This is a genomic window from Gordonia humi (genome assembly GCF_014197435.1).
In the GTDB taxonomy this organism is placed as follows: Bacteria; Actinomycetota; Actinomycetes; order Mycobacteriales; family Mycobacteriaceae; genus Gordonia; species Gordonia humi.
The window spans coordinates 2869715-3100400 of the sequence record NZ_JACIFP010000001.1; the positions used below are offsets into that span (position 1 = coordinate 2869715).

Sequence of the window (230686 nt, forward strand, 5' to 3'; positions counted from 1 at the left end):
CGAGGGTGAGCGTCGGCGCGGTCATCGCTGACCGCCGAACACGCGCAGGCTGTCGAGCCAGTTGTCGAGGTCGTCGGGGGCGAAGCGCCACCCGCCGCTGATCTGGAACGCGGGGAGCTTGCCGTCGTTGACGGCGCCGCTGATGAACTGGCGTCCGAAGCGGGTGCCTCGGACCGCGACGAGGTAGTTGATCGCCCCGGCGACGCCCTGCACGACGGGCGAGCGTCGGACCTCGGCGAGGACGTCGGGGTCGTCAGACCCTTTGAGGTGGTGAGCGAGATATTCGCGAGAACTCTGCACGGTAATCCAATCGACTGCACCCGCGAGGGGTGCTGCTGTCGATCGGCTCCTCCGGCTTATGGCGGTCCTTGTGAGACCGCGACCCCGTGGGGTCTCGCGCTGCGAGGCTCGTGCTCCACGGTCGAACCCGTGTCCCGAACGGTTCGAGGTGTCTCGAACTGGTACTAACTCAACACTGGTAGGCCGTGTCTGTCAAGCACAGATGTCATCACTTGTCAAGTATGACGTCAATTCTTACAGGGGATCAGCTCTCGTTGAGCCAGGTCAGGGCGACCTTGCTCGGATCGAATACCCGCTTGATGCCTCGCGAGGACATCCGATAGACCTCGACTCGGAGTAGAGACTTTATGATTCTGTTACGTTTCTCGACGTGCAGGTCGATCCATGCGGCGTCGATGTCGTCGGCGTCGAGTAGCTCGCGCAGCTCGGGGAGTTCGTCGGACGCTGCGAGCTGACGGTCGATCGCGGCGAGCTGCTCGCGTAGCTCGGTCGTGATGGTCGCGAGCTGCGACGCGGTCAGGACGCCGTCGGCGAACAGGCCCGCCGCTTCGTCGAGCCGAGCAGTCAGGCCGTCGCGGTTGTCGTTGAGGGCCTTGTGGTCGACGGCGTCGTCGGTCGGCGTGAGCAGCTCGCGCGCGTCGTCCCGCTGTAGCCGGGCGACGATCGCCCCATCGACGTAGGCGTCGAGGCTCGCGGCGTCGGCGGTAGCGCCCCCTCGGCGTGACACCGGCCGGTAGACCGGCGTCGGGTCCTTCGACGTCGCTGCACTGATGCGCATGGGCTCGCCGGACTCGGCGCAGATGTAGGCGCCGCTGCCTTGCCACTTCAGCGCCGTCCCTTTGGCGGTCCGGCGCTTCGGGTTGGTCAGGATCGCCCGGACCGCGAGCAGCTCGTCCCGCTCGACGATCGCGGCGCAGCGGGCCGTGGTGCCGTCGTAGTCGACGAGCCCGGCGTTACGCGGGCGCAGGACGATACGACGGATCGCCGTCGGCGTGAGGGGCTTGCCGGTCGTTGAGACGACCCCCTCGTCGGCACACCAACGGGCGACCGAGCGCAGCGACGCCCCGCCGAGCAGCTCGCGCGTCATGTGGCGCAGCGCCGCCGCTTCGCTATCGCGGACGCTGAGGCCGTCGTCCTCGTATCCGAACGGCCGTCGGCCGCCGAGGAACTTGCCGTCGGCGAGGGCCTGCTGTTTCGCCCGCTGCATCCGCGAGCGGGCGTGCTCGACCTCGTGGGTCGCGACGCTCGCGAGGATGCGGGCCGTCATGCGCCCCGACGGCGATGCGAGGTCGACCGGACCGGACTGCACGGTCGCGACTTGTGCGCCGGACTGCTCGACGACGTTCAAGAACCGTTCTAGTGTCGCGTGTCGTTAATGAGTTGATGGTTTGCGGCTTGCGATAATGGGATATGGCGAATTCTCCGGCCCCGGCGCTGCAATTGCGTGAGGGCGATGCTGCTGAACTGGACCGGCTGTTGCGGTCGACCTCGACGTCGGCGGGCCTGGTGCGGCGTGCGCGGATCGTGTCGCTGGCGGCTGCGGGTGTGGCGAACACGCGGATCAGCGAGGTGGTCGGGACGTCGGTGCCGACGGTCCTCAAATGGCGTGACCGCTATCTTCATGGCGGCCTGGACGGCCTCCTCGATGCTGACCGACCGGGCCGTCCGCGGCATCTCGATCATGCCGAGGTCGTTTCGGCTACGTTGATGCCACCGCCGAAGAAGTACGGCGTCACGCACTGGTCCTCACGCCTGTTGGCCGGCCATTTGGGGATCGGGAACGCCACCGTTGCCCGTGCCTGGCGCGAATACGGGGTTCAGCCGTGGCGGTCGGGAACCTTCAAGTTCTCCACCGATCCCGAACTGGTCGCCAAGGTCACCGACGTCGTCGGCCTGTACCTGGAGCCACCGGAGAACGCGATCGTACTGTGCGTGGACGAGAAATCCCAGATCCAGGCCCTGGATCGGACCGCACCGATGCTCCCGATGCAGCCGGGACAGATCGAACGCCGCACCCACGACTACAAACGACACGGCACCACCACACTGTTCGCCGCGTTGGAGATCGCGACCGGACAAGTCACCGCAGCCGTCAAGCCACGACATCGCCACCAGGAGTTCCTGGCGTTCCTGCGGCAGATCGACCGCGCCTACGGCAACCGGGAACTACACCTGGTGATGGACAACTACGCCACCCATAAAAAGGCTGAAGTCCGCGACTGGCTCGAGCAGCACCCGAACATTCACATCCACTTCACCCCGACCTCCGGCTCCTGGCTCAACCTCGTCGAAGTCTGGTTCGGCATCATCGACCGCCAAGCCATCCGCCGCGGCGTCTTCACCTCAGTCAAAGACCTCAACGCCAAAATCCGCGCCTTTATCAACGGCTGGAACGACCGCAAACACCCCTTCGTCTGGACCACGACCGCCGACGAAATCCTGAAGAAAGCACAACCATAAACTATCTAACGACACGCGACACTAGCTCGATAGTGCGTCGGTGCAGTCGGTCGGCGTGCCAGGCGATGACGGCGTTCGCCTCGCCGGACTCGATCGCGGCGAGCATCCGTTCGTAGCCGGGGCGGGGCTTGCCGCTGTAGGCGCTGATGTCGTTATCGGCCTCGACGCGCAGCACCCGCCAACCGAGGCGCTCGGCGAGGTCGCGGGCGTCCTCGGTCTGGCGGTCGACGCCGAGCCCGGCGCCTTCGCGGTCCTGACTGATGCGGGCGTAGATGATCGCGTTGACTGTGTTCGTGCTGGTCACGACGTCAAGACTACATGTGTCCTATCTCGACATCCGACAAGTCGAAGGTGTCGGCGATGGCCGCCACGGTGTGCCAGTCCCAGTGCGCCACGGCGAGCATGCGCAGGACGAGGAACACCGCGGCGACCGCGGCGCCGGTGCCGAGTTCGATCTGCAGACGTCGGTCGGTCGCCTCCTCGGCGACCTCCTCGACGGACTCGGCGGAGGTCGGATCAGCGCTCACGGCCGCGCAGTTCGGTCGCGAGGACGGCGACCTGGGTGCGACGCTGCATGTCGAGTTTGGCGAGGATGCGCGAGACGTAGTTCTTGATCGTCTTCTCCGCCAGGAACATGCGGTCGGCGATCTGGCGGTTCGTCAGGCCCTCGCCGATCAGGTTGAACACCTCGCGCTCCTGCGTGGTCAATTGCGCGGTCGGATCGGTCGGCTCGCCCTGCCGGAGCTTGGCGAGCAGCGCCGAGGTGCTCTTGGCGTCGAGCAGCGAGCCGCCGTGTCCGACGGTGCGGACCGCGTCGACCAGGTTGTGGCCGAGGATCTGTTTGAGGACGAAGCCGGACGCGCCGGCCAGCACGGCGGCGAGGAGCGCGTCGTCGTCGGCGTAACTGGTCAGCATCAGACAGTGCACCGCCGGGTTCTCGGCGCGGACCTCCCGGCACAGCTCCACCCCGTTGCCGTCGGGCAGACGCACGTCGAGGACGGCGACGTCGGGCGCGGTCGCCGCGATCTGGACCCGGGCCTCGGCGACCGTCGCGGCCTCACCGACCACCGCGAGGTCGGGGGCGGTGGACAGCAGATCGCGGAGACCGCGCCGGACGAGCTCGTGATCGTCGACGAGGAACACGCGGACCGGGCGGCGCGGAGACTGCGGTTGGGCGGTACTCATGGAGGACACATTACCGCAGGTGGGGGCGGGACCCGGGGCCCCGGGAGATCAGGACCTTCGCCCCCGGCGTGGCCGCGCGCGGCACGCGAGAGTGGAGTCATGACCACACTCATCGGCTCACCCATGACCGGATCGGATCTGCTCCGCGAACTGCTTCCCGCATGCGAGATCGAAGTGGCGCGGCACATGCGGATGACGCGGGAGTGGCATCCGCACGACTACGTGCCGTGGGACGACGGGCGGAACTTCGCCTCGCTCGGCGGCGTCGACTGGGATCCGGAGCAGTCGCAGCTGTCGGAGACCGCGAAGGCCGCGATGATCACGAATCTGCTCACCGAGGACAACCTGCCGTCGTACCACCGGGTGATCGCCGAGAACTTCGGTCTCGACGACGCGTGGGGCTTCTGGGTCGGTCGGTGGACCGCGGAGGAGAACCGCCACTCCATCGTCATGCGCGACTACCTCGTCGTGACTCGCGGGGTGGATCCGGTGGAGTTGGAGAACCTCCGCATGGAGCACATGACGCACGGCTTCAACCCGTTGCCCGAGGACGACGGTCAGCGCGATCACAGCTTCGACATGCTGTTCGCGGTCGCCTACGTGTCGTTCCAGGAGCTCGCGACCCGCGTCAGCCACCGCAACACCGGCAAGGCGTGCGGCGACCCGATCGCCGATCGGATGCTTCAGCGAGTCGCCGCCGACGAGAATCTGCACATGCTCTTCTATCGGAACATCGTCTCGGCCGCACTCGATCTGGTGCCCGACCAGGCGATGGTCGCGATCTACGGGATCGTCGCCAACTTCGTGATGCCCGGTTCGACGATGCCGAACTTCCGTCGAAACGCCGTGCTGATCGCCAAGGGCGGGATCTACGATCTGCCGCAGCACATGGACGAGGTCGTGATGCCGGTGCTGCGCAAGTGGCGGATCTTCGAGCGCGACGACTTCGGTCCCCTCGGCGAGATGTACCGGGAGAAGCTCGCCGAGTTCCTCGCCCAGATGGACGTCAAGGTGGCTCGGTTCACCGAGTCCCGGGCGCGGGCCGTCGCCCGTGCCGCGGCCGCGGCGTCCTGATCGGGCGCTGCCCGCCTGGTCGAGCGGAGTCGGGACTCGCGTCCCGACTATCCTGAATACCCATGGTGCAAGCTCATTATCTGGCGGGACTCGACCTGCGTGGACGCAGAGTGGTCGTCGTCGGCGGCGGCGGTGTCGCGCAGCGTCGGATCCCGAATCTCCTCGCGGCCGGGGCCGACGTCCATGTGATCGCGACCGATCCGACGCCCGCCGTCGAGTCCGAGCCCGCGATCACGGTGCACACCCGCGCCTACCGTGCCGGCGATCTCGACGGAGCGTGGTACGCGATCGCGTGCACCGACGATCCGGCGGTCAACGCCGCCGTCGTCGACGAGGCGATCGCCGCGCGGGTGTTCTGCGTGCGCGCCGACGACGGTGCGGCGGGTACCGCGGTCACCCCGGCGTCGGGACATCATCGAGACCTGCAGTTCGGTGTGCTGGCGGGCGGTGACCACCGTCGTTCGGCCGCGGCCCGGGCGGCGATCTCCGCCGCGTTCGCCGACGGGACCTCGCTCACGGTCGACGACGGAGCCCGGCACGCGCCGGGTGTCGCGTTGGTGGGCGGCGGGCCCGGCGCCGACGATCTGATCACGGTGCGCGGTCGCAGGCTGTTGGCCGAGGCGGATGTCGTCGTCGCCGATCGTCTGGCGCCGATCGGTCTGCTCGACGAGCTCGGCCCGCACGTCGAGGTGGTCGACGCGGCGAAGGTGCCGTACGGGCGGGCGATGCGTCAAGAGACGATCAACGAGATCCTCGTCGACCGTGCCCGGGCGGGCAAGTTCGTCGTCCGCCTCAAGGGCGGCGACCCGTACGTCTACGGTCGCGGCTTCGAGGAGCTGCAGGCCTGCGTCGACGCCGGTGTTCCGGTGACGGTGGTGCCCGGAGTGACGAGTCCGATCTCGGCTCCGGAGCTGGCGGGCATTCCGGTGACGCACCGCGGTGTGGCCCACGAGTTCGTCGTCGTGTCCGGTCATGTCGCCCCCGACCACCCCGACTCGCTGACCGACTGGGGCGCGCTCGCGGCGCTGCGCGGGACCATCGTGCTGATGATGGCGGTCAAGCGGATCGACGCCTTCGCACAGGCGCTGCTCGACGGCGGGCGTCCCGGCGACACCCCTGTCGCGTTCATCGAGAACGCCTCTCGACCGGACCAGCGGCTGATCCGGGCCGACCTGGCGCACGCGGCCCGTACCGCGCGCGAGAAGAACCTGATCGCTCCGGCGATCGCGGTGATCGGCCCGGTCGCCGGCTTCACCGACGTCGATCGGGTGGTCGGATCGTGACCGCGCGCATCGTCGGCTGGGGCACCGGCGCGCTGCTGCTGGTGGCCGCCGTCCTCTCCTGGTTCATCGCACCGGTGATCACCGCGGTGCTCGTCGGCGCGGCCGTCGTCATGTCGGTCTGGCAGGTGTACCGGCGTCGCGCGGGGGTCCCGCCGCTCGAGCAGCCGACGTGGGTGACCATCACCGTGCCGTGCACGTTCGGGGCGCTGGCCGTGATCGCGCTCAACGGCTGGATCTACCGGATCTCCGCGGACGCGGGCGGCGACGACACCAATGCGGGCACCCTCATCGGTCTCGGCGCCGGTGTGGTCGGCATGGCCGCCGCCTACGGGTACGGCCGCATCCGCGCGCAGAAGGCTCAGCTCGACGAGGTCGTCGATGTGGATCTCGACGACGACGAGCCGGGCGAGTCCGACGAGGAGTGGTTCTTCCCGCAGGCGAAGTAGGCCGAGCCCGGCGCGGGCCCGGCTCGCTCCGGCGACGCGGTAGCGTCGAACGGAAGCGGGCGAAGGGAGACGATGTGCCCCAGATGCCGGTGACGTTCCGACCTGCGACACAGGACGTGTTCGACGACGTCGAGACGATGCTGGGACCCAAACGCAGACCGGACGCGGTCGCGTGCTGGTGTCTCACGTACCGTCTCGGATTCGGCGAATCGTCGGTGCTCGACGCGGCCGCACGTCGTCGCACCGTGCACGAGATGTGCGGGCAGCACCCGGAACCGGGGATCCTCGGGTACCTCGACGGCGAGGTCGTGGGCTGGGCGGGCGTCGCGCGTCGGAGCCGAGTCCACGGACTCGACGACGAGGCCGCGTATCCGGCGGTCGCAGCGGGAGATCCGTGGACGATCTTCTGCGTCAGGACACGCGGCGGACGCCGTCGGAAGGGCATCGGACAGCAGCTCCTGCACGGTGCGATCGACTTCGCTCGCGGACACGGCGCCGACATCGTCGCCGCCTATCCGGTCGACCCGGCGGAGCGCGTCAGCCCGATCCTGGCCTACCCGGGCGTCCGCGCCATGTACGAGCGGGAGGGGTTCATCGAGGTCGCGCCGGCCGCGCCGGTGCCCGGCGGTCCCTCACGCGTCGCCATGGTCCTCGACCTGCGGTGACCGGCCGTGTCGGCGGGACCGGGTGTGTCGGGATGGCCCGCCCTCAGCCCTGCGTCACCACGGTGATCTCGATCGGCGAGGTGACCTCCACCCGCTGGCCTGCGTCCGAGAGGACCGCGGCCAGGGCGTTCACATCGCGCACGTTTCGACGCGTCCGGACCAACTCGTGGGCGACGAGGCCCTTGTAGTGCTTGTTGAAGTGGCTGACCACCTTGCGGCCGCCGTCCGCGAACTCGGTCACCACCGTCGCGGTGACCGCTCCGGAGACCGGGCCGAGCTTCTGGTAGACGCCCGAGCGCAGATCCACCACGAAGTCGTCGACCGCGTCCAAGGCGGGGGACAGCACGGGCTTCCACGTCGCCCCCAGGGTTCCGAAGCCGGGCAGCTTGGATCCGCCGGACAGCCGGTACGCCGGAATCAGGTCGGCGGCCGAGACGACGCCGAACAGGGCTGAGCCGATCATCAGCCGATCGGCGGCCTTGGCCTTCGACGCACGCGTCATGCCGGGGTAGTCGAGCGCGTCGTAGAGGACGCCGGTGTAGCGGGTGATCGCCGGCCGGGTGGGCGAGGTGAACAGCTCGGCGTTGCGGGCGACCTCGGAGATCGCCGCATCGGTCGTGCCCAGCCCGAGGGCCTCCCGGGACGCCTCCACATTGCCGGAGAGGTCGACCAGAGCGTCGGCGATGCGGCGCCGGACCCCGTTGAGTTCGGGCAGCGACAGCCCGTCGAGGTCGAGCGGGGCCGACGACCCGCCGTCGGACTTGGTCTCAGAGGGAGGCAGGATCACCAGCACGCGACCACCCTAACGAACGGTCGGACCGGCGAACTAAGCTGGTACATCGTGATCACACGCATGTCCGACCTGTTCCTCCGCACCCTCCGAGACGATCCCGCCGACGCCGAGGTGCCGAGCCACAAGCTGCTCGTGCGCGCCGGCTACATCCGTCGCAGCGCACCCGGGGTCTACGCGTGGCTGCCGTTGGGGCTCAAGGTGTTCCGCAACGTCGAGAACCTCGTCCGCGCGGAGATGGACGCGATGGGCGCGCAGGAGATCCTGCTGCCCGCGCTGCTGCCGCGTGATCCGTACGACGCCACCGGCCGGTGGACCGAATACGGTCCCAACCTGTTCCGGCTCAAGGACCGCAAGGGCAACGACATGCTCCTCGGTCCCACCCACGAGGAGATCTTCACACAGCTGGTCAAGGGCGAGTACAGCTCGTACAAGGACCTGCCGGTTATCCTGTACCAGGTGCAGACCAAGTACCGCGATGAGGAACGGCCCCGCGCGGGTCTGCTCCGCGGACGCGAGTTCGTGATGAAGGACTCGTACTCCTTCGACCTCGACGACGACGCGCTGCAGGTCTCCTATGACAAGCATCGGGCCGCATACCAGCGAATCTTCGACCGGCTCGGCGTCGAGTACGTCATCGTCAAAGCGACCGCGGGCGCGATGGGCGGCAGCAGGTCCGAAGAGTTCCTCGCCGTCTGTGAGGTCGGCGAGGACACCTTCGTCCGCAGCACCGAGTCCGATTACGCCGCCAACGTCGAAGCCGTCGAGACGATCGTGCCCGACGCGCTGCCGATCGACGGCCTCCCCGCGGCCGTCTCCCACGAGACCGGCGACACGCCGACCATCGACTCCCTCGTCGAATGGGCCAACGCGACCCTGGACGGCGAGTACACGGCGGCCGACACCCTCAAGAACGTGATGGTCAAGATCCGCAAGCCCGGCGGCGAGTGGGAGATCACCGCGATCGGCGTTCCCGGGGACCGCGAGGTGGACTTCAAACGTCTCGAAGCGTCGGTCGAGCCCAGCGAGGTGGAACTGCTCGACGAGTCGGACTTCGCGAAGAACCCGGCACTGGTCAAGGGGTACATCGGGCCCAAGGGAGTCCAGGGCGCCGAGTTCACCTACCTCGTCGACCCGCGCGTGGTGGACGGCACCTCCTGGATCACCGGCGCCGACGAGAAGGGCCGCCACTACGTGAATCTCGTCGTCGGACGCGACTTCACGCCCGACGGCGTGATCGAGGCCGCGCAGGTGCGCGACGGCGACCCGTCGCCCGACGGCGCGGGCGTCCTCGAATCGGCCAAGGGCATCGAGATCGGTCACATCTTCCAACTCGGCCGCAAGTACACCGACGCCTTCGAACTCGACGTGCTCGGCGAGAACGGCAAGCCGGTCCGCGTCACGATGGGCTCGTACGGTCTCGGCGTCTCCCGCATGGTGGCCGTGCTCGCCGAACAGATGCACGACGAGAAGGGTCTGCGCTGGCCCCGTGAGGTGGCTCCGTTCGACGTCCACCTCGTCATCGCCAACAAGGACGACGCCGCGATCGCCGGTGCGCACCAGCTCGCCGACCTGCTCGACGCGGCCGGACTCCAGGTGCTCCTCGACGACCGCAAGGCCTCGCCCGGCGTCAAGTTCAAGGATTCGGAGCTGCTCGGCATGCCGATCGTGGTGGTCGTCGGACGCGGATGGGCCAACGGGACCGTCGAGATCCGCGACCGCTTCACCGGTGAGGCGACGGAGGTCGCCGTCGACGGTGCCGCCGACGCCGTCGTCGCGACCGTGCGAGGCTGACGCCCGCATCGGATTCGCCTCATCCGGCGACATCCGCGGCACTCCCGAATCGAGCGGATGTCGTCGGCTGCCGCGGATGGATCACAGCCGCGGCTGGATCACGGACAGGCGGCCGGCGGTGTCGAGACGGCTACGACTGCGGTGTCCCCGGCAGCGCGACCGTCGCCGGCGACAGACCGGCCGCCGCACGCCAGAATGCGATGTGCCGCGCGCAGTCGGTGAGCCCGTCGAGACCGAGTCGGCGGACCTTCCCGTCGTCGGCCTGTTCGACGAGCGCCCGATAAGCCACCGCGCAGGTCTGCTCGGCCTGCAGGAGCGCCTTGATCGCTGACTTGTCGTCAGTCACCTCGAACGGCAGCGTGTACCCGGCGGCGGGCACCTCCTGCGCGACGCCGGCGGCCGCGAGGGCGGCGTTGAGCGCATCGCGACGGGTCCGGTGCGCGGCGATGTACTCGGCGACCGCCGCACGGTCGTCGTTCGCGGCGAAGGCGGTGGTCAGACCGTAGGTGAAGATCGCGGCCGACTCGGCGTCGGCGGCTGTGGTCAGGGCGTCGTTCTGGGTCATGCGAGCTGGACCTCCGCGAGAGTCGTGCAGGACGCCGAGACCGAGGCCAGCAGACCCGCCACGAACTCGGTATGGGCCACCGCGTCCGCGCCGGCGGACCGCGCCGACGCGGTCAGTGCCTCGCGCAGGGCGTCGACGGTCGACAGACGGTTCTCGGCGGGGACCGCGATCTGCTCGGCGGACGACGAGTGCACCCTGTCGATCTCGTCACGCAACGCCGTTGCGTGCTCCTTGCGCTGAGCGGCGATCACCTCGAGCGCGGCGGTGTACTCGGTCAGCCGGGGAGCCAACGATTCGGCGGCGCGCTGCTGGCGCAGGGCGGCCTCCACGTGCGGAACAAGCATGTCCGCGAGGTCGCGGGCCTCGTCGGTCGTCGGGCCGCAGGCGGTGGCCGCGGCACCGACCGCCAACGCCGCGGGCAGCACGAGGGCGCCGCGCAGCACGGTGCGCCGGGATGGATACGGGTCAGGGCGGAGGGCGGTCACGTCGTCGAATTCTGCCAGTGCCGCCGATCGACTACACTCAGCAGGCCTGATCGACCGGCGTGTCGCACCTGACGTGCACGCTCCGATCGCATCGACCGCCACCGACGACGAGGAGACATCCCGCCCATGATCAGCGATAAGGCCGAGGCCGTCGGGCTCGTCGTCGACCCGATCATCACCGCGTCCGGATACGACCTCGAAGAGCTCCTGATCCTCACCCCGCCCGGACGGCGAGACGTGCGGATCGTCGTCGATCGCGACGAGGGCGCCGATCTCGACGCCATCGCCGAACTCAGCCGTGACCTCGGCGACGCGCTCGAAGCGGCGGGCACGATGGGGGAGCAGCCCTACGACCTCGAGGTCACCACCCCCGGCATCGGTCGACCGCTGACCCGCACCCGCCACTGGCGGCGGGCCGTCGGGCGCCTCGCGAAGGTCGACTGCGTGATCGACGGGGAGCACACCAGCCTCGTGGCGCGGGTCGGTCGCCTCGTCGGGGACACCGTGACCCTCGTCAAGGCCGACAAGGGACGACTCAGCGTCGTCGACCTCGCACTCGGCGATGTCGAGAAGGCCGTCGTCGACGTCGACTTCCGCAGGCCGGGGGAAGCGGAGCTGCGCGCCTGCGGCCTCGACGACGACGAGATCGCCCGTCGTCGCGCACCCGCCGAGATCTGACGATCGACTACACAACTCAACGAGACAAGCGAATAGGAGTCCCAGCCATGCACATCGACATCAACGCTCTCCGGCTGATCGAAGCCGACAAGGGAGTCTCGATCGACACGGTCATCACCGCGATCGAGACCGCGCTGCTGACCGCCTACCGTCACACCGACGGATTCGAGCCGCACGCACGCATCGATGTGGACCGCAAGACCGGGGCCGTCCGCGTCATGGCGCAGGAGATCGACGGCGACGGCAACCTCGTCCACGAGTGGGACGACACCCCCGAGGGATTCGGTCGGATCGCCGCGACCACCGCGCGGCAGGTGATCCTGCAGCGTCTGCGCGACGCCGAGAACGAGAAGACCTACGGCGATCTCGTCGCCCACGAGGGCGAAGTGGTCGGGGGCGTGGTCCAGGCCGACGCACGACTGAACGCCAAGGGCATCATCGTCGTCCAGATCGGAACCGACGCCAACGCCACCGAGGGCATCATCCCGCCCGTCGAACAGGTGCCCGGCGAGACCTACCGCCACGGCGACCGCATCAAGTGCTATGTGGTGGGCGTGGCGCGCGGCCCCCGCGGCCCGCAGATCACGCTCTCGCGCACCCACCCGAACCTCGTCCGCAAGCTGTTCTCGCTCGAGGTCCCGGAGATCGCGGACGGCTCCGTGGAGATCGTCGCCGTCGCACGCGAGGCCGGGCACCGCTCCAAGATCGCCGTGCACACCGGCGTCGACGGCCTCAACGCCAAGGGCGCCTGCATCGGCCCGATGGGCCAGCGCGTCCGCAACGTGATGAGCGAGCTCTCGGGGGAGAAGATCGACATCATCGACTACGCCGCCGACCCCGCCGTGTTCGTCGGCAACGCGCTCTCCCCGGCGAAGGTGTTGTCGGTCACGGTGATCGACCGCGAGACCAGCGCCGCCCGGGTGATCGTCCCCGACTACCAGCTGTCGCTGGCGATCGGCAAGGAGGGGCAGAACGCCCGGTTGGCCGCGCGGCTGACCGGCTGGCGCATCGACATCCGGTCCGATTCGGGCGACGGCGGCCCGCGCGCCGACACCGCGCCCACTGAGGGAGTCGTCACAGAAGGCGACGTCGTCGACGGCGGCGTGACAGCGCACCCCTCCGATGAGTTAGACTGATCTGTGGCTCCTCGATGCTCGACCGTGCCGATCCGCACGTGCATCGGATGCCGACGTCGTGACCTCGCAACCAGTCTGGTGCGGGTCGTCGCGCGTCCGGTGTCCGAGAACAGGCGGATCGTGGCGGTGGACGCGGACAGGAGGCTGCCGGGACGAGGCGCCTGGCTGCATCCGGACTCCGACTGCGTGTCGGCGGCGGTGCGGCGGAGGGCGTTCGGTTCGGCGCTACGGGACCGCGGTCTCACCGTGGCCCCAGACGACCTCACCGATCTGATCGGCGAGATCACTCCAGACGATCCCGTAGGGGATCAGGACAGGTAGCAGAAGACTATGAGCACACCGTGAAGTCTCCACGATGAGCACGTTGACCGAATAAATCGAGGTCGAAGCGGGAAGCCCGCTCGACCTCCAAGTGAGGAGAGCAGTGGCAGGCAAGGCCCGCGTTCACGAACTGGCCAAAGAACTCGGCGTTCCCAGCAAGAAGGTGCTGGAGCGTCTGAAGGAGCAGGGCGAGTTCGTCAAATCCGCATCGTCGACGGTGGAGGCCCCCGTGGCCCGTCGACTCCGCGAATCCTTCTCCACCGGTGATGCCGGTGGCGACGCCTCGAAGGCGTCCCCGAAGCCCTCGGCCGCCAAGCCGGGTGCGCCCAAGCCCGGCGGCCCGAAGCCCGGCGGTCCCAAGCCCGGCGGCCCGAAGCCGACCCAGGCACCGCAGTCCGCGGCCAAGCCCGCGGCCCCGGCAGCCCAGTCGGGTCCCCGACCCGGCGACGCTCCGCGTCCGGGTCCCAAACCCGCGCCCAAGCCCGCACCGCAGGCCCCGGCCGCGTCGAGTTCCGCTCCGACGCAGAGCGGTCCGAAGCCGTCCGGTCCGCGTCCGGGTCCCCGACCCGGCCCGCGTCCGCCGCGCGTCGGCAACAACCCGTTCTCCTCGGCACCGGCTCCCGCGCCGCGTCCGCAGGGCCCGCGCCCGGGTCCCGGCCAGGGCGGACCCCGCCCCGGCGGCGGTCGTCCCGGCGCAGGTCGTCCCGGTCAGCAGGGCGGTTCTCGTCCGCCGGCCGGTCAGGGCGGTCCCCGTCCGTCGCCCGGCAACATGCCCTCCCGTCCCTCGCCCGGTGCGATGCCGCAGCGTGCGGCTCGCCCGGACTCGCGACCGGGCGGTCGCGGCGGTCCGGGTGGACGTCCCGGTGGTGGCGGCGCCGGTTTCCGCGGCGGTCCCGGTGGCGGCGGCGCACCCGCGGGCGGCGGTTTCCGCGGTCGCCCGGGCGGCGGTGGCGGCGGTCGTGGTCGCGGCGGCGCTGCAGGCGCCTTCGGTCGCCCCGGCGGCGCACCGCGTCGTGGTCGCAAGAGCAAGCGCGCGAAGCGCGCCGAATACGAGAACATGCAGGCACCGGCAGTCGGCGGCGTCCGTCTGCCCCGCGGCAACGGCGAGGTCATCCGTCTCGCCCGCGGCGCCTCGCTCTCGGACTTCGCCGAGAAGATCGACGCCAACCCGGCATCGCTGGTGCAGGCGCTGTTCAACCTCGGTGAGATGGTCACGGCGACCGAGTCGGTCAACGACGAGACGCTGGAGCTGCTCGGCTCGGAGATGAACTACACCGTCCAGGTCGTCAGCCCGGAGGACGAGGACCGTGAGCTTCTCGAGAAGTTCGACCTCACCTACGGCGAGGACGAGGGCGACGAAGAGGACCTCCAGCAGCGTCCGCCGGTGGTCACCGTCATGGGCCACGTCGATCACGGTAAGACCCGACTGCTCGACACGATCCGTAAGGAGAACGTCGGCAGTTCGGAGGCCGGCGGCATCACTCAGCACATCGGTGCGTACCAGGTGCTGACGCACCTGAACGACGAGGACCGCCTGATCACGTTCATCGACACCCCGGGTCACGAGGCGTTCACCGCCATGCGTGCCCGCGGTGCCAAGGCCACCGACATCGCGATCCTCGTGGTCGCGGCCGACGACGGCGTCATGCCGCAGACGGTGGAGGCCGTGAACCACGCGCAGGCGGCCGATGTGCCGATCGTCGTCGCGGTCAACAAGATCGACAAGGAGGGCGCCGATCCGCAGAAGATCCGCGGTCAGCTCACCGAGTACGGTCTGATCCCCGAGGAGTACGGCGGCGACACCATGTTCGTCGACATCTCGGCCAAGCAGGGCGAGAACATCGAGGCGCTGCTCGAAGCCGTGCTGCTGACGGCGGACGCGTCGCTCGACCTGCGGGCGAATCCCGACATGGACGCACAGGGTGTGGCCATCGAAGCGCACCTGGACCGCGGTCGCGGCCCGGTCGCGACGGTGCTCATCCAGCGCGGAACCCTGCGGGTCGGCGACTCGATCGTCGCGGGCGACGCCTACGGTCGCGTCCGTCGCATGACCGACGAGCACGGCGAGGACGTCGAGGAGGCGTACCCGTCGCGTCCGGTCCAGGTGGTCGGCTTCACGTCCGTTCCGGGCGCCGGCGACAACCTGCTCGTGGTCGAAGAGGATCGCATCGCACGTCAGATCGCGGACCGTCGCAATGCGCGTAAGCGCAACGCGTTGGCCGCACGCAGCCGCAAGCGGATCAGCCTGGAAGACCTGGACTCGGCTCTGAAGGAGACCAGCCAGCTCAACCTGATCCTCAAGGGCGACAACTCGGGTACCGTCGAGGCGCTCGAGGAGGCCCTGCTCGGCATCGACATCGACGACGAGGTGTCGCTGCGGATCATCGACCGCGGTGTCGGCGGCGTCACCGAGACCAACGTCAACCTCGCTGCCGCGTCGGATGCGATCATCATCGGTTTCAATGTGCGTGCCGAGGGCAAGGCGACGGAGCTGGCGAATCGCGAAGGCGTGGAGATCCGCTACTACTCGATCATCTACAAGGCGATCGACGAGATCGAGGCCGCGCTCAAGGGCATGCTCAAGCCGGTCTACGAAGAGGTCGAGTTGGGCCGTGCGGAGATCCGTGCGATCTTCAAGTCGTCCAAGGTCGGCAACATCGCCGGCTGCCTGGTCCAGTCGGGTCTGGTGCGTCGTAACGCGAAGGCGCGCCTGCTGCGCGACAACGCGGTGGTCGCCGAGAATCTCACCATCTCCTCGCTCAAGCGGGAGAAGGACGATGCGACCGAGGTCCGCGAAGGCTACGAGTGCGGTCTCACGGTGACCTACAACGACATCAAGGTGGGCGACATCATCGAGACCTACGAGATGGTGGAGAAGGCGAGGGACTGATGATGTCGCCTGAAGGATTCACTGGAGTCGACATCATCGAGACCTACGAGACGGTGGAGAAGGCACGAGGCTGATGGTCGATCATGCACGAGCCGCACGGCTCGCGAAACGGATCACCACCATTGTGGCGAGTGCGATCGGATCGGAGATCAAGGATCCCCGTCTTGCGCACGTGACGATCACCGATTGTCGCGTGACCGGGGACCTGCACGATGCGACCGTGTTCTACACGGTGATGGGCGCGTCGGTCGACGCCGAACCCGATGTCGCGGAAGCGGCGGCCGGTCTGGCCGCCGCGACCGGGGCGCTGCGCTCCAAGGTCGGTGCCGGAACGGGTGTCCGGTTCACGCCGACACTCCGCTTCGAGCTCGACACGGTGCCGGACGCGACGCGTGCGATGGACGAGCTCCTGGCGCGTGCGCGAGCTCAGGACGAGCTCGTGGCGCGTGCGGCACAGGACGCCCGGCCCGCGGGCGAGAGCGATCCGTACCGGCACGAGGACGAGTCCGACGACGCGAAGGATCAGCTCGGGTGAACCGCGCTTCGGCAGCGATGGTCGCTGAAGCACTCCGCGACCTGACGTCCGTCGTGATCATCAGTCACGTCCGACCCGATCCGGACACGATCGGCAGTGCGCTCGGTCTGGGGCTGGGCCTGGCAAGGCTCGGCATCGCCGTGCGATGCGGGTACTCGGGTCCGGAGACCCTGCCGGGTGCGCTGCGCGAGCTTCCCGGGGTGGAACTGTTGGCACCGCTGTCCCCGGCTGAGGAGGGCGGGGCGGCGGTGGCCGTCGACGCGGCGACCGTCAGTCGTCTCGGCGACTATGAAGCCGTCTTCGACGCGTCGCCGACCCGCGTGTGCATCGATCACCACGTGTCGAACGCGGGTTTCGGCGATCTCGACTTCATCGATTCGGAGTCGGACTGCACAGCGGTCCTGGTTCTGCAGGTGCTCGACGCGCTCGGTGTCGAGCTGACCGCGGACATCGCGACCTGCCTGTACGCGGGGCTCGTGACCGACACGGGATCGTTCAAATGGGCGCGGCCCGCCTCGTTCGAGGTGGCGGCGCGCCTGTTGAACGCCGGGGTCGACGGGGTCCGATGGAGCCGCGTCCTCCTCGACTCGCACCCGTACTCCTGGCTGAAGATGGTCTCCGAGGTGCTCGGCGGATCGGTCTTCGACCGGGAGGCGTGCGGCGGACTGGGCCTGGTCTACGGAACGGTCACGGCGGCGCAGATGGCCGGAATGAACTGGGACGAGTCCGAGAGCGTCATCGACGTCGTCCGTACCGCGCAGGAGGCCGAGGTGGCCGCGGTGTTCAAGGAGTCGACTCCCGGTGAATGGACGGTGTCGCTGCGCAGCAAGACCACCGTCGACGTCGTGCCGATCGCGCGTGCGCTCGGCGGCGGCGGTCATACGCGCGCGGCCGGGTACTCCGACACGGGGTCGGCGGACGATGTGATCGGCCGACTGCTCGCGCAACTGTAATGCTGCGTCTGGCGGCATCGGCACTGGTGGTGCTGATCGCGCCGCCGCTGTACCTCATGCTCGACCTCGCCGTCGTCGGACGGCTGGGCGCACACGAGTTGGCGGCGTTGGCGGTCTCGACGCTGGTGTTGTCGGTGATCAGCACCCAGCTCACGTTCCTGTCGTACGGGACGACCGCGCGATCGGCCCGAGCCTTCGGTGCGGGCCACCGTGATCGGGCGATCACCGAAGGCGTGCAGGCCACCTGGATCGCTCTCGGCGTCGGCGCGGTGATCGTGCTGGCCGCCTGGCTGCTCGCACCGCTGATCACCGGACTCCTGGTACCCGACGAGGTCGTCGCCGCCGACGCCGCGCGTTGGCTGCGGATCGCGGTGTTCGGGGTCCCGTTGATCCTCGTTGCGATGGCGGGGAACGGCTGGATGCGCGGCGTGCAGGACACGAGGCGGCCGGTGTTCTACGTCGTCGCCGGTCTGGCCGTCGGAGCCGTGCTGTGCGTCGGCCTGGTGCACGGCGGTCTGGGCCTGCCGCGGTTGGGCCTCGAGGGCAGCGCGGTGGCGAATCTCGTCGGACAGTCGATCACCGGTCTGCTGTTCGGTGCGCGACTCGTCCGGGTGGCGCCCGCCGGGCTGGCTCCGGACCGGTCGGTGATCCGTGCGCAGCTGGCGATGGGCGGCGACCTGATCGTGCGGAGTCTGTCCTTTCAGATCTGCTTCGTCTCGGCGGCCGCGGTCGCCGCGCGCTTCGGCGTCGCTCAGGTCGCCGCACACCAGGTGGTGCTGCAGCTGTGGGAGTTCATGTCGCTTCTCCTGGACTCACTCGCGATCGCCGCTCAGCAGCTGGTCGGTGCGGCGTTGGGGGCCAAGACGTTCGACGTCGCGCGGCGCACCGCCCGGCATGTGACGGGTACGTCGCTGGGAGTGGCCGTGACCCTCGGTGCGGTGCTGGCGGTCGGTGCGGGCATCCTGCCGCGCGTGTTCACCTCGGACGCCGGCGTCCTGGACGCGATCACCACGCCGTGGTGGTTCTTCGTCGCCATGCTGCCCGTCGCGGGCGTCGTCTTCGCGCTCGACGGCGTCCTCCTCGGCAGCGGCGACGCCGCGTTTCTGCGTACGGCGACTCTCGCGGGCGCCCTCTGCGCCTTCCTCCCGATGATCTGGCTGTCGCTCGTCTTCGACTGGGGCCTGGCCGGGATCTGGACGGGGCTCCTCTTGTTCATGCTGACCAGGCTGGGCGCCGTGGTGTGGCGCGTGCGTTCGGGCGCCTGGGTGCACTGACGGCGAGGTGGACTCACACCTGGTCGAGCGACACACTCGAGTCGGCGAGCGCGGCGGCGTCGACGCGTCGCCCCGACGCGATGAGTGCGGCGATGTCGTCGCCGGCGTCCCAGATGTTCACGTTCATCCCGGCCACGACGGCGCCGTCGGACAGCCAGAACGCGAGGAACTCGCGGGTCGCGAGGTCGCCGCGGATCACGACGTCGTTCTCGCTCGAGGCCAGGCCGCGGTACTCCATGCCGAGGTCGTACTGGTCGGTGAAGAAGTACGGAACGCGGTCGTACACGGCGGAGCCGCCCAGCATGTTGGTCACCGCTACCGCCGGCTGATTCTGCGCGTTGGCCCAGTGTTCGACGCGGAGCCGGCCGAGTGACGGATGGTCGTGGTTCGCGATGTCGCCGACCGCGAACACATCCGGATCGGACGTGCGCAGCCCGCCGTCGACGTCGACGCCGTTCGACACGGCGAGTCCGGCCGCGCGAGCGAGGTCGACGTTCGGTGTCGCTCCGATGCCGACCAGCACCGCGTCGGCCGAGATCAGATCGCCGTCGTCGGTCGTGACCGCGCCCGGCCCGACCTCCTTCACACCGACGCCGAGTCGAAGGTCGACGCCGTTGTCCCGGTGCACGCCCGCGAACACTTCGGCGACCGTCGTACCGAGGATCCGTTCCAACGGCTGCGACTGCGGTTCGACGACGGTCACTCGTGTACCCGCCTGTCGCGCGGTGGCCGCCACTTCGAGGCCGATCCAGCCGCCGCCGACGATCACCAGCGTCCTGTCCTCACCGATCACCTCGCGGATCCTGTCGGAGTCGTCCAGGGACCGCAGATAGAGCGCACCGTCGGCGCCGTCCAGCCGTCGCGACGACGAGCCGGTCGCGAGCAGGAGCTTGGCGTAGTCGACGGAGGTTCCGTCGGAGAGGTCCACCCGATGGGCCCGCGGATCGATGCGTTCTGCCCGCACGCCGGTCCGTACGTCGACGTCGTGGTCGGCATACCAGTTCGCGTCGTGGGTGAACAGGCTCGCTCGATCGTCGTCGCCCGCCAGATAGCCCTTCGACAGGGGCGGTCGTTCATAGGGGAGATGCTCCTCATCGGCGATCAGGATCACCGGTCCGTCGAATCCCTGGTCGCGGAGCGCCTCCGCAGCTTTCGCGCCCGCCAATCCACCGCCGATGATCACCTGTGCGTCGCTCATGCCTCGACGCTACGCCGATCTCTGGTCTCTCGAAACCCCGTGCGCTACGCTAGTGAACGTGTTCAATGAACGTGTTCAGTCGAATCGCGAGAGGCAGCGCGAGCAGACGCGTGAGCGCGTCGTCGACTGCGCTCAGAGACGATTCGCCGCGCACGGCTTCTCCGCGACCACCGTCCGGCAGATCGCGGCCGACGCCGGAGTCAGTGTCGGGACGGTGATGGGGGTGGGCGACAAGGACGCGCTGCTCGTCGCCGCCTTCGACGGCTGGATCGGCGCCGTGCACGCCGGTCGGGGACCGGTCGCGCCCGCGGGAGACCCGGTGACCCGTATCGGAGAGGTCGTTCAACCGTTCCTGGACATCTTCGACGCCGACATCGCCTTGGCGCGCGACTACGGAGCGGTGCTCGCCCGCGGCGGGCGGTCGTCGGAGGTGTTCGGTGCGCTCGCACAGGCCCTGCAGGCCGACTTCGCCGAGGTGTTCGCCGATGCGGGATTCGGAGACGACGCCGGACCGGCCGGCCGCGCCGTCTACCTGGCCTACCTCGGACTCGTGATGACCTCCGCGGCGACCGGCGGCGACGCGGCGTCGATCCGCGCCGACCTCGAAGCCGTCGCGGCAGTCCTGTTCCGTACCACCTCGAAGGAGACGTAGATGTTCTCGACACCCGATCCGGTGTGGCCGGTGATCGTCCTCGCGGTGATCGTCGGCGGCGATGCGCTCATGTCGATCCGTCCGCCGCGGTTCATCCGAGACTGCTATGCGGGAGTCCGGTTCCCGCTCGACTGGGGTTGGGTGCTCGTCTACATCAAACTGCTGGCGACGGCGGGGCTGATCGTCGGGATCTGGCAGCCCGGTGTCGGTGTCTCGGCGACGGCGGGCGTGGTCGCGTACTTCGTCGCCGCGAGCATCGCGCACATCCGAGCGACGTTCGTCGGCTCGACTTTCTGGATCAACTGTCTGGGGATGCTGGTGCTGTCGCTGGCCGTGCTGGGGTGGTCGTTCGTGTGGTGACGCGCTCGCGGAGTGCCTCCTCGGCCCAGATCACGCCGTTCGCGGCGAACTGGATCGCCCAGATCAACACGACGAGGCCGACGAGCAGGAACGGCGCGACCACCCCCGCGATCGACCACGGTTCGGCGAGATCCCATACGACGAGCGCGGGCGGCGGTCGCCGGACCGCTCGCCACAGTCGTCACCCCATCACGCCCGCGCGACGCAGACAGGTCGCCAATCCCTTGGTCAGCGGCAGCGCGTCGAGCTCGGCGTCGTCGACCCAGCGCACGTCGTCGGCGTCGTCACCGGCCCGCAGGGTCCCGCCGACGACGACCGCTGCGAAATCATGGATCTCGAACAGGCCGTACTCGCCGTAGGGCACCTCGACGGTCCACAGTTCGTCGCCGATGTCGACGTGCAGGCCGGTCTCCTCCCACACCTCGCGCCGGGCCGCCTCGGCGAAGCTCTCGCCGTCTTCGACATGCCCTCCGGGCACCGACCAGTGTCCCTTCTCCGGATCGTGTCCGCGTTGGACGAGCAGCACGCGGCCGTCGTCGTCGACGATCGCCGCGCCGGCCGCGAGAACTCGTGTCATCGGTACACCGTAGCGCCCGTCGACGGGGCGGTCTCCACGTCGTGGCAGCATGGTCGCCATGGCGACACTCTGGGCGATCAGCGATCTGCACGTCGCGCACCGCGGCAACGAGGACATGCTGGAGAGGATCCGGCCGACCGCCGAGGGCGACTGGCTCATCGTGGCCGGCGACGTCGCCGAACGCACCGACGACATCGTCGACACCCTGCGCCGCCTGGCGGCGCGGTTCCACACGGTCGTCTGGGTACCGGGCAATCATGAGCTGTACACGACCGCCAAGGACCCGCTGCAGATCTTCGGCGTCGCCCGCTACGACTACCTGGTGCAGGCGTGCCGGGAGCTCGGCGTGGTGACTCCGGAGGACATCTATCCGCTGTTCGACCCCGACGACGGCTCCGATCCGATCCGCGTGGTTCCGATGTTCCTGCTGTACGACTACACGTTCCGGCCCGAGGGCACCACGACGGCGCTGCAGGCGTTGGCCGTCGCCCGCGAGCGGAACGTGGTCGCGACCGACGAGTTCCTGCTGTCTCCGGAGCCGTTCGGCACCCGCGACGCGTGGGGTCGGGACCGGATCGAACAGACCCGTCGTCGGTTGGAAGCGCTCGATCCGACCGAGAAGACCGTCCTGATCAATCACTGGCCGCTGCGCCGCGAGCCGTGCGACGTCCTGATGTACCCCGAATTCGCACTGTGGTGCGGCAGCGAACTGACCGCCGACTGGCACACTCGCTTCCACGCGATGTGCAGCGTCTACGGACACCTCCACATCCCGCGCACCACCTGGTACGACGACGTCCGTTTCGAAGAGGTCTCCGTCGGCTACCCCCGGGAGTGGAAACGACGCGGGCTGCCGGAACCGCTGCTGCGACAGATCGTGCCCGATCCCGGCACGCGACCGGTCGACGTACCCAACCAGGGGCTCCGATTCGACGTTCCGCCCGACTACGAGGAGCGTGCCGCGGAGTTTCAGCGCAAGGTCGAGGAGCGTCACGCGCGGCAGGCGTCCCGCGGGCGGTCGTAATCGCTGCGCATGGCACCATTGACACCATGATCTCGCGACTCGTCCCGACCGGCGTCGGCACCGCCGAGGCGTTCGACGACCCGCCCGGTCTGGCGCCGATGCCCGCCGAGGAGCCCCTGATCTCGCAGGCCGTCGAGAAGCGGCGCCGGGAGTTCATCACCGCCCGACACTGTGCCCGACAGGCGTTGGGGCAGTTGGGCTTCGAACCGACCCCCATTCTGCGCGGCGAACGCGGCATGCCGTTGTGGCCCAGCCAGGTGGTCGGCAGCATGACCCACTGCGACGGGTACCGCGGCGCCGTCGTCGCGTACTCGATGCAGGTGCGGTCCCTCGGCATCGACGCCGAACCGCATCTGGCGCTTCCCGACGGTGTCCTCGACCACACGTCGGTGCCGGCCGAACGCGACGTCCTGGCCACGCGCGACGACTCGATCCACTGGGACCGCCTCCTGTTCTGCGCGAAGGAGGCCACCTACAAGGCGTGGTTCCCGATCACCCAGCGGTGGCTGGGCTTCGAGGACGCACACATCACCTTCACTCGGGATGCGCGGACCGACGGCGACGCCGTCACCGGCACGTTCACCTCGACCATTCTGATCGACGGCGCGACGATCGACGGGGGAGCACCGCTGCTGACGCTGCCGGGCCGCTGGTCCGTCGCCGACGGCCTGATTCTGACCACGATCGCGCTGACCTGACATGGCGGACCTGTCCATCGAGAACGCCGGACTCCTCGTCCTCGACAAGGCCGCTGGCGTCACCAGCCACGACATGGTGTCCACCACCCGTAAGGCGTTCGGCACCCGCCGCGTGGGGCACGCAGGCACCCTGGACCCGATGGCCACCGGCGTCCTGGTGCTCGGCGTCGAACGCGCGACCAAGCTCCTCGGCCTGCTGTCGTTGACCACCAAGTCGTACGCGGCGACGATCCGGCTCGGGGCGTCCACCGACACCGACGACGCCGAGGGCGAGACGATCGAGACCGTCGACGCGAGCGAGGTGACCGATGAGCAGATCGCCGCCGGAATCGCCGATCTCACCGGTGACATCTCGCAGCTGCCCGCACGGATCAGCGCGATCAAGGTCGACGGCAAGCGGGCGCACGCCCTGGCGCGCGCCGGTGAGGATTTCGAGCTCAAGGCACGACCGGTCACGGTCTCTCGCTTCGATGTCGTCGACACTCGGCGAACCGCCGGGTTCGTCGACCTCGACGTGGAGGTCGACTGCTCATCGGGGACGTACATCCGTTCTCTCGCACGTGATCTCGGCAGCGCGCTGGGGGTCGGCGGGCATCTGACGGCGCTGCGCCGCACCGCGGTCGGACCGTTCACCCTCGAACATGCGCGCACCGTCGACGAGGTCGTCGCCGAACCCGGTCTGTCGATGGGCATCGACGACGCGGCCAAGCTGTGCTTCCCGTTGCGTGAGATCTCCGACGACGAGGCCGAATCGATCAGCCAGGGGCGCTGGCTCGAGACCGTCGGCCGCAAGGGGATCTACACGGTGGTCGATCCCTCCGGTCAGGCCATCGCGCTTGTTCAGGAGAAGGGCCGTCGCGCGAGTTCGGTGATGGTGGTGCGGCCGGCGAACCTGCGCTGAGGTCGCCCGGCCGTTGCTACAGCGGCAGGGCACGCCCGTCGACGACCGATTTCATGACCAGAGTCGATGTCAGCTTCTGAACACCGGGGAGCGCGGCCAGATGCTCGTCGTAGAGGGTCTGGTAATCGGACTGGTCCTGTGCGACGGCGCGGAGCAGGTAGTCGGGTACGCCGAACAGCCGCTGTGCCGCGACGATGTTCGGCACGGCGGTCACGGCGTCCTCGAACGCGACGAGGGCGTCGCGCGTCGCGGACTGCATCGTCACGAAGACGAGGGCCTCGAAGGCCAGTCCGAGCTGTGCGGCGTCGAGCTGGGCGCGGTACCCGCGAATGGCTCCGCCGGTCTCGAGCGCTTTGAGTCTGCGGTGGCACGGGGAGATGCTGAGTCCCACTCGATCGGCGAGTTCGGTGACGGAGATTCGTCCGTCGTCCTGGAGGAGAGAAAGAATCTTCTTATCGATCGCGTCCATGGACGATAATTTACCCCGATAGTCGCCCAATCGTAGGAAAGTAGGGAAGTATCACCGCCGGTTTTCTCTTAGGCTTGTCACCAGTGTCATCGCAGGTGAAAGGTGGTGGAGACGATGCAGACAGGGTTGATCGTGTCGTTCTGGGCGGTGTCGGCGATGTTCGTGATGACACCGGGCGCCGACTGGGCGTACGCGATAGCGGCGGGTATGCGCGGACACACCGTTCCGTCGGTCGGCGGGATGCTCGGCGGCCACCTCGCCGCGACGGCGATCGTGGCGACCGGGGTCGCGGCGGTGGTGGCGGGCTCGCCGAACGCGATGGTCGGACTGACCGTCGCGGGGGCGGCGTACGTCGGTTGGCTCGGATGGAGCACCCTGCGCGACCCGCCGATCCCGGGCGACGCGACCGCCGACGACGCACAGCGGTCGTGGCTCGCCCAGGCCGGGCGCGGTTTCGGCGTCAGCGCGCTGAACCCGAAGGTGCTCCTGTTGTTCGTCGCTCTGCTGCCGCAGTTCACCTCGCCGACATCGTCGTGGCCGGTGGGCGTGCAGATACTGCTGCTCGGCGGTGTGCACGTCGCGACGACGGCGGTCGTCTACTTCACGGTCGCGCGCGGAGCCGGTCGGCTGCTGACCGGACGGCCGCGCCTCGCGCGAGCGGTGGGTCGGGCCTCCGGGGCGATCATGATGGCCGTCGCCGTCGTCCTGATCGCCGAGCAGATCCTGTCGCGGTGACTTCCCGCCTACGTGAACAGGTGTGGCGCGTCGCCTGTCCGGTACCGGTCCCAGCCGGGATCGCCGGTCATGGCGAACGACGTCCAGGCGGCGTGCATGCGGGCGGCCAACGCGCGATCCGGGTCGGGACCGACCAGTGCGTGAGCGTCGTCGACGTGGTCGAAGACGTACGGGATCTCGACGGCGTGCCCCGCCCGGATGCCCATCACGGGACTGTGCCGTCCGAACTCGTAGAGGTGGGTCCGATCGTCCGGTCGGGCGTCGGCGACGGCCCGCGTCGGATCGGAGAATCCGTTGCGGGTCAGCTCCGCGGCCAGTGCGTCGCCCGCCGTCTCCCCACCGGCCACGAGTGCGTCGAACCGGTCGGTCGTCGCACCGGATCGTGCGAGGACGGCCTTCGCGGTCGGCGCGTCGACGGCGGCGACCAGCCCGGTGGGAGCGAGGAAGAAGTGGAACTCGTCGGCGTTCCATCCCGCGAGCAACGCGACCCCGGATCCGGCGCCCGCCGCGATCGAGTCGACGGGCGCCGCGGGCAGAACGTCGCCGTCGATCACCGGCAGGAAGCTCATCACGCCGAGTCCGGCGTGGATCACCGTCTCACCCCAGACCGCCGGGTCGGGTGTGAGTGCGAGTTCGAGCGCGACGTCGGTCTGCGCGCCCAGCAGCGTCTCGGTCGGCACATCCGACCAGGCCTGCGCGGTCGGGGCGACGCCGAGGACCTCACTGGTGCGCTCGGTGACCCTTCGGGCGTCGTCGACGCTCGCGACGGCCACGCCGTTTCCGCTCTCGCAGATCGCCCGTTGAAACAGTCCGGCAGCGCGGGGCGAGGACAGCAGCGAGAGGACGCTCATCGCACCCGCCGACTCGCCCATCACGGTCACCTGCGACGGATCGCCGCCGAACGCCGAGACGTTGTCGCGGACCCATTCCAGAGCGGCGATCTGATCGAGCAGACCCCGATTCTCCGGGGCTCCGTCGAGTGAGGCGAATCCGGGCGCACCGAGCCGATAGTTGACGCCGACGAACACCAGACCGTCGCGGGCGAACGTGTCGCCGGCGTAGATGCCGATCCGGTTGGCTCCGCGCGTGAACGCGCCGCCGTGGATCCACACCAGGACCGGCAGTGCTTCGGCGGTCGGATCGGGTGTCCAGACGTTGACGTTCAGATAGTCGTCGCCGGGTGCGACCACGTTCTCCAGGATCGACGCCGTCGGCTCCGGATACCCGACCTGCGGGGCGGCCGGACCGTACTCGCCCGCGTCGCGGACCTGTGTCCACGGCTCGGGCGGCTGTGGTGCGGCGACGGCCAACGGGCCGACAGGCGGTGCGGCGTACGGGATTCCGAGGAAGGCGGCGACGGTCTTACCGGTGCTCGTCTCGACGGTGCGTCCGCGGACCGGGCCGGAGACGGTGGCGACGACGGGGAGTTCACGAGAGGCGTTGGTCACACGATCGACTCTAGATGAATGGCTCTCGACGACAACGACGATCGTCGTCGGAGACAGAGCGTCTCGTCGCCGGGACCGGTTCTGTCGTCGTGAAGCGGCCGACGGGTGAGCGTTCGGCCCTCACACCCGGTCGAGGAAGATCGCGCGGGCGGCGATGTCGCCGAGGTGGATCGGCGCGCCGTCGTCGACGCAGATGGTGACGGTGCCCGCGAACGGACGCTTCTCCGCCATGCGCACCCGACAGTCCAGGGCGATGCCGATCTCCTCGAAGTAACGGAGCATCTCCGGGTCGGAGTCGGAGATCCGGTTGATCACCCCCGCCTCGTCGATGTCGAGATCGGCCAGTTGCAGGGCGGCGGCGTCGGGCACACGGCCGTCGACGTCGGGGATCGGGTCGCCGTGCGGATCGCGCTTGGGGTGGCCGAGTTTGGCGTCGATGTGACGAAGCAGCCGTTCGGAGACGGCGTGCTCGAGGACCTCGGCGTCCTCGTGGACCTGGTCCCACCCGTAGCCGAGCTCGCGGACCAGGAAGGTCTCGAGGAGCCGGTGGCGGCGCACCATGCTGATCGCCGCCTGTCGGCCGTCGTCGGTCAGGGTCACCGCGCCGTAGGGGGCGTGGTCGACCAGCCCCTGATCGGCGAGTTTGCGGATGCCTTCGGAGGCGGTGGACGGGGAGACGCCGAGTTTCTCGGCGAGCAGTTTGGTCGTGACCTTCACGTCCGACCACTCCTGCGACGTCCAGATCACTTTCAGGTAGTCCTGCGTCACGGACGAGAGTTCGTCGACGGGTCGGGAGTCGGGCATACGCATGACATTACCCACCGGCCCCCGCCGAGGTGTTCACCGCGGCCGTGCCGCGGCGTCGGTGGCGTCGTACTGTAGTACCCGTGTTGCGTTGGCGAGGTTTGGACGAGGTACCTGCCGGATGGGGTCGCTGTGTGGTGACCATCGGGGTGTTCGACGGTATTCACCGCGGGCACGCCCAACTGGTGACGGCGGCGACGAGAGCGGCCGCCGAGCGCGGTGTGCCCTCGGTGCTGATGACGTTCGACCCGCACCCGTCCGAGGTGGTCCGCCCGGGCACCCACCCGCCGCAGCTGTCGACGCTGCGCCGTCGCGCCGACCTCGCCGAGGAGATGGGGGTCGACGTGTTCTGCGTGCTCCCGTTCAATCCGACGTTGGCCGCGCAGTCGCCCGAGGAGTTCGTGCACGAGGTCCTCGTCGAAGAACTGCACGCCGCCGAGGTGGTGGTCGGCGACAACTTCACCTTCGGTCACAAAGCGCTCGGCGACGTGCCGAAACTGCGCGAGCTTGGGCAGCGGTTCGGCTTCGAGGTGACCGCGGTGTCGCTGTTCGGCGAGCACGCCGTCACCTATTCGTCCACCTACATCCGCTCGTGCATCGCGGCGGGCGACGTCGAGTTGGCCGCCGAGGCGCTGGGCCGCCCGCATCGGGTGGAGGGCGCGGTCGTGCACGGCGAGAAGCGCGGTCGCGACCTCGGCTATCCGACGGCCAACATCGCCCCGCCCGAGCACGCCGCGATCCCCGGCGACGGCGTGTACGCCGCCTGGTTCACGGTGCTCGGCGACAAGGAGGGCGACGGGTTCCGCGTCGGACAGCGTTATCCGGCGTCGGTGTCGGTCGGCACCAACCCCACGTTCTCCGGCCGGAACCGCACCGTCGAGGCGTACGTCCTCGACCTCGACGCCGACCTGTACGGACAGCACGTGGCCGTCGACTTCGTCAGCCGACTGCGCGGGATGGAGTCGTACGACGGCGTCGACGCGCTGATCGCGGCCATCGCCGACGACGTCGAGCGCACCCGGACCATCCTGTCGGTCGACGAGAGCTGACGATTCTTCGTTCTCGGTGATCGGCTGGTAAGGTTCACCGCTGGTGTCAGCTGCGGTCCGTGGCGGCGCACCCTCGCCCCGGGTGGGGCGGGTCCGAGCACGGAACTGGAAATCTAGGAGACTCTCATGGCTCTCACAGCCGACGAGAAGAAGGCCGTCCTCACCGAGTACGGCGTGCACGAGACCGACACCGGTTCGCCGGAGGCGCAGGTCGCACTGCTGACCAAGCGGATCACCGACCTCACCGAGCACCTCAAGCACCACAAGCACGACCACCACAGCCGTCGCGGTCTGCTGCTGCTCGTGGGTCGTCGTCGTCGCCTGCTCAAGTACTTGGCCAGCGTCGACATCAACCGTTACCGCTCGCTGATCGAGCGCCTGGGCCTGCGTCGCTGACGTACGCTCGGACTCTGCTCCGGCAGACGGACTCCGTTCTCTTCGAGGTCGCGACCCGCACGGGTCGCGACCTCGAAGTGTTTCTGCCAGGGAAAATGTTAGGATCGACTCCGTGCGATGAACACCCTGCGGAGACACCCGCCCGAGATCGTGAATCGTCAGATCGGTCCTCGGTAGTGGCTGCCGGAACATTCAGCTTCCGGCCGCTTCGATCGAAGGCCGTCTACTCCAGCGCACGGTGCGCTGTTCACGACGTACGGCCGTCCCGAACGTCTTCATCCACACGATCCGATGCGCACACGGTTGCGTCGGGTCGGTAATCGCATATCCCGGTCGCGTAGGTTCGCGACCGAACTACAGAGGGAATCTGCACTTCATGACTGATGTCATCACCGACGACTTCGACGAGTCGATCACCGAGGTCTCCGCCGTCATCGACAACGGCGAGTTCGGCAAGCGGACCATCCGCTTCGAGACCGGCCGACTGGCCCTGCAGGCCGCGGGCTCGGTCGTCGCGTACCTCGACGAGGGGACCATGATCCTCTCGACGACCACCGCGTCGAAGAACCCGAAGGAGCACTTCGACTTCTTCCCGCTCACCGTCGACGTCGAAGAGCGCATGTACGCCGCGGGCCGTATCCCGGGATCGTTCTTCCGCCGCGAGGGCCGCCCGTCGACCGACGCCATCCTGACCTGCCGTCTCATCGACCGTCCGCTGCGCCCGTCGTTCGTCGACGGACTCCGCAACGAGATCCAGGTGGTCGAGACCGTCCTGTCGCTCGACCCCAAGGACCTGTACGACGTCGTCGCGATCAACGCGGCGTCCGCGTCCACCCAGATCGCCGGACTGCCGTTCTCCGGTCCCGTCGGCGGCGTCCGCGTCGCCCTCATCCCGACCCTCGCCGGTGAAGGCGACGGCCGCGCCGAGAACAAGGCGGGCCAGTGGGTCGCCTTCCCGACCGTCGAGCAGCTCGAAGGCGCCGTCTTCGACATGGTCGTCGCCGGCCGCATCGTCTCCGGGGAGGGCGCCGACGCCGACGTCGCGATCATGATGGTCGAGGCCGAGGCGACCGAGAACGTCCTCGAACGCATCGCCGGCGGCGCGCAGGAGCCCAACGAGGCCATCGTCGCCGAGGGGCTGGAGGCCGCCAAACCGTTCATCGCGCAGCTGTGTGAGGCGCAGAAGCAGCTGGCGGCCGCGGCAGCCAAGGAGACCGGCGAGTTCCCGCTGTTCCCGGCGTACGCCGACGACGTCTACGAAGCCGTCGCCGCATTCGCCGCCGATCGTCTCGGCGAGGCGCTGGCGATCGCGGGCAAGCAGGACCGCGACAACGCGACCGACGCCCTCAAGGCCGACGTCCTGGCCGAGCTCGGTGACAAGTTCGAGGGTCGCGAAGGCCAGATCGGCGCGGCGTACCGGTCGCTGACCAAGACGCTGGTCCGCAAGCGCATCCTGACCGACCACTTCCGCATCGACGGTCGAGGCATCACCGACATCCGCGCGCTCTCGGCGGAGATCGGCCTCATCCCGCGTGCCCACGGCAGTGCGCTGTTCGAGCGCGGCGAGACCCAGATCATGGGCGTCACCACCCTCGACATGGTCAAGATGGCGCAGCAGATCGACTCGCTGGGCCCCGAGACCAGCAAGCGCTACATGCACCACTACAACTTCCCGCCGTACTCGACCGGTGAGACCGGTCGCGTCGGCTCGCCGAAGCGTCGCGAGATCGGCCACGGCGCCCTCGCCGAGCGCGCCCTCGTGCCGGTCCTGCCGAGCGTCGAGGAGTTCCCGTACGCGATCCGCCAGGTGTCCGAGGCGCTCGGCTCCAACGGCTCCACCTCGATGGGCTCGGTCTGCGCGTCGACCATGTCGCTGCTGGCCGCCGGCGTCCCGCTGAAGGCCCCGGTCGCGGGCATCGCGATGGGTCTGGTCTCCGACGAGGTCACCATCGACGGCAAGACCGAGACCCGTTACGTCGCCCTCACCGACATCCTCGGCGCCGAGGACGCGTTCGGCGACATGGACTTCAAGGTCGCGGGCACCAAGGACTTCGTGACCGCCCTGCAGCTGGACACCAAGCTCGACGGCATCCCCTCGAAGGTCCTCGCCGGCGCGCTGAGCCAGGCCAAGCAGGCCCGCCTCACGATCCTCGACGTCCTCGCCGAGGCCATCGACGAGCCGGACGAGATGAGCCCGTTCGCACCGCGCATCACCACCATCAAGATCCCGATGGACAAGATCGGCGAGCTGATCGGCCCCAAGGGCAAGACGATCAACGGCATCACCGAGGACACCGGCGCCAACATCTCGATCGAGGACGACGGCACCGTGTTCATCGGCGCCGCCGACGGCCCGTCCGCTCAGGCCGCGATCGACAAGGTCAACGCCATCGCCAACCCGCAGCTGCCCAAGGTCGGCGAGCGCTTCCTGGGCACCGTCGTCAAGACGCCCGCCTTCGGTGCGTTCATCTCGCTGCTGCCGGGCCGCGACGGTCTGCTGCACATCTCGAAGATGGGCAACGGCAAGCGCATCGGCAAGGTGGAAGACGTGATGAAGGTCGGCGACAAGATCCAGGTCGAGATCGCCGACATCGACGAGCGCGGCAAGATCAGCCTCGTCCTGGTCGGCGAGGAGTCCGCCGCCGACACGGCCGAGGAGAAGGCCGACGCCTGATCTGACGCTCTGACACTCCGCGGTTCGAGATGTTCCGCACCTCGAGCGGAGTTCCAGACCCCGGCCCGCGATGCTCGACGAGCATCGCGGGCCGGATTCGTCCCGGGGTGGTGCCGGCACTACCGACATCACTAGACGTCGGGCCAGTGAGTTCGTCTCGCCGGGTCACTACTGTTCGACACATGACATCAGAACAGACGACGGCGGCCGTGGAGACCGACTGCGGGTACTCGTCACCGTGGGAGCCGATGGGCCGGTCGCCACTGCGATACCTGACGTCGTCGGATCCCTGGCGCGCCCTCCTGTACACGGCGGTGACGCTGCTTCTCGGCTGCCTCGTGTTCGTCGCCTACGTGGTCATCGTTCTGCTGCCGTTGGCGCCCGCGTGGTCGAGCCTTCTCGGAAGGATCGATCGCGCACGTGTGCGGCTCCTGCGCGTGCCGGCGATCGCTGATCCGCACAGACCGGTCGACGAGAGCCTGTCGGTGCGAATCGGCGTCCGCCTCGGCGAACCTTCCACATGGCGCGAAGTGGTCTACTCGCTCGTACTCGGGATCTTCGGTCCGCTCGCGGCACTCGGCTTCATGATCCTCGGTGCGTTCATCGGCGTGTTCGCGTTCGCCCCGCTCATCGCGGCGAACGACGAACAGATCAACTTCTGGACGTGGACCGTCGACTCGGTCGCGGAGTCGTGGTGGTTCGTGCCCATGGCGATTCCGCTGATCGTCGTCGCCCTGTACCTGTGCGGGGTCGCGTCGGCGATCGTCGCGTCGATCGCATCATGGCTTCTCGGGCCTCGCGAAGAGGAACTGGCGGCGAAGGTCCAGGCGCTCGATTCCTCGCGCGGAGTGCTCGTCGGGTCGTTCGAGGCCGAGCGGCGACGCATCGAACGTGATCTCCACGACGGACCGCAGCAGGAGCTGGTCGGGGCGGCGATGCAGCTGGGCGAGCTCGCCCAATCCAGCGACGACCACGAACTTCGCACAGAGGTCGAAGCCGCGCAGGTCCGCGTCGAGCGCGCGTTGGCGAGCCTGCGCGACACGGTACGCGGCGTGTACCCGCGGGTGCTCGACGACGTCGGGGTCGAAGCCGCATGCGCCGAACTCGGCGGGCCGATCGCCGTCCGAGTGGTGCCGAGCGCCGGATGGACACCGGGCCGTCGTCTCCCCGCCGCCGTCGAGCGCGCCCTGTACTACACGGCGAGCGAGGCCGTGACGAATGCGACCAGACACGGGGCGGCGTCGACCGTGACGATCGAGCTGTCGGAGGTCGTGGACGTGGTGACGATGGTCGTCACGGACGACGGTGTCGGCGGCGCCGACCTCGCTCGGGGGACCGGACTGGCGGGCCTCGTCGAGCGCGCGCATGCACTCGGCGCCGAGTTGACCGTCGACAGTCCGCGGGGCGGCCCGACGGTCCTGCGCTGGACCGGCCGTACCGACCGGTAGCGGGGTCGGGGAGACTCGATACGTGGGAATGCGCATCGCACTGGCCGAGGACTCCGTTCTGCTCGCCGAGGGACTGATCCGAATCCTCGAGCGTGCCGGGCACCGCGTGGTCGAGACCTTCGACGACGCCGACGCTCTTCGCGGACTCGATTCGGCCGCCGTCGACCTGGTCGTCACCGATGTCCGCATGCCGCCGGGCCACGGCGACGACGGCCTGCGCGCCGCACTGGACCTGCGGCAGCGGCGACCCGACCTGCCGATTCTGGTGCTGTCCCAGTACGTGGCCGCCGCCTACGCCCGTCGGCTTCTCGACTCGGGCCGCGGCGGCGCCGTCGGGTATCTGTTGAAGGAGCGCGTGGGCCGGGTGGCCGACTTCCTGCGTGCCGTGGACACCGTCGTGGCCGGTGGCGTGGTCGTCGATCCCGAGGTGATCACGACGATGTTCACCGGTCATGCCCTCGAGCGGCTCACACCGCGAGAGACGGAGGTGCTCGCGGCGATGGCCCGAGGCGCCAGCAATTCGGAGATCGCCGCCGCGCTGGTGATCTCGTCCGCCGCCGTCGCCAAACACGTCGCCAACATCTTCGCCAAACTCGACCTGCCGCCGGAGACCGAGAACCGGCGCGTCCGAGCCATCCTCGTGTACCTGTCGCACGCGTGAGCGCGTCCGACCGGGACACGGCCTCTGATCAGGTCGTCGCGCTCAGCCATGCCGTCGCTCCCGCGCAGTCCCGTCCCTTCGCTCCGCCGACTCGATGCGTCCCGTCGCTCAACCGACCTTGATGCGTCCCGTCGCCCCGCTGATCTCGCGGAGCTTCCCGGACGGTGCCTTGACGTCGCCGAAGTAGCGGATCCGATAGTCGCCCGCGGCCGCGTTCCGCGGAACGCGCCAGGTGACGGTGACCTTCGACGCGGACGGACTGCCGCCCGGACGCACCCACCTCATCTCGGTGCACTCGTGGTCGTCGTCGTAGACGGTCTCCCAGCGCGATCCGGTGAACCGCTCCACCGAGCAGTACATCTCGCCACCGCGGCGGACTCGGTTCGAGGGGTAGGCGGCGCAGAAGCTCACCGACACCGTCGAGCCCTGCTTCGCCGTCGACGGCACCGTCGACACGACCTGGCCGAACCTCTTCCCGGGCATCGGGGTGTCCGCCGGCTGCGGTCCGAGAAGGTCGGGCTGCAGATCGGAGCGGTCCGCGGGGCGGGCTCCGGCGGGTCGCGTGGCCCCACGCTTCATCGCGCGCGCCATCGCGTCGATCTCCTGCATGTACGCGCACAGCGTCCACCGGCCGAACAGCGTCTCGCCGCCCTCGTACTGTTGCGACACGTACTCCTCGGGGGTCGTGACGTACTGGCTGTAGCCGTTCGAGTAGCCCTGCAGCAGAACATTCTCCAGCGGAACCTTCATCGCGTCGGCGACGAGTCGTCGCACGCGCAGTCCCGCGACGATCGTCGACTCGGTCGGCAGTGCGGCCAGGACGAGGTCACCGATCCGCATCAGCTGCAGCGGCAGGCGCTGCTCGATCCACGAGCGCGGCGGCATGATGCCGAGCGGGAAGAGGATCGCCTTCGGCGCCTGCGTGTCGGCGATCCACTGCGGCGGCGTCGGTGTGGCGCCCGCACCGAGCGCCATCGCGAACTCGTTGCGCACGCCCTCGTTGAGGAAACCGAGCTGGCTCCGGGTGTTCTCCTCCTGGCTGGTCGCGGCGGCCGCCGCACCCATCATGGCGGGGGAGGTGCGGGCCGACTTCCCGTGCGGCGTGTAGTGACCGCTGATCTCGACGTTCGCCATGTCGACGTAGCGCGTGGCGGCGTCCACGCCGCCGACGGTCATCGGTCGGGCGGAGGCGAGGGCCCGTTGACCGGCCTGATCCTGGCGCCGTCCGATGATGATCCGATTGCTCCGGTGATTCGACGTCGGACCACCCGGGTGCATCTTGCGCACCCACAGATTAGGTGTCATGTCGCCCGCGTTGGTCTGGGCGTGGGCGCTGACGACGTTCGGGTCGCGCTGTTCGGCGAGATACGCGGCGTACCCCTTGTTGTCCGAACTGATCAGCGTGTTCGCGTCGGTCAGCGACGTGCCGTGGGTGGCGAACCAGGTGATCTCGCCGATCGTCGCTCCTCCCCGACGGAGCCGGATCGCGGTGACCTGCGGATCGATGTGCTGCGGGAAGTGTCTGCGATCCGACTCCGGGTTGAGCACGAACGCCTGGTACGACCGGTTGGCGCTGGCGTCGTGGAGTTCGGTGTGGCCGAGTTCCACGGTGCCCGGGGCCAGCGAGTCGTGTGCCTGTTGGACGGCGTCGAGCAGACCGTCGACCTCGGCGCGCAGCGAGTTGTGCCGGTGGCCCTTCGCGGCGAGGACGTACGCGTAGTCCCACGACGTGCCACCGCACGAGTTGTGGTTGTGCGTCGCGTTCACGTTGACGTTGTGCACGTCGTAGGTGTAGCCGTAACGCTTGCGGAGCTCGGCGAGCAGCGTGTTGTGATGCGAGGTGAACACGCATGCGATGTCGGCGGTGATGAACAGGACACGCTTACCGGTCGCGGCGTCGGCGATGATGTACGCGCGCGCCCAGGTCCGTTGCAGGAGACCGTCGGCGACCTGGCTGAGGTCGGAGTAGCCCATCATGCCCTGGTTCGCCACGGCTCCGGTCATATCGCCCTTGCCCGCGCCGACGAGGTATCCGCCCGCGGCGGCCGCCCGCCCGGGATGGTCGGCGGCCGCTGCGCCGAGTCCGGCGGTCGCGGCGACGGCGGCGGCGCCGACAGCGCTCGTGTGCAGAAAGGAACGGCGGGTGACGTCCGACATCGGGCTCCTCATCGTGAAACATGTTCTATCTCGGTTGCACCGTGACCCTAGCCTCACTGGATCGATCGATCAATACTGTGGGAGTGTCGCCCGACCAGAGCGTGTCCCGCGTCATTCGCGACCGCCTTCTAGACTAGAACCCAATCAGCGAGGAAAGGCGTGACGAAGACATGGGCGACGTCATCCGCACGGGTGTGTTGGGCAGTAACGGCAAGGTCGGCAAGGCGATCGTCGAGGGAGTCGAGGCCGGCGACGGCGTCGAGTTCACCGTCGGCGTCGACAAGGGCGATTCGCTGCAGGCGTTCGTCGACTCGGGGACACGGGTCGTCGTCGACTTCACCCACCCCGATGTGGTGATGGACAATCTGAAGTTCTTGATCGACAACGGGATTCACGCCGTCGTCGGTACCACGGGCTTCACCGAGGAACGACTCGACACCGTCCGCGGGTGGTTGGGCGATGATCCGAGGAGTGGAGTGCTGATCGCACCGAACTTCGCGATCGGCGCCGTGCTGTCGATGCGTTTCGCGCAGCTGGCCGCGCGATTCTTCGACTCGGTGGAGGTCGTGGAACTGCACCATCCGCACAAGGCCGATGCTCCGTCGGGCACCGCGGGCCGCACCGCGCAGTTGATCGCCGCCGCACGCGCCGAAGCGGGCGTGGGGGCGTCGCCCGATGCGACCTCCACCGGACTCGAAGGCGCTCGCGGCGCCGATGTCGACGGCGTGCGCGTGCACTCGGTCCGGTTGGCCGGTCTGGTCGCTCACCAGGAGGTCCTGTTCGGCACGCAGGGGGAGACGCTCACCATCCGGCACGACTCGATGGACCGGAACTCGTTCGTCCCGGGCGTGCTGCTGGGCGTTCGCGAGATCGGTTCGCGACCTGGCCTGACCGTCGGGCTCGAACACCTGATGGACCTCTAGGCGCATGGCGTCTCGTAAACCCGACGCCCGGCCGATCGTCGCGGTGATCGCCTTCCTGGTGATCGCGATGTGCGTCTACTTCGTGATCCTCGGGCGTCTGGCGTACCGGATGTTCGAGCAGGGCACCGCGATGTCGATCGCTTTCGGTGTGGGCATCGTCATCCTGCCGCTGCTCGGAGTCTGGATCGTCGTGTCCACGCTCCGTTCGGGCATCGAACACCAGCGGATGGCCGCCGACGTGGTCGGGCTCGGCCGCGAGATCGACACCGACCCGCTGCCGCGCCGCCCGTCCGGGCGCATCGAACGCGATGCCGCCGACGAACTGTTCGCACAGATCAAGGCCGAGTGGGAGGCCGACCCGAGCGACTGGGTGAGCACGTATCGGATCGCGCGCGCCTACGATTACGCGGGCGACCGCTCCCGCGCACGTGAGATGATGAAACGCGCGGCCGAGCAGTACCGCGAGGCCAAGCGGTGACGCCGACGTTCGACGATGGGACTGTTCGATGACCGATCACATGCTGATGCTGGCCGAGGGCGAGGGACTGTGGGAATCGGTGTCGGCGGGCGTCTCCGCCGATCAACTCGGCCTTGAGAGCGGCTGTGCGGGATGGTCGAACCGGGACCTCCTCAATCACGTGATCGCCGGCGGTCACCGGTACTCGATGCTCCTCGACGGCGCGACCGTGGAGGAGACGGCGTTCACGCGGGACCTCGACTACGTCGCCGCCGGGAGCGACGAGTTCCGACGGTACGAGGATCGTCTGCACGCCTCGATCGAGGCGGCGGATCTGGCCGTGGACGTCGACCACCGGGCGGGACGCAGGCCCGGCCGAGACCTGATTCCGATGCGCACCATGGAACTGGTTCTGCACACTCGCGACTTGTGCGACGGGATCGGTGCGGCCTGGGAGCCGTCCGCCACGATCGTGGACTACCTGCTGACCGACGCGGCGTCGATCATCGAGGACCTGCGCGACGCGGGCGCCTTCGATCCCGCGACGACGCCGACCTCGTCGTCGGCCGTCGACCGGCTGCTGGCGTTCGCCGGCCGAGCATGATCACTCCAGCGGCGTGACGGTCACCGCGGTCGTCACCTGATCGTCGACGACGAACCACAGGGCGAGTCCGCCGGCGTACGGCTTCGTCACGACGGTCGCCTCCTCGCGCGGGGTGATGGGACGCAGGTACTCGATGACGGCCCGGTGCGGCTGCGCGGTCAGCGTGGGACGGTCGGCGAGAGCGGCGTCGACCGCATGCCAGTAGGCGACGTTGTTCATATGACCGAACGCGTCGAAGTCGGTGGTGCGCAACGCGAACGAGCGGGTCGCGGGCGGGCCGTCGATATCGTCGGGGGTGGCCGGCGCCATCGCCTTCCACTTGTATCGGACGTCGGTGACGTCGCGGTTCCAGTCGGCGAGGACGTCGTCGTCGATGCGCGACGGGCGGCCGTCGCGGGTCACGTTGATGCAGAAGCTCGAGGTCTCGACGCGACCCGTCGGGCGGTCGGCGTCGGCGAAACCGGTGGCGGTCGGTGTGCCGGTGAGCCGCTGTCGCATGCCCACCCAGCGGGACGAGGTCGCCTCGCACCAGCGTTCGACGTGCACGTCGCCCGGCCAGGTGATCGGTTCGAGGACGTCGATCACATTGCGTCGCACGATCCAGAACGGATTGGTCGCACCCCACGCCGACTCGTCGATCATGTCCATCGCGATGTTCTGCAGGAGCCGCGCCACGGCGTCGAGTCGCACTCCCATCGCCGGATTCACGTCCTCCATGCGCAGGCGATACGTGCGCTCGTAGGTTCGGGCCTGCGCAGGCTTGTCGGCGAGCGCGCTGGTGTGCGGCATGTGATGTCCCCTCGTGTCGAGTCGTCCTCGATCGTGCCACGGGCGGACGCGCGGCATCGGGCGACGTCCCCGAGGGCCGTTCCGCGCGCAGCCGGTTCACCGGATCTGCCACCATGGAGTCATGGCTCGCCTCCTGATCGTCCATCACACGCCGTCGCCGCACTGCCAGGCGATGTTCGAGGCGGTCGTCGCGGGTGCGACCGACCCCGAGATCGAGGGCGTCGAGGTGGTGCGCCGCGCGGCACTGTCGGTGTCGGCGAGTGACTTCCTCGACGCGGACGGCTACGTGCTGGGCAGCCCGGCGAACCTCGGCTACATCTCCGGTGCCCTCAAACACGCCTTCGACGTGAGCTATTACCAGATCCTCGACTCCACCGTGGGACGTCCGTTCGGTCTCTATCTGCACGGCAACGAGGGGACCGAGGGTGCGGAGAACGCCGTCGACCGGATCACCGCCGGGCTCGGCTGGGAGAAGGCCGCCGAATACGTGATCGCCTCGAACAAGCCGGACAAGGAGCGACTCGAAGCTTGCTGGGAGCTGGGCGCGACGGTCGCTGCCGGGTTGATGGCGTAGCCGACAGCGATCGTCTGCCGGGCAGGGGATCCGCCGGGCAGAGGGGGAGATGTCATGGCTACGGGCTCGCGCGGTGTCGGTCGCGGAGACGGCGTGTCCCCGTCGGTACACTCGATCGGGTGAGCACGCCCATCCCCACCCCGTACGAGGACCTGCTGAAACTGGTCCTGGAGACCGGAACGCCCAAGGCGGATCGGACCGGCACCGGAACCCGGAGCGTGTTCGGGCATCAGTTGCGCTTCGACCTGTCGGAGGGGTTCCCGCTCATCACCACCAAGAAGGTGCACCTCAAGTCGATCGTCTACGAACTCCTGTGGTTCCTGCGCGGCGACTCCAACGTCGGCTGGCTGCGGGAGCACGGTGTGACGATCTGGGACGAGTGGGCCGCCGACGACGGTGAACTCGGTCCCGTCTACGGCGTGCAGTGGCGCAACTGGCCGACGCCGTCGGGTGAGCACATCGATCAGATCGCACTCGCACTCGACACGCTGAAACAGAACCCGGACTCGCGGCGGAACATCGTGTCCGCGTGGAACGTCGGCGAGATCCCGCAGATGGCGCTGCCCCCGTGTCACGCGTTCTTCCAGTTCTACGTGGCCGACGGCAGGTTGAGCTGCCAGCTGTACCAGCGCAGCGCCGACCTGTTCCTCGGCGTCCCCTTCAACATCGCCTCGTACGCGCTGCTCACGCACATGATGGCGCAGCAGGCGGGGCTGGACGTCGGCGACTTCGTCTGGACCGGCGGGGACTGCCACATCTACGACAACCACGTCGATCAGGTGCGCGAACAGCTCGCGCGCGAGGCGTTCCCGTATCCGAGACTCGAACTGCGCAAGGCCGCGTCGATCTTCGACTACACCTACGACGACGTACAGGTGATCGGCTACACCTCGCACCCCGCCATCAAGGCGCCCGTCGCCGTCTGACCGCGATGGCCAGTACCAGACCCGCACCGGAGCTGCCCGCCACACCGCTGTTCACCGTGGTGCGGTGGGCGGGGCCGGTCGGATCGGTGATCGTCACGATCGTCGTGCTCGCGACGTACCCGTCGCTGCCCGACCGCGTGCCGACGCATTTCACCGGTGCGATGGAGGCCGACTCCTACGGTCCCCGGTGGTCCGTGCTCGCACTCGGTGCGGTGTTCGTGGCACTCAGCGGAGCGATGGGATGGCTCGCGGACAAGCCGCACCGATTCAACTATCCGACGCCGGTGACACCGGACAACGCGCAGGCCGTGTACCGGGCGGGTGCGATGATGATGGGCGGACTCGGGTGCGCGATGCCGATCCTGTACGCCGGTCTCGTGCTCGCCGTCCACGGACTGCCGGGACTGCCACTGATGATCGCGGGTCTGGCCGTCCTCGGCGGCGCACTGGTCGTCGGGATCTGGCGGATCGGACGGGTGTCACGCATCGAGACGGTCTATCACTACGGCAGGGAGCGTGATCGGTGACCATCGCACAGATATGGGCGCAGGATCTGACGGGCGCCATCGGCAAAGACAACACGATCCCGTGGCGGATCCCCGAGGACCTGGCGCGCTTCAAGAAGCTCTCCGGTTCGGGCGCGGTCCTCATGGGACGACGGACCTGGGAGTCGTTGCCGGTCAGGTTCCGGCCACTGCCTGGTCGGCGGAACATCGTGATCACCCGCAACGCCGCGTACCAGGCGCCGGGTGCGGAGACGGTGGCCGGCCTGAGCGAAGCCGTGGAACTGGCGGGCGGGGCGGCCACGATCATGGGCGGCAGCGCGATCTACGAGGCCGGGATGGCCGTCGCGACGCACCTGTACGTCACCGAGGTCGACATCCTCGTCGACGGAGCCGACACCTTCGGACCGGAGATCGACCCGAACGTCTGGACTGTCGTCTCGCGGGGCGAGTGGCTCACCTCCAGAACGGGCACCCGCTACCGATTCGTCGACTACCGACACGTGTCCCGATGACCTGGTTCGCCGACGGCGGCGCCGACTACGCGGCGCACCGGCCGACATACACCGTCGAACTCGCCGACGTGCTGGCCGCGCTCGCGCCCGACCGCGCGCTCGCCGTCGATATCGGATGCGGCACCGGACAGCTCACGGTGCTGCTCGCGGACCGTTTCGACGAGGCGATCGGGATCGATCCGTCGCAGAGCCAGATCGACGCGGCCGTCGCCGCACCGAACATCGAGTACCGGGTCGGGCCCGCCGAGAGACTCGACCTCGCGGACGGCCGCGCCTCCCTGATCACGGCCGCGCAGGCGGCGCACTGGTTCGACCTGCCCGCCTTCTACGACGAAGTCCGCCGCATCGCCCGTCCCGGCGGTGTGCTGGCGCTGATCACATACGGCGCAGTGGTCCTCGACGACGACCTGACCGCCCGGTTCGATCGGTTCTACCGTGACGAGATCGGGCCCTACTGGCCGCCGGAACGGGCCCACGTCGACTCCCGCTACGCGGATCTGCCGTTCCCGTTCGACCGGGTGGACGTCGCCGCGCCACCGATCCGCCGCGACTGGACCCTCGACGAGTTCGTCGACTACCTGGGCACCTGGTCGGCGACGCGCCGGGCCCGCGACGCCGGGAGGACCGACCTGCTCGACGCGCTGCGTGTCGATCTGGCGCCGGTGTGGGGCGAGCGGCGCCGCGTCACCTGGCCGGTCACCGTCGTCGCCGGAACGCTGTGACCGCCGACCTCTCCGTCTCACAGGCGCGCCGGATCGCGCTGGCCGCGCAGGGCTTCACCGATCCGCTGCCGCGCGGGCCGGTGACCCGGAGCCATCTGCGGCGCGTCGTCGGTCGGACCAACCTGGTGCAGATGGATTCGGTGAACATCCTCGCGCGGGCCCACTACCTGCCGATGTTCAGCAGGCTCGGATCGTACGACGACACCGTCCTGGAGTCGGCGGCGTGGCGGGACACCGCGCGGTCGCCGCGCCTGCTGACCGAGTACTGGGCACACGAGGCCGCGTTGATACCGATCGACGACTGGCCGCTGATGCGCTGGCGGATGGACGAGTACCGCGGCGGTCGCTACCGCTACGCCCGAGAGGTGCTGGCGCGGAGCCAGGCGCTCGCCGCGGACGTGCGGGACGTCATCGTCTCGCGAGGAGCGTCGACACCGCGCGAGATCGAGGAGACGCTCGGCATCGAGCGCACACCCGGTGAGAAGGGATCGTGGTGGACGCGCGGCGAGGTGAAGCACGTGTGCGAGGCCCTGTTCGCCTCCGGTGACCTGTCGGCGACCCGCAACGGCAACTTCGTCCGCCACTACGACCTCGCCGAACGGATCGTGGGGGAGCGCGTCGACGTGCGGGTCGACCGTCGGGACGCCCACCGCGAACTGGTCGCCCGTGCCGCGGCCGCGCACGGTGTCGGCACCGTCGCCGACCTGGCCGACTACTACCGACTGAAGACGGCGGACGTACGCGCGGTGCTGGGCGATCTCGTCGACGACGGCGTGGTGCGGGAGGTGTCGGTGGACGGTTGGTCCGATCGGGCGTACCTGCACCGCGACGCGACGGTCCCGCGTTCGGTGCGCCGGTCGACGCTGCTCTCGCCGTTCGATCCGCTGGTGTTCTTTCGACCCCGCACCGAGCGACTGTTCGACTTCCGCTACCGCATCGAGATCTACGTGCCCGAACACAAGCGGGTGCACGGGTACTACGTGCTGCCGTACCTGTTGGGCGAGCAGGTCGTGGCTCGGGTGGATCTGAAGGCCGACCGTCCGGGCGGGGTCCTCGACGTGCTGTCGTCGCATGTCGAGCCCGGTGTCGACGAGGGCGTCGTGGCCGAGTCGTTGGCCGCGGATCTGCGCGCGACGGCGGCGTGGCGCGGGCTCGCCGACGTCCGGATCCACCCGCGGGGCGAACTCGCCGGGGTGCTCTCGGCAGCACTCTGACGAACGCGAGTGTCGTCTTACGCTGGAGAGATGAAGATACGTCACGCCGGTGAGGCCGACCTCACCCGAATCCGGGCGGTGGAGGTGGCCGCCGGAGCTCCGTTCGCCGATCTGGGCATGGATCTCGTCGCCGGAGACGAACCGATCTCGCGCGAACGACTCTCCGAATTCGTCGTGGCCGGACACGCCTGGGTCGTTGCCGACGACCGGGACCGCGCCGTCGCCTATCTGCTCGTCGAATCGGTCGACGGTCTCGCACACGTCGAGCAGGTGTCGGTCTGTCCCGACCACGCCGGGCACGGTCTGGGCGCGGACCTGATCGAGAACGTCGCCGCGTGGGCGCGCCGACACGGGTATCCGGCGATGACCCTGACGACCTATGTCGACGTGCCGTGGAACGGGCCGTACTACGAGCGTCTCGGGTTCCGATATCTGCCGGTGAGCGAGGAGACGGCCGGACTCCGAACGATCCGCGCCGCCGAACGCGATCACGGCCTGGACCGCTGGCCGCGGGCATGCATGCGCCGGGAGCTGTGATCGGCACTACTGTTGACTGCCATGAGCACATTCGCGCGTACGGCCCGAGTCTTCAACGCCGCTTTCACCCCGTTGCTGAAGCTGCCGGTGATCGGTCCGATGATCGGCAAGAACGTCACCGAGATCAGCTACACCGGACGCAAGAGCGGAAAGCGGTTCACTCTGCCGGTCGCGTTCCGTCGGCAGGACGACGGGACGATCCTCGTCGGCGTCGCCGCCGCCGCACAGAAGACGTGGTGGCGCAACTTCCAGCCCGGCCCCGCGCCGGTGACCATCACCCTCGACGGCGTCGAGCGCACCGGCACCGGGGTCGCGAAGGTCGGGGACAAGGGCACCGCAGTCGTCATCACCCTGGACGCGGGGTGAGTCGACGGCTGCCGCTCGACGGCGTGCGGGTCCTCGAACTCGGCAACTACATCGCCGCGCCGACCGCCGGGCGCATGCTCGCCGACTTCGGCGCCGAGGTAGTCAAGGTGGAACGCGAGACCGGCGACGAACTCCGCAACTGGCGGCTCTACGACGGCGAGACGTCGATGCTGTTCCGCACCATCAACCGGAACAAGAAGTCGATCGTCCTGGATCTGCGCACCGACGCCGGGCGTGCCGACGTTCGCGAACTGGCACGCCACTGCGACGTCGTCCTGGAGAACTTCCGTCCCGGAACCCTCGAGAAATGGGGGATCGGTCCGGCCGAGCTGAGCGAGGCGAACCCGAACCTCGTGTTCGTGCGGATCTCGGCGTTCGGCCAGACCGGGCCGTACTCGGAGCGGCCCGGCTTCGCCGCCGTCGCCGAGGCCTACGGCGGATTCCGCGAACTCGTCGGCGACCCGGACCGGCCGCCGGTCCGGGTGGGCGTCTCGATCGGCGACTCCATCGCCGGACTGTACGGAGCGTTCGGTGCGGTGATGGCGTTGTACGAGGCACTGCGTCGCCGCGACGAGTCCGCCGACCCGCTGCCGCTGGCGGACCGGATCGTCGACGTCGCGCTCAACGAGGCGATCTTCTCCATGATGGAGTCGCTCGTTCCCGATCTCGGCGCCTACGGGGTGCGTCGCGAACGCACCGGCGGCCGCATGGAGGGCATCGCGCCGTCGAACGGGTACACCTGCGCCGACGGCGACTCCGTGGTGATCTCCGGCAACGCCGACGCGATCTTCGGGCGCTATATGCGCGCCATCGGCCGCGACGACCTCGCCGCCGACGAGGACCTGGCCACCAACGACGGTCGGTGGCGCCGTCGCGAGGAACTCGACGAGGCGATCGGCGCGTGGACCGGCTCGCACACCCGCGACGAGGTGCTGACCGTCCTCGACGAGGCGGGCGTCCCCGCCGGGCCGATCTACACCGCGGCCGACATCGTCGCCGACGAGCACTATCGGGCGCGGAACATGGTGCAGGAGTTCGACGTCGACGCGGGCGGAGACACACCGACGGCGGTCGGCTTCCCGGGGATCGTGCCGGTGCTCGGCGGGACGTCGCTGCCGATCCGCTCACTCGGACCCGACCTGGGGGAGCACACCGACGAGATCCGCGAGCGGTACCTGGGCGGGTGAGGCGAACCGGAGCCGGTGGGGCACGACACCGATAAGCTCGGCGACATGACCGCCCTCCTCCGTGACGTGACCCTCCGCGACGGCCTGCAACTGACCGGCAGAGTCCTCGACGTGCAGACGCGCGTCGACCTCGCTCGCACCCTCCTCGCCGCGGGCGTCCCGGAGCTGGAGATCGGATCGATGGCTCGCCCGGACCTCGTGCCGCCGATGGCCGGATCCCTCGACGTCGTCGCCGCGCTGACACCGGAGGAACTCGACCGCTGCTGGATCTGGGTCGCGACCGTCCGGCACGTCGAGAAGGCGATCGCGGCCGGTGCGAAGAACGTGCAGTACTGCTTCTCGGCGTCGGACGCCCACAACAAGGCCAACATCGGCCGCCTCACGGAGGACTCGACAGCCGCGATGCCGCGGGCGATCGATGCCGTGCACGAGGCCGGCGGACGCATCCAACTGTGCATCGCCACCAGCTTCACCTGCCCGTTCGACGGCCCGGTCGATCCGGATCGGGTGCGCGGCATCGTCGCCGATGCGCGAACGGCCGGTGCCGACGACGTGGTCCTGGCCGACACCCTCGGCCAGGCGCACCCGGCGCAGGTCCGCGAACTGTTCTCCACCGTGCGGGCCGGCGATCGCCGGCTCGTGTTCCACGGACACGACACCTGGGGGATGGGCGTGGCGAACTCGCTAGCCGCGATCGAGGGCGGTGCGCAGATGGTCGACGGCGCGCTCGGCGGGCTCGGCGGCTGCCCGTTCGCGCCGGGGGCGTCCGGGAACACCTCGTCGGAGGACATCCTGTTCGCGACTCGACCGGACTATCTGACTCCCGCCGTGCTGGCCGAGCTGGTGCGGGCCGGGGAGTCGCTGCTCGACGAACTCGGTGAGGCCTCACGGTCGAAGACGGCGCAGGGAGCGAGATCGAACGCGCGGGCGTTCGAGTGGGTCATTGACGCGACTCGGTAAGCTTCCCGGCATGTCTGATGGAGTCTCCCGCGACGGGAAGAACTACGAGCTCGTCATGTTCGATCTCGACGACACCCTCGCCCCGTCGAAGACGGCGATGAGCGATGAGATGGTCGATCTGTTCCGCGATCTGCTGAGTACAGCCAAGGCCTGCATCATCTCCGGCGGTCAGTACGGCCAGTTCCAGTCGCAGGTCCTCGACCGGCTCGGCGACTTCCCGAACAAGCCGAATCTGCATCTCATGCCGACCAACGGCACCCGCTACATCCGCTGGTCCGGCGACGACTGGGAGACCGTCTACGCCGAGGACCTCTCGGCCGAGCAGAAGGACCAGGCCATGCGCGTCGTCGAAGAGGGCGCGCGGGCGCTCGGGCTGTGGGAGTCGAAGACGTGGGGTCCGATCCTCGAAGACCGCGGAAGCCAGGTGACGTTCTCCGCGCTGGGACAGTCCGCTCCGGTCGACGCCAAGGCCGCATGGGATCCCGACGGCCGCAAGAAGGAGTCGCTGCGCGCCTACGCGGCGGAGCGTCTGCCCGATCTGGAGGTCCGCAGCGGCGGATCGACGTCGGTCGACATCACGGCGAAGGGTATCGACAAGGCGTTCGGCGCCCGTCGGCTCATGGAGATCCTCGAGCTGAGCACCGACGACATCCTGTTCTTCGGCGATCGCCTCGACGAGGGCGGCAACGACCGGCCCGTCGCCGATCTCGGCATCGACTCGGTGCACGTCCACGGCTGGGAGGACACCTACACCGAGCTGGGCGCGGTGGTCCGCGGCTGAGACGGCGACGAGACCTCACCGACCCGTATGCGGCCGTGGTCGACGGGTGACCGCCGCACACGTGTCGGTCGGGTCCGGCGTCAGACCAGAAGGCTCGCTCGCAGCGATGCGATATCGGCGTCGGAGAGTCCCAGGCCGTGGCGGATGTAGCCGTCCACGGAGCCGTAGGTCTTCGCCGCCGCCGCATACGAGGTGTTCAGCAGTCCGATGTTCACCCCGTTGAGCGGATCGTTCGGGCTCGCGTGGCGGTAGTGGTTCGATGCGAGGTAGTCGGCGTCGACGGTGGCGCGGTCGACACCGAGGATCGTCAGCAGGACCGCGGTGGTCCAGCCGGTGCGGTCCTTGCCCGCCGAGCAGTGGTAGAGGGTGGTGCCGCCGGTCGCCGCCGTGCGTTCGACCGCGAGCAGCGTGCGTCGGATCTCGCGGCGCGCCTGCGCATTCGTCACGAACTCGGCGTACGCCTGCTTCAGATCGATCAGGCTGATCGGTGACACTCCGCCCAGCACATCGGCGACCATCACCTGTGCGCCGGGCACCGGGCGATCGGGCTGCACGGTCCGCTCGTACACGGTCCGCAGATCGACGACGGTCCGCACCTCGCGGGCACGCAGGATCCTCGTGTCGTTCGCGGTGATCTTCGACAGGTTGTCGCTGCGCAGGACACGGTCGTTGACCCGCTTGCCGTCGTGACCGATGTAGCCGGCCAGCGTGCGCGTGTTGTCCGTGCCCGCCAGCCCGATCTCGCGTCCCGGAACGATGACCTTCGAGGACGGATCGGCCGGTGCGGTGATGCCGCTCGTGGGTGCGGCCGAGGCGGATCCCGCCAGGGCGGGCGCCGCCGCGGGCGCGACGAGCAGTGCGGTGGACAGGGTGATCATGGCGGCGCGACGGCGCACCGGATGCAGACTCATGGACACATGATGCGCCGAGAAGCGCGCGGGCGCGCGCCGACGGCACGGGTTCGCACACCACCCCGCCCAGTCCGGCCCGGCGTGCGCGGGGGACAATGGTGCGGATCGCTCCGGCAGTCCCGGAGCCCGCATCGCCCTCGAGACAAGGAGACCCGGTGTCCGAACTGGTGCCGCTGAAAGTCCAACTCGTGGCGGCGACCGCGTTCACCCCGCCCGCCGACCTCGACTGGACCACCGACGTCGACGGCAGTGAAGCACTCATCGAATTCGCCGGGCGCGCCTGCTATGAGAGCTGGGACAAGCCGAACCCGCGGACCGCCACCAACGCCGGATACCTGCGGCACGTCCTCGAGGTGGGGCACACCTCGCTGTTCGAACACGCGACGGTGACCTTCTACATCACCGGGATCTCCCGGTCGTGCACACACGAGCTGATCCGGCACCGGCACTTCTCCTATTCGCAGCTCTCCCAGCGCTTCGTGCCCTCGCGCGACTCCAACGTCGTCGCGCCGCCCGCCATCCGCGGCGACGCGAAGCTCGAGGAGCTGTTCGTCAAGGCGACCGACGCCTCCCGCGAGGCGTACAACGAACTCCTGACCGAACTCGAAGCCAAGTTCTCCGGCGTGCCGAACGCGATACTGCGACGCAAGCAGGCGCGGCAGGCCGCTCGGTCGGTTCTGCCGAATGCGACCGAGACACGGATCGTCGTCACCGGCAACTATCGCGCGTGGCGTCACTTCATCGGCATGCGTGCCACCGAGCACGCCGACGTGGAGATCCGTCAGCTCGCCGTCGAATGCCTGCGGCAGCTGGTCGAGATCGCACCGACGGCGTTCGGCGACTTCGAGATCGGCGAACTGGCCGACGGCTCGCACGTGGCGACGTCGCCGTTCGTTTTCGAGGGCTGATACCGGATCGGCGACGTTCAGACGGTAGCCTGAGCGGCATGGATTCGGCTGACGCTGGGCGCGTGGAACACCCGTTCGGAACTGTTTCGGTGGCAATGGTGACCCCCTTCACTCCTGACGGGACGGTCGACTACGACAAGGCCGCCGAACTCGCCGACACTCTGGTGTCCGGTGGATGCGACGGGCTCGTCGTGTCCGGGACCACCGGGGAGTCGCCGACCACCACGGTGCCGGAGAAGAACGAACTCCTCAAAGTGGTGCTCGACGCGGTCGGCGACCGCGCGCGCGTGGTGCAGGGTGCGGGCAGCTACGACACCGCCGAGACGGTGCGGCGCATCAAGGACTCGGCCGAGATCGGCGCCCACGGCGTGCTGATCGTCGCGCCGTACTACAGCAAGCCGCCGCAGTCGGGCGTCTACGCGCACTTCGTGGCCGCCGCCGACGCCTCCGATCTGCCCGTGCTGGTGTACGACATCCCGGGCCGCAGCGTGGTCCCGGTCGAGACGGACACCATCCTGCGCCTGGCCGAGCACCCGAACATCCGCGGTGTCAAGGACGCCAAGGGCGATCTGCACGCCGCAGCCAAGATCATGGCCGCCACCGACCTGGAGTTCCTCTCCGGCGAGGACGCCATCAACCTGCCGTGGCTGTCGATCGGCGCATCCGGCTTCGTCAGCGTCATCGGCCACCTCGTGCCCGGCCGTCTGCGAGATCTGCGCGACGCCGTCGCGGCCGGCGATCTGGCCACGGCCCGCACTCTCGCCGACTCCATGTCGCCGCTCGTCGACGCGATGGGTCGCCTCGGCGGTGTGAGCATGGTCAAGGCCGCGCTCCGGATCACCGGCCTGGACGTGGGCGATCCGAGACTCCCGCAAGTACCCGTCGACGGCCCGCAGATCGAAGCGCTCATCGCCGATCTGCGCGCAGCGGAGGTGATCGCCTGATGTCCGGTTCGCAGCGTCGCCGTCGCGCAGGCCGCCCCGCGGGACCTCCCGCCGACCTCGCCACGGCGCCGAAGAAGACCAAGGCCAACAAGCCGGCCGTCCCCGAAGCCACCGGCATCGGCGTGACCGGCGACATCATCGACCGGCTCGGGCAGCCGCCCGCGTTGCCCGCGGGCGGACTGCGCGTCGTGGCACTCGGCGGCATCGGCGAGATCGGCCGCAACATGACCGTCTTCGAGTACGACGGCAAGCTGCTGATCGTCGACTGCGGCGTCCTGTTCCCCGAGGACCAGCAGCCCGGCGTCGACCTGATCCTCCCGGACTTCGGCTACATCGAGGACCGGATGGACGATGTCGAGGCGGTCGTCCTGACCCACGGTCACGAGGATCACATCGGCGCCGTCCCGTTCCTGCTCCGGATGCGCGCCGACATCGCCGTCGTCGGTTCGCGTTTCACGCTCGCGCTGGTGGCCGCGAAGTGCCGTGAGCACCGTCTCCGGCCCAAACTCGTTCAGGTGGTCGAGGGCGACCGCCAGGACTTCGGCGGATTCGACTGTGAGTTCTTCGCCGTCAACCACTCGATCCCGGACGCGGTCGCCGTGGCGATCCGCACCGGGGCGGGCATGGTGCTGCACACCGGCGACATCAAACTCGACCAACTGCCGCTCGACAACCGACTGACCGACCTCGCGGGTTTCTCGCGTCTCGGCGACGAGGGCGTCGACCTGTTCCTCGTCGACTCCACCAATGCCGAGGTCCCCGGATTCGTCACCCCCGAACGCGATATCGGCGGCGTCCTCGACACCGTCATCGGCAAGGCGAGACAGCGCGTCATCGTCGCCTCGTTCGCCAGCCACGTGCACCGCATCCAGCAGATCGTCGACGTCGCGCACCGGCACGGCCGCCGGGTCACCTTCGTCGGCCGCTCGATGGTGCGGAACATGCAGATCGCGCAGGAGCTCGGGTACCTGTCGGTGCCCGAGGGCGTGATCGTCGACATGGACACCGCCGCGACGCTGCCGGACCATCGGCTCGTGCTGATCTCGACGGGTTCGCAGGGCGAGCCCCTCTCGGCCCTGAGCCGGATGGCGCGCGGTGAGCACCGCCAGATCAACATCCGCGCCGACGATCTCGTGGTCCTCGCGTCGTCGCTGATCCCGGGCAACGAGAACTCGGTGTTCGCCGTGGTCAACGGCCTGGCCAAGCGCGGAGCCACCGTGGTGACCCAGGCCAGCGCCAAGGTCCACGTGTCCGGACACGCGTCGGCCGGAGAACTCCTGTACCTGTACAACGCGGTACGGCCCTCCAACGCGATGCCGGTGCACGGCGAATGGCGCCACCTGCGCGCCAACGCCGCGCTCGCCGAGGCGACCGGTGTCCCGTCCGACCGCATCGTGCTCGCCGAGGACGGCGTCGTCGTCGACCTCGTCGACGGTCGCGCCCAGATCACCGGCCGGGTACCGGTGGGCCACGTGTACGTCGACGGCCTGTCGGTCGGCGACGTCGGCGACTCGACCCTGTCGGACCGACTGGTGCTCGGCGAGGGCGGGTTCATCGCCATCACGGTGGCCGTCGAGGCCTCGACCGGACGCCCGGTCAGCGCGCCGACGGTCAGCGGCCGTGGCTTCTCCGACGATCCGGAGGCGCTGTCGGAGGCGGTGGTGCTGGTGGAGAAGGCACTCACCGAGCTGGCGAACGAGGGGGTCACGGATGCGCACCGGATCGCCCAGGGCATCCGCCGCACGGTGGGCCGCTGGGTGGCGGGCAAATACCGTCGCCGCCCGATGATCGTGCCGAACGTGATCGCCGTGGGAGAGGACGACTAGACCGTGTCGCTGGCGAAGACCGAACGGGCCGGGCTCGTCGAGACGATGCGCGGGCTCGGTCCCGACGTCCCGACGATGTGCGAGGGCTGGACCGCGCGGGATCTCGCCGTCCATCTGATCCTCCGGGAACGACGTCCGGACGCGGCCGCGGGCATGTTCGTTCCGTTCCTCGCCTGGCACACTCGCTCGGTGGAGCGCGCGTACGCGGCCAAACCGTGGGATGAGCTTCTAGCCGCCGTCCTCGACGGCCCACCCTGGTATTCGCCGTTCCGGCCGCTCGACTCGCTGCTCAATCTGTCCGAGATGTTCGTCCACCACGAGGATCTGCTGCGCGGGGGAGCGGACCCGGCGGGCCCGTTCCTGCCGCGCAAGCTGACCCCGGAGATGGAGCGAGCACTCGAACGGCCGCTCAAGACGGCCGGTCGGATGATCCTGCGCTCGTCCCCGGTGCGGGTCACCCTCGGCAGCGTCGACGGACGCGAGCTGCTGACCGCCGGGCGCGGCGAGCCGGTCACCGTGACCGGAACCACCGGCGAACTGCTGTTGTGGGCGTTCGGTCGTGCCCCGGTCGACGTGAAGTTCACCGGTTCGCAGACCGCGGTCGCCGCTCTCGCCGGAGCCGATCGATCGCTCTGAGCCCGGGTGCGTCGTGCTCTCGATCCTCCCGACGGTCACGAATTCGACACGACAACACCCGTTACGGTGTTGCGGGTGTGACTGTTGTGAAAGCCGGGCACTAGGGTGGGGGCATGGCTTCAGAAGCAACCACGCGTAATCGTGCGGCTGCCGGATCGTCGCGCACCGGCTCCGGCGGCTCTCGCGCGTCCGGACAGCGCGCGAGCGGGAACCGGAAGCCCGCAGCCGCCAAAGGAGCAGCCGCCAAGGGCGGGAAGGCCGCGGCGTCCAGGTCCGGCGGTCGTAAGCCGTCGTCCGGGCGACCCGCTCCGCGGAGCGCGAACCGGTCGCAGGACATGCACCGTCCCTCGGCGATAGCCGCCACCGGTCACGGCGTCGCATCCGCATGGACGATGCTCGCGAAGGGCGTGGGCAACCTCTCGCGTATCGGCGCACACCGCGACGACGCGCCGTCGCCGCGCCGTGACGGCGCCGCCCTCGGACTGATCGTCCTCGGCGTCGTGGTCGCCGTCGGCGTGTGGTTCCACGCGATCGGCCCGGTCGGTGCGTTCATCGATGCCGCGGTCCGCGCCCTCGTGGGGGCGCTGGCCTTCCTCGTCCCGGTGCTTCTCGTCGCGTGGGCGGTGGCTCTCATGCGTTTCGCGCCGAACGCGGACCGCCGTGTGCGCAACATCGGCGGCGGTGTGCTGCTCGGCATCGCCGTGCTGGGCATGTCGCATCTCATCCAAGGGGCGCCCACCGACTACGACGGTCGCGCTCACGGAGCGGGCTTCGCGGGCTACGCGGTGGGCGGCCCGCTCACGGACGCCGTGACCGTGTGGCTGTCGGTGCCGGTCTATCTGCTGTGCGCGGCGTTCGGTGTGCTGGCGCTCTCGGGTCGGACCCTGCGCGATGTGATCGCCGGAGCCTCGGACTACCTCGGACTCGGCCGTGACTACGACTACGACGAGTACGACGAGGACTACGACGACTACGAGGACTTCGACGCGGAGACCGACGAGCCCGAGCCGGACGACGCCGACGACGCCGCGCCGGCGGACGACGATGATGCGCCGTTCGAGACCGACGACGACGGTTTCGGCGACCCGTACGACAACTACCCGCCCGACGAGCGCAGGCGCCCGCAGCAGCGACGGCGCTCGGTGGAGCGGCCCGCGGCCCCGGCGCGGCCGCGTCGGCGTCGCGAGCACGCCGCCGATCACGACCGAGCGTCACGGACCTCGCCGTCGGCGGCTCCGTCCCGTCGCACCGCCGGTCAGGACCGCGACGCTCATATGGACGACATGATGACCGAGCCGATCGTCCCCGATCTGGAGGTCACCGAACCGATCGGTCTCATCGAGCCGCCGTCGCGTCGGCCCGCACCGGTCGGTGAACCCCCCGCGCGGCCGCGTCGTGCCGCGACCCGCACGCCGGCCCCGATCGTCGACCCCGCGCCCGATCCCGACCCCGCGCCGCGTGCGCCTGCCCGTGCCGCCGCGGTCTCCTCCGACGACGAGTACCAGCTTCCGCCGCTGGATCTCCTCGTCGCGGGTGATCCGCCGAAGATGGGCAGTACGGCCAACGACGACATGATCGACCGCATCAACTCGGTCCTGGAGCAGTTCAAGGTCGACGCCGCCGTCACCGGGTACACGCGCGGTCCGACGGTCACCCGCTACGAGGTGGAGCTCGGCCCGGCGGTCAAGGTCGAGAAGATCACGCAGCTGCAGCGGAACATCGCCTACGCGGCGGCCACCGACAACATCCGCCTGCTGGCGCCGATCCCCGGCAAGTCGGCGGTCGGCATCGAGGTGCCCAACTCCGACCGCGAGATGGTGCGCCTGGCCGACGTCCTCGAAGCGCCCAAGATCTCGCTCGACGAGCATCCGCTGATGATCGGCCTCGGCAAGGACATCGAGGGCGACTTCGTCGGTGCGAACCTCGCCAAGATGCCGCACCTGCTCGTGGCGGGCTCCACCGGTTCGGGTAAGTCGAGCTTCGTCAACTCGATGCTCGTCTCGATCCTCTCGCGCGCCAAGCCCGAGGATGTGCGGATGATCCTCATCGACCCGAAGATGGTCGAGCTGACCCCGTACGAGGGCGTGCCGCACCTGATCACACCGATCATCACCGAACCGAAGAAGGCGGCCGCCGCGCTCGCCTGGCTGGTGGAGGAGATGGAGCAGCGCTACCAGGACATGAAGGCCTCGCGTGTGCGGCACATCAACGACTTCAACGCGAAGGTGCGGTCCGGGGAGATCACGACGCCGCTCGGCTCCGAACGCGTGTACAAGCCGTACCCGTACATCGTGGCCATCGTCGACGAGCTCGCCGACCTCATGATGACGGCCCCGCGTGACGTCGAGGACGCCATCGTCCGCATCACGCAGAAGGCGCGTGCGGCGGGCATCCACCTGGTGCTCGCCACACAGCGCCCGTCGGTCGACGTCGTCACCGGTCTGATCAAGACCAATGTGCCGTCGCGGCTGGCGTTCGCGACCAGCTCGCTGACCGACTCCCGGGTGATCCTCGATCAGCCGGGAGCGGAGAAGCTCATCGGCATGGGCGACGGACTGTTCCTGCCGATGGGCGCCAACAAGCCGATCCGCATGCAGGGTGCGTTCATCACCGACGAGGAGATCGCGGCCGTCGTCGACTTCACCAAGGAGCAGTCCGAACCCGAGTACACCGAGGGCGTCACGGCGGCGAAGGCCTCCGACAAGAAGGAGATCGACGAGGACATCGGCAACGATCTCGACGATCTGCTGCAGGCCGTCGAACTCGTGGTGTCGAGCCAGTTCGGGTCGACGTCGATGCTCCAGCGCAAGCTCCGCGTGGGTTTCGCCAAGGCCGGTCGTCTGATGGACCTCATGGAGACGCGCGGCGTCGTGGGGCCGAGCGAGGGCTCCAAGGCGCGCGAGGTGCTCGTCAAACCCGAGGACCTCGCCGGAGTGATCGCCTCGATCACCGGGGGTGGCGAGTCGGACGAACCTTCCGTAGACTGACGCGCAGATCGACGAGGGGAGTATCCCCGCTTCGTAGACGCTCTCGTCAATACGGACGACGCCGCACCCGCCGATCGGATCTGTGGCCTCTCGTCCCGGTAGCGTCGCCGTCGCCTCGCAGCGACGGTGGGAGAGACCTCTGGCATCGCACGACTACTTGTGCACGCTGGAGGTTTTTTCTATGCATGTCTCGCTGACCACCTGGCTGATCACCGGAGCGGTGATCCTGGGTCTGTTCGTCTTCGACTTCTTCGCTCACGTGCGGACCCCGCACGAGCCGACGCTCCGCGAGTCCGGGTTCTGGTCGGCCGTCTACATCGGGTTCGCCGTGGTCTTCGGCTGTTTCGTCTGGTGGCAGTGGGGCGGGGTGTACGGCGGCGAGTACTTCGCCGGCTACGTCACCGAGAAGGCGCTGTCGGTCGACAACCTGTTCGTCTTCGTGGTCATCATGACCAAGTTCGCCGTTCCACGGATCTACCAGCAGAAGGTCCTCCTGCTGGGCATCGTGATGGCGCTGGTGATGCGCGGCGCGTTCATCGCCGTCGGCGCGGCCGCCATCGACGCCTACAGTTGGGTGTTCTACCTGTTCGGACTGTTCCTGCTGTTCACCGCGGTCAAGCTGCTCCGCGAGAGCGACGAGCCGGTCGAACACGAGCGCGAGCGTGAGGGCCGGCTCGAGCGACTGGTCAAGAAGATCTTCCGCACCAGCGACGAATACGACGGCGACCGCCTCGTCACCCGGCGCGGCGGACGACTCATGGTCACCCCGCTGCTGCTGGTGCTGATCGTCATCGGCTTCACCGACGTCCTCTTCGCCCTGGACTCGATCCCGGCGATCTACGGGCTCACTCAGGAGCCCTACCTGGTGTTCACCGCCAACGCGTTCGCCCTGATGGGGCTTCGCCAGCTGTACTTCCTGCTCGGCGGACTGCTCGACAAGCTCATCTACCTGTCCTACGGTCTGTCGATCATCCTCGGGTTCATCGGCGTCAAACTGGTGCTCCACGCGCTGCACGAGAACACCCTCGGCTTCGTCAACGGCGGTGAGTCGGTGCCGGTGCCCGAGATCTCGACGCCGGTGTCGCTGGGTGTCATCGGCGGTGTGCTCGCCGTGACGACCATTGCGAGCCTGGTGGTGTCCCGGCGACGAGCGGCTCGGACGTAACCGGGCCGGAGGGCGGCTCTCAGAAGGGGCCGAACACCTGCGTCCACTCGCGGACGGTCGTCGCGGCGATCGCGCCGACGGACGCGAACGGGTCGTCGGCCAGGAGCCGGCGCGCCTGCGCCTCGTCGTCGGCGACGATCATCAGGCCCGCACCGGAGCCGTCGGCGAACGGTCCGACGTACAGCAGCGACCCGGCCTCGTGCAGCCCGCCCAGGTACTCGCGGTGCGCGGGCCGGTGCTCGTCGCGGATCGCGGCGGCTTCGGGGGCGTAGGTGTATTCGACGTGGAAGATCGTCATCACGGGATCCAATCGGGTCAGAGGTGGGCGAGCATGCGCGTGTTGCCGAGCGTGTTCGGTTTGACGAAGCTCAGATCGAGGAACTCGGCGACACCGGTGTCGTAGGAGCGTGTCATCTCCTCGTACACCTCCTTCGTCACGGGTGTGCCGTCGATCTCGACGAAACCGTGGCGCGAGAAGAACGTCGTCTCGAAAGTGAGGACGAAGACGCGCTCCAATTCGAGGTCGCGGGCCACGTCCAGGAGTCGGCCCACCACTTTGTGGCCGATGCCGCGGCCGGAGTACGACTTGTCGACCGCCACCGTGCGCACCTCGCCGAGGTCGGCCCACAGCACGTGGAGCGCGCCGCATCCGACGACCAGCCCGTCGAGGTCGGCCACCCAGAACTCGGGGACCGCCTCGTACAGGGTCACCAGGTTCTTCTCCAGGAGGATCCTGCCCGCGTAGACGTCGATCAGCGCCTTGATCCGGGGCACGTCGCTCGTCCTGGCTCGCCGCACCACGATCTCCGACGAGTGGTCGGGGCGGTTGGCGACGGGGGCGTCTGACATAGGAGACAACAATAGTCGCCGACCCGGGGACTCCCCGCAGCGGTCGCCGAGAACAGCGGCCGATAGTCTGGTGAGCGTGACTGAACCCGAACAGCGCGCAGTGGCCGATCAGTCGGCGCCGCCGGTGGTCAACCTGGCGAATGCACTGACGCTGTTCCGCATCGTGCTGGTCCCGGTGTTCGTGGTCGCCCTGTTCGTCGACAACGGACATTCGGACCTGTGGCGGGTGATCGCCTTCGTGATCTTCGCCGTCGCCGCGATCACCGATCAGATCGACGGTCGGATCGCGCGCAGTTGGAATCTGGTGACCGACTTCGGGAAAATGGCCGATCCGATCGCGGACAAGGCGTTGATCGGCGCCGCGCTGCTGGGACTGTCGATACTGGGCGACCTGCCGTGGTGGGTCACCGTGGTGATCCTGCTCCGCGAGATCGGTGTGACGCTCCTGCGGTTCTGGGTGATCCGACACGGGGTGATCCCGGCCAGTCGCGGGGGAAAGCTCAAGACCCTGCTCCAGTGCGTGGGAATCGGATTGTTCGTCCTTCCGTTGCACGGAGTGCTGCACACGGTCGGCTGGGTGTTCATGATCGCGGCGGTCGTCGCGACCGTGATCACGGGCCTGGACTACGTGTGGCAGGCGATCGCGCTGCGACGCTCGGCCCATGCAGCGGCGACGGATGCGAAATTCCGCTAGTGTCGTCGGCACAGATATGAGTAGAACCATCGGCGACCCGAACGCGGGAGGAACACACGTGACACTTCTGTTGCGCGAGGCTATCGGCGACCAGCTGCGGCGGGTCCGGACCGACCAGGGTCGGACGCTGCGCGAGGTGTCGACGGACGCGCGAGTGAGCCTGGGATACCTGTCCGAGGTGGAGCGCGGCCAGAAGGAGGCGTCGAGCGAACTGCTCGCGTCGATCTGCGTGGCCCTCGAAGTGGAGATCGCCGACGTGCTGCGCGACGTCGCCGGTGCGATGTCGCCGGTCGGCGTCGTCGCGCCGACCGACGCGGTGGTCGAAGTGATCGCTCCCCAGGGAGAGCAGCAGACCGCGGCCCTGGCCGCGGCCTGATCGTCCGCGCACGGCCGGTGAGCTTTCGAATACGAGAAAATTTGAGGAAACAGGCATGGCGAACCCCTTTGTGAAGGCATGGCGCTACTTGATGGCGCTCGGCAATCAGAAGATCGACGAGCACGCCGATCCCAAGGTCCAGATCCAGCAGGCCATCGAGGAGTCGCAGCGCCAGCACCAGGCGCTGTCCCAGCAGGCGGCCGCGGTGATCGGCAATCAGCGTCAGCTGGAGATGCGACTCAACCGCCAGCTCGAGGAGATCGAGAAGCTGCAGGGCAACACCCGCCAGGCGCTCTCGTTGGCCGACCAGGCCTCGGCCGCGGGTGACACCGCCAAGGCCACCGAGTACACCAACGCCGCCGAGGCGTTCGCCGCGCAGCTGGTCACCGCCGAACAGAACGTCGAAGACCTCAAGGTGCTGCACGATCAGTCGCTGACCGCCGCGGCGCAGGCGAAACAGGCCGTCGAACGCAATGCGATGGCGTTGCAGCAGAAGCTGTCCGAGCGCTCCAAACTCCTCAGCCAGCTCGAGCAGGCCAAGATGCAGGAGCAGGTCAGCGCCTCGCTCAACAGCATGAGCGAGCTCGCGGCGCCCGGCAACACGCCGAACCTGGATCAGGTCCGCGACAAGATCGAACGACGCTACGCCACCGCGCTCGGCTCGGCCGAACTCGCCAAGGGGTCGGTGGCCGGCCGCATGGCCGAGGTCGAGGCCGCGGGCGTCCAGATGGCCGGTCACGCGCGCCTCGAGCAGATCCGCGCCAGCATGGGCTCGCTGCCCGCGGGCGGCCAGGCCGCGCCGGGACAGGCGGCGGCCGGTCAGACGACACCGGCGGTCGACACGGAGAAGCACTGACGGTCGTCGCCGTCGTGGCCGGCTCGGATGCCGGCCACGCGTTCGCCGCGCTGGGGCTCGCGGAGAGATTCGCTCGGTCGGGCGACGAGGTGATCGTCTACACCGGCGTGCGCTGGCTCGACCAGCGTGTACCGGCCGGCGTCACGGTCCGGGAGCTGCCCGGTCTGGCGGCGTTGCCGGAGGACGACGATGACGATGCGGGCGCCAAACTCACCGGGCGCGCCGCACGGATGGCCACGGCGCTCGAACCCGAGCTGGCATCGGCCGGTGTGGACCTGGTGGTCAGCGACACGATCACCCGGGCGGGCGGCTGGGCGGCCGAGCTGCTGGGCGTCCCGTGGATCGAGCTGTCGCCGCATCCGCTCTACGACCAGTCCCGCGGACTTCCGCCGATCGGCGCCGGCCTGGCGGCCGGAACGGGCGTCGGCGGTCGGCTGCGCGATGCGGTGCTCCGTGCGATGAGCGCCCGGGCCAGGGCGGCGGGCCGTCGTGCGACGGCGTCCGCCCGCCGCGGCATCTCCCTGCCGCCCGAGCCGGCGCCCGCGGCTCGTTTCGTCGCCACCCTGCCCGGCCTGGAGGAACCGCGACCGGACTGGCCCGCCCGCACCCACCTGATCGGACCGCTCGCACACGAGCCGACGACGGAGCTCTTTCCACGGCCGGTCGGCGACGGTCCGATCGTGCTGATCGCGCCGTCGACGGCGAGGTCGGGGGAGGCCGACCTCGGGCGTGCCGCACTCGCCGCACTCGCCGAACTCTCGGCGACGCGGCCGATCCGTGCCGTGTACTCGGCGTTGACACCCCCGCCGGACGACGTCGCCGCCCTGGCCGCGCTCGTCGCCGGAACCGCCCGACAGGACGAGATCCTCTCCGAGACGGCCGTCGTGATCTGCGGGGCGGGGCACGGCATGCTGGCCAAGACACTGGTCGCCGGAGTCCCGATCGTCACCGTCCCGGGCGGCGGAGACCAGTGGGAGCTGGCCAATCGGGTGCGGCGCGCCGGCTGCGGCGTGATCGTACGACCGGCGGATCCGACCGCGATCGCCGCGGCCGTCGCACGCGTCCTCGACGACGACTCGTACGCGTCCGCGGCCCGCCGGATCGGCGCCACCGCCGCGACGGCCGCCGACCCGGTACGCCTGGCCCATCGACTGCTCGAAAGGAGCACGCACCCGTGAGACTGACCGAGTTCGCCGAACTCACCGACCTCGAGTTCGGGCGACGCCGCGCCGACGCGATGCTCAACGATCACGTCCTCGTCGAGCTCGGCGGGCGCACCGGAGCCCAGGCCATCGAGGACGGGGTGGATCCGCGCGAGGTGTGGCGCGCCCTGTGCAGAGAGTTCGACGTCCCGCCCGAACGCTGGTGAGAACGCCCGGGCAGAGCCTTCCCCTCGGGTTCCGCGACGCGATGTCCGGGCGTGTCGCTTGCTCTCGAACATCTGTTCGCTAGACTGTAGTGGAACCGGAGAGCCGTCCGTCGCGTCCGACCTAGTATGAGCACACAGCAGAACACTCGGAGCACCAGCGCGACGGCAGCCCTTCGGAGCGGCACGACGAAATTGTCAGAGGTCGACTCTACGGTGATCACATCGCCACAAGAGAGCGAACCGACCCCGGACGTTCCACCCGCAGCGACAACGGACCAGTCCGACCAGAACGAGGAGACCACAATGGCACCCGTCACCGACCGTCAGAAGGCGCTCGACATCGCCCTCGAGCAGATCGACAAGAACTTCGGCAAGGGCTCGGTCATGCGCCTGGGCGAAGACACGCGGCCCCCGATGGAGGTCATCCCGACCGGTTCGGTCGCTCTCGACATCGCCCTCGGCATCGGCGGACTGCCCCGCGGCCGCATCGTCGAGGTGTACGGTCCGGAGTCGTCGGGTAAGACGACCGTCGCGCTCCACGCTGTGGCCAATGCGCAGGCTCAGGGCGGTATCGCGGCGTTCATCGACGCCGAGCACGCACTCGACCCGGATTACGCCGCCAAGCTCGGCGTCGACGTCGACGCGCTTCTGGTGTCCCAGCCCGACACCGGCGAGCAGGCCCTCGAGATCGCCGACATGCTGATCCGTTCGGGTGCGCTGGACATCCTGGTGATCGACTCGGTGGCCGCGCTGGTGCCCAAGGCCGAGATCGAAGGCGAGATGGGCGACAGCCACGTCGGTCTGCAGGCACGTCTGATGAGTCAGGCGCTCCGGAAGATGACCTCCGGTCTGAACAACTCGAACACCACCGCGATCTTCATCAACCAGCTGCGTGAGAAGATCGGCGTCATGTTCGGATCGCCGGAGACGACGACCGGCGGTAAGGCACTCAAGTTCTACTCGTCGGTGCGCCTGGACGTCCGTCGTATCGAGACGCTCAAGGACGGCACCGACGCGGTGGGCAACCGCACGCGTGTGAAGGTCGTCAAGAACAAGGTCGCACCGCCGTTCAAGCAGGCCGAGTTCGACATCCTCTACGGTCACGGCATCAGCCGCGAGGGGTCGCTGATCGACCTCGGTGTGGCCGAGGGCTTCATCCGCAAGTCCGGATCGTGGTTCACCTACGAGGGTGACCAGCTCGGTCAGGGCAAGGAGAAGGCTCGGACCTTCCTGATGGAGAACCCCGACGTCGCCAACGAGATCGAGGGCAAGATCAAGGACAAGCTCGGCATCGGTCGTCGCGACGTGCCCGAAGACGTCGCCCCCGAACCCGTCGATTTCTAGTCGTGATGAGGAAGGCCGCAGACACCGCTGACGGATCTGGGCCGGATCGCTCGGGCCCGTCCGCCTGGGACGCCGCACTGCGGCTCCTCGGCGCGCGGGCCCGCAGTCGTCAGGAGATGCAGGATCGTCTCGTCGCTCGGGGATTCACCGCCGACGAGGTGTCGGCGACGATGACCCGACTCGACGAATGGAAGCTCCTCGACGACGAGGAGTTCGCCCACGAGTGGGTGCGGTCCCGGCATGCGAACTCCGGTCGCGGGCGGCACGCGCTGCGACGCGAACTGCGCACCAAGGGGATCGCCGACGACATCGTCGCCGACGCCCTGGAGACGATTGACCCCGAGGACGAACGCCAGAACGCCTACGCGCTGGCCGAGAAGAAGCTGACCTTCGACGCCGACGAACTCGCCGACCGAGCGCTCCGCGCCAAGGCGTATCGACGGCTCTCCGGCGCGCTCGGCCGCCGCGGCTACCCGCCCGATGTCATCACCGCGGTCGTCAAGGACGTCATCGCGGCTCGTCGGAACGGCTAGCGCGGCGGAACGGCCCGCGGCCGGGCCCGCGCCTCCTCCGGCCTAGTCCACCGCGGCGAGATCGACCGCCGCGGTGGCCGCCGACTTGGCGCGCCTGCCCTCCCGGAGACGTCGCTCCAAGCGGTTGGCCAGGGACGTGAGGGCGAAGTTGACGATGATCATGATGATCGCGGTCACGACGAGCGCGGGCAGGTAGTTGCCGAAGTACGACGCGGTCTTGATACCCGACCGGACCACTTCGATGTAGCCGATGGCGTAGCCGAGCGCGCTGTCCTTGAGCGCGATCACCATCTGCGAGACCAGGGCGGGAAGCATCGCCGTGACGGCCTGGGGCAGCAGCACCATGCGCATCATCTGCGACTTGCGCATACCGATCGACTTGGCCGCTTCGCTCTGCCCGTTCGGCAGTGAGGCGATGCCCGCGCGGAGGATCTCCGCGATCACCGAACCGTTGTAGAACGTCAGCCCGAACACGACGGCGGCGAACGCCAACTGTGACGACGGCACGATCGCGTACTCGGCGAAGAAGTAGTACGCGAAGTAGATCAGGATCAGCACCGGGATGGCGCGGAATATCTCCACCAGTGCACCGGAGATCCCACGCACCCAGCGATGCTCGGAGAGTAGGCCGACGCCGAGGACGGCGCCGACGATCAGCGCCAGCACGATCGACGCGGCGGCGGCCTTGAGCGTTCCCCAGAGGCCGGGCAGGATCCAGGTGGTCCAGGTGCCGCCTTCGGTGACGAACGGACTCCACTTCTCGGAGGTGAACTGTCCGTTGTCGTTGAGGATCCAGATCACGTACGCGAGCGCGGCGATCACGATCGCACCGAAGACGACGGTGATGATCGCGTTGCGCCGCCGGGCCTTCGGTCCGGGCGCGTCGTAGAGGACTGTCGCCTGCTGTGTCATCGTCGGACCACCCAACGCTTGGACGCCCAGCCGAAGAGTGCGCCTTCGGCGAGCGTGATGATCATGAAACCGACGGCGATGATCGCGAAGATCGCCAGGATCTGGCTGCCGTGGCTCTCCAACTCGGTCTTCATCAGCAACGACGCCTCGGCGACGCCGATGATCGAGGCGATCGTCGTGTTCTTCGTGAGGGCGATCAGCACCGAGCCCATCGGGGCGATCACCGCGCGCATCGCCTGGGGGAGCACCACCAGTCCGAGCACTTGTGGGAACGACATGCCGATCGACCGTGCGGCCTCGGCCTGCCCGACGGGGACCGTGTTGATGCCCGAGCGCAGCGTCTCACAGACGAACGTCGCCGTGTAGAGGATGAACGCGAGCACGGCCAGCCGGAAGTTGTTGGTCTGGATGAACGACGAGTTCTCCGCGGCCAACGCCAGTCCGAGGTTCTGGTAGAGGCCGACCGAGCAGAACAGCACGATCAGCGTGAGGGGCGTGTTGCGGACGATGTTCACGTAGACGGTCGCGAATCCACGCATCACCGGTACCGGCGACACCTTCATGGCGGCCAGGACCGTGCCCCAGATCAGGGCTCCGATCGCCGAATAGATCGTGAGCTTGATGGTCACCCAGAACGCGGGCCACAGCTGTGGGCCCATCGAGTCCCAGAGTTCACTCATGAGGCGACTCCTTCGCACGGTGTCGACGGTGCGGTGACGAAATCGAGGTCGCCGACGTCGGGGAACAGGTCGTACTTGGATCCGGGGGCGTTCGCCCGTTCGACGAACGAGTCGACGTCTTCGTCGCCGAGGTTGTCGCGCAGGGCCTTCTCCCACGGCGACTGTCCGCCCGCAGGCGCGACGAGCATCGCCGAGATCGCCTTGTTCACGGCGTCGACGGCCTCCGGGTACTCCTTGGCCATGCCGATGCCGTAGCGCTCGGTGGAGAACGGCGCCCCGCCCTTCTTGAGCGCGTCCTTGACGCACGCGTCCTTCAGATAGGTCATCGGCACGAGTTTGAACTCGTCCGGATACCAGGCGGAGTAGCCGGCCAGGATCGTCTCATCGGTGGTGAGGGCGTCCACCTTGCCTCGTCGCAGCGCCTCGACACACGAGGAGTATGTGTCGTACTCCTGCAACTGCACGTTCGGGAGCTGGGCCTTCACGTTCTGCGCGGAGGTCGACCCGGTCACGGAGCACAGTTTGCGACCCTTGTTGAGGTCTTCGAGGGAGTTCAGCGTGTCGTCGTCCTTCCGGACGAGAAGGCCCTGGTAAGTCACCAGATAGGGGCCGGCGAAGGCGACCTTGGACGAGCGGTCCGCGTTGATCGAGTAGCTGGCGGCGATGGTGTCGACCTCGCCGTTGTTGATCAGCGTCTCACGCTGGGCCGACGGGGTCTCGCGCCAACTGATCTCCGGGTGCCGCACGCCCATCTCGTCGGCGATGTGGTTCACCACGTACTCCGACACCGAGGCGTCGAAGCCGATGATCGAGCCGTCGGGCTTCTGCAGACCCAGGCCCGGTTGATCGAACTTGGTGCCCAGGATCACCTTTCCGTTGCGGATCGAGTCGAGGAGATTCCTCGGTTCGGAGCTGCCGCAGGCAGACAGTGCGGTCGCCAGCACCGCGACGACCGCCGCGACGACTGCCAGTCTGCGTATCACCGGATGTCCGCGCATGTCAGTGGCCCAGGATCTTCGACAGGAAGTCGCGAGCGCGCTCGGACTCCGGTGCGGTGAAGAAGCTCTCCGGGTCGGTGTCCTCGACGATCGCCCCGTCGGCCATGAACAGGACCCGGTCGGCCGCCTTGCGGGCGAAGCCCATCTCGTGGGTCACGACGACCATCGTCATGCCCTCCTTGGCCAGGGAGACCATCACGTCGAGGACCTCGGAGACCATCTCGGGGTCGAGCGCCGACGTCGGTTCGTCGAACAGGATCACCTTGGGATCCATCGCGAGCGACCGGGCGATCGCCACGCGCTGCTGCTGACCGCCGGACAACTGCGCCGGGTACTTGTTCTTCTGCGCTTCGACGCCGACGCGCTTGAGGAGTTCCATGGCGTGCTTGTCGGCGTCGGCCCTGCTCTGCTTGCGGACCTTGGTCGGGCCGATGGTGACGTTCTGCAGGATGGTCTTGTGAGCGAACAGGTTGAAGGACTGGAAGACCATGCCGACGTCCGATCGCAGACGCGCCAGGTCGCGGCCCTCATCGGGCAGCAGTTCGCCCTCGATGCGGATCTCGCCGGAATCGATCGGCTCGAGGCGGTTGATGGTGCGGCACAGCGTCGACTTGCCCGAACCCGAGGGGCCGAGGACGACGACCACCTGGCCGCGGGGGATCTCGATGTCGATGTCGCGGAGCACATGCAGGTCGCCGTAATGCTTCTGGACGTTCCTCATCGCGATCATCGGTGTGACGTTCTCGTCGCTCATACGGACTAACGGTAGTTGTGCGAGGTTCCGCACGGCGGCAAGATCGCGAATACCGGTGTGTCCGGTGCGACGCGTCGTGAGTTCGGCTCGATTTGCCCCACCCCGTAATCTGGAGGGGTGAGTGGTGGACAGGTCAAGTCGTATTCGGTTCGGACGTTCGGGTGCCAGATGAACGTCCACGACTCCGAACGGATCTCCGGGTTGCTCGAAGACGCGGGCTACGTCGCCGCCACCGACGGCGCAGACGCCGATCTGGTGGTGTTCAACACGTGTGCGATCCGGGAGAACGCCGACAACAAGCTGTACGGCAACCTGTCGCACCTCGCGCCCGTCAAGTCGGCCCGGCCCGGCATGCAGATCGCCGTGGGCGGCTGCCTCGCCCAGAAGGACAAGGACGTCGTACTGCGCAAGGCGCCGTGGGTCGACGTCGTCTTCGGCACCCACAACATCGGCTCGCTGCCCGCGCTGCTCGATCGCGCCCGCCACAACGAGCAGGCGCAGGTCGAGATCCTCGACTCGCTGGAGACGTTCCCGTCGACCCTGCCCGCCCGCCGTGACTCCGCCTACTCGGGATGGGTCTCCGTGTCGGTCGGCTGCAACAACACCTGCACCTTCTGCATCGTGCCGTCGTTGCGCGGCAAAGAGGTCGACCGCCGTCCCGGCGACGTCCTCGCGGAAGTGCGGGCGCTCGTCGATCAGGGCGTCCTGGAGGTGACGCTCCTCGGGCAGAACGTGAACGCGTACGGCATGTCGTTCGCCGATCCGGACACTCCGCGCAACCGCGGCGCGTTCGCCGAGCTCCTGCGCGCATGCGGCGACATCGAGGGGCTCGAGCGCGTGCGCTTCACCTCACCGCATCCGGCCGAGTTCACCGACGACGTCATCGAGGCGATGGCGCAGACCCCGAACATCTGCCCGCAACTGCACATGCCGCTGCAGTCCGGTTCGGACCGCGTGCTCAAGGCGATGCGTCGCAGCTACCGCAAGAAGAAGTTCCTCGGGATCCTCGACCGCGTCCGTGAGGCGATGCCGCACGCGGCGATCACGACCGACATCATCGTCGGCTTTCCGGGCGAGACCGAGGAGGACTTCCTCGAGACACTCGACGTCGTGGAGAAGGCGCGGTTCTCGAGCGCGTTCACCTTCCAGTACTCGGCGCGGCCCGGAACTCCGGCGGCCACCATGGACGATCAGGTTCCGCCCGAGGTCGTCACCGAGCGTTACCAGCGCCTCATCGCGTTGCAGGAGCGCATCTGCCTCGACGAGAACACGCGCCTGATCGGATCGGACGTCGAACTCCTCGTCGTCGCCGACGAGGGACGCAAGAACTCGGCGACCGGGCGGATGACCGGGCGCGCCCGAGACGGCCGCCTGGTCCACTTCGCGGCCGGTGATCGCACCGACATCCGACCGGGTGACGTCGTGACGAGCACGATCACCGGGGCGGCGCCGCACCACCTCGTCGCCGACGCCGGCGTCGCGTCGGTCCGCCGGACCCGCGCGGGCGATGCGCACGAGGCGGGCACCCTCCCGACCACCGCGCCCGTCGGCGTGGGACTCGGCATGCCCACGATCGGAGCCGCACCGATCGAACCGGCCACATCTGGCTGCGGCACAGGAGGCTGTTCATGAGTGCATCAGAACCGAACCCGAACCACCGGACCGACGATCGTGCGACGTTCGGCGAGTACGAGGACGATCTACGCAAGACCGAACGCAAGGTGGCGGGCGAGATCGATCCCGGCGGTCGCGCGCTCGTCGTGGCGGTCTGCATCCTGATCCTGCTGGTGACCCTGGTGCTTCCGCACGCGGGTGAGGCCAAGGGGCTCGACGTCCTGACGTTCACCGAGACGGCCGCCGCCGAGCACACCTCGCTGCCGTCGAAGATCTTCGTCTACATGACGCTGATCTTCGCGATCGGCTTCTCTCTGCTGGCCTTGGTGACCCGCCGCTGGGTCTTCGCGCTGATCGCTCTGTGCGGATCGGCGGTCACCGCGGTGGCCGGCATGCTGGCCATCTGGACGCGCAACACCGTCGGCGTCGACTCGGTGGACATGCAGGCACCGTCCGGGGCGGGCATCGGCCTGATCGTCGGTTGGATCGTCGTGATCGTGCTGACGTTCCACTGGGCGCGCGCGGTCTGGGCGCGCACCAATTACCACTTGGCGCTCGAAGCCGAACGCCGCGAGCGAGCCGCCGAACAGGAGGCGCTCGGCCGCTCCCTGCAGAAGGTCATCGGCGACGACCCGAAGACGACCGACGAGGAGTAGCGTCCGGTCCCGCCCGGCCGGTTCCGGCCGAGCGGGCGGATCGTCGGGTCAGCGGTCGGTGAGCGCCGACTGCGCGGCGGCGGCCCACTCGCGCCACTGAGCGGCCTGCTCGCGGAGTTTCGCGGCGTCCCGGTCCTTACCGGCCTCGGCGGCCTTCGCCGCCTGCTCCTCGAGCTTCTCGGCACGTTCGACGAACTGCGCCGCGCGTGCCTGCGCCTCGGGATCGGTGCGGGTCCATTCGGAGTCCTCGGCTTCGCGCAGCGCCTTCTCCAACGCGCGCACACGGTTCTCGAGCGCGTGCATCTGATCGCGCGGGACCTTGCCGATCTCCTCCCACTTGTCGCGGAAGGTGCGGAACACGCGGCGGGCGGCGTCGAGGTCCGCCGCGGGGTCGATGGCGGCCTCGGCCTCGGCCAGAAGAGCCAGCTTGGCCTTCGCGTTCTCGTCGAACTCGGCGTCCCGTTCGGCGTTCACCGCGTTGCGGGCGGCGAAGAACACGTCCTGCGCCGCCTTGAACCGCGCCCACAGCGCATCGTCGGTGTCCCGCGGCGCGCGACCGGCGGCCTTCCACTCGGCGAGCAGGTCGCGGTACCTGCCCGCGGTGGGACCCCAGTCGGTGGACGACGACAGCGCCTCGGCCTGTTCGATCAGCTCCTCCTTGCGGCTGCGGGCCCCCGCGCGTTCGCGGTCGAGTTCGGCGAAGTAGGCGCCGCGCCGGCGGTTGAACGAGTCGCGGGCCTTGGAGAACCGCTTCCAGAGCGCGTCGTCGGTCTTGCGGTCGACGCCCTTGATGGTCTTCCACTCGTCGAGGATCGCGCGCAGACGGTCGCCGCCGGCCTTCCACGAGGTGCCCTCGGCGCCGATCGTCTCGGCCTCGGCGGCCAGCTCCTCCTTGCGCGCGACCGCTGCCGCGCGCTGCTCGTTGCGCTCCGACTTGGCCGCTTCGGCGACGTCGTCGGCGGTCGAGACGATCGCGGTGAGACGACGGGTGAGCTCGTCCACATCGCCGATGACCTGTGCGGTCGGCAGCGATTCGAGGATCTGCGACGCGGCGGTCTGCGTCTTGCGCGGATCGCCGGACCGGGCGGCCAGCCGTTCCTCGAGGATCTCGACCTCGGTCGCGATGTCGGCGAACTTACGGGAGAAGTGCTCGAGTCCCTCCTCACGGGTGCCCGCCTGCCACGAGCCGATCTCACGCTCGCCTGCCGCGGTGATCAGCCACACGGTGCCGTCGTCGTCGATGCGCCCGAACCGGTGCGGATCGCCGACGGCGACATGGTGCACGGGAACCGCGGGGACCGGCCCGCCTGCGCTCGGTCGCGGTCCGGGGCCGGGGCGGGGGCCGGGCTTGGGGGCGGACGTCGACGGTCCGGGCTTCGGGGCGGGTGTCGGGTTGGTCATCTCGAGGTCCCTCTGGTCGTGTATCGCCGCGCGTCACGGCTGCCGGTCACTATCGGTCTTCATTCAAGCAGGTCAGCCGTCGATGCGGGGCCACCCGTCGGCATTTGGGTGAAGCCGGGCGGCTGCCGGTAGCGTCGGACGGGTGTTAGCCGAGCTTGCGATCGTCCCGAGTGCGCCCCTTCTGGTGCCCCGATTGTCAGGTCCGGACGCGGTCGAGGCGACCGATGTCCGGACCGCCGCACTTCTGGCGTGCCGGTCGCTGGGAGAGGCGGCCGATCGGTGGATCGTGCTCGGTGTCGACGGCCCCACCAGGCGTTTGTCCGCCTACGGGAGTGAGGTACCGGTCTCCGCGTCACCCGCCGCCGACGACCTCGCCGCCCCGCTGCCGATGCTCCTCGCGTGCTGGATGCGGGGCGAGAGCGCCCCCGCGGCCACGCTGGAGCCGATGATGTCCGCGAGCGACACGTCGCCCGAGGACGCGGCGGCGGCGGGCCGCGCCCTGGCCGCCGCCCTCGCCGCCGATCCCTCCCCGGTCGGGGTGCTCGTCGTCGCCGACGGCGCCACCGCGTTGACGCCGTCGGCACCGGGCGGCGGCGACCGCGACAGTGCGCACCGCCTGCAGAAGACGATCGACGATGCGATCGGTGCGGGCGACGTCGCCGCCCTCGCCCGACTCGATCCCGCCGCCTGCGACGCCGAGGGCGTCGGCGGTCGCGTCCCACTGCAGGTCCTCGCCGGACTCGTCGATTCCGGAGCGGTCGCCGGGCGCCCGCGCGTGGACGTCCGCTACGCCGGCGCGCCCTTCGGCGTCGGATACACCGTGGCGACCGTCCGTCCCGCCGGGATCGACCGATGATCGTCCCGGTGGCCGTCATCGGTCCCACCGCCAGCGGGAAGTCGGCGCTCGCACTCGACCTCGCCCAGCGGCTCGGCGGCGAGATCGTGAACGTCGACGCGATGGCGCAGTACCGCGGAATGGACATCGGCACGGCCAAGCCGCCGGTCGCCGAACGGCGGGGTGTCGAACACCACCTGTTCGACGTCCTGGACGTCACCGACACGGCGACCGTCGCCGGATACAAGGCCGCCGCCACCGCCGTGATCGACGATCTCCTGGCGGCGGGGACGACCCCGATCATCGTCGGCGGCTCGATGATGTACGTCCAGGGGCTCCTGGACGACTGGGAGTTCCCGGCCACCGATCCGGATGTGCGCGCCCGTTACGAGGCGCGACTCGACGAGATCGGCGCCCCCGCGCTGCACGCGCACCTGGCCGTCGTCGACCCGGCCGCGGCGCGGACGATCCTGGACACCGACGGCCGACGGATCGTCCGTGCCCTGGAGGTCGTGGAGATCACCGGCCGACCGTTCGCCGCGTCCGCGCCGACGATCGGCGAGCCCCGATGGGGGACGACGATCATCGGCATCGACCGCGAGCGGTCCGAACTCGACGAGCGGGTACGCACCCGTACGGCGGCGATGTTCCGCGACGGCCTCGTCGCGGAGGTCGACGCGCTGTGCGGGATCGGTCTGCGGCAGGGCCGCACCGCATCGCAGGCCATCGGCTACAGCCAGGTCCTGGCCCACCTCGACGGCGAATACGACCTCGAGACCGCCCAGGAGCGGACCTATATCGGCACGCGCCAGTACGTGCGACGGCAGCGATCCTGGTTCCGCCGCGACCACCGCGTCGTCTGGTTCGACGCCGCCTCGCCGACCCTGGAAGCGGACGTACTGCCCACCGTGGAGTTGGCGCCGAACGCTCGGCGCGCCGATGGGTAAAATCACCGGCATGACTGCTGCGCCCACGCTCGCGTTCGTCAAAGGCCACGGAACCCAGAACGACTTCGTCGTCCTCGAGGACCCCGCCGTCGAGATCGACCTCACGGTCGAGCTCGTGGCGGCCCTCTGCGACCGCCCGCGCGGCATCGGCGCCGACGGTGTCCTGCGCGTCGCGACGGCCGGTGCGCTCCTGGCCGCGGGCGTCATCGGCGAACTGCCCGACGGAGTCGGCGCCGACGACTGGTTCATGGACTACCGCAACGCCGACGGCTCGATCGCCGAGATGTGCGGAAACGGCGTCCGGGTCTTCGCGCACTACCTCCGTGCCGCCGGCCTCGTCGACGGGGACGCGTTCCCCGTCGGATCGCGTGCTGGGTCGCGGAGCGTCGTCGTGCACGCCGTCGACGACACGGCCGCGGATGTGAGCGTCGCGATGGGCCGTGTCCGGTTCGACGGACCCGGTGGGGTCGGCGTGGCCGGACTGCGTCTGACGGGGGAGCGCGTGGACGTCGGGAACCCCCATCTGGCATGCGTGGTGGCCGACCTGACTCCGGCGGGACTGGCCGACCTCGACCTGACGACCGGCGTCGACCTCGATGCGCGGGAGTTCCCGCACGGGGCCAACGTGGAGATCCTGACTCCGCTCGAACCGGCGACCGACGGACTCGACTTCACCGCTCACATGCGGGTGTTCGAACGCGGAGTCGGCGAGACCCGGTCGTGCGGCACCGGACTCGTCGCGGCCGCATCGGCCGGACTGCGCGCGATGGGCCGAGATCAGGGAGTCGTCGGGATCACCGTTCCCGGCGGCGCCGTCGTCGTGACCGTCGCCGACGACGCCGCCGTTCTGCGGGGGCCGTCGCGCCTGGTGGCCCGCGGTCGGCTCCTGCCGGAGTGGACCGCCGGGTAAATAGGGATGCGGTTCGGGATGAACACCGGGCACAATGGTGTTCTGTATGACTGACATGACACGAATCGACATCCCCGAACGGCCCGACTCCGCGGCCGCGACGATCCTCGACACTCTTCCGACCACTGGCGAACTCGCACTGGACGATCGCGCGTCCCTGCGACGCGTCGCCGGACTCTCCACCGAACTCGAAGACGTCACCGAGGTCGAGAACCGCCAGCTCCGGCTGGAACGGGTCGTCCTGGTGGGCGTGTGGACCACGGGAACGGTCGCCGCCGCGCAGGCGAGCATGGCCGAACTCGCCGCGCTCGCCGAGACCGCGGGATCGCAGGTCCTCGAAGCGCTCATCCAACGTCGGGCCAAACCCGACCCGGCGACCTACCTCGGCTCGGGCAAGGCCCTGGAACTGCGCGAGGTGGTCCTGGCCACCGGCGCCGACACCGTGATCTGCGACGGCGAACTCACACCGTCGCAGCTCAACGCGCTGGAGAAGGTCGTCAAGGTGAAGGTGGTCGACCGCACCTGGCTCATCCTGGACATCTTCGCCCAGCACGCCACTTCTCGCGAGGGCAAGGCACAGGTGTCACTGGCCCAGATGGACTACATGCTTCCGCGTCTGCGCGGTTGGGGCGAGTCCATGTCCCGGCAGGCCGGTGGACGCGCGGGGAGCAACGGCGGCGTGGGTCTGCGCGGTCCCGGCGAGACCAAGATCGAGACCGATCGCCGTCGCATCCGTGAACGGATGGCCAAACTCCGCAAGGAGATCCGCGGGATGAAGACGGCGCGCACGGTCAAGCGGGCGGCCCGCCGCCGCGGCGGGGTGCCCGCGCTGACCGTCGTCGGGTACACCAACGCGGGCAAGTCGAGTCTGGTGAACGCCATGACCGGATCGGGCGTTCTCGTGCAGGACGCTCTGTTCGCGACCCTGGATCCGACGACGCGTCGCGCCGAGCTCGCCGACGGCCACGAGGTCGTCTTCACCGACACCGTCGGCTTCGTCCGGCACCTCCCGACTCAGCTCGTCGAGGCCTTCCGGTCCACCCTGGAGGAGGCGGTGGAGGCCGATCTGCTCATCCACGTCGTCGACGGCGCCGACGCCTTCCCCGACTTGCAGATCTCCACCGTGCGCTCGGTGCTGCGCGACGTCCTCGACGAGGACCGGCTGCCCGCGCCCCCCGAACTGCTCGTCATCAACAAGGTCGACGCGATCGACGACGTCCGGATGACCATGCTGCGCGCCGAGTTCCCCGACGCCGTCTTCGTGTCCGCGCGGACCGGGGAGGGCCTCACAGAGCTGTTCGCAGCGGTGACCGAGTTCGTCCAGCGCGACGACGTCGAAGTGGACCTGCAGATCCCGTTCTCCCGCGGCGAGGTGATCTCCCGACTGCATCAGCACGCGCACATCGTCTCGACCGACCACAACGAGGAAGGCACCCGCGTACATGTGCGGATGCCTTCGTCGTTGGCCGGCGAGTACGCCGAGCTGGTGGTCTGAGTCCCGCTCGGCGGACGCGTTATTCGGCGTCGAGGTCGCGGGCGACCATGGCGGCGATCTGGTCGACGGCGGCCTGATCGTCGCCGCTGACGGTGATGGAGGCGCCCTTCTCGGCGCCGAGTGTCATGATCATCAGCGCGCTGCCCGCATCGACGGGGTCGCCCCCGTCGGCGGCCAGGGTGACCGGGGTTCCGAGCGCGGTCGCCGCCTCGGCGATCAGGGTGGCGGGGCGGGCGTGCAGGCCGACGGCCGAGCCGACGGTCACGGTGGTGCTGGGCATGGGTGGTGCCTTTCTGCTGTTTCTTCGAACTTCTACGGGTCGATTTCGGTCACGCGGACACTGCGTCGGGAGTCTGTCTCGGGGCGCCGGCCTTGATCTGCTTGGTGACGATCACGCCGACCGCCGCGACCACCATGCCAACGACAATAGCGATCAGGAACTTCCACCACGTCCCGTTCATCGCGAACATGACGAACACGCCGCCGTGCGGGGCCCGCAGCTGCACGCTCATGGCCATCGTCAACGCTCCGGTCACCGCCCCGCCGAGCATCATCGGCGGGATCACCCGGAACGGGTCGGCGGCCGCGAACGGGATGGCGCCCTCGGAGATGAACGACGCGCCCAGGAGCCAGGCGGCCTTGCCGTTCTCGCGTTCGGGCTCGGTGAACAGGCTCGGGCGCAGGACGGTCGCCAATGCGAGAGCGAGCGGAGGAACCATGCCCGCCGCCATCACCGCCGCCATGAACTCCCATTGGCCGATGCTCGCACCGGCGGTGCCGAGACCGGCGACGCCGACCGCGTAGGCGGCCTTGTTGACCGGTCCGCCGAGGTCGAAGCACATCATCAGGCCGATCACGATGCCCAGCACGATCTTCGAGGTGCCCGACATGGAGTTGAGGGCGTCCTCGAGCTCGGTGTTGACCCACGACAGCGGCCGCGCGAGCAGCATGAACATGACGACGCCGGTCACCAGGGTGGCGATCAACGGGATGATGACCACCGGTTGGAGCCCGCGCGCCCACTGGGGCAGCGGGATTCGGGAGATCCACAGGGCGATGACACCGGCGATCAGACCGCCGACGATGCCGCCGATGAAGCCGCCGCCCACCGTCACCGCGATCACGCCCGCGGTGAAGCCAGGCGCCAGACCGGGCCGATCGGCGATCGCGTACGCGATGTAGCCGGCCAGCACCGCGACCATCAGGCCCATCGCCGTGTTGCCGATGGCGAAGCACACGCCGCCGATGTACTGGGCCAGGCCGCCGGCCGGGAGATTCCACAGACTGTTGTTCAGCGCGACGTACGCGCCGTCGGACATGTCCGGCGACAGGTTGCTGCTGCCGATCTCGTAGCCCGCGATGAGGAAGCCGAGGGCCATGAGCAGACCGCCCGCCGCCACGAACGGGATCATGTAGCTGACACCGGTCAGCAGCGCCTGCTTGAGGCGACCGCCGATGCCGACACCGTTCGCGGCCTCGTCGGCGGACGACTCGCCGTCGCCCGCGGCGACGGTGCGCGCGTGCGGGTCGGTGGATACGGCGACCGCTTCGGCGATCATCGCGTCGGGTTCGTTGATACCGCGTTTGACGCCGGATTCGACGACCGGTTTACCCGCGAAGCGGTCGCGTCCCTTCACCCCCACATCGGTGGCGAAGATCACCGCGTCGGCGTCGGCGATCTGCCGCGCGGTGAACGGCGTGGTGCCGCTGGATCCCTGCGTCTCGACGGCGAACTCGACGTCGGCGCGTTCGGCGGCGAGTTTGAGGGCGTCGGCGGCCATGTAGGTGTGGGCGATGCCGGTGGGGCAGGCGGTGATCGCCAGTACCGAGGTGCGCGACGGGGCGTCCGCGGCGTCGGTCGCGGTGTCGACGGTCGCGGTCGCGGGCTCCGGAGTGGCGGCCGCGGGCTCCGGAGCGGGGGTCGGTGCGGGCCGGGGAGCGACCGCCTCGGTGACCAGGTCGACGATGGTGTCGGCGTCGGGGGCTTTGCGCAGGCTCTGAACGAACTCGGGGCGCACCAGTGCGCGCGCCAGGGCGCTGAGCACCTTCATGTGTTCACTGCCCGCACCGGCGGGGGCCGCGATGAGGAACACGATGTCGGCCGGGCCGTCCGGCGCGCCGAAGTCGACCGGATTCGACAGTCGTGCCATGGCCAGGGTCGCGACGGTGACCGATTCGGCGCGTGCGTGCGGGATCGCGATGCCGCCGGGCAGGCCCGTCGGCGAGCTGGCCTCCCGCGCGAGGGCGCCGTCGATCAGATCGGCGGGATCGGTGGACCGACCCGCCTGGCCAACCAGGCCGGCCAGGCGGCGGACCACCGCGTCGGTGTCGGCGCCGGCATCGGCGTCGAGCAGCACCAGCGACGGTGTGATGATGGGTTCGGACATGGCCTCTACCTCTGGTTGTCGGGGCGGATTCTAGGAGAGTCGGGTGACGGTGACGCCTGCCTCGTCGAGCAGGTCGGGAGTCGGGGGAGTGGTACCGGGCAGCGCGGCGGCGGCCGAGCCGTACGCGACGGCGTGGCGGAGCCGGTCGGCGGGCGCGAACCGTCGCCGGTCGGCGATCAGATAGCCGGCCAGCGATGAGTCGCCGGCGCCGACGGTGCTCCGCACGCGGATCGTCGGCGCCGTCGCGAACCAGACGCCGTCGCCTGTGGCCAACAGTGCTCCGGCGCCGCCGAGGGTGGTCAGCACGGCCCCGCTCGTCGAGGCGGCCAGGGCGGCCGATGCGTCGGCGGCCGCGGACGGATCGCCGTGTGCGGCGGCCGTTTCGAGTGCGCCCGCGTCGGCGCCGGTGAGTTCGGCGAGTTCCTCGGAGTTGGGCTTCAGGAGGCCTGGCCGGGCGGCGGCCGCGCGGGCCAGCGCCGGGCCGGAGGTGTCGACGGCGACCCGGACATCGGTGTCGCGAAGGCGTTCGACGAGGTCGCCGTACCAGTCTTCGGGAAGTCCGGGCGGCAGTGACCCGCACAGGGCCAACCAGTCCGCGCCCGCGGCGAGTTCGACGACGGTGCGGGTCAGTGCGGCCGCCTCGGCCGCGTCGAGACCGGCGCCCGGCGCGTTGATCTTGGTGGTGACCCCGCTCGGGTCGGCCACGGTCAGATTGACGCGGACGTCGCAGGCAACGTCGACGGCCGCGCGGTGCAGGCCGACGTCGTCGAGATGGCGTACGAACGGGTCGTCGGGGCGCGCGGGCACGACGGCGAGCGCGTCCACACCCACCGCGGAGACGACGCGGGCCACATTGACGCCCTTGCCGCCGGGCTGATCGCCCACCGACCGGGTGCGGTGGACCGCGCCCGGGTGCAGGGGCCCGTCGAGCTCGATCGTGCGATCGATGCTCGGGTTGGCGGTGACGGTCAGGATCATGCGATGACCACCTCGATGTCGTGGGCGGAGAGGGTGGAGGCGAAGGCGCTGTCGATGCCGTCGTCGGTGACGAGGACGTCGATGTCGTCGAGCGAACCGAAGCTGACGAGCTCCTGACGGTTGAGCTTGGACGAGTCGGCCAGGACCACGACCAGATCGCAGGCGGCGATCATCGCGCGTTTGACCGCGGCCTCGTCGGGGTCGGGTGTGGAGACGCCGTGGGCCGCGGTGAGTCCGTTGGCACCGATGAATCCGACGCTCAAGTGCAGGCGGCGCAACGCCTCGACGGTGTCCGCGCCGACCGCGGACTGGGTCTTGGGGCGGAGACGTCCGCCCAGGAGCACCGCACTCGAGCGGGACAGGTGTGTGAACGATGCCGCGATCGGCAGGCTGTTGGTGACCAATTGGTGCCGGGCGTCGCCGCTCATCGCGTTCGCCGCCTGGAACGTCGTGGTTCCCGCATCGAAGAGGACGGCACCGCCGTCCGGCGGGAGGAACCGCTGGGCGGCGGCGCCGATGGCGGCCTTCTGCGGGCGACACGATGTCTCGCGGACACTCAGATCCGGCTCGTCGACCACCGCGGCGACGTCGAGTCGGACGGCGCCGCCGTGGACTCGGACCAGGCTGCCCGCCCGCTGGAGGGCGGCGAGGTCGCGTCGAACCGTCTCACCGGTGACGTCGAAGCGGTCGGCCAACTCGGTGACCGACACCCGGCCGCGTTCGCGGACCTGGGCGGCGATCGCCTGTTGGCGTTCTTCGGCGTACATCACGAACCTTTCCGAGTCATGGACGATGGGTGTTGATTTAGCTGTGAATGATTGGATTCCATCTTTATTTAGCCCCGTATCGCTTGTATAGTCAAGGCTTTCTTGTAACCTCACTCACATGACGCAGAGCGACACCTCTTCCACCGCCTCCGCCACCAATCCGTTCGACGCCTCGGTCGTCGTCGCCGGCACCCCGGTCGTCGGTGGACTCGCCTACGGTCCGGTGATCCGGGTGGGCGACCGTCCGCGGATCGACACCGCGGCGCCGGACCTGGCCGAGGACGAGCGGGAGGAGCAGAAGGACGCGTTCACGCGTGCGGCCGAGGCGGTCGGCGCGCGACTGGCCGATCGCGCGTCCCACAGCACGGGGGTGTCCGCCGAGGTGCTCACCGCCACCGCGGGCCTCGCACGCGACCGCGGATGGATCTCCACCGCGGCGGGCCTCATCGACGCGGGCACACCGGCGCCGGCGGCCGCCGCGGCCGCCACCGAGAAGTTCGTCGAGATGTTCACCAAGCTCGGCGGTCTCATGGCCGAACGCGTCACCGACCTGCGAGACGTGCGCGACCGGGTGATCGCCGAACTCCTCGGGCTGCCCGAGCCGGGGATACCCACGCCGGACGTTCCGTCGATCCTCTGCGCCGACGATCTCGCTCCCGCCGATACCGCCGGCCTGGATCCCGACCTCGTCGTCGGCCTGGCGATGCGATTGGGCGGCCCGAGCAGCCATACGGCGATCATCGCGCGCCAACTCGGCATCCCGTGCGTCGTCGCGGCGGCGGACCTCGATCAGATCGTGTCGGGTGCGATGGGCTATGTGGACGGGACGACCGGTGAGGTCGGGTCCGATCCGGACGCGGCGTTGATCGAAGCCGCCGTCGCCCGGGCCCGCGATCAGGCCGCGGCCGCGGCGGCGTGGCGCGGTCCGGGAGTCACCGCGGACGGGCATCCGGTCGCGATCCTGGCCAACGTCGCGGACGGCGTCTCGGCGCGTACGGCCTCCTCGGCGCCCGTCGAAGGCGTCGGCCTGTTCCGGACCGAACTGGCGTTCCTGGATCGGGCCACCGAGCCCACCGTCGAGGAGCAGACCGCGCTCTACCGCGAGGTGATCGACGCGTTCGCGGGACAGAAGGTCGTCATCCGCACTCTCGACGCGGGATCGGACAAGCCGCTGCGGTTCGTCGAGACCGAGGAGGAACCGAATCCGGCGATGGGCGTGCGTGGAAACCGCACCGCCGTCGCGCATCCGGAGATCCGCCGCGGCCAACTCGACGCGCTCGCCGCGGCCGCGGAAGGGGTGGCGTCCGTGCCGTGGGTCATGGCGCCGATGATCGCCACGGTCGACGAGGCGCGTGAGTTCGCGGAGCAGGTGCGCTCACGCGGTCTGGTACCGGGTGTGATGGTCGAGGTGCCGTCGGCGGCGGTTCTGGCCGATGCGATCCTCGCCGAGGTCGACTTCGTCTCGATCGGCACCAACGATCTGACGCAGTACACGATGGCCGCCGATCGGATGTCCCCCGAGCTGGCGTCGCTGACCGATCCCTGGCAGCCCGCCGTGCTGTCCCTCATCGGCATGGTCGGCGCGGCGGGCGAACGGGCGGGCAAGAACGTCGGCGTGTGCGGTGAGGCGGCGGCAGACCCGCTCCTGGCGTGCGTGCTGGTGGGTCTGGGCGTGCGATCGCTCTCGTCGGCCCCCGCCGCGTCGCCGGCCGTCGGGCTCAAGTTGAGCGCCGTGAGCATGGCTCAGTGTCGCGACGCCGCCCGGGCAGCCTCGACCGCGACGAGTGCGATCGCCGCCCGCGAGGCCGCCCGAGCAGTGATCGGCTAGGGCGTGTCTCCTTTATCTGCGTAGCCAGGTCAGGATTGCGCTGAGGACGGCCCCGGCCCGGTAGGTGATCGCGAGTTTGTCGTAGCGAGTGGCCAGACCGCGCCACTGTTTGATGTAGGCGAACGAACGCTCGACGACGTTGCGGTTCTTGTAGGCGGTGGCATTGAAGGCCGGTGGTCGTCCGCCCTTGCTTCCACGCCGACCACGGGCTGCGATCGTGTCCTGCTTCTCCGGGATCGCCGCGCAGATTCCGCGCCGCCGCAGATAGCCGCGGGTGACGCCGGAGGCGTAGGCGCGGTCGGCGATGACCGTGTCCGGCCGGGTCCGCGGCCTTCCCGGGCCGTGGCGGGGAACGTAAATGTCTTCCAGTACGGCCGGGAGCATGACGCCGTCGTTACGCTGGCCGCCGGTGATCACCACGGCCAGCGGCCGACCGTTGCCGTCGACGGCGTGATGGATCTTCGTGGTCAGTCCTCCACGGGATCGGCCGATGCCGTGACCTGCTGGTTCAATCTCCTCGAAGGGGAGATTCTTGTAATTCGAGGATGCCCCCTGTGTCCTGCTCGGGTCGGGTCGTGTTCGTCGCGTGCTGGTGTGCACGGTTGATCGTGCCGTCGATCGAGACGCTCCAGTCGATGTCCCCGTCGGCGTCAGCGTCGGCAAGGACATGCGCCAGGATCAGGTCCCAGGTTCCATCGGCCGCGTAGCGGCGGTGTCGCTTCCACACCGTCTGCCATGGACCGAACTGATCACGCGGCAGATCCCGCCACGGAATCCCGGCTCGGTACCGATAGGCGATGCCTTCCACAACACGCCTGTTGTCGGCGAACGGACGCGCTTGCTTGCCGGCATTAGACGGCAGCAATGGTTCGATCAGATCCCACTCATCGTCTGTGAACACCTGAAAACGCGATCTCGTGGTTCCCACGAAAGCAGCATGCCGCGCAACGGCGCCCAGACTTGGGAGACACGCCCTAGCAGTGATCGGCCAGGTGCGATCGGCCAGGGCGGCCGGGCGCGCACTCAGATGCGGCGCATCACGGTGACCACTTTGCCGAGGATCGCGGCGTCGTCGCCGGGAATCGGATCGAAGTGTTCGTTGTGCGGCATCAGCCACACGTGTCCGTCCCGACGCTTGAACGTCTTGACGGTGGCCTCGCCGTCGATCATCGCGGCGACGATGTCGCCGTTCTCGGCGACGTTCTGCTGACGCACCACCACCCAGTCGCCGTCGCAGATGGCGGCGTCGACCATCGACTCGCCGACCACGCGGAGCATGAAGAGCGATCCGTCGCCGACGAGTTCCTTGGGCATCGGGAAGACGTCCTCGACCGCCTGCTCGGCCAGGATCGGACCACCCGCGGCGATGCGACCGAGCACCGGGACGAACGTCGGCCTCGGCAGCGACTCCGACGAGTCGTCGGCAGGAGGGGTGCGGTTGTCGTCGCGCACGTTGACCGCCCGGGGGCGATGCGGATCGCGCTTGAGCAGTCCGCGACGCTCGAGCGTGCGGAGCTGGTGCGCCACCGACGATGTGGAGGTGAGGCCGACGGCCTCACCGATCTCTCGGATGCTGGGCGGGTAGCCGCGTTCGCGGACCGACTTGCGAATGACCTCGAGCACCTCCCGCTGGCGCTGCGTCAGGGACGCCTCCAGGGTCGAGGTCGAGAGCAGGGGGTCGGGCTCGTCAGTCATCGTCGGTCCTTCCTCATTGCGCGGTGATCATTCGAACATCGCGATTGGCTCTGCCCCGACACTAGTCGAACAGATCACAGATTTCAAACAATTGTTCGACGTGTTGCTGACATTGTCGGACCCATGGTGTTAACTATCGAACAAGAGTTCTTCGAACAGACGATCGATGAGGAGCATCCGATGAGTCAGGCACTGATCTCGCGCACCGACGAGCAGTACGTCCGCGCTCCCAAGCGCATCCGTGAGAGCACTATGACCTGCGACGTTCCGGTCGTCCGGCTGCGGCCTGTCGCATCGGCCGACACGGTGCGGGCGGGCGAGCGATGCCGACCGACGGGACGGCCGCCGCGTCGAACGGGCGACCCCGCGAGCCGCCGCGGCGAGCAGCCGAAGCAGTGGGAGCCGCGCGCTCGGAGTGCCGTGTCCGCGGAGACGTTCGAACATTCGGCGAGGGCGGTGGCGCCGAGTCGGCATTCGAACATCGACCCGGCGATCCGGCGTCGACGAACGATCGGCGCGCTCGGGGTGGGTGCCGTGCTCGCCGGTGCCGTCTGGCTGGTCGCCGTCGTCGGTTCGAACGTCGAGGACGCGGCCACGCCCTCGACGCCGGGCAGCACCCAGGTGGTTCATGTGCGGACCGGGGAGTCGCTCTCGGACGTCGCGCAGCGGATCGCGCCGACGCTTCCCGTCGCGGGCGTCGTGGAGCAGCTGCGCGAACTGAATCACCTCGACACCGCGGGCCTGCGGGTCAGTCAGCCGCTCGTGGCGCCTGCGTACCGCTAGTCGGGCGCACGTGTGAGTCCCCATGCGGGCGGCGGGTATTCTCGTGACATGCGCTGCCCGTTCTGCAAGAACGACGACACACGAGTGGTGGACTCCCGCGTCGGAGACGACGGCATGGCGATCCGCCGCCGTCGATCGTGCGCGGAGTGCGGTCGCCGATTCAGCACCGTCGAGACCGCGGTCCTCTCCGTCCTGAAACGCAACGGCGTGTCTGAGCCGTTCAGTCGCGAGAAGGTCATGAAGGGTGTTCGCCGTGCCTGCCAGGGAAGGCATGTCAACGAGGACGAACTCGCGAAGCTCGCGTCGCAGGTCGAGGACGCGGTTCGCGGGTCGGGTTCGGCGGAGATCCCCAGCAACGAGGTGGGACTGGCGATCCTGCGACCGCTCCGTGATCTCGACGAGGTCGCCTACCTGCGGTTCGCGTCGGTCTACAAGTCGTTCGAGTCCGCGGACGACTTCCAACACGAGATCGACGAGCTGCGCAATCGCGTGTGAGGGTCGCCGATCGACGGCGTCAGAAGCCGTCGATCGCCTTGCGGACCCGCTTCTCCGAGACCGGCCCGTCCGTGCCGAGCTGCTGGGCGAAGAGACTGACGCGCAACTCCTCCAGCTGCCACTGCACCATCTCGTTCAGCGCGTCGTGGCGAGACTCCGGCACCTGCGCGAGCCGCTGATTCCATGCGGCCACCAGCCGATCGATCACGGCCGTGCCCGCGTTGTCCCGGGACGCGGACGCCGGCAGGGCGTCCAGGCGCAGACGTGCGGCCTCCAGGTAGCGGGGAAGTGCGCGTAGGCGAGGTCCGGGCGTGACGCCGACGAAACCGTCGAAGACAAGATTCGCGATCTGATCGGCCACGTCGTCGGCGGCGAGGGTGCCCACGTGTCGATCGACGGCGCGTCGGACCTGCGCGTACTCGGCGAAGGCGTCGACCGCGGCCATGAAGTAGTCGGGTGCGGCGGACCTGACGGTGGGCGCGAGCCGGGCCGAGAGAGCGTCGAAGTCGGCCGCCGATCGAATGCGTGCGACGGCGGTGTCGCCGGCGAGGACGTCGATCACGGCTCGTCGTGTGCAGTCGGCGAGGAGGGCGTCGACGTCGCGATACGGGCTCTGGCTCAACGCGAGCTTGTGCGCGGGCGCCAACGAGGAGGCCAGACGTCGACTCGGCGGTGCGACGGTGCTGCTGAGGAGTTCGCGGACTCCGGCGACGATTCCGGCATCGCGCGCCGCGGGGGTCGACACGTCGACGATGCGGACACCCCGGCCGGGTGTCACCGCGAGTGTCGGATACCGGGTGACCTGCTGCCCGGCCAGGGTCTGAACACGGTGGTCGGCGAGAGTGCCGATTCCGTCCGCCGACCAGGATGAGAACATCTCACCCCCGGTCGTCCGCGCGGTCGGCGAGCCGCCGGTGAACTGGTCCCGAAGGTCTCCGAGCCGGTCCGACCGTGCTATGACCGCGCCCTCCGGATCGGTCACCGCATAGTGCATCCGCAGATGCGCGGGTAGGTTCTCAGGTCGGAAGTCTCTGGGGCCCAGGGAGATACGAGTGATCGACGAGAGTTCACGAGCCAACGCCGGGAGCAGGGCCTCCGCCCGCGGCGACAGCGACTCCAGAGCGAGATCGGCGTATCGGGCGGCGGGCGACATCGACTTGCGGAGCCCCTTCGGGAGCGACTTGATGAGCGCGGTGACGAGTTCGGTCCGCATGCCGGGGACCAGCCAGTCGAATCCGCCGTCGTGGACGTGGTCGAGCAGGGCGCGCGGGACGACGACGGTCACTCCGTCATCGGGCGCCCCCGGTGAGAAGTGGTAGCGCAGTTCCAGACGTGTCTCGCCCTGCCGCCACGCCGACGGGAACTCCGAGGCCTGGGGCGTGTCGTCGGCAGCGAACATGTCCGGCGTCAGATCGAGCAGTGTCGGATCGGTGCGGCCGGCCTTCTTCCACCACGAATCGAAATGGCGGGCCGAGACGACCGTCGCCGGGATCCGGGCGTCATAGAACTCGAACAGCTCCGTGTCGCTCATCCCGACATCGCGCCGTCGCGCACGATGCTCGAGGTCTTCGACCTCCTTGAGGAGATCGGCGTTGTGCGCGGCGAACGCGTGGCGGGTGCGCCAGCGGCCGCCGACGAGAGCCTCGGTGATGAAGATCTCGCGCGCGGTTTTCGGGTCGATCGAGCCGTAGTGCACGCGGCGCTGGGCGACGAGCGGTACACCGTAGAGGGTGACGCGCTCGTAGGCCATCACGGCACCGCGACGCGTGGACCAGTGCGGTTCGCTGTAGGTGCGGGTGACGAGGTCGGCGGCGGCCTGCTCGACCCACTCCGGATCGATGGCGGCGACGGTGTGCGCGAAGAGTCGGGACGTCTCCATCAGCTCGGCGGCGACGACGAACGCGGGCGGCTTCGACGACAGGAACGACCCGGGGAAGATCGTGAACTTGGTTCCTCGTGTGCCGAGGAACTCCCGGGTGTCGCCCTGGCGGGCGCCGACGTTCGTGAGGAGCCCGGTCAGGACCGACTTGTGGACGGCGGTCGCGTCGGCCTCGGTGTCGGGGATCTGCCATTTCAGGTCGCGTACGGTGCGTTTGAGCTGGCGGTGCAGGTCCCACCACTCGCGTACTCGCAGGTAGTGGATGAATTCGCGTTCGCACTGGCGACGGAACTGGTTGCCGGACAGCTCGTCGCGGCGCTCCTGCAGGTACGACCAGAGTTTGAGATAGCCCATGAACTCCGATCCGGGCACCGCGTGACGGCGGTGCGCGGTCTGCGCGGCCTCGCGTCTGTCGGAGGGAAACTCGCGGACGTCGGGCAGCGCGAGAGCGGCGGCGATCACGAGAACGTGGTCGAGACATCCGTTCTCGTGTCCGGCCACCAGCATGCGCCCGAGGCGGGGATCCACGGGCAGACGCGCCAGCGTGGTGCCGACCTTGGTCAGCCGGGCCACCGCGGAGTCGGTGTCGGTGACCGCGCCGAGCTCGGACAGCAGTGCCATGCCGTCGCGGACGGCGCGCGCCTCGGGCGGTTGCACGAACGGGAAGTCGGCGATGTCGCCGAGTCGCAGGGACAGCATCGACAGGATGACCGCGGCGAGGTTGCTGCGCAGGATCTCCGGATCGGTGTACTCGGGGCGGGCGTCGAAGTCGTCCTCGGCGTAGAGGCGGATGCAGACGCCGGGCGCCACGCGACCGCAGCGGCCGGCGCGCTGCCGCGCGCTGGCCTGCGAGACCTTCTCGATCGGCAGACGCGTCACCTTGGTCCGCGTCGAGTACCGCGAGATACGCGCCGTGCCCGCGTCGATCACATAACGGATGCCGGGCACCGTCAGCGAGGTCTCGGCGACGTTGGTGGCGAGCACGATGCGTCGGCCGTTCGACGGCGCGAACACCCGATGCTGTTCGGCGACGGACAGGCGAGCGTACAGGGGCACGATCTCGGCGCTCTGACGCTTCCGGCCGAGGGCTTCCGCGGTCTCGCGGATGTCGCGTTCGGTGGGCAGGAACACCAGGACGTCACCGGCCCCGCCCGACCAGAGCTCGCCGACCGCCGCGTCGATGGCCGCGATCTGGTCGAGGTCGGCGTGGTCCTCGTCGTCGGCGGCCAGGGGGCGATACCGCACCTCGACCGGATACGTCCGTCCGGACACCTCGAGGATCGGCACCTCGTCGTCCGGCCCGGCGAAATGGCGGGCGAACCGGTCCGGCTCGATGGTGGCCGAGGTGATGACGACCTTGAGGTCGCGGCGCCTGGGCAGCAGCTGTTTGAGGTAGCCGAGCAGGAAGTCGATGTTGAGGCTGCGCTCGTGGGCCTCGTCGATGATGATCGTGTCATAGCCGCGCAGCAGCGGATCGGTGGTGATCTCGCGGAGCAGGATGCCGTCGGTCATCACTTTGATCTGCGTCGAGCGCGAGCTCTTGTCCGAGAAGCGCACCTGGTAGCCGACGGCGTCGCCGATCTCGGTGCCGAGCTCGTCGGCGATACGGGTGGCGACCGACGTCGCGGCGATGCGGCGCGGCTGAGTGTGGCCGATGGCGGTCCGGCCGAGTTCGAGACAGATCTTGGGGAGCTGGGTGGTCTTACCCGATCCGGTCTCGCCCGCGATGACGACCACCTGGTGGTCGGCGATGGCGGCGGCGATCTCCTCGCGGCACGCGCTGACGGGGAGCTCCGGCGGATAGGTGATGGTCAGAGGCGACGACATGATGTCGTCAGTCTACGGCTGCGGCACAACCGAGTCGCATGAGCGATGCCCGGACGACTGATCGCATCCCACGTGCTGCGGTGGTCGATGGGCCGATGACGAACCCGGTGGCTGCCGCGGCAGGTGTTGCTCAGCCGCGCGGAGAGTGATTCGCTTGTCGACATGAGTGCGGAGCAGCGGATCGTGACGGCGAGGCGAGTGGTGGCGGCCTCCTCGGCGACAGTCTTCGAGCTGATCGCCGATCCGGCGCGCCAGCCGGAGTGGGACGGGAACGACAATCTCGCCGCCGCCGAGCCGGGGCAGCGAGTGCAGGCGGTCGGCGACACGTTCGACACCGTGCTCACGGTGGGCGCCGTGCGCCGCAATCACGTCGTCGAGTTCGACGAGGGGCGGCTGATCGCCTGGCGCCCTTCTGAAGTCGGTCAGGATCCGCCCGGGCACCTGTGGCGGTGGGAGATCGAACCGACCGGCGACGGGGCCGTGGTGACGCACACCTACGACTGGACCGAACTGCGCGATGAGCAGCGAGAAGTGCGGGCGCGGGCGACGACGTCGGACAAGCTCATGGCGTCGATCGACCGGCTCGCCGAACTCGCCCGGTCACACGCCTGACCGATAGGCTCACATTTCTCGGTGCCACCGAGCACGAGCGGCCGTCGGCGTGCGATATTTGGTCTATGGGATCTCTTTGGCACGGCTTTGCAGACATGGGTGCGGTCACGGCGAGCGGCCCGTTCGTCATCACGCGCGGCGACGGCACCCGAATCTTCGACGACAAGGGCGGCGAGTACATCGACGCCACCGCTGGACTGTGGTTCACCAACATCGGCCACGGCCGCACCGAGGTGGCCGAAGCGGTCGCCAAGCAGCTGTCGACGATCGCGCACTACTCGAACTTCGGCGACTTCGCCTCGGACGTGACGCTCGAGCTCGCCGAGCGCGTGGCGGGCATGGCACCGGTGGCCGGCTCCAAGGTGCTGTTCACCCTCGGCGGCTCCGACTCGGTCGACAGCGCGTTCAAGCTGGCCCGTCGCTACTGGGTGGAGCAGGGCAAGCCGGATAAGAAGATCGTCGTCGGTCGCACCAAGGCGTATCACGGCATGCATGCCGCGGGCACCTCGCTGGCGGGCATTCCGGCGAACGCCGAGGGGTACGGCCAGATCCTGCCGGACACCGAGACCGTCGACTGGGACGACGCGAAGAGCCTGCTCGGTCTGATCGAACGAGTCGGCGCGGACAACATCGCCGCGTTCTTCGTCGAGCCGATCATCGGTGCGGGCGGCGTGTATCTGCCGCCGGAGGGTTATCTGCGCGAGGTCCGCGAGATCTGCCGCGACCACGACGTCCTGTTCGTCGCCGACGAGGTCGTCACCGGCTTCGGCCGCATCGGCGCAGGGCAGTGGTTCGCGTCGGCGCGATTCGATCTGCAGCCCGACATGATGACCACCGCCAAGGGCCTCACCAGCGGCTACGTGCCGATGGGCGCGCTCATCGTCGCACCGAACGTCGCCGAGCCGTTCTTCGCCGGCGGCACCTGGTTCCGTCACGGCTACACCTACGGCGGCCACAACGCGTCGGCCGCGGCCGCGCTGGCCAACCTGGACATCATCGAGCGCGAGAACCTGCTCGACGGCGCCGACCGCCTCGAATCAGATCTGGCGCAGGCGTTCTCGCCACTGGCCGAGTTGGACGCCGTCGCCGAGGTCCGCACCGGTCTGGGCGCCGTCACGGCGGTGCAGCTCGCCGACCCGAGCAAGGCGATGGCCGCGATCGGCAAGCTCCGCGAGCACGGCGTGTCCTCGCGTGCCGCGGGCCAGGGCGCGTTGCAGATCTCGCCCGCGTTCGTCATGACGACCGAGGAGGTCGGCGAGATGGCCGACCGATTCACGAAGGCTCTGAACGAGCTGTAGGTTCCGCGTTAAATCCGTTGCGGGCCGTCTCCGCCCCGGCGTAGCGTTTGTCTCGTCAAGGGAAAGGAGGTGGTCCGAACAATGATCTCTCATCGGACTATGGAGGTGGCCGTCGCCTGACTGACTGACTGAGATCCATCAGCCAGTCGGCGGTCGCCGACCCCCGAAGAGGACGGACCCCGTGTTCGCGCGAACGTCGCGCGGCACGGGGTCCGTTTCGTTTCGTTCCGCGACCGCAGAGGCATCGGCTCGGCCGAACCGGGTCGCACGCCCCTCGCCCCGGATGCGATTCGCGCCCCGCCGGACGACTGGCGGGGCGCGAATCTGTTACTGGTACAGCGGTGCTCAGGCGAGAGCTTCGGCGGCGGTGATCGCCTGGCCGACACCGGCGACGACCGACGCGACCTTGAGCGTCTCGAAGACGGCCTCGCGGTCGACGCCCGCTTCGCGGACGACGTTCTCGTGCGCGCCGACGCAGTGGTGGCAGCCGTTGACCGCCGAGACGGCCAGCGACCACAGCTCGAAGTCGGCCTTCTCCACACCCGGGTTGCCGATGATGTTCATCCGCAGGCCCGGACGCAGGTCGTCGTACTTCCCGTCGAGGAAGCTGCGACCGCGGTAGAAGACGTTGTTCATGCCCATGATCGACGCGGCGCCGAGAGCGGCGTTGTACGCCTCGGCCGAGAGGGTGTCGGCGGCCTCGTCGGCGATCTCCTTGAGGACGGTCGCGTTGCGGGTGGCTGCGGCGGTGGCCAGCAGTGCACCCCACAGCTGCTGCTCGTTCAGCGCGGTGGTGCGGCTGATCGAACCGAGGTTCAGCTTGAGGTCCTTGGCGTACTCCGGTAGAGCGGCCTTCAGGTTGTCGATGCTCACGGACGTGCTCCTTCTACGTGCGAAATGGACGGGCTCGATGCCTGTGATCAGGCCGACATCAGTTCTGCGGCGTTGATGGTCGGGTCGCCCTTGCGCCAGTTGCACGCGCACAGCTCGTCCGACTGCAGAGCATCGAGGACACGCAGGACCTCGTCGACGTTGCGGCCGACCGAACCGGCAGTGACCGAGACGAACTGGACCTCGTTGTTCGGGTCGACGATGAACGTGGCGCGATCGGCGACACCGTCGGCGTTCAGGACACCGGTCGCCTCGACGAGCTCGCGCTTGAGGTCCGAGAGCATCGGGAACGGCAGGGTCTTGAGCTCGTCGTGCTGTGCACGCCACTGGAAGTGGACGAACTCGTTGTCGACCGATGCGCCCAGGACCTGTGCGTCGCGGTCGGCGAACTCGTCGTTCAGCTTGCCGAAGGCGGCGATCTCGGTCGGGCACACGAAGGTGAAGTCCTTGGGCCAGAAGAAGACGATGCGCCACTTGCCCGCGTAGTCGTCGGAGGTGACCGTGGTGAAGTAGTCGTCCGGCTGCTGCGCATCGACCTTGGACAGGTCGCCGCCGATGACTGCGGTCAGATTGTAGGCCGGGAACTGGTCGCCGATGGTCAGCAGTGCCATGACACGTACTCCTCAAATCGATTGGAATGGGGGAGAAGCGATTTCGCTCTCCGCGGAGCCGGGGTCACCGTGCTCCGTCTGACATCGATTCTGCCCAAACACCCTTAAAAAGTAAACGTGATGATAGGCACTATATTGATAGGCATGACTGATCAAAGATATCAGCCGTCGATAGGTGGTCTCCGAGCCTTTGTCGCCGTGGCCAAGAAGCTGCACTTCAGCTCGGCGGCAACGGAACTCGGTGTCAGTCAGCCGTCGCTGTCCCAAGCTCTCGCGGGCCTGGAGTCCGGCCTCGGGCTCCAGCTCGTGGAGCGCACGACGCGGCGAGTCATGCTGACTCCGGAGGGGAAGCGGCTGCTCCCGGCCGCCATCGCGGCGTGCGATGCGGTGGACGATTTCCTGCTCGACGCTGCGGGGGACCTGGACCCGCTCGCCGGCCGAGTGCGGCTCGGCATCATTCCGACCATCGCGCCGTACATCCTGCCCCGTGTGCTGCGCGGTCTCGCGCTGCGTCGACCCGACCTCGACCTGCTGGTCATCGAGGACCAGACGGACCGACTGCTGGCGCAGCTCCGCGACGGATCGCTCGATGCGGCGGTGCTCGCCCTGCCCGCCAACATGCCCGGCATCGGGGAGATCGTCATGTACGACGAGGACTTCCTCCTCGCGCTGCCGTCGGGCCACCCGCTGGCCGGTGGCAAGCGCCTGTCGCCCGCACTCCTCGCCGATCTGCCGCTGCTCCTGCTCGACGAGGGGCACTGTCTGCGCGATCAGGCCCTCGACGTCTGTCAGAGGGCCGGAGTGGACCCCGATCTGCAACAGACGCGGGCGGCGTCCCTGACGACGGCGGTGCAGTGTGTGGAGGGCGGTCTGGGCGTCACCCTGATTCCGGCGACGTCGGTGGGCGTCGAGACCGCGTCGGGCGGTCTGGCCGTCGCCGAGTTCGCACGTCCGCGCCCGGGGCGTCGCATCGGCCTGGTCTTCCGGGAATCGTCCGGGCGCGCGGAGTCGTACCGTTCCCTGGCCGACGACATCACGGCGGTCGTCGCGCAGAGCGGTGACGTGACCGTGCCGGTCGTGACGGTGTGAGACCCGCTGCCGACGGTCCGGGTCTACGCCTGGGCGGTCAGCTCCGCCCACTCGTCGAGCAGGCTGGAGTCGACACCGCGGATGAGTTCGCCGAGCTCATCGGTGAGGTCCTCGATCGCATCGGTCACGGCGGTCATCGGCAGCCCGTTCGAGAGGGCGCGGTAGCAGTCGGTCAGGTAGCGCAGGAGGACGCCTTCGCTGCGCGCGAGGCCGAACTGGGAGACCATCTCGGCGAAGGTCGCCTTCCGCTCGAGCATGTGGCGCAGCACCGACTTCGGCGACGGCGTCGTGCCGGCCAGCCACGGATGGCCGCGACGGTAGGTTTCGTAGGCGAAGCCGATCTCCTCGGCCAGCGGCTGCGGCCAGGTGATCTCCTCGAGACGCTCCATCCGCTCCTCGTACTCGACGCCGTCGGCCTTCATCTGCGCCATCGCCTCGTCGCGGGCCGCTTTGCGCTGTGCCATCAGCACCTGGCGGGGATCCTCCAGGATCGACTCGACGATCGACACGACGTCGAGCACGTAGGTCTCCGAGTCGGCGTCGAGGAGCTCGAAGGCGGCGACGGCGAAGGCCGACAGGGGATTGGTGAGGGCGAAGTTCTCCGGGAGGTCGACGGACAGTTCGACGTGTCTGCCGTCGGGGCCGGGAGTGTCGAGTCTGGTGACGATGCCGGTCTCGCACAGGTCGCGGTACAGGGCGATCGTGTGCTTGATGTGCCGGAGCTGTCGTTTGCGCGGCTCGTGATTCTCCTCGAGCAGGTGCCGGAGCGCGGCGAAGCAGTCGCCGGGGCGTTCGAGGACCTCCATGAGCATCGCGGTGGTCATCCTGAAGTGGGACCGCATCGGCTCGTCGGGCGCGTCGATCAACGCGGTGAACGTCTGCTCGCCCCAACTGACGAAGCCCTCCGGTGCCTTGCGGCGCACCATCTTCTTGAGCTTCTTCGGATCGTCGCCCGCCTTGGCGAGCAGGCGCGCGTTCTCCACATCGTGGTCGGGAGCCTGCGCGACGACGTAGCCGACGGTGTCGAAGCCCGCGCGGCCGGCGCGGCCCGCGATCTGGTGGAACTCGCGGGCGCGGAGCCTGCGGGTGCGGGTTCCGTCGTACTTGGTGAGGCCCGCGAACAGGACGGTGCGGATCGGGACGTTGATGCCGACGCCGAGGGTGTCCGTGCCCGCGACGACCTTGAGGAGACCGGCCTGGGCGAGTCGCTCGACGAGACGGCGGTACCGGGGGAGCATGCCGGCGTGATGAACGCCGATCCCCGAACGCAGGAGCTTCGAGAGGGTGCCGCCGAACCCGGTGCTGAACGAGAAGTCGCCGAGAGCGTCGGCGATCGCGGCCTTCTCCTCTTTGGTGCAGAGCTTGGCCGACAGCAGTGCTTGACCGCGCTCGACGGCCTGCTGCTGGGTGAAGTGCACGACGTACACCGGCGACTTGCCGACGGACACGAGTTCTTCGATGGTCTCGTGGATCGGCGTCATGGCGTAGCTGTGCTGCAGCGGCACCGGCCGGGGCACACCGGTCACCTCGACCGTGTCGCGCCCGGTCCGTCTCGTCAGATCGTCGACGAAGAACTCGGTGTCGCCGAGTGTGGCCGACATGAGCAGGAACTGCGTTCCGTCGCCGTCGGCGTCGCGGTGCGGGAGCTCGATGAGCGGGACCTGCCATGCCCATCCGCGATCGGATTCACCGTAGTAGTGGAATTCGTCGGCGACGAGGACGCCCACATCGTTGTCCGGACCCTCGCGCAGGGCGATGTTGGCGACGATCTCGGCGGTGGCGCACACGATCGGCGCATCGGCGTTGACCGATGCGTCGCCGGTCAGCAGGCCGACGTTCTCGGCGCCGAACTGATTGCACAGATCGAAGAACTTCTCGCTGACCAGCGCCTTGATCGGCGCGGTGTAGTACGAGCGGTGCCCGCGGCACCACGCGAAGTAGACGGCGCCCGAGGCGACCAGCGACTTGCCCGACCCGGTGGGCGTGGCCAGAATGACGTTGCTGCCCGACGCCAGTTCGAGGAGTGACTCCTCCTGGTGCGGATACATGTCGATGCCGCGGGCGGCCCACCAGTCGACGAATCGCTCGAACGCGAGATCTTCGTCATGGGTGGGCCGCAGCGGGTCGGGTGTCGTCACAGCGGGCTGCGGCGGGGCGGGATCGTCTGCAGCGGGCTGCAGCGCGGCTTGGTCGGCCGTATCGCTCAGGCCTGATCACGTCCTTCGTCCGTGTCGCCGAATCCGGTGTCGCCGAACTCGCCCGCGTGCTCGGCCAGGAACTTCTCGAACTCGGCGCCGAGTTCGTCGCCGGTCGGCATCGACTCGTCCGGTGCCAGCAGAGACTTCTGCTCGTCCTTCGATCGCATATACGCGTCGTACTGGTTCTCCAGCGCGGCCACGACGGCCGACACCTCGGCGTTCGACTCGACCTCGCCGTCGATCTGCTTGCGGATGTCGGTCGCGGCGTTCTCCAACGCCGTGACGGGCAGGTCGAGACCGGTGACGTCGGCCAGCCCCTTGACCAGCGCCGCCGCCGCGGCGGGATAGTTGGTCTGGGACAGATAGTGCGGCACGTGGGCCGACAGACCCGCCGTCCGGTATCCGGCCTGACCGAGGCGCAGCTCGAGGAACATCGACGCGCTGCCGGGCAGCTTGAGTTCGTTGCCCCAGCGGTGGAGGTCGGCGATGGCCTCCTCGTCGTTGCCGTGGGCGGTGATCGACGCCGGGCGCGTGTGCGGCACGGCCATGGTGATGGAGTTGAGGCCGACCACCTGCGAGACGCCGAACCGCTGCGCCAGGCCGGTCATCGCGGCGACGAACTGCTCCCAGCGCAGATCCGGCTCGGGGCCCTCCAACAGGAGGAACGGCGCCCCGGAGTTGTCGCGGACCGCGTGCATCGTCAGCGTCGGCATGTCGACGTCGGTGAATTCGACGCCGGAGAACGTCATCATCGGACGGCGCGAGCGGTAGTCGATCAGCTCGTCGGCGTTGAACGTGGCGACGAGCTCGGTGTCGAGCGCATCGCGGAGGTGGGACGCGGCCAGCGAGACGGCGTGGCCGGCGTCGGCGTATCCCTCCAGTGCGTGGATGAGCACGGGGCCGTCGCCCTCTGCTCCGGACACGGCCGGAGCGGGGAATTCGAGTTCATACAGGGAACTCGGCTCCATCGATGAGTCGGTCATCGGTGCCCCCTTCTTCGTTAGTCGTCGGCATGGTGTGCCGGGCGAGGACCTCCATTGTCTCGCACCGGCGTCACGGGCTACAACACGACACCCGCACCGGGCATTCCCGTCGGCCGCCGCTCCCGCATGGCAGAGTGGAGGTGTGCGTGGTGTGACTGGAGTGAAGGCCGTGGTGGCGATTGCGGCGATATCGCTGTCGGTGGTCGCCTGCTCCGTGGACGGCGACGCCGTCCGCGTGCCCGATCTGACCGGGCGGATCGTCGACGCGTCGGCGTTTCCGTTCGGCGCGGCGACGCCGGTCCCGGCAGCTCAGACGGCGAATGCGCTGGCCGACATCACTTTCACGCCGCTGCGCGCGGAGAACGATCCCGCCGACTGCACTCCCGCGCCGGTCGACGCCGCAGACGCGCAGATCCGGGTGGGGCCCGGCGGTGCGGCCGGCGGCACGCTGACCGTCGCGCTGACCCGAACGTCCGACTCCTTCGGCGATCACCTCGATCTCCTGCGTCGGTGCGCCGATTTCGCTCTCGGCGGAACCGTGGGCACCCGCGTGTCCACCGACGTCCTCGCGACCGCCGACGACACGGTCGAGAGCGCGCGCACACTGAGCAACGGCGGCACGCCGTACACGCGCGTGTACGAGCTGACCGCGCAGCGCGGACACGTCCGCCTGTACGTGCAGAACAGATTCCCGGCGACGGCACAGCTCGGCGACGCCGAGCGAGCCGCGACGCGCACACTGTTCGACACCGCCTACGACACGGCCTTCGGCCGCTGAGCCGTTCCGTCTCCGCCACGGGAACGGTGCATCGCCGCTGGTGGATCTGTGGAGTGCGGTGCGAACGCTCCACAACCGGTGAGTAGGGCTGGTCGGCGCCGCGGGCGCGGCGCATCGTCGGCCCATGAAGATAACGATCAGCACCAGAATCGAGGGGTCGCGCGCCGTCGTCGATCCCGATCCGCTCATCGCTGCGGCACCGGCCCTGCTGGGGTTCGTGCCGGAGCGGTCCATCGTCGTGATGTGTCTGGACGCGGACATGCGGGTGACGGCGACGATGCGGCACGACGTCTCGTTCACCAGAGGCGGTCGGACACCGGTCGCATTGCGTGACCTGCTCGGTCGCCTCGGCGCGCTGGCGGCCTCGTACGGGGCGCACGCGGCCGCGGCCGTGTTCGTCGACGACAGATCAGATCCCGCCGACGAGCGGTTCCGCCGTCTGGCCCGCGACCTCGATCGTGCCTTCGCTTCGATCGGCGGGGTGGCCGCGGCGTTCGCGGCCCGAGAACTGCGGGCGGGTGCGCCGTGGCGCACGGTGTGGCGATCGGCGACGTCGGAGATGTTCCTCGGCGAGGAGATCGCCGAGACCGGCGTCCTCAGCGATCCGCAGGCGTCACCGGCCGCACTGCACCGGGCGTTCGAGACCGGCCGGTCCGTACTGCGTTCGCGGTCGGAGATCGCCGCACTGCTGACACCGATCGGACACTGCGAGGATCCGGTATGCGTCGAGCAGACGCCGCCGCCCGTCACGGGGCCGATCGGCCCGGACGACGAACAACGGCTGATCGTGCTGTACGAGGCCGTCCTCGATTGCGCCCGCGGACCGGTGCGTCTGAGTTGCGAGCGACTCAACGCGATCGCCGCCGCGCTGGCGTCGGTGCATGTGCGCGACGCCGTCATCGGCCTGTGCCTCACGGTGCACCGCGAGGCGGCGGAGCGTCTGTGGCTCGAACTGACCAGGCGTCTGAGCGGAACGCCGCGCGCGGCGGCCGCGACGCTTCTGGGCTACCTCCACTACATGGAGGGCTCCGGTGCCTACGCCAGTGCCGCGTTCGACGCGGCACATGCGGCCGATCCGTCGTACAGCCTCGCGAATCTGCTCGACACGGCACTGGTGAACGGCATGCGTCCGTCCGACCTCGCCGGACTGGCCGACGTGTCGTTCGACCTCGCACGACGTCTCGGCGTCACGCTTCCGCCCGCGACCGGACAGATCGCGGGCTGACACGGCGCGGACGCGTCCCCGATCAGGCGGGGGAGACGAAGATCGCGTGCGCCATCTCTGACGACAGCGTCAGACCCTGGTGTCCGGGCGTGCTGATGATCACCGCGCGCGGGCTCACCGTCGCCGAGATGCGGGCGTTGGGAACCACGCCCGCCTCGCGCAGATCGGCGATCAGCTCCGGGTCGGCCTGCGCGTGCTCGGACATCCGTCGCACGATCACGGCCGACTCGCCCTCGGGGAGATCGACCAGGCGCACGATCGTGGAGTCGTCGCCGTCGTCGGCCGTCACGCCGAGTTCGGCGAGTCCCGGGATCGGGTTGCCGTACGGGGAGGTGGTGGGATTGTCGAGCACGGTGAGGAGGCGGCGCTCGACGTTCTCGCTCATCACGTGCTCCCACCGGCACGCCTCGTCGTGCACCTGCTCCCAGGGCATGCCGATCACATCGACCAGCAGACGCTCGGCCAGCCGGTGCTTGCGCATCACGGACACGGCGAGCGACCGGCCCTCCGGCGTGAGCTCGAGGTGGCGGTCGCCCGCAACGCGGACCAGACCGTCGCGCTCCATACGTGCCACGGTCTGTGAGACAGTGGGTCCGCTCTGCTCGAGACGCTCGGCAATACGCGCACGCAGCGGCACGATGCCCTCTTCTTCGAGGTCGTAAATTGTACGCAGATACATCTCGGTGGTGTCGACCAGGTCATTCACGGCAGCCATCGTCCTTTCGCTGTCTCACAGGTTACCCAAATAGTCGCGCCGGTGCCGACACGTGTCTCACCGCGCGTTGCGCGCACGTCGGTGCGGGCCAACCGCTAGCGTTGCGGGGGTGAGCGCCGCAATTATCTGGAGTGACCACTTTCTCGACTACAAGTGGGCCTACACCCATCCGATGAGCCCGATTCGCTTGGCGCTCACCATGTCTCTATCGCGGAGCCTCGGCGTGCTCGAGGGGGTCGAGACCACCGAGCCGCTGCCGGTCGACGACGAGGTCCTGCGGACCGTGCACACCCAGGCGTACATCGACGCGGTCCGCGCCGTCGGGTCGGGTGCCGCCGCGTCGAACAGCACGTTGTTTCAGAACGTGTTCGGTCTCGGCAGCGACGACAACCCGATCTTCGCCTCGATGCACGAGGCCGGGTCGATGCTCGTGGGCGGATCGCTGGCCGCGGCGCAGGCCATCCACTCCGGGGCGGTGCGACGCGCGGTGAACATCGGCGGCGGCATGCACCACGCGATGGCCGGGCACGCCGCGGGCTTCTGCATCTACAACGACTGTTCGATCGCCATCGAGTGGCTGCTCGAGCAGGGGTACGACCGCATCGCCTACGTCGACATCGACGCGCATCACGGCGACGGCGTGCAGAAGCAGTTCTACGCCGATCCCCGGGTGCTGACGGTGTCGCTGCATCAGCATCCGGCCACCCTGTGGCCGGGGACCGGGTGGGCCGCCGAGATCGGGGAGTCGGGGGCCGAGGGTGCGTCGGTGAACCTCGGGTTGCTGCCCGGGGCCACCGACCGGCTGTGGCTGCGGGCCTTCCACGCGGTGGTGCCGTCGATGGTCGAGGCGTTCAAGCCGCAGATCCTCGTGACGCAGGTGGGCGTCGACTCGCATGCGGCCGACCCGCTCACCGACCTCGCACTGACCGTCGACGGCCAGGCCGCCGCGGTGCGTGTGCTGCGCGACCTCGCCGAGAAGCACTGCGAGGGTCGATGGCTCGCCGTCGGAGGCGGCGGCTACGGGGTGGTGAACGTGGTTCCTCGCGCGTGGACGCATCTGATCGCCTCGGCCCTCGACCGCGACGTGGACACCGCGACGACGATCGCCGAGGACTGGCTGGTCGAGGCGAACGCGGCACAGAACGAACTCCATCCGGACTACGCGAGACCGCCGGAGGCCACGATGGGCGACGGCGGAGACACCGACTACACCCCGTGGGACGGCGACACCGGTGCGCCGCCGCCCGACGGAATCAGCGAAGTGGCTCAGCGCCAGACCGACAAGGCGATCCTCGCCACCCGCCGCGCCGTGTTCCCCCTGCACGGCCTCGACCCGGAGGACCCCCGTGACTGACACCGACTACCCCCGCGACTGGGTCGCCGACGTTCTCGCCTCCGACGGCGGCGTCGTGCACCTTCGGCCGATCCTCCCGTCGGACGCCGACGCCCTCGTCGCATTCCACAACGGACTGTCCGAACGCACCCGGTACCTGCGGTACTTCGGTCCCACACCCACCCTGCCGCCGCGCGAAGTGGTGCGGATGACCACCGTCGACTACCGCAGCCGGGTCGCGCTGCTGGCGATGCTCGGCGACGAGATCATCGCCATGGGCCTGTACGAGGGCCTGGCGGCCGACGGCAAGCCCGAGTCGGCGGAGGTGGCGTTCGTCGTCGCCGACGATCACCAGGGGCGCGGCCTCGGCCCGATCCTGCTCGAGCATCTCGCGGGTGTCGCCGCGGAGAACGGCTTCACCCGCTTCGAGGCCGAGGTCCTCTCCGAGAACCCCAACATGGTCGCCGTCTTCCGCGACGCCGGCTATCAGGTGAGTCGTGCGTTCGACGGCAGCACCGTGCACGTCGAGTTCCTGATCGACCCGACGGAGGCGTTGACCTCGGTGCGCAACGCCCGTGAACGCGCGTCGGAGGCCCGCAGTATCGCGAACCTCCTGCGTCCGCAGTCGATCGCGGTGATCGGCGCCTCGACCGACCCGAAGAAGGTCGGCAACGTCCTGCTGGCCAACATCATCGCCGCGGGGTTCACCGGACCGGTGTTCCCGGTGAACAGTCCGGCGCCGCCCGAACCGGTCGCCGACGACCCCGCACGGACGCACGCGTCGCCGTTCGGGGCGCCGGTGCGTCGTCGGCCCGGGCGTGAACCGCGACCCGCGCCGCCGTCGGTGCGCGGCATCCGCGCCTATCAGACGGTGCGCGACATCCCCGATCCGGTCGACCTCGCGGTGGTGGCCGTCCCGGCCGCTCGCATGGACGACGTCCTCGCGGACTGTCTGGCCAAGGGAGTGCGGACCCTGGTCGTCGTCTCGTCCGGTTTCGGGGAGAGCGGTGAGGCGGGCTGGGAGAGTGAGCGGCGTCTGGCCGAGCACGTGCGCGCCCACGGGATGCGCCTGGTGGGACCCAATGCGCTCGGTGTGGCCAACAACAGCGCCGACATCGCGCTCAACGCGACGCTCGCACCGCGGGTGCCGGGGGCGGGTCGCGTCGGCTTCTTCTGTCAGTCGGGCGCCCTCGGCATCGCGATCCTCGACACCGCGGCGCACCGACAGCTCGGCCTCTCGACGTTCGTCTCCGCGGGCAACCGCGCCGACGTCTCCGGCAACGACGTGCTGCAGTACTGGGACACCGACGACAGCACCGATGTGATCCTGCTCTACCTGGAGAGCTTCGGCAATCCCCGCAAGTTCGGGCGGATCGCTCGCCGAGTGTCCTCGTCGAAGCCGATCGTGGCGATCAAGTCCGGCCGCGGGGCGATGACACAGGTCCGCGCCGCACGGACTCGGGAGGCCGGCCGCGACGACGCGATCGCACAGATGGTGCTCGGCCAGGCCGGGGTGATCCAGGTGGAGACGATCACCGAACTGTTCGACGTCGGCACGGTGCTCGCCTACCAGGAGTTGCCCGCCGGACCGCGGACCGCGATCATCGGGAATTCGTCGGTGATCGCCGCGTTGGCGGCGAACACGGCGCGGTCGTCGGGGCTCGACGTGGTGGCGACCGTCGATCTCGGTCCCGCGGTGTCGCGGCCCGATCTGGCGGAGGCCGTCGCCGTCGCGATGGCCGACGACGGCGTCGACGCGGTGATCGTGGTGTTCGTGCCGCCCGTCGCGGTCGACGCCGACGACTATGCGCACGGCATCATGGCCGCGGTCCGGCCGTCCGACGGCGGAGTGGTGCCGGTCAAACCGGTCGTCACCACCTTCCTCGCGGTGGAGGGTGTGCCGGAGGGGCTGTCGGTGCCCGGCCGGGACGGTAAACCGGTGCGCGGTTCCATTCCGTCCTACTCGACGCCCGAGCGGGCGGCGAACGCCCTCGCCCACGCGTGGAAGTATGCGGCGTGGCGGGCCCGTCCCACCGCCGAGATCCCGACGATCGAGGGCACCGTCGCCGAGGACGCCCGGTCGTTCGTCCGCGAAGCGATGGCCGACGGTCCGCGCGAGTTGACCGCCGTCGAATCGGCGCACCTGGTCAAGCACTACGGCATCGACGTGGTGCCGTTCCGCGAGGTGCGGACCATGCAGGAGGCGTCGGCGGCCGCCCGCGAACTCGGCTTCCCGGTGGCGGTGAAGGCCACCTCGCAGGCCTGGATCGGTCGCCTCGATCGGGAGGGTGCACGCCTGGACCTGCCGGATGCGACGGCCGTCCTCACCGCGTTCACCGAGCTGCGGGCGCTCACCGGCGACGCGGTGCTGCACGTGCAGAAGATGGCGCCGAAGGGACTGGGCACCTCCATTGCGGTGCGGGACAACGAGTCGTTCGGCTCACTGCTGAGCTTCGGCCTGTCCGGACGGCTGTTCGACGCCCTCGGCGACCGCGGCTATCGGGCGGTGCCGTTGACCGACGTCGACGCCCGCGAACTGATCGGCGAGCCGAACGCGTCCATGCTGCTCGACGGCGGCCCGGTGGACGATCCGGTCGACACCGACGCCCTGATCGATCTGATCCTGCGCATCTCCGCGCTGGTCGACGAGGTGCCGGAGGTGCGCGAGGTGCGGTGCGATCCGGTACTGGCGTCCGCGGACGGTGTCGCGATGCTCGGGGCCCGGATACACGTCGGCCCGGTGCCCACTCTCGCGGACACCGGGCCTCGGCGGTTGAGTTAGCGGCGCGGGGCGCCGATCAGCTCGCGTACGAACGCAGCTTCTCGGCGCGGTCGCCCTGCCTCAGCTTGCCCATCACATCGCGCTCGATCTGGCGGACCCGCTCGCGGGACAGCCCGAAGGCGCGGCCGATCTGGTCGAGGGTGCGCGGCTGACCGTCGTCGAGCCCGTACCGCATGATGATGACCGACTGCTCACGCTCGTCGAGCGTGCCGAGCACCGAGCGGATGTCCGAGTGCAGCAGATTCGCGATGACGACGGTCTCGGCGGACGTGGCCTCCGAGTCTTCGATGAAGTCGCCCAGCGGAGCCTCTTCGTCGTTGCCGACCGGCATGTCCAGGCTCACCGGGTCGCGGCTGTGGTCCATCAGATCGGCGATCTTCTCCGCCGGGATGCCCGACTCGGCGGCCAGCTCGTCGTCGGTGGCCTCGCGTCCGAGCTGCTGGTGCAGTTCGCGGCGGATGCGGGCGAGCTTGTTGACCTGCTCCACGAGGTGGACGGGGAGGCGGATGGTGCGGCTCTGATCGGCCATTCCGCGGCTGATGGCCTGACGGATCCACCACGTCGCGTAGGTCGAGAACTTGAAGCCCTTCGCGTAGTCGAACTTCTCGGCGGCGCGGATCAGACCCAGGTTGCCCTCCTGGATGAGGTCGAGGAGCGGCATGCCGCGGCCGGTGTATCGCTTGGCGAGCGAGACCACCAGGCGCAGGTTGGCCTCGAGGAGGTGCTGGCGGGCGTCCTCACCCTCCCGGGCGATGATCCGCAGGTCACGCTTTTTGGCGGCCGTGAGTCGCTTCTTGGTCGCCAGCAGGTGCTTGGCGTAGAGGCCCGCCTCGATGGCCTTGGCGAGGTCGACCTCCTGCTCGGCGTTCAGCAGCGCGGTGCGGCCGATCCCGTTCAAGTACACGCGGACCAGGTCGGCGGACGGCGACTGCGCGTCGAGATCCTGTTCGGTCAACGCCGGGCGGGTGCGGGCGGAAGGGGCTACGGACGGGCGTGCAATCGTCGTGCGAGACATACGACCTCCTGGAGTGCGCTGTTCGAGTGCGTTCACCAGGTCTAACGCGACCGAGTCCGGAAAGGTTCCCGGAGCGACTGAGAAGTTGCTGAAGATCAGAACCCGAAGCGTCGACGGACCGCCGAGGCGATCTCGTCGGCGGACGGCGTCCGGCCGCTGAACAGGACCGTTGCGGCCGTCCCCTCGCAGAAGACGAGCAGGTCCGCGGCGTCGTCCTCGGGTGTCGGCGAGCCCAGCGCGGTGAAGAGGGCGACGGCTGCCGCGGACGAGAACAGACAGTCGCGCAGTGCGACGGCGAGTTCGTGGTCGTGCGCGGCGTCGGAGGCCAGCGCGAAGCGGGCGCGGACGTCGTCGGCGCGCTCGACGAACAGGTCGGCGAGATACCGCCCGATCGTCTCGGCCGGATCGGTGTCCGCCGATGCGGCGTCGAAGGCGGTCGCCGACCGGGCGGTGAGGCGGGCGAGCGTCGCCGACAGCAGCGCGCGGCGCGTTCGGAAGTAGTAGGAGACCGAGCCCTTGGGCAGTGCGAGGGTCCGGTCGATGCCGCTGTGCGTCACGGCGCGATTGCCGCCGGCGGCGGCCAGGCCGATCGCGGCGTCGCAGATCAGCTCGCGGCGGTCCAGGGCGGCGGTGGTGTCGGGCACAGTCACCATCCAATCAGACTCTATGAACGTAGAGTATGTGGACATGAGGATTCGATCACGCCGCCGCGCACACGTCGCACCGCCGATCTCGGTCGAGGAGATCGTGGAGCGGGCTCGCGTCAGCTCGATGACACCGACTCCGCAGCAGCGGTGTGCGGCCGAACTCCTCGGCTCGGACGCGCACGTGTACCTGTTCGGTCCGCCGGGCACCGGGAAGACCCGGGTCGTGGACTGGTTCGTGGAGGCCGCCGCCGCGTCTGGGCACGCGGTTCTGCGCCGACACCTGCACCGGTTCTTCGTCGATCTGCACCGGGCGATCGGCGATCACGGCGGCTGGGAGGCGGGCGTCGACGCCGTGCTGACCGGACCCGGTGGCCGATACGGCACGGTCTGTCTGGACGAGTTCACCGTTCACGATCCGGGAGACGGGGTGTTCCTCGACCGCGTGCTGCGGACGGTCTCCGCGCGCGGCGTGCGGATGGTGCTCACGTCGAATCGCGCACCGAAGGCGCTGATGCCGAATCCGCTCTTCCATGCCGGATTCGAGCCGACGATCGCCCGGATCGAGTCGATGTTCACCGTCCGGACGGTGGCCGGGGAGGATCTGCGCCGCGGGCGCGACGACGGGATGGCGGGATTTCGGGCCGGAGTCTGGACCGTCGGCCGACCGGCGGGTCCGCCCGGTCCGGCCCGCGTGGTGACACCGGGCTCGCGCCCGATCGCGCTGACACCGGTCGGCGACGGCGCACGGATCGATTTCACCGAACTCTGCGCGCGGCCGACGAACGCCGCCGACTACCTGTGGCTGGCCGCCGAGTTCTCCCGCGTGCAGATCGTCGGGGTCCGCGGCGATGTCGGGGCGGCATCGCTCTCGCGGTGGGCCACGCTGCTCGACGTCCTGCACGATGCGGATCTGCGGGTCGACGTCTGGTCGCCGAGCACGAGGGCCGAGATGGCGGCATCGCTCACCGAGGTGTTGCCCGATGCGGCGCGGGCGATCAGTCGGATGGGCGCGTGGTGCGAGATCACGCCTGGCGCGCGGTGAGCACTCGCGGACCGTCCTCGGTGACGGCCACGGTGTGCTCGGAGTGGGCCGCCGACGATCCGTCGGCCGCGCGCAGCGTCCAGCCGTCGGGGTCACGGACGAGCCGCTCGGTGCCCGTCGCCCACCAGGGTTCGAGTGCCAGGGTCATGCCGGGGCGCAGGAGTGGACCGCGGCCCGCTCTGCCGAGGTTCGGCACGTGCGGGTCCTCGTGCATCGTGCGGCCGACGCCGTGGCCGCCGTACTCGGTGTTCACCCGATATCCGCTCGTCCGAGCGACGTCGAAGATCGCGGCGGACACGTCGCCGAGGCGGCGTCCGGGGAGCATCTGGTCGATGGCGGCGTCGAGAGCCCGCTCGGTCGAGGCGATCAGTCGAGTGTCCGGGTGGTCGGGGTCGTGGTCGCCGATCCGCACGGTCACCGCGGAGTCGGCGGCCCATCCGTCGACGGTGACCGCGAAGTCGAGCGTCAGGACGTCGCCGTCGACGAGTGTGTGGTCGTGGGGGAGGCCGTGCAGCACGCCGTCGTTGACCGACAGGCAGATCACGTTCCGGAACGGCCCGTTGCCGAACGAGGGGGCGTAGTCCCAATAGCAGCTGACGGCGCCGCGGTCGGTGATCATCCGGCGGGCGCGCCGCTCGAGATCGAGCAGGTTGACTCCCGGTTCGGCTCGCCGCGCGAGATCGGTCAGAACGTCGGCGACGAATCGGCCGGTGACCGCCATCACATCGATCTCGGCGGGCGTCTTCAACTCCATCACGGCGGGCTCCTGTCTGCGGCGGGTGACCGCCCATCGGCGGTATTCTTATACCACGGTATAGGAATACCGCTTCTCCGGTACGATCGACCCATGGTGCGCATACCGCTGAGCCCCGCGCAGATCGACGCGGGCCGCCGATTGGGAGCCCTCGTCCGCGATGCACGCGACGGCGCGGACTCGGCGGAGGTCGCGGCGCGCGCCGGGATCTCGCCCGAGACGCTGCGCAAGATCGAGGCCGGACGGATCCCGAGCCCGGGGTTCGGCACGGTCGTCGGACTGTGCGACGCGCTCGGGATCGATGTGGACGACGCCGTGGCGGCGTGGCGCGGCGCCGCCGACGCCCACCGTCTCCGTACGGGCTGACCTCGTTCAGCGCGTCGGTGCCGAGCCCCCGTCGCCGTCTGACTCGTCGCCGTCCTGTCCCGCGCCGCCCTCTCCGGCGCTGTCCTCTCCATCGTCGGGTGCGTCGATGACGCGGTGATCGCCGTCGTCGAAGCGGTCGCGCGGCGCCGGGCGGTCGCCGAGTTCGGCCTGTCCGATGGAGTGACCGGGACCGTAGTGGTAGACCGGGATCTCACCGCGTTTGCGGGGCTCGCGGTCGTTGGCGCGCAGCACCGCGATCCAGGGCAGCGGAATCGATGCGACGATGATCGCCAGGGCGATCCAGCCGTTCTGCGTGGTCGCGTAGACGATCGAGGCGATGATCAGCGCGGGCACTCGAATGCTCATCATGATCGTGTAGCGGCGTTTTCGGGCGCGGTAGATCGCGTCCCGGTCCTGCTCGGCGCGAGTGATCAGGAATGTGTCTGGATCGGAATTCTCGTGCGCCATGTCTCCATGGTTCCACAGTGCGTAACAATGGCTTCATGGCAACGCAGACGATTGAACGCCCGGACGTCGACGAGCGGACAGAACAGGACGACGACACACCCAAGGTCTTCCACTACGTGAAGAAGGACAAGATCGTGGAGAGCGCGGTGATGGGAAACCACGTCGTCGCGCTGTGCGGCGAGGTCTTTCCGGTCACTAAGCAGGCCAAGCCGGGCTCCCCGGTGTGTGAGAAGTGCAAGAAGATCTACGAGAAGATGAAGAAGTAGATCACTTCTGCTGGCCGCGTCGGTGTACGGCGCGGTTGCGCAGCGTGTCGGTCAGCTCGGTGGTCTGCGTCGAGACCCAGTGTCGCATCACCGGGCTGTTCGGCCGTGACGGCCAGAACTCCTGACAGGCCGCGTTGAACTCGGCGCCCAGTACGATCGCGAACCCGAGGAAGTACGTGAACAGCAGGAACGCGATCGGGGTCGCGAGCGCGCCATAGGTGTAGCCGGTCTTGGCCAGCGCCGTCAGATAGGCGCGCAGCACATAGCTGGCCAGCCAGAACGCGACTCCGGCGAGTACGGCCCCGGGCACGAGTCGTCGGCGCGGCGGGGGGAAGGGCAGCGCGAACCGGTAGAGCGCCGAGAGGGCGCCGATCAGCAGGATTCCCACGAACGGGAAGTACCCCCAGTCGATGAGATCGCTCACCGCGGGTCCCCACGATGCGGGCAGGACGTTCTGCAGATAGGTCGGTCCCAGCGCGACCAGCGGCAGCACGAAGATCGCCATCACGAGGAAGAAGACGTAGACGGCGAGCGCGAAGATCCGCTGCCACACCGGATGCCGGATCTGATGCTGCTGGTGCGCGTGGACGATCGACGACACGAAGCACGACATCGCCGACGATCCCGCCCACAGCGAGAGGACGAAGCTCACCGACATGATCGTCACCCGGCCGCGGCCGAGGACGTTGTCCACGGTGGGCTCGATGAGGTCGGTCACCACCTGGTCGCTGAACGTCCGATCGGCGAACGACATGATCCGCTGCGAGATGATGTCGATGGTGTCCGGACCGAACCAGCCCGCGATGTAGCCGATGCTGCCGAGCACTCCCAGGATCAACGGCGGCAACGAGAGCGCCTGCCAGAACGCGGCCTGCGCCGCCCATCCGATGATCGAGTCCTCGTAGCACTTGACGGTGGTGCGCCAGGCCAGCTTCGGCAGGCTCCGGATCACCGGGCGGCGCGGCTCGTCGACCGCTTCCGGGGTCGACTGCGACGACGCGCCGCGCGCCTCGAAGGGCTGTTCCGCGGCGTCGTCGCTGAAGGGAGTGCCGTGCGTGCTGATGTGTCAAGCATGGCCGATGGACGATGTATGGTCGATCACCGCCCCACCGATCGCGTGGCGGGGATGTCGGCGGCAGGCGTTAGAATCGAACCGCAGTCCACGCTCTCCGACCGCGCCTCGACGGGCGGTCGAAGTCGTGCGCAGGGGGAAGAATTTCAGCAGTGGAATCCGTCAGGAGCAAGGTGACCAGTACCGATGTCGACACCGACCGCCGAATCGGATCGGGTGCGCCGCTGCGCGCATGGCAGCGGCGGGCGCTGACCCGCTATCTGACGTCGAGTCCGACCGACTACCTCGCGGTCGCCACGCCCGGCGCCGGAAAGACCACCTTCGGTCTCCGCGTCGCCGCCGAACTGCTCGCCGACCGCACGGTGGAGCGTGTCACCGTCGTCGCTCCGACCGAGCACCTGAAGCATCAGTGGGCGGCCTCGGCGGCGCGTAACGGCATCGCCCTGGATCCGAACTTCTCGAACTCGACGGGGTCGACGAGTGCCGACTTCGACGGCGTCGTCCTCACCTACGCGCAGGTGGCCGCCCACCCCTACCGTCATCGGGTCCGCACCGAGCAGTACCGGACGCTGGTGATCCTCGACGAGATCCACCACGGCGGCGACGCGAAGTCGTGGGGCGACGGCATCCGCGAGGCGTTCGGGGACGCCACCCGCAGGCTGGCGCTCACCGGTACGCCGTTCCGATCGGACGACTCGCCGATCCCGTTCATCACCTACGAACCCGAACCCGGCGGCGGTCAGCGTTCGCGCGCCGACAGCACCTACGGCTACTCCGAGGCGCTGCGCGACGGCGTCGTCCGCCCCGTCGTGTTCCTCGCCTACTCGGGCGAGGCGAGCTGGCGGACCAGCGCGGGCGAGGAGTTCACCGCGCGCCTGGGCGAGCCGCTCTCGGCCGAGCAGACCGCCCGCGCCTGGCGCACCGCACTCGACCCCCACGGCGACTGGATCTACGCGGTGTTCACGGCGGCGCACCGCAGGCTGATGAGACTGCGTGAGTCGGGGGTCCCCGACGCGGGCGGTCTGGTGATCGCCACCGATCAGCAGAACGCGCGCGACTACGCCGATCTGCTGCACTCGCTCACCGGCACGAAGCCGACCGTCGTGCTGTCCGACGATCCGAAGTCGTCCTCGCGCATCGAGGAGTTCTCCAATTCGACCGACGAATGGATGGTGGCCGTCCGCATGGTGTCCGAGGGCGTCGACGTCCCGCGCCTGTCGGTCGGCGTGTACGCGACGAACGCGTCGACCCCGCTGTACTTCGCCCAGGCGATCGGCCGGTTCGTCCGGTCGCGGCGCCCGGGGGAGACCGCGAGCGTCTTCCTGCCGTCGGTTCCGGTGCTCCTGCAACTGGCGAGCGAGTTGGAAGCCGAACGCGACCACGTGCTCGGCAAGCCGCACCGTGAGTCCGACGGCCTGGACGACGCGCTGGTGACCGAGGCCAACAAGCGCAAGGACGAGCCCGGCGAGGAGGAGAAGTCGTTCCAGTCGCTGCACGCCGACGCCGAACTCGACCAGGTGATCTACGACGGCTCGTCGTTCGGCACCTCGACGCTCGTCGGCTCGGACGAGGAATCCGACTATCTCGGGTTGCCCGGGCTGCTCGACGCGGATCAGGTGCGCACTCTGCTGCAGCAGAGACAGGCGCAGCAGGTGACCAACCGGAGTGCCCCGGCAGTGCGTCCCGCGGACGATCAGGCGGCCAGGAACGCCCCGAACGCGGCGGAGCGGAGCACCGGCGAGAATCTGATGGGTCTGCGCAAGGAGCTCAACACGCTCGTCGCCCTGCACAATCAGCGGACCGGCAAGCCGCACTCGCAGATCCACGGCGAACTGCGCAGCCGAGTCGGCGGTCCGCCGACGGCGATGGCGACCGCCGAGCAGCTCCGAGAGCGGATCAGCGCGCTGCGGTCCTGGAAGTAGACCCGCGGCCGGCGAACAGACGACGACGAACAGCAAACGGCGAATAGACGACGAGAGGCGAGCCGGAAACCGGCTCGCCTCTCGTTCGCCCTGAAGGCGTCGTCGCGCCTAGGCGTCGACGGCCACCACGGCACCCATCTCGATCAGTCGGGCCTCATGGTCGTTGTAGTGGTGGCGGCAGAAGAGGAGCTCTCCGCCCGTGGGCAGTTCGGCCCGGACCTTCGCCGCGGCGCTGCACCGATCGCAGCGATCGGCGGCGGTCAAACCGGTGGAGACGACAGTGTCGGGCGTTGCGATGTCAGGCATGGCTTCCTCCGTCCCTTCAAATGGCGGATCCTTGGCGATCCGCCATGGCTACACCTTGTCAGACGTACGGGGAGGAGTATTTGTTCCCCGGGGATCTCGGGTGTGTCGCGTCGCACAGGACTCGACTCCGGTTCGGCGGGAGCCGGAGTCGAGACCGGCGTCTAGTCCAGATAGTCGCGCAGGACCTGTGAGCGGCTCGGGTGACGCAGCTTGCTCATGGTCTTCGACTCGATCTGGCGGATGCGCTCACGGGTGACGCCGTACACCTGACCGATCTCGTCGAGGGTCCGGGGCTGACCGTCGGTGAGACCGAAGCGCAGCCGGACGACGCCCGCCTCGCGCTCGGACAGCGTGTCGAGGACGTCCTGGAGTTGGTCCTGCAGGAGGGTGAAGCTCACCGCGTCGACCGCGACGACCGCTTCGGAGTCCTCGATGAAGTCGCCGAGCTGGCTGTCGCCCTCGTCGCCGATCGTCTGGTCCAGGGAGATCGGCTCACGCGCGTACTGCTGGATCTCCAGCACCTTCTCGGGCGTGATGTCCATCTCCTTGGCGAGCTCCTCCGGGGTGGGCTCGCGGCCCAGGTCCTGAAGCAACTCGCGCTGGATGCGGCCGAGCTTGTTGATGACCTCGACCATGTGCACCGGGATGCGGATGGTGCGCGCCTGGTCGGCCATGGCGCGGGTGATGGCCTGACGGATCCACCAGGTGGCGTACGTCGAGAACTTGTAGCCCTTGGTGTAGTCGAACTTCTCGACGGCGCGGATCAGACCCAGGTTGCCCTCCTGGATGAGGTCCAGGAACGCCATACCGCGACCGGTGTAGCGCTTGGCCAGGGAGACCACGAGGCGCAGGTTGGCCTCGAGCAGGTGGTTCTTGGCGCGGTTGCCGTCGCGGGAGATCCAGGAGAGGTCGCGTCGCTGGGCGACGGTCAGCTTCTCGCCGGACTCCATGATGCGCCGCATGCGCTCGGTCGAGTACAGGCCGGCCTCGATCCGCTTGGCGAGTTCGACCTCCTCCTCGGCGTTGAGCAGCGCGACCTTGCCGATCTGCTTGAGGTAGGCACGGACCGAGTCGGCCGACGCGGTGAGCTCGGCGTCCTTGCGAGCCTGGCGGAGAGCCTCGGACTCCTCCTCGTCCCACACGAAGTCGCCGGACTTCTCCTCGTCGCCCTTGGCCTTGCCGCCCTTGGCTCGGCCCTTGCCCTTGGCGGGCTTCTCGTCCTCGACGACCAGGTCCTCGTCGGCCAGATCGATGTCGGCGTCGTCGACGTCGTCCAGATCGGCGGGACCGTTGTCCAGATCGACGTTGTCGTCGGCGGGCGCAGCCGCCTTCTTGGCGCCCGCGCGTTTGGTCGGCGCCTTCTTCGCGGCGGTCTTCTTCGCCGCGGTCTTCTTGGCGACTGCCTTCTTGGCAGGCGCCTTCTTCGCGGCGGTCTTCTTCGCCGGCGCCTTCTTGGCGGGTGCCTTCTTAGCAGCGGGCGCAGAATCGCCTGCGGCTTCGACGGATGCGTCGGGTGACTGTGTGGTTGCCACGTACAACCTTTCGACTGATCTCACGGGGCGGCACGGCGGAACGGGACCTCGATGAGAGGCCGTAGCGCCGTGAGCGAAGGGGCTTGAGGCTTCGGTGCGGGACCGACGTGTTCCATTGTAACTCTCGTGGCCGCGAACCTCACACGACCAGACCCTCGCCAACGGCCATTGCAGCGCCTACTATGCCCGCGGTGTTGCGAAGACTCGCCGCGATCACCGGCGTGTCGACGGTCAGCATCGGGATCCAGATGTCGGCCTTGCGGCTGATCCCGCCGCCCACGACGAACAGGTCGGGGGAGAAGATCTTCTCGTAGTGGGCCAGGACCCGCGACACCTTGCCCGACCACTTGCGATAGCTCCAGCCCTTGTCCTCGCGGACCTTGGCCGACGCGCGCGCCTCGGCGATGCGGCCGCCGACCTCCAGGTGTCCGAACTCGGTGTTCGGCACCAGATCGCCGTCGTGGAAGAGCGCGGACCCGATACCGGTGCCGAATGTCAGGAGGATCACGGTGCCCTCGGTCAGTTCGGGTCGCCCGCCGTAACGGACTTCGGCGATTCCGGCGGCGTCCGCGTCGTTGAGCCCGGCCACCGTGCGTCCGCCGAGATGCCTGCCGAACAGGTTCTGGATTCCGGTGCCGTCCCAGGACGGGTCGATGTTGGCCGCCGAACGGACCACGCCGTCGCGCACCACTCCGGGAACGGTCAGTCCCACCGGACCGGTCCAGCCGAAGTGCTCGGTGATCTCGCGGCACGTGCGGGCCACCGCATCCGGGGTCGCCGGCTGCGGTGTCGAGATGCGGCGCCGATCGCCGACCAGCGAACCGGTGCGCAGATCGACGATCGCGCCCTTGACACCCGAACCGCCGATGTCGATGCCGAATCCGAGCTGCGGCGCGGGGGAGTGCGTGCTGTCGGCACCGAGATAGGAGACGGTGGAACCGGTGGCGGGCGACGGACTGTCGGTCATCGCGGACTCGCTTTCGTATGCATGGGAAGCGCCGGGCGGCGGCAAGCGTTCTCGCAGCACACAGTAGGCCACTTTCGGTGCGCCGTAGACTCGAGATCGTGACTGACTCCTCGCATCGCGCCGCCGACCTCGCCGCCGTCGCTCGTTCGGTCGCCGAAGCAGCCGCCGACCACGTCCGCGCCCGCCGCGGCGAACTCTTCGCCCCCTCGGGCACGCGCACCGGCGACGACGCGGTGTCGGCCAAGTCGACGCCCACCGATCCGGTGACCGTCGCCGACACCGAGACCGAGGCGTTGATCCGACGTCTGTTGACCGAACGCCGTCCCGGCGACGAGATCCTCGGCGAGGAGGCGGGCGGCAGCGTCACGGTCCCGGACGGGGTGCGGTGGGTGGTCGACCCGATCGACGGCACGGTGAACTTCATGTACGGGATTCCGGCGTACGCGGTGTCGGTCGCCGCGCAGATCGACGGGCGCTCGGTGGCCGGTGCCGTCGTCGACGTCGCGCGGGGAGTGACGTACTGGGCGTGGCTGGGCGGCGGCGCATACTCGTGTGCCGGGACGGCGGAGCATCCCGTGCATGAACCGATCCGACTGCGCGCCAACCCGATCGACGACGTGGCCTTCGCCCTGGTCGCCACCGGGTTCGCCTACAACGCGAGCCGTCGGGCCCACCAGGGCGCACTGATGGCGCGCCTGCTGCCGCGCGTACGGGACCTGCGCCGAATCGGTGCGGGTGCGCTGGACCTGTGCCTGGTGGCCTCCGGCGCGGTCGACGCCCACATCGAGCACGGATTGAGTCCGTGGGACTGGGCGGCGGGTGGACTGATCGCCGCGGAGGCCGGCGCCCACGTGGTGTTGCCGCCCGCCGATTCGCGTTCGTCGGACGGCGACGCGACGATCGCCGCGGCACCCGGGATCGCCGACGAGTTCCTCGGTCTGCTCGCCGAGATCGGAGCCACCGCGCCGCTGCCCGAGTGATCGCCCGGCCGGGCCTTCGGATTCAGCAGGGCTGGTTGTGGACCGCGTCGAGCAGCGACGCGTCGACGGCGGACTGCTTCTGGTTCGGCGCCGCCACGCGCAGCGCCTCGATCGCGGCCTGTGCGTCCTGGCTGGGCTGGGTGGCGGTGTAGTACTCGCCGAGCGCCAGATCGACGTCCGATCCGTCCCGGCCGTCGTCGACCAACTGAGCGCATGGCGCCGCCAGCCACACGGCCGCGGCCGCGGCCCGACCCTGCGGACCGAACCGGATCTGCGCGACGCAGTGGAGGTCGCGCTGGGTGTAGACGGTGTCGTCGGCGTAGGCCGGATCGGCGGCACGGAAGCCGAGCGAGACCAGATCGTCGCTCACCGACTGCGCCGAACCGCGTTCGGCCGCCGAATTCAGGACTCGCACGCCGAACGCGGACAGGGGCGCCGGTCCGACGCCGAGCATGTCGGCCTTTCCGACCGCCGACATCTTCGCCGGATCGGCGATGTTGCAGTCGGTGGGGTACGACTCGTCGTCGCCTCCGGTGAACGCGAAGATCCACGTCGCGGCGGCGATGACGGCGAGCACCGTCACGACGATCAGTCCCGGGCGCAGGTTGCGACGGAGGAACGGTCGACCCTTCGCGTCGGTGGTGTAGCCGGTGGCGATTTTCGAGACCACGTCGCGGGCACCTTCTCTCTTCCAGGCTCGGTCTCTGGCCACTCTAATCGTGTGCGCGGCCGGCGAGTACTGTGGCGCGCCGGACGCCGCGAACCCGCGAACGTGTAGTACAAACAGATGAACACGGAGCGCTTGTTGACGAACCGGTATCCATCACCTAGAATTCGGGCGCCCAAGGTCATACATGTTTGGGAAATCGCATGGCGTGGCGGGCCACAAGTCCGTCGCCCCAGCACGATTGGCCTCCCGGGAATAAACCAAGCACGTTCAGCGATGAACGACCGGACACCAGCACAACGAGACGAACTCAGGCAGGCAGACAATGGCAACTGACTACGACGCGCCACGGCGGACCAACGACGATGATCTCGCGGAGGACTCGCTTGAAGAACTGAAGGCGCGCCGGAACGAGGCGCAGTCGGGCGACGTGGACGTCGACGAAGGCGATACCGCGGAGTCGTTCGAACTGCCGGGTGCGGATCTCTCGGGTGAAGAGCTGTCGGTGCGCGTCGTCCCCAAACAGGACGACGAGTTCACCTGCACCAGCTGCTTCCTCGTGTACCACCGCAACCGGCTGGCCGAGCAGAACGGCAACGAGCTGATCTGTGTGGACTGCGCCTGAGCGCGGTCCGCTCCACGAGACCGAACACCGCACGCCGACGCCGCGCAGGGATCATCCCTGGGCGGCGTCACTCATCTGCAGCGCCGCCAAGACCTTCTCCGGGTGACGCGTGGAGATCAGCCAATACGGGGTCGGATCGTCCGGGTCGTCGAGGACCAGCAGGACCATCGACTTGATCCACGCGTGATGCATCACATACGCCGCCGGGTCGAGCTGACGACCCATCGCAGCGCTCTTGGCCGACGGCGCGATGGCCGCGCCGCGCGCGATGACCTCGCGCGGGAGAACCGCCTTGTTCGCGTGGACGGCGCCGTCGGCGTCCACGGCCACCTTCGGCCGCCCCATCGACCAGATGCCCCAGCCGATCAGGATCGCCAGCACCGGGAACGCCGCCCACGACCACGCCTGATGATAGGCGGCCAGACGGATCTCGTAGCCGAGCACCGCCGTCAACACGGCGCCGATGAGCCACCACCACCACGGAGCGGTCAGGCGTTCGGTGTACAGATCACGGCGCGGCGAGCCGCTCGAGGCAGATTCGGTCACGTACCCCAGGTTAGTCGGCGGGGCGGCTAGTAATCTGCGGGGGTGACCACCCACAGCACTTCCGACACCTGCCCTCCGCTGCGAATCCGACGCCTCGACCCCGACCTGCCGTTGCCGGTGCGCGCGCACTCCGGCGACGCGGGCGTCGACCTCTACGCCGCCACCGATCTCGTGCTGGCGCCGGGCCGTCGTCAGCTGGTCGGCACTGGTGTCGCGATCGCCCTGCCGCACGGAACCGTCGGTCTCATCCACCCGCGATCAGGTCTCGCGGCGCGCGCCGGACTGTCGATCGTGAACACTCCGGGCACGATCGACGCCGGGTACCGCGGTGAGATCAAGGTGTGCCTGATCAACCACGACCCGGACACCCCGATCACCATCGCCCGCGGCGACCGCATCGCCCAGCTGATCGTCCAGCGCGTCGAGCTGCCCGAACTCGTCGAGGTGGACGAACTCGACGACACCGACCGCGGTGCGGGCGGGTACGGCTCCAGCGGCGGACATGCGATTCTGCACGACGGGACCACCTCGAACGGGAAGGCACAGGGATGAGTGAGAAGAACCGGGTCGGCGAGGCCGGCGGACCCTACGACATCGACGACCTGGCCGATGCCGTCGGCGATCTGGCCAACTCCCATCTGGATCTGGGCTCGGTCCTCATGCCGGTGGTCGAGGGCGGACAGGTCACAGTCGAGATGTCGGCGGACCACCAGCCGGAAGCGGTGTACCTGGTGACACCCGTCGGCCGGATCGGCATCCACGCGTTCGCGGCGCCCCGCAGCGGCGGTCTGTGGCGCGAAGTGGTGCGCGAACTCGCCGAGTCGCTGCGCGCCGACGGCGCCACCACGTCGATCGTCGACGGTCACTGGGGTCGCGAGGTGGTCGCGGAGGTCCCCGGCGGGCAGCATCGCTTCATCGGCGTCGACGGTCCGCGCTGGATGGTGCGCTGCGTGGCCAGCGGACCCGACCAGGCGGGGGAACAGCTGGCGCAACTGGCCCGCGCGGTGCTCGCCGAGACCGTCGTGCGTCGCGGCGATCAGCCGTTCCCGCCGCGCGAGGTGCTGCCGATCGTTCTGCCCCCGGTGCTGGCCGAGCAGGTCGCGGCCGCACAGCAGCAACAGGAGGAGCAGACCGCGGCGGAGCCGCTCTCGTCACCGCTGACCGACGCGCCCCCGGTCGCCGACGACACCGTCGACGCGGTTCATCCGGGCGGCGCCGTCGCGCAGAGCGCGAGTGCCACCGTCTTCAGCGAGGCGCCCGATGAGGCGGACACGGCGGCCGACGTCCCCGTCGAGGAGTTCGAGGAGGAGCGGACGGCAGAGGCCGTCGAGGCCGAGCCGTCCCGGGGCTCGGCTCTGTCTCGGCTGCGCCGCAGGCGCAGTCGATAGCGGGCGAAGACCTCCGCTACCGCGCGCACGCGCGGAGCCACGCGCTCCAGCAGGCGTCGCCGAGGCGTCGTTCGTCCGGGCCGAACGCCGACAGGGGCGTTTCCACGAGAGCGGCGCGCGGGGCGGCGTCGACCCAGGCGCGTCCGACACTCGCCGGGTGCAGCGGATCGTCGGGCGCCACGGCCACGCCGAGCGGCACCCGCAGCCCGGCGATGTCGGCGAGCGTCGGTGCGGTGAACGTCGACGCGGCTCGCAGTTGGTCGACCAGACCGCGCCCGTGCAGTGACCGCCACGATCGGCTCAGTTCGGCGCCGAGCCAGTCCGGGCTGGTCGCCACCATGGCGTCGATCGTCGCGTCGAGTCCGTCGCGGTCCAGGCCGTCGGCGGTGAGCCGGGCCGACGCGGCGGCGATCGAACCGTCCGGGGCGCCCGACCACGGCGGGAGTGCGGCCAGGACGCCGTCGCAGTGGTCGGCGTTGCGCTCGTCGAGCGCCCAGCGCAGGGCAACCGCGGCACCGATCGACACGCCGCCGACGACGACGCGCTCACCGCGCGCGACGTGGGCGTCGATCCGCGACAGATAGTCCGGGACGAGGTCGGCGGTCGGTTCCAGACAGGTCGGTTCGAGGCCTGCGGCGCGCGCCGCGGGGCCGAAGACCCGGGCGACGAAGTCGGCGTCCGACCCTGTGCCGGGCATCACGATCACGGTGGTCATACGACCATGGTGCACGCGGGGTAGGCTGAGGACGAAAGCGATTCACTACTGGATGCCCGGAGGATGTCCGATGGCGAACACGGGTCTGCTCAAGCGGCTGGGCAAGATGCTCACCGAGGACCTCGAGAACGTCGAGGAGGAGCGCGTACAGCGCGAGTCCGAGGCGGCCAACGTCGAACGCGCGACCGGCGCCCAGTGCGCGCGGGACTGCAGCCGCGGCGACGAGGCCGTCATGATCGGTGAACTCCGGTCGGTCGAGACGTGTTCGCGCAACACGCACTCGGGTGTCCGCGCCGAGTTCTTCGACGGTACCGACACCGTCCTGCTCAAGTGGATGGGGCGCAACCGCATCCCGGGCATCGAACCCGGCCGTCGCCTCACAGTCCGCGGACGGGTGGCCAATGCGGACGGCATGAAGGTCGTCTACAACCCCGAATACGAGTTGCACGCGGACGAATAGCGCGCACGGGAAGGGCGGTTCCTCCGAGGAGGAACCGCCCTTCTGTCGTGGGTGCCGGGCGTCAGGTGGTGCTCAAGATCAGACTGGTGCCGAGTGTGATCAGCGCGGCGACCTTGACGATCTCGAAGCCGACGTACCAGAGATGGGCCGTGCTCCGCTGCTCCGGGACTTTGTCCGGGTCGGCCAGCACCTTGTCGGTGCGCCGCGAGAGGATCGGTCGGATCGTGACGATCTGGACGATCAATGCGGACACCGCCACTCCCACGGCGACGATCGCGGTGCCGGGCCAGCCGTCGCCGACGATCACGGCCACCACGACGGCGACCGCTCCGACGGCCTCCACCGAGTTCAACGCGCGGAACACGAGGCGACCGATGCCCAGGCCGAGCGGAATCGTGATGCCCGGCCCCTGGAACTTCAGCGGCGCCTCGATGAACGAGATGGCGGTGACCATGCCCAACCAGATGAAGGTGAGCGCCAGGACCAGGGCGAACGTCGCTGTCATCGAACTCCTCCGAAGGTCTCGAACTGGATGCGCTCGGCCGGGACCTCCTTGTCGACGAGCGCGTCACGGACCGACGACATGAAGCCCGCGGGTCCGCAGACGAGCGCGGTGGCCGCCGGGTCCACCGGTACGTCGGCGAGATCGATGTAGCCGATGCGCGTGGTGGGCTCGGCGCCGTCGACACCGTGCTCATACCACTGGTACAGGGTAGCGCCCGGCAACTGGGCGACGAGTTCGCCGAGTTCGCCGCGGTGCGGCTGGCGGGCGCGCGATCGGTCGGCGTGCATCACCTGGACGGGGCGGGTGTCGCCGGTGGCGACGAGGTGGTGCAGCACGCCGATCATCGGGGTGCAGCCGATGCCCGCCGACGCCAGGAGCAGCGGGCCGTCGTCCTCGGGGAGCGTCAGGTCGCCGTACGGGGTGCTCACGCGGAGTCCGTCGCCGTCGAAGGCGTGCTCGTGGAGCCAGGTCGACACCTCGCCGTCGAGCTTGACCGAGAAGCGCCACGTCGGGTCGCCGACCCTGCCGGTGAGGCTGTACTGGCGGATCTGGTCGGCGCCGTCGGCGAGCGGGACCTGGACCGAGATGTACTGGCCGGGGACGAATCCGGGCAGCGCAGACCCGTCGGTCGTGGCGACGGTGTACGACACGGCGTCGGGGGAGACCTGGTCGCGTTCGGTGATCGTGACGGTGCGCCAGACCTGACCGGGCTCGACTCCCGCGGCCGCGTACAGCTCGTTCTCACGGCCGATCAACACGTGCGCCATCTCCCAGTACAGCTCGTCCCATGCGGCGGCCACCTCGGGTGTCACCGCGTCGCCGAGCACCGCGACGATCGCGGCGAACAGATGCTTGTGCACGATCGGGTACTGATCGGCGACGATGCCCAGGGATGCGTGCTTGTTCGCGATCCGCTCGATGATCTCGCGCTGGGTCGCGGTGTCGTAGTCGAGCTGCAGCGTGGCGAACGCGGCGATCGAGCCGGCCAGCACCGAGGCCTGGGACCCGCTCTTCTGGTTGGTGCGGTTGAACAGGTCGTTCAGCAGTTCGGGGTGCTCGGCGAACATCCGGGGATAGAAGTCGCCGGTGATCTCCTCGATGTGTTCGGCGACGAGAGGGAGAGTCGCTTCGAGTATGACGCGGGTGTCGTTCGAGATCATGTCGACCAATTCCTAGAGTTCAGACGGGGCCGGGGGTTCCAGCGGCGGCGCATCACCGCCTGAATCGATCTGAACACGCGGGGCAGTCGGCCTACTACGCAACGTGGTAGAGGTCTCCTTGCATAACGCAAGGTCGGGACATACGGCGCGAAGACACCGGGCACAAAGGCCCAAGCCGGCCCGTCACACCGGCAGGCGCATCGCCTCGTGCAGCGGGGCCTCGGCCTCCTCCGGTGCGATGAAGACCAGTTCGTCGCCGCCTTCGAGGGCGTCGTCGGCCTCCGGCACGATGACCCGCTTGCCGCGGATGATGGCCACCAGGGCCACGTCGCGCGGCAGTTGCAGGCGACGCACCGCCTTGCCGGCCAGCGGAGTGTCGTCGGGCAGTGTCAGTTCGACGAGATTGGCCTGTCCCTGCCGGAAGGTCATCAGCCGGACCAGATCGCCGATCGAGACGGCCTCCTCGACGAGCGAGGCCAGCATTCGCGGCGTCGACACGGCGACGTCGACGCCCCAGTCGTCGTTGAACAGCCACTCGTTGCGCGGATCGTTGACGCGCGCGACCACCCGGCTCACCGCGAACTCGGTGGTCGCCAGCAGACTGACCACGAGGTTCGCCTTGTCGTCGCCGGTCGCCGCGACCATCACGTCGAAGGTCTGCAGCCCGGCGCGCTCGAGGTCCTCCAGCTCGCAGGCGTCCGCGTGGATCCAGGTCGCACCGTCGACCGACGTCGGGACGATGTGGTCGGGATCCCTCTCGAACAGCGTGACGTCGTGCTCGCTGAGCAGCAGTTCCCGGGCGATCGCGCGCCCCACTGCACCCGCCCCTGCGATGGCTACCTTCATGACCGGACCGACCTCATTCCTGGTACTCGGCGGCGGCGACGGCCCGCGCGTTGTCGACGTTCGACGAGATCGTCGCCACGTACAGTTCGTCGTCCTGCTGGATCACCGTGCGCTGTTCGGGCAGGATCGGCCGACCGAGCCGGTGCAGGAACGCGATGCGGGCGCCGGTCCGGTCCTGGAAGCGTTGTGCGTCCACGCCGACCCACGACTCGTGGACCTCGATCACGGCCATCACCAGCGATCCCGACGGATCGTGCCAGACCGGAGTCGTGGAGGTCTCGCCGAGCGCGGCGACGAAGCGCTCGGTGGTCCACGGCACCGTCGCGACGGTCGGGATGCCGAGCCGCTCGAACACGGCGGCGCGTTTGGCGTCGTAGATGCGGGCGACCACACGGTCGACGCCGAAGGTCTCCCGGGCCACCCGGGCCGAGATGATGTTGGAGTTGTCGCCGGAGGACACCGCGGCGAACGAGTCGCAGTCGGAGACGCCCGCTTCGGTCAGCACATCCCGGTCGAAACCGACACCGGTCACGGTTCGGCCGGTGAATCCGTCGCCCAGACGCCGGAACGCGTCCGGGTTGCGGTCGATGACGACCACCTCGTGTCCTCGGTCCGACATGGCCATGGCCAGGGCGGATCCGACTCGGCCGCAGCCCATGATGATCACTCGCACGCTGGGAGACGTTACTTCCCGGCGCGCCAAAACGCACCCTGGTGGTACGCGGAACGAGATGCGCCTAGTGTTGCTCCGTGTCCACGATGTCGAAGGTGTCGGTCGGCGCGAAGCGTCTCCTGCTCGGCCGCCCGTTCCGCAGTGACCGCCTAGGTCACACCCTCCTGCCCAAACGCATAGCCCTGCCGGTTTTCGCCTCCGATGCGATGTCGTCGGTGGCGTATGCGCCGCAGGAGATCTTCCTGGTCCTCTCGGTCGCCGGGATCAGCGCGTTCGCCTTCGCCCCGTGGGTGGCCCTCGCCGTCGCCGTCGTGATGGCGGTCGTCGTCGCGAGCTACCGGCAGAACGTCCACGCGTATCCGTCGGGCGGCGGCGACTACGAGGTCGCGACGGTGAACCTCGGACCGAACGCGGGTCTGACGGTGGCGGCGGCGCTCCTGGTCGACTACGTCCTGACCGTCGCGGTGTCGGTCACCTCGGCCGCCGAGAACATCGGCTCGGCGATCCCGTTCGTCCACCAGCACAAGGTGTGGTTCTGCGTCCTGGCGATCGCGTTGATCGCGGCCGTCAACCTGCGCGGCATCAAGGAGTCCGGCGCGGTCCTGGCGATCCCCACGTACGCGTTCATCGCCGGTATGGGCATCATGCTGGTCTGGGGCTTCGTGCAGATCTTCATCCTCGGCGACTCGGTGAAGGCCGAGACCAGCGACTTCCACGTCGTGGCCGAGAACAACGAACTCGTCGGCCTCGCGATGGTGTTCCTCGTCGCCCGCTCGTTCTCGTCGGGCTGTGCCGCACTCACCGGAGTCGAGGCCATCAGCAACGGCGTTCCGGCGTTCCAGAAGCCGAAGTCGCGCAACGCCGCGTCGACCCTGCTGATGCTGGGCGGGATCTCGATCCTGATGCTCGTCGGCATCGTCATGCTGGCGCAGGAGATCGGCGCCAAGTACGTGATGAATCCGGCGAAGGACCTGGCGGGCGCACCGGGCGGCTACCAGCAGAAGTCGATCATCGCCCAGCTCGCCGAGGCGGTCTTCCGCGGATTCCCGCCCGGCTTCTACATCCTCGCCGTCGTCACCGCGCTGGTCCTGATGCTCGCCGCGAACACCGCGTTCAACGGCTTCCCGGTCCTCGGCTCGGTGCTGGCCCAGGACCGCTACCTGCCGCGTCAGCTGCACACGCGCGGCGACCGTCTCGCCTTCTCCAACGGCATCGTGTTCCTCGCACTCGTCGCCATCGCGTTGGTGGTCGGCTTCGGCGCCGAGGTGACCTCGCTCATCCAGCTCTACATCGTCGGCGTGTTCGTCTCGTTCACGCTCAGCCAGACCGGCATGGTCCGACACTGGACGCGGCATCTGAAGACCGAGACCGATCCGGATGCGCGCATCCGGATGATCCGGTCCCGCATCATCAACGCGATCGGCATGGTGATGACCGCGACCGTGCTGGTGATCGTCCTGATCACCAAGTTCCGCGCGGGTGCGTGGATGGCGATCCTGGGGATGGTCCTGCTGTTCGTCCTGATGAAGCTGATCCATCGGCACTACTCGTCGGTGGAACGCGAACTGGAGAACGCCGACGACGGCGACGAGGTGCTGCCGAGCCGGACGCACTCGATCGTCCTCGTGTCGTCGCTGCACCTGCCGACGCGACGGGCCCTGCGCTACGCCCGCGCCACCCGGCCGGATGTACTCGAGGCCGTGACGGTGAACGTCGACGACCGGAACACCCGCAAGCTCGTCTCCGAATGGGAGGCCAGCGATATCACCATGCCGCTCAAGGTGGTGGCCTCGCCGTACCGTGAGATCACCCGCCCCATCATCAGTTATGTGCGGCGACTGCGTCGCGAGTCGCCGCGCGACGTCATCACCGTGTTCATCCCCGAATACGTCGTCGGGCACTGGTGGGAGCAGATCCTGCACAATCAGTCGGCGCTGCGGCTCAAGACGAGGCTGCTGTTCGAGCCGGGCGTCATGGTGACCTCGGTGCCGTGGCAGCTGACGTCGTCGGAGAATCGCGGCAAACGCATGCAGACCCAGTACGTCGCACCCGGCGACGTGCGACGCGGCTTCACCTCGGAGGACCGGAAGCAGTGAGCGATCTCGACCTCGACGTCACCGGATACGCGAACGGCGGGGCGGGGGTCGCACGCCACGACGGGCGTGTGATCTTCGTCGCGGGCGCCCTGCCCGGCGAGCGGGTCCGCGCACACATCGTCGACGACCGGAAGGCCTCGTTCGCCCGTGCCGTCGTCGCGGAGGTGCTCGACGCCAGCGCGCACCGGGTGGCCGCGGCGTGCCCGGCGGCCGCGGCGGGCGCGGGCTGCTGCGACCTGTCGTTCGTCGAGCCTGCGTACGCCCGGGAACTGGCCGCCGGCGCGCTCGGCGACGTGCTGGCGCGGATCGGCGGCTTCGGTGTCGACGCCCCCGCGGCACCGGCGGTGGAGACGCTCGGCGACCAGTCGACCCGGTGGCGGGTCCGGACCCGACTGGCCGTGGGAGCCGACGGCGCGGTCGGGCTGCGCGCTCACCGATCGTCGACGCTGGTGACGCAGCCGTGCGCGGCTCCGGTGGACGGGCTGCTCGACGGTCTGACCGACCTCGGTGCCGCACCCGGCTCCGAACTGGTGCTGGCCGCGGACGCCGACGGACTCCGTCACGCCGTCGAGCTCGCACCGCCCGCGGGCGGCGGTCGCCGCACGGACCGGCGGGGTCGCGCCCAGCGGGCCCGTGCCCACACCACGCGGAGGCGCACGGTGCGGACGCTGGCCGGCGACGACCGGGTCGAGCACCGGGTCGGCGCTCGCTCGTGGTCGGTTCCGGTGACCGGCTTCTGGCAGGCGCACCGCGAGGCGCCCGCGGTCTACTCGCGGACCGCGGCGGACCTGCTCGCTCGCGTCGGTGTGACCGGCGACGTCCGCGTCTGGGATCTGTTCGGCGGCGCCGGGGTGTTCACCGCCGCTTTGTGCGACGCCGACCGCGGCTTCACCGTGACGGCCGCCGACATCGTCGATACCGATCCGGACGCGCTCGCCGCCGCCGAACACACCCTCGCCGACGTCCCGGTCGCCGTGCATCGCGGCGATGTCGCGGCCCTCGTCGCCGGACTCGATCGTCCCGACGTGGTGATCGCCGATCCGCCGCGATCCGGCGACGGCGCCGAGGTGGTGGACGCCGTCGTCGCCGCGGAGCCCTCGGCCGTCGTGCAGGTCGGTTGCGACGCGGCGTCGTTCGCCCGCGACCTGGGGCGGTTCGCCGCGCAGGGCTATCGGGTCCGGGCCTGGCGCGGGTTCGACGCGTTCCCGATGACCCATCACGTGGAGGCGATGGCGGTGCTCACCCGGTGAACGCAGTCCGTAGACTGGTCGAGATCGTCAGAAGACTCTAGGGAGGGACCGCACATGGGCGTGCTGGATCGAGTGAATTCACCGGCTGATGTGCGAGCGTGCTCGCCTGCCGAGCTCGGACAGCTCGCCTCGGAGATCCGCACCTTCCTCATCGAGAAGGTGGCGGCGACCGGCGGCCATCTGGGCCCGAACCTCGGCGTCGTCGAACTGACCCTGGCGATCCACCGCGTGTTCGAATCGCCGATCGATCCGATCCTCTTCGACACCGGCCACCAGAGCTACGTGCACAAGATCGTGACCGGCCGCAAGGACAGGTTCGACACGCTGCGCCAGCGCGACGGCCTCACCGGCTACCAGGATCGGACCGAGAGTCCGCACGACTGGATCGAGTCGTCGCACGCCTCGGCCGCCCTGTCGAACGCGGACGGGCTGTCGAAGGCGTTCGAACTCGCCGCGAACACCCCCGGGCACCTGTCGGCGGCCGATCGCGACCGCACCGTCGTCGCCGTGGTCGGCGACGGCGCGCTGACCGGCGGCATGTGCTGGGAGGCGCTGAACAACATCGCCGACGGCGAGCGCTCCGTCGTGATCGTCGTCAACGACAACGGTCGCTCGTACGCGCCGACGATCGGCGGTCTGGCGAAGAACCTGTCGGCCCTGCGTCTGCAGCCCGGTTACGAGCGGCTGCTGGAGACCGGGCGACGCCGCCTGCGCAAGGTCCCGATCGTCGGCGACGCGACCTACGCGGTGCTGCACGGGATGAAGAGCGGTGTCAAAGACCTGGTGTCTCCGCAGGCCATGTTCGCCGACCTCGGTCTCAAGTACGTCGGACCGGTCGACGGCCACGATCTCGGCGCCCTCGAGGCCGCACTGCGTCGCGCCAAGGCGTTCGGCGGACCGGTGATCGTGCACACCGTGACCCGCAAGGGCATGGGCTACGCCCCGGCCGAGGCCGACGAGGCCGAACAGATGCATTCCACCGGGAAGATCGATCCGGCCACGGGCAAGGCGACGTCGGTGTCGGCGAAGGACTGGACCTCGGTGTTCTCCGATGCGCTCGTCGCCGAGGGCGAACGTCGGCCGGAGGTGGTCGCGATCACCGCGGCGATGCCCGGACCCACCGGACTCGTCCAGTTCGGCGACCGGTTCCCGAACCGCATGTTCGACGTCGGCATCGCCGAGCAGCACGGCATGGCGTCGGCCGCCGGTCTCGCGCTCGGCGGCATGCACCCGGTGATCGCGATCTACGCGACCTTCCTCAACCGAGCGTTCGACCAGCTGCTGATGGACGTCGCGCTGCTGAAGCTGCCGGTGACCGTCGTCCTGGATCGTTCCGGTCTCACCGGTCCCGACGGCCCGAGCCACCACGGCATGTGGGATCTGTCGCTGATGGCACTGGTGCCCGGGATGCGCGTCGCGGCACCGCGCGACGCCCTGCGCGTCACCGAGGAGTTGTCGGAGGCGCTCGACGCCGCCGACGGTCCCACCGCGCTGCGCTATTCGAAAGGTGCGGTGCCCGAGGATATTCCGGCCGTGCGTCGACTGCACGACGGCGTCGACGTCCTGGCCGCGGGCCCGGAGTCGGGCTCGGACGTCCTGATCGTCGGCGTGGGCGCGTTCGCGCAGCTCGCGCTCGACACCGCCGAGCAGCTGGCGGAGCACTCGGTGACGGCCACCGTCGTCGATCCGCGCTGGGTGCTGCCGGTCCCGGACTCGATCGCGACCCTGGCGCGGGATCATCGCCTCGTCGTGACGATGGAGGACGGCGGTGTGCAGGGCGGTGTCGGATCGGCCGTCGTGCGGTCCCTCGCGGATGCGGGCGTCACCACGCGCGTGCGTCAGTACGGTGTGCCGCAGCAGTTCGTCACCCACTCCTCGCGCGACGAGCTTCTCGCCGACTTCGGCCTCACCGCACCGGACCTCGCCGAGAGCATCGCGAAAGACCTGGCGTAGGGGCTCGGCCCCGGCAGGGGTCTACGCCACGCCCGCCAAGGCCGCCGCGATCGGATCCGCGGAGAGTTCGACCTGCCACGGTCGGGCGCCCAACTCGGCGAGCCGAGTGGCGACGGTCTCGTCGTCGCGCACACCGAACCAGCACAGGTCGCGCACGACGGCAGGCGTCAGGAGGTTCTCCGGCGCGATGCCGAGCGACTCGGCGAGCTCTTTGACGGCGGGGCGGACCGCCTTCGCGCGGGCGGCGGGCACCGGATGCTTCGGCTCCCAGCGGTTGATCGGCGGCACGCCGGTCTGCGGCGCCTTCTTCGGCGGCAGATCGGCGTCGTCGAGTGCGCGCGCCCTGTTGACGGCGGCCATCCAGGTGCCCGCCTGCCGACGCTGCCGGGGTCCGCCGAAGACCGGCAGCGCGGTCAGTTCGGCGGAGTTGCGGGGCGCCGACGTGACGGCGTTGACGATCGCGGAGTCGGGCAGGACGCGGCTCGGCGCGATGTCGCGCCGCTGAGCGATCTCCTCCCGCGCGGTCCACAGTTCACGGACCGTCGCCAACTGGCGCTGCGATTTGAGATTGTGGATGCCGGATGTGCGACGCCACCGGTCGGTCTTCGGTTCGGCGGGCGGCCGAGCCAGAACCGCGGCGAACTCCTGGGCCGCCCACTCCTGCCGTCCGGCCTCGCGCAGCGCGGCGTTCACCGCGTCGCGCAGTTCGATGAGCACTTCCACGTCGAGTGCCGCGTAGTTCAACCAGTCGGCCGGCAGCGGACGTTTGGACCAGTCGGCCGCACCGTGGCCCTTGGCCAGCCCCAGGTGCAGGAACTCGGCGACCATCGCGGCCAGGTTCACTTTGGGGACGCCGAGGAGCCGACCGGCGAGCTCGGTGTCGAAGACCGTCTCGCAGACGAAGCCGAGTTCGCGGAGGCAGGGAAGGTCCTGGTCGGCGGCGTGCAGGATCCACTGCGGGCCGGTCATCGCGTCGATCACCGGGCGCAGGGCGTCGGGATGGTCGATCGGGTCGAGCAGGAAGCTTCCGGCTCCGGTGCGGCGCAGCTGAATCAGATAGGCGCGCTGAGAGTATTTGAATCCGCTGGCGCGTTCGGTGTCGACGGCGATGGGGCCGGTGCCCGCGGCCAGGCGGGCCGCGACGTCGGCGAACTCGTCGGGGGTGGACAGGACCGCGGGCACGCCCTCGCGGGGGGCGGTCAGCGCGACGACGGGAACATCGGGCGACGGGGCGGGATCGGTCACGGCGGCTCAGACCGTGCCGAGCGACGCCACGCCGGCGGGCGGCAGACCGGCGACGGACGCCACGACTTCACAGAACGCTTCGAGATGGCCGGTCAGATCGCCGTCGGTGGCCGTCCACGACGCGCGCAGCTCGAGCTGATGCGACTGCGGCGGGCCCGCGATGTCGCCGTAGCGCACCGACGTCGTCGCCGTCACGGTTCCGCCGAGCGCGCGCACCATCGGCACCTCGCTGCCGAACGGGGGAGTCGACTCCGTCTCGCCGTCGGCGACACCGAGTTCTTCGGCTAGCCAGCTCCAGGCCACCTGGGGCAGCAGCGGATCGGCGGCCAGGGCGGCCTCGACTTCGGCCTGGATGTATGCGACGAGGCGGAACGTCCCGTTCCACGCGTCCTGCCCGTCCGGGTCGTACAGCAGCACGAGACGTCCGAACGAACTGCCTGCGGAGTCCGCGGGCAGCTGCGCCGGGTCGGCGGTGTCGGGCGAGCGCACTTCCACGCCGAGGGCGTAGCTGTAGGGTGCGAGACGCTGCGGGGGACGGATCGAACCGACCTCGATCTCCGGCCGCACCGATGCAGCGTGCAGCGACTGCACCGCTACGCGGAACTCGGCAGGCTCCGTAGGAGCTCCAGAACTGGTCACGGCCGTCAGGTTAGGCCCCGCATCGGCTCGGGTGGCGGAGGCGCGCCGGGAATACGGGGTGTGAGCCGATCCGATGCGTCGAGGATGGCACAGTGAACACATGACTACGGTGCGTGCCCGTCGAACTCCGACCGAAATGCCGCTGATCGCCGCCGCGACAGGCGCTGTTCCCTCCCGCCGACCCGTCTGGTTCATGCGCCAGGCCGGCCGTTCCCTGCCCGAGTACCGTGCGATCCGTGCCGATCGTGGAATGCTCGAATCCTGCTTCGACGCCGACCTCGTCGCCGAGATCACCATGCAGCCGGTGCGCCGTCACGACACGGATGCGGCGATCCTGTTCTCCGACATCGTCGTACCGCTCAAGGCCGCAGGTGTGGATCTGGACATCGTGCCCGGCACGGGACCGGTGATCGCGTCACCGGTGCGGACCGCCGCCGACGTCGCCGCGCTCGATCGTCTCGAACCCGACCAGGTCGGCGCGGTGAACGCGGCGATCGGGCGGCTCCTCACCGAACTCCCGTCGACGGTCGCGCTGATCGGTTTCGCCGGCGCTCCGTTCACCCTCGCGTCGTACCTGATCGAGGGCGGCCCGAGCCGCACGTACGAGAACACCAAGAGGATGATGCTCGGCGATCCCGAGCTGTGGCACACCCTGATGGGACATCTGACCGATGTGACGATCGCGTTCCTGCGCGCCCAGATCGATGCGGGCGTCGACGCCGTCCAACTGTTCGACTCGTGGGCGGGCACCCTGTCGGAGGCGTCCTACGAGGCGTTCGTCGCACCGCACGCGACGCGGGTGATGGCCGAGATCGAAGGCTACGGCGTGCCCCGCATCCACTTCGGCGTCGGCACCGGCGAACTGCTGGCGGCGATGACCCGCGTGGGCACCGATGTGATCGGCGTCGACTGGCGCATCCCGCTCGACGTGGCCGCCGAGCGCGTCGGCCGCGACGTCGCGATCCAGGGAAACCTCGATCCGACGGCGTTGCTCGCCGGTCGCGACGTGGTCCGGCGTGAACTGACCCGGATCATCGACGAGGGCGAACGCGCCGTCGCGGCGGGCACTCCCGGTCACATCGTCAATCTCGGCCACGGCGTCCTGCCGAACACCGAGGCGGACGCGATCACGCACGCCGTCGAACTGATCCACTCGCTGTGAGCGGGCGCGTCGCCGTCGTCGGTGCGGGCGTCTCGGGGCTGACCGGCGCCTACGACCTCCGCCGCGGACTCGGCGACGACGCGCACATCGACGTCTTCACCGCCGAGTCGACGCCCGGCGGGCTGCTCCGCGCGGCGACGGTCGGCGGAGTGTCGATGGACGTCGGCGCGGAGGCGTTCATCGTGCGGCGGCCCGAGGCGCTCGACCTGGTCACCGAACTCGGTCTCGCCGATCAGATCGTGTCGCCGGGCGGTCTGCGCCCGGCCGTGTGGTCGGACGGACGGCTGCACCCGCTGCCCGCGCCCGCTCTGATGGGCGTACCGGCGACGGCCGACGCCCTCGGCTCGCTGATCGACGACGACGCGCGCCGTGTGATCGACACCGAATCCGATCGGCCGATGGACTGGACGGTGGGCGCGGACGTGTCGGTCGGGGAGTTCGTCGCCGAGCGGTTCGGCGACGCCGTGGTGGCCCGCAGCGTCGACCCGATGCTGGGCGGAGTGTATTCGGCCCTGGCCCGCGACCTCGGCGTGCGGGAGGCGATTCCGGCGCTGGCCCAGGCACTGGACGCGGGGGCGCCGTCGTTGACGGCGGCCGTCGCGCGGGTCACCGGCCGGCCGGCCGGATCGGGGCCGGTGTTCGGCGCCCTGCGCGGCGGATACCGGATGCTCGTCGACTCGCTGATCGGGGCGGCGCGTCCGTCCGTGCACACGGGTGTCGCAGTGCGCGGCGTCCGGGCCGCCGGACGTCGCTTCGACCTCGACGCCGACACGTCGATCGACACGACGGGTTACGACGCCGTGCTCGTGGCCGCGCCCGTCTGGGCGGCCGCCGAACTGCTGACCGAGGTGGCCGCCGAGGCCGCGACGGGTTTCGGCCGGGTGCGTGCCGCGGGTTCGGCGGTGGTCGCCGTCGCCGTCGACGGACCGACTCCGGAGCATTCGGGTGTCCTGGTGGCATCCGACGCCGACCTGTCCCTCAAGGCGATCACCTTGAGCAGCCGCAAATGGCCGCACCTGGCCGGGGGCGATCACGCGGTGCTGCGGGCCTCCTTCGGCAGGCTCGGGCAGCCGGTGACCGCCGACGACGCCGATCTCGTGCACCGGGCAACCGCCGATCTGGGCACCGTGTTCGACGCCGCCGGACTTCCGGCGCCGACCGTCGTCGACGCGACCGTCCAACGCTGGCCCGCCGGCCTGCCGCATTACGGTCCCGGACACCTCGCGGCCATGGCCTCGGCGTCCGCCGCCCTTCCGGACGGCGTCGCCGTCGCCGGGTCGGGCTATCGCGGGGTGGGCGTGCCCGCGTGCATCGGCACCGCGCGCGACGGGGCCGAAAGACTCCTACGGCACGTGAACGCGCTCACCTGACCGTGATCGGCGATTCGCGCGGTGGCACGATGGAGGCATGACTCGCCTCGATTACGCAGAAATCAACTCCACGCTCCGCTACCTGATGTTCTCGGTGTTCACCGTTCGCGCGGGCGAACTCCCCGAGGACCGCACCGAGGCCGCCGCCGACTTCGAGCGCTTCCTCGCCGACGTCGAAGAGACGGGCGTCGTGGTGCGCGGCGTGTACGACGTGGCGGGTATGCGCGGCGACGCCGACTTCATGTTCTGGTGGCACGCGGAGACCATCGAGCAGCTGCAGGCCGCGTACTCGACGTTCCGACGCACCACGATCCTCGGCCGTGCGAGCGACCCGTTCTGGAGCGGCGCCGCGCTGCACCGTCCGGCGGAGTTCAACAAGAGCCACATCCCGGCGTTCATGGCCGGTGAGGAGGCGGGCGCCTACATCTGCGTGTACCCGTTCGTCCGCTCGTACGAGTGGTACCTGCTGCCCGACGACGAGCGTCGCAAGATGCTCGCCGACCACGGTATGGCCGCCCGCTCCTACAAGGACGTGCGGGCCAACACCGTGCCCGCGTTCGCGCTCGGCGACTTCGAGTGGATCCTCGCCTTCGAGGCTCCCGAACTCGATCGGATCGTCGACCTGATGCGGGACCTGCGCGCCACCGACGCCCGTATGCACGTCCGCGTCGAGATCCCGTTCTTCACCGGTCCGCGCGTGGAGGCCGCGAAGCTGGTCAACGCCCTGCCGTAGCGTTCCGCTCAGCCCTCGGCCGGCCGCATCGTCAGGCTGATCGAGTTGATGCAGTACCGGAGATCGGTGGGGGTGTCGTAGCCCTCACCGGAGAAGACGTGGCCGAGGTGGCTGTGGCAGTTGGCGCACAGCACCTCGGTGCGTCGCATGCCGAGCGAGTCGTCGACGCGTTCGATCACGGCCTCACCGGCGAGCGGGGTGAAGAACGACGGCCAGCCGCAGTGCGATTCGAACTTGGTCTCACTGCGGAACAGCTCGGCGCCGCATGCGCGGCACGCGTAGACCCCGACGTCGGTGGAGTCGGTGTATTCGCCGGTGAACGGCCGTTCCGTGCCCGCCTGGCGAAGCACCTGGAACTCGGCCGGAGTGAGGCGTTCACGCCACTGCGCGTCGGTGAGCTCGGTGAAGTCTTCGGTTCCGTTCGATGCGTCGTTCGTCATACGTTCCAGAGTAACCGCGGTCAGACGGCGGGTGTCGGCTCCCGGTCGACGACACCGTCCACACCGGGTGCGTCGTCGCGCCGCAGGTCCAGGAACCGGAACAGCAGCGAGCAGAACACGGCGATCATCAGCAGCGACCAGCCCCAGGTGACCTTGCCGTATTCGAGGTAGCGGCCGAACGGCTCCCACTCGGTGGAGTAGAACACGTCGAACGAGAGACATCCGTATGCGCCGAGCCAGGCGGGCCAGTTCCGCACCGCCGATCCCTTGAGGAACACGGTCATCAGCAGCGGGAACAGAAGCATCGAGTAGTAGCCCTGGCCGAGCGATCCGACGAGGAAGAAGGTGCCCAGCAGCACGCCGGACGACGTCGCCAGCCACAGCAGCTCGTCGGTGCGCCGGTAGTGGCGGTACAGGAACCACAGCGAGAACACGGCCATCACCGCGAACGCGATGCGCAGCAGGAGCACGAGCCACCCGTCGATGCCGAAGTACACGCCGTTGCCGGTGATCGAGCTGTTGTAGTAGTCGCGCGACTCGCCGAGGTAGGGGACGGTGCGCTTGACGAAGTCGAGTGGATCGTTCGAGAACGGCCACGCCAGCACGTTCAGGACGAGCGGCACACCGACGGCGGTGATGAGGATCTTCCACTGGCGGTTCAACAGCACCAGGAGGAGCAGGGGTGCGAGGATCGGCTTCACCGCGAACGTCAGACCGATGAACACGCCGGCCCACAGGTCCTGTCGTCTGAGCATCAGCATCATGAACGCGATCATGCCGAGCAGGACGAAGGCGTTGAAGTTGGTGAAGATCAGCGTGTGCGCGACCGTCTCGGTGCTGTAGAACGCGAACACCAGACCCGGGAACACCCAGGAGCGGTGGTCGTAGCCGAACAGCCGGGTCAACAGGTACGCGCACAGGATGAGCACGGCCGCGGACACGCCGATGAAGATCCAGCGCGACGTCTGCGGATCCAACACGGCCAGCGGCGACATCAGGAGCGTGCCCGACGGCGGATACAGGTAGTGCGGGTCGACGGTCTCGTAGTTCTCGTTGTAGACCGCACGCTGGTTCAGGAAGTTGAGCGCCGCGTTGTAGACGGGAGTGAAGTCGTCGGTGCGCGCCCCGTTCACCGCCAGGATCACGGACCTATGCAGGACCATCATGATGCTGATCGGCCACAGGATCATGCGTCCGATACGCGACGGATCGACGCGCGGATACAGGTAACGGTCTACAACGCTCACCCGCGCACAGTACTACACGCGCGCGGGTATCCGGCCTAGGCCGGGCAGGCGCGCGCCGCCGGCGTCCTGAGCGGTTCGGGGCGCAGGTACTCGGCGACGACGTCGGCCGCGCAACCGCTGTGCGCGAGGACCGAGAAGCCGAGGCCGTCCCAGCTGACGGTGGTCGGGACGGCCTTGGTCGCCATCAACGTCGACGTCAGCTGGTCGACCACGTCGCGGCCGTTGAACGGGTCGTTCGCGCCGACCATCACGAGCGGGTTCACGGCCAGCTCGTCCGGTGCGCCGGGCGCGTCCGTGGCGCCCCAGCCGTCGCAGTCGGCGAGGTCCAGGGCGGTCGTCACCGCCGTCGTCGGCGCGTCGCCCGACCAGTCCTTGACGAGCCCGGAGAGTTCATCGAGACCGGGGCGTCCTCGGAGATCGTTGCATCGTCCGACGAGGCGACCGTCGGTTCCGCGGAGACTCTCGGCCGTCGCGACATAGCCGCGCAGGCCGGCGAGATCGCCGTGGTCGGCGTCGTCGATCGCCGCGCCGAGACGTTTGATGCCGTCGGGTGACATGTCGTCGACGGCGATCGCGGTCGTCACCGCGTCGAGCACCTGCTTGTCGGAGAGGCCGGCCAGATCGCCCGAGGCGCCGGCGTCGACGACGCGGCGCAACGACGCGGCCGCGTCCGGGCCCAGGGCGCAGCCCGCGTTCGCGCAGCGTTGCGCGAACGTGTTCAGCGACTCCTCGACGCCGCGTGCCCGCGCGGCGGCAGCCTCCTTCGCGGCGACGTTGTAGCCGACGGGGGAGTCCAGGACCAGGCGTCCGACTTTGTCCGGATGGGCCGCGGCGTACCGCAGGGCGACGGAGGAGCCGTCGCCGACGCCGATGAGTCCGAGTCGGTCGACGCCCCACCGGTCGCGGAGACCTTCGAGGTCGCCCGCCGCGGCGTCGACGGAGAATCCGAGTTGGTTGGGGGAGAGCGTCTCGGTGCACAGATCGGCGCCCGCGCGCGCCGCGGTGCCCACGTCGGTGGCGCGGGCGGCGACGTCGCGACCGGTGGCGGCCGCGTTGGTGCTCAACACCTTGCGCTGTGCGTTGGTGAGGCAGTCGACGCCGCCACCGAGCCCCGTGCCGCGGAAGTCGACGGCGACGATCGGCGCGCTGTCGAGGATCTGTGCGCCGTCACCGCCGGCGAGGGCGAGGAGTGTCCGCGAACTCGGCAGGTCGGTGCCGCTGGTCAGCACGAGCGGCGGCGCGTCCTTCGGGGTGGTGGGTTTGCGGGCGCGGAGCACGCCGATGCGGATGGTGTCGCCGCGGTCGGCGGCCGCGTCGATCGGCATGTCGTAGGTCGCGCAGTCGGCCACGATCCCGTCGGGGACCTCCACGTCGTAGGCCTCCGTCAGCCGGTTGCCGCAGGAACGCCAGTTCAGATCGTGTTCGGGTGCCTGCAGTGTCGGTTGCCGCTGTGCCTGACTGGTGGTGTCCGCCGGATTGTCGCCGCGCACCACATCGGGTCCGGTGTCCGGACCGACCGCGCATCCGGCCGCTACGACGGTGACGGCGGAGGCCGCGAGGACGGCGGCGGACAGTCGTGCGCGGAGCGTGGACGGCATAGTCGCGAGCCTACTGGAGGGCGGGGTCTCCATCGGTGCGCGCGGTCTCCCACAGTTGATACAGGAATCCGTCGTCGTCGCCGACCATCCGCGCGAGACGCAGGGGGTAGGGGAGCCGCTCCGGGATCGGAAGGTTCTGGTCGCGCAATGCGAGCGCGGGCCCGTCCGTGATGCGGGGTGCGTCCCCCAGAGTCAGCGTGGGGCTCACGGTGAGCAGCACCTGGTCGAGGGCGTGGGCCGCGGTGAACGCGGCGAGGAGGGTGGGGCCGCCTTCGAGGTCGATGCGGTGCAGACCGCGGTCGGCGAGTTCGGCGACCAGACGCGCGGGGTCGACCGTGTCGTCACCGCAGTCGATCAGGGTGGCGCCGTCGTCGGTGAGTCGCCGTCGTCGGTCGTCGGGGGCGCTCGTGCAGGTCGCGACGACGACGTTCGAAGCGGACGCGGGGCCGTAGTCGGACGGGATGTCGAGCGTCCGGGACGTCAGTACGAGAGTCGGCGTCGGGGCCTGGCCTGCGAGGCGCCGTCGCCGAGTGCCGTCCGAGTCGAGGGACGGCGCCCGGTAGCCCTCGAGGATCGCGGTGCGGGCTCCGACCACCACGGCGTCGGCGAGGAGCCTCATCGTGTGGAAGATCAGGTGATCGCCGTCGCCGCCGAGCATGCCGGACCGACGTGCGACGGTCGCGGCGCCGTCGACGCTCGCGATCATCGTGGCGCGGACGGTGGGCGCGGTCGACGACGGGAATGAGAAGACGTCGAGCAGGTCGTCGCCTGTGACATCAGTCGCTTTCTCTATGAGGAACATGAATCCATCATGGACCGGCTGGCTACCCTTATCGAATGCTGGCACGACTGAGCGACCGGAACCCCGTTCTTGCACCCGACCAATTGATCGGTGAGATGGTTCCGCCCCGGATGTTCGACGAGGTCAGTTTCGACTCGTACATCCCCGATCCCAACCAGCCGAGCCAGGCGGCGGCGGTGACCGCGGCCCGCAACTTCGTCGCGCGGGCGTCCAAGATCCGTTCGGCCGGTAAGAAGAAGGGCCTGTTCCGCAAGGCCGCGACGCCCGAGGGCATCGGCCTGTATCTCGACGGCGGCTTCGGCGTCGGCAAGACTCACCTGTTGGCCTCGGTGTATCACTCGATGCCGGGCCCCAAGGCGTTCGCGACGTTCGGCGAGGTGACCAACGTGGTCGGCGCTCTCGGCTACATCGACGCCCTCGAACGGCTCTCCGGTCACAGCGTGCTGTGCATCGACGAGTTCGAACTCGACGATCCGGGCGACACCATGGTGGTCTCCCGCCTGCTGACCGAACTGGTGGCGCGCGGAGTGTCGATCGTCGCCACGTCGAACACACTGCCGGGTCAGCTCGGCGAGGGCCGCTTCGCCGCACAGGACTTTCTGCGCGAGATCACGAAGCTCTCGGCGATCTTCGAGACCGTCCGCGTCGACGGTCCCGACTACCGTCACCGCGACCTCCCGCCGGCCCCCGAACCGGCGACCGACGCTCAGCTCGAGGAGCACGCGGCCAACACCGAGGGCGCGACGCTCGACACGTTCGACGACCTCGTCGCGCATCTAGCCAAGTTGCATCCGTCCAAGTACAAGTCGCTCGTCGAGGGGGTGACCCTCGTCTGCATCGAAGGCGTGCGCCCGGCGTCCGACCAGGCCGTCGCCCTGCGCCTGGTGGCCCTGGCCGACCGCCTGTACGACGCCGAGATCCCGGTCAGCGTCTCCGGTGCGAAGCTCGACGAGATCTTCACTCCCGAGATGGTCGCCGGCGGCTACCGCAAGAAGTACCTGCGTGCCACCTCGCGTCTGCTCGCCCTCTCCCGTTTCGCCGAGGCCGACGCATAGGCACCTGTCCGTCGGCTCAGGCCCTCTGACCCATCACATGGTCGTGTTCCACGACGCCGTTCATATCGAACGTCTTGGTTCCGATCTGGGCGAAGCCCATTTTGCGGTAGTACTTCTGCGCGCGCTCGTTCAGTTCGTTGACGCCGAGCCAGATGTATTCGGCGCCGTGGTCGTGCGCCGCGTCGATGCAGGCGCGCATGAGTGCGTGCGCGGGCCTCGTCTCGTTGCGGGACGCGTGGTGGTCGGGGAGCACGTACATCTTCGACACCTCGGCGACCGCGCCGGCCCTCAACGCCTCGGCTCCGCCGTCGGCGGATTCGACTGCGGCGAGCGCGTCGTCGTTGTCGGGTCGGCCGTAGACGAGTAGCGCATAGCCCAGCACGGCACCGGCGCCGTCGCGTACGACGAGGACCTGTTTGGCGGGGTCGGCGATGTAGTCGACGAACCTCTGCGGCGACAGGAGGTTCTCGATGTGCGCGGCGATGTCCTCCGGCTTCGAATGCGGCGGGCAGGCGAGCGGGAAGGTCGTGGCCGCGACCTCGGCGACGGCCGCCGCCTCGGCCGGATCCGTGACGGTCTCGACGATGGGGGAGTTCACGGTTCCATCGTAAGGAGCGGCGCGTGGGCGTCCGCGGTCAGCGTTCCTCGAACTCGGCCTGCTCGAATCCGAGGGTGCGAGCGTTCTCGGACACCGTGCGCCTGGTGCGGTCGTCGAAGCCGCCCGGATTCTCGGCGGTCACTTCGAGTCGAAGCTCCAGGGTGCCGTCGGCGGCGAGATGACTCAGGACCTCGGCGTACAGCTCGGTGAAACTCTTGGCGGGGAAGGTGCCGTCGAGGACGACGGAGCCGAAGAATCGGCGCTTGGCGTCGTCGGCACCGCCGGGCTTGCCCCCACCGGGAGCACTGCCGCCACCGGTGCCGTCACCGCCCGGACCGTCACCGCCCCGCCCTTCGGCGCCCGGTCCGTCGCCGCCCCGGGCCTCTTCGAGCTCCTTCTCTCGCTGCTTGGTCGCCAGATCCGGTTTGACGATGAGAGTCGAGTCGGAGAGGTGGAACGTCACCTGATCGGTCGGCAACGTGAGCCCGCGATACGTACCCGTCTCCTCGTCGTAGCTCTCGGCGAAGGCGAATCCGTAGTGCACCCAGCCGATCGGGTCGTCGATCACCGAGTACAGGCCGTTGATCAGCACTTCACGGTTCTTGAGCCGCGCCAGGTACGGGTAGGTGGCGTAGAACTTCAGCAGCTGACCCACTTCGAGGTGTCCGGAGGTCCAGGCACTGCCGAGTTTGTCGGTCAGGTCGAGTGCGATCGTCGTCGACGCGCGGTTCGTCGCGACGACGTCGCCCAGTTTCGCGCTGGTCCGGGCGAACAGATCGGTGGAGCTGCCGGTCACGACGCTGGTCTCCATCTGGAACGTCGCCTCGCCGTAGGTCTGCTCCGGATACAGCGCCCAGGTGAAGGTCTCGAGGAGACGGGAGCCGACGATGTCGTCGCTCGTTCCGCACCGTTCCTTGGCCTGTCGGGTCTGCTGTCCGCCGAGTCCGAGATCGTCGGCGCTGTCGGCGACGTACTTCCAGGCGAGGTAGTTGCGGACGGCGTCGTCGAGGTCGCCGATGCGCTTCTCTTCGGCGGCGAGGAAGACGACGGAGTTCTTGTAGGTGCGGTTGGCGGTGCCGCGGTGGGCGATGAGATCACTCGCCCACGGTCCGGCCGTCAACTGGCCGCTGCGTGCGGTGTGGGTGTACTGCGGCGGGACCACGACGAGTCGCGCGTCGGTCTCGTCGGGGACGTCGGCGGAGTCGGGGAACACGTGGATCCCGGTGAACACCTGGTCGGAGGTGGATTTACGGGCCAGCGTCAGGCGACGCTCCACCTCCGCCCAGACGTCAGCTTGAGGGAGCCCCTGCGCGTGGTCGCGCGCGGCGCGGTTGATGTTGGCCTGCGTGTCGTACCAGTAGCGAGACGCCTCGGTGTAGAGGTACGTCGACCCGTTGGCCAGCGTGTCGAGCCCGGAATGGAAGTTGCCGGGGACGTCGCCCGGCAGCGCCGTACCGAGAAAGATCCGCGCCTTCTCGGCACCCTTGTGCGCACTGTGCAGGCCGGGTGTCGCAGCCATGAACACCGACTGGGCCAGACGCTGGGCCACACCGCGCTTGCCGAACAGCTCGTTGTTCTTGTCGACGTTGAACGGGACCGATTCGGTTCCTGCGACGTCGGTCGTGATGATCGCCTTGAACTCGTCGCCGAGGTACTTGGTGATCTCCGAGACCACGTCGGCGTCGCCGAGCGGGACGGTGCCGGGCATGATCAGCGCATTCGGATCCTGTGTGCGCCAGAGGGTTCCGACCACCCTGTTCATCAACTGCAGGACGCCTCGGGTGCGCTGGAAGCGGTCCAGGGTCGACCAGTCCTGGTAGAGGCGGTCGAACAGTTCCGGGTGGATCGGATACGACTGTTTGATGCGGTCGAGGTAGTCGCCGTCGCGCACCTCCGGTGGGAAGTCGGTGTGGTGCTTGCGGTAGAAGTCGACCGTCAGCTTGGCGACGTTGTTGATGGTCGCGGTGGCCGCCGCGTCGGGCGCGGTGAAGATGCGTCGACGGACGATCTCGAAGCTTTCGTGCGCGTTGGCGGGCTGCCACTGGTCGGCGGTGCGTCCGACGACGTTCTTGAGGCGGACGAGCGCTTCGCGCCCGTACTCGCCGCCGACCTCCTCGTCGTTGACGTCGTCCTCGCCGTCGGCCGCATTGGCCGAGGCGGGAATCGAGATGACCACCTGGATGCCGGGAGTGGCTCGGGCGGCTTCAGTGAGGGTCTGGGCGAAGGTGAACTGGGTGTCGAAGTCGCCGGCGGGAAGGCCCGTCGCGTTGACCAGCTGGCGGGCGTAGGCGACCCATTCGTCGATCAGGATCACGGCGGGGGAGTACGCCTCGAACAGTTCGCGGAGCGACGATCCCGGGTTGGTGGAGGTCCGGTCGGCGTCGGCGACGATCTCGTAGGCGTCCTGTCCGCCGAGCTGCCAGGCGAGCTCGCCCCACATGGTGCGGATGCGGGGGCGCGAACCCTCGTCGTTCTCTCGGCCGGGGACCATCTGGTTGCCGACGAGCGCGACCCGGCGAACACCGTTTGGAAGCATCTCCAATGGTTTCGCGAGCGGCCCCACCTCGTCGCCGAAATCGGAGGCGGACGGACCGTTCTTGGTGATGGACGCGAGGTGCCACAGTGCGAGCATCGAGTGCGTCTTACCGCCGCCGAAGTTGGTCTGCAGGTTCACGACCGGCGATGCGTTCTCGTCGCCGGTGAGCCGTGCGACGTTGCGGGTGATGAGGTCGCGCAGCCCCTCGGTCAGGTAGGTGCGGCCGAAGAACTCGGCGGGGTCGGTGTACTCGGTCTTGTGACGACCGCTCTTGTTGGCGACCGTGTAGAGGTCGGCGGCGAACTCCGCGGCGTTGAACTGGTCGCTCTGGATGTCCGGATGCGGGCTGATCACCTCGCGCCACGAGGGCAGGTTGTCCGAGCCCGCTTGGAGGCTCGGCTGCTTGCGGGCGGCGCGGTCGTCGGCCTGGCGCGCTCCGATGGCGCGGACGTCGTCGCGGAGCTTGGCCACCTCGGCGGCTTCGGTCGGCGCGCCGATCGCCAGGAGGAAGCGGTGGCACGTGTCGAGTTCGTAGCTGGCGTCGTCGTTGGAGAACGACTCGTGGTGCGCCAATCGGTTACGCATGTCGATGAGCTGGGTCGCCAGGCTCTGCTGGGACCGGCTGAGTCGTTTGCCGACCGGGTCCCACCCGCGCCTGAACTTGTACGGAACAGAGTCGGTGATCATCCGAAGACTGTCGTAAGGGTCGTCGGAGCTGTACTTCTTGTCGGGGTGCGCGTTGGCCGACTTCACCGCGCGCAGGACGTCGATCCACTCGCCGTTGATGCCCTGGGCAGGCATGTCGGCGGTGACGGTCTCGTCGAGGAACCGATTCATGGCCGGTCCGAGAAGTTCGAATGCCGAGTGGATCCGATCCCGATTGCTGACAGCCACGATTCCTCCGTTCTGAACGCACACTGATGTGTGCAATTAGAACGGAGGATATCGAAAGACTGTGACAGAGAAGATCATCAGGGTCGAATGTGTGGCTTCTGACGGGTTGGGTGGAATGCGGTTTACGTCAACATGCCCTGCACACCGCCCGCCGTTCGGGCCTGGCGTGCGATGTCGTGCCAGGCCGCACCGAGTCCGTTGAAGCTGTTCGCGAGCGCGGTCGACTTCCGGTCCTCGGCGAGCTTGAACAGGAGCGAAGCCAGTTCGCGGCACAGATCCGGGTCGATCGACTCGGGGACGCGGGCGAGGATGCTCGCCGCGGCTGGGATACCGTCGGCGTCAAGTGCCCGGATGAGGTGCATCACGACCTCCCACTCGCTGATCGAGGCGTCGGTCGACGGATCGTAGTCGGACGGAAGGTCGTCCGGCGCGATCAGCGCGAGCTTGCCGCCGCCCTTGGTGAGGATGCCGGAGCGTTCGAGGGCGTCGAGGGAGATTCCGCGGGCGTTGGCGAGCGACTCGGCGTCGCCGAACGTTCCCGTCTCGAATCCGGTCTGACGGAACCAGGTGAGCGCGAAGCGAGTCGGTGCGTCGAAGTCCGCTTCCAGCTCGCCGAGGACCTCGTCGAGGATCACGTTGATCCGTTCGAGTGCGGTCCTGACGGTCATCTTCTGTCCGGAGTCCTCGAGGACCGCGCTGTACTCGGAGAAGATCGCCATCCCCGGTCCGATCGCTGCTTGCGGCAAGTCGACCGGTGCGATCGCACCCTGCTGCAGTTCGCGGAGCTTCGTCGGCAGTTCGGCGCGGAGGCGGGACAGGAATCCCCGTCGGTCGATGCGGGGAGCGGTCTCGGGACGAGGACGGAGGGCCAGAACGATGGAGGACGCGAGGGCGTTGGTGCCGACGCTGAGCATACGGCCGCTCCTCTCGGAGCGCATCGGCCAGGTGGCGGTGATCTGCCAGCCGGACGTGATCATTCCTTCGAGGAGAGTTTCCCAGCCCGTAGATGCTTGGCCAGAGATCTCCGCATCCTGCTGTTTGAATGCGTAATACACGGCAATCGGGAACTCGGAATAGGCGCTATTTCGTGCGTGCCGGAACACCTCGCGGAAACCGTCCTCGAAGAACTCATGCGCACCGTCCTTTCCGCCGTGACGGTACGGATTGGCGACGAGTTCCTCGGCTTTAGGAACGAGCATCGTCGAAAGAATCGAAGGGTGGACGTCCCTGAGGGCGCGTCTGAGCCACACATAGAAGAAGTCGGCTAGGTCGGAGTAGCCGATGTTGTCGTAATAGGGAGGATCCGTGGAAATGAGCGCGCGAGTATCGGCACGCACAACTGCGTCAGCCTGACTTGCGGTCGCTGCGACGTTTCCCGGTGCGGCGTCCAGTGCCTTTGATACTGCAGTGAGCATCCGATCAAAAGACCCAGATGAGTCCGCAAACAGATTCCCTTCGGCATGGTCCCAGCACATAGGGATTGCCTGACGCGCGAAGAGATTGCGAAGAATTTCCATTTGTGGATTACTTGCCCAGGTAGTCAAAGCGGATTGATAGTCCGTCAGTCGACTAATCGTGACGCCGAGGTACGTGACGACTGCGTCGGCGTACGCATCAGCTCCGACACCACCGTCATCTAGCCTCGTCCCAGTCTCGATCCCGGCAGCCCGCGCGTCACGAACAACAAGTTCTCGCGCTTCGCCGACGAGGTCGCTGAACGTTGTCAGTGCGGTGAGCTGACGTGGAGTGAACAGGGACGCGAAGGTCTTCATGCCGTAGATTCGGGTGTTGAAGTTTCTTGGATTGTCGAATATCTCCCCGGCGGGGACGCTACCAGGAACTGGCATTCGTGCCAGATCCTCATGGGTCGAGGACGCATCGAGATAGATTCGTCGGCGGTGTCCTTCTGCGACCGTGGCGATCAATTGGTCGCCGAGTCTGCCTGCGCGGCCTTCGCTTCTGATGTAGTCGAACTTGACCGCGGTTCCGCATCGTACGCATGTGGCCCCATTACGATTGACGGTCCCGTCAGTCTCCTTGGTCGGAGCCCCGGCAGGATCATGCCCGATCTCGTACCGAACACTCTTCCCCTCGACTACCGGAACTACGAACGCCTCCTTCCCCTTCTTCTTGCCGAGCCACCATGACCGAACAAGCGGCATGCCGATCTGGCATTCAGGGTTCGGGCACGTCACGGTGCGAGCCCAGATCCATGCGATGACCGTTGCCTCTGATCCGTCGGGGAGTGTCGCCTTCGGGTATAGGTGTCCAATTCGCTTCTCGGCCTTATCGCGCATCCATTGCCCGTAACGTCGGACGTCTTCAGCGAGACCTGTCGCACGCGGCCAGTCCTGAATCGTCTCGTCGGCTGCACCGGGGAACACTGGTGGCTGTCCGGCGAACTTCGGCGGGATCTCGATCAGTGCTTTGTTGATCAGGACTGCGACAGGATTCAGATCAGACGCGTGGGCTTCCAAACCGAGTCGCTGTGCCTCCAAGGGAATCGTGCCGCCGCCGGCGAACGGATCGAGGATCGGCGGCGGGTTCCCATCTGTCGACTCAAGGATCTTCCGATGTGCTTCCGCGAGAAGCTTTTCGTCGTTCGAGTTCTCCCAGACCACCAGGCGCTCCATGAGATCGAACAGCCGCTTCCGTTCGGCGTTCTGCTCGGCGTCGGTAGGGTAGAGGTCGGGGCGCGAACCCGGATCATCGACCAGTTGAGCAAACAAGACCGCGCGGGCGGCAGCGAGTGGGCGTCGCGCCCACCACAGGTGCAGCGTCGATGGGTGGCCGTGGCGGATGGACTTCTCACGCGCCGACTCCTCATTGATCTTCTGCAGTGGGATGCTGACCTCGATCAGTTTGCGGCGTTCTGCGGGCGGTACGGGGCTCGACACGTTGTTCCTCAGTTCCAGACTCGAGATTGAAGTGAACAGGTCAGCCTATATGCACACCATTGTGTGCAATCAATTAACCCTGAATCAGTCCGGAACCTCCCCTTGACTCAGGGTGACACATCTCACTATAATCGAATGTACGTTCGATCATGGGGGTTGGGATGCACACCACGTTGGGGGACCAGAAAGCCTCGACGATCGCGGTCGAGGATGGTGCGATCATCGTTCGGATCGCGGTGCCGGAGACGGCGCAGGGTGCTGATGTCGATCAGGCGGCGTTGTTGCAGTTCGCGGCGCGGTCGGATTCGTTTCAGGGTTTCATTCTGTGGCAGCGGTACGTCGCGGTCTATCGGGTGTGGGAGGGCAAGGTCGCTGCCGCCGTCGATGCGGCGTCGGAGGTCGGTGTGGACTCGTTTTCGCGGGTCTACGATCCGTTGTGCCAGACCGCGGCCTCGTACGCGGTGTTGACCGGTAGTAGGCAGTTCACTGCGGAGCGGTTCGTTGATCGGGCGATCTCGATGATGGAGCGTGTCCCCGAACTGGGCAAGCTGATGCGTGATGGGGTGTTGACGCCGGGCTGGTTTCACGCCGCGTTGGCGCAGACCGAGGGAGTGCTCGATGAGGATGTTCTCGCGGTGATCGATCACGAGGCCGCGGCGCGGCTGCGGGAGATGGGTGCTCTGTCGGCGAGCCGGGTCGAGATGACAGTCAACGGTGTCGTCGCCGAGTACGACGCTGATGCGGCGCTGGCTGCTCGGGAGGCGGCCAAGGTCGGGAAGAAGGTCGTCACGGCTCCGGTCGATACGGAACTGTCGGAGCTGTCGGTCACTGCTGCCGCCGAGGATGTCGAACTGGCGAAGAAGTCACTCGACACTGTTGTCGAGGGAGTGTGCGAGGGGGATCCGCGGAGTAAGCAGGTCCGTCGCTCGGATGCGGCGATCGCTCGGCTGCGTGGTGTGCCGTTCACCTGTCGGTGCGGTGAGGATGACTGTCCGGCTCGGTTGTCGGAGGAGGAGATCGCCGGGCGTGCGAGCAAGATCGTGCTGCATGTGATCGCCCGTCGCGAATCCCTGGAGGGTGATTCGGAGACGCCGGCGTTCCTCGACGGGTTCGGTCCGATCTCGGCCGAGCATGCTCGCGAGGTCGCGCAGCGTGGTGACACCACCGCCCGCACTTTGGATGTGGGTGAGCTGATGAACGGGACCGCGCAGGCCGCCGACGGGTACCGGCCGACGGCGGCCTGCGATACCGCGGTGCGTGCACTGCACGGTGAGTGCTCGGTGATCGGATGTGTCGAGGCCGCGTGGAACTGCGACTTGGATCATGTCCAGGAATACGATCATGCGGATCCGGCGGCTGGTGGCCCGACGTGTCCGTGCAATCTCGTCCCGCGCTGTCGGTTCCATCACGGGCTGAAGACTCATGTTCGCGGGTGGGTCGATGATCTGATCGTTGATGCGACTGGTGTGGTGTGGACGGAGATCACGACGCCGGAGGGGATCACGGTGCGTGCTCGGGCGTTGAATTCGTGGTTGGTGCCGGAGCTGGGTTTGTTGCCGTGTTCGCATCCGGGGCGGGTGGTTGATGTCGATGCGGTTGATGTGGGTTCGGGGCCGGTACGTCCGTTGACGCGGACGCGGGCCAAGCATCGGTATCGGATGAGGATCCGGGCGGCGAACCGTCGTGCCCGTGCGGGTGTGCCGATGCCGAACGCGGAATTCGCGGACTGGGGCGAACCGCCGTTCTGACCCGGGGCCCGGCGGTGCGTGAGGGCGGACGTCGTCGCATGACGCTCGCCCAGTTCTTCTCGCCCAGTCGTCCTCGACCGGTCTTCTCAGTGCGGCGCCGACGCCTTGGTCCACGACTTCTTCCAGTCGAGGTCGACGCTGCTCACATCGACATCGCCCATGTCGATGTCGTGGAAGTGATTCGTCAGATACCGCACCTCGTCGAACTCCGGCCCCTCCGGACTCACCGCGACCAGCGCCAAACGGTGGTTCGCGCCGGTGTTCTTGCCGTGCTGGACCTGGTTGTACGAGACGGTCACCGTGTCGGCGCCGACGATCCGTCCCTTGACCTCGATGAAGATCGACGGCGGCCGCGAACCGTCCGGCAGCGGAGCGGGTGTCGACAGCACGTCGTATCCCTTGTTGTTGTGCGGCATCTCCTCGGCCGAGCGACCCAGCCGATGCTCGGCAGCCAACACCGCGGCGACGGCGCGCGCATCCGTCGCCATCGTGTCCGCCGCATGGCGGGCGACATCGCCGCCGACGAATCCGGCGGGCACGACGACGAACGCCGTCTCCACCCGGGGTGGGCGTGCCGAGAGCGCGCGTTCGTCGGCCAGCTCGGTCAGTCGGTGCGACAGTCGAGCTTCGAGATCGCGTGCCTGGCGAGTCAACCGCTCAGGACTGATCCGCCGTCGACGCTTCGACCCATTTCCGGACTCGTTCTCCTCCCGTCGCCGCGCCGCTTCGGCGTCGAGGAAGTTCACCTGATCGACCAGCCGTGAGCGGACAGCGTTCTCGACCTTGTCGACCTCCGGCACGATCCGAGCGGTCACCTCGGACAGATGCTCGGGGACGCCGGTGCCGGTCAACCAGCGCGTCGCATCGTCGGCGAACGCCGCCGACAGCGCACCCCGCGCGGCCTCGGCCACCGTGGGATCGGGCAGGGGAGCCAGGTCGAGCTGCGGAGCCGTCCCGGCATCGCTCACGGCGCCGTCGGCTCCGACCGCGACGAACGCGAACCGTCGACTGACCACGACGCCGGTCCCGTCGACGATCTCGGACGAGACCGCCACCACCGCATACGGCTTGGTTCCGGGATCGGAGGGATCGAACAACGTGGCCCCCGACGTGAGCAGGTCGCGATCGCGTTCCACGACACCGTCGAGGACCGCATCGAGCAGCGGATGACCCGGTGCCAACAGTTCCGCCCGCGTGACCGACGACGAGACCGCGGTCGGCTCGAACGTGACCCGCTCGTAGGCGCGTGTCACCGGCCGCCACCCGTGCTCGCGGCGTGCCGGACGGTTGCGCAACGACGCCGGGACGTTGGAGATCTGGAAGCGGCCCGTTTCGCGTCTGATCAGTCGCCCTCCGAACGTGGCGAACGCCCGCGTGAAGAACTGCTCGATGTAGTGCGGCTGCAGCCGCCGGGCGGTGGCCTCGTCCATCTCGCGGCGCAGCCGGTCCATCTCCACCGGATCGAGAGTCTCGCGGGCCAGCGCACGCTCGGACACCAGTGCCTCGCAACCCGCCGCCACCTCCCGGTCGACGACGCGTTCGATCTCGTCGAGCCGCGCCGGATCGTCACCGTAGAGCACCGCGTCCCACAGCAAGTCGCGCAGCGGCCTGCCGCCGAACGCTTCGTCGCCGAGCACGTCGAAGAGCTTGCCGCCGTACGCCGCCCGCTGCTGCTCCATCTTGGCGAGCAGCCGCGTGTAGACCTGCCCTTCGCGGGTGTCCGCGGCGACGATGTTCCACAGACGGCACACGTGGCGCTGCCCGATGCGGTGAATGCGCCCGAAACGCTGCTCCAACCGGTTCGGGTTCCACGGCAGGTCGTAGTTCACCATCAGATGGGCGGCCTGCAGGTTGAGACCCTCACCCGCGGCATCGGTCGCGACCAGAACGACCCGATCGGGCTCGTTGGTGAACTGCTCGCGCACAGCGACGCGGTCGGTGCGTCTGGTGCCGCCGTGAATCGTCAGCACCGCGTCGTCGGAGCCGAGGACGTTGCGGATCTGTGCGACGAGGTAGTCGAGCGTGTCCTTGTGCTCGGTGAACACGATGAGCTTCCGCGGCGCGCCATCGGTGTCGCGCAACAGTCGGCGGTCGGTGAGCAGTCCGCGCAGCTCCGCCCACTTGCGGTCGTCGCCGCGGTCGCGCACCCGCGTCGCGAGGGCGACGAGATCGGTCAGTATCCCGATCTCGGTGTCGAGTTCGGCGACGGTTCGTGCCGCGGTCGCCGCGTCGACCACCTCCTCTTCCAGCTGCTCGAACTCTTCGGCGGTGAACTCGTCCGGGTCGTCGAACAGATCCGGTGAGGGAAGGGCGATGCGGTCGTCGACGGGGATCCGGCCGGCGATCAGATCGGCTCGCCGCGTGGTGAGCCGATCGCGGCGACGGTGCAGGCTGCGGAGCACCGCGTGCGTGCTCGATGCGAGGCGGCGTTGCAGGACGGTCAACGCGAACCCGACAGTGCGTCGCTTCGGCGAATCCGGCGACGACGCCGCGCGATTCATCTCCACCCGTACATACCGGGTGACCGCCTCGTACAGCTCGGCTTCGCCGTCGGAGAGCTCGTAGGGCACGGTCTCGGCGATGCGTTCGGGAAACAGCGGGCGTCCCTCGAACGTCAACAGCTCCTCCTTGACCATCCGGCGCATGATGCCGGATGTGTCGACCGCACCGCCGCCGCGTCGGCGTCCGGCGTACCGGTCCTCGTCGAGCAGCGACAGGAACAACTCGAAGTTCTCATCGTTCCCGGCGTGCGGGGTGGCGGTCATGAGCAGCAGATTGCGGGTCACCGACCCCAGGACGCGACCGAGTCTGAACCGAGCAGTCTCCCGTACCTCCAGGTCGGGGCCGTTCCACGCGGCGGACATGCGGTGGGCCTCGTCGACCACGACCAGGTCCCACTCGGTGTTCTCCAGGTGTCCGATCAGCTCCGGATCGCGAGCGAGCTGATCCATCCGGGCGATCATCAACGGATGCTCGGCGAACGGGTCGCCGCCCGGGCTGACATTGATCAACTCCCGAGTCAGGAGCGTGGTGACGATGCCGAACTTGGTGAGCAGCTCATCCTTCCACTGCTCGACGAGGCCGCCCGGTGCGACGATCAGCATGCGGGTCAGGTCGCCGCGCAGCTGCAGTTCTTTCGCATACAGTCCGGCCATCACCGTCTTACCCGCTCCGGGATCGTCGGCGAGGAGGAACCGGAGCGGTGTGCGCGGCAGCAGTTCGCCGTACACCGCGCGGATCTGGTGGGGAAGAGGGGAGATGTCGCTGGTGCCGACGGCCGCCATCCGGTCGTGCGCCGCCGTCCTGCCGATCCGCAACGCCTCCGTCGCAATGCGGAAACGGTGCGGGTCGGCGTCGAACGTCCACGATGCGGCCGTCGGCTTCTCGATGGTGATACGTGTCAGGTCATCGGCGAAGACGAGTTCGTCGCGGATGCCGAGACGCTCATCGCGGACGATGAGCGTCGCCGTGGTCTCCCCGACCAGATTCACCGCGACGAGGTCGACGCTCTCGCGCCACCGTCCCGAGAGTCGTTGGCCGGCACGGAGTTGGGAGAAGGACTCGATCGCCATGTGCACACAGTAGTGTGTGGCTGCGACAGAGTTGTCCGCTGTGTTCGAGTACCGCGCTACTTCTTTCGGAACCAGCCGCGTTTGCGCGTCGGCTCCGCGGCCGTCGGTGCGACCGGCTGTTCACCGTCGGAGGCGAACGTGAGCTGCAGGACCGTCTTGTCCGGGTTCAGGGCGGACGGCGCGTGCATGGCGAACAACTCGGCGTCCTCGGTGGCGCCGAGCGAATGCCCGTCGCCGATGACCGGACCGTTCTGCAACTGGTAGATCGAGATGTTCGCCAGACGTGCGAACGTGTCTTCGGCGCTCTCCGGCGATTCGACGATCTCGATGTCCATCAGTCCGAGCATGTCCATGCCGCGCGTGTGACCGGTCATCACGCCGTCGGCACGCGGCGCGACGTTCAGCGCCACCCATGCCGGGAGGATCGGGTCGGGGAGGGTTTCGATGGCGAGGTCGCGGAACAGCTTCGGCACCACGACGTGGTCGGCGCTGCCGAAGTAGACGGCGACGACGGATTCGGAGACCGCGACGGCGGAGGCGATGACCTTCGACAGCAGTGTCGCGTCGTCGATGGCGTCGGTGTGCGTCGTGTCCTCGCCGGGCCGCATCACGGTGACGATCGTGTGTGCGCTGTAGTCGGTCGGCGCCGGGACGGTGTCGGGCCAGAGTCGGCTGTACTGGGCGATCGCGGCGAGATCGTCGCCGACGGTGGCGGGAATGCCCATCAGCGCGATCATCGTGTCGCCGTACGACAGCGACAGCGGACGGTCGTCGGACGGGTTCTCCGCGGGGTCGACCGTCAGGAGTGCCGGATCGAGATCGGCGAAGTCGGCGAGCATCTGCTCGCGGAGTCGTTCGCCGGTGAGTGCGGGATCGAGGTGGCTCTGGAACAGCATCGCGAGGCTTGGCACGGTTACGGAAGTCCTAACGCTGGGGCTATCGGAGCGATGAACGCCGTGTACGCGTCGACGACCGCATCCGAACCGGACCCGCAGGCGTAGTCCGAACGGTCGACGACGGTCCGGCCGGCATCCTTCACGAGGACAGCGTACGTGGAACCTCCGGCGCAGCCGTCCTCACCCTCGACCGGGTCCGGCAATGCGGTGAGCGCGTCGACCATCGTCTGCCACTGCGCTGGTCGGACGGTGGTGCGCGAGGTCGATTCGGGATCGACGGTTCCTCGAACGGTTCTGTAGGTGCCGATGCGCGCCGTCGCCTCTCCGTCGGAGATCTCGACGACGTACTCCTCGTGATAGGGCGGCGGCGTGGACGATCCGATGTAGGTGAACTCGACCGTCGTCGACGATTCCGGGAGGTGCAGGGGAGTAGGTGTCGCGGCGGACGAGCAGCCGGCGGCGAGACAGATCGTGGCGAGGGCAACCGAGTAGCGATGGATGCAGCGGCTCATGCGTGGAGGTTAATCAACAGAACGACACAGGCCCGTCGAACGAACGACGGGCCTGCGGTGGTGCGCGATACAAGGATTGAACTTGTGACCTCTTCCGTGTCAGGGAAGCGCTCTCCCACTGAGCTAATCGCGCAGGACTTGTTAAGTTGTTCTCCAGTGGAGGTGGCGACGGGAATCGAACCCGTGTGCACGGCTTTGCAGGCCGTTGCCTCACCACTCGGCCACGCCACCGTGACGAGATTTTCAAACTCGTTTCCGAGCGGATGACGGGATTCGAACCCGCGACCCTCACCTTGGCAAGGTGATGCGCTACCAGCTGCGCTACATCCGCATCGCTTCCCGGGATGTTCCCGGCCAGCGAGAAGAAACATTAGCGGGTAGTCGTCGTCGATGACAAATCGCCAGGTCGTCAGGCTCGGTTCGCGGCAGGCCCGCGTCGACCGGACAGCGTTGTCCGCGTGTGGTTTTCGTCGATCGCAGGCGGGTGGAAGGCTCGACCGGCGGCGAAGCGAAGATGGAACGGCGGCATCTGAGGTGCCGGTCGGGGAGAAGGCGAAGGCTCGGGTGGTCGGAATCGCGGTCGCAACGAGACCGTGGACCCAGTCGTCGGCGGGAGACGGCGCCGCTCGTGGTGTCACGTCGGACGCTTGGTCGAATGGAAACAGGTCGGCCCCGGCTCGACGAGCCGGGGCCGACCTGGTGGTGCGCGATACAAGGATTGAACTTGTGACCTCTTCCGTGTCAGGGAAGCGCTCTCCCACTGAGCTAATCGCGCGGGATATGAAACTGTGGTGGAGGTGGCGACGGGAATCGAACCCGTGTGCACGGCTTTGCAGGCCGTTGCCTCACCACTCGGCCACGCCACCACGTGCGAGATACGTCCTAGCCTCGCTCCGAGCGGATGACGGGATTCGAACCCGCGACCCTCACCTTGGCAAGGTGATGCGCTACCAGCTGCGCTACATCCGCATGCTGCCGATCGCCTTGTGGGCTGTTCGGCAGCGACATGAACAATACGGGTACGGCCGACGTTATGACAAATCGGCAGGTGGGGGAGTTACACGTATGTGTTTCGGCAGGTCTGGGCTCTGCTCGGCTCACGCAGGGGTGTCCACGTGGTGCCAGATCGTGGTCCGAGCGGTGGCGACGAGGTGATTTGCCGTCTCCTCGGACTGGTGTGTAGTCTCATTTCTCGTGCGAAGCGCCCCGGTGCTCATCGCGCAGCAGTTCAACTTCATACGGTCCCGTGGCTCAGTGGAAGAGCGTCCCGTTCACACCGGGAAGGTCGCTGGTTCGATCCCAGCCGGGACCACAACGAAAACCCCTGTTCACAGGGGCTCTCCTGCTAAACCTCGATCCACCGATGAGTCGGGGTGTTCAGCGGGTGTCCTGACGCAGAGATGCCCCTCTGACCGGGAAGAATAGAGCTTGTCTAAGGTCCTATTCGCCCAGCCAGAGAGGCATCTCGTAGATGCAATTCAAGCACGCTCCCGCCGCGGTGTCGGCAGTGTTCGATGACCCGAATGTCGTGTCGGCGGTCGGCCTGGTCCCGATGCTGCGACTCGCGCGGGCCGCGGGGCTCGTTTCGCTGTCGCAGGCCCGGTTGACGGTGCCGACGGACAAGGGCTCCAACGCCGGCGGCAAGGTGATGGCGTTGGTGGCGGGGATGCTCGCCGGGGCGGACTCGATCGACGACATGAACCTGCTCCGCCACGGCGGAATGGGCCGGTTGTTCGCGAGGACCTACGCGCCGTCGACGCTGGGATCGTTCCTGCGCGCGTTCACCTTCGGACATGTCCGCCAACTCGACGCCATCGCCTCCCGGGTGCTTCAGAGCCTCGTTTCGACGGCGCCGCTGCTGCACGCGCACGGCGATGAGCAGGTGATGGTGGATCTGGACGACACCATCATCGAAGTCCACGGGTATCAGAAGCAGGGCGCCTCGTTCGGGTACTCCGGCGTCCGCGGCCTGAACGCACTCCTCGCCACGGCATCGACGACCTCGTCGGCGCCGGTGATCCTCGCCCAGCGGTTGCGGCAGGGCAAGATCGGGTCCCCGAAAGGCGCCGCGCGGATCGTCGGCGACGCCCTCGCCACCCTCCGCCGCTCGAACCCCGGCAGCGGTGCCAGGCCGTTGCTGCGCGCGGACTCCGCGTTCTACGGCCACGCCACCATCGGCACCGCGATCAGCGCTGGCGCGGACGTGTCGGTCACGGTGCGGATGGATCCGGCGGTGAAAGCCGCGATCGCTACCATCCCCGATGACGCATGGGAGATGATCGAGTACACCGACGCGATCCGTGACGAGACCACCGGGCAACTGATCTCGAAGGCCGAGGTCGCCGAGATCCCGTTCACTGCGTTCCGCTCGAGGAAGAAGGCGGAGCAAATCGCGGGGCGGCTCGTGGTGCGCCGGATCCCTGACCTGAACCCGAACAAGGTGGAGCAGCCGACACTGTTCGACACCTGGCGGCACCACGCGTTCTTCACCACCACCGACAAGAACGTCACGGACACCGTTGCCGCGGACAAGACCCACCGCGGCCACGCGATCATCGAGCAAGTCCACGCCGACCTGAAGAACGGGCCACTCGCGCACCTGCCCTCCGGGGTGTTCACCGCGAACAGCGCCTGGCTCGTCCTCGCCGTGATCACGTTCAACCTCACCCGCACGGCCGGGGTCATCGCCGACCGCGCCGGACGACTCGCGAGAGCCACGACCGCGACCATCCGCCGCACCCTCATCCACATTCCCGCACGCCTGGCACGCTCCGCGCGCCGGGTCACGTTGCACCTGCCCGAGGCCTGGCCCTGGCAGACCGCCTTCGCACGACTGTTCGCAGTCACGCACGCACCACCACCGGCAACGGCCAGCTGACCACCGCCGCAACCCGCGGCACGACCGAGACCCAGTGGACGACCGGGATGCGACGCCCGGAACCCAGCCCTGCCCCCGCTACCTCACCAGGCGGCGATCACACCGACCCCGCCCACCCAGGACTCATCGGTGGATCGAGGCTAAGCAGCCCGTGTTCAAGACCGCCGCTGCGAGGATCCATCGGAGACACGGCCGAGACGAGCGGAGCATGCGATGACCGGTCTCGCACTGGTGCTGAGTGAGCTCCACCGGGGAGAACGAGGACTCTCGCTCGATCTCGACGGGGTCAGCCGCCGTCACGACGGCGACTACGAAGTCCACTACACGGCTCGTGAACTCGCTCGATGGTCGCGTCGTCACACCCAGGCGATCATCGATACCGCGACCGAGTCCGGTGTGCGCCTCGAACCGATGCCGCTCACCCGCACCGACGACGACTTCGGCAGAACGATCGACCGTACGGGGCCGAACGTCGATGACGCGTTGACAATCCTGGACGACCTGCGGCGCTTGCATCTGAAGGCGACAGGCGTCGCCGTCGACTGGTTGATGCTCGCACAGGGTGCTCAAGCCTCGCGGCATGGCGGGACCTTCGTCCGATTGGCGACACGTTGTCGACCTGACACGCTACGTCAACTCGATTGGACACTGGCCATGTTGAAGGCGCTGTCACCACAGGCGCTGTCCGGCTGACGTTCGTCTCCGCGGCCGATCTGCAGACCGCAGAACGTTTGACACCGTGCGGCGCGGGGCACTCGGCATACATGTCTACCGAGAAGAACCCTAACGATCCCACGATCGACTATCCGGGCGAGACGTCCGAGATGAGTGACCAGCCACGGGACACCATGCGTGACTACGTCGGTCGAGGACTGTTGGAAGGACGATGCGCCTTGGTCACCGGAGGCGACTCTGGGATCGGGCGAGCGGTTGCGATCGCCTTCGCGAAGGAAGGCGCAGATGTCGCGATAGCGTACCTCTCCGAGGAGGAGGACGCCCGGCGGACCACCGATCTCGTACGTGATCAGGGTCGGCGGGCGGCGGCGTATCGGGCCGACCTGGCGGACCGTTCCGCATGCGTCGACGTCGTCGAACGGACCGTCGGCGACCTGGGCGGTCTCGACATCCTCGTCAACAACGTCGCGTATCAGGCGCCGGTGGACGATCTGTCCGAACTAACGGATGAACAGTGGTCGCGGACCTTCGCCGTCAATATCGACAGCTGTTTTCACACGACGCGAGCCGCACTCGACCATCTCACGCCCGGTGGCACGATCATCAACACCGGCTCGGTCAACGGGCTGCGTGGAAACAAGACGTTGATCGACTATTCGGCGACGAAGGGCGCGGTACACGCCTTCACCATGTCGCTGGCACAGGCGTTGATGGACCGCAGGATCCGTGTCAACTGTGTCGCCCCCGGACCGGTCTGGACCCCGCTGATACCGGCGACGCTGCCGGCAGACGAGGTGAAGGACTTCGGCGAGCAGGCCCCGATGGGACGGGCGGCTCAGCCCGACGAGATCGCGCCGTCGTACGTGTTCTTCGCCGCACCGCAGCTGTCCTCGTACTACACCGGCGAGGTGCTCGCACCGATCGGCGGGGAGACGCACCCGGGGTGAGAAACAGAATTCGAACGTCCACACAACGAGAAGGAGTTCACATGCCGAAGACAGACCAGGAAGGCCGTCCGGTGAAGAGCGAGCTGCCGGCGACGGTGGCCCGATCATCGAAGAAGGCACAGCGTACGTTCGCCGAGGCACACGACAGTGCGCTCAAGGAGTACGGATCGGAAGAGTCCGCGCACCGCGTGGCCTACAGTGCGCTGAAGCACTCGTACGAGCGAGTGGGAGATCGATGGGTGGCCAAAGACGAACGAGGTCCCTCCGATGAGCGCGACCGCAGCGGCGGACCTGACGCCTCCGGAACGAGCCACGGGGGAGTCGACGCTGAGGCGAGCAAGGCACACCTGATGGACATCGCCCGGGACCTCGACATCAGAGGGCGTTCGACTATGCGGAAGGCCGAACTCGTCGATGCGATCGAGCACGCGAACGCCAAGGCAGCGCGCTCGTCGAATCGGTCGTGAGAATCGCCGAAGTCCTTTCCCCACGTCCTGGGAAGCGGTAGTGTCGAGGTCACTCGGTTCAACCAACAGCCGAGTTCCGTGGCCCTGAGACGCACTGCGTCCGGGCATTCGCATCATCACCGCACAGTGGGCGTTCGCCGTGTGCGTTCACGCTCCTATGCGGTCGACGGTAGAAGGAGCTCTGGGAAATGAAGGACAACGAGTACGAACATGTGACACAACTCCTCGGGGAGCGAGCAGCTCTGCCCGACGACGATCCGAGGAGGGCTCGTCTTCGCGACGAAGCAGTGCTGGAAAGCCTTCCGCTCGCTCAGCACATCGCACGACGTTTCAGCGGTCGTGGCGAGAACCACGACGATCTGCTGCAAGTGGCCCGACTGGGCCTGGTTCATGCATGCGACAGGTTCCAGCCGGCGCGCGGCTCCGACTTCCTGTCGTTCGCGGTGCCCACAGTGATGGGCGAGGTCCGACGCCATTTCCGTGACCGAACCACGATGCTCCGGGCACCACGTCGCACGAAGGAGATGTCGCTTCGGGTCGCCGACACCGAAGGTCGCTTGACGCATCGTCTGCGGCGTTCGCCCACACGCGCGGAACTGGCCGTCGAACTGCAGACAGATGTCACTGAGATCGACGAAGCGCGGCGGGCCGCGGCCGCATCGGTGACCGTTTCGTTGGATCGTCCGGTGAGCGGCACCGACGATCGGTCGACGGTTGACCTGTTCGGGGCGGTTGATCCGAGTTACGACGTCGTCGACGACACACAGGCGCTCAGACCCGCGCTAGCGCGGTTGCGTCCACGCGAACGCAGGATCCTCGGCCTCCGCTTCTACGAAGACCTCTCGCAGAGCGCGATCGCGCGGCGTACCGGTCTGTCGCAGATGCACGTGTCCCGGCTGCTCCGGCAATCGATCGCGGAGCTGCGACACGAGCTGTTGCCGTCGTGAGTGCACGAGTGCCGGGCGTCGTCTCGGGTCAGTCGATCCGGACTGTCGGCCACCGATCCGCCCCCACGACGATGTCGTCGGTCGCGGCCTCAGGCCCCGCCACCGGGTGAAGGACCACCTGTCGAGATGACTGCCGACCGGACTGCTTCCGGTCGGCAGTCGTCGTCGACAGACAGGGTCAGCGAGCCGCTGATGCGGCTCCGGTCTCGGTGGTCTCCGACGCGTGCGGGACGGCGCCTCGCGGACTCTCGAGATGAGCGCGCAGGAACCACTGAAACTGTTCGAGTTCGCCGGTCTGACCGATGAGAAGGTCCTCGGAGACGGGGTCCGTCTCGGAGGCCAGGTCGATCGCGGTCCGGTGAGAGGCGATCACGCCGTCGTACACCAGGTCGAGAGCGGCGAGATGCGCGTCGACGGTGTCGCGCCCCAGACTGTAGTCGTCCCAGGTCCGATCGCGTTCGATCGCAGTGGGCGTACCAGACGGCGAGCCGCCGAGCGTGGCGATGCGCTCGGCGATCACATCGGCGAAACGGCGCACCGTCTCGACTTGGGGGTCGATCATCTCATGAACTCCGATGAAGTTGGGGCCCACCACATTCCAGTGCACGTGCTTGAGTGTCAGATGCAGATCGTTCAATGCACTGAGGCGGGTCTGCAACACCTCGATCAATCGGTCGGCGTTCTGCTGTTCGGCGGGCGTTCGATGTGTCGGCATGTGTCGTCTCCTAGGGGTTTCGGCGCGCGTCCGCAGACTGCGCGATCGTGTCGATGACGGTGCTGCAGAAGTACTCGAGGTCATCGGGCCCTCGACTGGTCACCAAGATGTTGGGGCCGATGTCGCACGTCACGACCGGCTGATCGACCCAGGATGCGCCCGCGTTGGCGAGATCGGTGCGCAGGCTGGGCCATGACGTGAGCCGTCGGCCTCGAACCACGTCCGCATCGATGAGAGTCCACGGAGCGTGGCACACCGCGGCGACCGGGATGCCGGCGGCGAAGAAGTCGTTCACCAGCCCGACGACGTCGTTCCGGGTACGCAGATAGTCGGGATTGGCCACGCCTCCCGGAAGCACCAGCGCATCGAACTCCTCGGCGGAGACCTCGGTGGCGAGGTGATCGACCGGGTACGTGTTCGCCCGGTCGAGATGATTGAACGTCTGGACGACACCCGAGACGGTCGAGATCAGAGCGGGAGCTCCGCCCGCTTCTCGAACTGCGGTCCATGGCTCGACCAGTTCCGCGTCTTCTGTGCCCTCCGGCGCGACGATGAACGCGACCGAGGCTCCGCTGAGACGACCGGGAGTCGCGACCTGTCGTCGCAGGGTCTCACCGGAGTCCGGGTCGTCGGCGAGTCCGGACGTGCTCACATTCGTCAGACCAGCGGGGTCCGTGCGCAATGTCACGTCACCGGTGTCGGTGTCCACCCTCGCTGTGAGCGGTGCGGCTCGGATGTGGCCGTCGGCGAACCGAACGGTCATTCCCGCACGGTCGATCGTGATGTCGGTCGAATCGATGTGTGCCACATGGCCTCCTCAGAGTCGTGTCGTTCACGGATCAGTCGGAGCCCGGACGCCCGTGAAACTTCTGCTCGTAGTCGAGAGCTTCCTCCCGGGTGATCTCGGGGATCAATGGATCGTGCTGCGCTCGGTCGTGTGCGGGATGACGTACCAGCGCCACTCGAACCGCTGCGATACAAGAGATTCCAACGACGCCGCACACGGCTGTCGCAACGATCCACGGCGTCGCCGTAGTGTCGCCGCCGGCCGTGGTGAGCGCGACCGCCAAGAAGGCCAACGCCGCGAGGACGAGTCCGTAACCGATCAGTCCTACCGCTTTCAGCGGGCGGACGCTGTCTGCCGGCGCATGGGCTGCCACCGGATCGTCCTCGCCGTGGTCGTCGAGACCGGGAGTGCGATCGGACGTCATGACGGATCTCGCGGGACACCGGCGTCGACACGGTCGACGTGTCCGTGATCGCCTATGCGCGCAGCACACGCCGCGCAACAGTACATCCGCCCGTCCGACTGCACGCCGTGGCCGATGACGGTTGTCGAGCAGGTCGCGCATCGGGGAGCGAGTGCCGATATCGCGCACTCGAAGCTGTCATACACTCCGTGTTCTTCTCGTTCCTGTACGGAGATCAGCAACGGAGCGTCATAGGAGTTTCCGCATACATCACAGGTCGCCATCGGTTCTCCTCTCATTGAGACGGCGGCGGGGAGGCGACCGCCGTCGGCGATCCCTCCCCGCTGCGCCGTCAGCTGTTGTCGTTGTCGTGGCTGTGTTCGCCACCGCGGACCTTGGCCTCGTGGGGCTGGTCCTGTGCGCCCTTGCGACCGGCCTCGGCGGGATCGGCGCCCTCGGAGGCACCGAACTGGCCGGGGCTCTGCTCGCCGCCCTTGTGCGCCTGCTCCTCGGTGTCCGACCGGTTGCCGAACTGTCCAGGATTGTTCGGATCTGCCATATCGATCTCCTCCTTCTCCTGTGGTGAACGTGTGATGCGTCTGCACCCACGCCGCTTCGAGTACCCGCGGTCCCGACCGTCAAACATCGGCCCGGGCACCTATTCACAGCAGACCGTGATCGTCGCGTTTCGTTCCCCGGTGACCGGGGAACTCCGATGGCGGCCGCTCGGCAGGCAACGCGAGCGACCGCAGATGGAACGACCGAATGGAAGGAGTGCCGCATGTCCGAGACCGGAGACATCACGGGAACCCGAGACAAGGATTACAACCTCATCTGGTACGTCGAACAGTGCCTGAACAACGCCCTCCGACTGGAGACGTACATCGCCGACGCCGAACGCGTGGGCGATTCGGCGGCCGTCGACCTGTTCCGCAGAGCCCAAGCGGACAGCCAGAAGGGCGCCGAGATGGGTAAGGAACTGCTCGCGTCGAGAATCGGTGTCGCGGCCTGACAGGGCAGGGACACCGGTAGGCCTTGCCGCAGCCGTCGTGCTGATCGTCACGGTGTGCGTCGGCTGCGCTCAGGCTCCGGGCGGTGTGGTCGGCGAACTGGTGACGTCGACAGACACCGCCCGGTCCGGCGTCCTCACCGCTCGAGGAGCGATCTCCCAATGGCAGCGCGGCCGGTTGCCCCGAACGGTGGCGGCAGTCGCAGTCGACGACGCGCTGTCGACCACCTACGATGCGCTCGGCGTGATCATCGTGTTGGACGTTCCCACCGATGCCGATGAGCGAGCCCGCATCGATGTCCAGCAGCACCTGTCGGCGGCGGTCTCCGGTGTCGTTCGAGCACGGAGAGTGCTGCACGGCGACGCCGACTCCGAGGCCGTTCGCGACGCGGCGAATGCACTCGACCGCATCGGCGCCGATCTCGACACCACATCCGAACGGCTGACCCGGTGAAGAGCCGCCTGGCCGGTGTGACACTGGGGATCCTCACCGCGATCGGCGGGTTCCTCGACATCGGTGACATCGTCACCAACGGTGTGGTCGGTGCGCGATTCGGTCTGTCGCTGGCGTGGGTCACACCGATCGGTGTCATCGGCATCATGGTGTTCGCCGAGATGTCCGGCCGGGTCGCCGCATGCAGTGGCCGCGCTACGTTCGAAATCATTCGGGAGCGGTTGGGGCCTCGCATCGGCGGGGCCAATCTGATCGGTTCCGTCCTCACGACGGTGCTCACACTCACCGCGGAGATAGGCGGGATCGCCGCGGCCCTGCACATCGCGAGCGATGTCCGGCCGATGCTGTGGATACCGGCTGCCGCGTTCGGTGTGTGTGGGTAATCCTGTGGCGAGTCCGCTTCTCGATCATGCAGAACGTCACCGGGCTGCTCGGGCTGGCTCTGATGGTGTTCGCAGTGGTCTTCTTCGTGCTGAGCCCGTCGCCCGGCGAGGTCGCCGCCGACCTTGTTCCGAGGCTTCCCGCGGACGAGGCCGCACCCGTGTACTGGTATTACGCGGTGGCCCTGTTCGGTGCGGCGATGACGCCCTACGAGGTGTTCTTCTTCTCTTCCGGCGGTATCGAGGACGGGTGGACCGCACACGATGTACGGCGTATGCGGATCAACGTGTTCATCGGTTTTCCACTCGGGGCGATCGGGTCGTTGGCGATCATGGGGACCTCGGCCGTCGCGTTCGCGCCGAGCGAGATCGATGTCGACTCCCTCTCGTCGTTGCTGATCCCGGTGGCCGAGGCGGGCGGACAGCTCGCCGTGGCGTTCGCCATCGTCGGCGTTCTGGCGGCCACGGTCGGAGCGTCGCTGGAGACCGCATTGTCGACGGGGTACGCGGTGGCGCAGTATTCGGGTTGGACGTGGGGCGCGGCGCGGCGGCCTCGGGACGCCGCGAGATTCCATGTGGTCGTCCTCGCTGCGATAGTCGTCGGCGCTCTCGTGCTCATGACCGGCGTCGACCCCGTCGCCGTCACCGAGTACTCGGTGGTGTTCTCCGCGATCGCCCTCCCGCTCACATACCTGCCGATCCTCGTGGTCGCGGGGGACCGCGACTACATGGGCGCCCACGTGAACGGATGGTGGGCCAACGCCGTGGGAACAGTCTTTCTCGGGATCGTCGTCGTCGCATCGGTCGCGGCCATCCCCCTCATGATCATGACAGGAGCTGGGCGGTGACCCACGAATTCCTCGACTTGCGTGCGCATCTGCTGGATCGGCAGATCCTCGACGCCACCCGTGAACCGGTGGGTGTCGTGGACGACGTGGTCTTCGACGACGGTGGCGGCGACGGCCCACCGCGGGTCGCAGCTCTGTTGACCGGTCGGGCTCTGATCGACCGAATCCTCGGAGACGTACCCGAACCGTCGCGACTGACATCGGTGGATGCACGACTTCTCGAGGATGTCGGCGTCGTCGTCTCATTGTCCGCGGGCGATGACGAGCTCGGCGACGTCGGATGGGTCGAACGGTGGACGCGCGACCACGTCGTCGCCCGTATACCCGGGAGCAGGCTGCGCGGATGAGAGCGAGAGCCAGCGAACTCCTGGGGTGCGAGGTCGTCGAGGACGATCGACGCGTGGGCGTGATCGTCGACCTCAGGCTCGCGGTCACCGACTGCGGGCTCGACCTGGTCGGGCTTCTGGTGGGACCGCGTAAGCCCATTCGTCTACTCGGCCCTTACGAAGCCGATCGGTCCGGCCCGTGGCTCGTCGACACGCTCCTTCGACGCCGGGACCGGAGCATTGTCTGCGTCGCGTGGACCGACGTGATCGAGGTCGGGCGGGACCTGGTCCGCATCCAGCGGAACCGTGCGTCCCGCGTTCCCGAATGAGCCGCGACCGTCGTAGATGCGGCGTAAAATGACCGCATGACCGGGCGCGTTTCGGATGACTCGGACGCCGCTCGGCCGAACGAGCCGTGTATCGGGTCCTTCCGATATTGGTTCGACCCCGACCGATGGGAGTGGTCGGACGAAGTTGCCGCCCTGCACGGGTACATGCCGGACGAAGTCGTACCGACGACTCGACTTCTGACCGAACACAAGCACCCCGACGACCGCGAGACGTTCCACGCCATGATCGAGCGGATGCGATCGGCGCGGACGTCGTTCTCGAGCCGGCATCGGATCATCGATACGAGGGGCGTGACGAGGAGCGTGATCGTCGTCGGCCGGACATTCACCGAGGCGGGCGTCGTCGCAGGAACGGAGGGCTTCTATCTCGACGTCGGAGGCGTCGTCGAGGACTCAGTACGTGGCCGCGTCGCCGACCATGTCCAGCACTTCCGCGAGCACCGCGCCGTCATCGAACAGGCCAAAGGAATGCTGATGGCTGTATACGGGATACCTCCGGACAGAGCCTTCGATGTCCTGCTCTGGCTGTCGCAGACACGGAACGTGCCCGTCCATGCGATCAGCGATTCGATCGTGGGGACGGCGATCTCGGGAACCTGGATCCCGTCCACTGCGCGGCGGGCATTCGATCGCGTGCTTCTCGACGGTGCGGAGCGAGCCGTGGCCGACACTCTCGATCACACAGATCAGCGGTGACGCCGCCGCCCTTCTCGGCTGCCGTGATATGCGCTGCGACGGAGCCCGGCGAGCCAGGAGGGCAGTGGCTCGATGCCGGCGGGAACGGAGTCGGCCGGATCGAAGGCGATCTCGTTCGCCGCTCGGACGTCCCCGAACTCGACGGTCCCGACCACCGACCACGGGTCGCCGTCCCGACTGGCGGTCAACGTCAGGACGGCGCTGCCGACAGTCAGGGCGTCGGCGAGGTCGTCGAGGTCCAGCTTCGGTCCAGTCGGCGGCGTCACCAGCCGTCCGGCGAGTCGCCAGACGGCGCCCCGATACCGGAACCGGCTGAGCGGTGACACGCTCACTCCGGACCACTCCCGCGTAGGTGTCGGCAGTCGTACCCCGGCAATCGGGCGCAGCGGCCCGGTCATCAGCAGGTCCCACCGGTCCTCGTCGCACGCGCCGGTGATGGTGGGCGCTTCGAACCGTATCGCGACACCGACGAGGTCGGGCAGGCCTCGAGGAGACCCGAACGCTTTCGATATCCGTATCGTGACAGCGCCCGGGACGATGGGCAGCTCGTCTGTCTCGATGACCGCGGCGCCGACGCGTGTCACGCCGCGTCGATGAAGTGCACGGCCTGCGCGCGCTGCGGCGACAGCACGAGCGGGTCGACGAATGAGTGTATCGCTCGTGGGCCGTCGCATACCTCTCCTTGCCGTGGCCGGGACATCAGATGGGCGTGTCGACGGCTGCTGTGATCTCGATCGTGTTGCCGTCTGGATCCACGACGACGGCGCGCCCCGGCACAGCCGGATACGGTGGCCGGGGAGTCGATGCGCCGAGCGCGATCAGGCGTTCGACGGCGGCGGTGACGTCTTGTGAGTCGAATGCCGTGAGCCGGACGCGGATCCGCGGCCTCGGGGGCATCACGCGCCCGACGATCACTCGGACACGGTGGCCCCCGTCGACGAGTTCGATGCGATCGGGCTGTCGCCGCCCGACTGTCAGCTGCAGTGCCCGCTGCCAGAACGCCGCGGTTCGGTCGACGTCGCCGGTGAGCAGTCGGCATGGTTCGGGGCCCTCCAACGCCAGCATCGACTGCCCTCCTCTCGTGTCGTCCGATGGTGTCGGAGTTCCCCGCACGGCAGCGGGTGAAACCTGAGGATCATGGAGTGACCTGTCGTCTGCCGGGCGAGGTCCGCCCCGAGCGACGACAGTCACGGTCGCAGCACGACCTTGACGTAACCGTCGCTCTTGCTCTGGAACTTCGCGTAGGCGTCCGGCGCATCGGCGAGCGGCAGCTCGTGCGATGCGAACGCGTCCACCCCGAGTGGATCGGCGTCCGTCAGCAGCGGCATGATCGCGTCGGTCCATCGTTTGACGTTCGCCTGTCCGGTACGAATCTGAATCTGTTTGTCGAAGACGGTGAACATCGGCAGCGGGTCGACCATGCCGCCGTAGACTCCGGAGACTGAGACCGTACCGCCGCGGCGGACCACGTCGAACGCCGTGAGCAATGCAGCCAGGCGATCGACCCCAGCGGCAGTGGTCACCTTTCGGCCCACCGAGTCGGGGAGGACGCCGGCGGCGCGTTGCATCGCTTGTGCGATCGGTGAGCCGTGCGCCTCCATTCCGACCGCGTCGATCACAGAATCGGTGCCCCGGCCCGCGGTCACGTCACGGACGGCGGAGGCGACGTCGTCACCGGACGGAAGGGTCTCGACCCCATGCGGTGCGGCCCGCGCACGACGTTCCGGTACAGGATCGACACCGATCACCCGATGTCCACGCAACTTCGCGATCCTCGCCGCCATGTCCCCGATCGGGCCGAGTCCGAGAACGGCGACCGATCCGCCATCGGGGACATCGGCGTACTCCACCGCCTGCCATGCGGTCGGCAGCACGTCGGAGAGATAGCCGAAACGACTGTCGGGCGGCCCGTCCGGGACTTTGATATGGGTGAACTGCGCTTGTGGAACTCTGAGGTACTCGGCCTGGCCTCCGGGGAGCGATCCGTACAGGCTGGAGTAGCCGAACAACGCGGCACCGGTTCCCTGCTCGCGCACCTGGGTGGTCTCGCACTGGGTGTACAGCGACCGGTCACACATGTAGCAGCGGCCGCAGGAGACCTGGAACGGTATCACGACGCGGTCGCCGACGTGCAGGTCGCCGGCGTCGGATCCGACCTCCTCCACCGTCCCCATTGCTTCATGTCCGAGTACGTCCCCGGCGGTCATGAACGGAGTGAGGACCTCGTAGAGATGAAGGTCGGACCCGCAGATGTTGGTCGAACTGACCTTGATGACGGCATCGGTGGGGTCTTCGATACGGGGATCGGGAACGGTTTCGACTCGAACGTCTCGTCGGCCCTGCCAAGTGACTGCGCGCATGCTCGTTTCCTCTCGTCGGCTGGTCGCTATCCCTGCAGATCGGGGTTCCCCGCAGGCGGAGTCGCAAACGTCCAGTCCGGCGGAGCTGGTCAGTCGAGTACGTCCTCGTGCGCGTTGAGCAGGATCCGATCGACGTTCGCGCGGGCGCGTGAGGACAGGTCGATGTCAGCGATGCGCCGTTCGATGGCAGCGGCGAGCGTGTACAGCTTCACGTTCGATTCCTGCGACCGCCAGACGAGCAGGTCGAAGGCTTGTTGGGCATCGAGTCGGTAGACCAGCATCAGTGCGCCTTTGACGCGTTCGATGGTGGCCCGCCGACGGACCATCTCATCGACGTCCATTGTTGCCCGGCGCCCCTGGCCGAGATCGTCGCTCCGCGAGTCTCCGTTCGGCGATCCCGTGACGTAGAAGCCGAAGGTCCCCTGCCGACGACCGTCCACGTCATGCAGCGAGTCGGCGATCACGATCACCGGGATCACCGTGCCGTGCCGGTCGACGATCCTGTGTTGGCTGCTGAACGGTTCACCTGCGTGCCGCACCTGTTCGATGAGGGTGGCGACGCGGTCGCGGTCGTCTGGGTGTTTATGCATGAGCAAGAGGTCGCTGGTCGGCACGACGGCATCGGCAGAGTCGTAGCCGTGGAGGCGAGCCAGTTGATCCGACCACTCCCAGCGGTCCTCGTCGATGTGATACGAGAATCTCCCGTACCGGATTGCGGCCTCGTCGGGGCGGTCGGGGTCGTGCACTTGCTGTGTCCTCCGGGAGTGCTCGGGCAGGTGACCTGCGCGCTGTGCTGCGGCGTGAGCATCAGCCGCATCTACCGATCTTAGGACGCAAAAGGGTTAAGTAGTACACCCTCAGGGGTGTAGCGCGGAGGGATAGGGTGGCGGTATGGCACCGGTTCGAGTGGCCCTGATCGACGACTACGACGTGGTGGTACGGGGGCTTGCGACAATGCTCAGACGGTACGCCGATCGTGTGAGCGTTCAGTCGTTGTCCACATCAGGTGACGTCTGGGAGACGGTCGACATCGCGCTGTACGACTCATTCGCCAGTCCTCCCGCCGAGCGGCGCGTCATCGACGACCTGACCGCGAACGCGCGGGTCGCGAAGGTCGTCGTCTACACCTGGGAACAGTCCGAGCCATTGGTCGCCTCGGCGCTCCGGAACGGCGCCGTGGCATTCGTGTCGAAACGCCTTCCCGCTGCGGAACTGGTCGATGCGCTCGAGCGGATCCATGCCGACGGTGTGACGCAGCGAATGTTTCCCGGTAAGACGGACACTGCGTCGTCCAATGCCGGGGACTGGCCCGGACGCGAAGAAGGCCTCACACAACGTGAGGCCGAAGTGCTGGCGTTGATAACTCAAGGGATGAGCAATGCGGAGATCGCCGAGCGGACCGGTCTCTCGATCAACTCGGTGAAGACGTACATCCGCACCTGCTATCGGAGGATCGGGGTGGCGACGAGGGCGCAAGCCGTGCTGTGGGGTGCGCAGCACGGTTTCGTCCCTGACCGGCGCCACTAGTGTCGCGTGTCGTTAATTAGTTTAGGGTTGTCGGGTTGAGAGAATTGGTTATGGCTAATACTCCAGCCCCGGCCCTGGAACTGCGTGATGGTGATGCGGACGAGCTCGATCAGTTGTTGAGGTCGACCACGACGTCGGCTGGTCTGGCGCGTCGGGCGCGGATCGTCGTGCTTGCTGCCGATGGGATGGCTAATACGCGAATCAGTGAGGTCGTCGGGACGTCGGTACCGACGGTCCTCAAGTGGCGTTCACGGTATCTCCAGGACGGACTCGATGGTCTGCTCGACGCTGAAAGGACCGGTCGCCCAAGGTATCTCAATCACGCCGATGTCGTGTCGGCGACGTTGATGCCGCCACCGAGAAAGTACGGGGTCACGCATTGGTCCTCGCGGCTGCTGGCCGGGCACCTCGGAATCGGGAACGCCACGGTCGCCCGCGCCTGGCGTGAGTACGGCGTTCAGCCGTGGCGATCGGGAACATTCAAGTTCTCCACCGATCCGCAGCTGATCGCCAAGGTCACCGATGTCGTCGGCCTGTACCTGGAACCACCGGAGAACGCGATCGTGTTGTGCGTGGACGAGAAATCGCAGATCCAGGCCCTCGATCGCACGGCCCCGATGCTGCCGACACAGCCAGGGCAGATCGAACGCCGCACCCACGACTACAAACGCCACGGCACCACCACCTTGTTCGCGGCCCTGCAGATCGCCACCGGGCAAGTCACCGCCGCGGTCAAACCGCGACATCGCCACCAGGAGTTCCTGGCGTTTCTACGGCAGATCGACCGCGCCTACCCCGGCCAGGAACTGCATCTGGTCATGGACAACTACGCCACCCACAAGAAGGCCGAAGTCCGCGACTGGCTCGCCCAGCACCCGAACATCACAGCCCACTTCACCCCGACCTCCGGGTCATGGCTCAACCTCGTCGAGGTCTGGTTCGGCATCATCGACCGACAAGCCATCCGCCGAGGTGTCTTCACTTCAGTCAAAGACCTCAACGCGAAGATCCGGGCATTCATCAACGGCTGGAACGACCGCAAACACCCCTTCGTATGGACCAAAACCGCCGAGGACATTCTGAAGAAAGCCCAACCGAAAACTAATTAACGACACGCGACACTAGGGCGTGTCTCCTTTATCTGCGTAGCCAGGTCAGGATTGCGCTGAGGACGGCCCCGGCCCGGTAGGTGATCGCGAGTTTGTCGTAGCGAGTGGCCAGACCGCGCCACTGTTTGATGTAGGCGAACGAACGCTCGACGACGTTGCGGTTCTTGTAGGCGGTGGCATTGAAGGCCGGTGGTCGTCCGCCCTTGCTTCCACGCCGACCACGGGCTGCGATCGTGTCCTGCTTCTCCGGGATCGCCGCGCAGATTCCGCGCCGCCGCAGATAGCCGCGGGTGACGCCGGAGGCGTAGGCGCGGTCGGCGATGACCGTGTCCGGCCGGGTCCGCGGCCTTCCCGGGCCGTGGCGGGGAACGTAAATGTCTTCCAGTACGGCCGGGAGCATGACGCCGTCGTTACGCTGGCCGCCGGTGATCACCACGGCCAGCGGCCGACCGTTGCCGTCGACGGCGTGATGGATCTTCGTGGTCAGTCCTCCACGGGATCGGCCGATGCCGTGACCTGCTGGTTCAATCTCCTCGAAGGGGAGATTCTTGTAATTCGAGGATGCCCCCTGTGTCCTGCTCGGGTCGGGTCGTGTTCGTCGCGTGCTGGTGTGCACGGTTGATCGTGCCGTCGATCGAGACGCTCCAGTCGATGTCCCCGTCGGCGTCAGCGTCGGCAAGGACATGCGCCAGGATCAGGTCCCAGGTTCCATCGGCCGCGTAGCGGCGGTGTCGCTTCCACACCGTCTGCCATGGACCGAACTGATCACGCGGCAGATCCCGCCACGGAATCCCGGCTCGGTACCGATAGGCGATGCCTTCCACAACACGCCTGTTGTCGGCGAATGGACGCGCTTGCTTGCCGGCATTAGACGGCAGCAATGGTTCGATCAGATCCCACTCATCGTCTGTGAACACCTGAAAACGCGATCTCGTGGTTCCCACGAAAGCAGCATGCCGCGCAACGGCGCCCAGACTTGGGAGACACGCCCTACACGACCAACGCGATCGAGTCGTTGAACTTCCAGCTGCGCAAGGTCACGAAGAACCGCGGGCAGTTCCCCAACGACGCCGCGGCAGTGAAGCTGTTGTGGCTGGCCATCTGCAACATCGAGGACAAACGCGCCCGCGAACGCGCCAAGGAGCGCGGGAAGAACGCCGCTGATCGACGAGCCTCCGGACGCCTCGTCGAGGGTGCGGTCACCACGAACTGGAAACGCGCTCTCGAACAGTTATCGATGGTCTATCCCGAACGAATCGACCGTCACCTCTAACTCGAACACTAGACCGACTTACACAGAAAACTTGACAGGCTCACCTGGTCAGGGCCCGCGAGGACTGCCGTACAGATTTGATGCGGACCCGGCATCGGTTATCGAAGCTGCTCCTGCGGCACGGGATCGTCTACTATGGCGGCCAGGCATGGACCGGCAAACACGACATGTGGTTGCGTACCGAGGCGCTGTCGCACCTGCCTGCTGGCCCGACCCGGTTGGCCTTCGATGCCGACTACGACGCCGTGCTGACCGTGTCGGCGCGCCGGGACCGGCTCGACTCCCAGATCGAGGCGATGGCCGCCGATTCAGAGTTCACCCAGATCGTGCGGCGTCTCGGATGTTTGCGCGGGATCAGCACACTGACCGGGTTCGCTCTGGCCGTGGAGATCGGCGACTGGGACCGGTTCACCGGCAACACGATCGGCGCTTTCGTCGGACTGGTACCCAGCGAGCACTCCTCCGGTGCATCACGCAGCCAAGGATCGATCACCAAGACCGGCAACGGGCACGCCCGCCGACTTCTGGTCGAAGCCGCCTGGCATAACCGACCGCGATACCGCATCGGGAAAGTGATGCGCGATCGTTGGGACCGAGCGCCAGCGGCGGCCCGCGCCCGCGGCGACGCCGGCAACCAGCGACTGCACCACAGGTGGGTCACGTTCATCGACCGCCGCAAACGCAGTACTACCGCCAACGTGGCGATCGCCCGCGAACTGGCTGGCTGGTGCTGGTCCCTGGCCGTCCTTGACGACAGCTGAGGATACCTGAGACCGCTTCGCCCTCACCGGGACCGGTGGCAGCGCGAGGAGCGACCCGCGAAACAACTATGAGCAGCCCATTCACGGCGACGCTCGATTCTAGACACGCTGGGCCCGCTCCTGCCGAAATCACCGTCCTGCGGTAACCAGCCCGCGTGTATCAGTCAGACCGCGCGTCGCCAACGACACGCTCACCGACCCCGGGCCCCGGCGAAGCAACGAGGTGCCCGCCCCGACGAATCGGGGCGGGCACCTCACCATGCCACTTGACAAGAAGCATCTACATATCAGTTGTGCAGGTCGAATCGGTCGGCGTCCATCACCTGGTTCCAGGCGGCGACGAAGTCCTCCACGAACTTGCGGCCGGCGTCGTCGGCGCCGTAGACCTCGGCGAGGCCGCGCAGCTGCGAGTTGGCGCCGAACACGAGGTCGGCGCGCGTGCCGGTCCACTTCTGCACACCGTCGGCCCCGGTACCGATGAACGTGCCGTCGGCCTGTTCGGTCCAGGTGGTGTCCATGTCGAGCAGATTCGCGAAGAAGTCGTTCGACAGCACGCCCGGCCGATCGGTGAGCACACCGTGCGACGAGTCGCCGTGGTTGGCGCCGAGCACGCGGAGGCCACCGATGAGGGCGGTCATCTGCGGCGGCGTCAGCTGCAGCAGGTAGGCGCGGTCGACGAGCAGGTACTCCGCGGGCGTGTCGACGCCGTCGGCGACGAAGTTGCGGAATCCGTCCCAGCGCGGCTCCATCTCGGTGAACGACTCGACGTCGGTCTGCTCCTGCGTCGCGTCGCCGCGACCCAGGTTCACCGGCACGGTGACGGCGTGGCCTGCGTCGCGCGCCGCCTGTTCGATCGCCGCGGCGCCGCCGATCACGATGATGTCGGCGATCGAGACGTTCGCCTCCGAGGCCGCGTTGAACTCCTCCGCGATGGTCTCCAGGACCGGCAGCACCTGGGCCAGCGCCTGCGGATCATTGACCGTCCAGTCGCGCTGCGGTTCCAGACGCACCCGGGCGCCGTTCGCGCCGCCCCGCTTGTCGCTGCCGCGGAACGACGCGGCCGAGGCCCACGCGGTCGAGACGAGCTGGCCGACGGTCAGGCCGGAGGCGAGGATACGACGCTTGAGCTCGGCGACATCGGTCTCCCGCGGCGAAGGTCCGGCGGGCGCGTCGACGACGTCCTGCCAGATCAGCTTCTCCTCGGGGACCTCGGGGCCGTGGTAGCGGGCCAGCGGTCCCATGTCGCGGTGCGTGAGCTTGAACCAGGCGCGGGCGAAGGCGTCGGCGAACTCGCGCGGGTTGTCCAGGAAGCGGCGTGAGATCTTCTCGTAGATCGGATCGGTGCGCAGCGCGATGTCGGTGGTCAGCATCATCGGCTGGTGACGCTTGTCCGGATCCGCCGCGTCGGGGACGCTGGTCGCGCCGGCGTTGTCCTTCGGGCGCCACTGGGTCGCACCGGCGGGACCGGTGTACGTCTCCCATTCGTAGCCGAACAGGGTCCAGAAGAAGTTGTTGTCCCAGGTGATCGGGGTGCTGTTCCACGCGCCCTCGATGCCCGAGCTGATCGCGTCGACGCCCTTGCCGGACTTGTAATCGCCCTTCCAGCCGATGCCCATCTGCGCCATCGGGGCACCCTCGGGAGCCTCGCCGACGTTGTCGGCCGGTCCGGCGCCGTGCGTCTTGCCGAACGTGTGTCCGCCGGCGATGAGCGCGACGGTCTCCTCGTCGTTCATCGCCATCCGCTTGAACGTCTCGCGGATGTCCACCGCTGCTGCCATTGGATCCGGATTGCCGTTCGGGCCTTCGGGATTGACATAGATCAGACCCATCTGGACAGCGGCCAACGGGTTCGCCAGATCGCGCTCACCGCTGTAACGCTCGTCGCCGAGCCACACCTTCTCCGGGCCCCAGTAGCTCTCTTCGGGCTCCCACTTGTCGGGGCGTCCGCCCGCGAAACCGAAGGTCTCGAACCCCATCGCCTCGAGGGCCACATTGCCCGCGAGGACGATCAGGTCGGCCCAGGAGAGCTTGGCGCCGTACTTCTTCTTGATCGGCCACAGCAGGCGGCGCGCACGGTCGAGACCGGCGTTGTCCGGCCAGCTGTTCAGCGGCGCGAACCGCTGCATGCCGTGACCGGCGCCGCCACGACCGTCGGCCACCCGGTAGGTTCCGGCCGCGTGCCAGGCCATGCGGATGAACAGGGGACCGTAATTGCCGTAGTCGGCGGGCCACCAGTCCCGGGAGTCGGTCAACAGTGCCTCGAGGTCGGCCTTCACCGCGGGGAAGTCGAGTGAATCGAACGCGGCCGGATAGTCGAAACCCGCACCGTTCGGGTCGCCTTCGGCGGGGTTCTCGGCGAGCAGCTTGAGGTTGAGCTGGCCGGGCCACCAGTCACGGTTGCCGCCGCCGGCCGTTGGGGGCTCCATCTGGCCGGCGTGCATCGGGCAACCGGAGGCTTCCTGGGGTTTCTGCGGATCGGTCACTGGGTTTCCTTCGTTAGTGGGCTGGATCGAGGTACAGATGTGGAGCTGTCGGGTCGATTCGCCGCGCGTGCTACCGCTGGTGCGCAGCGCAGTCGGGGCAGGTGCCCCAGTAGACGACTTCGGCCTCGTCGATGACGAAACCGTGGTCGTCGGAGGCGTCCAGGCACGGTGCCGCTCCGACGGCACAGTCGACGTCGACGACCTTGTCGCAGTACCGGCATACCAGGTGATGATGATTGTCTGTGACCCGTGTCTCATACAGAGACACGTGCCCGGACGGCTGGATGCGCCGGAGGAGACCGGCTTCGGTCAGTGCGCGAAGCACGTCGTAGACCGCCTGTCGTGACACCCCGTCCAACAGTTCTCGGACGCTCGACAGGATGGTCTCCGTGTCGCCGTGCGGATGGGCGTCGACTGCTTCCAAGACGGCCAGTCGCGGTCTGGTCACCCGCAGGCCCGCCGCCCGGATGGCTGCGCTGTGCGTGTCTGTGACCATGACTCGATCATGCCCTCTTTTCTGGACTGAATCCAGTCTTTTCGGAAAGAAGTCGAATCGGCTCCACCGCGGCGACCTCTCCGGGGCACAGCAGGCGGTGGGGCACACCGCGCAGCATCGAGGAGATCGCAGACTCGGACACACCGCGTCTGCGCAGGTCGGGCAGGACGCGACCGGTCACCTGGAAATAGTTCCAATCGTCGGCCAACACGTCCATCGCAGTCTGATCGAACCAGTCGCTGTAGCAGAACGCGTCCTGTGAGAGCACCATGCGATCGCTGTATCCGCGGTCGGCCAGGGCCACGATCGTCTCGATTCGATCCTGATGGGGCAGAAGGACACTCAACCCGAATCGGTCCATGCCGAGCACCGACCCCGCATCGGCCAGCCGCATCAGATAGTCCAGATCGGTGGTGTCGCCGCTGTGCGCCAGCACCACCCGGGTCAGGTCGACGCCCTCCTCGGCGAGCACCCGCTGGGCCACCAGCCCGGACCGCGTGTGCGGATTGGTGTGGACCACCACCGGCAGACCGGTCGCCGCCGCGACCCTGCCCACCGAGCGCATCACCCGCTCGACGCCGCCGGTGAGTCCTTCGGCTTCGATGACGCACACCAGGAACCCCGCCCTGATCGACGTCGAGCCGATGCCCTCGGTGATGTCCCGCGTGAAGAGCGCGTCGAGGGGCTCCGGGGTGTTCAGGCCGAGACCCGGACCGGTGTAGTGCATCTGGAACGGCAGATCGTTGAAGGTGAAGAAGCCCGTGGCCGCGACGATGTTGAGGTCCACCTGCTCGGCGACCCGCGCGACCCGTTCGATGTTCCGTCCGATGCCCAGGACCGAGACGTCCATGATGGTGTCGATGCCGGAGTCCTTCAGCCGGCGCAGGGTCGCCACGGCGTGCTCGATCTCGGCGTCCTCGTCCCACTCCGGAAGATAGTTCAGGCGAAAGTCCTCCTGGACGACGAAGACGTGCTCGTGAGTGAGCACCGCCCCCAGATGATCCGCGCCGATGCTGCCGGCGACGGTCTCGATGCGCTCCATATGGCCTCTCGTCGGACCGGACCGCTCGGCGGGTCCGGCAACGCTCCTCACGCTAGTGCTCGGAGCACCCGCCGGTGGTCGAATCGGCCGGACCTCTCAGGCGCACCACAGACCTCGGCACAGATCACACCGACGTGCCAGGGATGCTGGACGCATGCATTCTCGATCGAGACCACTCGCCGCGGTGAGCGCGTTCGTCGTCCTGACGATCGCCGTCGCGATCATGAAGCGCCCCCTGTACCGAGACCGGATGATCACCCGCTGGCTGGTCGGGCACCGTCGCGGATGGCTGGTCGATCTCGCGCACGGGTATTCGACACTGCTCGGCCCGATCGTCGTCGCCGGGCTGGCCGCGGTGTGCGCGACGATCCTCGCGATTCGACGTCGCTCAGGGCGGACGGCGGCGGCGGTCCTGGCCGCCGTGTGGGGGTCGATGACGCTCGCCGAGATCGTGTCGGTCCTCGTCGAGCGCAGGCGGCCGCCCGCCGAGATCCAGCTCGACGGATTGGAGACGGCCGCATCGTCCTTCCCGTCGCTGCACACGACCGGGGTCACCGCACTGGTGCTGGTCGTCGCCCTGATCGCCGCGCCGCGTGATCGCGGGGCCGCTCGCACGGGCGTCCTGGTCGCGGCCGGACTCATCGCGCTCCTGGCCGCCGCGGCCCGCGTCGAACTGGGGATGTCGTGGACCTCGGACGCGGTCGGGGGCCTGCTGCTCGGTGCGGCCGCGGCCCAGATCGCGGCGCACGTTCTCGATCGACGCGCACCCGTCTCGATCACCGGCAGCGGTCGAGACGACGGGGCCGTGGCCTAATCTGTACCCATGTTCAGTCCAGGACAGGAGTTCGCCGGCTACCGTATCGTGCGTGTTCTGGGCGCAGGGGGCATGGGCGAGGTCTATCTCGCGCGGCATCCGCGGCTCCCGCGCGAGGACGCGCTGAAAGTCCTCCCCGCCGAGCTGACCGACGATCCCACCTACCGCGCTCGATTCATCCGCGAGGCCGATCTGGCCGCGGGGCTGGACCACCCGAGCATCGTCAGCGTGTACGACCGCGGCGAGGACCGGGGGCAGCTCTGGATCACCATGAAGTACATCCCCGGTTCGGACGCCAACGAACTGATGAAGCAGACGGGACCGTTCGCGCCGGGCGACGTCGTCGAGGTGATCACCGCCGTCGCCGACGCACTCGACTATGCACACGGCAAAGGGCTGCTGCACCGCGATGTGAAACCCGCCAACATCCTGATCGACAGCAGCGACACCACGCGCAGCAAGGTGTACCTGACCGACTTCGGCATCGCGCGGACCGTCGGAAACGAGACAGCGCTGACCGCGGCGAACCTCACGGTCGGCTCCATCCAGTACACCTCGCCCGAGCAGCTGCGCGGCGGCGATCTGAGCGGTCGCGCCGATCAGTACTCGTTGGCGTGCACGGCTTTTCGGTTGCTCACTGGGCGGGCACCGTACCCGGAGCGTAAACCGACGGAGATCATCAACGCCCACCTGAACAACCCGATTCCGCGGGCGCGGGCCCTGCGGCCGGATCTGCCGCCCGAGGTCGACGCCGTACTGACCCGCGGAATGGACAAGACAGCGGTCAACCGCTATCCGACCTGTCTGGACTTCGCCCGCGACCTCGGCGCCGCGCTGCACGCGGCGGAGACCCGACGGCCGACCTACCAGCCGACCATGATCAATCCGGGACCGGTCGTCGGACCCGCCGCGGCTCCGCCGGTGCGGCCGCCGCAGCCGGCGCAGCGACCGCCCACGCCGCAGCCGGGCGCCGGACAGGCTCCTCCGGTCCAGCCTCCGCAGCGCCCGACCCAGCCCCTTCACGGGCAGGCCGACCAACCGCCCCACGGCGTGTCGTCCGCGACGCCGCAGTATCCGGCCGCTTCCTATCCGCCCGCCAGCTCCTATCCGCCCGCCAGCTCCTATCCGGCCGCCGCCGGCTATGCGGGCGCACCCGGGTACGGGAACCGGCCGCCGTACGGCGGACCGCCGACTCCGCCGCCGGGCACGTCCGGTTCGGGTGGAGGCAGGGGCAGACAGATCGCGCTGATCGTCGGCGGCATCGTCGTCGTCGCGGCGCTCGCCGTCGGCACCGCGTTCACCGTGAACGCGCTCACCGGCGACGACGAGCCCACCGCGCACGGGCCGAGCACCACGACCTCGCAGACGGCGGCCACCTCCAGCACCACCGCGACGTCCACCACCGCGACGTCCACCACGGGCGACGCCCGCGTCGTCAACGGAGTGCCGACACAGTGCGTCAACGGTGCTCCGGCCGGCACACGCAGCATCAGCGCACTCCAGAGCGGCGACATCTCGATTCCGGCCGCGGTGATGCCGCGCGGCTGGCAGGCCGACTCGGGCACCCTGTTCCCATTCGTCACCGGAGCGGACGGCGTCGTGTTCCAGACCCCGCCCGCCGCCCGGACCTGGGTGGCGCAGATCGCCGTGGGAAGCCTGCCGTCGACGTTCCGATCCCAGACCGAGCCGATCGCCCGGAAGATGGTCGACTGTCTGTCGACGGGTCCGGGTTATGCGACGGTCCGGGTGGGTCCGGTGCGCTTCGGCGACGTGCGGAACGGCAAGATGGAGGACCGGACCACCGACTACACCCTGGTCAATGCGCAGGTGCCCGTGCTGAACGGCCCGGCCGGTGTCACCGGTGACGAGATCGTCGTCGTGGTGATCGACTCCTCGCCGATGACGGTCGCCATCGGCATCAGCCCGACCGGCGACACGGTGACGAAGGCCGCGGTCGATCGGGCGGTGAACGGCCTGCGCGTCCGCTGACGCGTGCGGACCCCGCCGGGCCCGGGCGTATTACAGTTCCCCCATGGTGAACAGTGCTCCGGCCGCCGACCGTCACGACCGCATCCGAGTGACCGGCGCGCGGGTCAACAACCTGAAGGACGTCAGCGTCGAACTGCCGAAGCGGCGTCTGACGGTCTTCACCGGAGTGTCCGGGTCCGGAAAGAGCTCGCTGGTGTTCGGAACGATCGCGGCCGAGTCGCAGCGACTCATCAACGAGACCTACAGTGCGTTCGTCCAGGGCTTCATGCCGAGCCTCGGTCGTCCGGACGTCGATCTGCTCGACGGCATCACGACGGCGATCATCGTCGATCAGGAGCGGATCGGCGGCAACCCGCGGTCGACCGTCGGCACGCTGACCGATGCGAACGCCATGCTGCGCATCCTGTTCAGTCTACTGGGAACCCCGGCGGTGCCGTCGGCCAACGCGCTCTCGTTCAACGTGCCGTCGGTGCGCGGCGGCGGCGCGATCTCGGTCGGCGGACGCAAGGCCACCAAGGCGACCTTCGAACGGCTCGGCGGGATGTGCCCGCGATGCGAGGGGATGGGCACGGTCTCCGACATCGACCTCACCCAGATCTACGACGCCACGAAGTCGTTGAACGAGGGCGCCATCACGATTCCGGGGTTCAGCTCCGACGGCTGGTACGGGCGCGTGTACGGCGGCTCCGGATTCTTCGACCCGGACAAGCCGATCGGCGAGTACACCGAGCGCGAGCGCGACGATCTGCTGTACAAGGAAGCCGTCAAGATCAAGGTCGACGGCATCAACATCACGTACGAGGGCCTGATCCCGCGGATATCGAAATCGATGCTGTCCAAGGACATCGATTCGGTGCAGCCGCACGTGCGAGCCTTCATCGAGCGGGCCGTGGCCGCGCACGCCTGCCCCGACTGCGGCGGCACCCGCCTGGCCGAACACGCGCGGAACTGCCGGATCGGCGATGTCGGCCTCGCCGATGCGTGCGCGATGCAGATCTCCGATCTGGCCGACTGGGTGGACGGCCTGGCGGAACCGACCGTCGCGCCGCTGCTGGACACCCTCGGCGCCACGCTCGCCTCGTTCGTCGAGATCGGTCTCGGTTACCTCGCGCTCGACCGTCCCACCGGAACGCTCTCGGGCGGCGAGGCGCAGCGCACCAAGATGATCCGACATCTCGGCTCGGCCCTCACCGATGTCACGTACGTCTTCGACGAGCCCAGCATCGGACTGCACCCGCACGACATCGAGCGGATGAACCAACTGCTGCTGCGGCTGCGGGACAAGGGCAACACGGTGCTCGTCGTGGAGCACAAACCGGAGACCATCGCCATCGCCGACCATGTCGTCGACCTCGGTCCACGAGCCGGATCGGCAGGCGGGCGGATCCAGTTCGAGGGCGACGTCGCCGGTCTCGTCGCATCCGACACCCTCACCGGACGCCATCTCGGGTACCGGAACGCGATCAAGGACTCCGTCCGCCGACCGTCGGGCGCCATCGAGATCCGCGGCGCGTCGGTGAACAACCTGAAGGCCGTCGACGTCGACGTCCCGCTCGGTGTACTCGTCGTGGTCACCGGAGTCGCCGGGTCGGGGAAGAGCTCCCTGATCCACGGGGCGATGCCCGCCGACGCCGACGTGGTGGTGATCGACCAGACCGCGATCCGCGGATCGCGCCGCAGCAACCCGGCGACGTACACCGGGCTGCTCGACCCGATTCGCAAGACCTTCGCCAGAGCCAACGGGGTCAAACCCGCCCTGTTCAGCGCCAACTCCGAGGGCGCGTGCCCCACCTGCAAGGGCAACGGCGTCATCTACACCGATCTGGCGACCATGGCGGGCGTCGCGACACGTTGTGACGACTGCGGCGGCAAGCGGTTCAACGCCGACGTCCTCGAATTCCATGTCGGCGGACGCGATATCAGCGAGGTGCTCGCGATGTCGGTCGACGAGGCGCTCGACTTCTTCGCCGACGGGGACGCCCGCACCCCGGCCGCTCACAAGATCCTCGTCCGGCTCGCCGACGTCGGCCTGGGCTACCTCACCCTCGGTCAGCCGCTGACCACGCTGTCCGGCGGCGAACGCCAACGTATCAAGCTCGCGACGGCGATGGCCGAGAAGGCGTCGACCTACGTCCTCGACGAGCCGACCACGGGCCTGCACCTGGCCGATGTGGAGCAACTGCTCGGTCTCCTCGACCGCCTCGTCGACGGAGGGAGGTCCGTCATCGTGATCGAGCATCACCAGGCGGTCATGGCGCACGCCGACTGGATCATCGACGTCGGTCCCGGCGCCGGTCAGGACGGCGGCACGGTGGTCTTCGAGGGCACGCCGGCCGCATTGATCGCCGACGGATCGACGATCACCGGGCGGCATCTGGCCGAGTACACGGACGCACGGGTCGAATAGGTCGGGCGAGGCGACCCGGACCCGCCGCCGTCCACGCGCGCCCCGCGGTCCGACCGTCTGCTTCGGGTCGTCCTATTTCGCCTCGTCGCCGTAGTCGACGAGCTCCGACACCGACTCGCCGCCGGCCATCGACTCGGTCGCGGCGAGCTCCTCGCCGACCGACTCGCGGTGCGGCGCCGACCCGCCGGAGACGTCCACCTCCGACTGCGTCGCCCCGCTCTTGCCGGTGAACAGCGAGAAGACCGCACCCAACACACAGCACACGACGGCGAACCAGAACGCGGCGGCCAGACCGTCGGCGAACGGATCGGAGATCAGGTGCGGGAAGAAGTCGAGGCCGGTCAGGTGGTTCACATCGGCTCCCGGCATGTTCGCGCCGCCGAGCAGTTCCTGGATCGGGTTGTATCCGAGGAAGGCCGCGAACAGGATGCCGACGGTCGGGAGATGCGCCACCGTGTCCGCCTGATCGGCGGGGACACCGTTCGCTGTCAGTCCGGAGAACATCGCGTCCGGCAGGTTGGAGCTGAGTCCCGCGATCATCAGCGAGAAGAACAGCCCGATCGAGAGCACCATCGCCGCGTTCTGGAACGTCGTCATCATGCCCGCGCCGGACCCGCGAGAGGCGGCGGGCAGCGAGTTCATGACCTCGGCGCGGTTCGGCGACGCGAACAGGCCCATGCCGATGCCGTTGACCAGCAGGACGACGGCGAACGCCGGATACGCGAAGTCGACGGGCAGGTAGATCAGCGCGACGAAGGTGCCAGCGGTGATGAGCATCCCGAGCGTGGTGAACCACTTGGTGCCGAGCTTGTCCGAGAGCGCGCCCGAGACGGGTGCGACCAGGAGGAAGCCGATCGTCATCGGGACCATGTAGATGCCCGCCCACAACGGCGTCTGGGAGTAGTCGTAGCCGTGCTGTGGGAGCCAGATGCCCTGCAGCCAGATGATGAGGATGAACTGGAGTCCGCCGCGTCCGATGGAGGCCATCAGGTTGGCGGCGTTGCCCGCGGTGAACGAGCGGTTGCGGAACAGCGTGAGATCGAACAGCGGGCTCGCCGCCTTGGTCTCGATCCAGAGGAACACGCAGAGCACGGCGAAGCCGCCGATCAGACCGGCGAGCACCCACGGGTTGGTCCAGCCCATGTTCGAGTCGCCGTACGGCTGGATGCCGTAGGTGATCGCGATCAGGATCGCGATGAGGCCGACGGCGAACGTCAGGTTGCCCCACCAGTCCATCTTCGCCTTGGTCCGGACACCGGTGTCGCGCAGCTTCAGGTAGGCCCACACGGTGCCGACGAGGCCGAACGGAACAGACACCAGGAAGATGTAGTGCCACTGGATCGGGGCCAGGACACCGCCGATCAGCAGGCCGAGGAACGATCCGGCGATCGCCGCGACACCGTTGATGCCCATGGCGAGTCCGCGCTGATGCGCGGGGAAGGCATCGGTGAGGATGGCCGACGAGTTCGCCATCAGGAAGGCGCCGCCGACGCCCTGGATCACGCGCCAGACGATCAGCCAGATGGCCGCGCCCGACCCGTCGAACCAGGTGATCGCGAGGAAGATCGACGAGATCGTGAAGATCAGGAAGCCCATGTTGTACATGCGTGCTCGCCCGAACATGTCGCCGAGGCGGCCGAACGCGACCACCAGCACGGCGGTGACGACCAGGAAGCCCATCATCATCCACAGCAGATAGCTGGTGTTCGACGGGGTGAGCGGGTTGAGTCCGATGCCCTTGAAGATGTCGGGCAGCGCGATCAGGACGATGGAGCTGTTGATCGTCGCGATCAACATGCCGAGGGTGGTGTTCGACAAGGCGATCCACTTGTAGTGCGGATCGACCTCTGTCGACGACGTCGCCGTGGAGGCGGATGTCATGCGGTGATGCCCTTCTGTTCTGTATTCGATTCGGACGGTCCCGGTCGGTCGGAGATGGCGTCGGACAACAGGCGCAGGCCCGCGTCGACGGTCCGGCGATCGGCGGGGGAGAGAGTCTCCAGCGCGTCGGCGAGCGTCCGGGTGCGGAGGAGACGTACTCCGGCGATGACCTCGCGTCCGGCGGGCGTGGGCCGGACGAGCTTCGCGCGGGCGTCGTCGGGATCGCCGACGCGCTCGGCGTAGCCGCGGTCGACGAGGTCGCCGACGATCTTCGACATCGTGGGCGCCGAGACCGATTCGGCGTCGGCCAACGTGGTCACCCGGATCGGTGCGTTGTTGATGATCGTCCACAGGCTGGCGGTCGCGCCCGCCGACAGCCCGGAGCCCGCGGCTCGTGCGCGCAGCGTTCGGGTGATGCGGGTGAGGTGCAGGTACATGTCGGCGACGTCGTCGGCGAGGGGCTCGTCGCCGAGGGGTGCTGTCATGGCCGAGTCCTCTCTTCGTCGGACGCGAGAAGACTATTAGTTGCCGACGACTAAACAAAGCCGGGCATAGCGCGTAGAAGGAGATTCCGGCACAGTGCGGGTGTCGCCGGGGAAGTGCCGTCCGGCCAGGTCAGACCGCGTGCTGCGCGAGATGAGTCGTGTCACCGATTGTGACCGGTGTCTCCTGCATGACGGTCATGAACCGCTGCTGTCGCTCCCATCCGCGCGCCGATGCGCGCGCCCGTCCGCCGGGGAGCAGGGCGAGTACGGACCGCACCGCGTTGACGGGCGTCCGCAGGATCGGGTACCAGGGGAGCGTGCGAGTCGGGAGGCCGAGTGCGGCCATCGCGCGTCGGCCGAGGAAGTGCGTGCTGATCGACAGGTGTTGCGACTGTGCGATCCGCCGTCGCACGCCCTGCAGTCGCGGGTAGTTCCAGTTCAGGGGATCCGCCGCCATCGGTCGGGCGAGCTGCGCCGAGGTCTCGTCGGGTGTCGACAGAGCCGCGGACGTGTGGTGCAGGACCCTGATGCCGTCGCGGAAGTCGACGGGCAGGAACTCGTCGTCGACGCCCATGAGCCAGCCCACATAGCGCGTCAGGTGGGCGACCGCCTCGTACTCGGACGGCTTGTTGAACAGTCCCATGCCGAGTCCACCGACCATCGGGGCGATGAGCGAGCCGACCATCGTCGCCGCCATATCGGTCTGGTTGATCGGAACGCCCCAGGTCGCCACGTCCCAGTCGGGCATCTCGAGGACGTGCCTGCGGACGAGGGAGTGGATGAAACGCACGCGCAGGGTGGAGCGGTAGCCGACGGCGCGTCCGTCGAGACCGCCGTCGGAGATGACGTCGAGCGCCCACTGCGAGGTCTCGGCGAAACGGGTGTTGGAGCCCTTCTCCAGCGCGCCGGTGCGCAGCAGCGTCTGGTTGAAACCGGAGAACGCGTAACCGCCGACGAGGGCGACGTCGCGCGCGATGTACAGGCCGTCGGCGCCGCCGCTGTTCATCGTGTGCGCGGCGGTCCGCAACGCGGTGTGATCGACCCAGTCGGGGGTGTTCTCGACGACGGCGAAGAACGACCTCAAATAGTCGGGTGCGTCGGGGACCGCGTCGATGCCGTCGACCAGCGCTCGCTCGAACAGTGGACGCAGTTCGCCGACGCCGGGGCCGGCGATCATCTGGTCGACGACGTCGTCCATCAGCGGATCGCCCTCGAGGAGTGCGAGGCCGAGCCGTTCGAACCGAGCCTCGTCGACGGGACGGATGCGCAGCACCCGCGCGAAGAGTTCGACACCCGCGGGGACGGGCCGGGGCGATGCGGGGTGCCTGCGCGGGATGTCTGTGCTCATGATGTCGCCCTCGGTGAGACAAATTTTGGAAAACGTCTGTTACCCGAATCTAGACATCGCTAGAATCCGATGTCAATGAGCCGTGAGGGAGTTGTCCGCGATTACGGGGGCGTCAGTGCCGACGACCGCCGGTCCGATCGTCGGCAGCGGTTGATCGCGGCCGCGCGGACCATCTGGGGCGACACCGGGGTGGCCGAGGTGACCGTGCGAGGCACCGCGCGTGAGGCCGGCCTGGCGTACCGGTACTTCTACGAGCATTTCGCCAATCGCGATGCGCTCGTGATCGCGGTGGCCGAACAGGTGCGTGACGAACTCGTCGAGGTTCTCGTGTCGGCGAGTGCCTCGGCGGGCGGCGGCATCGAGCAGCAGTTGCGCGCGGCGTTGCGGGCCTTCCTCGCGGCCGTCAGTGACGACCCGCGGATGTTCCGCATCATGACCAGCGACGACGCTGGTGTGGCAGGTCTGGACCAGCGGCGCAGGGAGACGCTGGACCTCGTCGCGGAGGTGGTGGTCGCCACGCTCGGGGCGCAGTCGGAGCTCGCCGAGGCCGATCTGCGGCGCACGGCGCGGTTCGCGGTGGGCGGCGTGTACCGCCTCGTTGAGACGTGGCTGGTCGAACACGACGTCGGTGCCGACGAACTCGCCGACGTGTGCACCCGCTTGGCGATGTCGGTGACCATGCGCTGACCTCCGTCGGCCGGTCGCGTCTCAATGTGCGACGATCCGGGGGTTCGCCATTGATAAGTGATCACCGGTCACGCGATCGTTGATGCATGAGCGATCACACGAAGGTCACAGTCCAGAAGGTCATCTCCGCACCCGTCGAGCAGGTGTTCGCCGTACTCCGCGACCCGGCGAATCACGTCGGTCTCGACGGCTCGGGCTTCGTCCGCGGTGTCGACTCCGGCGGTCCGATCCAGCAGGTCGGCGACGTGTTCACGATGAACATGTACGGCGAACATCTCGACGGCGATTACCAGACCGACAACTACGTCACCGCCTACGACGAGAACGCGCGCCTGGCGTGGAAGACCGCCGTCGCCGGTACGCAGCCGCCCGGATGGGAGTGGATCTGGGAGTTCGAATCGGCGGGCCCGGACACGACCACGGTGCGCCACACCTACGACTGGTCGGGGGTCACCGATACCGCGCTCCTCGAACAGTTGAACTTCCCGTTCGTGACGGTCCCGCAACTGGAGGACACGCTGTCGCGACTCGCGGCGGCGGTGTGATCGAATCTCGAACGCATCGCGCGGTCGGCGGTCTTCTCCGCGCACCCCGACCGCACGCGCGCCCCGACGAGAGAAGTGCCCGAACCCGGGCCGCGCGGGCCCGTCGAACGACGTAGTCCGTCAGCGATGCTGTGCGGCGTACTCGTCGTTCGGACGCATGTCGACCGCCGAGGCGAGACGGTTCGTCATGTTGAAGAACGCCGCCGTCGACGCGATGTCCCAGATGTCGCGGTCGGTGAAGCCCACCTCGCGCAACCCCTCTCGGTCGGATTCGTCCATCTTGGCCGGCTGCTCGGTCACCTTCTCGGCGAACTCGAGCATCGCCCGCTGCCGTGCATCGAGGTCGGCGGCGCGGAAGTTCATCACCATCATCTCGCCGAGATGCGGATCGCCCGACAACTGGCGCACGGCCGCCCCGTGCGCGGTCAGGCAGTAGTAGCACTTGTTGATCGAGGAGACGACCACGGCGATCATCTCGCGCTCGAGCTTGCTCAATGCGGAGTCGCCGAGCATCAGATCGTTGTAGCTCGCGGTGAACGCCTGCAGCTTCGCCTCGTCGAACGTGTAGGCCCGCAGCACGTTCGGGACCATCCCGAGCTTCTCGCGGCACACCGCGAAGTACTTCTCGGTCGCCTCGGACAGTTCGCCCGCGGGCAGATCGAGGGCGGTGATCTTCTCAGACATTCGTCAGGTCCGTTCGCTGGGGGGATTCGGGTGTGAACAATCGTAGACACGCCATCGATCACGATTGTCGAATACCGACTCTGACCGGTGCGGACAGTGCGATCCCGGGAGTATCGATTCGGTGATTCGGCAGATCTCCGCCGAGATTGGGCTACGGTAGAGACCGATTAGAGGAGAGATCCACTGAACGATATCTGGGAATTCATCAGTAATCGCAGGTCTCAACTGGCCCTCGATTCATGGCTGCACGTATCCGCTGTGATCCAGTGCCTTCTGCTCGCGACGGTGATCGGCGTGTGCGTCGGAATCCTGGTCTACCGGAGCCCGGCGGGATCGGCGCTTGCCACCGCATTGTCGAGCACGATTCTCACCGTGCCGTCATTCGCTCTGCTCGGTCTGCTCATTCCCATTCTCGGATTGGGCGTGCCGCCGACGGTGATCGCGTTGACCTTGTATTCGCTGCTGCCGATCGTGCGCAACACGATCGTCGGACTCGGTGCCGTCGACCCGTCGGTGACCGATGCGGCCAAAGGGATCGGGATGAACCGCTTCCGCGTGCTCACGCGGATCGAGCTGGTCCTCGCCTGGCCGTCGATCCTCACCGGTATGCGGGTGAGTACGCAGATGGCCATGGGAATCCTGGCGATCGCGGCCTACGCCAAGGGGCCGGGGCTGGGCAATCTGATCTTCTCCGGCCTGTCGCGCGTGGGTAGCCCGACCGCGGTTCCGCAGGCTCTCACCGGGACGGTGCTGATCGTCGTCCTCGCGTTGATCCTGGACGGAATCTACGTGCTGATCGGCCGTTTCACCACGTCGAAGGGAATCCGTTGAGCACGAACCCAGAATCCGCCAATTCCAGCGTCTCGGGCGTGGAGATCGTTCTCGATCATGTCTCCAAGACCTATCCGGGGCAGGACACGCCGGCCGTCGCGGACGTTTCCATGACCATTCCCGCAGGCGAGATCGTCGTGTTCGTCGGCCCTTCCGGCAGTGGAAAGACGACGACGATGAGAATGATCAATCGTCTCATCGAGCCGACGTCCGGCACCATCACCATCGGCGGCCGCGACGCATTGTCGATCGATGCGAACGAACTCAGGCAGAGCATCGGGTACGCCATTCAGCAGGGCGGACTGTTCCCGCACATGACCGTTTCGCAGAACATCGCCGTCGTGCCCAAGCTGCTCAAATGGGATAAGAAGCGGATCACGGATAGAGTGAACGAACTTCTCGACTTGGTGGGGCTCGATCCCGACCAGTTCGGCCAGCGGTATCCGCGGCAGCTCTCCGGCGGCCAGCAGCAGCGCGTGGGCGTGGCTCGCGCACTCGCCGCCGATCCGCCCGTCCTGTTGATGGACGAGCCGTTCGGCGCCGTCGATCCGATCACCCGCGGCCTCCTGCAGGACGAGCTGATGACCCTGCAGGCGGAACTGCGCAAGACCATCGTCTTCGTGACCCACGACTTCAACGAGGCGGTCAAACTCGGGGACCGCATCGCCGTGCTCGGCGAGCAGTCCCGCATCCAGCAGTACGACACCCCCGAGGCGATCCTGGCGAATCCCGCGAACGAGACGGTTGCGGGCTTCGTCGGTCAGGGCGCGGCCCTCCAACAGCTCAACCTGATGCGCGTGCGCGATGTCGACATCGAACAGCGGCCCACCGCGCACGAGAGCGATTCCGTGGAGGACTTCGCGTCCCGGATCCAGACGTGGGGCGTGATCCTCGACAGCCGGGACCGGCCGATCCGGTGGACCGACCGCACGCATCTGCGCGGGGTCGCCTCCATCGCCGACGTCGGGTTGCCGATGGGCGAGATGGTCACGATCGCGTCGACGCTGCAGGACGCGCTCGAAGCGATTCTCGCCGAACGCAACGCGGCGACTGTCGTGACCGGCCCCCGGGGCCGCTACGAGGGCGTCATCACCATCGAGACGCTGGTCGACACGATTCGGAGTCTGCGCGAGGAACACCAGGACGACCCGGCGATCTCCGATCCCGGATCGGACTCGTTTCCGGCCGCCGACGCCGAGTCCGCAACCGAGAGTCCCACTCGATGACCGCCGACACAGCAGCCCCCGAAGCGAAACCGGCGCGGGCCGGAATAGTCCAGCTGTGGGCGCAGCCGGTCGTGGTGGTGATCCTCGCGGCCGGTGTCCTGATCTGGGCGTTCACCCGGAATCTGACCGAGACGCAGAAGGCGACGATCAACGCCTCGTACATCGGGCAGCTGATCGGTGAACACCTCGCGTTGACCGTCGCGATCACGGCGATCGTCCTCGTCGTCGCGGTGCCGTTGGCGGTTCTGGTGACTCGTGACCGGTTCCGCTGGCTCGCACCGCTGTTCATCGGCATCGCGAACATCGGACAGGCCGCGCCCGCGATCGGTCTGCTCGTGCTGTTCTTCCTGTGGACGGCGACGACCGGATTCTGGATCGGCGTGCTGCCCGTCGCCTTCTATTCACTGCTGCCCGTCCTGCGCAACAGCATCCTGGGGCTCAACGAGGTCGATTCGTCCTTGAAGGACGCCGCTCGCGGACAGGGCATGTCGGAGACGAAGGTCCTCCGCAAGGTGGAGCTTCCGCTCGCCGTGCCGTTCATCCTCGCCGGGCTGCGCACCTCGCTGGTCCTGGCCGTCGGCACGGCGACGCTGTGCTTCCTGGTCGACGCGGGCGGTCTCGGCATTCTGATCGACACCGGATACAAGCTCCGGGACAACGTGACGTTGATCCTCGGCGCGATCCTGGCCGTGAGCCTGGCACTGATCGTCGACTGGTGCGGCGCCCTCGCCGAACGCTACCTCGGACCGAAGGGACTCCGATGAGGACTCGCTCGCATCCGGTCCGACGGATCATCGTGATGATCGTCGTCGCGGTTCTCGCGTCGACCGCCGCCGCATGCGGACTGGAGTCCGGCGGCGCCGTCCCGCTCCCGGTGAAGCCCGGCTCCATCAAGGAGAATCCCGACCTGGCGGGAGTCAAACTGACCGTCGGGTCGAAGGACTTCACCGAACAGGTGATCCTCGGTTACATCCTCGAATTCAGTCTGGCCGCGGCGGGAGCCGACGTCCGCGACCTGACGAACATCCAGGGATCGAACTCCTCGCGCGATGCGATGGTGGCCGGACAGGTGGACCTGAACATCGAGTACACCGGAACCGGATGGATCAACTACCTCGGCAACGAGAAGCCCATCGCGGATCCGACCGAGCAGTTCGAGGCGGTCCGCGACCAGGATCTGAAGGAGAACGACGTGGTCTGGACGGACCCGTCTCCGTTGGACAATACGTACGCGCTGGCGGTCAATCAGTCCAATCTGGCCAAACTCGGTGTCACGACGCTGTCGCAGTACGCGGAACTGGTCAAGACGAATCCGGCTGCCGCGACCACGTGCCTGGAGACCGAGTTCCGCAGCCGCCAGGACGGATTCCCCGGTATGGCGGCGGCGTACGGGTTCGATCCGGGCGCGGCCCGAACCCAGATCCTGCAGACCGGCATCATCTACCAGGCGACGGCGAACGGCAACTGCGCGTTCGGCGAGGTCTTCACCACCGACGGTCGGATCAAGGCGCTCGACTTGACGGTCCTCGAGGACGACAAGTCGTTCTTCCCGCACTACAACGCGGCGCTGACCATGCGCAAGGAGACCGCCGAGGCGCACCCGGCGATTGCCGAGGTGATGAAGCCGGTGATGGAGACGCTCAACTCCGACGAGATCAGCGAACTCAACAAGCAGGTGGACGTCGACGGTCGCGAACCCGCCGACGTCGCCCGCGACTGGCTCGTCCAGAAGGGTTTCGTCACCGTGTAGCGCGCCCCGGAGTGGTGGCTGCGACGGTCACCGTGTCTGAAAGCGCGCTCGCGGGTCCGTCCGGTCCTGCCAGCCCAGGCGCTCCAGTTCCGGTGTCGCATCGAGAGTCTCGGGATACCCGAGGCACAGGTAGGCGACGAGGGTCCAGTCGGCGGGCACGTCGAGGGCCGCGCGCACCTCGACGGGGTCGATGATCGACACCCAGCCGATTCCCACGCCGCGGGCGCGGGCCGCCAGCCACAGGGTGCTGATCGCGGTGACCACCGAGTACTCGAGGGTCTGCGGCATCGTCGCGCGGCCCAGGCCCGCGCCCTGACGGGGATCGGGTGCGCAGAACACCGCCAGGTGCACGGGTGCGTCGTCGAGACCGGCGAGTTTCAGCGACGCGTAGGTGCGCGCACGATCGCCGCTGTACCCGTCGAGCGCACGAGCGTTGCAGCGGGCGAACACCTCCGTGACCGCCAGTCGGCGTGCCGGGGAGATCACCTGCACCCACCGCCAGGGCTGGCTGTTGCCGACCGACGGCGAGAGCTCCGCGGCGGTCAGGATCTCGTCGAAGACGTCCGACGGGACCGGATCCGTCCGGAATCGTCGCACGTCGCGGCGCCAGCGCAAGAGCTGGTCCAGTTCGTCGACGAAGTCGCGCCCGAATGTTCCGGCGGCGCCGCCGGTCCCAGATGTCATGCGCCGAACTTACCGTGGCGGCTGCGACGGCGGTCGCAGTGCGGGGCCCGGCGTCATCGTCCAGCCGCCTGCCGAGAGGCTGCCGACGGCCTCATAGGTGCGGTCGTATCCGGTACTGCTGATCCGCCAGCCCCGCGCGGTCCGGCGGTACTCGTCCCGATAGAACGCGGCGCCGATGATCATGACGTCGAACTCGGGCACGATGACCCGATCCTGGAGATACCAGGAGCCGGTCGCGGTGTCGCCGTCGACCTCGATGATCGGATGGTCGGCGCGGTGCTCGGTGACGATGGTCGGGCCCATCGCCGTGCGGAAGTACTCGATCACACCGGCGCGGTCGGTGAAGGTCAGGTCCCGGCCGCCCATCTGCGTGCCGTAGGCGGTCTGCACGTCCGCGGTCAGGGTGGACGCGACCAGATCCCAGTCCTTCGTGTCGACGCCGCGGAGATAGCGGTACTTGAGTTCTTCGATGGCGCGGATCGTCTGCGGGTCGGTGGTCATGGCGTCTCCTCGTCGGACGTTGGATGCGCCCGTCACAGGTCCGGAATCGGCAGTGCGACGTTCGGGGCTTCGAGACCGCCGTCGACCTCGACGATCTTGCCGGTCACATAGCCCGCCGCGTCGCTCGCGAGATACACGGCCGCCGCGGCGATCTCGTCGGCGTCGCCGAGCCGCCTCATGGGGGTGTTCTGCTCGATCTCGCCGCGCATCTCGTCGTTGTCGGCGACGTAGCCGAGCGCCGAGGTCAGAACGGCGCCCGGGGCGATCGCGTTGACCCGGATCTTCGGGGCGAGGTCTTCGGCGGCCATCCGCGTGTAGTGCGCGAGGGCTGCCTTCGACGTGCCGTAGGCCAGGAATGCGCGCCCGGCGAGTCTGCCCATCGACGAGGTGATGTTGATGATGGAGCCGCCCCCGTTCTCGAGCATCACCGGCACCGCGGCGAGATTGAGTGCGTGGGCGGTGCCGACGTTGAACGAGAAGGCTCGCTCGAGGTGCACGACCTTCGTGTCGAGGAAGGTCCTGGGCGGCGCGCCGCCGACGTTGTTGACCACGATGTCGACGCGACCGGTCTCGGCGACGGCCCGCTCGACGAGCACCCCGGCGTCCTCGTCGGCCAGGTCGAGGGGAACGGCGATCGCTCGCCGACCGGTCGCGGTGATCTGCTCGGCCACCCGGACGAGATCGGCCTCGGTCCGCGCCGTGATGACGACGTCGGCGCCCGCCTGCGCGAATCCGATCGCGATCGCGGCGCCGATACCGCGTCCGGAGCCGGTCACGATAGCGGTCTTGCCGTCGAGCTGAAACTTCTCGAGCACGTGGAGACTCCCTTGAGAATCGAATATTCGAGTTCTATGGTATGAATATCCGACACACCGTAGCCGGATGTGATCGATCCGACAAGCGACGGGAGCCGACTGGAGATGGCCGGATCCCCGCCGACCCGTCGGGTCGTCGACACGCTCGAATACCTGGCCCACGCCGAAGCGCCGCGGACCATCGCGCAGATCGCCGATGCGATCGGCGCCGCCCGGCCGACGATGTCGGCGATCCTCGCCGAACTCGATGACGCGGGATGGGTCGTGCGCGACGCCGGTCGCGCGTACTCGCTCGGACCGGGTGCCGCGGGGCTGTCGCACCATCCCGGCGGCGGCCCGACGATGACGGCCGACGTGATCGCGGTGGCCGAGGACCTGGTCGCCGCGACGTCGTGCGGTGTGACGATCAGCAGGCTCACCTCCGACCGGATGACCGTCGTGGCGAAGGTGCACTCGAGGACGCGACCTGTGCCCGGTCTCGGACTCGGGCAGTCCCTCGCCGTCGGCTATCCGGCGGGCGCCGCGTGCATGGCGTGGCGCTCGCCCGCGGAACAGGCGGCGTGGCGCGGCGTCGACGGACGCGGCGACCGTCGACGGCGGCTGCTCGACGGTGTTCGACGGCTCGGCTACGCGGTGTACCGCCCCGCGTCCTCGGACGCGTCGCTGGTCGAGTCGCTCGCTGACCTGCTCGGCGCCGTGGGGCCCATGCTGATCGATCCAGCGGTACGCCGATCGGCCGTCCGGCAGCTCGCCGAGCTGTCTTCGCGCGCATACCTTCCCGCCGATCTCGCGGTCGACGACGCACTGCCGATCAGTTACCTCGCGGCACCGGTGTTCGCTCGCGGTGCGGCCGACTTCGAGCTGCAGCTCGGTGTGCTCCGATCCGCCGTCGACCCCGCTGAACGCCGCGAACTCACCACGGCGACCACCGAGGCCGCGGCCCGGATCTCCGCACTGCTCGACGCCTGAGCCGGCCGACCGCCGACCGTGCCGGAGCGAGGCTACGCCGGAGGATCGCCGAGGAGGTCGGCGTAGTCGGAGCGGACCTCGGGGCGCACGAGCGCGCGCAGCATCAGTGCGAGCTGGGCGTCGGCGTACTCGTCGAGGGTCATCGTCTGCTGGAAGTACCAGTGCTTGAGGGCCCATGCGTGGGCCAGGAGCAGCAGGTCGTACGCGACGAGGTCGGCGTTCGGCGCCGCGAGGAGGCCGGCGTCGACACCTGCGCGGACGGCGGTGCGCAGCGGCTCACTCGTCTCGACCTCGAGCGTCTTGATCTTCTCGCGCCCCTGGATCGAGAGCGCATTCGACTCCCGGTACGTGAGAACCGCGGCGTGCCGGTAACGCGCGATCACCTGGCAGTACGCGGTGAACGCGGCGGCGAGGCGTCGAACGGGATCGTCGCCTGCCGCGTCGACGGCAGCGGGCACCGTGGTCCGGAATGCGTCGAGGACCTCGACGATGACGGCGAGTAGCACTTCGTCCTTGCCGCCGAAGTAGCGATAGATCAGACCGACGCTCACGCCCGCCTCGGCGGCCAACGCCTGCATCGACACCGCTTCCGAACCCGCGCGCTCCATGAGTCGCGCGGCGGCGTCGAGTATCTGACGCGATCGCATCGAGGCGCTGACCTCGCGCACGGCCTCGCTGACTGACGTGCGCTGCGGATCCGCGGTCATCGGTCCCTCCTTCTCGATGTGAATCGATGTTCATCGTAACGCCGCTCGCGGAACGGATTTCACCGTGACCCTTGACACCCATCGTGAATGAACATAGATTCATTCGCAATGAATCAATATTCATTTCACGTCCGGAGTCACTGACATCAACCCGAGGAGCACGTCATGAGCCAGTACGAAGACATCACCTACGAGGTCGTCGACAACGCGGGGATCATCACCCTCAACCGTCCGCAGCGGTACAACGCGTTCCGGGCGCAGACGGTCGACGAGCTGATCGCGGCCTTCCAGCGGGCCTGGTCCGACCACACGGTCCGCGCGGTGATCTTGACCGGTGCCGGCGAGAAGGCGTTCTGCACGGGCGGCGACGTCAAGCAGCGCGCCGAGACCGGCGACTACGGGCCGTCCGAGCTGGACCGCTTCCGCATCGGAGACCTGCACAAGCTCATGCGCGACATCCCGAAGCCGGTCATCGCCGCAGTCAACGGCATAGCGGTCGGCGGCGGCCACGTGCTGCACGTGCTCGCCGACGTCACCCTCGCCGCCGACACCGCGAAGTTCGGTCAGGCGGGCCCGCGCGTCGGATCGTTCGACGCCGGATTCGGCTCGGCGTATCTCGCCCGCGTCGTCGGCGAGAAGAAGGCGCGCGAGATCTGGTTCTGGTGCCGCCAGTACTCGGCCGCCGAGGCCCTCGACATGGGGTTGGTGAACAAGGTGGTTCCGGCCGACCGGCTGCTCGACGAGGCGAAGGCGTGGGTCGCCGAAGTCGCCGAGAAGAGCCCGACCGCCATCAAGTTCCTCAAGCAGTCGTTCAACGCCGACACCGATCACCAGGCGGGCTTCTCGAACATGGCGATGACCGCGCTCGACCTGTTCGTCGTCTCGCCCGAGGGCGCCGAGGGCGCCGCGGCGTTCGCCGAGAAGCGCCCGGCCGACTTCGCCGCCCACGTCGACTGGCACTAGAGCCGACCTCACCTGACGACGGGAGATCATCGTGCACTACGGATTCGACGACGACCAGCAGGTGTTCCGCACCGAGATGGCCCGGTGGGCCGACAAGGTCCTGGCCCCGCATTACCAGTCCGACGACAAGGCCGCGGAGTTCCGGCGACAACAGGCCGTCGACATGGCTGAGATGGGCCTGACCGGACTGCGCATCCCCGAAGAGTACGGGGGACAGGACGCGACGGCGGTGATCGCCGGAATCGCCGCGGAAGAAGTCGGTCGGGCGGACTTCAACGCCGGCTACCTCATCATCAACACCGCGTTGATCAGCGACATCCTGGTACGCAACTGCACCGACGAGCAGAAGGCCGCGTGGCTGCCCGCGATCGCATCCGGGGAGACCGTCCCGTGCATCATGATCACCGAGCCCGAACACGGAACCGACGCCGCCGCACTGGGACTCAAGGCCGTACCCACCGACGACGGTTGGCGGCTGTCCGGGGAGAAGACCTCGATCACATTGGGCATGGCCGCCGACCGCGCCGTCGTACTGGCTCGCACCGGCGGCGCCGGTGCCCGCGGAGTCAGCGCCTTCTGGGTGGACCTGACCGATCCGGGCGTCACGAGGTCGCCCTTCGACGATCTGGGCAGCCGGGCCATCGGCCGAGCGTCGGTGCACTTCGACGACGTCCACGTGACGTCGGGAGATCTGATCGGTCAGGAGGGCGGCGGTTTCGTCTCGGTGATGCAGGGATTCGACTACTCCCGGGCGATCATCGGTCTGCTCTGTCTCGGAGCCGCGCAGCAATCGCTCGACGAAGCGATCGCCTGGGCGCGGGACCGGCAGGCGTTCGGCCAGCCGATCGGCAGATTCCAGGGCGTCTCGTTCCCGCTCGCCGAGCACGCCACCTACATCACCGGCGCCCGCCATGTCTGTTACGAGGCCCTGTGGCGCAAGGACAACGACGTCGAGCACTCGGCCGAAGCCGCGATGGCCAAGTTCTGGGCACCGAAACTGTCGGCCGACGTCATTCACCAATGCCTGCTGACTCTCGGTCATGTCGGCTACTCCACCGAACACAAGGTCGGCCAGCGCCTGCGCGACGTCATCGGCCTGGAGATCGGCGACGGCACCGCACAGGTCTCCAAGCTGGTCATCTCCCGCAGCCTCCTGGGACGTACCGCCGCCCCGTAGACGTCGGTCGGCGCTTGCGCCGAACGCCGCGAATAACCTCACTCACCACGACAGGACGCACACTCATGAGCAAGCTCACCGACAAGATCGCATTCGTCACCGGCGCCGGACAGGGGATCGGCGCGGCCATCGCGACGAAGCTGGCCGCCGAGGGCGCCACCGTCGTCGTCACCGACGTCAACGCCGACACCGCCGAGGCCACCGCGGCCGAACTCGGCAACGAAAGCATCGGCCTGCGGGTCGACGTCACCAGCCGCGACTCGGTGAACGCCGCCGTCGACACCGTCATCGAGCGGTTCGGGCGCCTCGACGTACTGGTCAACAACGCGGGCTGGGACAAGGCCGAACCGTTCGTCGAGTCCGAGCCCGAGACATGGGACCGGGTGATCGCGATCAACCTGTACGGCGTTCTCAACACCTCGAAGAAGATCCTGCCGATCATGGCCGACCAGGGATTCGGGCACGTGGTGAATCTCGGCTCGGACGCCGGCCGCGTCGGTTCCTCGGGCGAAGCCGTGTACTCGGCCGCCAAAGGCGGAGTCATCGCCTTCACCAAGTCGACCGCCCGTGAGATGGCGCGGTCGCAGGTCAACATCAACTGCGTGTGCCCCGGTCCCACGGACACCGCGCTGTTCGCGTCGATGGGCGGGGAGAAGCTGCGCGCCGCACTGCAGAAGGCCATCCCGCTGCGTCGTCTCGGTCAGCCCGAGGACCTCGCCAACACCGTCGCCTTCCTCGCCTCCGATGAGGCCTCCTTCATCACCGGACAGACCGTCAGCGTCAGCGGCGGCCTCTCCATGAGCTGAGACGAGAATCCCATGTCCTTCGAGACGATCCTGACTCCGGAACTGATCGAACAGTACACGCGCGGCGGCTACTGGCAGGGCCGCATCATCACCGACTGGCTCGACGACGCCGCCGACTCCACTCCCGACAAGATCGCCTTCATCGACGTCCACCGCGAGATCACCTACGGCGCCCTGCGCGACGAGGTGGACCGGTGCGCCCTCGGCCTCCTCGAACTCGGTGTCGAGGCGGGCGACGTCGTCTCGTTCCAACTCCCGAACTGGATCGAATGGATCGTCGTCCACTACGCCGCGACCCGGATCGGTGCGGTCAGCAACCCGCTGATCCCGATCTACCGCGAGCGGGAGGTGGGTTTCATGGTCGCCCTCGCCGCCACGAAGGTCCTGGTGATCCCGCAGACCTTCCGCAACTTCGACTATCCCGAGATGTACGCGGGCATGTCGGAGCAGACGTCGACGGTGGCGCACACCCTCGTGGTCGGCGGATCGTACGACGAGTTCATGGCGACCCCGTGGGAGGAGCGGCGCGACCGCTCCGAGCTCGTCGCGCTCCGGCCGGACGCGAACGATGTGTCGCTGCTCATCTTCACCTCCGGCACCACCGGCGAGCCCAAGGGCGTGATGCACACGCACAACACTCTGACTGCCGCGAATCGACCTCTGCCGCAACGTCTGTCGATCACCTCCGACGACGTGTTCCATATCGCGTCCACGCTCGCGCACCTGACCGGATTCCTGTACGGCGCCCGTCTGAACGTCGAGAACGGCGCCACCTGCGTCCTACAGGACGTGTGGGACAAGGAGCGCTTCGTCGAACTGGTGCAGCGGTATCGGATCACCTACACCTCGGCCGCGACGCCGTTCCTGCACGATCTGATCGGCGCGTCCGGTCTGGCCGACCACGACGTGTCGAGCCTGCGACTGTTCTGCTGCATGGGCGCGCCGATCCCGCGTGCCGTGGTCGCCGAGGCCCGGCGGACCATGCCGTCGCTCGTGGTGCTCGGCGGCTGGGGACAGACCGAGAACGCGCTGGTCACCCTCGGGGTGCCCGGCGACCCCGACGAGAAGATCATCAACACCGACGGTTGCCCGTGGCCCGGTATGGAGATCCGCGTGGTCGACTTCGACGGTGTGCCGCGACCGGCCGACACCGAGGGGCGCCTGCAGGTACGCGGGCCGTCGTTGTTCGTCGGCTATCTGCATCGCATCGACAGGACGCGCGAGGAGTTCGACGGCGACTGGTTCGACACCGGCGACCTCGCGTCCGTCGACGCCGACGGCTACCTGAAGATCGCCGGCCGCACCAAGGACGTGATCATCCGCGGCGGTGAGAACATTCCGGTCGCGTTCGTCGAGAACGTCTTCTACGAGCACCCGAAGATCGCCTCGGTCGCCGTCGTCGGCGTCCCCGATCCGCGGCTGCAGGAACGGGCGTGCGCGTGCGTCGTCCTCAAGGAGGAGTACGCGGCGGACGGCTTCACCTTCGAGGAGATGAAGGAGTATCTGCTCGGCAAAGGACTGGCCAAACAGTACTGGCCCGAGCGGCTCGAAGTCCTCGACGCACTGCCGACCACGCCGAGCGGCAAGATCCAGAAGTTCGCACTACGCAAGCAGGTGAATCAATGACCGATCCGACGACCGTGACCCTCGACGTGACCGATGGAGTCGCCCTGGTCACGGTGAACAGGCCCGAGGTCCGCAACGCGATCAACGCCCAGGTGCAGGCCGACCTCGCGGCCGCACTCGACGAGGTGCGCCGCGATGACGCCGTCGGGGCGGTGGTGTTCACCGGTGCGGGGGACAGGGCGTTCGCCGCCGGAGCCGACATCGGGCAGTTGCGGAACTACGACATGCACACCGGGCTCGCCGGCTCGATGGGCCGGCTCTACGACACCGTCGAACAGTTCGAGAAGCCGACGATCGCGGCGGTGAACGGTTACGCGCTCGGCGGCGGTTGTGAGCTGTCGATGGCGTGCGACATCCGGATCGCATCGGAGAGAGCATGTTTCGGACTTCCGGAGACCACGCTGTCGGTGCTGCCCGGCGCGGGTGGAACTCAGCGACTGGCGCGGCTGGTCGGCGTGGGGCTCGCCATCGACATGATCCTCACCGCACGCACGCTGACCGCCGACGAGGCACTGACCGCGGGACTGGCGACCTACGTGGTGCCCGCCGAGGACCTGCTCGACAAGGCCCGCGAGGTGGCGGCCTCGATCATCGCGAAGGGGCCGGTGGCCGTACGACTGGCCACGACGGTGATCCGGGCGGGGATGGACGCCGACCAGCACACCGGGCAGGTCATCGAACGACTCGCCCAGTCGCTGCTGTACACGACAGCTGACAAGTCGGAGGGCGCGGCCGCGTTCCTGGCCAAGCGCACGCCCGAATGGAGCGGCCGATGAGCATCGAGCGAGTCCTCGTCGCCGGTGCGGGTGCGATGGGGTCGCAGATCGCGATGGTCTGCGCGTTCGCCGGGTACCACGTGACCCTCCACGACCTGGACCCGACCGCGCTCGACGCCGCGACCGCGGCGCTGCGCGAGCGCACCTCGTCGATGGTCGCGAAGGGCCGACGCACCGCCGAAGAAGTGGATGCGGCGCACGCCCGCCTGCACACCGCGAGCACCCTGCCCGACGACGCAGACCTGGTGATCGAGGCGATCGTCGAACGTCTCGACGTGAAACGCGCGTTCTTCGCCGACCTCGACACCCGACTGCCCGCCGAGACGATCCTGGCGAGCAACTCGTCGAGTCTCGTCCCGTCCTCCATGGCGTCGGCGATCCGGCGCCCGGACCGCTTCGTCAACCTGCACTTCTTCAATCCGGCGCTCGTGATGCCGTGCGTGGAGGTGGTGCGCGGACCGGAGACCGGCGACGCGACCGCCGCGGCGGCAACGGCTTTCGTCGAAAGCCTCGGCAAGGTCCCGGTCGTGCTCGCCAGGGAGATCCCGGGATTCGTGGCCAACCGGCTCCTCAACGCGGTGCGCGACGAGGCGATCGCGCTGTACGAGGGCGGCTACGCCGACGTCGACGCGATCGACACCGCCGCCCGCACCGCACTCGGGTATCCCATGGGCCCCTTCGAACTGATGGACCTCACCGGCGTCGACATCGGGTACCTCACCAAGAAGGCCCGCTTCGACGAGACCGGCGACCCCGCCGACGCCCCGTCGGCCACGGTGTCGCGGCTGGTCGCCGACGGACACCTCGGCCGCAAGACCGGACGCGGCTTCTACCTCTACGACTCCACCGGCGCGCGCGTCGGGAAAGGCATCTAGACGATGGACTTCCAACTCAGCGACGAGCAGATCGCCTTCCAGCGGACCGCCCGCGACTTCCTCGACAAGGAAGTGGTCCCGTTCCGCGCCGAATGGGACCGTCGGGAGTCCGTCGACACCGAGCTGATTCCCAAGCTCGGCGAACTCGGCTTCTTCGGACTCACCATCCCGGAGGAGTACGGCGGCCTCGGCGGCGACTACATCACCTACTGCCTGGGCATGGAGGAACTCGGCCGCGCCGACTCCTCGGTGCGCGGCATCGTCTCGGTGTCGATGGGACTGTTCGGCAAGATCGTCCTCTCGCACGGCACCGAGGAACAGAAGCAGCGGTGGCTGCCCGGCATCGCGTCGGGCACTCTGCTCGGCTGCTTCGGCCTCACCGAACCCGACAACGGATCCGACCCGTCCCGGTTGACGACCCGCGCCGTGCGCGACGGCACGGACTGGGTGATCACCGGCACCAAGATCTTCATCACCAACGGGTCCTGGGCCGACGTGTGCGTGGTGTTCGCACGGACCGGAGGCGGCGGTGCGAAGGGCGTCTCGGCGTTCCTCGTCCCGACCGACACTCCCGGCTTCGAGCGCACCGAGATCCACGGCAAACTCGGTCTGCGCGGTCAGGCGACCGCCGAGCTGAGCTTCGACGCGGTCCGCGTGCCCGCCGACGCGATGCTCGGCGACGAGGGACAGGGCTTCGCGATCGCGATGACGTCCCTAGACAAGGGTCGGGTCTCGGTGGGTGCGGGCTGCACCGGAATCATCGCGGGCTGCCTGGACGCCGTCGTCGACTACACCACGCAGCGGCAGCAGTTCGGCAAGCCGATCGCATCCTTCCAGATGATCCAGGACATGATCGCCGAGATCTCCGTCGACGCCGACTGCGCGCGCCTGCTCACCTGGCGGGCCGCCGACCTCGTCGAACGCGGTGAGCCGATCGCGCTGGCCGCGTCGAAGGCCAAACTGTTCGCCTCCGAGAAGGCCGTCAAGGCGGCCAACCTCGCGCTGCAGGCCTTCGGCGGCTACGGGTACGTCGACGAGTACCCGGTGCAGAAGTACATGCGCGACGCCCGCGTCATGACCCTCTACGAGGGCACCTCGCAGATCCAGAAGCTTCTCATCGGACGCGCCGAGACCGGCGTCTCCGCCTTCGTCTGACCGCACACCACCGACTCGTACAAGGGACACCGTCATGGCCTCCACACCGCTCGAACTGTTCTCCGTCGACCACCTGTTCTCCGACGAGGAGATCGCCATCCGCGACACCGTGCGCGCCTACGTCGACCGGTCGGTCCGCCCGCACATCGCCGACTGGTACGAGTCCGGGCAGATCCCGGCCCGCGAGCTGGCGCGCGAACTCGGTGCACTCGGCGTCCTCGGCATGCACCTGGACGGCTACGGCTGCGCGGGCACGACGGCGACCGCCTACGGTCTGGCCTGCCTGGAACTCGAAGCCGGCGACTCCGGACTGCGGTCCCTGGTCTCGGTGCAGGGCTCGCTGGCCATGTTCGCGATCTGGAGATGGGGCAGCGAGGAGCAGAAGCAGGAGTGGCTTCCGCGCATGGCGGCGGGGGAGGCCATCGGCTGTTTCGGCCTCACCGAACCCGACTACGGCTCCAACCCCGCGGGTATGCGCACCCGAGCCCGGCGCGACGGTGACGACTGGATCCTCAACGGCACCAAGATGTGGATCACCAACGGCAGCGTCGCCGACGTCGCCGTCGTGTGGGCGCAGACCGACGAGCCGGGCAACGGCCGGGGAGTGCGCGGTTTCGTCGTGCCGACCGACGCCCCGGGATTCTCGGCGCCCGCGATCAAGCACAAGATGTCGCTGCGCGCCTCGGTGACCAGCGAACTCGTCCTGGACGACGTTCGCCTGCCGGATTCGGCGATGCTGCCGGAGGCCGTCGGACTGCGCGGGCCTCTGTCGTGCCTGAACGAGGCTCGCTACGGCATCGTGTGGGGTGCGCTCGGCGCCGCTCGCGACTGCCTGGACTCGGCGATCGCCTATGCGAACGACCGCGACATCTTCGATCGGCCGCTCACCGCGTTCCAGATCACCCAGACCAAGATCGCCGACATGACCCTCGAACTGGGCAAGGGCGTCCTGCTGGCCGCGCACCTGGGCGCGATGAAGGACGCGGGGACTCTGCGCCAGGAGCAGATCAGTCTCGGCAAGCTCAACAACGTCCGCGAGTCCATCGAGATCGCCCGCTCCTGCCGCACGATCTTCGGCGCCGCGGGTATCACCCTGGAGTTCCCGATCATGCGGCACGCCAACAACCTCGAATCGGTCCTGACCTACGAGGGCACCAGCGAGGTGCACCAGCTGATCATCGGCCAGGCCGTCACCGGGCAGGGCGCGTTCGGCTGACCGGTGGCCGGGGCCGGTCGACCCGCCGATTCCCGCCGACTGGTGCAATCGACACTCATTATCATTAGTCTGGGAGGTGATCCCCGGCGACTCCGTCATGAGGACCGGTCGCCACGCGAAAGGAACCCCCCGATGGCTGTCGTCACCACCTCCGTCGAGCTTCCCGTCTCCGCCGCACGTGCTCGCCGTCTGGCTGCTGTCCCCGAAGTGATGCAGTTCGTGCTCGCACCCGTGCTCACGTTCTCGACCGACGAGTTCCCGGCGCCCGACGTCGCGATCACGCCGGGATTCAGTGCATCCGGGCGGGTGAAGTGGCTGGGTGTGTTGCCGACGTGGACGCACCGGATCACCGTCATCGCGCTGGACGATCTCGAGGTGTACACGAAGGAGCGCGGCGGACCGGTGCGCGTGTGGAATCACCGGTTGACGTTCGAGCCCACCGGTGAGAACTCGTGCCGCTACACCGACCGCGTCGAGACCGAGCACGGCCCGCGGGGGTGGGGAACGACGGTGTTCGCTCGGCTGATCTTCCGGCACCGTCATCGTCGATGGCATCTGCTGACGTCGATGCTCGCGGCCGAACGAGACCGGAGCCGACCCGACCCGATCTGACCGGTGCGCGCGGAGTCGTCGTCGCTCGCGGGGGCCGCCGCCTCCGCGGTGACCCGCGTCTTCTACAGGTCGCTCATCTGAACCGTCCTCGAACACAGTGCGTCGAGAACGTGGGCGTCGTGGGCGACGATCAGCGACGACACGCCGTGGTCGATCCTCAGCCGGGTGAGGAGCTCGATGATCCGGTCCGTCGACGCCGGGTCGAGTGAGGCGGTCACCTCGTCGCAGATCAGCAGCCGCGGGTCGGCGGCGAGAGCGCGGGCTATCGCCACGCGTTGACGCTGGCCGCCGGACAGACGCCCGGGTCGACGCCGTGCGAGATCCGGGTCGAGGCCGACGTCGGCGAGCAGGTCCCGCACCCGGTCCCGACGACGGCCCGCGGACGTTCGAGGCAGGAAGCGGGCGATGCTCGTGCCGACCGAGACGGCCGGATTGAGAGTCGATGCGGGATCTTGTGGAATCAGACAGACGGCCCGCGCCTGTGCGCGGGTACGTCGTCGGACACGATCGGCGAGTTCCGTTCCGTCGAGGACGATCCGACCGGCGTCGGGCGGATGCAATCCCACGAGCGCGCGTGCGAGCGTCGACTTCCCGGTTCCGGAGTCACCGGAGAGCCCGACCGCCTCGCCCGCGGCGATCCGCAGCGATGCGGCCGAGCAGATCGGGTCGCGGCGTCCCGGGTACGTCAACCGGAGCCCGTCGACCGTGAGTCGAGCGTCGCCGACCGACACGTGCTCACCGCGGATCGCCGTCGTGCTCCCGCGGGGAACGGGCGCCGCGGGCGGTGGACCGTCGGCGACGATCCGTCCGTCGGCCATCTCGACGATCCGGTCACTGATGCGATAGGCGATCGGCAGGTCGTGGGTGATGACGATCGCGGTCTTCCCGGTCGCGGCCACCAGACGAGAGATCAGGTCGGCGACGTCGCGAGCCGTGGCGGCGTCCAGTCCGGCCGTCGGCTCGTCGAGCATCACGAGTCCGCCGCCCGCCGCCAACGCACGGACGAGTGCGACCCGGCGGCGCTGCCCGCCGGAGAGGTGGCGCGGTCGACGGCTGAGGAACTCCTCGTCGGTGGGCAACCCGACCGTCTGCAGCAGCGTCCGAGGATCGTGGTCGTCGCGAGCGAGTTCGGAGATCAGCTCGCCGACCCGCATGGACGGGGTCAACGCGGTCCCCGGATCCTGTCCGACGTATGTGACATGGTCGCGGCGGAGCCGCCGCACGGCGGATTCGCTCGATCGCGTTCCGTCGACGACCACATCGCTCCCGGCCGTCCGAATCCGGCCCGCGCTGATCGCCAGGCCGGGCCGGACATGTCCGACGGCGGCGAGCGCGAGTGTGGTCTTTCCGGAGCCGGAAGGCCCGGTCACCGCGGTGACGCCGCCGGCCGTGATGCGCAGGTCGACGTCGTCGAGGATTCGGTGTCCGCCGGGCCCGGTCACCATGAGCCCGGTGATGTCCAGCGCGTTCATCGCTGCTGGGTTCATCGCCGCTGGGTTCATCGCCGCTGGGTCCATCGATCGGCGATCATCGTCAACGGGACGGTCAGTCCCACGATCGCCAGGGCGGGAGCGCATACGCTCCACGGATTGAGCATGACGCCCTCCAGATTTCGTTGGATCATCGTCGCCCAGCTTCCGGTCGAGTCGCCGGTCGCTCCGCCGAGAAAGACGACGGCGGCGACGAGGTGAACGGCGCCGCAGAAGCGCACCCCGAGGTCGGTCAGTGCGGGGCGGACCAGGTTGGGCGCCACATCGCGGACGGCGACGAGGGCCCGCGAGTCGCCGACCGCCAGTGCCGTCTCGACGTACCCGGATGCCGCGATCTCGGTTCCCGCCGCGGTGAGATAGCGGCTTGCGAACGGGACCGTCACGGCCGCGACGAGCAGGACCAGCGTCCAGGCCGCGAATCCGGTTCCGGTCACGACCACGAGGATCAGCAGCATCGGCGGAATGATCAGCAGTACGTCCATCACCGTCGTGACCGCGGTCCGCCACCGGTGCGACCAGATCATGGTCGACGAGACGATCAGTGCGACGGCCTCGGCGACGACGGCGGCCGCGAGCGGAGCCAGGACCAGGCTCCGACCGCCGACGAGCAGTTGCGCGGCCACGCTGCGGCCCAGGTAATCGGTGCCGAGCAGTCCGTCGGAGGTGAACGGCGCACCGATCGGTGCGCCGGGATCGACGACACCGAGCAGTCGAGCCAGGCCGCCGCCGAACAGTGCCACGACCACCACCGGACACCACAGCGCCGACCAGACGACGACCGCCCTCATCGACCCGGCCCCGTCGCGCGCCATCGGCCGCAGACGTCGGCGATGCAGAAACTCACCGCGACGATCGCCGCGAGGATCATCGTGACGGTCGCCACCGTCACCGTGTCGCGGGCCGCGATCCGCGAGACCAGCAACGACCCGATGCCCGGATAGCCGAACACCTGCTCGACGACGATCGTTCCGCCGACGACGTACGGTGTGAGCGACGCGCACGCCTGCGCCATCGGCGCGAGCGCACCCGGCAGCAGGTGTCGCCGCACCACTCGGGGCTCGGACAGTCCGGCCAGCCGTGCGGCCTCGACGTGATCGCGGGCGTTCTCCGTGGCGACCACCGCCCGGATGTACCTGCTCAACGGCGCCGAGGCGACGACGGCCAGAGTCGCGGCCGGGAGCACCAGGAGGGACGGTTCGGTCAGCGGTGAGGATCCGGTGTCGAACAACGAGACCGGCGGCAGCAGACCACTCCACAACGACAGCAGGACCAGCAGTCCGACGGCCACGACGAACTCGGGGGTCGCCATGAGCGCCGACGACGCCGACGAGATCGCGCGGTCGAGGCGCCCACTCGCGCGGGTTCCGGCGAGCACCCCGAGCGTCACCCCGAGTATCACCGCGGGCACGAGCGCCGCGACGGCGAGCACCGCCGTGCTCCGCATCGGTCCGGCGATCAGATCCGCGACCGGCACGCCCGTGTCCGCGGTCTCGCCCAGCCGGCCGGTCATCAGCCCGCCGAGCCAGTCGCCGAATCGTTCGAGGACCGGCCGGTCGAGCCCCAATCGCTCCCGCTGTGCATCGATCACCGTCGTCGACGTGCTCTGCGCGGACGCGGACGCGGCGTCGCCCGGCAGCGTCTCGACCGCGAAGAACACGACCGGTGTGGTCAGCGTCAGACTCACGGAGGTGCGGAGCACCGCACCGAGCACGCCCGCCGGCCTCACTCGAAGGATGCGGCACCGAACACGGGCACCGATTGCACGATCCGGACGTCGTGCAGATCCGAGACGCTCGCGTTGACGACCTCCTGGTAGCCCCAGATGATCTCGCCGCTGTCGGACCACACGATCTTCGCGGCCTCGTCGATCAGCTGCTGCCGGGCGCTCTCGTCGACCTCGGCCGAGATCCTCTGCAGCAGTGCGTCGTACGATCCGCCGCCGAATCCGCTCAGGTTGAAGAAGCCGTCGGTGCCGGTGACGAACGGCAGCGCCGACACCGTCGACCGGTTCACGTAGTAGGTGACGAACATCGGCTGTCCGAATAACGACGGCATATCGGCGAAGTACGACGCCGGGTCGGCCGTCCGGATGTCGAGCGTCACGCCCACCTCGGCGAACTGACGGACCATCGACTCGGCCGCCGCCGTGACACCCGACGACACCTCGGCGACGGTGAACGGGATCCGGGTGACGTGTTTGCGCGCGAAGATCGCCCGCGCGCGGTCGACGTCGCGGGAGCGCTGGGGCAGGTCCGTCGGGTAGGTCGGCAGACCGAGGCCGAGCAGGTCGTTGCCGACCGTGCCGAATCCCTGCAGCACGCTGTCGACGAGGAGCTTTCGATCGAGGGTCAGCTTGGCGGCGAGCCGCACCTCGGGATCGTCGAACGGCGCGACCCTCGTGTTCAGAATGACGCCGAGCGCCTTGGAATCCGCCGGTCCGGTCCGATCGACCCGGAGATTCTTGTGCGTCTGAATCTGTCGGGCCGCGGTCGGTGTCAGATCGACGGCGAACTGTGCTTGTCCGGCGGTCACCGCGTTGGTGCGAGCCTGCGGTTCGCTCACGGCGCTCACCTGCAAGGACAAGACGTCGCTGCGGCCGTCGTCGGGATCGACCCGGGCGAGCGACCATCCTTGCGCGGACGATCCCTGGTCGACGCGGAACGGTCCGGATCCGATACGCAGCGCGGGATCGCCGTTCTTCATCACCACCGACGATGCGGCCAGCATGGACATGATCAGGTCGGCGCGCGGACGCTTCAGCACGAGTGCGATCGTGTGATCGTCGGCGGCGCGAGTCGCGGACAGGTCGACATCGGTGAAGAACGGTCCGAGAGTGGGGGAGTCGGCGTAGTGGGCGAAGCTCGCGAGGACGTCGCGGGAGGTCACCGGCGAGCCGTCGCTGAACCTGGCATCGGAGACCAGCCGGATGGTCCACTCCGACGCGTCGTCGTTCGGGGTGATCGCCTCGGCGAGCTGCATCTGCACCTCGCCGTCGACGATGACCGCCAGCGACTCGTAGACGGCGTAGAGCGCGATGTACGTGGCGGCGGCGGAGGCGCCCGCGGGGTCGAGGGCGTCGGCGGGATTGCCGATGGCCACCACGCGAACGCGGCGGGTGGCCGGCCCCCGCTCGTCGGAACCGCAGGCCGACAGGACGGATGCGGCGCCGAGCATCGACGCCGCGATCGCGGCGGAGGACAGGAAGGTACGGCGGTTCATGGATCTCCCGGGGTAGGGGTGGGTGGTCACGCGGGGTAGGGGTGGGTGGTCATGCGGGGTAGGGGTGGGTGGTCACGCGGGACTGGGGCGGGCGGTCACGCGGTGAGGCCCGCGTCGACGGCGAAGAGGTCCTGGTCGCACCAGAGGGCGGCGGCCTGACCGGCCGCGACGGCCTGCGAGATGAAGGTGAGCGGCACGTCTTGCGTTCGGATGCGCGCGATGTCGCCCGCCGCGTAGACGCCGGGCACGCTCGTACGGTGCGCGGAGTCCACGAGGATGCAGGCGCCGTCGGTCTCGCAACCGATGTCGTGAACGAACTCGGCGCCGATCTCGAACCGGGGAACGTGATAGCCGACGTCGACGCGGAGCGGATCGGTGCCGTCGAGTTGCACGACAAGGTCGCCGCGGATGCCGGACACCTCGGTGACCGGGGCGTCGACGACGGCGACGCCGTGTCGGTCGAGACGCTCGCGCAGGGCATCCGGTACGTCGTCGCCGTTCGCGCAGAGCACGACGTCGTCGCTGAAGTGCGTGCGCACGTACAACGCCTGCATCGCGGGTTGGACGGGGATCGTCGGGCGCTCGGAGAGGACTGCGATCCGAGCGCCGAGGGTTTCGAATCCGTGGCAGAACGGACAGTGGACCACCGCGTCGCCGAACCGCTCGGCCAATCCGGGGATCTGTGACGGTGCGTCTCGTTGTCCGGCCGCGACGACGATCGCCCGCGCCGATGTCGACCGGTGGCCGCTGACGATGTCGAACCGGCCGGAATCGGCTGACCGGGAGATCGCGGCCACCGTCTCCGCGTGGACCGAGACGTTGGTGTGCGCGGCGAGTTCGCGTCGTCCACGAGTGCGGATGTCGTCGGGCGACGCACCGTCGCTACCGAGATACATATGCGATTCCGTCGCCGCGGAATTGCGATATCTCCCGTCGTCGAAGAGTGCTACCGAACGCTGCTGGCGTCCGAGCACCAGCGCCGCGGACAGGCCGGCCGGTCCTCCGCCGATCACTGCCACATCCACGTATTCCGTGTCGTATTCACTATTCGACATACATTCTCCTCTGCATTCTCAAGGCATTCACGGATGCGCATTGAAATATGTCACATACTGCGATTATCCGATTCGGAAGGAAAGTGTACTATCGACATCCGATTGAATTGAAAACGGGTTCCGCAGGGAATTCATTCGCTGATCGACATATATGTGAAAAGCCATCTGAATGCATTTGTTAAGCCGAGAGGAAAAGCGTAATCCATGCCGCAGAACTGCGATGACACAGCAGAATGGATCTGTTCGACGGTGAGTGAGAACACCGGATCGGTGTGTACCGCCGACCAGTCCCTGGTGGATGCCGGACTCGAGTCGTTTCGAGCCGTGGCCGTCCAACGCGCCATCGCCGACCACACGGGCGTACTGGTTCCGCTCCGCGAGTTCCTCGGTGAGGCATGCGCCGCCGACCTCGCCAGATACATCCGCGCTCACGAGGGCGACCAGGTGCCGGACCGAGCCGCCGCGGTCGGCGAGGGCGCACCGGTGCGCGCGGACGGTTCGTTCGCGCTGACCCCCGTGCAGACGTCCTACTGGATCGGGCGGGGCCCGGACTATCCGCTCGGGGGAGTGTCGACGCACTTCTACTTCGAGTTCGACCGCACCGTGACCGACGGATCGCCCGACGACGAGATCACCGCGTTGGAGCACTCGTGGAACGTCGTCGTCGACAGGCACCCGATGCTGCGCGCCGTAGTCCGCAGGGACGGTCTGCAGCAGGTGCTCGACGCTCCCGGCGTCCACCGGATCGATGTGCGCGACCTCCGAGGACTCGACGCCGACGATCGCGGCGCACTCCTCGAGGAGTACCGCCGTGACCTGTCGCATCGGTGCGCGCCCGTGCACCGGTGGCCCGTCCACGCGGTGACCGCACTCGTCTTCGACGACCGCACGATCCGACTGTGCCTGAGCTTCGACGTCCTGCTGATGGATTTCACCAGTTGGCGTCTGGTGATCGACGAATGGGGTGTCGCCCATCGCGGCGGCGACCTGCCGCCCGCACCGGCCGCGGACTTCGCCGGGCTGCTCGCCGAGCAGGCACGACGCCGTGCGGCGGACGGCCGCCGCGACCGCGATCTCGCCTACTGGTCCGATCGCGCGAGCACGCTTCCGGACGCCGCACGCCTGCCGACGCTGCGGACCGCGGCCGAGATCGGCGTACCGCACTTCCGACGTCATCGTCGCGTCATCGACGCCGCGGTCTGGGAGTCGTTCTCCGCGGCATGTGCGCGCCGCGGCCTGACCGCCTCGGGAGCGATGCTCGCGGTGTTCGGCGACGTGCTCCGCCGGTGGGGCGCGGGCGACCGCTTCACGGTGACGATCACTCTGTTCGACAGGCCCGCCGACCTGCCGCATGCCGCGGCGGTGGTCGGCGACTTCACCACCACGGCGCTGGTCGACATGACGTGCGACGCCACCGCATTCGCCGATCGGGCGGCGGCAGTCGCCGCGAACTTCTGGGACGCCGTCGACCATTCGTCCGTGGCCGGAGTGGAAGTGGCGCGACTGGCGGCGGACCGGCCCGCACTGCCCGGCGACGACGGTCCGGGCGGCGCGGTGGTCTTCACCTCGGCGCTGGAGCAGACGCCGCGATCGGAGGATCCGGGTGCGTGGATCGGCGACGAGGCGTTCGGCGTCTCGCAGACCCCGCAGGTCCTTCTGGACGCGATCTCCTGGCGCAGCGGTGAGAACGTCGTCGTGGCCTGGGACGCCGTCGAGGACGCGTTCGGCGCCGGCGTGGTCGACGGGATGCAGCGGGCGTTCGTCTCGGCGATCGAGCTGCTCGGCGCCGCCGACGCCGCGTGGACCTCGGCGTCGTTCGACGCCGATCCGTTCTTCCGCCCGGTCGCGGACCGGTTGCGCAACAACACCGCCGTCGACGGCCCCGGGCTGGCGGCACCGTTGCTGCACGCCGCCGACGAGCGGCCGGACCGGGCGGCTGTGCTCACCGAGTCCGGAGTCCTCGACTATCGCGGGCTCGTCGACGGCGCACGGTCGATAGCCGCACGCCTGGACGCCGCGCGGGAGGCGGACGGGCGCGCGCACGACGGGACCGTTCTCGTGGCACTGCCGAAGGGACCCGCACAGATCTGCGCGGTGCTCGGCGTCCTCATGGCGGGTGGGGTGTACGTCCCCGTCGACCCGGCCTGGCCCGCACCCCGGATCGCCCGCGTCGTCGAGCGGTCCGGTGCCCGATACGCCGTCGCCGACGACGTCGAACTGCCGCCGTCGGTCACCCGTATCGAACCCGACGGCGGTGCCCGGACCGGCGCGTTCGTCACGCACCGTCCGGCGCCGGACGATCTCGCGTACGCGATCTTCACCTCCGGTTCCACCGGTGAGCCGAAGGGCGTCGCGATCGAGCACGACCAGGCGCGCACCACGATCGACGACGTCAACGAACGCTTCGGCGTCGGACCCGACGACCGAGTGCTGGGGCTGTCGGCACTGAGCTTCGACCTGTCGGTGTGGGACGTGTTCGGCGTACTCGGCGCGGGCGGCGGACTCGTCGTGCCGACACCCGGCCGCGACCGCGATCCGGGGCACTGGCTCGACCTGATCGCCCAGCACCGGGTCACCGTGTGGAACACCGCACCGCAGTTGATGGAGATGCTGGTGGAGTACGGCGAAGCGGTCGGCGACAGTGCGCATGCGCTGCGCTCGATCCGGCTGGTCCTCCTGTCCGGGGACTGGATTCCGGTGACGCTTCCCGACCGCATCCGCGCACTGATGCCGGACGCCGAGATCGTCAGCCTCGGCGGAGCCACCGAAGCCTCGATCTGGTCGATCCACCACCGGATCGGCGCCGTCGACCCGGGCGCCCCGTCGATTCCGTACGGCACCGCGCTCAGCGGTCAGTGGTTCCGCCTGCTCGACGAACCCGACGGGCGCCCGGTGCCGGTCGGCGAACCGGGTGAACTGTTCATCGGCGGCGACGGCGTCGCGCGCGGCTATCTCGGCGACCCGGAGCAGACGGCTCGGCGCTTCCGACGGCACCCGGTGACCGGTGAACGGCTCTACCACACCGGTGACATGGGGCGATGGCGCGTCGACGGCGCCATCGAGTTCCTCGGTCGCAACGACCGGCAGGTCAAGATCAACGGATTCCGCATCGAACTCGGCGAGATCGACGCGGTGCTGAGCCGCCACCCCGGTGTCCGGGCGGCCGTCGCCACCACACACCCGGGTCCGGACGGGCGCCCGCGCCTGGTGGCGCATGTCGTCGGACACACCGCGAACACCGTGGATCTGGACCCGGACGATCTTCGCGCCCACTGCGACGCGGCCCTGCCCGCCTACATGGTTCCGCGCACCATCGAGATCCGATCCGAGCTGCCGGTCACCGCCAACGGAAAGATCGATCACGCCGCACTCGCCCCGACCCGGGACGCACCCGGGTCGGCGACGGCACACCGTCCGGCGACCTCCGCGCCGCCTTCCTCGTCGCAATCGTCCTGGCCGCAATCGTCCTCGTCGCGGCCCCCGGCGCGCACACGGGTGGACGCCGCAGCGGTCGCCGCGATCGTCGGCGACCGGTTCCCGACGGACCGCCCCCTGCTGAGTGCGGGCGCCGACTCGATGATCCTGGTCCGGCTGGCGAACCTGATCGAGGACACGACCGGCCGTCGGCCGGGGTTCGCCGAACTCGCCGCCGCGAGCGTCGCCGACCTGACCGACCGCGCGGACCTGCCCCGGCCGAGCGACCACGTCGCGGGCCCGGCGCCCGCGGAGCGGACGCCGGAGCCGGAGGAACCCGAAGCGACCGGGGCGGCGCTCGACGCCGGACTTCCACTCGACGCCCGACTTCCACTCGACGTGGTGGTGCGCACCGACTCCGGTCACCGGTCGGCCGCCGATCTGCTCATCGACGCGGGAACCTGGATTCGGGCGGTCGATCGACGGGCCGGTCGTCTCGGCGTGCAGGTGCGCACCGAGTTCTCCGACGTTCCCGGACAGCTGTGCCGGGTGGAGTTGCGTCCCGGCGCGCCGCGCCGCGTCGAGAAGCCTCGCGCGCTCACGATCGACGCCGACACCGCCACCCACCCGCTCACCGACATGCAACTGGCGTATTACGTCGGTCGCGCGGACCGTGGACTCGGCGCTCCCGTGGCGCCGCACTACTACTCGGAGATCGATGTCGACGGAGTGGACCTCGATCGTCTCCGCGGAGCGTGTCGGCGCCTCGTCGAGATCCATCCGATGCTGCGGGCGTACGCCACGGCCGACGCCGCGCAGCGCCTGGCCGCGGTCGACGACGTGCCCGACCTCGACGTCCGCGACCTGCGCGACCTGTCGGCGCCGCGGCAGGAGGCGGTGCTGGCGCGGACACGCTCCGAGCGGTCCCGTCGGGTCCGTGACGTCCTCGCCCCGGGGTGGTTCTCGGTCACGGCGAGCCTCCTGGACGACCGGACCACCCGACTCCACGTGGAGCTCGACATGTTGTTCTGCGACGTCGCGGGCGCTGTGACGCTCGCCGAGGATCTGTACACGCTCTACCGCGGCGGAGACGTCGAACCACCGGCGGCACGCTTCCTCGACTGGGCCGATGAGCATCCGGCCCGTGCGGGAACCGCGGGTCGGCCGGTGACGGTCGTCGAACCGCGGCTGCCGATGCGCCGACCCGACGACACGGTCTTCGACCGACGTCGAACCGTGCTGAGCGCGTCGCGCACCCGACGCCTGGAGTCGTACGCGCGCACCCTCGGAACCACCGTGGACGCGCTGCTGGTGACCCTGTACGCCGACGCGCTCCGCGCCGCGTCGGGAGGTTCCGACGCGTTCTCCATCGTCCTCACCGTGCTCGACCGGCCGACGGAGCACCGTCGAGTCGTCGGGGAGTACTCGTCGACGATCGTCGCGACGCCACCCGCCGTCGGCGGGCTCGCCGAGCGGTCCGCGAGCACCGCCGAGCAACTGTTCGCCGCCCTCGACCGCCCGTCGGGTCGTAGCGCACCGCGTATCGACTCCTCCGGGCGGGCGGGCGCCGTGCCCGTGCTGCCGATCGCGTACTCGTCGGGCATCACCGCCTCCCGCGACGCGTCCGAACTGCTCGCGGCGTTCGGCCGCACCGTGTACTCGATCAGTCAGACACCGCAGGTCCTGATCGACATGCAGACGTTCGTCGGCGACGGCGCGCTCGTCGTCAACTGGGATGCGATCACCTCGGCCTTCGTCGACGGTTTCGTCGATGAGGCGTTCGCCGATTTCGCACGCAGACTCGATGCTGTCGCGAACGAACGGGTCCCCGACGAACCGGCTCCGGCTGCGCCCTCCGCCGTGCTGCGGACGGTGACAGACCTGCGGCGCGGGCGTCGGCCGATCGCCGCGGCGCCGAGCGATCCCGCGGTGCGCTCGGTGATCCGGGAGACGCTGGCGCAGGTGCTCGACGTCGACGCCGGCGGACTCGACGCCGACCGATCGTTCTTCGACCTCGGCGCAACCTCGCTCGACCTGGTCGCCCTCCGCAACGAACTCGTCGACCGATCCGTCGGCGACCTCACCGTCCTCGACCTGTTCGAAACCGGGTCCATCGCCGCACTCGCGGACCGACTCCACCCGCCCCGTCCCGCCCCGTTCTCCGAGGAGCTCGCCATCCCCGCACCGTCCCCGTCGTCGACCGCCGCGTCGCACGCATCCGTGGATCCATTGGCCCGCGCACACGCCCGCGGGAGCCTTCGACGTCGCGGAGGGCTCCGATGAGCGACGCGATCGCGGTGATCGGCATCGCCGCCCGTTTTCCCGGCGCACCCACCGCCGACGACCTCTGGGACCTGATCCTCGACGGGCGCGAAGGCCTCGTCCGCTACGACGACGACGCCCTGGCCCGGACGGTGGCGCGGCGCCTGCGCGCCCACCCGGAGTACGTTCCGGTGGGCTCGGACCTCGGCGACATCGAGGAGTTCGACGCCGATGCGTTCGGCATGGGCGCGCACGAGGCGGCGCACCTGGATCCCGCGCATCGACTGTTCCTCGAACAGGCCTGGCTCGCACTGGACGCCGCCGGCTACGGTCACGGCGTCGGAGTCGACCACGTCGGGGTGTACGCGGGGACCTCGCAGAACGGCTACCTCCACACCAATCTCGCGCACCGATTCGATCCGCTCGGCGGCGAGGACCCGGTGTCCGCGCTCACCTGCTCCATCGGAAACGCACCGGACTACCTCGCGATGGGCACCGCGTACCGGCTGGGGCTCCGCGGCCCGGCGGTGACGGTCCAGACCGCGTGCTCCACATCGCTCGTGGCCGTCCACCACGCGGTGTCGGCGCTCCTGACCGGCGAGGCCGATCTGGCGCTGGCGGGCGGATCGACGGTGCACGTGCCGCGCGGGCAGGGCTACCTCCACGTCCCGGACGGTCCGTTCTCGCGTGACGGACACACCCGGAGCTACGGAGCGGGGGCGACCGGCGCCGTCTTCACGCAGGGAGCCGGAGTCGTGGTCCTCAAACGCCTGGACGACGCGATCACCGACGGCGACCGCATCCACGCCGTCGTGCGCGGGAGCGCGGTGAACAACGACGGACTCGACAAGGCCGGGTTCACCGCACCGTCGGTGATCGGCCAGGCTCGCGTGATCGCCGAGGCGCACGCCGTCGCGGGCGTCCTGCCCGCCGACATCGGCCTGATCGAGGGGCACGGCACCGGGACCGTCCTCGGCGACCCGATCGAGGTGCGGGCGCTCTCCTCGGTGTTCGGCCCCACCGACACCCCGTGGTGTGCACTCGGATCGATCAAGTCGAACATCGGACACACCGAGGCCGCGGCCGGTGTCGCGGGCCTCATCAAGGCGGTTCTGGCCGTCGAGTCGGGTGTCGTGCCCGCCACCGTGCACGCCGAGGAACCCAATCCGGGGCTGGGCCTGAACGGGTCGGCGTTCGTCCTGGCTGCCGGCGACGAGCAGTGGGCGAACCCGTCCGCGCCCCGGCTCGCGGGGGTGTCGTCGTTCGGGTTCGGCGGGACCAACGCACACGTGGTGATCGAGCAGCCGCCGCGCGCGGAGCCGGTCGACCGGGATCGCGCCGACCGACCGCAGATCATCACCGTCACGGCGGCATCGGCGCGCTCGGCGAGCGCCCACGCGGACCGCATCGTCGAGTCGCTGTCCGCGAACGACGTCCGCGACGTCGCGTTCACCCTGGCACACGGACGCGCTGGGCTGGCCTACCGGACCGCGGCCGTCGTCGATCCTCACGGCGTGGAGATCACCGACCGCATCGCACCGGGAAAGGCGCTCGACGGCCCGCCCGCCGTCGTCTTCGCGTTCCCCGGCGGCGGCAGCCAGTACACCGGCATGCTCGCCGAGACGTACCGGACCGATCCGGATTCCCGACGACTGATCGACCGTCTGGCCACGGAGTTCGCCGCGCTGACCGGCCACGATCTGCGAGCGGTGTGCGCTCCCGCCGAGTGCGGGCTCACGGCCGACGACGGTGTCCGGCCCGTTCAGGGGCTGCCCGCGCTGTTCGTCGCGTCCCTGGTGGTGTCGCGACGTCTGGCCGCACTCGGCGTGCGTCCGGACGCCCTGGTCGGACACAGCCTCGGCGAGTACGTCGCGGCCGTCGAATCGGGTGCGCTCGGGCTGTCGGACGCGGTGCGCGTGGTCGCCGCCCGCGCCGTCGCACTCGAAGACGTCGCGCCCGGCTCCATGCTGCGCGTGCGCCGCGGCGCCGACGACGTCGACGACCTGCTCGCCGACCATCCGGACCTGGAGGTCGCCGCACTCGACGCGCCCCGCTCGACGCTGCTCTCCGGTCCGGCCGCCGCCGTCGCCGCGGCCGCGGACCGCCTCGGCGACGAGGCGACAGTCATCCGCGTCGCCGCCGCGGGGCATTCGCGGCTGGTCGATCCGGCCTGTGGCGCCGTCCGGTCCGCGGCGACCGGGCTCGCCGTCGCCGAACCCACCACGGCGACGTTCAGCACCGCGACCGGACGCCTCCTGACCGGTGACGACGTCGCCGATCCGGAGCACTGGGTCCGACACATGCGCCGCACCGTCCGGTTCAGCGAGGCACTGACCGCAGCCGTCGACCACGTCGGAGCCGCCCGCCCGGTGGTGGTCGTCACCGTGGGCCCCGGAGCGTCGACGGCCGCGGCGACCCGGGCACACGGGTTCTCGCGCGTCCATGCGACGCTCACGTCATTGACCTCCGACGGTGAGTCGTCGCCGCTGCGGTGCGCCGCCGAACTGTCGGTGCTGGGCGTCGACCTCCCGACGCCGCGCGGCCGACGCACGCGACTGCCGGACTATCCGTTCGATCGACGTCGACACTGGATCGAGGCGGCCGACTCGCCGGATGCAGCCGATCGGGTCCGGTGGTTCATCGACCGATGGACACCGATTCCCGCACCGGCCGTCGTGGCCGACGCGCCGACCGCCGTCCGGGTGATCGGCGGCGGCGCCCTCGCCACGACGATCACCTCGACGCTCGCGGAGTCGGGTCGGTCGCTCGATGCGGACTCGGCGGTCCTCGTCTGGCCGGTCGAGGCCGACACCGACGCCGGACAGCTCGTGCGCGCCGCGCGCGAGGTCACCGATCGCGGCGAACGACCGCTGATCGTGCCGGTCAGTGTCGGCGCCGAGATCGTCGCGCCGGACGACGAGGGCGATCCGTCGCGCTGCGCCGCCCGCGGATACGCTCGCGTCCTGATGCAGGAGGTGCCCGGCGCCGCCGTGTGCGCGGTCGACCTCGAATCCCTCGACGCGATTCCAGACGCTCTGGCGGGGATCGTCGATCACCGCGACGACGCGTCGGGCTGGACGGAGACGGCCGTCAGGTCCGGGCACCGATACGTCCGGACCGTCGACCAGACGGCGAGCATCCGATCTGCGAGCATCCGATCTGCGAGTTCTCGATCTGCGAGGTCCCGGCCGGCGACGGTCGGACACGACGCGGTTCTGATCATCGGTGGTCTCGGCAGGCTCGGCGCCGCGATCGGAGCGCGACTGGCCGACGACGGCGTCACCGTGGTGTGCACCACGCGGGGACCGGTCGAGGAGCGGCGCGCACGGGCCGCAGCGAACCATCGCAGCGGGAGAGTGGACGTCGTCCGACTCGATCCGACGGATGCGACCGGACTGGCCGATCTGTTGCGGCGGCTGGGCGCGGACCACGCTCGCATCGCCGTCGTGGTCGCCGCAGGCGTCGTCGGCGCCGAGGCGTTCGAGGAGCTCGGCTCCGACGATCACGGCGACCGATCCGATCTCGACGACGGCAAGGTCGTCGCGACCGGCGCACTGATGGCGGCGGTCGACGCGCTGCCGGTCGGGGACCGACCGCGAACAGTCGCGGTCATGTCCTCACTGGCCTCGCTCATCGGCGGATACGGTCTCGGACGGTACGCCGCCGTCAACCGGGTCGTCGACGCCACCGTCGCCGCACGTGCACGCCGCGACGCGACCACGCGCTGGCTGTCGATCCAGTGGGACGGCTGGAACACACTGGACACATGGGAGCCGCGCGAGGTGTCCGCGGACGCGTTCACCCGCCGTCTCCTGGCCGACGCCCTCGACCCGGACGACGCGGTGGCCGCGTTGATCGGAGCCCTCGCGGCGACCGGTGTCGCCGCGCCGCGCGGAGTGATGGCGGTGACCGGCCGCGATCTGCCCGCGCTGTACCGCGCGGGCACCGAGGAGACGCCGTCGCCCACGGGATCCGGCGCACGGTCGGAGATCAACGGCACGGAGATCAACGGCCCAGCGATGAACGGCCCAGCGATGAACGGCCCAGCGATGAACGGCCCAGCGATGAACGGCCCAGCGATGAACGGCGCAGCGGTGAACGGCGCGGGCGGGCTGGCCGACCTGTGGGCGCAGATCCTCGACTGCGACACCGTCGGACCGGACGCCGACTTCTTCGAACTCGGCGGACACTCGCTGCTCGCGACGAGGCTGCTCGCCGCCGTCGCCGACCGGTACGGCGTCACGCTGCGGCTGCGCGACCTGCTCGCGGAGCCCCGCCTGGACCAGATGGCAGCGCGCATCGCGTCGAGCGAGCCGGACCCCGCCGACGACCGGTCACCGATCCGGTCGGCCGACGTCCCGACGGGTACGTCGACCGGAGGATCGTCGTTCGGCCTCACCCGCGTCCAGCACGCGTATCTCGCCGGTCGCACCGAGACGTTCGGCACCGCGTCGGCCGCCTGTCACAGCTACCTGGAGTTCGACTGCGGTGACATCGACCTGAACCGATTCGACGCCGCGTTCAACCGTGTCCTCGATCGTCATCCGATGCTGCGCACGGTGATCCGCGGCGGTCGCCATCGCGGGATCACGCTGCCGCCCGGCGGATTCCACACCACGACGACCGACGCTCGCGGACAGGACCCGGAGAAGGCCGCGCAGTCGTGGCGCGCCGGACTGGTGACCCGCACGGCATCGGCGGATCGGTGGCCGCTGGTGTCGCCGCACGCACTGCTCACCGCCACCGGGACACGCATCGGATGGAGCATCGACGTCCTCGTCTGCGACGCGTCGAGCTTCGCCCTCCTCTACGACGAGCTCGGTATCGCGTACCGCGGTGAGGACCTCGGGCCCGCACCCTCGACGACGTTCGCCGATGTCGTCGGCGAGCTCGAGGAGCGCACAGGCACCGAGGCCTACCGGCTCAGCCGCGAGTACTGGCGCACGCGGACAGCCGAACTGCCCGGTCCTCCCGTCGTCTGGCACGACCGACAAGACGACGACCGACAGGACGACGACCGGGGATTCGACCGCGCCGCACTGACGCTGACCGCGTCCGAACGGGCCGCGCTGCAGCGGTGGGCGCGGGCGAGCACCGAGTCGGCCGCCGTGGCGGCCCTGTACGCGCGGATGCTCGCCCGATGGAGCGGGCAGACGCACTTCAGCATCGTCACCACCTCGTTCGACGATCGTCCGGCGGGCGTGGTCGGCGACTTCACCGAACTCACCGTTCTGGAGACTCGGGTGACCGACGACGCCGACGGCGACCTGCGCGCGCTGACGACGCAGTTGTTCGACGATCTCGACCATCGCGGATACTCGGCGGTCGACGTTCTCGCCGATCGTAGTCGCATCGACGGCGAGCGATTCGTGCTGCCGGTGGTGTTCACCTCGACGCTGGGCTCCGGCGTCGGAGCAACGCTCGACTGGGCGGGACCGATGGTGTTCGGGCGCAGTCAGACGCCGCAGGTGTACCTCGACCACCAGGTCTACGAGTTCGGCGGAGAGCTGATCCTCCAGTGGGACTTCCTGACGTCGCGGATCGACCGCGCCGACCTCGACGCCGCCGTCGACGGTCTGCGCGCCGACCTCGCCGACCTGGTGGCCGGCGGTGAGACGATTCGGGATGCCGATCGTCTGGCCACCGTGTGCGGCGCCGTCGCCGACGTGCTCGGTGTCGAGATCGCCGACGTCGACCCGGACACCGGTTTCGTCGCGGCCGGCGGCGACTCCGTCACCGCCGTACGGCTGGTCGGAGCGCTGCGACGCGAACTCGGCGTGACGGTCTCGGTGGGCGCAGTCGTCGACGACGCCACCCCGCGCGAACTGGCCGCCGTCGAGACCGACGCACCCTGGGGCGTCGGCGGCGTCGATCTCGTCCGAGCCGATCCGACCGATCCGATGATGGATCTCCTGCCGTTGCAGCAGGCGTACTGGGTCGGACAGAGCGGGGCGTGGGACATCTCCTATCAGAGCGCCCACTTCTACGTCGACTTCTCCGACCGCGACGCCGACCCCGACCGACTGAGGCAGGCCGTCGCCCGATTGATCGCACACCAGCCGATGCTCCGAGCAGAGGTGACGCCGGACGGTCGCCAACGCATCCTCGACGTCGACGATCCACGGCTCGCGACGACACCGGTCGAGATCGTGGACCTGCGGGACGCGGGGGCGGACGCCGGTGCACGGGCCGTCGCGGCGACCCGCGTCGAATGGGAGAGGACCGGACCGGATCCGCAGACGTGGCCCGCATTCGACGTGCGCGCACACCTGCTGCCTGACGGCGGCGCCCGCATCCACGTGCGCTGTTCGCTGGTGTTCGTCGACGGATGGTCGTTCTACCTGTTCTTCGCCGAACTCCTGGCCTTCCACGACGACCCGAACACGGTGTTGCCGACCCCGGACATCGGATTCGCGGACTACGTCGCGACCGTCACTGCCTTCCGGCACAGCGACGCGTGGCGAGCCGACCTCGCCTGGTGGCGAGAACGCCTGACCGATCTGCCGTCCGCTCCGGCGCTGCCGCGGTCGCTCGGCGACACCGACGGGGAGTCGGACGCGATGGTCCGTCGGAGCCTGCGCCTGGACGCCGACACCACTGCGGCACTTCGCGCTCGCTGCGCGGCGAACTCGGTGACGACGACGGCGGTGGTCGGCGCCGCGTATGCGCGTGCGCTCGCCGAATGGGCGGGACAGGGCCGATTCCTGTTGACGATGCTGTTCTTCAACCGATTGCCGGTGCACGAGGACATCGACCGTGTCCTCGGGCCCTTCGCGTCGAGCACTCTGGTGGACGTCCGGGCCGATCACGACGACCTCGGCGCGGTGGTCCGCGGCTTCGGCGAGTCGATCGGCACCGTCCTCGACCACGGCCTGGTGTCCGGGGTGGAGCTCAACCGGGAGATCGCGTCCCGGACCGGACGGCGCAGCGTCCCGGCGCCGGTCGTGTTCACCTCCACACTCGGGTTCGCCGACACCGCTCGGGACGCCGCGGTCTCGCGGATCGATCCGACCGACGTGTACGAGCGGGTCCGGACCCCGCAGGTGCTGATCGACTGTCAGGCGTCGGAGGAGAACGGTTCGTTCGTCTGCAATCTCGACGCGGCGGGCGGCGTCTTCGCCGCCGACGATCTCGACGGCCTCCTCGCCCGGATCGGCGAGATTCTGGAGACCGTCGTCACCGACGACGACGCCTTCGACACACCGCTGCCTCCACTGCCCGAACCCGATCCGGACCGTCGCACGGCGACCGTCGACGTCGCCGAAGCATCGAGACCGGTCGAGGCGACCTCGACCGTCGAGATCCCGCGCACGGTGCGGTCCGCCTGGGAACGGGCGACCGGCCGGCGGCCGTCGGATCCGGGGGAGGACTTCTTCGCGGCCGGCGGAGACTCGCTCGGGATGATCCGGATGCTGCGGGCCGTCGCCGATGCCGCGGGGGTCGACGTCGAACCGGCGTCGTTCCTCGCCGATCCGACCCCGTCGCGGCTGGCGAGTCTCGTCCCGCCGACGGCGGCGCCCGTCGGCGGACGACCGCGGATCGATTCGTCGGCACTGGTTCCGTTGACCGACGGCCGGCGGACGCCGCTCTACCTGATCCATCCGTCCGGCGGTGACGTTCTCTGCTACGTCGCGCTCGCTCGGGCCGTCCGCGACCGCCCGGTCGTCGCGGTGTGCGATCCGGCGTTGATCGGCGACGATCGCGCGAATGAACTCACGTCGATCCAGTTGCTCGCGGCGGCGTACGCGGATGCGATCGCACGGCACGCGGGCACCGGCGACGTGGTGGTGGGCGGATGGTCGATGGGCGGCACCCTCGCACACGAGGTCGCCGCGATCCTCGCCGCCGACCCGGCCTTCGACGCGGTGACTCCGGTCGGCGTGGTGATGATCGACTCCACCGTCCCCGACCGCATCCGAGCCCTGCCGGGCGCCGAACGTCGCGAACAGGCCGCCGCCGCGACGCTGCGCTACCTCGGCTCGCTCGAAGCCTTCCTCGACGTCGATCTGCGGTCGTCGGATCCCGCGACGGCGGCGGCGCTGACCGATGCGGGGCCCGCCGGGCACGGCGACGTCGTGTCCGCCCTCCTCGCACGGGCGGATCTCAGCACTGTGGACGTCGAGCGCAAGCTCGCGGTGTTCCACCGCCACCTCGAGGGTCTCGGCGAGCACACGGCGCGCCGGTTCTACGACGCCCCGGTGCTCCTGGTGCGCGCACTCGAGCGGGCACCGCGCAACTCCGGGATCGGCATGGGCGTCGACGACGCCGTCGACCTGCCCGATCTCGGCTGGCGCGACCGGACCGGCGACCTGCGCCGTCGCGATGTCGCGGCACACCACTACTCGCTGCTCGACGCACCGGCCGTCGACGCGGTGGCCGATCTCGTCGACGGCTTCCTCGACGAGGTCGCCGAAGGAGGACGACGATGACCACGAATGCCGACTGGGAGGCGACCGTCGCCCAGTGGACGAGCGTGTACCGGGAGGTCTACGACGACCAGAGCACGTCCCGGTTCGCCGGATGGATCGACTACGTGACCGGGCGCCGCATCCCCGACGCGGTGATGGAGGCCTGGCTCGACTGGTCGGTGCGGTCCGTCCGGCGGCTGCACCCGCGCGCCGTCCTGGAGATCGGCGGCGGCACCGGCATGATCGCCGACGGGCTCGCCGACATCGTCGACCGGTACGTGCTCACCGATCCGGTGACCGGCGGCGATGCGCACCCGCATCCCGCGGTCACCTCGAAGCTCGCCGGAGCGCACGAGCTCGCCCGAGTGCTCGACGACGCCGACCGTTTCGACTGCGTCGTGGTGAACTCGGTGATCCAGCACTTTCCCGACGTCGACTACCTCGCGCACGTCCTGACCGGAGTCGTGCCGCATCTGACCGACGATGCGAACATCTACCTGGGCGACCTGCGGCACGCGGGCCTGCATCGGGCACAGTGCCGCGAGCGCGCACGAGTGCGCGAGCCGTTCGCGACGCCGGACCGGATCGACGACCTCGCCGCACAGTTCATCCGCAGCGATCCCGAACTGCTCGTGAGTCCCCGCGACATCGCCCGTGCGGCGAGCGGCCTGCCCGGGCCGTGGCACCTGAGGGTGCGCCCGCGCGCCTTCGACGCCGACTCGGACCTCGATCGCCACCGCTTCGACGCCGTGCTCACACGCCGTGAGCCGACGACGGCGCACGGCGAGCGCCGCACCGTCGGCAACGGACTGCTCGGCGGCACCGGGCCGACGCCCGCCGAACTCGACCGCGGCCCGGACGCGGTGTCGCTGCACCTGGAAGATCCGCAGAGCCTGTGGGTCGGCGCCGACGACGATCTGTGGTTCGACATCGCGTCGCTCACGACACACGAGGGGAGCCCGTCATGACCGCCCGGACCGTCCCGCCCACCTTCTGGCGGCTGGCCGCCGACGTGCGCCCCGCTCTCGTCGTCGCGGGCCTGCTCAGCGCCGTCGGCGGTCTGGCCACCGTCATTCCGGCGATCGCCGCCGTCGACCTCGCACGCGCCCTCGCGCCGCTGGCGCGCGGAGCGTCCGGTGACATCGACCCGGTACGGGTCACGGTGGCGCTCGTCGTGCTCGTCGTCGGGCTGTCGATCGGGAATCTGGCGACGGGAGGCGCGTACGCGGTGAGTCACCGCGCCGACAACGAGTTCGGTGATCGTCTGCGCCGCAGGCAGATCGATCACCTCGTGCGGCTTCCCCTCGACTGGTTCGGCCGCACCCCGTCGGGGGCGGTGAAGAAGATCGTGCAGGACGATGTGGCGCGGACGCATCAGCTGATCGCGCACGTCGTACCCGATTCGGTCGGCTCGGCCGTCGGTGCCGTCGCCGGGCTCGCCTACGTCTACGTCCTCGACTGGCGCCTCGGCCTCATCGCGACGATTCCGCCCGCGGCCGTCGCCGCCGCGTTCCCGGTGATGATGAAGGACTCGTCGCAGCAGTACGCCCGCTACAGTCGGGCCGGGGCCGACCTCGCCGCGGCGACGGCCGAACTCGTCGACGGCATCGCACCGATCAAGATGTTCGGTCTCGGGCGGCGCGGTCGCGATCGGTTCGGGGACGCGTCACGGCGGTTGGTGCGGGTGTACCGGGACTGGGTCGGTCAGACCCGGATCGGCACCGCGCTCGTGTCGACGTTCTCCTCACCGGGTTTCGCCGTCGCGGTGACCGCCGTCGGATCCGCGGTGCTGGTCGCGACCGCCGGAGCCGCCCCCGAGGCGGCCGTCGCCACCGTCGTGCTCGCCGCCGCGATCTCCTCGCCGATCTTCCAGATCGTTCAGACCGGCAGCCATGTCCACGAGGCGAACGGCGCCGCCGCCGAGCTGACCGACTTCTTCGCCGTACCGGGCGCGGTGGAGCCGACCGACCCGGTCGTGCCGGCCGACAGCGGGGTCGGCGTCGTCGGCGTCGACTTCGCATATCGTCCGGGCCGCCCGGTGCTCCACGACGTGGATCTGCACGCGGGATCCGGAACGGTGACCGCACTCGTCGGACCGTCCGGCGCGGGCAAGTCGACACTCGCCGCGATGATCCCGCGGCTCGTCGAACCGGACACCGGCCGCGTCCGACTCGGAGGAGCCGATCTGCGGCAGGTCACCGACCGCGCGTTGTACAGCCGTATCGGCTTCGTCTTCTCCGAGTCCGGCCTGCTGCGGATGTCGGTGCGCGACAACATCGCGTCGTCGCGTCCGGACGCATCGGACGCCGAGGTCGAGGCGGCCGCGCGCGCCGCCGCGGTCCACGATCGCATCACCCGGCTGCCACGCGGCTACGCGTCGATCATCGGCGACGACGCCCGGCTCTCCGGCGGCGAGCGACAGCGGGTCGCGATCGCGCGAGCGATCATCGCCGACCCGTCCGTCGTCGTCCTCGACGAGGCCACCGCACACGCCGATCCCGATTCGGAGACACAGGTCCACCGTGGTCTCGCCCGACTGGTGCACGACCGCGGTCTGGTGGTCGTCGCGCATCGTCTGCACACGGTCGTCGGAGCGGACCAGATCGTCGTGCTGGACGCCGGCCGCATCGTCGAGACCGGCACCCACCGGGACCTGCTCGCCGCCGACGGTCAGTACGCCCAGATGTGGCGCCGGTACGCGACCGCCACCGAGCTCATGGAGACACCGCAGTGAATCTGATCACCGATCTGTTCCGGATAGGCGACGAGCAGACCGACCGGGTGCTGCGCCGCTACCTCGCCTCGACGGTGATCGCGGCGCTGTGCGTGGCCGCGGCGGTCGGATGCCTGATCCCGTTGGCCGACGCGATGTTCTCGTCGCGCTCGTCGTCGACGATCCTGTCGTGGGCGGCCGCCGTCGCGGCGAGTGCCGCGGTGGCGGCGGTGCTCGACTGGCGCGGCACGCTCGTCGCGCAGGATCTGAGCGGACGGTACATCGAGCGGATGCACGCACTGATCGCCGATCGTGTCCTGCGGCTGCCGCTCGGCTGGTTCGACACCGACCGTTCGGGCCGCTTGGGGCGTACCGTCTCGTTCGGTGTGATGTTCGCCGCGAACGCGGTGGAGACGATGATCCGACCGGTGCTTCAAACACTCGTGCTGACCGCCGCGGTGGCCGGCGTACTCGGAGTCGTCGACTGGCCGAGCGGACTGTGCGTGCTCGCCGCCGCCGCGGCGGTACTGGGCGTGTTCGTCTGGGCGCACCGTCGGAATCACGCGGCCGAGACCAGGGTCGACGCGGCCAACGCCGAGGCGGCCTCGCGGGTCCTCGAGTTCGCCCGCGCACAGGCCGTGATCCGCGCCGCCGGTCCGGATTCGCTCGGCGAACGAGCCACACGCGCAGCGCTCGCCGATCAGCGGGCCGCGATCGCCGCGGCGGGCCGCGGCCGCGGCGCGACACAGACCGCCCTGAGTGCGACAGTCGCGGCGGGCACCGCTCTCACGCTGATCGTCGCGACGCTCCGGGCGACCTCCGGCGCACTGGGCTACGGGTCCTTCGTCGGCTCCGTCGCCGTCGTCGTCATCACCGCGGGCGTGGTCCTGCGGACTCTGCCGTTCGGCACCGGTCTCGAACTCGCTCGGGCGACCTTCGCGCAGATCACCGCGTTGACCGCGACCGAGACCCTGGCCGAACCGGACGTCGATCGCCGGGTGGGCCGCGAGGCGCCGCACGTGGAGTTGAACGACGTCCGGTTCTCGTATCCGGGCGGGCCACGCGTCCTCGACGGCGTCGAGCTGCACGTGCCCGCCGGTACGACGACCGCGATCGTCGGACCGTCGGGATCGGGGAAGACCACCCTCGCGCATCTGGTGGCGCGCTTTCACGATGTCGACCACGGCGCGGTCCGCATCGGCGGTGTCGACGTCCGAGACCTGGGCACCGACCGGGTCCTCGAATCGGTGTCCATGGTCTTCCAGGACGTCTACCTGTTCGACGACACGCTGTGGACGAACATCGCCGTGGGCCGACCGGACGCATCGGCGGAGGAGATCCGTGCCGCGGGTCGTACGGCCGGAGTCGACCGGATCGCCGCACGGCTCGCCGACGGTTACGACACGCACGTCGGTGAGGCCGGAGGCGCGCTGTCGAGCGGGGAGAGGCAGCGGGTGTCAATCGCTCGCGCGCTGCTCAAGGACGCGCCGGTGGTGCTGCTCGACGAGGCGCTCTCGGCCCTCGACGTCGAGAGTGCGGCATACGTCGCGCACGGCATCGCCGAACTCGGGCGCTCGCGGACCGTGATCCTCATCGCCCACCAGCCGCAGACCGTCCGCACCGCCGACCAGGTGGCGTTCCTCGACGGCGGCGGCATCGCCGCGGTGGGGCGCCACGACGAACTGATGGACTCCTCGCCCGAGTACCGAACGTTCTGGCGGAACCGAGACGCACCCGGTCGGTGGCTGAGGTCGCCGACGCGGGGGATCGAGACCTCCGGCTCGTCGCAGCACGGGCCCCGTCCGGATTGACACCGATCGACCACGACGATTTAGATGTGACTATCAGTTATATGAATATCGCCGATCGTGAGGAACCGCCGTGCGTCAGCCAGTCACCACCGCTCTCTCCGGACTGATCGCTGCGGCGCTGCCGCTGATCGACACACGAATGGCGGCGTCGGAGGCGCCGTACACGGGCACACCCGCCATGGTCCCGCACCGCGACTCGCGGGCCCAGGCGATGGTGCACTATGGAGTCTTCATCCCCAGACTGCCCGAGCCGTACCGCTACCTGAACACGATGACGCTGATCGGTGCGTCGGGCACCGAGATCTTCGACAACGACGCCCTCGCCGCACCGGACGCTCGCGACACGACGACGGTCTTCAGTTCGACGGCGCACGCGGACCAGACCTTCTATCGGTCCTATGACGCGGCGGCCGACTGCGAATTCGCCGCCGACGGATCGCACCTGGCCTGGGGTGAGGACCTCACGATCGACGTCGCCGACGGCACCGCGCACATCGTCGGGAGTTACGAGACGTTCGATGTGGACATCACCTCGACGATCACCGACCAGGTGTCGTACTTCGTCCGCACTCCGATCTACGACCACCTCAGTCTGCTGGCCCCGTTCACGGGCGCCATCACCGACGGCGACGGAGTCCACGAGGTCTCCGGACTGGGCACCTTCGAGTACGCGCATGCGATGACCCCGCAAGCACTGTGCGCTCGACCGTTGCCCGCCCGCTTCAAGCTGCCCGCCGACTTCTTCACCTACCAGGTGATCGAACTCGATGAACGCACACAACTGCTGCTCACGTGCGTGAGCGCCCGCGGGCGGATCATGTGCCTCACCGTGCACCTGCGAGTGCTCGGCGAGACCGCGCGTGTGTTCGACGATGTGAGCTTCGAGGTCCTCGACTACGCGGATCGGCCGTGCGTCGACCGATGGGGTCGGCAGATGCGTGTGCCCGCGCGCTTCCGCTGGATCGCTCGTGACGGCGGCGCCACGATCGTCGACCTGGAGGCCGTACCGGACTCGACCTGGCGGCCCGGGCATGGACGCGGATACGCCGGAGCCTACCGCTACCGTGGCCGCGCCTTCGGTGACGACGCGGCCGACACCGGCTACATCGAGTGGGTCGATGTGCAGAACGCGCCGCGTCATCGATGGAGCGGCCGCTGAGTCGGACGACGACGGCGCACGAGAGGGCCGCACCGGGCCGTTCGCGCGCACGGTGTCGCGGGGGTCGCGCCCGACCTGGAATGCTGGAACGGTGGGGAGCAACAGCGAACAGGCGCGGCGGCGTCACCCGCCCGAGACCATGCGGGTGCGCGGCGCGCGTGTGCACAATCTGCGGGGGATCGACGTCGACATCCCGCTCGGCGCGCTCGTCGGCGTCGCGGGGCGATCGGGGTCGGGGAAGTCGTCACTGGCGATGGGCGTCCTCTACGCCGAAGGATCGCGGCGCTATCTCGAGGCCCTGTCGACCTACACCCGGCGGCGCATAGGTCAGGCTCCGCGCGCCGACGTCGACTCCGTCTCGCATGTGCCCGCGGCCCTCGCGCTGCGCCAGCGGCCGCCGATGCCCGGCCCGCGGTCGACGTTCGGCACCTCGACGGAGCTGCTGAACGTGCTCCGACTGATGTTCTCGCGACTGGCGAGCCACGTGTGCCCGAACGGACACCGGCAGTCGCCGACCCTCGCCGTCGCCGCCGAGGTCCCGATCGTGTGCCCGACCTGCGGCGTGAGCTTTCTCGCCCCGGGCGCCGAAGCGCTGGCGTTCAACTCCGGCGGGGCCTGCCCGCACTGCGAGGGACTCGGCACGGTGCGACTCGTCGACGACACGACGCTCGTACCCGACGAGACCAAGACCATCGACGGCGGCGCCGTCGTCCCGTGGCAGATGTACGGCTTCCGCGTGCAGCCGCAGATCGTGCGGGAGATGGGCGTGCGCACCGACGTGCCGTGGCGGGAGCTGACCGCCCGCGAGCGCCGGACAGTGCTCGACGGTCCCGAAGTCAAGAAGCACATCGCCGTGACCTCGAAGAAGGGCGTCCACGATCTCGACTTCACGTTCCGCAACGCACGGCTGACCGTCACCGAGGAGCTCAAGCGGGCCGACACCGAGAAGCGACTGGCCAAGGTGAGCCGGTTCCTGTCCGAGCAGACCTGCCCGGACTGCGGCGGCACCCGACTCTCACCGGCCGCCCGCGCCCCGCGGATCGGCGACCTCGATTTGGCCGCGACCACCGCGCGTCCGCTGCACGACGTCGTCGAGTGGGCGAGCGCCGTCGCGGCGACCCTGCCGTCGGAGATGACCCCGATGGCCGACGTCCTCGTCGCCACGCTGCTCGGCATGGCACGCCGGCTGACCGAGCTCGGGCTCGGCTATCTGACACTCGACCGAGCCGGAGACACGCTGTCGACGGGCGAGCGGCAGCGCGTGCAGCTCGCACGCGCCGTGCGCAACGAGACCACCGGGGTGCTCTACGTGCTCGACGAACCGTCCATCGGCCTGCATCCGTCGAATCTGGTCGGCCTTCGCGGGGTGCTCGACGATCTCGTCGACGGCGGCAACTCGGTGGTGATGGTCGACCACGACCCGCAGGTGTTGCGCGCCGTCGATCACCTCATCGAGATCGGACCCGGCGCGGGCGCCTCGGGTGGGCGGGTGATCGCGCAGGGCGGTGTCGACCGGGTCGCCGCGACCCCCGGCTCGCAGATCGGCGGATTCCTCGTCGGCACCGAGTCGATCGTCGTCCGCGACCGGTGCTCACCGACCGCCGTCTTCGACACCGGTGCGCTGCGGATCGTCACGCGTCCGATCCACACCGTCCACGCGCTCGACGTCGAGATCCCCCGCGGCCGGTTGACGGCGGTCACCGGCGTGTCGGGTTCGGGCAAGACCACGCTGGTGCTCGACGCCCTGGTGCCCGCACTCCGCGGCGACCGGCCCGACCATGTCGTCGACGTCCACGCCGACGGCATCGACCGGGTGGACGTGGTCGACGCGACGCCGATCGGCATCAATGTCCGCTCGACGGTCGGCACGTACTCCGGTGTGCTCGACGATCTGCGCCGCACCTTCGCCCGACTCGACTCGGCGACCGCCGCGGGCCTGACGGCGTCGGACTTCTCGTACAACACCGGATCGCTGCGCTGCCCGCGATGCGAGGGCACCGGGCAGATCTCGTTGGACGTCCAGTTCCTGCCCGACGTCGACATCGACTGCACCGACTGCCACGGTCGGCGCTACGGACCGCAGGCGCAGGATCACACCCGCCCGTCCGCCACCGGGCGGGGGAGTCACTCGCTGCCCGATCTGCTCGCCATGTCGGTCGACGAGGCGATGCCGCATCTGGACGACGTCGCCAGGATCCGGAACAGACTCGCCGCACTCCACGACGTCGGGCTCGGCTACCTGACGCTCGGCGAGGCGACGCCCGCCCTCTCCGGCGGGGAGGCGCAGCGGCTGAAACTCGTCGCCGATCTCGGGCGCAGACAGGACGCCGCCCTGTTCGTCTTCGACGAGCCGACCGTCGGTCTGCATCCGCTGGACGTCCGGACTCTGCTCGGGGTGTTGCAGCGACTCGTCGACCAGGGCGGCACCGTCCTGGTGATCGAACACGATCTCGACTTGATCGCCAACGCCGATTACGTGATCGACATGGGCCCCGGCGGAGGCGTCGACGGCGGCCGTGTGGTCGCGACGGGCACCCCGACGCAGATCGCCGCCGACGAGATGAGCGTGACCGGCCGATTCCTCAGCGAGGTCGTGTCCGCCGGGTGAGGGCTCACGTCGGCACGTGCATCGCGACGAGGTCGGTCAGGCGAGCGCTCACCTGACGGAGGGGGACCACGGTCCGCTGCGCCTGGCAGGCGATGACGGCGCCCTCGATGGCCGACACCACGGTCACCGCGAGCGACTCGGCGACCTCCGGTGCGACGCCTTCGTCGACCATGCGCCCGGCGACCAGCGCGTACCACTCGGCGAAGACCGCGCCGGCGAGTTCGGCGGCGTCCTCCGAGTCCGCGCGCCCGAGGCCGGCCGCCACGATCGGACAGCCCGCTTCGAAGTCCGTGGACTCGAGCAGTTCCACCCAGACCTGAGTGAACAGCCCGATCGGATCGTCGGATGCGACGATGTCGGCGAGTGCCACGGCCATCGATTCGCCCGCCACCCGAGTGGCCTCGGTGACCAGTTCGGACTTCCCGTTCGGGAAGTTCAGATAGATGGATCGTCGCGCGGCGCCGCTGGTCGACAGGATCTCGGCGACAGCCGTGCCCGCGACACCGTGTCGGCGCATGAGCTCCGTCGTCGCCCTGATCAGCCGGTCCTTCACCGCCGTGGCCATCGCGGTCTCCCGTTCTCTCGTACGTCGCTTGCAGTATACCGGTCGGTCTCATATCCTGTTCGAGAATAGACCGATTGGTATATGAGACCGAACGGTCCGCAGATTGAGGAGTCGAAGCATGCCGGACACAACACTCGCTACACCGCTGCCTCTGCCGTCTGGGCAGATTCTGCCGAACCGACTGATGAAGGCGGCGCTGAGCGAAGGGCTCGCGGACGCGGCGGCGGGCCCCGATGAACGCCTCATACGCCTCTACTCCCGGTGGGCCGACGGCGGATACGGCCTGGTCCTGACCGGCAACGTGATGGTCGACGGCCGACACCTCGGCGAGCCGGGCAATGTCGTCGTCGAAGACGATCGCCATCTGGAAGCTCTCACTCGCTGGGCGAAGACCGGTCAGGACGGCGGCGCGAAGATCTGGATGCAGCTGAATCATCCGGGCAGGCAGGGCAATCCGCTCGCGGGATCGGGTCCGACCGTCGCTCCGTCGGCGGTCGGCGTCGCGATCCGCGGCGTGCCTGCACCCCGAGCCCTCACCGAGGAGGAGGTCCACGAGATCATCGCGCGATTCGCCACGTCGGCCGCGGTCGTCGAGGAGGCGGGCTTCGACGGCGTTCAGATCCACGGCGCACACGGATACCTGGTGTCCCAGTTCCTCTCACCGCTGAGCAATCGACGCACGGACGCCTGGGGCGGTGCGGTCGAGAACCGTGCCCGGTTCCTCGTGGAGATCATTCGCGCCGTGCGCGCGAGTGTCCGCCCCGGGTTCGGAGTGGGCGTCAAGCTCAACTCCGCGGACTTCCAGCGCGGCGGATTCACCGCGGACGATTCGCGGGCCGTCGTGTCGATGATCGCCGACGAGGCTGTCGATCTCATCGAGATCAGCGGCGGCAGCTACGAATCGCCTGCGATGGTGGGCCGTCCGGCGGTGTCGGCGAGCACCCGGGCGCGGGAGGCGTACTTCCTCGAGTACGCGACCGCGGTCCGCGAACTGGCCGGGACCGTTCCGCTCGCCGTGACCGGCGGCTTCCGGACCCGCCCGGCGATGGTCGAGGCCGTCGCCGACGGCGCCTGCGACGTCGTCGGGCTCGGCCGACCGGTGGCCCTCGACCCAGCGGCCGGACGCTCCCTCGCCGCCGCCGATGCCGGACCGCTCGTATCGCCTGCTCTGCGGTTGCCGGTGCCCGATCGGATCAAGCGCGTGATGCCGACGCTGAAGGCGCTCGAAGGCGTCCTCGACCTCCAGTGGCACACCGACCAGCTGCACCGCATGGGCGACGGTCTCGATCCCGATCCGGCACGTGCGCTGTGGCGCACAGCTGCCACGACGGTGCGGCGCAACGGCGTCGACGCGCTGCGGAGTCGCCGCGGTCGGTGAGTCCGCGGAGGACGCCCGACGATCCTGGCTCGGGCGTTCACGATCGGTCGGCGCCGACGCCGATCCCTCCTATGCGCGGCTCCACGCGCCACCGCACAATGGACGCATGAGCACCGAGTACACGACGATCACCTGGACCGTGGACGACGACGGAGTCGCGGTCCTGACATTGAACCGACCCGACAGTCTGAACGCGTTCGACCTGACGATGGCGCGCGAACTCGAACAGGTCTTCCTCGTCGACGCCCGCGACGACGAGGTGCGCGCCGTGGTGGTCACCGGTGCAGGCCGGGCATTCTGTGCCGGAATGGACTTGAGCGGTGAGGGCAACGTCTTCGGCCTCGACGAGTCGCTCCTGCCGAGCCCCGAGGAGTTCCGCGCGCACTACGACGAGGCGCCGTATCACGACGACGTACGCGACACCGGCGGCCGCGTGACCCTGGCGATCCACGCACTCGGGAAGCCGGTGATCGCCGCGATCAACGGCGCCGCCGTCGGCATCGGCGCGACGATGACGCTCGCGATGGACTTCCGCATGGTCTCGACCAGAGCGCGGATCGGTTTCGTGTTCGGACGTCTGGGCATCGTCCCCGAGGCGTGCTCGAGCTGGTTCCTCCCGCGCCTCGTCGGCATCCAGACGGCGCTCGAATGGGTGTACTCCGCCGACATCCTCGATGCGCGGACAGTGGTCGACGGCGGTCTCGCGCGCTCGGTCCACGAGCCGGACGAGCTGCTGCCCGCCGCGATCGCCCTCGCCCGCTCGTTCGTCGTCGACCGCTCGCCGGTCGCCGTGGCGTTGGCGAAGAAGCTGATCTATCGCAACGTCGGCGTCGCCACACCGCTCGAGGCTCATCTGTCCGATTCGCTGGCGATGTACTACACCTCGATCGGCGACGGTAAGGAGGGCGTCGCCGCGTTCCTGGAGAAGCGGACGCCGACCTTCACCGGTCGTGCATCGGAGCTCCCCGCGGTGTTCCCGGGCGACTGAAACCGAGGACGACCACCAGCGCGCCGCACAGCCACCAGAGACCGGCCACCGAGCCGGTCCGGGTGAGCAGTGCGTCGTCGCCGAGGCCGGAG

The 230686-nt window shown here is 68.6% G+C and carries 212 protein-coding genes, 7 tRNA genes and 5 pseudogenes (2 of these 224 cut by a window edge); 128 read left to right on the plus strand and 96 right to left on the minus strand.

Annotation, left to right across the window (positions count from 1 at the left end):
• The 3 genes from BKA16_RS13105 to BKA16_RS13115 all read right to left on the minus strand — a co-directional run.
• Positions 1-25, minus strand: the beginning of a protein-coding gene (locus BKA16_RS13105) for a hypothetical protein (protein ID WP_183371063.1). Its footprint begins 119 nt before the window's first position; only the first 25 of its 144 coding nucleotides appear in the window; its start codon is at positions 23-25; its stop codon lies off the left edge, out of view.
• Complete coding sequence (locus BKA16_RS13110; RefSeq protein ID WP_183371064.1) at positions 22-300, minus strand: helix-turn-helix domain-containing protein; 279 nt, start codon at positions 298-300, stop codon at positions 22-24. Before BKA16_RS13110 ends, BKA16_RS13105 begins: the two co-directional genes overlap by 4 nt.
• A 244-nt stretch (positions 301-544) precedes the next feature.
• Positions 545-1648 (minus strand): recombinase family protein, encoded by a 1104-nt coding sequence (locus BKA16_RS13115; protein ID WP_183371065.1) that lies wholly within the window; start codon positions 1646-1648, stop codon positions 545-547.
• A gap of 62 nt (positions 1649-1710) precedes the next feature.
• Here BKA16_RS13115 and BKA16_RS13120 point away from each other — a divergent pair, with 62 nt between their 5' ends.
• Positions 1711-2760 (plus strand): IS630 family transposase, encoded by a 1050-nt coding sequence (locus BKA16_RS13120; protein WP_183369113.1) that lies wholly within the window; start codon positions 1711-1713, stop codon positions 2758-2760.
• Position 2761: 1 nt separating this feature from the next.
• Here BKA16_RS13120 and BKA16_RS13125 read toward each other — a convergent pair whose 3' ends face one another.
• Genes BKA16_RS13125 through BKA16_RS13135 form a run of 3 tightly spaced genes read right to left on the minus strand, consistent with a single transcriptional unit; the run spans position 2762 to position 3945 of the window.
• On the minus strand, positions 2762-3064 hold the full coding sequence (locus BKA16_RS13125) for a recombinase family protein (RefSeq protein ID WP_183371066.1): 303 nt from the start codon (positions 3062-3064) through the stop codon (positions 2762-2764).
• 10 nt (positions 3065-3074) lie between these two features.
• Entirely contained in the window at positions 3075-3287 is a 213-nt protein-coding gene (locus BKA16_RS13130; protein WP_183371067.1) for a hypothetical protein, read from the minus strand.
• Positions 3277-3945, minus strand: a complete 669-nt coding sequence (locus BKA16_RS13135) for a response regulator transcription factor (protein WP_183371068.1) — start codon at positions 3943-3945, stop codon at positions 3277-3279. The genes BKA16_RS13130 and BKA16_RS13135 overlap by 11 nt, the downstream gene beginning before the upstream one ends.
• A gap of 99 nt (positions 3946-4044) precedes the next feature.
• Here BKA16_RS13135 and BKA16_RS13140 point away from each other — a divergent pair, with 99 nt between their 5' ends.
• From BKA16_RS13140 to BKA16_RS13155, 4 genes are all read left to right on the plus strand, one after another.
• The gene (locus BKA16_RS13140) at positions 4045-5019 is read left to right on the plus strand and encodes an acyl-ACP desaturase (RefSeq protein WP_183371069.1); all 975 of its coding nucleotides are present in this window, start codon (positions 4045-4047) and stop codon (positions 5017-5019) included.
• Between the two features lie 62 nt (positions 5020-5081).
• A complete protein-coding gene (gene cobA / locus BKA16_RS13145) occupies positions 5082-6302 on the plus strand; it encodes a uroporphyrinogen-III C-methyltransferase (RefSeq protein WP_183371070.1) in 1221 nt (406 codons plus the stop codon).
• Entirely contained in the window at positions 6299-6748 is a 450-nt protein-coding gene (locus BKA16_RS13150) for a hypothetical protein (RefSeq protein WP_183371071.1), read from the plus strand. Before cobA ends, BKA16_RS13150 begins: the two co-directional genes overlap by 4 nt.
• Before the next feature lie 83 nt (positions 6749-6831).
• Complete coding sequence (locus BKA16_RS13155; protein ID WP_183373055.1) at positions 6832-7413, plus strand: GNAT family N-acetyltransferase; 582 nt, start codon at positions 6832-6834, stop codon at positions 7411-7413.
• A 43-nt stretch (positions 7414-7456) separates the two neighbouring features.
• Here BKA16_RS13155 and BKA16_RS13160 read toward each other — a convergent pair whose 3' ends face one another.
• Positions 7457-8206, minus strand: a complete 750-nt coding sequence (locus BKA16_RS13160) for a peroxide stress protein YaaA (RefSeq protein WP_183371072.1) — start codon at positions 8204-8206, stop codon at positions 7457-7459.
• A gap of 60 nt (positions 8207-8266) precedes the next feature.
• On the opposite strand from BKA16_RS13160, the gene BKA16_RS13165 reads away from it, so the two are divergent.
• Positions 8267-9997 (plus strand): proline--tRNA ligase, encoded by a 1731-nt coding sequence (locus BKA16_RS13165; protein WP_183373056.1) that lies wholly within the window; start codon positions 8267-8269, stop codon positions 9995-9997.
• Positions 9998-10127: 130 nt separating this feature from the next.
• On the opposite strand, the gene BKA16_RS13170 is transcribed toward BKA16_RS13165, so the two are convergent.
• Both BKA16_RS13170 and BKA16_RS13175 read right to left on the minus strand, forming a co-directional pair.
• Positions 10128-10562, minus strand: a complete 435-nt coding sequence (locus tag BKA16_RS13170; protein ID WP_183371073.1) for a ferritin-like domain-containing protein — start codon at positions 10560-10562, stop codon at positions 10128-10130.
• Complete coding sequence (locus BKA16_RS13175; protein WP_343067416.1) at positions 10559-11047, minus strand: hypothetical protein; 489 nt, start codon at positions 11045-11047, stop codon at positions 10559-10561. Before BKA16_RS13175 ends, BKA16_RS13170 begins: the two co-directional genes overlap by 4 nt.
• 126 nt (positions 11048-11173) lie before the next feature.
• Between BKA16_RS13175 and rimP the strand changes: the two genes are divergently transcribed.
• From rimP to BKA16_RS13210, 7 genes are all read left to right on the plus strand, one after another.
• Positions 11174-11725, plus strand: coding sequence for a ribosome maturation factor RimP (gene rimP, locus BKA16_RS13180; RefSeq protein WP_183371074.1), 552 nt, complete (start codon positions 11174-11176; stop codon positions 11723-11725).
• Between the two features lie 47 nt (positions 11726-11772).
• Complete coding sequence (gene nusA, locus BKA16_RS13185; protein ID WP_183371075.1) at positions 11773-12861, plus strand: transcription termination factor NusA; 1089 nt, start codon at positions 11773-11775, stop codon at positions 12859-12861.
• A 24-nt stretch (positions 12862-12885) separates the two neighbouring features.
• Positions 12886-13182 carry a YlxR family protein gene (locus BKA16_RS13190; protein WP_343067417.1) on the plus strand — a complete coding sequence of 99 codons (297 nt, stop codon included), beginning with the start codon at positions 12886-12888 and terminating at the stop codon, positions 13180-13182.
• A 103-nt stretch (positions 13183-13285) separates the two neighbouring features.
• A complete protein-coding gene (gene infB / locus BKA16_RS13195; RefSeq protein WP_183371076.1) occupies positions 13286-16072 on the plus strand; it encodes a translation initiation factor IF-2 in 2787 nt (928 codons plus the stop codon).
• Between the two features lie 73 nt (positions 16073-16145).
• A complete protein-coding gene (gene rbfA, locus BKA16_RS13200; protein WP_183371077.1) occupies positions 16146-16607 on the plus strand; it encodes a 30S ribosome-binding factor RbfA in 462 nt (153 codons plus the stop codon).
• Positions 16604-17560 carry a DHH family phosphoesterase gene (locus BKA16_RS13205; protein ID WP_183371078.1) on the plus strand — a complete coding sequence of 319 codons (957 nt, stop codon included), beginning with the start codon at positions 16604-16606 and terminating at the stop codon, positions 17558-17560. The genes rbfA and BKA16_RS13205 overlap by 4 nt, the downstream gene beginning before the upstream one ends.
• Positions 17560-18834 carry an MATE family efflux transporter gene (locus BKA16_RS13210; protein WP_183371079.1) on the plus strand — a complete coding sequence of 425 codons (1275 nt, stop codon included), beginning with the start codon at positions 17560-17562 and terminating at the stop codon, positions 18832-18834. The genes BKA16_RS13205 and BKA16_RS13210 overlap by 1 nt, the downstream gene beginning before the upstream one ends.
• Positions 18835-18847: 13 nt before the next feature.
• On the opposite strand, the gene BKA16_RS13215 is transcribed toward BKA16_RS13210, so the two are convergent.
• The gene (locus BKA16_RS13215; RefSeq protein ID WP_183371080.1) at positions 18848-20032 is read right to left on the minus strand and encodes an NAD(P)/FAD-dependent oxidoreductase; all 1185 of its coding nucleotides are present in this window, start codon (positions 20030-20032) and stop codon (positions 18848-18850) included.
• A gap of 58 nt (positions 20033-20090) precedes the next feature.
• Here BKA16_RS13215 and BKA16_RS13220 point away from each other — a divergent pair, with 58 nt between their 5' ends.
• Together BKA16_RS13220 and BKA16_RS13225 are read left to right on the plus strand one after the other, a co-directional pair.
• Complete coding sequence (locus tag BKA16_RS13220; protein ID WP_183371081.1) at positions 20091-20684, plus strand: TetR family transcriptional regulator; 594 nt, start codon at positions 20091-20093, stop codon at positions 20682-20684.
• Positions 20685-21044: a DoxX family protein gene (locus BKA16_RS13225; protein WP_183371082.1), complete on the plus strand. Its 360-nt coding sequence runs from the start codon at positions 20685-20687 to the stop codon at positions 21042-21044. It abuts the gene before it with no gap.
• Positions 21045-21225: 181 nt separating this feature from the next.
• On the opposite strand, the gene BKA16_RS13230 is transcribed toward BKA16_RS13225, so the two are convergent.
• Positions 21226-21621: an NUDIX hydrolase gene (locus tag BKA16_RS13230; RefSeq protein ID WP_183371083.1), complete on the minus strand. Its 396-nt coding sequence runs from the start codon at positions 21619-21621 to the stop codon at positions 21226-21228.
• 58 nt (positions 21622-21679) lie between these two features.
• Between BKA16_RS13230 and BKA16_RS13235 the strand changes: the two genes are divergently transcribed.
• From BKA16_RS13235 to truB, 3 genes are read left to right on the plus strand one after another with little or no spacing between them, the layout of a single operon-like run.
• Positions 21680-22645, plus strand: a complete 966-nt coding sequence (locus BKA16_RS13235) for a metallophosphoesterase family protein (protein ID WP_183371084.1) — start codon at positions 21680-21682, stop codon at positions 22643-22645.
• 26 nt (positions 22646-22671) lie between these two features.
• Positions 22672-23343: a 4'-phosphopantetheinyl transferase family protein gene (locus BKA16_RS13240; protein WP_183371085.1), complete on the plus strand. Its 672-nt coding sequence runs from the start codon at positions 22672-22674 to the stop codon at positions 23341-23343.
• Between the two features lies 1 nt (position 23344).
• Positions 23345-24244 (plus strand): tRNA pseudouridine(55) synthase TruB, encoded by a 900-nt coding sequence (gene truB / locus BKA16_RS13245; protein ID WP_183371086.1) that lies wholly within the window; start codon positions 23345-23347, stop codon positions 24242-24244.
• Positions 24245-24260: 16 nt separating this feature from the next.
• Here the strand turns inward: truB and BKA16_RS13250 are convergent, their stop codons facing one another.
• Positions 24261-24713 carry an Lrp/AsnC family transcriptional regulator gene (locus BKA16_RS13250; RefSeq protein ID WP_183371087.1) on the minus strand — a complete coding sequence of 151 codons (453 nt, stop codon included), beginning with the start codon at positions 24711-24713 and terminating at the stop codon, positions 24261-24263.
• Positions 24714-24827: 114 nt separating this feature from the next.
• Here BKA16_RS13250 and BKA16_RS13255 point away from each other — a divergent pair, with 114 nt between their 5' ends.
• Entirely contained in the window at positions 24828-25448 is a 621-nt protein-coding gene (locus tag BKA16_RS13255; RefSeq protein ID WP_183371088.1) for a LysE family translocator, read from the plus strand.
• An 8-nt stretch (positions 25449-25456) separates the two neighbouring features.
• On the opposite strand, the gene BKA16_RS13260 is transcribed toward BKA16_RS13255, so the two are convergent.
• Complete coding sequence (locus BKA16_RS13260) at positions 25457-26896, minus strand: carboxylesterase family protein (protein WP_183371089.1); 1440 nt, start codon at positions 26894-26896, stop codon at positions 25457-25459.
• 120 nt (positions 26897-27016) lie between these two features.
• Positions 27017-27700, minus strand: coding sequence for a metal-dependent transcriptional regulator (locus BKA16_RS13265; protein ID WP_183371090.1), 684 nt, complete (start codon positions 27698-27700; stop codon positions 27017-27019).
• Between the two features lie 83 nt (positions 27701-27783).
• On the opposite strand from BKA16_RS13265, the gene BKA16_RS13270 reads away from it, so the two are divergent.
• From BKA16_RS13270 to BKA16_RS13290, 5 genes are all read left to right on the plus strand, one after another.
• Positions 27784-28749, plus strand: coding sequence for a bifunctional riboflavin kinase/FAD synthetase (locus tag BKA16_RS13270; RefSeq protein ID WP_183371091.1), 966 nt, complete (start codon positions 27784-27786; stop codon positions 28747-28749).
• A 126-nt stretch (positions 28750-28875) separates the two neighbouring features.
• On the plus strand, positions 28876-29145 hold the full coding sequence (rpsO, locus tag BKA16_RS13275; protein WP_183371092.1) for a 30S ribosomal protein S15: 270 nt from the start codon (positions 28876-28878) through the stop codon (positions 29143-29145).
• A 376-nt stretch (positions 29146-29521) separates the two neighbouring features.
• On the plus strand, positions 29522-31819 hold the full coding sequence (locus BKA16_RS13280; RefSeq protein ID WP_183371093.1) for a polyribonucleotide nucleotidyltransferase: 2298 nt from the start codon (positions 29522-29524) through the stop codon (positions 31817-31819).
• Between the two features lie 182 nt (positions 31820-32001).
• Positions 32002-33267: a sensor histidine kinase gene (locus BKA16_RS13285; RefSeq protein ID WP_183371094.1), complete on the plus strand. Its 1266-nt coding sequence runs from the start codon at positions 32002-32004 to the stop codon at positions 33265-33267.
• A 28-nt stretch (positions 33268-33295) separates the two neighbouring features.
• On the plus strand, positions 33296-33928 hold the full coding sequence (locus BKA16_RS13290) for a response regulator (RefSeq protein ID WP_183373059.1): 633 nt from the start codon (positions 33296-33298) through the stop codon (positions 33926-33928).
• A gap of 108 nt (positions 33929-34036) precedes the next feature.
• Here BKA16_RS13290 and BKA16_RS13295 read toward each other — a convergent pair whose 3' ends face one another.
• Positions 34037-36085, minus strand: coding sequence for a neutral/alkaline non-lysosomal ceramidase N-terminal domain-containing protein (locus tag BKA16_RS13295; protein ID WP_183371095.1), 2049 nt, complete (start codon positions 36083-36085; stop codon positions 34037-34039).
• 170 nt (positions 36086-36255) lie between these two features.
• Here BKA16_RS13295 and dapB point away from each other — a divergent pair, with 170 nt between their 5' ends.
• The 3 genes from dapB to BKA16_RS13310 are packed head-to-tail and all read left to right on the plus strand — an operon-like array spanning position 36256 to position 38069.
• A complete protein-coding gene (gene dapB / locus BKA16_RS13300) occupies positions 36256-37008 on the plus strand; it encodes a 4-hydroxy-tetrahydrodipicolinate reductase (protein WP_183371096.1) in 753 nt (250 codons plus the stop codon).
• Between the two features lie 4 nt (positions 37009-37012).
• Entirely contained in the window at positions 37013-37486 is a 474-nt protein-coding gene (locus BKA16_RS13305; protein ID WP_183371097.1) for a hypothetical protein, read from the plus strand.
• A gap of 28 nt (positions 37487-37514) precedes the next feature.
• Positions 37515-38069 (plus strand): maleylpyruvate isomerase N-terminal domain-containing protein, encoded by a 555-nt coding sequence (locus tag BKA16_RS13310; protein WP_183371098.1) that lies wholly within the window; start codon positions 37515-37517, stop codon positions 38067-38069.
• Here the strand turns inward: BKA16_RS13310 and BKA16_RS13315 are convergent, their stop codons facing one another.
• A complete protein-coding gene (locus BKA16_RS13315; protein ID WP_183371099.1) occupies positions 38070-38858 on the minus strand; it encodes an acyl-ACP thioesterase domain-containing protein in 789 nt (262 codons plus the stop codon).
• Positions 38859-38979: 121 nt separating this feature from the next.
• Here BKA16_RS13315 and BKA16_RS13320 point away from each other — a divergent pair, with 121 nt between their 5' ends.
• The 11 genes from BKA16_RS13320 to BKA16_RS13370 all read left to right on the plus strand — a co-directional run bounded on the left by BKA16_RS13320 (position 38980) and on the right by BKA16_RS13370 (position 47143).
• Positions 38980-39432 carry a flavodoxin family protein gene (locus BKA16_RS13320; protein ID WP_183371100.1) on the plus strand — a complete coding sequence of 151 codons (453 nt, stop codon included), beginning with the start codon at positions 38980-38982 and terminating at the stop codon, positions 39430-39432.
• A 119-nt stretch (positions 39433-39551) separates the two neighbouring features.
• On the plus strand, positions 39552-40358 hold the full coding sequence (locus BKA16_RS13325) for a thymidylate synthase (protein ID WP_183371101.1): 807 nt from the start codon (positions 39552-39554) through the stop codon (positions 40356-40358).
• Between the two features lie 5 nt (positions 40359-40363).
• Positions 40364-40885 (plus strand): DUF1648 domain-containing protein, encoded by a 522-nt coding sequence (locus BKA16_RS13330; RefSeq protein WP_183371102.1) that lies wholly within the window; start codon positions 40364-40366, stop codon positions 40883-40885.
• Positions 40882-41376 carry a dihydrofolate reductase gene (locus BKA16_RS13335; RefSeq protein WP_183371103.1) on the plus strand — a complete coding sequence of 165 codons (495 nt, stop codon included), beginning with the start codon at positions 40882-40884 and terminating at the stop codon, positions 41374-41376. Before BKA16_RS13330 ends, BKA16_RS13335 begins: the two co-directional genes overlap by 4 nt.
• On the plus strand, positions 41373-42098 hold the full coding sequence (locus BKA16_RS13340; protein ID WP_183371104.1) for a class I SAM-dependent methyltransferase: 726 nt from the start codon (positions 41373-41375) through the stop codon (positions 42096-42098). Before BKA16_RS13335 ends, BKA16_RS13340 begins: the two co-directional genes overlap by 4 nt.
• On the plus strand, positions 42095-43312 hold the full coding sequence (locus tag BKA16_RS13345; RefSeq protein WP_183371105.1) for a DNA glycosylase AlkZ-like family protein: 1218 nt from the start codon (positions 42095-42097) through the stop codon (positions 43310-43312). The genes BKA16_RS13340 and BKA16_RS13345 overlap by 4 nt, the downstream gene beginning before the upstream one ends.
• 30 nt (positions 43313-43342) lie before the next feature.
• Positions 43343-43849: a GNAT family N-acetyltransferase gene (locus BKA16_RS13350; protein WP_183371106.1), complete on the plus strand. Its 507-nt coding sequence runs from the start codon at positions 43343-43345 to the stop codon at positions 43847-43849.
• A gap of 21 nt (positions 43850-43870) precedes the next feature.
• Entirely contained in the window at positions 43871-44215 is a 345-nt protein-coding gene (locus tag BKA16_RS13355; RefSeq protein WP_183371107.1) for a nitroreductase/quinone reductase family protein, read from the plus strand.
• Positions 44212-45402 carry a CoA transferase gene (locus BKA16_RS13360; RefSeq protein WP_183371108.1) on the plus strand — a complete coding sequence of 397 codons (1191 nt, stop codon included), beginning with the start codon at positions 44212-44214 and terminating at the stop codon, positions 45400-45402. Before BKA16_RS13355 ends, BKA16_RS13360 begins: the two co-directional genes overlap by 4 nt.
• Positions 45403-45447: 45 nt before the next feature.
• Positions 45448-46362, plus strand: a complete 915-nt coding sequence (locus BKA16_RS13365) for a beta/alpha barrel domain-containing protein (RefSeq protein WP_183371109.1) — start codon at positions 45448-45450, stop codon at positions 46360-46362.
• A gap of 10 nt (positions 46363-46372) precedes the next feature.
• Positions 46373-47143 (plus strand): HAD-IIB family hydrolase, encoded by a 771-nt coding sequence (locus tag BKA16_RS13370; protein WP_183371110.1) that lies wholly within the window; start codon positions 46373-46375, stop codon positions 47141-47143.
• Between the two features lie 80 nt (positions 47144-47223).
• Here the strand turns inward: BKA16_RS13370 and BKA16_RS13375 are convergent, their stop codons facing one another.
• The gene (locus tag BKA16_RS13375) at positions 47224-48054 is read right to left on the minus strand and encodes a tyrosine-protein phosphatase (protein WP_183371111.1); all 831 of its coding nucleotides are present in this window, start codon (positions 48052-48054) and stop codon (positions 47224-47226) included.
• A gap of 155 nt (positions 48055-48209) precedes the next feature.
• Between BKA16_RS13375 and thyX the strand changes: the two genes are divergently transcribed.
• From thyX to BKA16_RS13405, 6 genes are all read left to right on the plus strand, one after another.
• Complete coding sequence (gene thyX, locus BKA16_RS13380; protein ID WP_183371112.1) at positions 48210-48962, plus strand: FAD-dependent thymidylate synthase; 753 nt, start codon at positions 48210-48212, stop codon at positions 48960-48962.
• 38 nt (positions 48963-49000) lie between these two features.
• Positions 49001-49906: a 4-hydroxy-tetrahydrodipicolinate synthase gene (dapA, locus tag BKA16_RS13385; protein WP_183371113.1), complete on the plus strand. Its 906-nt coding sequence runs from the start codon at positions 49001-49003 to the stop codon at positions 49904-49906.
• Positions 49906-51732 (plus strand): ribonuclease J, encoded by a 1827-nt coding sequence (locus tag BKA16_RS13390; RefSeq protein WP_246371763.1) that lies wholly within the window; start codon positions 49906-49908, stop codon positions 51730-51732. Before dapA ends, BKA16_RS13390 begins: the two co-directional genes overlap by 1 nt.
• Positions 51733-51735: 3 nt before the next feature.
• Positions 51736-52368 (plus strand): TIGR03085 family metal-binding protein, encoded by a 633-nt coding sequence (locus BKA16_RS13395; protein WP_183371114.1) that lies wholly within the window; start codon positions 51736-51738, stop codon positions 52366-52368.
• A 335-nt stretch (positions 52369-52703) separates the two neighbouring features.
• Positions 52704-55355 (plus strand): FtsK/SpoIIIE family DNA translocase, encoded by a 2652-nt coding sequence (locus BKA16_RS13400; protein ID WP_183373061.1) that lies wholly within the window; start codon positions 52704-52706, stop codon positions 55353-55355.
• Between the two features lie 181 nt (positions 55356-55536).
• A complete protein-coding gene (locus BKA16_RS13405; protein ID WP_183371115.1) occupies positions 55537-56520 on the plus strand; it encodes a TerC family protein in 984 nt (327 codons plus the stop codon).
• Between the two features lie 19 nt (positions 56521-56539).
• Here BKA16_RS13405 and BKA16_RS13410 read toward each other — a convergent pair whose 3' ends face one another.
• Positions 56540-56818 (minus strand): YciI family protein, encoded by a 279-nt coding sequence (locus BKA16_RS13410; protein WP_183371116.1) that lies wholly within the window; start codon positions 56816-56818, stop codon positions 56540-56542.
• 17 nt (positions 56819-56835) lie between these two features.
• On the minus strand, positions 56836-57369 hold the full coding sequence (locus tag BKA16_RS13415; RefSeq protein WP_183371117.1) for an amino-acid N-acetyltransferase: 534 nt from the start codon (positions 57367-57369) through the stop codon (positions 56836-56838).
• Positions 57370-57445: 76 nt separating this feature from the next.
• On the opposite strand from BKA16_RS13415, the gene pgsA reads away from it, so the two are divergent.
• The 7 genes from pgsA to BKA16_RS13450 all read left to right on the plus strand — a co-directional run bounded on the left by pgsA (position 57446) and on the right by BKA16_RS13450 (position 62541).
• Positions 57446-58063 (plus strand): CDP-diacylglycerol--glycerol-3-phosphate 3-phosphatidyltransferase, encoded by a 618-nt coding sequence (gene pgsA, locus BKA16_RS13420; protein WP_183371118.1) that lies wholly within the window; start codon positions 57446-57448, stop codon positions 58061-58063.
• A 58-nt stretch (positions 58064-58121) separates the two neighbouring features.
• Positions 58122-58439 carry a helix-turn-helix domain-containing protein gene (locus BKA16_RS13425; protein WP_183371119.1) on the plus strand — a complete coding sequence of 106 codons (318 nt, stop codon included), beginning with the start codon at positions 58122-58124 and terminating at the stop codon, positions 58437-58439.
• Positions 58440-58494: 55 nt separating this feature from the next.
• On the plus strand, positions 58495-59295 hold the full coding sequence (locus BKA16_RS13430; RefSeq protein ID WP_183371120.1) for a PspA/IM30 family protein: 801 nt from the start codon (positions 58495-58497) through the stop codon (positions 59293-59295).
• A 14-nt stretch (positions 59296-59309) separates the two neighbouring features.
• Positions 59310-60473, plus strand: a complete 1164-nt coding sequence (locus BKA16_RS13435) for a glycosyltransferase (RefSeq protein WP_343067420.1) — start codon at positions 59310-59312, stop codon at positions 60471-60473.
• A complete protein-coding gene (locus tag BKA16_RS13440; protein ID WP_183371121.1) occupies positions 60470-60664 on the plus strand; it encodes a DUF3046 domain-containing protein in 195 nt (64 codons plus the stop codon). Before BKA16_RS13435 ends, BKA16_RS13440 begins: the two co-directional genes overlap by 4 nt.
• Before the next feature lie 303 nt (positions 60665-60967).
• Positions 60968-62008, plus strand: coding sequence for a recombinase RecA (gene recA / locus BKA16_RS13445; RefSeq protein WP_183371122.1), 1041 nt, complete (start codon positions 60968-60970; stop codon positions 62006-62008).
• 5 nt (positions 62009-62013) lie between these two features.
• Positions 62014-62541 carry a regulatory protein RecX gene (locus BKA16_RS13450; protein WP_183371123.1) on the plus strand — a complete coding sequence of 176 codons (528 nt, stop codon included), beginning with the start codon at positions 62014-62016 and terminating at the stop codon, positions 62539-62541.
• Between the two features lie 42 nt (positions 62542-62583).
• Here BKA16_RS13450 and BKA16_RS13455 read toward each other — a convergent pair whose 3' ends face one another.
• The 4 genes from BKA16_RS13455 to BKA16_RS13470 are packed head-to-tail and all read right to left on the minus strand — an operon-like array spanning position 62584 to position 65861.
• Positions 62584-63453, minus strand: coding sequence for an amino acid ABC transporter permease (locus BKA16_RS13455; protein WP_183371124.1), 870 nt, complete (start codon positions 63451-63453; stop codon positions 62584-62586).
• Positions 63450-64133 (minus strand): amino acid ABC transporter permease, encoded by a 684-nt coding sequence (locus tag BKA16_RS13460; RefSeq protein WP_183371125.1) that lies wholly within the window; start codon positions 64131-64133, stop codon positions 63450-63452. The genes BKA16_RS13455 and BKA16_RS13460 overlap by 4 nt, the downstream gene beginning before the upstream one ends.
• Positions 64130-65131, minus strand: coding sequence for a glutamate ABC transporter substrate-binding protein (locus BKA16_RS13465; protein ID WP_183371126.1), 1002 nt, complete (start codon positions 65129-65131; stop codon positions 64130-64132). Before BKA16_RS13465 ends, BKA16_RS13460 begins: the two co-directional genes overlap by 4 nt.
• A gap of 1 nt (position 65132) precedes the next feature.
• Positions 65133-65861: an amino acid ABC transporter ATP-binding protein gene (locus BKA16_RS13470; RefSeq protein ID WP_183373063.1), complete on the minus strand. Its 729-nt coding sequence runs from the start codon at positions 65859-65861 to the stop codon at positions 65133-65135.
• A 141-nt stretch (positions 65862-66002) separates the two neighbouring features.
• Here BKA16_RS13470 and miaB point away from each other — a divergent pair, with 141 nt between their 5' ends.
• Entirely contained in the window at positions 66003-67517 is a 1515-nt protein-coding gene (miaB, locus tag BKA16_RS13475) for a tRNA (N6-isopentenyl adenosine(37)-C2)-methylthiotransferase MiaB (RefSeq protein WP_183371127.1), read from the plus strand.
• Positions 67514-68155, plus strand: coding sequence for an Rv2732c family membrane protein (locus BKA16_RS13480; RefSeq protein WP_183371128.1), 642 nt, complete (start codon positions 67514-67516; stop codon positions 68153-68155). Before miaB ends, BKA16_RS13480 begins: the two co-directional genes overlap by 4 nt.
• A gap of 48 nt (positions 68156-68203) precedes the next feature.
• Here BKA16_RS13480 and BKA16_RS13485 read toward each other — a convergent pair whose 3' ends face one another.
• Positions 68204-69556, minus strand: a complete 1353-nt coding sequence (locus BKA16_RS13485) for a DUF349 domain-containing protein (protein ID WP_183371129.1) — start codon at positions 69554-69556, stop codon at positions 68204-68206.
• 142 nt (positions 69557-69698) lie between these two features.
• Between BKA16_RS13485 and BKA16_RS13490 the strand changes: the two genes are divergently transcribed.
• Genes BKA16_RS13490 through hflX form a run of 4 tightly spaced genes read left to right on the plus strand, consistent with a single transcriptional unit; the run spans position 69699 to position 73743 of the window.
• Entirely contained in the window at positions 69699-70412 is a 714-nt protein-coding gene (locus tag BKA16_RS13490; RefSeq protein WP_183371130.1) for a class III extradiol ring-cleavage dioxygenase family protein, read from the plus strand.
• Positions 70409-71338 (plus strand): tRNA (adenosine(37)-N6)-dimethylallyltransferase MiaA, encoded by a 930-nt coding sequence (gene miaA / locus BKA16_RS13495; RefSeq protein ID WP_183371131.1) that lies wholly within the window; start codon positions 70409-70411, stop codon positions 71336-71338. Before BKA16_RS13490 ends, miaA begins: the two co-directional genes overlap by 4 nt.
• Before the next feature lie 10 nt (positions 71339-71348).
• A complete protein-coding gene (dapF, locus tag BKA16_RS13500; RefSeq protein WP_183371132.1) occupies positions 71349-72248 on the plus strand; it encodes a diaminopimelate epimerase in 900 nt (299 codons plus the stop codon).
• 55 nt (positions 72249-72303) lie between these two features.
• Entirely contained in the window at positions 72304-73743 is a 1440-nt protein-coding gene (gene hflX, locus BKA16_RS13505; protein ID WP_387996491.1) for a GTPase HflX, read from the plus strand.
• A gap of 19 nt (positions 73744-73762) precedes the next feature.
• On the opposite strand, the gene BKA16_RS13510 is transcribed toward hflX, so the two are convergent.
• Genes BKA16_RS13510 through BKA16_RS13525 form a run of 4 tightly spaced genes read right to left on the minus strand, consistent with a single transcriptional unit; the run spans position 73763 to position 77875 of the window.
• The gene (locus tag BKA16_RS13510; RefSeq protein ID WP_183371134.1) at positions 73763-74023 is read right to left on the minus strand and encodes an HPr family phosphocarrier protein; all 261 of its coding nucleotides are present in this window, start codon (positions 74021-74023) and stop codon (positions 73763-73765) included.
• Positions 74024-74072: 49 nt separating this feature from the next.
• Positions 74073-76130, minus strand: coding sequence for a PTS fructose transporter subunit IIABC (locus BKA16_RS13515; RefSeq protein WP_183371135.1), 2058 nt, complete (start codon positions 76128-76130; stop codon positions 74073-74075).
• Between the two features lie 30 nt (positions 76131-76160).
• Entirely contained in the window at positions 76161-77108 is a 948-nt protein-coding gene (locus BKA16_RS13520) for a hexose kinase (RefSeq protein WP_183371136.1), read from the minus strand.
• On the minus strand, positions 77105-77875 hold the full coding sequence (locus BKA16_RS13525; protein WP_183371137.1) for a DeoR/GlpR family DNA-binding transcription regulator: 771 nt from the start codon (positions 77873-77875) through the stop codon (positions 77105-77107). Before BKA16_RS13525 ends, BKA16_RS13520 begins: the two co-directional genes overlap by 4 nt.
• Positions 77876-77993: 118 nt before the next feature.
• On the opposite strand from BKA16_RS13525, the gene BKA16_RS13530 reads away from it, so the two are divergent.
• On the plus strand, positions 77994-79703 hold the full coding sequence (locus BKA16_RS13530; RefSeq protein ID WP_183371138.1) for a phosphoenolpyruvate--protein phosphotransferase: 1710 nt from the start codon (positions 77994-77996) through the stop codon (positions 79701-79703).
• Between the two features lie 12 nt (positions 79704-79715).
• Here BKA16_RS13530 and BKA16_RS13535 read toward each other — a convergent pair.
• Both BKA16_RS13535 and lexA read right to left on the minus strand, forming a co-directional pair.
• A pseudogene (locus BKA16_RS13535) lies at positions 79716-80631 on the minus strand (IS5 family transposase).
• A 95-nt stretch (positions 80632-80726) separates the two neighbouring features.
• Entirely contained in the window at positions 80727-81398 is a 672-nt protein-coding gene (gene lexA / locus BKA16_RS13540) for a transcriptional repressor LexA (RefSeq protein WP_183371139.1), read from the minus strand.
• A 123-nt stretch (positions 81399-81521) separates the two neighbouring features.
• Here lexA and BKA16_RS13545 point away from each other — a divergent pair, with 123 nt between their 5' ends.
• Positions 81522-82181, plus strand: coding sequence for a LysM peptidoglycan-binding domain-containing protein (locus BKA16_RS13545; RefSeq protein ID WP_246371769.1), 660 nt, complete (start codon positions 81522-81524; stop codon positions 82179-82181).
• 48 nt (positions 82182-82229) lie between these two features.
• Positions 82230-82676, plus strand: coding sequence for a transcriptional regulator NrdR (nrdR, locus tag BKA16_RS13550; RefSeq protein ID WP_183371140.1), 447 nt, complete (start codon positions 82230-82232; stop codon positions 82674-82676).
• Between the two features lie 19 nt (positions 82677-82695).
• On the opposite strand, the gene hrpA is transcribed toward nrdR, so the two are convergent.
• Complete coding sequence (hrpA, locus tag BKA16_RS13555) at positions 82696-86382, minus strand: ATP-dependent RNA helicase HrpA (protein ID WP_183371141.1); 3687 nt, start codon at positions 86380-86382, stop codon at positions 82696-82698.
• 162 nt (positions 86383-86544) lie between these two features.
• Here hrpA and BKA16_RS13560 point away from each other — a divergent pair, with 162 nt between their 5' ends.
• Together BKA16_RS13560 and BKA16_RS13565 are read left to right on the plus strand one after the other, a co-directional pair.
• Positions 86545-86994, plus strand: coding sequence for an SRPBCC family protein (locus BKA16_RS13560; RefSeq protein WP_183371142.1), 450 nt, complete (start codon positions 86545-86547; stop codon positions 86992-86994).
• 65 nt (positions 86995-87059) lie between these two features.
• Positions 87060-88292, plus strand: a complete 1233-nt coding sequence (locus BKA16_RS13565; protein WP_183371143.1) for an aminotransferase family protein — start codon at positions 87060-87062, stop codon at positions 88290-88292.
• 345 nt (positions 88293-88637) lie between these two features.
• Here BKA16_RS13565 and ahpD read toward each other — a convergent pair whose 3' ends face one another.
• Together ahpD and BKA16_RS13575 are read right to left on the minus strand one after the other, a co-directional pair.
• The gene (gene ahpD / locus BKA16_RS13570) at positions 88638-89165 is read right to left on the minus strand and encodes an alkylhydroperoxidase, AhpD family (RefSeq protein ID WP_183371144.1); all 528 of its coding nucleotides are present in this window, start codon (positions 89163-89165) and stop codon (positions 88638-88640) included.
• A gap of 47 nt (positions 89166-89212) precedes the next feature.
• Positions 89213-89794 (minus strand): peroxiredoxin, encoded by a 582-nt coding sequence (locus BKA16_RS13575; RefSeq protein WP_183371145.1) that lies wholly within the window; start codon positions 89792-89794, stop codon positions 89213-89215.
• 144 nt (positions 89795-89938) lie between these two features.
• On the opposite strand from BKA16_RS13575, the gene BKA16_RS13580 reads away from it, so the two are divergent.
• Positions 89939-90883, plus strand: coding sequence for a hydrogen peroxide-inducible genes activator (locus tag BKA16_RS13580; RefSeq protein WP_183371146.1), 945 nt, complete (start codon positions 89939-89941; stop codon positions 90881-90883).
• A 23-nt stretch (positions 90884-90906) separates the two neighbouring features.
• Here BKA16_RS13580 and BKA16_RS13585 read toward each other — a convergent pair whose 3' ends face one another.
• Both BKA16_RS13585 and BKA16_RS13590 read right to left on the minus strand, forming a co-directional pair.
• Positions 90907-92931, minus strand: a complete 2025-nt coding sequence (locus BKA16_RS13585) for a DEAD/DEAH box helicase (RefSeq protein WP_246372310.1) — start codon at positions 92929-92931, stop codon at positions 90907-90909.
• 155 nt (positions 92932-93086) lie between these two features.
• Entirely contained in the window at positions 93087-94064 is a 978-nt protein-coding gene (locus tag BKA16_RS13590; RefSeq protein WP_183371148.1) for a proteasome assembly chaperone family protein, read from the minus strand.
• Positions 94065-94215: 151 nt separating this feature from the next.
• Here BKA16_RS13590 and BKA16_RS13595 point away from each other — a divergent pair, with 151 nt between their 5' ends.
• Both BKA16_RS13595 and BKA16_RS13600 read left to right on the plus strand, forming a co-directional pair.
• On the plus strand, positions 94216-94842 hold the full coding sequence (locus BKA16_RS13595; protein ID WP_343067422.1) for a hypothetical protein: 627 nt from the start codon (positions 94216-94218) through the stop codon (positions 94840-94842).
• Positions 94843-94966: 124 nt separating this feature from the next.
• Complete coding sequence (locus BKA16_RS13600) at positions 94967-96067, plus strand: DUF4192 domain-containing protein (RefSeq protein WP_183371149.1); 1101 nt, start codon at positions 94967-94969, stop codon at positions 96065-96067.
• A 22-nt stretch (positions 96068-96089) separates the two neighbouring features.
• On the opposite strand, the gene BKA16_RS13605 is transcribed toward BKA16_RS13600, so the two are convergent.
• A complete protein-coding gene (locus BKA16_RS13605) occupies positions 96090-96773 on the minus strand; it encodes an iron-dependent transcriptional repressor DtxR (RefSeq protein WP_183373066.1) in 684 nt (227 codons plus the stop codon).
• 118 nt (positions 96774-96891) lie between these two features.
• Here BKA16_RS13605 and BKA16_RS13610 point away from each other — a divergent pair, with 118 nt between their 5' ends.
• The gene (locus tag BKA16_RS13610) at positions 96892-98136 is read left to right on the plus strand and encodes an arginase family protein (protein ID WP_183371150.1); all 1245 of its coding nucleotides are present in this window, start codon (positions 96892-96894) and stop codon (positions 98134-98136) included.
• On the plus strand, positions 98129-100897 hold the full coding sequence (locus BKA16_RS13615; RefSeq protein ID WP_183371151.1) for a GNAT family N-acetyltransferase: 2769 nt from the start codon (positions 98129-98131) through the stop codon (positions 100895-100897). Before BKA16_RS13610 ends, BKA16_RS13615 begins: the two co-directional genes overlap by 8 nt.
• A 16-nt stretch (positions 100898-100913) precedes the next feature.
• Here BKA16_RS13615 and BKA16_RS13620 read toward each other — a convergent pair whose 3' ends face one another.
• The gene (locus BKA16_RS13620; protein WP_221246845.1) at positions 100914-101912 is read right to left on the minus strand and encodes a sigma-70 family RNA polymerase sigma factor; all 999 of its coding nucleotides are present in this window, start codon (positions 101910-101912) and stop codon (positions 100914-100916) included.
• A gap of 95 nt (positions 101913-102007) precedes the next feature.
• Positions 102008-102565, minus strand: a complete 558-nt coding sequence (locus BKA16_RS13625) for a TetR/AcrR family transcriptional regulator (RefSeq protein WP_183371152.1) — start codon at positions 102563-102565, stop codon at positions 102008-102010.
• A 34-nt stretch (positions 102566-102599) separates the two neighbouring features.
• Between BKA16_RS13625 and zapE (BKA16_RS13630) the strand changes: the two genes are divergently transcribed.
• Complete coding sequence (gene zapE, locus BKA16_RS13630) at positions 102600-103601, plus strand: cell division protein ZapE (RefSeq protein WP_246371771.1); 1002 nt, start codon at positions 102600-102602, stop codon at positions 103599-103601.
• Here the strand turns inward: zapE (BKA16_RS13630) and map are convergent.
• Entirely contained in the window at positions 103582-104358 is a 777-nt protein-coding gene (map, locus tag BKA16_RS13635; RefSeq protein ID WP_183371153.1) for a type I methionyl aminopeptidase, read from the minus strand. The genes zapE (BKA16_RS13630) and map overlap by 20 nt on opposite strands.
• A 90-nt stretch (positions 104359-104448) precedes the next feature.
• Here map and BKA16_RS13640 point away from each other — a divergent pair, with 90 nt between their 5' ends.
• Positions 104449-104721, plus strand: coding sequence for a helix-turn-helix domain-containing protein (locus tag BKA16_RS13640; protein WP_183371154.1), 273 nt, complete (start codon positions 104449-104451; stop codon positions 104719-104721).
• 6 nt (positions 104722-104727) lie between these two features.
• On the opposite strand, the gene BKA16_RS13645 is transcribed toward BKA16_RS13640, so the two are convergent.
• Positions 104728-105189 carry a DUF3099 domain-containing protein gene (locus tag BKA16_RS13645; RefSeq protein ID WP_183371155.1) on the minus strand — a complete coding sequence of 154 codons (462 nt, stop codon included), beginning with the start codon at positions 105187-105189 and terminating at the stop codon, positions 104728-104730.
• Positions 105190-105224: 35 nt separating this feature from the next.
• Here BKA16_RS13645 and BKA16_RS13650 point away from each other — a divergent pair, with 35 nt between their 5' ends.
• Positions 105225-105455, plus strand: a complete 231-nt coding sequence (locus tag BKA16_RS13650; protein ID WP_183371156.1) for a DUF3039 domain-containing protein — start codon at positions 105225-105227, stop codon at positions 105453-105455.
• A gap of 1 nt (position 105456) precedes the next feature.
• On the opposite strand, the gene BKA16_RS13655 is transcribed toward BKA16_RS13650, so the two are convergent.
• Positions 105457-106518 (minus strand): YihY/virulence factor BrkB family protein, encoded by a 1062-nt coding sequence (locus BKA16_RS13655; protein WP_387995769.1) that lies wholly within the window; start codon positions 106516-106518, stop codon positions 105457-105459.
• Between the two features lie 182 nt (positions 106519-106700).
• On the opposite strand from BKA16_RS13655, the gene BKA16_RS13660 reads away from it, so the two are divergent.
• Complete coding sequence (locus tag BKA16_RS13660; protein WP_183371158.1) at positions 106701-108449, plus strand: DEAD/DEAH box helicase family protein; 1749 nt, start codon at positions 106701-106703, stop codon at positions 108447-108449.
• A gap of 108 nt (positions 108450-108557) precedes the next feature.
• Here BKA16_RS13660 and BKA16_RS13665 read toward each other — a convergent pair whose 3' ends face one another.
• The 3 genes from BKA16_RS13665 to ppgK all read right to left on the minus strand — a co-directional run bounded on the left by BKA16_RS13665 (position 108558) and on the right by ppgK (position 111254).
• Complete coding sequence (locus BKA16_RS13665) at positions 108558-108755, minus strand: DUF7455 domain-containing protein (protein WP_183371159.1); 198 nt, start codon at positions 108753-108755, stop codon at positions 108558-108560.
• Between the two features lie 161 nt (positions 108756-108916).
• The gene (locus BKA16_RS13670; RefSeq protein ID WP_183371160.1) at positions 108917-110287 is read right to left on the minus strand and encodes an RNA polymerase sigma factor; all 1371 of its coding nucleotides are present in this window, start codon (positions 110285-110287) and stop codon (positions 108917-108919) included.
• 139 nt (positions 110288-110426) lie between these two features.
• The gene (ppgK, locus tag BKA16_RS13675) at positions 110427-111254 is read right to left on the minus strand and encodes a polyphosphate--glucose phosphotransferase (protein ID WP_183371161.1); all 828 of its coding nucleotides are present in this window, start codon (positions 111252-111254) and stop codon (positions 110427-110429) included.
• A 98-nt stretch (positions 111255-111352) separates the two neighbouring features.
• Between ppgK and BKA16_RS13680 the strand changes: the two genes are divergently transcribed.
• Entirely contained in the window at positions 111353-112234 is an 882-nt protein-coding gene (locus tag BKA16_RS13680) for an inositol monophosphatase family protein (RefSeq protein ID WP_343067423.1), read from the plus strand.
• 22 nt (positions 112235-112256) lie between these two features.
• Here BKA16_RS13680 and cei read toward each other — a convergent pair whose 3' ends face one another.
• The gene (gene cei / locus BKA16_RS13685; RefSeq protein ID WP_183371163.1) at positions 112257-112904 is read right to left on the minus strand and encodes an envelope integrity protein Cei; all 648 of its coding nucleotides are present in this window, start codon (positions 112902-112904) and stop codon (positions 112257-112259) included.
• A gap of 322 nt (positions 112905-113226) precedes the next feature.
• On the opposite strand from cei, the gene BKA16_RS13690 reads away from it, so the two are divergent.
• Entirely contained in the window at positions 113227-113526 is a 300-nt protein-coding gene (locus tag BKA16_RS13690) for a DUF4193 domain-containing protein (RefSeq protein WP_183371164.1), read from the plus strand.
• Positions 113527-113577: 51 nt separating this feature from the next.
• Here BKA16_RS13690 and BKA16_RS13695 read toward each other — a convergent pair whose 3' ends face one another.
• Complete coding sequence (locus BKA16_RS13695; RefSeq protein WP_183371165.1) at positions 113578-114072, minus strand: DUF3093 family protein; 495 nt, start codon at positions 114070-114072, stop codon at positions 113578-113580.
• Positions 114073-114114: 42 nt separating this feature from the next.
• Here BKA16_RS13695 and dut point away from each other — a divergent pair, with 42 nt between their 5' ends.
• Together dut and BKA16_RS13705 are read left to right on the plus strand one after the other, a co-directional pair.
• Positions 114115-114624: a dUTP diphosphatase gene (gene dut / locus BKA16_RS13700; protein WP_183371166.1), complete on the plus strand. Its 510-nt coding sequence runs from the start codon at positions 114115-114117 to the stop codon at positions 114622-114624.
• Positions 114621-115460 (plus strand): DUF3710 domain-containing protein, encoded by an 840-nt coding sequence (locus tag BKA16_RS13705; protein ID WP_183371167.1) that lies wholly within the window; start codon positions 114621-114623, stop codon positions 115458-115460. Before dut ends, BKA16_RS13705 begins: the two co-directional genes overlap by 4 nt.
• A gap of 16 nt (positions 115461-115476) precedes the next feature.
• On the opposite strand, the gene BKA16_RS13710 is transcribed toward BKA16_RS13705, so the two are convergent.
• Positions 115477-116175 carry an alpha/beta fold hydrolase gene (locus BKA16_RS13710; RefSeq protein ID WP_183371168.1) on the minus strand — a complete coding sequence of 233 codons (699 nt, stop codon included), beginning with the start codon at positions 116173-116175 and terminating at the stop codon, positions 115477-115479.
• Between the two features lie 70 nt (positions 116176-116245).
• Here BKA16_RS13710 and BKA16_RS13715 point away from each other — a divergent pair, with 70 nt between their 5' ends.
• Positions 116246-116635 (plus strand): OB-fold nucleic acid binding domain-containing protein, encoded by a 390-nt coding sequence (locus tag BKA16_RS13715; protein WP_183371169.1) that lies wholly within the window; start codon positions 116246-116248, stop codon positions 116633-116635.
• A 61-nt stretch (positions 116636-116696) separates the two neighbouring features.
• Here BKA16_RS13715 and BKA16_RS13720 read toward each other — a convergent pair whose 3' ends face one another.
• The 4 genes from BKA16_RS13720 to BKA16_RS13735 all read right to left on the minus strand — a co-directional run bounded on the left by BKA16_RS13720 (position 116697) and on the right by BKA16_RS13735 (position 119819).
• Positions 116697-117140, minus strand: coding sequence for a hypothetical protein (locus BKA16_RS13720; RefSeq protein WP_183371170.1), 444 nt, complete (start codon positions 117138-117140; stop codon positions 116697-116699).
• Positions 117137-118300 carry a globin domain-containing protein gene (locus BKA16_RS13725; protein WP_183371171.1) on the minus strand — a complete coding sequence of 388 codons (1164 nt, stop codon included), beginning with the start codon at positions 118298-118300 and terminating at the stop codon, positions 117137-117139. Before BKA16_RS13725 ends, BKA16_RS13720 begins: the two co-directional genes overlap by 4 nt.
• A 183-nt stretch (positions 118301-118483) precedes the next feature.
• The gene (locus tag BKA16_RS13730) at positions 118484-119146 is read right to left on the minus strand and encodes a potassium channel family protein (protein ID WP_183371172.1); all 663 of its coding nucleotides are present in this window, start codon (positions 119144-119146) and stop codon (positions 118484-118486) included.
• Positions 119147-119159: 13 nt separating this feature from the next.
• The gene (locus tag BKA16_RS13735; RefSeq protein WP_183371173.1) at positions 119160-119819 is read right to left on the minus strand and encodes an NAD-binding protein; all 660 of its coding nucleotides are present in this window, start codon (positions 119817-119819) and stop codon (positions 119160-119162) included.
• Between the two features lie 77 nt (positions 119820-119896).
• On the opposite strand from BKA16_RS13735, the gene BKA16_RS13740 reads away from it, so the two are divergent.
• The 3 genes from BKA16_RS13740 to dxs are packed head-to-tail and all read left to right on the plus strand — an operon-like array spanning position 119897 to position 125118.
• Positions 119897-121915 carry an amino acid permease gene (locus BKA16_RS13740; protein ID WP_183371174.1) on the plus strand — a complete coding sequence of 673 codons (2019 nt, stop codon included), beginning with the start codon at positions 119897-119899 and terminating at the stop codon, positions 121913-121915.
• Positions 121912-123165: a class I SAM-dependent RNA methyltransferase gene (locus tag BKA16_RS13745; RefSeq protein WP_183371175.1), complete on the plus strand. Its 1254-nt coding sequence runs from the start codon at positions 121912-121914 to the stop codon at positions 123163-123165. Before BKA16_RS13740 ends, BKA16_RS13745 begins: the two co-directional genes overlap by 4 nt.
• A 54-nt stretch (positions 123166-123219) precedes the next feature.
• Complete coding sequence (dxs, locus tag BKA16_RS13750; RefSeq protein ID WP_183371176.1) at positions 123220-125118, plus strand: 1-deoxy-D-xylulose-5-phosphate synthase; 1899 nt, start codon at positions 123220-123222, stop codon at positions 125116-125118.
• 21 nt (positions 125119-125139) lie between these two features.
• Here dxs and BKA16_RS13755 read toward each other — a convergent pair whose 3' ends face one another.
• Positions 125140-126363: an HRDC domain-containing protein gene (locus BKA16_RS13755; RefSeq protein ID WP_183371177.1), complete on the minus strand. Its 1224-nt coding sequence runs from the start codon at positions 126361-126363 to the stop codon at positions 125140-125142.
• A gap of 6 nt (positions 126364-126369) precedes the next feature.
• Complete coding sequence (locus BKA16_RS13760) at positions 126370-127002, minus strand: DUF3000 family protein (protein WP_183371178.1); 633 nt, start codon at positions 127000-127002, stop codon at positions 126370-126372.
• Between the two features lie 136 nt (positions 127003-127138).
• Here BKA16_RS13760 and hemE point away from each other — a divergent pair, with 136 nt between their 5' ends.
• The 3 genes from hemE to hemQ are packed head-to-tail and all read left to right on the plus strand — an operon-like array spanning position 127139 to position 130267.
• The gene (gene hemE / locus BKA16_RS13765) at positions 127139-128164 is read left to right on the plus strand and encodes a uroporphyrinogen decarboxylase (protein WP_183373069.1); all 1026 of its coding nucleotides are present in this window, start codon (positions 127139-127141) and stop codon (positions 128162-128164) included.
• Positions 128161-129534: a protoporphyrinogen oxidase gene (hemG, locus tag BKA16_RS13770; protein WP_183371179.1), complete on the plus strand. Its 1374-nt coding sequence runs from the start codon at positions 128161-128163 to the stop codon at positions 129532-129534. The genes hemE and hemG overlap by 4 nt, the downstream gene beginning before the upstream one ends.
• Positions 129535-129571: 37 nt before the next feature.
• On the plus strand, positions 129572-130267 hold the full coding sequence (gene hemQ, locus BKA16_RS13775) for a hydrogen peroxide-dependent heme synthase (RefSeq protein ID WP_183371180.1): 696 nt from the start codon (positions 129572-129574) through the stop codon (positions 130265-130267).
• Positions 130268-130275: 8 nt separating this feature from the next.
• Here the strand turns inward: hemQ and msrB are convergent, their stop codons facing one another.
• The 4 genes from msrB to BKA16_RS13795 are packed head-to-tail and all read right to left on the minus strand — an operon-like array spanning position 130276 to position 134354.
• The gene (gene msrB, locus BKA16_RS13780; protein ID WP_183371181.1) at positions 130276-130707 is read right to left on the minus strand and encodes a peptide-methionine (R)-S-oxide reductase MsrB; all 432 of its coding nucleotides are present in this window, start codon (positions 130705-130707) and stop codon (positions 130276-130278) included.
• A gap of 20 nt (positions 130708-130727) precedes the next feature.
• The gene (locus BKA16_RS13785) at positions 130728-131954 is read right to left on the minus strand and encodes a glycosyltransferase 87 family protein (RefSeq protein ID WP_183371182.1); all 1227 of its coding nucleotides are present in this window, start codon (positions 131952-131954) and stop codon (positions 130728-130730) included.
• Between the two features lie 35 nt (positions 131955-131989).
• Positions 131990-133552, minus strand: a complete 1563-nt coding sequence (locus BKA16_RS13790) for an alpha/beta fold hydrolase (RefSeq protein ID WP_183371183.1) — start codon at positions 133550-133552, stop codon at positions 131990-131992.
• Positions 133553-133562: 10 nt separating this feature from the next.
• Complete coding sequence (locus BKA16_RS13795; protein WP_183371184.1) at positions 133563-134354, minus strand: dihydrofolate reductase family protein; 792 nt, start codon at positions 134352-134354, stop codon at positions 133563-133565.
• A 35-nt stretch (positions 134355-134389) separates the two neighbouring features.
• Here BKA16_RS13795 and zapE (BKA16_RS13800) point away from each other — a divergent pair, with 35 nt between their 5' ends.
• Positions 134390-135409, plus strand: a complete 1020-nt coding sequence (gene zapE, locus BKA16_RS13800) for a cell division protein ZapE (RefSeq protein ID WP_183371185.1) — start codon at positions 134390-134392, stop codon at positions 135407-135409.
• Positions 135410-135425: 16 nt separating this feature from the next.
• Here zapE (BKA16_RS13800) and BKA16_RS13805 read toward each other — a convergent pair whose 3' ends face one another.
• From BKA16_RS13805 to BKA16_RS13815, 3 genes are all read right to left on the minus strand, one after another.
• Positions 135426-136007 (minus strand): GNAT family N-acetyltransferase, encoded by a 582-nt coding sequence (locus BKA16_RS13805; RefSeq protein ID WP_183371186.1) that lies wholly within the window; start codon positions 136005-136007, stop codon positions 135426-135428.
• Positions 136008-136044: 37 nt separating this feature from the next.
• Positions 136045-139437 carry a DUF499 domain-containing protein gene (locus BKA16_RS13810; RefSeq protein ID WP_183371187.1) on the minus strand — a complete coding sequence of 1131 codons (3393 nt, stop codon included), beginning with the start codon at positions 139435-139437 and terminating at the stop codon, positions 136045-136047.
• Positions 139438-139559: 122 nt separating this feature from the next.
• A complete protein-coding gene (locus BKA16_RS13815; protein ID WP_183371188.1) occupies positions 139560-142334 on the minus strand; it encodes a DUF1156 domain-containing protein in 2775 nt (924 codons plus the stop codon).
• A gap of 161 nt (positions 142335-142495) precedes the next feature.
• On the opposite strand from BKA16_RS13815, the gene BKA16_RS13820 reads away from it, so the two are divergent.
• Entirely contained in the window at positions 142496-144082 is a 1587-nt protein-coding gene (locus tag BKA16_RS13820; RefSeq protein WP_183371189.1) for a DUF222 domain-containing protein, read from the plus strand.
• Between the two features lie 86 nt (positions 144083-144168).
• Here BKA16_RS13820 and BKA16_RS13825 read toward each other — a convergent pair whose 3' ends face one another.
• From BKA16_RS13825 to BKA16_RS13865, 9 genes are all read right to left on the minus strand, one after another.
• Positions 144169-147654, minus strand: a complete 3486-nt coding sequence (locus BKA16_RS13825; RefSeq protein ID WP_183371190.1) for a helicase-related protein — start codon at positions 147652-147654, stop codon at positions 144169-144171.
• A gap of 56 nt (positions 147655-147710) precedes the next feature.
• Positions 147711-148565 (minus strand): DUF4261 domain-containing protein, encoded by an 855-nt coding sequence (locus tag BKA16_RS13830; protein ID WP_183371191.1) that lies wholly within the window; start codon positions 148563-148565, stop codon positions 147711-147713.
• A 2-nt stretch (positions 148566-148567) separates the two neighbouring features.
• On the minus strand, positions 148568-149062 hold the full coding sequence (locus BKA16_RS13835) for a hypothetical protein (protein WP_183371192.1): 495 nt from the start codon (positions 149060-149062) through the stop codon (positions 148568-148570).
• A gap of 58 nt (positions 149063-149120) precedes the next feature.
• Positions 149121-149195: transfer RNA gene (locus BKA16_RS13840), tRNA-Val, on the minus strand.
• A gap of 24 nt (positions 149196-149219) precedes the next feature.
• Positions 149220-149293 (minus strand) — tRNA-Cys (locus BKA16_RS13845).
• A 27-nt stretch (positions 149294-149320) separates the two neighbouring features.
• Positions 149321-149393, minus strand: a tRNA-Gly gene (locus tag BKA16_RS13850).
• 369 nt (positions 149394-149762) lie between these two features.
• A tRNA-Val gene (locus BKA16_RS13855) sits at positions 149763-149837 on the minus strand.
• 17 nt (positions 149838-149854) lie between these two features.
• Positions 149855-149928 (minus strand) — tRNA-Cys (locus tag BKA16_RS13860).
• A 30-nt stretch (positions 149929-149958) separates the two neighbouring features.
• A tRNA-Gly gene (locus tag BKA16_RS13865) sits at positions 149959-150031 on the minus strand.
• A 271-nt stretch (positions 150032-150302) separates the two neighbouring features.
• Here BKA16_RS13865 and BKA16_RS13870 point away from each other — a divergent pair.
• The 6 genes from BKA16_RS13870 to BKA16_RS13895 all read left to right on the plus strand — a co-directional run bounded on the left by BKA16_RS13870 (position 150303) and on the right by BKA16_RS13895 (position 154976).
• Positions 150303-150374 (plus strand) — tRNA-Val (locus BKA16_RS13870).
• Between the two features lie 159 nt (positions 150375-150533).
• Positions 150534-151940 (plus strand): IS1380 family transposase, encoded by a 1407-nt coding sequence (locus BKA16_RS13875; protein ID WP_183368742.1) that lies wholly within the window; start codon positions 150534-150536, stop codon positions 151938-151940.
• A 213-nt stretch (positions 151941-152153) separates the two neighbouring features.
• The gene (locus BKA16_RS13880; RefSeq protein WP_183371193.1) at positions 152154-152633 is read left to right on the plus strand and encodes a hypothetical protein; all 480 of its coding nucleotides are present in this window, start codon (positions 152154-152156) and stop codon (positions 152631-152633) included.
• A 71-nt stretch (positions 152634-152704) separates the two neighbouring features.
• The gene (locus tag BKA16_RS13885; protein ID WP_183371194.1) at positions 152705-153562 is read left to right on the plus strand and encodes an SDR family oxidoreductase; all 858 of its coding nucleotides are present in this window, start codon (positions 152705-152707) and stop codon (positions 153560-153562) included.
• 41 nt (positions 153563-153603) lie between these two features.
• On the plus strand, positions 153604-154029 hold the full coding sequence (locus tag BKA16_RS13890) for a ChaB family protein (protein ID WP_183371195.1): 426 nt from the start codon (positions 153604-153606) through the stop codon (positions 154027-154029).
• A gap of 188 nt (positions 154030-154217) precedes the next feature.
• Positions 154218-154976, plus strand: coding sequence for a SigB/SigF/SigG family RNA polymerase sigma factor (locus BKA16_RS13895; protein ID WP_183371196.1), 759 nt, complete (start codon positions 154218-154220; stop codon positions 154974-154976).
• A 178-nt stretch (positions 154977-155154) separates the two neighbouring features.
• Here BKA16_RS13895 and BKA16_RS13900 read toward each other — a convergent pair whose 3' ends face one another.
• From BKA16_RS13900 to BKA16_RS13915, 4 genes are all read right to left on the minus strand, one after another.
• Positions 155155-155691, minus strand: coding sequence for a Dps family protein (locus BKA16_RS13900; RefSeq protein WP_183371197.1), 537 nt, complete (start codon positions 155689-155691; stop codon positions 155155-155157).
• 10 nt (positions 155692-155701) lie between these two features.
• A complete protein-coding gene (locus tag BKA16_RS13905; RefSeq protein ID WP_382427403.1) occupies positions 155702-156499 on the minus strand; it encodes a type 1 glutamine amidotransferase domain-containing protein in 798 nt (265 codons plus the stop codon).
• Between the two features lie 31 nt (positions 156500-156530).
• Complete coding sequence (locus tag BKA16_RS13910; RefSeq protein ID WP_246371773.1) at positions 156531-156902, minus strand: hypothetical protein; 372 nt, start codon at positions 156900-156902, stop codon at positions 156531-156533.
• 331 nt (positions 156903-157233) lie between these two features.
• The gene (locus BKA16_RS13915; protein ID WP_183371198.1) at positions 157234-157440 is read right to left on the minus strand and encodes a hypothetical protein; all 207 of its coding nucleotides are present in this window, start codon (positions 157438-157440) and stop codon (positions 157234-157236) included.
• A gap of 222 nt (positions 157441-157662) precedes the next feature.
• On the opposite strand from BKA16_RS13915, the gene BKA16_RS13920 reads away from it, so the two are divergent.
• The 6 genes and pseudogenes from BKA16_RS13920 (at position 157663) to BKA16_RS13945 (ending at position 160944) form a co-directional block, all read left to right on the plus strand.
• Positions 157663-157893 carry a hypothetical protein gene (locus BKA16_RS13920; protein WP_183371199.1) on the plus strand — a complete coding sequence of 77 codons (231 nt, stop codon included), beginning with the start codon at positions 157663-157665 and terminating at the stop codon, positions 157891-157893.
• A gap of 37 nt (positions 157894-157930) precedes the next feature.
• Complete coding sequence (locus BKA16_RS13925; RefSeq protein WP_183371200.1) at positions 157931-158344, plus strand: hypothetical protein; 414 nt, start codon at positions 157931-157933, stop codon at positions 158342-158344.
• A pseudogene (locus BKA16_RS13930) lies at positions 158341-159572 on the plus strand (NRAMP family divalent metal transporter). The gene BKA16_RS13925 and the pseudogene BKA16_RS13930 overlap by 4 nt, the downstream one beginning before the upstream one ends.
• Positions 159569-159919: a hypothetical protein gene (locus tag BKA16_RS13935; RefSeq protein ID WP_183371201.1), complete on the plus strand. Its 351-nt coding sequence runs from the start codon at positions 159569-159571 to the stop codon at positions 159917-159919. Before BKA16_RS13930 ends, BKA16_RS13935 begins: the two are co-directional and overlap by 4 nt.
• Positions 159916-160227, plus strand: coding sequence for a hypothetical protein (locus BKA16_RS13940; RefSeq protein ID WP_183371202.1), 312 nt, complete (start codon positions 159916-159918; stop codon positions 160225-160227). The genes BKA16_RS13935 and BKA16_RS13940 overlap by 4 nt, the downstream gene beginning before the upstream one ends.
• Before the next feature lie 36 nt (positions 160228-160263).
• Complete coding sequence (locus BKA16_RS13945) at positions 160264-160944, plus strand: PAS and ANTAR domain-containing protein (RefSeq protein WP_183371203.1); 681 nt, start codon at positions 160264-160266, stop codon at positions 160942-160944.
• Here BKA16_RS13945 and BKA16_RS13950 read toward each other — a convergent pair.
• The 4 genes from BKA16_RS13950 to BKA16_RS13965 all read right to left on the minus strand — a co-directional run bounded on the left by BKA16_RS13950 (position 160935) and on the right by BKA16_RS13965 (position 164050).
• Positions 160935-161528: a hypothetical protein gene (locus BKA16_RS13950; RefSeq protein WP_183371204.1), complete on the minus strand. Its 594-nt coding sequence runs from the start codon at positions 161526-161528 to the stop codon at positions 160935-160937. The two genes, BKA16_RS13945 and BKA16_RS13950, sit on opposite strands and share 10 nt — an antisense overlap.
• Positions 161529-161643: 115 nt before the next feature.
• A complete protein-coding gene (locus BKA16_RS13955) occupies positions 161644-162009 on the minus strand; it encodes a VOC family protein (protein WP_183371205.1) in 366 nt (121 codons plus the stop codon).
• 122 nt (positions 162010-162131) lie between these two features.
• Entirely contained in the window at positions 162132-163304 is a 1173-nt protein-coding gene (locus tag BKA16_RS13960) for an alcohol dehydrogenase catalytic domain-containing protein (protein ID WP_183371206.1), read from the minus strand.
• 89 nt (positions 163305-163393) lie between these two features.
• Positions 163394-164050 (minus strand): ANTAR domain-containing protein, encoded by a 657-nt coding sequence (locus BKA16_RS13965; protein WP_183371207.1) that lies wholly within the window; start codon positions 164048-164050, stop codon positions 163394-163396.
• 145 nt (positions 164051-164195) lie between these two features.
• Between BKA16_RS13965 and BKA16_RS13970 the strand changes: the two genes are divergently transcribed.
• Complete coding sequence (locus BKA16_RS13970) at positions 164196-164831, plus strand: helix-turn-helix transcriptional regulator (RefSeq protein WP_183371208.1); 636 nt, start codon at positions 164196-164198, stop codon at positions 164829-164831.
• 50 nt (positions 164832-164881) lie between these two features.
• Positions 164882-165940, plus strand: a complete 1059-nt coding sequence (locus BKA16_RS13975) for an IS630 family transposase (protein WP_183371209.1) — start codon at positions 164882-164884, stop codon at positions 165938-165940.
• Between the two features lie 28 nt (positions 165941-165968).
• On the opposite strand, the pseudogene BKA16_RS13980 reads toward BKA16_RS13975, so the two are convergent.
• A pseudogene (locus BKA16_RS13980) lies at positions 165969-166884 on the minus strand (IS5 family transposase).
• 41 nt (positions 166885-166925) lie between these two features.
• Between BKA16_RS13980 and BKA16_RS13985 the strand changes: the two are divergent.
• Positions 166926-167213, plus strand: a pseudogene (locus BKA16_RS13985) (transposase); the annotation flags it as partial.
• A gap of 44 nt (positions 167214-167257) precedes the next feature.
• Positions 167258-167974: pseudogene (locus BKA16_RS13990) on the plus strand (transposase); the annotation flags it as partial.
• Positions 167975-168261: 287 nt separating this feature from the next.
• On the opposite strand, the gene katG reads toward BKA16_RS13990, so the two are convergent.
• The 3 genes from katG to BKA16_RS14005 all read right to left on the minus strand — a co-directional run bounded on the left by katG (position 168262) and on the right by BKA16_RS14005 (position 171995).
• Positions 168262-170415, minus strand: coding sequence for a catalase/peroxidase HPI (gene katG / locus BKA16_RS13995; protein WP_183373072.1), 2154 nt, complete (start codon positions 170413-170415; stop codon positions 168262-168264).
• Between the two features lie 112 nt (positions 170416-170527).
• Positions 170528-170953, minus strand: a complete 426-nt coding sequence (locus tag BKA16_RS14000; RefSeq protein ID WP_183371210.1) for a Fur family transcriptional regulator — start codon at positions 170951-170953, stop codon at positions 170528-170530.
• 7 nt (positions 170954-170960) lie between these two features.
• Positions 170961-171995, minus strand: a complete 1035-nt coding sequence (locus BKA16_RS14005) for a phosphotriesterase family protein (protein WP_183371211.1) — start codon at positions 171993-171995, stop codon at positions 170961-170963.
• A gap of 154 nt (positions 171996-172149) precedes the next feature.
• Here BKA16_RS14005 and BKA16_RS14010 point away from each other — a divergent pair, with 154 nt between their 5' ends.
• The 3 genes from BKA16_RS14010 to BKA16_RS14020 are packed head-to-tail and all read left to right on the plus strand — an operon-like array spanning position 172150 to position 177205.
• On the plus strand, positions 172150-172809 hold the full coding sequence (locus BKA16_RS14010; RefSeq protein WP_183371212.1) for a phosphatase PAP2 family protein: 660 nt from the start codon (positions 172150-172152) through the stop codon (positions 172807-172809).
• 9 nt (positions 172810-172818) lie between these two features.
• Positions 172819-174798, plus strand: coding sequence for a serine/threonine-protein kinase (locus tag BKA16_RS14015; protein ID WP_183371213.1), 1980 nt, complete (start codon positions 172819-172821; stop codon positions 174796-174798).
• Between the two features lie 43 nt (positions 174799-174841).
• Complete coding sequence (locus BKA16_RS14020) at positions 174842-177205, plus strand: ATP-binding cassette domain-containing protein (RefSeq protein ID WP_183371214.1); 2364 nt, start codon at positions 174842-174844, stop codon at positions 177203-177205.
• A gap of 72 nt (positions 177206-177277) precedes the next feature.
• Here the strand turns inward: BKA16_RS14020 and BKA16_RS14025 are convergent, their stop codons facing one another.
• The 3 genes from BKA16_RS14025 to BKA16_RS14035 all read right to left on the minus strand — a co-directional run bounded on the left by BKA16_RS14025 (position 177278) and on the right by BKA16_RS14035 (position 180919).
• Positions 177278-179086, minus strand: coding sequence for an MFS transporter (locus BKA16_RS14025; protein ID WP_183371215.1), 1809 nt, complete (start codon positions 179084-179086; stop codon positions 177278-177280).
• Positions 179083-179571 (minus strand): MarR family winged helix-turn-helix transcriptional regulator, encoded by a 489-nt coding sequence (locus tag BKA16_RS14030; protein ID WP_183371216.1) that lies wholly within the window; start codon positions 179569-179571, stop codon positions 179083-179085. Before BKA16_RS14030 ends, BKA16_RS14025 begins: the two co-directional genes overlap by 4 nt.
• Positions 179572-179701: 130 nt before the next feature.
• Positions 179702-180919, minus strand: coding sequence for an oxygenase MpaB family protein (locus BKA16_RS14035; protein WP_183371217.1), 1218 nt, complete (start codon positions 180917-180919; stop codon positions 179702-179704).
• 75 nt (positions 180920-180994) lie between these two features.
• Between BKA16_RS14035 and BKA16_RS14040 the strand changes: the two genes are divergently transcribed.
• Positions 180995-181606, plus strand: a complete 612-nt coding sequence (locus BKA16_RS14040) for a TetR/AcrR family transcriptional regulator (protein WP_183371218.1) — start codon at positions 180995-180997, stop codon at positions 181604-181606.
• Between the two features lie 86 nt (positions 181607-181692).
• On the plus strand, positions 181693-182151 hold the full coding sequence (locus BKA16_RS14045; RefSeq protein WP_183371219.1) for an SRPBCC family protein: 459 nt from the start codon (positions 181693-181695) through the stop codon (positions 182149-182151).
• A gap of 120 nt (positions 182152-182271) precedes the next feature.
• On the opposite strand, the gene BKA16_RS14050 is transcribed toward BKA16_RS14045, so the two are convergent.
• On the minus strand, positions 182272-182835 hold the full coding sequence (locus BKA16_RS14050) for a peroxidase-related enzyme (protein WP_183371220.1): 564 nt from the start codon (positions 182833-182835) through the stop codon (positions 182272-182274).
• A gap of 204 nt (positions 182836-183039) precedes the next feature.
• Between BKA16_RS14050 and BKA16_RS14055 the strand changes: the two genes are divergently transcribed.
• The 4 genes from BKA16_RS14055 to BKA16_RS14070 are packed head-to-tail and all read left to right on the plus strand — an operon-like array spanning position 183040 to position 186642.
• Positions 183040-183666, plus strand: coding sequence for an ABC transporter permease (locus tag BKA16_RS14055; protein ID WP_382427942.1), 627 nt, complete (start codon positions 183040-183042; stop codon positions 183664-183666).
• Positions 183663-184892 (plus strand): ABC transporter ATP-binding protein, encoded by a 1230-nt coding sequence (locus BKA16_RS14060; protein WP_183371221.1) that lies wholly within the window; start codon positions 183663-183665, stop codon positions 184890-184892. The genes BKA16_RS14055 and BKA16_RS14060 overlap by 4 nt, the downstream gene beginning before the upstream one ends.
• The gene (locus BKA16_RS14065) at positions 184889-185656 is read left to right on the plus strand and encodes an ABC transporter permease (protein ID WP_183371222.1); all 768 of its coding nucleotides are present in this window, start codon (positions 184889-184891) and stop codon (positions 185654-185656) included. Before BKA16_RS14060 ends, BKA16_RS14065 begins: the two co-directional genes overlap by 4 nt.
• Positions 185657-185691: 35 nt before the next feature.
• Positions 185692-186642 (plus strand): glycine betaine ABC transporter substrate-binding protein, encoded by a 951-nt coding sequence (locus BKA16_RS14070; RefSeq protein WP_246372320.1) that lies wholly within the window; start codon positions 185692-185694, stop codon positions 186640-186642.
• Between the two features lie 27 nt (positions 186643-186669).
• Here the strand turns inward: BKA16_RS14070 and bluB are convergent, their stop codons facing one another.
• The 3 genes from bluB to BKA16_RS14085 are packed head-to-tail and all read right to left on the minus strand — an operon-like array spanning position 186670 to position 188642.
• On the minus strand, positions 186670-187326 hold the full coding sequence (gene bluB, locus BKA16_RS14075) for a 5,6-dimethylbenzimidazole synthase (protein WP_183371225.1): 657 nt from the start codon (positions 187324-187326) through the stop codon (positions 186670-186672).
• A gap of 9 nt (positions 187327-187335) precedes the next feature.
• Entirely contained in the window at positions 187336-187827 is a 492-nt protein-coding gene (locus tag BKA16_RS14080) for a nuclear transport factor 2 family protein (protein ID WP_183371227.1), read from the minus strand.
• 32 nt (positions 187828-187859) lie between these two features.
• Positions 187860-188642: an SDR family oxidoreductase gene (locus BKA16_RS14085; protein ID WP_183371229.1), complete on the minus strand. Its 783-nt coding sequence runs from the start codon at positions 188640-188642 to the stop codon at positions 187860-187862.
• A gap of 69 nt (positions 188643-188711) precedes the next feature.
• On the opposite strand from BKA16_RS14085, the gene BKA16_RS14090 reads away from it, so the two are divergent.
• Complete coding sequence (locus BKA16_RS14090; protein ID WP_343067425.1) at positions 188712-189611, plus strand: MarR family transcriptional regulator; 900 nt, start codon at positions 188712-188714, stop codon at positions 189609-189611.
• A gap of 32 nt (positions 189612-189643) precedes the next feature.
• Here the strand turns inward: BKA16_RS14090 and BKA16_RS14095 are convergent, their stop codons facing one another.
• A complete protein-coding gene (locus BKA16_RS14095) occupies positions 189644-190318 on the minus strand; it encodes a TetR/AcrR family transcriptional regulator (RefSeq protein WP_183371231.1) in 675 nt (224 codons plus the stop codon).
• Positions 190319-190483: 165 nt separating this feature from the next.
• Between BKA16_RS14095 and BKA16_RS14100 the strand changes: the two genes are divergently transcribed.
• The 9 genes from BKA16_RS14100 to BKA16_RS14140 all read left to right on the plus strand — a co-directional run bounded on the left by BKA16_RS14100 (position 190484) and on the right by BKA16_RS14140 (position 199524).
• Entirely contained in the window at positions 190484-191281 is a 798-nt protein-coding gene (locus BKA16_RS14100; protein ID WP_183371233.1) for an enoyl-CoA hydratase-related protein, read from the plus strand.
• 31 nt (positions 191282-191312) lie between these two features.
• Entirely contained in the window at positions 191313-192458 is a 1146-nt protein-coding gene (locus BKA16_RS14105) for an acyl-CoA dehydrogenase family protein (RefSeq protein WP_183371234.1), read from the plus strand.
• A gap of 65 nt (positions 192459-192523) precedes the next feature.
• Positions 192524-193264 (plus strand): SDR family NAD(P)-dependent oxidoreductase, encoded by a 741-nt coding sequence (locus BKA16_RS14110; RefSeq protein ID WP_183371236.1) that lies wholly within the window; start codon positions 192524-192526, stop codon positions 193262-193264.
• 12 nt (positions 193265-193276) lie between these two features.
• The gene (locus tag BKA16_RS14115; protein WP_183371238.1) at positions 193277-194890 is read left to right on the plus strand and encodes an AMP-binding protein; all 1614 of its coding nucleotides are present in this window, start codon (positions 193277-193279) and stop codon (positions 194888-194890) included.
• Positions 194887-195666 (plus strand): enoyl-CoA hydratase/isomerase family protein, encoded by a 780-nt coding sequence (locus BKA16_RS14120; protein ID WP_183371240.1) that lies wholly within the window; start codon positions 194887-194889, stop codon positions 195664-195666. The genes BKA16_RS14115 and BKA16_RS14120 overlap by 4 nt, the downstream gene beginning before the upstream one ends.
• Positions 195663-196541: a 3-hydroxyacyl-CoA dehydrogenase family protein gene (locus tag BKA16_RS14125; protein ID WP_183371242.1), complete on the plus strand. Its 879-nt coding sequence runs from the start codon at positions 195663-195665 to the stop codon at positions 196539-196541. The genes BKA16_RS14120 and BKA16_RS14125 overlap by 4 nt, the downstream gene beginning before the upstream one ends.
• Positions 196542-196544: 3 nt before the next feature.
• Positions 196545-197696: an acyl-CoA dehydrogenase family protein gene (locus tag BKA16_RS14130; RefSeq protein ID WP_183371244.1), complete on the plus strand. Its 1152-nt coding sequence runs from the start codon at positions 196545-196547 to the stop codon at positions 197694-197696.
• Between the two features lie 34 nt (positions 197697-197730).
• On the plus strand, positions 197731-198912 hold the full coding sequence (locus BKA16_RS14135; RefSeq protein WP_183371246.1) for an acyl-CoA dehydrogenase family protein: 1182 nt from the start codon (positions 197731-197733) through the stop codon (positions 198910-198912).
• A gap of 132 nt (positions 198913-199044) precedes the next feature.
• Positions 199045-199524: an SRPBCC family protein gene (locus tag BKA16_RS14140; protein ID WP_183371248.1), complete on the plus strand. Its 480-nt coding sequence runs from the start codon at positions 199045-199047 to the stop codon at positions 199522-199524.
• A gap of 62 nt (positions 199525-199586) precedes the next feature.
• On the opposite strand, the gene BKA16_RS14145 is transcribed toward BKA16_RS14140, so the two are convergent.
• The 5 genes from BKA16_RS14145 to BKA16_RS14165 all read right to left on the minus strand — a co-directional run bounded on the left by BKA16_RS14145 (position 199587) and on the right by BKA16_RS14165 (position 205288).
• The gene (locus tag BKA16_RS14145) at positions 199587-201011 is read right to left on the minus strand and encodes an ABC transporter ATP-binding protein (RefSeq protein ID WP_183371250.1); all 1425 of its coding nucleotides are present in this window, start codon (positions 201009-201011) and stop codon (positions 199587-199589) included.
• 11 nt (positions 201012-201022) lie between these two features.
• On the minus strand, positions 201023-201826 hold the full coding sequence (locus BKA16_RS14150) for an ABC transporter permease subunit (protein WP_183371252.1): 804 nt from the start codon (positions 201824-201826) through the stop codon (positions 201023-201025).
• Positions 201799-202713, minus strand: a complete 915-nt coding sequence (locus BKA16_RS14155; RefSeq protein WP_183371254.1) for an ABC transporter permease subunit — start codon at positions 202711-202713, stop codon at positions 201799-201801. Before BKA16_RS14155 ends, BKA16_RS14150 begins: the two co-directional genes overlap by 28 nt.
• 23 nt (positions 202714-202736) lie before the next feature.
• Complete coding sequence (locus tag BKA16_RS14160; RefSeq protein WP_183371256.1) at positions 202737-204233, minus strand: ABC transporter substrate-binding protein; 1497 nt, start codon at positions 204231-204233, stop codon at positions 202737-202739.
• 95 nt (positions 204234-204328) lie between these two features.
• Positions 204329-205288 (minus strand): NAD(P)/FAD-dependent oxidoreductase, encoded by a 960-nt coding sequence (locus tag BKA16_RS14165; RefSeq protein ID WP_183371258.1) that lies wholly within the window; start codon positions 205286-205288, stop codon positions 204329-204331.
• 204 nt (positions 205289-205492) lie between these two features.
• Between BKA16_RS14165 and BKA16_RS14170 the strand changes: the two genes are divergently transcribed.
• From BKA16_RS14170 to BKA16_RS14200, 7 genes are all read left to right on the plus strand, one after another.
• Positions 205493-210985 carry a non-ribosomal peptide synthetase gene (locus BKA16_RS14170; RefSeq protein WP_246371775.1) on the plus strand — a complete coding sequence of 1831 codons (5493 nt, stop codon included), beginning with the start codon at positions 205493-205495 and terminating at the stop codon, positions 210983-210985.
• Positions 210982-219393, plus strand: coding sequence for a type I polyketide synthase (locus tag BKA16_RS14175; protein ID WP_183371262.1), 8412 nt, complete (start codon positions 210982-210984; stop codon positions 219391-219393). The genes BKA16_RS14170 and BKA16_RS14175 overlap by 4 nt, the downstream gene beginning before the upstream one ends.
• Positions 219390-220340, plus strand: coding sequence for a methyltransferase domain-containing protein (locus BKA16_RS14180; protein WP_183371264.1), 951 nt, complete (start codon positions 219390-219392; stop codon positions 220338-220340). The genes BKA16_RS14175 and BKA16_RS14180 overlap by 4 nt, the downstream gene beginning before the upstream one ends.
• Positions 220337-222106, plus strand: a complete 1770-nt coding sequence (locus tag BKA16_RS14185; protein WP_183371266.1) for an ABC transporter ATP-binding protein — start codon at positions 220337-220339, stop codon at positions 222104-222106. Before BKA16_RS14180 ends, BKA16_RS14185 begins: the two co-directional genes overlap by 4 nt.
• Complete coding sequence (locus tag BKA16_RS14190; RefSeq protein ID WP_183371268.1) at positions 222103-223896, plus strand: ATP-binding cassette domain-containing protein; 1794 nt, start codon at positions 222103-222105, stop codon at positions 223894-223896. Before BKA16_RS14185 ends, BKA16_RS14190 begins: the two co-directional genes overlap by 4 nt.
• Before the next feature lie 70 nt (positions 223897-223966).
• The gene (locus BKA16_RS14195; RefSeq protein WP_183371270.1) at positions 223967-225055 is read left to right on the plus strand and encodes a DUF6670 family protein; all 1089 of its coding nucleotides are present in this window, start codon (positions 223967-223969) and stop codon (positions 225053-225055) included.
• A gap of 139 nt (positions 225056-225194) precedes the next feature.
• Positions 225195-227663, plus strand: coding sequence for an excinuclease ABC subunit UvrA (locus BKA16_RS14200; protein WP_183373075.1), 2469 nt, complete (start codon positions 225195-225197; stop codon positions 227661-227663).
• Between the two features lie 4 nt (positions 227664-227667).
• Here BKA16_RS14200 and BKA16_RS14205 read toward each other — a convergent pair whose 3' ends face one another.
• On the minus strand, positions 227668-228228 hold the full coding sequence (locus BKA16_RS14205; protein ID WP_183371272.1) for a TetR/AcrR family transcriptional regulator: 561 nt from the start codon (positions 228226-228228) through the stop codon (positions 227668-227670).
• Positions 228229-228346: 118 nt separating this feature from the next.
• Between BKA16_RS14205 and BKA16_RS14210 the strand changes: the two genes are divergently transcribed.
• Complete coding sequence (locus BKA16_RS14210) at positions 228347-229606, plus strand: NADH:flavin oxidoreductase/NADH oxidase family protein (protein WP_183371274.1); 1260 nt, start codon at positions 228347-228349, stop codon at positions 229604-229606.
• A gap of 106 nt (positions 229607-229712) precedes the next feature.
• Positions 229713-230594: a crotonase/enoyl-CoA hydratase family protein gene (locus BKA16_RS14215; protein ID WP_183371276.1), complete on the plus strand. Its 882-nt coding sequence runs from the start codon at positions 229713-229715 to the stop codon at positions 230592-230594.
• Here BKA16_RS14215 and BKA16_RS14220 read toward each other — a convergent pair.
• Positions 230548-230686, minus strand: the final stretch of a protein-coding gene (locus BKA16_RS14220) for an MFS transporter (RefSeq protein ID WP_183371278.1). The gene runs 1067 nt beyond the window's last position; the window shows 139 of its 1206 coding nt (coding positions 1068-1206); the start codon falls outside the window, past its right edge — the gene reads right to left on this strand; its stop codon occupies positions 230548-230550. The genes BKA16_RS14215 and BKA16_RS14220 overlap by 47 nt on opposite strands.

What these genes read in the sequence shown, in the direction of transcription:
- BKA16_RS13120 (WP_183369113.1), top strand. Translation starts at nt 1,711, where the DNA reads ATGGCGAATTCTCCGGCCCCGGCGCTGCAATTGCGTGAGGGCGATGCT.
- BKA16_RS13135 (WP_183371068.1), bottom strand. Translation starts at nt 3,945, where the DNA reads ATGAGTACCGCCCAACCGCAGTCTCCGCGCCGCCCGGTCCGCGTGTTC.
- BKA16_RS13140 (WP_183371069.1), top strand. Translation starts at nt 4,045, where the DNA reads ATGACCACACTCATCGGCTCACCCATGACCGGATCGGATCTGCTCCGC.
- cobA (WP_183371070.1), top strand. Translation starts at nt 5,082, where the DNA reads ATGGTGCAAGCTCATTATCTGGCGGGACTCGACCTGCGTGGACGCAGA.
- BKA16_RS13155 (WP_183373055.1), top strand. Translation starts at nt 6,832, where the DNA reads ATGCCGGTGACGTTCCGACCTGCGACACAGGACGTGTTCGACGACGTC.
- BKA16_RS13165 (WP_183373056.1), top strand. Translation starts at nt 8,267, where the DNA reads ATGTCCGACCTGTTCCTCCGCACCCTCCGAGACGATCCCGCCGACGCC.
- BKA16_RS13170 (WP_183371073.1), bottom strand. Translation starts at nt 10,562, where the DNA reads ATGACCCAGAACGACGCCCTGACCACAGCCGCCGACGCCGAGTCGGCC.
- rimP (WP_183371074.1), top strand. Translation starts at nt 11,174, where the DNA reads ATGATCAGCGATAAGGCCGAGGCCGTCGGGCTCGTCGTCGACCCGATC.
- nusA (WP_183371075.1), top strand. Translation starts at nt 11,773, where the DNA reads ATGCACATCGACATCAACGCTCTCCGGCTGATCGAAGCCGACAAGGGA.
- rbfA (WP_183371077.1), top strand. Translation starts at nt 16,146, where the DNA reads ATGGTCGATCATGCACGAGCCGCACGGCTCGCGAAACGGATCACCACC.
- BKA16_RS13210 (WP_183371079.1), top strand. Translation starts at nt 17,560, where the DNA reads ATGCTGCGTCTGGCGGCATCGGCACTGGTGGTGCTGATCGCGCCGCCG.
- BKA16_RS13215 (WP_183371080.1), bottom strand. Translation starts at nt 20,032, where the DNA reads ATGAGCGACGCACAGGTGATCATCGGCGGTGGATTGGCGGGCGCGAAA.
- BKA16_RS13225 (WP_183371082.1), top strand. Translation starts at nt 20,685, where the DNA reads ATGTTCTCGACACCCGATCCGGTGTGGCCGGTGATCGTCCTCGCGGTG.
- BKA16_RS13230 (WP_183371083.1), bottom strand. Translation starts at nt 21,621, where the DNA reads ATGACACGAGTTCTCGCGGCCGGCGCGGCGATCGTCGACGACGACGGC.
- BKA16_RS13235 (WP_183371084.1), top strand. Translation starts at nt 21,680, where the DNA reads ATGGCGACACTCTGGGCGATCAGCGATCTGCACGTCGCGCACCGCGGC.
- BKA16_RS13240 (WP_183371085.1), top strand. Translation starts at nt 22,672, where the DNA reads ATGATCTCGCGACTCGTCCCGACCGGCGTCGGCACCGCCGAGGCGTTC.
- truB (WP_183371086.1), top strand. Translation starts at nt 23,345, where the DNA reads ATGGCGGACCTGTCCATCGAGAACGCCGGACTCCTCGTCCTCGACAAG.
- BKA16_RS13250 (WP_183371087.1), bottom strand. Translation starts at nt 24,713, where the DNA reads ATGGACGCGATCGATAAGAAGATTCTTTCTCTCCTCCAGGACGACGGA.
- BKA16_RS13255 (WP_183371088.1), top strand. Translation starts at nt 24,828, where the DNA reads ATGCAGACAGGGTTGATCGTGTCGTTCTGGGCGGTGTCGGCGATGTTC.
- BKA16_RS13265 (WP_183371090.1), bottom strand. Translation starts at nt 27,700, where the DNA reads ATGCCCGACTCCCGACCCGTCGACGAACTCTCGTCCGTGACGCAGGAC.
- rpsO (WP_183371092.1), top strand. Translation starts at nt 28,876, where the DNA reads ATGGCTCTCACAGCCGACGAGAAGAAGGCCGTCCTCACCGAGTACGGC.
- BKA16_RS13280 (WP_183371093.1), top strand. Translation starts at nt 29,522, where the DNA reads ATGACTGATGTCATCACCGACGACTTCGACGAGTCGATCACCGAGGTC.
- BKA16_RS13285 (WP_183371094.1), top strand. Translation starts at nt 32,002, where the DNA reads ATGACATCAGAACAGACGACGGCGGCCGTGGAGACCGACTGCGGGTAC.
- BKA16_RS13290 (WP_183373059.1), top strand. Translation starts at nt 33,296, where the DNA reads ATGCGCATCGCACTGGCCGAGGACTCCGTTCTGCTCGCCGAGGGACTG.
- BKA16_RS13295 (WP_183371095.1), bottom strand. Translation starts at nt 36,085, where the DNA reads ATGTCGGACGTCACCCGCCGTTCCTTTCTGCACACGAGCGCTGTCGGC.
- dapB (WP_183371096.1), top strand. Translation starts at nt 36,256, where the DNA reads ATGGGCGACGTCATCCGCACGGGTGTGTTGGGCAGTAACGGCAAGGTC.
- BKA16_RS13305 (WP_183371097.1), top strand. Translation starts at nt 37,013, where the DNA reads ATGGCGTCTCGTAAACCCGACGCCCGGCCGATCGTCGCGGTGATCGCC.
- BKA16_RS13310 (WP_183371098.1), top strand. Translation starts at nt 37,515, where the DNA reads ATGACCGATCACATGCTGATGCTGGCCGAGGGCGAGGGACTGTGGGAA.
- BKA16_RS13315 (WP_183371099.1), bottom strand. Translation starts at nt 38,858, where the DNA reads ATGCCGCACACCAGCGCGCTCGCCGACAAGCCTGCGCAGGCCCGAACC.
- BKA16_RS13320 (WP_183371100.1), top strand. Translation starts at nt 38,980, where the DNA reads ATGGCTCGCCTCCTGATCGTCCATCACACGCCGTCGCCGCACTGCCAG.
- BKA16_RS13330 (WP_183371102.1), top strand. Translation starts at nt 40,364, where the DNA reads ATGGCCAGTACCAGACCCGCACCGGAGCTGCCCGCCACACCGCTGTTC.
- BKA16_RS13340 (WP_183371104.1), top strand. Translation starts at nt 41,373, where the DNA reads ATGACCTGGTTCGCCGACGGCGGCGCCGACTACGCGGCGCACCGGCCG.
- BKA16_RS13350 (WP_183371106.1), top strand. Translation starts at nt 43,343, where the DNA reads ATGAAGATACGTCACGCCGGTGAGGCCGACCTCACCCGAATCCGGGCG.
- BKA16_RS13355 (WP_183371107.1), top strand. Translation starts at nt 43,871, where the DNA reads ATGAGCACATTCGCGCGTACGGCCCGAGTCTTCAACGCCGCTTTCACC.
- BKA16_RS13365 (WP_183371109.1), top strand. Translation starts at nt 45,448, where the DNA reads ATGACCGCCCTCCTCCGTGACGTGACCCTCCGCGACGGCCTGCAACTG.
- BKA16_RS13370 (WP_183371110.1), top strand. Translation starts at nt 46,373, where the DNA reads ATGTCTGATGGAGTCTCCCGCGACGGGAAGAACTACGAGCTCGTCATG.
- BKA16_RS13375 (WP_183371111.1), bottom strand. Translation starts at nt 48,054, where the DNA reads ATGAGTCTGCATCCGGTGCGCCGTCGCGCCGCCATGATCACCCTGTCC.
- dapA (WP_183371113.1), top strand. Translation starts at nt 49,001, where the DNA reads ATGGATTCGGCTGACGCTGGGCGCGTGGAACACCCGTTCGGAACTGTT.
- BKA16_RS13390 (WP_246371763.1), top strand. Translation starts at nt 49,906, where the DNA reads ATGTCCGGTTCGCAGCGTCGCCGTCGCGCAGGCCGCCCCGCGGGACCT.
- BKA16_RS13400 (WP_183373061.1), top strand. Translation starts at nt 52,704, where the DNA reads ATGCACCGTCCCTCGGCGATAGCCGCCACCGGTCACGGCGTCGCATCC.
- BKA16_RS13405 (WP_183371115.1), top strand. Translation starts at nt 55,537, where the DNA reads ATGCATGTCTCGCTGACCACCTGGCTGATCACCGGAGCGGTGATCCTG.
- BKA16_RS13410 (WP_183371116.1), bottom strand. Translation starts at nt 56,818, where the DNA reads ATGACGATCTTCCACGTCGAATACACCTACGCCCCCGAAGCCGCCGCG.
- BKA16_RS13415 (WP_183371117.1), bottom strand. Translation starts at nt 57,369, where the DNA reads ATGTCAGACGCCCCCGTCGCCAACCGCCCCGACCACTCGTCGGAGATC.
- BKA16_RS13430 (WP_183371120.1), top strand. Translation starts at nt 58,495, where the DNA reads ATGGCGAACCCCTTTGTGAAGGCATGGCGCTACTTGATGGCGCTCGGC.
- recA (WP_183371122.1), top strand. Translation starts at nt 60,968, where the DNA reads ATGGCACCCGTCACCGACCGTCAGAAGGCGCTCGACATCGCCCTCGAG.
- BKA16_RS13450 (WP_183371123.1), top strand. Translation starts at nt 62,014, where the DNA reads ATGAGGAAGGCCGCAGACACCGCTGACGGATCTGGGCCGGATCGCTCG.
- BKA16_RS13455 (WP_183371124.1), bottom strand. Translation starts at nt 63,453, where the DNA reads ATGACACAGCAGGCGACAGTCCTCTACGACGCGCCCGGACCGAAGGCC.
- BKA16_RS13460 (WP_183371125.1), bottom strand. Translation starts at nt 64,133, where the DNA reads ATGAGTGAACTCTGGGACTCGATGGGCCCACAGCTGTGGCCCGCGTTC.
- BKA16_RS13465 (WP_183371126.1), bottom strand. Translation starts at nt 65,131, where the DNA reads ATGCGCGGACATCCGGTGATACGCAGACTGGCAGTCGTCGCGGCGGTC.
- BKA16_RS13470 (WP_183373063.1), bottom strand. Translation starts at nt 65,861, where the DNA reads ATGATCGCGATGAGGAACGTCCAGAAGCATTACGGCGACCTGCATGTG.
- BKA16_RS13480 (WP_183371128.1), top strand. Translation starts at nt 67,514, where the DNA reads ATGAGTGCATCAGAACCGAACCCGAACCACCGGACCGACGATCGTGCG.
- BKA16_RS13485 (WP_183371129.1), bottom strand. Translation starts at nt 69,556, where the DNA reads ATGACCAACCCGACACCCGCCCCGAAGCCCGGACCGTCGACGTCCGCC.
- miaA (WP_183371131.1), top strand. Translation starts at nt 70,409, where the DNA reads ATGATCGTCCCGGTGGCCGTCATCGGTCCCACCGCCAGCGGGAAGTCG.
- dapF (WP_183371132.1), top strand. Translation starts at nt 71,349, where the DNA reads ATGACTGCTGCGCCCACGCTCGCGTTCGTCAAAGGCCACGGAACCCAG.
- hflX (WP_387996491.1), top strand. Translation starts at nt 72,304, where the DNA reads ATGACACGAATCGACATCCCCGAACGGCCCGACTCCGCGGCCGCGACG.
- BKA16_RS13510 (WP_183371134.1), bottom strand. Translation starts at nt 74,023, where the DNA reads ATGCCCAGCACCACCGTGACCGTCGGCTCGGCCGTCGGCCTGCACGCC.
- BKA16_RS13515 (WP_183371135.1), bottom strand. Translation starts at nt 76,130, where the DNA reads ATGTCCGAACCCATCATCACACCGTCGCTGGTGCTGCTCGACGCCGAT.
- BKA16_RS13520 (WP_183371136.1), bottom strand. Translation starts at nt 77,108, where the DNA reads ATGATCCTGACCGTCACCGCCAACCCGAGCATCGATCGCACGATCGAG.
- BKA16_RS13525 (WP_183371137.1), bottom strand. Translation starts at nt 77,875, where the DNA reads ATGTACGCCGAAGAACGCCAACAGGCGATCGCCGCCCAGGTCCGCGAA.
- BKA16_RS13530 (WP_183371138.1), top strand. Translation starts at nt 77,994, where the DNA reads ATGACGCAGAGCGACACCTCTTCCACCGCCTCCGCCACCAATCCGTTC.
- lexA (WP_183371139.1), bottom strand. Translation starts at nt 81,398, where the DNA reads ATGACTGACGAGCCCGACCCCCTGCTCTCGACCTCGACCCTGGAGGCG.
- BKA16_RS13545 (WP_246371769.1), top strand. Translation starts at nt 81,522, where the DNA reads ATGGTGTTAACTATCGAACAAGAGTTCTTCGAACAGACGATCGATGAG.
- nrdR (WP_183371140.1), top strand. Translation starts at nt 82,230, where the DNA reads ATGCGCTGCCCGTTCTGCAAGAACGACGACACACGAGTGGTGGACTCC.
- hrpA (WP_183371141.1), bottom strand. Translation starts at nt 86,382, where the DNA reads ATGTCGTCGCCTCTGACCATCACCTATCCGCCGGAGCTCCCCGTCAGC.
- BKA16_RS13560 (WP_183371142.1), top strand. Translation starts at nt 86,545, where the DNA reads ATGAGTGCGGAGCAGCGGATCGTGACGGCGAGGCGAGTGGTGGCGGCC.
- BKA16_RS13565 (WP_183371143.1), top strand. Translation starts at nt 87,060, where the DNA reads ATGGGATCTCTTTGGCACGGCTTTGCAGACATGGGTGCGGTCACGGCG.
- BKA16_RS13575 (WP_183371145.1), bottom strand. Translation starts at nt 89,794, where the DNA reads ATGGCACTGCTGACCATCGGCGACCAGTTCCCGGCCTACAATCTGACC.
- BKA16_RS13580 (WP_183371146.1), top strand. Translation starts at nt 89,939, where the DNA reads ATGACTGATCAAAGATATCAGCCGTCGATAGGTGGTCTCCGAGCCTTT.
- BKA16_RS13585 (WP_246372310.1), bottom strand. Translation starts at nt 92,931, where the DNA reads ATGTATCCGCACCAGGAGGAGTCACTCCTCGAACTGGCGTCGGGCAGC.
- BKA16_RS13590 (WP_183371148.1), bottom strand. Translation starts at nt 94,064, where the DNA reads ATGACCGACTCATCGATGGAGCCGAGTTCCCTGTATGAACTCGAATTC.
- BKA16_RS13600 (WP_183371149.1), top strand. Translation starts at nt 94,967, where the DNA reads ATGAAGATAACGATCAGCACCAGAATCGAGGGGTCGCGCGCCGTCGTC.
- BKA16_RS13620 (WP_221246845.1), bottom strand. Translation starts at nt 101,912, where the DNA reads ATGTCTCGCACGACGATTGCACGCCCGTCCGTAGCCCCTTCCGCCCGC.
- BKA16_RS13625 (WP_183371152.1), bottom strand. Translation starts at nt 102,565, where the DNA reads ATGGTGACTGTGCCCGACACCACCGCCGCCCTGGACCGCCGCGAGCTG.
- zapE (WP_246371771.1), top strand. Translation starts at nt 102,600, where the DNA reads ATGAGGATTCGATCACGCCGCCGCGCACACGTCGCACCGCCGATCTCG.
- BKA16_RS13640 (WP_183371154.1), top strand. Translation starts at nt 104,449, where the DNA reads ATGGTGCGCATACCGCTGAGCCCCGCGCAGATCGACGCGGGCCGCCGA.
- BKA16_RS13645 (WP_183371155.1), bottom strand. Translation starts at nt 105,189, where the DNA reads ATGGCGCACGAGAATTCCGATCCAGACACATTCCTGATCACTCGCGCC.
- BKA16_RS13650 (WP_183371156.1), top strand. Translation starts at nt 105,225, where the DNA reads ATGGCAACGCAGACGATTGAACGCCCGGACGTCGACGAGCGGACAGAA.
- BKA16_RS13665 (WP_183371159.1), bottom strand. Translation starts at nt 108,755, where the DNA reads ATGCCTGACATCGCAACGCCCGACACTGTCGTCTCCACCGGTTTGACC.
- ppgK (WP_183371161.1), bottom strand. Translation starts at nt 111,254, where the DNA reads ATGACCGACAGTCCGTCGCCCGCCACCGGTTCCACCGTCTCCTATCTC.
- BKA16_RS13690 (WP_183371164.1), top strand. Translation starts at nt 113,227, where the DNA reads ATGGCAACTGACTACGACGCGCCACGGCGGACCAACGACGATGATCTC.
- BKA16_RS13705 (WP_183371167.1), top strand. Translation starts at nt 114,621, where the DNA reads ATGAGTGAGAAGAACCGGGTCGGCGAGGCCGGCGGACCCTACGACATC.
- BKA16_RS13710 (WP_183371168.1), bottom strand. Translation starts at nt 116,175, where the DNA reads ATGACCACCGTGATCGTGATGCCCGGCACAGGGTCGGACGCCGACTTC.
- BKA16_RS13715 (WP_183371169.1), top strand. Translation starts at nt 116,246, where the DNA reads ATGGCGAACACGGGTCTGCTCAAGCGGCTGGGCAAGATGCTCACCGAG.
- BKA16_RS13720 (WP_183371170.1), bottom strand. Translation starts at nt 117,140, where the DNA reads ATGACAGCGACGTTCGCCCTGGTCCTGGCGCTCACCTTCATCTGGTTG.
- BKA16_RS13725 (WP_183371171.1), bottom strand. Translation starts at nt 118,300, where the DNA reads ATGATCTCGAACGACACCCGCGTCATACTCGAAGCGACTCTCCCTCTC.
- BKA16_RS13730 (WP_183371172.1), bottom strand. Translation starts at nt 119,146, where the DNA reads ATGAAGGTAGCCATCGCAGGGGCGGGTGCAGTGGGGCGCGCGATCGCC.
- dxs (WP_183371176.1), top strand. Translation starts at nt 123,220, where the DNA reads ATGGGCGTGCTGGATCGAGTGAATTCACCGGCTGATGTGCGAGCGTGC.
- hemE (WP_183373069.1), top strand. Translation starts at nt 127,139, where the DNA reads ATGCCGCTGATCGCCGCCGCGACAGGCGCTGTTCCCTCCCGCCGACCC.
- hemQ (WP_183371180.1), top strand. Translation starts at nt 129,572, where the DNA reads ATGACTCGCCTCGATTACGCAGAAATCAACTCCACGCTCCGCTACCTG.
- msrB (WP_183371181.1), bottom strand. Translation starts at nt 130,707, where the DNA reads ATGACGAACGACGCATCGAACGGAACCGAAGACTTCACCGAGCTCACC.
- BKA16_RS13790 (WP_183371183.1), bottom strand. Translation starts at nt 133,552, where the DNA reads ATGCCGTCCACGCTCCGCGCACGACTGTCCGCCGCCGTCCTCGCGGCC.
- BKA16_RS13795 (WP_183371184.1), bottom strand. Translation starts at nt 134,354, where the DNA reads ATGTTCCTCATAGAGAAAGCGACTGATGTCACAGGCGACGACCTGCTC.
- zapE (WP_183371185.1), top strand. Translation starts at nt 134,390, where the DNA reads ATGCTGGCACGACTGAGCGACCGGAACCCCGTTCTTGCACCCGACCAA.
- BKA16_RS13820 (WP_183371189.1), top strand. Translation starts at nt 142,496, where the DNA reads ATGCACACCACGTTGGGGGACCAGAAAGCCTCGACGATCGCGGTCGAG.
- BKA16_RS13825 (WP_183371190.1), bottom strand. Translation starts at nt 147,654, where the DNA reads ATGGCGATCGAGTCCTTCTCCCAACTCCGTGCCGGCCAACGACTCTCG.
- BKA16_RS13835 (WP_183371192.1), bottom strand. Translation starts at nt 149,062, where the DNA reads ATGAGCCGCTGCATCCATCGCTACTCGGTTGCCCTCGCCACGATCTGT.
- BKA16_RS13875 (WP_183368742.1), top strand. Translation starts at nt 150,534, where the DNA reads ATGCAATTCAAGCACGCTCCCGCCGCGGTGTCGGCAGTGTTCGATGAC.
- BKA16_RS13880 (WP_183371193.1), top strand. Translation starts at nt 152,154, where the DNA reads ATGACCGGTCTCGCACTGGTGCTGAGTGAGCTCCACCGGGGAGAACGA.
- BKA16_RS13885 (WP_183371194.1), top strand. Translation starts at nt 152,705, where the DNA reads ATGTCTACCGAGAAGAACCCTAACGATCCCACGATCGACTATCCGGGC.
- BKA16_RS13890 (WP_183371195.1), top strand. Translation starts at nt 153,604, where the DNA reads ATGCCGAAGACAGACCAGGAAGGCCGTCCGGTGAAGAGCGAGCTGCCG.
- BKA16_RS13895 (WP_183371196.1), top strand. Translation starts at nt 154,218, where the DNA reads ATGAAGGACAACGAGTACGAACATGTGACACAACTCCTCGGGGAGCGA.
- BKA16_RS13900 (WP_183371197.1), bottom strand. Translation starts at nt 155,691, where the DNA reads ATGCCGACACATCGAACGCCCGCCGAACAGCAGAACGCCGACCGATTG.
- BKA16_RS13910 (WP_246371773.1), bottom strand. Translation starts at nt 156,902, where the DNA reads ATGACGTCCGATCGCACTCCCGGTCTCGACGACCACGGCGAGGACGAT.
- BKA16_RS13915 (WP_183371198.1), bottom strand. Translation starts at nt 157,440, where the DNA reads ATGGCAGATCCGAACAATCCTGGACAGTTCGGCAACCGGTCGGACACC.
- BKA16_RS13920 (WP_183371199.1), top strand. Translation starts at nt 157,663, where the DNA reads ATGTCCGAGACCGGAGACATCACGGGAACCCGAGACAAGGATTACAAC.
- BKA16_RS13940 (WP_183371202.1), top strand. Translation starts at nt 159,916, where the DNA reads ATGAGAGCGAGAGCCAGCGAACTCCTGGGGTGCGAGGTCGTCGAGGAC.
- BKA16_RS13945 (WP_183371203.1), top strand. Translation starts at nt 160,264, where the DNA reads ATGACCGGGCGCGTTTCGGATGACTCGGACGCCGCTCGGCCGAACGAG.
- BKA16_RS13955 (WP_183371205.1), bottom strand. Translation starts at nt 162,009, where the DNA reads ATGCTGGCGTTGGAGGGCCCCGAACCATGCCGACTGCTCACCGGCGAC.
- BKA16_RS13960 (WP_183371206.1), bottom strand. Translation starts at nt 163,304, where the DNA reads ATGCGCGCAGTCACTTGGCAGGGCCGACGAGACGTTCGAGTCGAAACC.
- BKA16_RS13970 (WP_183371208.1), top strand. Translation starts at nt 164,196, where the DNA reads ATGGCACCGGTTCGAGTGGCCCTGATCGACGACTACGACGTGGTGGTA.
- BKA16_RS13975 (WP_183371209.1), top strand. Translation starts at nt 164,882, where the DNA reads ATGGCTAATACTCCAGCCCCGGCCCTGGAACTGCGTGATGGTGATGCG.
- katG (WP_183373072.1), bottom strand. Translation starts at nt 170,415, where the DNA reads ATGCACGCCGGCCAGATGGAGCCCCCAACGGCCGGCGGCGGCAACCGT.
- BKA16_RS14000 (WP_183371210.1), bottom strand. Translation starts at nt 170,953, where the DNA reads ATGGTCACAGACACGCACAGCGCAGCCATCCGGGCGGCGGGCCTGCGG.
- BKA16_RS14005 (WP_183371211.1), bottom strand. Translation starts at nt 171,995, where the DNA reads ATGGAGCGCATCGAGACCGTCGCCGGCAGCATCGGCGCGGATCATCTG.
- BKA16_RS14010 (WP_183371212.1), top strand. Translation starts at nt 172,150, where the DNA reads ATGCATTCTCGATCGAGACCACTCGCCGCGGTGAGCGCGTTCGTCGTC.
- BKA16_RS14015 (WP_183371213.1), top strand. Translation starts at nt 172,819, where the DNA reads ATGTTCAGTCCAGGACAGGAGTTCGCCGGCTACCGTATCGTGCGTGTT.
- BKA16_RS14020 (WP_183371214.1), top strand. Translation starts at nt 174,842, where the DNA reads ATGGTGAACAGTGCTCCGGCCGCCGACCGTCACGACCGCATCCGAGTG.
- BKA16_RS14025 (WP_183371215.1), bottom strand. Translation starts at nt 179,086, where the DNA reads ATGACATCCGCCTCCACGGCGACGTCGTCGACAGAGGTCGATCCGCAC.
- BKA16_RS14030 (WP_183371216.1), bottom strand. Translation starts at nt 179,571, where the DNA reads ATGACAGCACCCCTCGGCGACGAGCCCCTCGCCGACGACGTCGCCGAC.
- BKA16_RS14035 (WP_183371217.1), bottom strand. Translation starts at nt 180,919, where the DNA reads ATGAGCACAGACATCCCGCGCAGGCACCCCGCATCGCCCCGGCCCGTC.
- BKA16_RS14040 (WP_183371218.1), top strand. Translation starts at nt 180,995, where the DNA reads ATGAGCCGTGAGGGAGTTGTCCGCGATTACGGGGGCGTCAGTGCCGAC.
- BKA16_RS14045 (WP_183371219.1), top strand. Translation starts at nt 181,693, where the DNA reads ATGAGCGATCACACGAAGGTCACAGTCCAGAAGGTCATCTCCGCACCC.
- BKA16_RS14050 (WP_183371220.1), bottom strand. Translation starts at nt 182,835, where the DNA reads ATGTCTGAGAAGATCACCGCCCTCGATCTGCCCGCGGGCGAACTGTCC.
- BKA16_RS14065 (WP_183371222.1), top strand. Translation starts at nt 184,889, where the DNA reads ATGACCGCCGACACAGCAGCCCCCGAAGCGAAACCGGCGCGGGCCGGA.
- BKA16_RS14070 (WP_246372320.1), top strand. Translation starts at nt 185,692, where the DNA reads ATGATCGTCGTCGCGGTTCTCGCGTCGACCGCCGCCGCATGCGGACTG.
- bluB (WP_183371225.1), bottom strand. Translation starts at nt 187,326, where the DNA reads ATGACATCTGGGACCGGCGGCGCCGCCGGAACATTCGGGCGCGACTTC.
- BKA16_RS14080 (WP_183371227.1), bottom strand. Translation starts at nt 187,827, where the DNA reads ATGACCACCGACCCGCAGACGATCCGCGCCATCGAAGAACTCAAGTAC.
- BKA16_RS14095 (WP_183371231.1), bottom strand. Translation starts at nt 190,318, where the DNA reads ATGACCGCGGATCCGCAGCGCACGTCAGTCAGCGAGGCCGTGCGCGAG.
- BKA16_RS14100 (WP_183371233.1), top strand. Translation starts at nt 190,484, where the DNA reads ATGAGCCAGTACGAAGACATCACCTACGAGGTCGTCGACAACGCGGGG.
- BKA16_RS14110 (WP_183371236.1), top strand. Translation starts at nt 192,524, where the DNA reads ATGAGCAAGCTCACCGACAAGATCGCATTCGTCACCGGCGCCGGACAG.
- BKA16_RS14115 (WP_183371238.1), top strand. Translation starts at nt 193,277, where the DNA reads ATGTCCTTCGAGACGATCCTGACTCCGGAACTGATCGAACAGTACACG.
- BKA16_RS14120 (WP_183371240.1), top strand. Translation starts at nt 194,887, where the DNA reads ATGACCGATCCGACGACCGTGACCCTCGACGTGACCGATGGAGTCGCC.
- BKA16_RS14125 (WP_183371242.1), top strand. Translation starts at nt 195,663, where the DNA reads ATGAGCATCGAGCGAGTCCTCGTCGCCGGTGCGGGTGCGATGGGGTCG.
- BKA16_RS14130 (WP_183371244.1), top strand. Translation starts at nt 196,545, where the DNA reads ATGGACTTCCAACTCAGCGACGAGCAGATCGCCTTCCAGCGGACCGCC.
- BKA16_RS14135 (WP_183371246.1), top strand. Translation starts at nt 197,731, where the DNA reads ATGGCCTCCACACCGCTCGAACTGTTCTCCGTCGACCACCTGTTCTCC.
- BKA16_RS14140 (WP_183371248.1), top strand. Translation starts at nt 199,045, where the DNA reads ATGGCTGTCGTCACCACCTCCGTCGAGCTTCCCGTCTCCGCCGCACGT.
- BKA16_RS14145 (WP_183371250.1), bottom strand. Translation starts at nt 201,011, where the DNA reads ATGAACCCAGCAGCGATGAACGCGCTGGACATCACCGGGCTCATGGTG.
- BKA16_RS14150 (WP_183371252.1), bottom strand. Translation starts at nt 201,826, where the DNA reads ATGGCGCGCGACGGGGCCGGGTCGATGAGGGCGGTCGTCGTCTGGTCG.
- BKA16_RS14160 (WP_183371256.1), bottom strand. Translation starts at nt 204,233, where the DNA reads ATGAACCGCCGTACCTTCCTGTCCTCCGCCGCGATCGCGGCGTCGATG.
- BKA16_RS14165 (WP_183371258.1), bottom strand. Translation starts at nt 205,288, where the DNA reads ATGTCGAATAGTGAATACGACACGGAATACGTGGATGTGGCAGTGATC.
- BKA16_RS14170 (WP_246371775.1), top strand. Translation starts at nt 205,493, where the DNA reads ATGCCGCAGAACTGCGATGACACAGCAGAATGGATCTGTTCGACGGTG.
- BKA16_RS14175 (WP_183371262.1), top strand. Translation starts at nt 210,982, where the DNA reads ATGAGCGACGCGATCGCGGTGATCGGCATCGCCGCCCGTTTTCCCGGC.
- BKA16_RS14180 (WP_183371264.1), top strand. Translation starts at nt 219,390, where the DNA reads ATGACCACGAATGCCGACTGGGAGGCGACCGTCGCCCAGTGGACGAGC.
- BKA16_RS14185 (WP_183371266.1), top strand. Translation starts at nt 220,337, where the DNA reads ATGACCGCCCGGACCGTCCCGCCCACCTTCTGGCGGCTGGCCGCCGAC.
- BKA16_RS14200 (WP_183373075.1), top strand. Translation starts at nt 225,195, where the DNA reads ATGCGGGTGCGCGGCGCGCGTGTGCACAATCTGCGGGGGATCGACGTC.
- BKA16_RS14205 (WP_183371272.1), bottom strand. Translation starts at nt 228,228, where the DNA reads ATGGCCACGGCGGTGAAGGACCGGCTGATCAGGGCGACGACGGAGCTC.
- BKA16_RS14210 (WP_183371274.1), top strand. Translation starts at nt 228,347, where the DNA reads ATGCCGGACACAACACTCGCTACACCGCTGCCTCTGCCGTCTGGGCAG.
- BKA16_RS14215 (WP_183371276.1), top strand. Translation starts at nt 229,713, where the DNA reads ATGAGCACCGAGTACACGACGATCACCTGGACCGTGGACGACGACGGA.